This is a genomic window from Pseudomonas sp. JL3 (assembly GCF_031570575.1).
Classification (GTDB): Bacteria; Pseudomonadota; Gammaproteobacteria; order Pseudomonadales; family Pseudomonadaceae; genus Aquipseudomonas; species Aquipseudomonas cucumis.
The window spans coordinates 1-203,678 of sequence record NZ_JAKWJK010000010.1; the positions used below are offsets into that span (position 1 = coordinate 1).

The window sequence follows — 203,678 nt, forward strand, 5'->3', positions numbered from 1 at the left end:
GTCCCGGGCTGCATTCCCACGCAGAGCGTGGGAACGATCAGCTCTCCTGCGCCCGATAGGCCCCCGGCGTCAACCCCGTCCACTTCTTGAACGCCCGGTGAAACGCCGACGGCTCGGAAAACCCCAGTTGCTCGGCAATCTGTTGCAACGACAGATCCGCCCGTCCCAAATGATAAATCGCAATGTCCCGACGCAACTGGTCCTTCAATTCCTGAAAACTGGTGCCTTCTTCGCGCAAATGCCGACGCAAGGTTTGCGGGCTGACGTGCAGGTGCGCGGCCACGGCTTCCAGGTCCGGCCAGCGCGCACTGTCGCGGCTGAGCAAGCGCCGCAATTGGCTGCTCAGGCTGTCGCCTTCATCGGGGCGCGATAGCAGGTCGGCGGGGGAGCGCTCGAGAAAGTGCTTGAGGGTTCGTTCGTCCTGCAACAGCGGCATATTCAGGTAGCGACTGTGAAATAGCAGACTGCTTTGCGCCGTTGTGCTCTTTACGGTGGAAAAGCTCAGCGGGCAGGAAAACAGCAAGTCGTATTCGGCCCCGTGTTCGGGCCTCGGGTAGCTGAACGTGGCCTGCTCCAGACGAATGCGCTGGCCAATCAGCCAGCTGCCGAACCGATGCCAGATCACCAACAGGCTTTCGCTAAGGAAATGGTCCGGGTCCCACAGCGGCGAATCGTCCAGGCTCAGGCGAACCATGTCGCCTTCGCGGCTCAGCGTCAGACGCGGCGCGCCGGGGAACAGGCTGTAAAACAATAAACCGCGATTGAGCGCTTTCTCCAGCGTGCGGCAATGGATCACCGCGTGGCACATCATCGCGAAGCTGCCGGGTTTGCTCGGTGCCTGCCCAAAGCCCAAGTATTCGTCGTCCAGAGCCAGCCACAGCCCCTGGATCAATCGGGCGAACTGCTCGGGCGCGATTCGGGCGCGCGGCTCCTCAAGCAACTCGGGGCTGATCCCCAGTTGCTGCAACAGACTCGAATAGTCGTAGCCACGCCGGCGCGCGCCACCGAGGGCGGCACGGGCGAAATGGCTGGCGATGGTGCGTTCGCGCATAGGGAGCAGGTCCGTCCACTGAGCAATGGATGGTAGCGGTGCCCGTCGAGGATGGACAAGGCGGATATCCGCCAAATTGCAGGACGAGGTTTGGCTGGTGGGCGGAAATCCGCCACATCGTTGTGACTGGTTAGCGACCCAAAAAAACCTGTAACCCTTGATGTCACAAGGCTGGCAGGTTTTTTTCCGAAGGTGGCACGAGGCTTGCGATACAAGCCGCAGAGGTCTGCCGTAGCGCAGCTCGACAAAACAAATCCCTCCAGTGCAGGAGGGTTCGCAATTGAGGTGTCAGGGACAACAGATGGATGTTGTTCTGAGGCACTCTTGAGGAACTTTGCAATGACGACTCGTCAGCCACTGTATAAATCCCTGTACTTCCAGGTGATCGTTGCCATCGCTATCGGCATCCTGCTCGGTCACTTCTACCCGCAGACCGGTGTAGCCCTCAAGCCGCTGGGTGACGGGTTCATCAAACTGATCAAAATGGTCATCGCACCGATCATCTTCTGTACCGTCGTCAGTGGTATCGCCGGCATGCAGAACATGAAATCGGTCGGCAAGACAGGCGGCTATGCGCTGCTGTACTTCGAAATCGTCTCCACCATTGCCTTGCTGATAGGTCTGGTCGTGGTCAACGTCGTGCAACCGGGCGCCGGCATGCACATCGACGTGACGACCCTGGACACCAGCAAAATCGCTGGCTACATCTCGGCCGGTAAAGACCAGAGCATCATTGCTTTTGTCCTCAACGTGATCCCTAACACCATCGTCGGCGCCTTCGCCAACGGCGACATCCTGCAAGTGCTGATGTTCTCGGTGATCTTCGGTTTCGCCCTGCATCGCCTGGGTGCCTACGGCAAACCGGTGCTGGACTTCATCGATCGCTTTGCTCACGTGATGTTCAACATCATCAACATGATCATGAAGCTCGCTCCAGTCGGCGCGTTCGGTGCGATGGCTTTCACCATCGGTGCCTACGGTGTCGGTTCGCTGGTGCAACTGGGTCAGTTGATGATCTGCTTCTACATCACCTGCATCGTGTTTGTGCTCGTTGTACTGGGCGCCATCTGCCGCGCGCACGGTTTCAGCGTCGTCAAACTGATTCGCTACATCCGTGAAGAACTGCTGATCGTGCTGGGCACTTCCTCTTCGGAATCCGCGTTGCCACGCATGCTGATCAAGATGGAACGCCTGGGTGCGCAGAAATCGGTTGTGGGTCTGGTGATCCCGACTGGCTACTCGTTCAACCTCGACGGTACGTCGATCTACCTGACCATGGCGGCTGTGTTCATCGCTCAGGCGACTGATACGCCGATGGACCTGACTCACCAGATCACCTTGCTGCTGGTGCTGCTGTTGTCCTCCAAAGGTGCGGCGGGTGTGACTGGTAGTGGCTTCATCGTGCTGGCAGCCACCCTGTCGGCCGTGGGTACTCTGCCGGTGGCCGGCCTGGCGCTGATCCTCGGTATCGACCGCTTCATGTCCGAAGCCCGTGCGCTGACCAACCTTGTTGGTAACGCCGTGGCCACCCTCGTGGTTGCCAAGTGGGTGAAAGAGCTGGACGAAGACAAACTGCAAGTCGAGCTGGCTTCTGGCGGTCGCGGTATCTCCGATACTCGCGAAGAAGATGACCTGGGCGTGGCTGAAGGCCCAACCCCGGCTGGCGTCAAGTAAGTACTCTGGCTGCATGAAAAACCCGCTTCGGCGGGTTTTTTCATGCCTGCGATTTGAGCGCAACGGTCACCGCCACTGACACATAAGGTGATTGCTGCAATGTCCTCGGCTGCCTAGGCTTGGGGGATCGCACGGGAGAACACTTATGCTCGGTCCACTGGCATCACTCAAGATTCTGGATTTCTCGACACTGCTGCCGGGGCCGTTCGCCTCGTTGCTGCTGGCAGACATGGGCGCCGAGGTGCTGCGCATCGAATCGCCGACCCGCATGGACCTGCTGCGAGTATTGCCGCCGCATGATCAAGGCGTGTCGGCCAGCCACGCGTACCTCAATCGCAACAAGCGCAGCCTGGCCCTGGACCTCAAGCAGCCCGAGGCGCTGGAGGTGATCAAGCAATTGCTGCAGGACCACGACATCGTGCTGGAGCAGTTTCGTCCCGGCGTGATGGACCGGCTCGGTTTGGGGTATGAAGCCTTGAAGGCGATCAACCCGAAGCTGATTTATGTGTCGATCACCGGTTATGGCCAGACCGGCCCCTACAAGGATCGCGCCGGCCACGACATCAACTACCTGGCGTTGGCGGGGCTTTCGAGCTACACCGGTCGTGCCGACAGCGGGCCGGTGCCGTTGGGCATGCAGGTGGCGGATGTCGCCGGTGGCTCGCTACACGGGGTGATCGGCCTGCTGGCGGCGGTGATCGCGCGACAGCAGACCGGGCAGGGGCAGCATCTGGATGTGAGCATGACCGACTGCGCCTTCAGCCTGAATGCCATGGCCGGTGCCGGGTACCTGGCCTGTGGCATGGAGCCGGGCAGGGAAAATCAGATGCTCAATGGTGGCAGCTTCTACGACTACTACCGCTCGCGCGATGGACGCTGGTTGTCGGTGGGCAGTCTGGAGCCGGCGTTCATGCAACAACTCTGCACGGCGCTGGGCCGGCCGGAACTGGCGGCCCAAGGGTTGGCGCCCGAACCGGCCCGGCAACAGGCGCTCAAGGAGGCTTTGAAAGTTGAATTCGAGAAATACGACTTTGCCGAGTTGTGTGAGCTGTTTGCCGGGGTCGATGCGTGCGTCGAACCGGTGTTGAGCCTGGGCGAAGCGGTGCGACATCCGCAATTGAAGGCGCGGGAATTGGTCACTCAGGTGCCGAGGGGCGATGGTTCGACTCAGGCACAGATGGCTTGCCCGTTGAAGTTTTCGGATGGGTTGCCAGAGCCGCGGCATATCGGGGCGGGGCTGGGTGAGCATACGGATCACGTGTTGGGGGAGTTGGGGTTTAGTGTTGAGCGCATCGAAGAGTTGCGTATGGCGAAAGTAGTGAGTTGATTGATCGTTCCCATGCTCCGCGTGGGAATGCCGCCATGGACGCTCCGCGTCCACTGTGACGCGGAGCGTGGGAACGATCATGGGTTATTCGACCCGCATCTCCCCACTAAACACTAATGTGCTTCTGCACCGCCGACACAAATACCGCCGCCCCTGCCGCACCAAACCATGACGCTGGGCCGAAAACGGGAAATCGCTGTCGGCGCACGGGCATTTGTAGATGTAGCGCGTCACGCTGCGGCGTTTGACGTCGTAGGTATGGCAGCGATTGGGCGGCAGTTCGTAAACACCGCGCATGATCAGTTGCCACTCTTCGCCGTGAGGCTGGATGCGGTCGCCGAACAGTTGATGGGCGATCAGGTGCGCGACTTCATGCGCCACGGTCTGCTTGAGAAAGTCTTCGGTGTTTTCCCGGTACAGCTGCGGATTGAAGCGCAGCAGGTTCTCGTGCAAATGCGCGACACCGGCTTTTTGCCCGCGCAGCTTGAGGCTCACCACGGGGCGTTTGAAAGGTCGTTTGAAAAAGGATTCAGCTAGTTGGTAACAGTCTTCGACGCGGGTATTGAGTTGCTCGGGCATGCTTGATGGATCTCCAGAGACGTCGAGTATGCCGCAACCCTCGGGAGTTGCGAATCGCCGAGGCGCCGAATGGTCGTCACCGTTTTCTATCCTTGAGCATTAGAAGGCCGCCTTGCGGCGGCCTGTGTTGGCAGATCTTGTTTTTGGTGGGTGTGTTGCTAATTGGTATAGACCGGCCCCACGCCAAGTCCCCAGACAATCACTGTGAATGCCATGATCGCCACCAGCACCACCAGTCCTACGGCGAGCACCGAGCTTGAAAACAGGAATCCCTCATCCGATGGAATGTTCATGAACGTCGGCAAACCCACATACAGCAGGTACACCGTGTAGCAGATGGCCGCGGTGCCGACGATCATGCCCAGCCACATGTGCGGATACAACGCCGCCAGACCACCGATGAACAGCGGAGTTGCCGTGTAGGTGGCGAAGGCGACACAGCGCGCCAGGCTTGGGTTGGCGTCATAGGTGCGGGCCATCCAGTGGATGAACGCGCCCATCACCGCGACACCGCCGAGCATCGCCAGGTACGACATGATGGTCATCCATAGCGCACTTTCCATGGTCAGCATGACCGGCGCTCGATTACCAATGACCCAGCCGACCTGCGTGGTGCCGATAAACGCCGATACGGCAGGGATCGCCGCCAGAATCAGGGTGTGCGTGAGGTACATGTGGCTGATGCTTTCCTCCTGGTCGCCACGGATTTCTTTCCATTCCTGGTCAGGGTGGGTGAAGAGCCCCACTACGTGATGGATCATGCCAGTCACTCCTCTTGTTGTTGCCATCGCCCCCCAGCGGAGCGCTTACGGGCCAAAGTGGCCAGGTAAGTACAGGTCTGAATATGTGTGCGACCTTATGCCGCAGTATAGAAAGGAGTTACCGGTAATAGTGCGAGGGGCTTAGAGCAAATCGCGCTGTAAACAAACCTGTTAATCGCCGTCGGGTCTGTTCTGTAGCAGCTGGCGAAGCCTGCGTTCGGCGGCGAAGCCGTCGTAAACCATCCACCTCCGTGTGTCAGGCAAACCGCATAGACTTGATTGACGACGGCTTCGCCGCCGAACGCAGGCTTCGCCAGCTGCTACAGAGGGTGCGATGGCGCATAATTTCTTTGAAAAATTCGGGCTCTTCGCCCCGAAAGGGTTTTTGCGTAAAATGCCGACCTTTCGTCACACCTCACGGATTTCGCGTCATGGGCACTCTTACGGTCAACCAGAACAAACTGCAAAAGCGCCTGCGCCGCCAGGCCGGTGAGGCTGTCGCCGATTTCAACATGATTGAAGACGGTGACAAGGTCATGGTCTGCCTGTCCGGTGGCAAGGACAGCTACACCATGCTCGACGTGCTGATGCATTTGCAGAAGGTCGCCCCGATCAAGTTCGAGATCGTGGCCGTGAACATGGACCAGAAGCAGCCAGGTTTTCCCGAGCACGTGCTGCCGGCTTACCTCAAAGAACTGGGCATCGAGTACCACATCGTCGAGAAAGACACCTATTCGGTGGTCAAGGAGCTGATCCCGGAAGGCAAAACCACCTGCTCACTGTGCTCGCGCCTGCGTCGCGGCACGCTGTACACCTTTGCCGATGAAATCGGCGCGACCAAAATGGCCCTCGGTCACCATCGCGACGATATCGTCGAGACGTTCTTCCTGAACATGTTCTTCAACGGCTCGCTCAAGGCCATGCCGCCGAAGCTGCGTGCCGACGACGGTCGCAACGTGGTGATCCGCCCGCTGGCCTACTGCAACGAAAAAGACATTCAGGCCTATTCGGATTTCAAGCAATTCCCGATCATCCCGTGCAATCTCTGCGGCTCCCAGGAAAACCTGCAACGCCAAGTGGTTAAAGAGATGTTGCAGGACTGGGAACGCAAGACCCCGGGCCGTACCGAAAGCATTTTCCGCAGCTTGCAGAACGTGATCCCGTCGCAACTGGCAGACCGCAACCTGTTTGACTTCACCAACCTCAAGATCGATGAAACCGCGGCTTCGCGCTTCGTCAACGTGGTCAATCTCTGACACAAATTGTGTGGGAGCGAGCCTGCTCGCGATAGCGTTCTGTCAGACACATCAGTGTTGACTGATACGGCGCCATCGCGAGCAGGCTCGCTCCCGCAGTTGGTTTTTCGCTTCAATCCTCAGGAGAGGGCATGCGCGACTATAAGTGGCTGAACGAATACTGCTTGAACCGCTTCGGTTCGGCGGCTGAACTGGAAGCCCATCTGCCCGTTCCCAAGACCCCGGCGCAATTGCGCAAGATCAGTGACGACCGCTACCTCTCGACCATGGCGTTGCGGGTATTCCGCGCCGGGCTCAAGCACAGCCTGGTGGACGCCAAATGGCCGGCGTTCGAAGAAGTATTCTTCAAGTTCGACCCGGAAAAAGTCGTGCTGATGAGCGCCGAGCATCTGGAGCGCTTGATGCAGGACGCGCGCATCATTCGCCACTTGGGCAAGCTCAAGAGCGTGCCGCGCAACGCGCAGTTCATTCTGGACGTGGCCCATGAGAAGGGCAGCTTTGGCGCCCTGATCGCCGAATGGCCGGTGACCGATATTGTCGGTTTGTGGACCTACCTGAAAAAACACGGGCATCAGTTGGGCGGGTTATCGGCACCGCGATTCTTGCGAATGGTGGGCAAGGACACGTTTGTGCCGAGCTACGACGTGGTCGCGGCGCTGAGTGCGCAGAAGATCGTCGACAAGGTGCCGAGCAGTTTGCGGGACCTGGCCTCGGTACAAAATGCGTTCAACCAGTGGCACGAAGAGAGCGGTGGGCGGCCGATGAGCCAGATTTCGATGATGCTGGCCTACACCGTCAATCATTGAGACCGAGTCGACCCCTTCGCGGGCAAGCCCGCTCCCACAGGTAATGGTTTTGAGCACAATATTTGTGAACGACTCCGGTCACTGTGGGAGCGGGCTTGCCCGCGATAGTGGTGTATCAGGCGACAGAAATCTCGCCTTCACCCGCCAACTTGCGGTTCAACTGAAACCGCCACCGCACATACAACATGGCCGAGCAGAATACCGCCAGGCTCGCGCCCATCTCCAGTAAACCGAACAGTTGCCGGTTCGGGTCATACGCGGCCAATGCGCCCTTCATGAAATACAGGTTCACCACAAAACACATCCACGAATGCCCGCGGGCGCTGCCGACAATCATCCCCGGCGCCATCAACAATAGCGGCACCAGTTCGATCAGCAGAATCACCCACGGCCGCGCGCCATGCAGATCGGCGAACACCAGATAGTAGACGCAGAGCAGTCCCACCAGGCCGAAAAAGCACAGCAGGCTGATGACGCGCATCGCCCGTACTCGCGGTTCGAGCCATTCGATGGAAGGCAGAATCTTCGGCTTTTTGGCCATATCAGCTCACCAACTTTTGCGCAGTCTTCGCCAACCGCAGGCCCAAGGCTCGGCACAGCGCAACTTCGTGTTCATTCAAGCCACTTTTGCCATCGGCACCGGCGTGATGGCTGGCGCCATAAGGCGTGCCACCACCGCGGGTTTCCAGCAGCGCCGACTCGCTGTAAGGCAGGCCGGTGATCAGCATGCCGTGGTGCAGCAACGGCAACATCATCGACAGCAGCGTGGTTTCCTGGCCGCCGTGCAGGCTCGCGGTGGAGGTGAAGACCCCGGCCGGTTTGCCCACCAGGGCGCCGGTCAGCCACAGGTTGCTGGTGCCATCGAGAAAGTACTTCAACGGTGCGGCCATGTTGCCGAACCGGGTAGGGCTGCCGAGGGCCAGGCCGGCGCAGTTCTTCAAGTCGTCGAGGCTGGCGTACAGCGCGCCTTCATCGGGAATGTCCGGCGACACGGCTTCGCATTCACTGGAAATCGCCGGCACTGTACGCAATCGGGCTTCAAGGCCGGCTTGCTCGACACCACGGGCAATCTGCCGGGCCATTTCATTGGTCGAGCCGCTGCGGCTGTAATACAGCACCAGAATGTACGGCGCGCTCACGGCAGCAACTCCAGCACATTCTCCGGCGGGCGGCCGATGATGGCTTTGTCGCCGACTTCGAGAATCGGGCGCTCCATGAGTTTCGGGTGTGCGGCGATGGCGGCGATCAATTGTGCCTCGCTCAAATTGCTATCGGCCAGGTTGAGCGTTTTGTACTCGTCCTCGCCGGTGCGCAGCAATTGCCGGGCGCTGATGCCGAGTTTGCTCAGCAGGCTCTGGATTTGCGCGGCGTCCAGCGGGGTTTCCAGGTAGCGGACTACCGTTGGCGTCAGGCCACGGGCTTCGAGCAATTCGAGCGCACCGCGGGATTTCGAGCAGCGCGGGTTGTGATAAAGCGTCAGATCGGTCATGGGCGGGTCGCTTCTTGCGTAAAGTGGCGGCTATTCTAACTGTGCGGCGCGTAATCCAGAACCTTGGGAGGCGATGGGTCGCAGGTGCATTCCATTTTTGACAAGGATTGAGACATGACAAGGCGACTGGCAGCGGCATTGGCGATCTTGGGAGCGTTATTGCTGGGGGGCTGCGGCAACGACTATGGCGTCGACCAGAACGGTCACAAAGTCGCCGCCGAGCGTCTGGACAAACAATGGCTGGTGCTCAATTACTGGGCCGAATGGTGCGGCCCGTGCCGTACCGAGATTCCCGAGTTGAACGTGCTGGCCGAGCAGCTCAAGGGCAAGAAGATCGGGGTGTTCGGGGTCAACTTCGACAATGTGCAGGGCGAAGAGCTGAAAAGCGCCAGCGAGAAACTGGGGATCGCCTTCACCGTGCTGGCCCAGGACCCGGCCGACCTTTTCGAATTGCCCCGCAGTGAAGCGTTGCCGGTGACTTACATCATTGATGACAAGGGCAAGGTACGGGAACAGTTGATGGGGGAGCAGACGGCGGCGGGGGTGATGGCGAAGCTTGAGGCGTTGCAGGCTAAAAATTGAGTTGTTTGATCGTTCCCACGCTCTGCGTGGGAATGCCGCCCGGGACGCTCCGCGTCCCTGTGACGCAGAGCGTCACTAGATGCATTCCCATGTGGAGCGTGGGAACGATCAGTCGATCGGTGCGAGAGCATCAACCCTCTTCAAGCCACCAACGCAACGGTTTGCCTTGCGCCGGCCAGAAGCGCATCTGGTCGATCGGTGATACATCCCAACGCTGCACGTTTTCCAGCGCCTGCAGGAAGCGTTTTTCCTGCTCCATCAACGCCGGCGTACACATTTTGCGGGTGCTGCCGATCTTGCCGAAGCTCAGCTTGTCGCCTTCCAGGGTATACGGCGCGAACCAGTGGTTGCAGCCGCCATTGCCATAGGCCCGACCGTCTTCATCGAGGGTGATGGTCAGATGGCTGTAGTCCATCAGCGGACGCTCGCCGATCCATTCCAGAATGTAGCTGCGATTTTGTTGCAATTGCACCGGTTCGGCGGCACAGCCCAACAGGCTGGCGCCGGCCATGGCGGTCAGAGCAAGGCGTTTCATCACGCAGGCTCCTGGCACTTCTTGCACAGGTGCTTGTCACCGACTGTGGTCCAGCCCAGTTCGGCAATGCGCGCAGTGGCCGCCGGTTTTTCCGCCTTGTTGCCCAACTTGGCGTCGACCGCGAATTCAAAGCTCAGCTCTTTGGCGCAGCTGTCGCAGTTGACTTTCCAGGTGTGGATCGCCAGTTCGCCGAACACCGGACCACTGGCCACCGCGACCCATTGGCCCGGCGGATTGATCAGGTGGCGAACCGTTTCGACGGTCAGGCGCATGGACAAGTCCTTGCTGCCTTTAAGGGTCACGACCAGCACGTCGTTATTACGAATCGAGCCGCCGTTGCCGGTGACTTGATAACGCCCCGGCACAAGGGCGCGGCATTCGGTGAGGGTGTGTTGCGGGTTCATCAGGCTGTAGCGGAAATCGTGTTCGACCATGGGTCCTCCAAATATGCGCGATATGCTAGCACGGGCATGCACGCAGCATGGCGCGGGCATGTAACCTTCGATCTGGTTCAAATGACCTGCCGAGTCATGGCACACTGCCGCTTTTGCATCTCTAAGGAACAGAAATGGCGTTGATCGAATGTTTTGAGTGCAAGCAACGCATCAGCTCCAAGGCGCCTGCTTGCATTCATTGCGGTGCACCTGCGGTGGCAGTGCAAGCGGCTACGTCGACGGCAACGCCTACGCAGGCGCCTCTTTCTTTCGGGCGTTTACCGACCAATGAGAGCGTGCCCAGGGTGACCCCGGCCGCTTTCGGGCGCAAACGTAAAGTCGAAGTCGAGGCACAGATCCCGGCACCGGCGCCCGGCGGGCCGCGTCCGGTGGAACTCTGGCTGAAACTGATGATTTTCTTGCTGCCGCCGTTTTTTGTCTGGTTCCTGCTGCGTCGCGGGCATTCGCTGGGGCAACGCTTGCTGGGCTTCGGCTGGCTGGCCCTGATGATTCTTTTGTCCAAGGCCTGAGCCGGTCAGCCCTCGACTTGATTCTGTGGCGAACCGGCCGCCCAGGCCGCGATGTTCTGCAGGGTGGTCGCGGCAATCGCGCCCAGGGCTTCGCGGGTGAGGAAGGCCTGGTGCGCGGTGATGATCACATTCGGAAAGGTCAGCAGGCGCGCCAGCACATCGTCCTGTAGCGGCAGGTCGGACCGATCCTCGAAGAACAGCTGCGCCTCCTCTTCATACACGTCCAGCCCCAGATAGCCCAATTGGCCGTCCTTCAACGCATCGATCAGCGCCGGCGTGTCCACCAGACCGCCGCGCCCGGTGTTGATCAACATCGCGCCAGGCTGCATGTGCGCCAGTGAATCGCTGTTGATCAAGTGTTTGCTCTGTTCGTTGAGCGGGCAATGCAGGCTGATGATCTGCGACTCGGCCAGCAGTTGCGGCAAGCTGAGGTAGCGCGCCCCAAGCGCTTCGACTTGCGGGTTCGGGTAAGGATCACAGGCCAGCAACCGACAGCCGAAGCCGTTCATGATTTTCGCGAAGGTCGCGCCGATTTGCCCGGTGCCGACTACGCCGACGGTCTTGCCCACGAGGTCGAAACCGGTCAACCCGTGCAGGCTGAAATCCCCCTCGCGAGTACGGTTGTAGGCACGGTGCAGGCGGCGGTTAAGCGCCAGGATCAGCGCCACCGCATGTTCGGCCACCGCGTGAGGCGAGTAAGCCGGAACCCGTACAATCGAAAGTCCCAGGCGTTTGGCCACCGCCAGGTCGACATGGTTGTAACCGGCCGAGCGCAGAGCGATCAGGCGTGTGCCGCCCGCGGCCAGACGTTCGAGTACCGGAGCACTGAGGTCATCATTAATGAAGGCACAGACCACTTCGTGATGCTCCGCCAGCGCCACCGTATCGAGGCTCAGTCGCGCCGGCTGAAAATGCAGCTCGATGCCGGCGGGCAGGTCTGCGCTCAAAAAACTGTCGCGGTCGTAGGTCTGGCTGCTGAAAAGAATCGTGCGCATGCTGTCCTCCCGGAAGTTACCTGTAGCAGCTGGCGAAGCCTGCGTTCGGCAGCTGCTACAAGGTCTTGAGCTTAGCCTTCAAGGTGCCCAGCGTTATTGCGCTGCATCAGGCATTGATGCGCGCCTGGGCCGCCAGTCGATTGATGGCTCGTTCGAGTTCTTCCAGCGCGCCGGGGGCTTTTGCGTCCTGTTGCTTGAGCAGGGTTTCACTGCGCTGGCAGGCGGCGCGCAGTTGCGGGACGCCGCAATAACGGGTCGCCCCATGCAGGCGATGGACTCGCTCGATCAGGGCATTCTGGTCATTGGCTTCACGGGCCACGCGGATGGCCTCGCGGTCAGCCTCCAGGGAGGCCAGCAGCATTGCCAGCATGTCCGCCGCCAGATCAGCCTTGCCGGCCGCCAGGCGCAGGCCCTCGTCGTGGTCGAGCACCTGCAACTCATTACCGTTATTGCTTTCGCTGGAGCGCTCCGGTCCCAGATTACGCAACGCCAGACCGGTCCATTTCAACACCACCTGCGCCAGTTGCCGTTCGCTGATGGGTTTGGTCAGGTAGTCATCCATGCCGCTTTGCAGCAACGCGCGTTTTTCGTTGGCCATCGCGTGGGCGGTGAGGGCGACGATCGGCAGTGGCGTGCAATGCCGCTCGCTTTCCCACTGACGAATGGCTTCGGTGCTTTGGCGGCCATCCATGCCGGGCATCTGCACGTCCATCAGCACCAGGTCGAAGGTCTCGTTCTGCACGGCCTTGACTGCGGCGTAACCGCTTTCCACCGCGAGCACCTTGGCGCCCATGTCTTCGAGCAGGGTTTGCACCAGCAGCAGATTGGCCGGGTTGTCATCGACGCAAAGGACCTTCGGCGCGCGGCTGGAAAGCGGCTCGCCGGGGTCGCTGCGCTGCTGGCGCGGGTTGACCATATCGGACAGGGCCCGACGCAGTTTGCGCGTGCAGGCCGGTTTGGACTGCAGCTGGCTATGGGGGTTGGGCACCGAGAGGTGGAACAGCGTCAGTTCGGTGGTCGGGCACAGCACCAACACTCTGCAGCCCAGGTGTTCGAGGTCCCAGACATGCTGGTTGAGGCGCTCCGGCGGCATGTCGTTGCTGGTAATACCGAGCACTGCCAGGCCGATAGCCTGATCGGTCTGATGAGCGCCGGTCACGCCGTTGGCCAGGCTTTCCAGAGTGTTGAACGGCGTGACTACCAGACCGCAGTCTTCCAGTTGATGCTGCAAGGCTTGACGGGCCAGCTCATGGTTTTCCAGGACCGCCACCCGATGTCCGAGCAAGGGTGGGCCGGGCAGGTCTTCGGCGTCGTCGCGGGCTTTGGGCAGGCTCAGGCTGATCCAGAATTCCGAACCTTCACCCGGTGTGCTGTCGACGCCGATCTCGCCGCCCATCTGCTCGATCAGGCGTTTGGAAATTACCAGCCCCAGACCGGTGCCGCCAGGTTGCCGGGAGAGCGAGTTATCGGCCTGGCTGAAGGCCTGGAACAAGGCGCGCACGTCCTGATTCGACAGGCCGATGCCGGTGTCCTGAATGCTGATGCGCAGTTGCACGCTGTCTTCATGCTCTTCTTCGAGCATGGCCCGGGCGACGATGGTGCCTTCGCGGGTGAACTTGATCGCGTTGCTCACAAGGTTGGTGAGGATCTGCTTGAGTCGCAGCGGATCGCCCACCAGCGACAATGGCGTATCGCGATAAACCAGGCTCACCAGCTCAAGTTCTTTGGCGTGGGCGGCCGGGGCGAGGATGTTCAAGGTGTCTTGCAGCAGGTCGCGCAGGTTGAACGGAATATGGTCGAGCACCAGTTTGCCGGCCTCGATTTTCGAGAAGTCGAGAATCTCGTTGATGATCCCCAGCAAGCTGTCGGCGGATTTTTCGATGGTGCCCAGGTAATCGAGTTGGCGTGGGGTCAATTCGCTTTTTTGCAGCAAGTGCGTGAAGCCGAGAATGCCGTTGAGCGGTGTGCGGATTTCATGGCTCATGTTGGCCAGAAACTCGGATTTGATCCGGCTCGCCTCCAGGGCTTCCTTGCGGGCCAGGTCCAGCTCGATGTTCTGGATTTCGATGGTTTCCAGGTTCTGACGCACGTCTTCGGTGGCCTGGTCGACGCTGTTTTGCAATTCTTCCTGAGCGTTCTGCAGCGTACCGGCCATGCGGTTGATGCCGGACGCCAGTTCATCCAGCTCCTGGCTGCCGAGGGGTGGCAGGCGGGTTTCCAGATGACCGTCTTTGAGCTGTGCCACGGCTTGTTTGATCTGGCTCAATGGCCGGTTGATGGTCCGGCCCATGCGCAAGGCTAACAGCGCCGCACCGACCAGGCCTGCGCCGATCAGCAGCAGGCTGGCGAACAGACTGCGGTAACCGCGCAGCAACATACCACTGTGTGACAGTTCGAGTTCGACCCAGCCCAGCAGGCGGTCGGCTTCATCGGGGATCAGGTCGCCGGCCAGGTTGCGGTGCTTGCCGAACACCGGCAGCAGATAGCGCGTGGCGTCATTGCCACTGCGGCGCAGCAGCTGTGAACCGCTGCCCAAAGGGGCCTGATTGAGCATGGTCGGGCCGGCGTGAGCCAGCGGTGTGCGGTCGGGGGCGAGGAAAGTCACCGCGCGCACGTCGGTTTGTTCCAGGAACTGGGTGGCGATGCGTTCCAGCAGGTCGTTGTCTTTGCGACCCATCGCCGGGGCCACCAGCGGTGCCAGCTGTTCGGCAATCATTTCGCCGCGCTGCATGAGTTGGGATTGCAGGTCCGATTGCTGCATCCAGGTGAAATAGCCGCCCAGAACCAGCGCCATCAGGGTGGTCGGCAACAGGGTCAGCAATAGCACGCGGCCTTTAATTCCCAGTTTCTTGAGCACGCATCTCTCCCGCATCCAGCTGTTTATTGACCTGCACATACGTCCGGCACGTGCCACCTGCGCAGTGTAGCGATTTGCATGCGGGCAATCTTCGTAAAATTGATGTCGTCATTCATCGGCCAGTTCAACGCTTTGGTCTCGGGGGGGCAAACCTTGGGTTGCCCCTGGCGAAGCAATCTTGAATAATCGGCGACTGAGAATTATTTGCAGATACTCATGACTCCCATCTCTGTTGGTCATCCCCGCATCCTCTCCATCGAAGACGATCTGGTGCTTGGTGCTTATGTCCATGAGCATCTGGGGCGCTGCGGTTTTCAGGTGACCTGGTGCCAGAACGGCCAGGAAGGGTTGGCCATTGCGCGCCAGCAAGCCTTCGATGTGGTGTTGATGGATATTCTGTTGCCGGGGCTGGATGGCCTGGCGGTGCTGACCCAATTGCGCCAGAGCCATTCCACGCCGGTGGTGCTGATGTCGGCGCTGGGCGCAGAGGCGGATCGCATCAGTGGCTTTCGCCTCGGCGCCGACGATTACCTGCCCAAACCTTTCAGCATGGCCGAGCTGCGGGTGCGCATCGAGGCGATCCTGCGGCGGGTGGCGCTCGATCGGCGGCCAGCGCCGGCAACGACTGCCCCTGCGATGGACAACCTGCGTTTCGACGATGAACTGTGCGACAGCTTTATGGGCGAGCATGCCGCCGGCCTGACTCGCAGCGAATATCGGTTGCTGGATACATTGAATCGCAACGGTGGTGAAGTCCTGAGCAAGGCGTTCCTTTATCAGCAGGTATTGCAGCGCGGTTATGCGCCCCATGACCGCAGCCTTGACATGCACATCAGCCAGATTCGCCGCAAGCTCAAGGCTATCGGCTATACCGAGCGTGAAGTGCGTACGGTCTGGGGCAAGGGGTATGTATTGAGTGCGGCCGATGAAATGGTCTGACGTGCCGGGTCGGCATTCACTGTTCTGGAAACTGGCTTGCTTGTTGGTGGCGTTCTGTCTGCTGATGATCTGGTTGAGCTGGTCCTGGGGCCGCTACATGGAAAAGAAAAACCTGTTCCTGTCCGACGAGGCCAGGGGCACCCTGACGCGCTACGCCGCCGAGGCGGAGCGGGCGTGGAATGAACAGCAGAGCGCAGGCATTGATGCCTGGTTGCAGCGTGTTGGCCAGCGCGAGTCGACCTGGGTCGGTGTCATCGGCGCCGACTTGCAATCCCTGAGTAACTACCCGCTGGCCAATCAGGAAATCCAGCGCCTGACTTTTTTGCGTGGTCTGGATTGGCCGGTGAGTCGGCGTCACCAGGGCTTGCCGTGGCTGAAAATTCCATTTCCCAACGACCCGTCCGCCGGCAGCCTGGTGATGGAGCTGCCTCAGCGTTTCATGCCCGGCCGCTACCGGGTGTTTTGGCGGGTGATCACCAATGGGGTGATTCCCGGGCTGTTCACCCTGCTGCTGTGCGTGGGGCTCTATCGATTGCTGGTCGTCCCGTTGAACAGCCTGCGCGAACAGGCCAACGCGTGGCGCGCCGACCAACTGACTGTGCGTTTATCGAGTCGCACTACCAACCGCGCGGATGAACTGGGTGAACTGGGCCGGGCCTTCGATCACATGGCCGAGCGCCTGCAAAGCACGGTGGCCCTGCAACAGCAACTGCTGCGCGACCTGTCCCATGAATTGTGCACGCCGCTGAGCCGGCTACGGGTGGCCAGCGAAAGCGAGCAGGACCTGGGGCAACTGCGTGAGCGCATTGGCCGGGAAGTCGACGGCATGCAGCGTCTGGTCGAGGACGCCCTGCAACTCGCCTGGCTCGACACCGAGCGCGCGCCGTTGCCCGATGAAGCGATCCAGGTTCAGGCCTTGTGGGAAATGCTCACGGAAAACGCCTGTTATGAAAGTGGCTGGCCGGCGGGTCAGTTGCACTGTGCGGTGGAGGCATCCTGCTGGGTGCGCGGCAATCTCAATACCCTGGCCCAGGCGCTGGAAAATATTCTGCGCAATGCCATTCGTCATTCCCCCAAGGGCGGTGTTGTGACGCTCGGTGGTCGGCGCGATGGCGATTTCTGGCACTTGTGGCTGGAGGACGAGGGCGGTGGGGTGGCTGACGAGGAGCTTGAACGGATTTTTTCGCCGTTCATCCGGCTCGATGGGTCACGGCCGGGGGATGGTGGATTTGGATTGGGTTTGAGCATTGCCAGAAATGCGGTGCAGCGCCAGGGTGGGCGTTTGTGGGCCGAGAATGTCGGGGCAGGGTTGCGGCTGAATATGTGGTTGCTGGCGGATGATGACGGTGTCAGTGATGACGCCATTGCAGGCAAGCCCGCTCCCACAGTGGATGTGTGTTTGTCACAAATCGTGTAATCAACTCCGACCCCTGTGGGAGCGGGCTTGCCTGCGATGAGGCCTAACATTCACGACAAAACCCACCCTTATTCCCTTAAGCCATAAGCCCCTTACTTTGCGTGATATGGCCTGCGCACGTTTGCCGGTATGATAGGCGCCCCCGCAGTCTGGATTGCGAATACGCCATGACCTTGCAGTACCCAACCATCGCCGATTGCGTCGGCAACACTCCGCTGGTCCGTTTGCAGCGCCTGCCTGGCGCCACCAGCAACACCCTTTTGCTCAAGCTCGAAGGGAATAACCCGGCGGGTTCGGTCAAGGACCGTCCGGCGCTGTCGATGATCACCCGCGCCGAATTGCGCGGGCAGATCCATGCCGGCGATACGCTGATCGAAGCGACCTCGGGCAACACCGGGATCGCCTTGGCCATGGCCGCCGCGATCAAGGGTTACAAGATGATCCTGATCATGCCGGACAACTCCAGTGCCGAGCGCAAGGCCGCCATGACGGCCTATGGCGCCGAGCTGATTCTGGTCAGCCAGGAAGAAGGCATGGAAGGTGCCCGCGACCTCGCCCAGCGAATGGAAGCGGAAGGCCGGGGCAAGGTATTGGACCAGTTTGCCAACCTTGACAACCCTGAGGCGCACTACACCACCACTGGTCCGGAAATCTGGCGTCAGACCCAGGGCACCATCACTCACTTTGTCAGCTCGATGGGCACCACCGGCACCATCATGGGCGTTTCGCGCTACTTGAAAGAGCAGAACGACAACGTGCAGATCATCGGCCTGCAACCGATGGAAGGCTCGGCAATTCCGGGCATCCGTCGCTGGCCCCAGGAATACCTGCCGAAGATCTACCAGGTCGATCGCGTGGACCGGATCGTCGACATGGCACAAAGCGAAGCCGAAGACGTGACCCGTCGTCTGGCGCGCGAAGAAGGCATCTTCTGCGGCGTGTCTTCGGGCGGTGCCGTGGCGGCGATGCTGCGTCTGTCCAAAGAAGTTGAAAACGCGGTGATCGTCGCGATCATTTGCGACCGTGGCGACCGTTACTTGTCGACCGGCATTTTCGACGCGCCCAACTGATGGCCAAGCACGAGAGAAGCCTGCGCTTCCAGCCCACGGGCGGCAGCAAGGCCCCGCAAGTCCCGACCGGCAAAAAGCAGCGCTTGACTATCGAGCGCCTGGCCAATGACGGTCGCGGTATCGCGTTTTTCGAAGGTCGCACCTGGTTCGTCATCGGCGCATTGGCCGGTGAAGAAGTCGAGGCGCGGGTTTTGGGTGCCCACGGCAAAGTGGTCGAGGCGCGCACCGAACGCGTGTTCCAGGCCAGTGAATTGCGCCGCCCGGCACCGTGCGCTCATGCCGCTCGCTGCGGCGGTTGCAGCGTGCAGCATCTGCCCCACAACGAACAGCTCGCCCTGAAACAGCGCATGCTCGCCGAGCAATTGTCGCGGGTTGCCGGTGTCGAACCTGATGAGTGGGCAGCGCCGTTGAGCGGTCCGGAATTCGGCTACCGCCGTCGCGCCCGAGTGGCGGTGCGTTGGGACATGAAAGCGAAAAAACTCGAAGTCGGTTTCCGCGCTGCCGGCAGTCAGGACATCGTCGCCATCAACGAATGCCTGGTGCTGGTACAGCCCTTGCAACCGGTCATGACCCGCTTGCCGGAGATGCTGCGGCGCTTGAGCAAACCTCAGGCGCTGGGGCATGTGGAGTTGTTCAGTGGTTCGTCATTGGCGGTATTGCTGCGGCACATGGCGCCGTTGTCCGAAGCCGACATGACCATCCTCAAGGAATTCTGCGCGTTCCATGAAGCCCAGTTGTGGCTGCATGGCGATGGTGAGCCGCAACCGGTCGAGACCGATCAGTCGCTGGGCTATCGCCTTGAACAGTGGGACTTGAACCTGGCGTATCGGCCGGGAGATTTCATTCAGGTCAACGCCGGGGTCAACGAAGCGATGGTCGCTCAGGCGTTGGCGTGGTTGGCGCCGAAATCTGATGAGCGGGTTCTGGATCTGTTTTGTGGGTTGGGCAACTTTGCCTTGCCGCTGGCCAAAGCGGTTCGTGAAGTGGTGGCGGTGGAGGGCGTGCAGGCGATGGTCGAGCGTGCCGCCGCGAATGCTGTCAGCAATAATCTGCATAACGCGAAGTTTTTTCAGGCCGATTTATCCCAGCCTTTGGCCGATGCCGAATGGGCCGATGAAGGCTTTTGTGCGGTACTCTTGGACCCACCTCGCGACGGTGCTTTTGAGGTGGTGCGCAAGCTGGCGTCCCTGGGCGCCAAACGATTGGTGTATGTGTCGTGCAACCCTGCAACGCTGGCGCGCGACACGGTCGAATTGATCAAGCAGGGCTACCGGTTAAAACGTGCCGGGATTCTCGATATGTTTCCTCAGACGGCACATGTCGAGGCCATGGCGTTATTTGAAGCGAGCTAGGACGGCTCGTCTGGTCCGACTGACCCGCTCGTGCAAAGCGCATTCGTCTTAGCCCCGCGAGTGCACACGGGCAGCAAAGGTCAGCGATTTGACGCATTGAATCTGCGTCGTAGGGAAGGTAAAGCAAGATGGTACAGGTGAGAGCACACCAGCCGATCAACACCGACGGCAGTATCAATCTCGAGGCTTGGCTCGATCATGCGGTCAGTGTCGATGCGGCACTGGATCGCGAAGCCTTGAAGGAAGCCTGCGAGTTCGCTCGCGAGGCCGAACAGCAAGCCAATGCGGCGAAGAATCTGTGGTCCGAAGGGACCTCGAGTTTCCGCACGGGCCTTGAGATCGCCGAGATTCTCGCCGACCTCAAACTCGACCAGGATTCGTTGGTCGCGGCGGTGCTGTACCGCGGCGTGCGCGAAGGCCAGATCCAGTTGCCGGCAGTCAGCCAGCGTTTCGGTCCGGTAGTCGCCAAACTCATCGACGGCGTGTTGCGCATGGCCGCGATCAGCGCCAGCCTGAGCCCTCGTCAATCCCTGGTGCTGGGCACTCAGGGCCAGGTCGAAAACCTGCGCAAAATGCTGGTGGCCATGGTCGATGACGTGCGCGTCGCGCTGATCAAACTGGCTGAGCGCACCTGTGCGATCCGCGCGGTGAAAACCGCCGACGACGAGAAGCGCAACCGCGTCGCCCGTGAAGTCTTCGACATTTACGCGCCGCTGGCCCACCGCCTCGGTATCGGTCATATCAAGTGGGAGCTGGAGGACTTGTCCTTCCGCTATCTTGAGCCCGACCAGTACAAGCAGATCGCCAAGTTGCTCCACGAGCGACGGCTGGATCGCGAGCGCTTTATCGCCGACGTGATGACCCAACTCAAAGACGAGTTGCAGGCCACCGGCGTCGATGCCGACATCAGCGGCCGTGCCAAACACATCTATTCGATCTGGCGCAAAATGCAGCGCAAGGGTCTGGAGTTCAGCCAGATCTACGACGTGCGTGCGGTTCGCGTGCTGGTGCCGGAAATGCGCGACTGCTACACCGCGCTCGGCATCGTCCACACCCTGTGGCGGCACATCCCGAAAGAGTTCGACGACTACATCGCCAACCCGAAAGAGAACGGCTACCGCTCGCTGCACACCGCGGTAATCGGTCCCGAGGGCAAGGTGCTGGAGGTGCAGATCCGCACCCACGCCATGCACGAGGAAGCCGAGCTGGGGGTCTGCGCCCACTGGAAATACAAGGGCACCGACGTCAAGTCCGGCTCGAACCACTACGAAGAGAAAATTTCCTGGCTGCGTCAGGTTCTCGAGTGGCACGAAGAGCTGGGCGATATTGGTGGCCTTGCCGAACAATTGCGGGTCGATATCGAGCCGGACCGGGTCTACATCTTTACCCCGGACGGTCACGCCATCGACTTGCCGAAGGGCGCGACTCCGCTGGACTTCGCCTACCGCGTGCACACCGAAATCGGTCACAACTGCCGCGGCGCCAAGATCAACGGGCGGATCGTGCCGCTCAACTACAGCCTGCAAACCGGTGAACAAGTCGAGATCATCACCAGCAAGCACGGCACTCCGAGCCGCGACTGGCTGAACCCGAACCTGGGTTACATCACCACCTCGCGGGCGCGGGCGAAGATCGTTCACTGGTTCAAATTGCAGGCCCGCGATCAGAATGTCGCGGCCGGTAAAACCTTGCTCGAGCGCGAACTCAATCGTCTCGGCCTGCCGCAGGTGGATTTCGACAAGCTGGCCGAGAAGGCCAACATGAAGACCGCCGAGGACATGTTCGCCGCATTGGGCGCAGGCGATTTGCGCCTGGCGCAACTGGTGAACCTGGCGCAGCAACTGGTCGAGCCGGAACGCGGCAACGAACAGCTGGAACTGATCCCGCGCAAAGCGACTGGCTACAAACCCGGCAAGCGTGGCGACATCCAGATCCAGGGCGTCGGCAACCTGATGACCCAGATGGCCGGCTGCTGCCAGCCGCTGCCGGGGGATGCGATCGTCGGTTACATCACACAGGGTCGTGGCGTGAGCATCCACCGTCAGGACTGCGCCTCGGTGCTGCAACTGGCCGGGCGCGAGCCGGAGCGGATCATCCAGGTCAGCTGGGGCCCGGTGCCGGTGCTCACTTATCCGGTGGACATCATCATTCGCGCCTACGACCGTTCCGGTCTGTTGCGTGACGTGTCGCAGGTGCTGCTCAACGAGCGGATCAACGTGCTGGCGGTCAACACCCGTTCGAACAAAGAGGACAACACGGCGTTGATGTCCCTGACCATCGAGATTCCGGGCCTGGATGCACTGGGGCGGTTGCTGGGGCGGATTTCCCAGTTGCCGAACATCATCGAAACCCGGCGTAACCGCACACCGTGAGAAACCTGCACGGAAATTGATGGTGACACCTGTAGGAGCGAGCGGTGCGGCGATCCGACTTACCCGCACCGCTTGCTCCTACAAGTGTGTAGAGATTAATGAAAGATGTATTCACTAGAAGATCTGTTGCACCTGATGAACCGTCTGCGCGACCCGCAGTACGGCTGCCCGTGGGACATCAAGCAAACCTACGCGACCATCGTCCCGCACACCCTGGAAGAAGCCTACGAAGTCGCCGATGCCATCGAACGTGGAGACTTCGATCATTTGCAGGGTGAGTTGGGCGACTTGCTGTTCCAGGTGGTTTATTACAGCCAACTGGCCCGGGAAGAAGGACGTTTCGAGTTCGCTGGCGTGGTCGACAGCATCACGCGCAAACTGATCCGCCGTCATCCTCACGTGTTCCCCACCGGTGATCTGTATGCGCCGCTGGACATCCCGCGTCTGAATGAAGAGCAGGTCAAGCAACGCTGGGAAGAGATCAAGGCTGAAGAGCGCGCCGAGAAGTCTTCGGCACCGGAGCAGTTGTCCTTGCTCGACGACGTGCCTGCCGCGTTGCCGGCGCTGTCCCGTTCGGCAAAACTGCAGAAGCGCGCAGGGCAGGTCGGTTTTGACTGGCCGGACGCCTTGCCGGTGCTCGACAAGGTTCGCGAAGAGCTCGATGAAGTGCTCGAAGCCATGGCCGACAATGACTCGGCAGCGATCGCCGATGAAGTCGGCGACCTGCTGTTTTCCGTGGTTAATCTGGCGCGACACCTCAAGGTCGATCCGGAAACCGCACTGCGCGGCGCTAACTCAAAATTTGAAAGACGCTTCCGATTTATCGAACAGGCATTGCGCGACACCCACCGTCCCATAGAAGATTGCACCCTCGAAGAGTTGGACGCCTTGTGGGGCGAAGCCAAACGTCAGGAAAAGAATTTGCCCAGCTGCGGTTGAGCAGTTGCCTAAGTGAGAAATAAGCACCATGAGCATTTCCCTTCGCGACCAGTTGCTCAAAGCAGGGCTGGTCAATCAAAAGCAGGCCAAACAGGTCGGCAAAGAGAAGCAAAAGCAGCAACGTCTGGCCCACAAAGGCCAGATTGAACTCGATGACTCCCAGCAGCGTGCCGCTCAGGAAGCCATGGCCGAGAAGGTCAAGCGCGACCAGGAGTTGAACCGCCAGCAGCAGGAGAAGGCCGAAGCGAAAGCCCGCGCCGCCCAGATCAAGCAATTGATCGAAGTCTCGCGCTTGCCCAAGCTGACCACCGAGGACTACTACAACTTCGTCGACGACAAGAAGGTCAAGCGCATCTCCGTCAACACCCTGATGCGCAACAAGCTCAGCAGCGGTTCGCTGGCGATCGTGCATCACGCCGGCGGTTACGAAGTGATTCCGCGTGAAGCGGCCCTGAAAATTCAGGAGCGCGATCCACAGCGCATCGTGCAGCTGAATGTGAAGACAGAAGAAGTCAGCGTCGAAGACGATCCGTACGCGGCCTATCAGATCCCTGACGATCTGATGTGGTAAGGCGTTAGCGACTGCAACAACGACAAACCCCGCTCATGGCGGGGTTTGTCGTTTTCAATGCGGTGAATCATGCAGAGCGTGTTTCGCGCTGCTGTTCCAGTGTTTCCAGTTCGGCCTTGTATTTGTGGGCTTCGGTTTCGGAGTGAAACATCCCGACCAGCAGGTCTTGTTGATGTACATCCCAGATGCGGATACCGGCGGCGATGCCTTCATGGGACATATGTGAATCGTCGCGTTCAGTTACTTTTACAGTCATCTGCTAGCTCCAATCTCTGTTATCTGCAGCAAGGCGTGTGCAGGCTTTTGTTATATATTCTGTTAGCTGGCTAAGTAAACGACAGAGTTGGGCAGGGAGTTTTGGCGAAATCGGCAACAGTCCTGCAGCCCGCGAAATACGCGGCATTCGGTCTCAGGCTATTGAGTTTCATGACAAATGTTTCATGTTTGAGAGGAAGAAAATCGCGGTTCGAGCCTGATGGATTGAACACCGCTTGCCCGACTAATTATTTCGGGCACAAAAAAAACGCCCCGAACCAGTCGGGGCGTTTTTATGTGCAGCGAAACGGCGGGGTATTACTTACCCTGCCAGCGCTTCAGTACCAGCGTGGCGTTGGTGCCACCGAAGCCGAAGCTGTTGCTCATCACGGTGTTGATGGTGGCGTCTTCGCGAGTCTTGGTCAGGATTGGCATGTCCGCCACTTCCGGGTCCAGTTCGTCGATGTTGGCGGAACCGGCCATGAAGTTGCCTTCCATCATCAGCAGGCAGTAGATCGCTTCATGAACGCCGGCGGCGCCCAGGGAGTGACCCGACAGGCTCTTGGTGGAGCTGATGGCCGGAGCCTTGTCGCCGAACACTTCACGCACACCTTTCATTTCCATGACGTCGCCGACCGGAGTCGAGGTGCCGTGGGTGTTCAGGTAGTCGATCGGTGCGTCGACGGTGGCCATGGCCATCTGCATGCAGCGGATGGCGCCTTCGCCGCTTGGGGCGACCATGTCGTAGCCGTCGGAGGTCGCGCCGTAGCCAACGATTTCCGCGTAGATCTTCGCGCCGCGGGCCAGAGCGTGTTCCAGCTCTTCGACCACGACCATGCCGCCACCGCCGGCAATGACGAAACCGTCACGCTTGGCGTCGTAGGCACGGGAAGCTTTTTCCGGGGTTTCGTTGTACTGGCTGGACAGTGCGCCCATGGCGTCGAACAGGAACGATTGGCTCCAGTGTTCTTCTTCACCGCCGCCGGCGAACACGATGTCCTGCTTGCCCAACTGGATCTGCTCCACAGCGTTACCGATGCAGTGAGCACTGGTGGCGCAAGCGGAGGAGATCGAGTAGTTCACACCCTTGATCTTGAACGGGGTGGCCAGGCAAGCCGAAACGGTGCTGCCCATGGTCCGCGTGACGCGGTACGGGCCTACGCGTTTGACGCCTTTCTCGCGCAGGATGTCCAGCGCTTCCATCTGGTTCAAGGTCGACGCGCCGCCGGAACCGGCGATCAGGCCGGTACGCACGTTGGAAACCTGCTCTTCGGTCAGGCCGGAGTCTGCAATGGCATCTTTCATGGCCAGGTAGGCGTAAGCCGCCGCGTGGCCGACGAAGCGATAGATCTTGCGATCGATCAGCTCTTCGAGGGGAAGGTCAATGGAGCCGGAAACCTGGCTACGCAGACCCATTTCGGCATATTCCGGGTTGAACCGGATACCAGGGCGGCTTGCACGCAGGTTAGCGGAGACGGTCTCTTTGTCATTGCCCAGGCACGAAACGATGCCCAGACCAGTGATAACGACGCGGCGCATGCGGATAACCCTTAGAAGTTGTCAGTGGAGGTGAAAACGCCGACCCGAAGGCCTTCGGCGGTATAGATTTCGCGGCCGTCGACGGTCACCGAACCATCGGCAATGGCCATGTTCAGCTTGCCTTTCAGGACGCGTTTGATATGGATGTTATAGGTGACTTTCTTGGCCGTCGGCAGTACCTGGCCAAAGAATTTCACTTCGCCCGAACCCAAGGCACGACCGCGGCCCGGCAGACCTTGCCAGCCGAGGAAGAAACCGACCAGTTGCCACATGGCATCGAGGCCCAGGCAGCCCGGCATCACCGGATCACCTTCGAAGTGGCAGGCGAAGAACCACAGGTCTGGAGTGATATCCAGCTCGGCGACCAATTCACCTTTGCCGTACTTGCCACCCTCTTCGCTGATATGAGTGATGCGATCGACCATCAGCATGTTCGGGGCGGGCAGTTGCGCGTTACCTGGGCCGAACAGCTCACCACGACTGCAGCGCAGCAGGTCTTCCCGAGTAAAGGCGTTTTGTTTGGTCATGCGAGCTCCTCAATAGTCCATGCGGCAGGGTGGGGCGAATCTTCCCGGCCGATCGAAGCGTTCATGCCTCGAGTCAGCAGCCTACTCATAGACTATTGCGTTGTGGTGAAAGTCACAGCACCAAGGACATGAATGTACACTTGTGCACTGAAATTATTATTCAAGCCCCTTTTCGGGCCTGTTCGGGTGCCTAAGACTGCCGCACTTTCGTCGTTCACGCCAGTCGCAGATAGCCGAAAGGCCTGTACTACTGCACCCATCGCTGCAGAATTTGCTGCAGATCAGTGCGTTTAAAGGGCTTGGCCAGGTAATCGTTCATTCCCGCTGATAAACAGGCTTCACGGTCGCCCTGCAAGGCATTGGCCGTCAGGGCGATGATCGGCACGTCAGTGCAGCCGGGTAATCGGCGAATCTGTCGGGTGGCCTCGTAGCCGTCGATGACCGGCAGTCGGCAGTCCATCAGAATCGCTTCAAAAATCATGCTCTCGGCACTACGCACTGCTTGTGCACCATCGGTGACGACGCTGACAGTAAAGCCCAGACTGCGCAACATTGCTTCAACAACGGTACGGTTGACCGGGTTGTCCTCCACCAGCAGCACATTGCGGCCTTCGCCGTGGTCATTACCGGTATGTCCTCGCGGGATCAGCGCCGGCAGTGGCTGCTTATACAGCGCCAAAGGGATTTCCAGGGTAAACGCCGAGCCAATGCCTTCCTCGCTCTGCGCGCGCAAGGTGCCGCCCATCCGCTCAGCCAGGGTGCGGGCAATCGGTAGCCCCAGTCCGGTGCCGCCGTAACGTCTTGAAATAGAACTGTCGGCCTGCTGGAACGCGTTGAACATCAACTCCAGGCTTTCGGCCGGGATGCCGATTCCGCTGTCACGTACGGTGCAGGTGAACCACAACAGTTCGTGGTCCAGGGACTGCCACTGCGGTTCGATCGTGACGCGGCCCCGTTCGGTGAATTTCAGCGCGTTGCCGACCAGATTGACCAGAATCTGCCGAATCCGCGTCGGATCCCCCTGAACCTGAAGGGCGCGCATGTCCTCGGGTATCCGCAGTTGCAGGTCGAGCCCGCGTTGCACCGCGCTGTGCTGGAACGACTGGGCGCAACTGCTGATCAGATCCGCGAGATTGAACGGAATGTGCTCCAGCTCCAGTTCCGAGCGCTCGATGCGCGAGAAATCGAGAATGTCGTTGATCACTTTGAGCAGGTGTTCGGTGGATTCCGAGGCCAGCGCTGCGTACTCGATCTGCTCCTCGGTCATCTCGGTGGTTTCCAGCAGTTGCAGCATGCCCAGTACGCCATTCATAGGCGTGCGCAGTTCGTGACTCATCATCGCCAGGAAATCGGATTTGGCATTGTTGGCCTTTTCCGCTTCTTCGCGGGTCTGGATCAATTGCGCCATGGCCTGATGCTGTTCGCGACTGGCTTGTTCGAGGCCTTGGGCAAGGTTGTTGATGTGTTGCGACAGGGCGCCCAGTTCGGTGTCGTCGACAATCGGCAGGGGTGTTTTGTAGTCGCCTTCCTGGATCGCCTTGACCGCATTGCCGATGTCGTGGATCGGTTGCGACAGGCTGCCAGCCAGACGCCGAGCCAGCAGGAACGTAAACAGCAGAGCGAACAAGGCGAGGATCCCGGCCTTGAGGAGGATTTCCTGCTGGCGCTGGTTGAAGGCGTCATTGGACAGGCCGACGATCACCCGGCCTAGATAATCCTCGCCCGGCGCGCTGGCGACGGTACGACTATTCTGGAAAAAGTCATTGTTGAGCGCGATGCGTTGCAGACGCACCGGTGCCTGGAACACTTCGACCTGATGCGAGCGGTGGTGCGCTTCCGACGGTTGCTCGACATACACCAGAATCCGGTTGGTACTGTCCTGTACTTCCAGAAAGCGCACATTCGGCGTGGCCAGGGTGGCCTTGAGCAAGCTTTCAAGCACCTCGTTGTTGCCTGAAATCACCCCATATTCGGTGGCCGGCGCCAGTTGATTAGCGATCAGTTGACCGGTGTGATTGAGTTCCTGGCGCAGGTCCTGGATTCGCACGAAGGTGAAAAAACTGATCAGTATTAACGTTAGCAACAGGGCTGGGCCGAGGCTGATGATCTGGGTGCGGGTATTGATGTCCCAACCGCGACGGAAGGTCATGGGCGGCGTTCTCCTTCGGCCAGCTGTGTTGCGACAGACGCTTCATTTATTGGTTCAATACTTAATGAACGAGCCACTTGAGGATTGCTTAAGACCTTGAAGTGTTGCGGATAAAGCGCACGCGGCCAGGTGTTCGAGGGGCGGTCGAGCAGCTCGTCGAGAATCTTCAGCCAATCGTTCTGGTCGCTGTAAGTGCTGGCCAGGCTGCCGGCCCTGACGAAGGCTGCGTTGGGACCGATCAGCGCCAATTGCCGCGCATAGCTGCTGAGCAGCAGGTTTTTCACAGTTTTGGGGTTGTACAGATCAGGGTCGTCCAGGCCCAGCAACACATCACTGTTTTTCAGCAGGGCCTGCAAGGGGCGGCTGTCATGGGTGTTATCCCAACGCTCGGTGACCACTTCAAGGCCCAGGGGCAGGGCGGCCTGACGCAGTTCTTTCAAAAGGAATTCGCTGTGTCTGTGGAAAAGTACGCCGATCCGCCGGGCCTCAGGCAGAAGCAGTCGGGTCAGGCGCAATTGTCGCTCCAGCGGCGGATCGCTCCAGAGCAGGCTGAGGTGCGGGGGCAGGTCATTGCCCAAGCGTTGGCGGGCTTGCAGACGGCTGATGCGCAGCACCAGCGTCGCCGGGCCTTGGGCGTCTTGCAGGCGCCAGTCGAGGCTGGGCAAGTCGAGCAGAATCAGGCGGATGTCGACGGCCAGTTGGCTTGGCGCCGGCAGGCTGGCGACAGGCTGGAAGCGCACATTGTCGGTGGGGCGCAACTCGCTGAGGGCTTGAACGAAAGACTGCACGCCGGGATTGTCCTCGGCGCCGGTCAGCAGAATGTCGGCGGCCCGTGCCGGCAGAGTGCACAGCAACCCGGTAAACACCAGGCACACCCCGGCCAGCAGGCGGCCAAGGGTTGGCGTCTTTGGTGACGGGCGATTCAGCATCTTAGAACTCCAGCTCCGCGCTGAAGTAGAGCACCCGGCGATCGTCGTAGTTGTTGTCGACGAAGGTGGTGGGCTGATTGTCGAGGCGTTGCTGGAGGACCCCGGCCAATTCCAGATTGGCCTTGCCCAAACCGATGCGTTTGGCGATGCGGGTGTCGACCCGTTCGAAGCGATAACCGTTGAGGGCGTCGGCACCATAGTAAAAGAGCGCGCTGTTCCAGCCCTGGCCCCAACTGCGTAGCCAACCGACGGAGCCGCTGTTGCGCGCAGTCTGTTGTGCATCCAGCGGGTTGCTCGCCTCGGCATCGACGTAGGCATAGGTCAGGCGCAAACGATCGGCGCTGCTGACGCGCCAATCCAGCTGGGTTTCAGTCCCGGTGAAGCGCGAGCTGTTCGAGTTGCTGGCGATGTATTGGTTGTTGCGCAGCGGTTCGCTGATCATGCCGGTGATTTCGTCGTAGAACAGCTTCACGTCGACCGCCAGCCCCCACTCTGCGAAGTAGCCGTTGTAGCCCAACTCCCGGGAGCGCATGCGTTCTTGTTCGAGGTCGCCCGGGCCACGGGTCTTGACGAAATAACGAGCGCTGGACTGGCCGTAGGCACTGGGTCGCAGGTTGGTGACCTGGTAGCTCCAGTTGACGCTGTTCTCGAACATGTCCGGCGAACGGATGGCTTCCGAATACACGGCGCGCAAGCCATGACGCGGGTTTATCAGGTAGTTGACCGCCACTCTTGGGGTCAGCGAGTTGCCGGTCAATTGCGTGTCTTCGTACATCGCCCCGCCCTGCAGCAACCAGTGCTCGGTGGCGCGCCACTCGAGTTGGCCGAACGCCCGCCAGGTGGTGTCGTCGAGCGTGCCATTGAAGTAGGTCTCGGAATCTGCCCGGTCGTAACGATAGTTCATGCCACTGACCAGTCGCAGGCTGTCGGACAGGCTAAGCGTGTCTTGCAGTTCGAGGTCGTAGCGCGATTCCCGGGCGCTCTGGTCAATGTCGCCGCAGAGGGTTTGCCGGGCGCCGTTTTGCCATTGCCTGAGTACCTGATTGCCCAGCGCACGCTCAGCCGCAGTCCCTGCCGGTGCGCCGGAACCGGTGTAGCGTTCGATGTTGCGCGCCAGGCGTTCGGTGTAGTTGGGGTTGAGTTGCCACAGTTGGGTCAGCTCCGGGCTGAACGAGATCTCGGCATCGCAGGCACGCCAGGTCTGCTGGCGATCCCAATGTTGCGCAGAGCCTTGAATATAAAGGCTGTGATTGGGGTTGATGTCCAGGTTCCAACGCAGTGAGCCGGCATAGTCCTTGGCGATGACGTCGGAATTGTTCCCGGCAGCGGTAATCCCTGAGAACACCGGACGGTAGGTATAGGGCCGCTGGTTAGTCCCGTCCTTGGCATTCAGTTGCCAGTCGATGCTCTGGTTTTCATTGAGCGTCTGGCTGACGGCGAGGCTGAAGCGGTTCAAGCGACGGCTGTCGCGGTAATCGGCGCCGGTGCGATCCGAGTCGAAGCCATCGTCTTGTTGGCCGGACAGCGACAGGCGCAAATCGCCGCTGTCCCAGCCCATGCCCTGGCTGGCGTAGAAATCGTTGATACCGCGCTGGCCACGGGTGACTTTCAGCCGCGTGCCGTGGCTGTCGGCCGGTTTGCGGGTGATGATGTTGACCACCGCCATCAGCGCGTTGGCGCCGTAGCTGACGGTGTTCGGGCCACGGAAAACTTCGATGCGCTCGATGTCTTCCATGGCCACCGGAATATCACTCCAGTCCACTGTGGCCAGGCCTGCGCGGTACACCGAGCGGCCGTCGATCAACACCTGCATGCGCCGCGCTTCGTTGGCGTTGGTGCCGTGGTAGTTCACCGCCGCCTGATTGCCGCTGATGTTGCCGACCATCATCCCCGGCACCAGCCGCAGCAACTCGCTGATGTCCCGCGCGCCGCTGGCATTGATCAGTTCGCTGTCGATCACCGTCATGCTCCCCGGCACGGCCGCAGGCGACTGCTTCAGGCGCGTCGCCGTCAGTACTTGCGGCAGCGGATCATTGTCGAGGAACAGGTCGTCGGCCAGCAATGGCGAGCTGAAGACCAGCGCCAATACCAGCGGCGAGCGAGGACGGGGAAAGCCAAAAGACACGGCGCGGCCTTGATAGCGATTAGTTGGCGCGCATGTTAACCGAGCGCAAAGACTTTTCCAGTCACGTTGTGGGCATTTTCCTCGGTTTTCTTGGTCTTCTTCCTACAAGTGTCGGTAATTGACGCTGGGGCTGGCCGCGACCGGGCCGCTCCGTATAATGCCGGCATCGCCACTGGTATGGATTAACAGATTGCATATGACTGAACAGCGCCCAATTGCGGTCCTGGGAGGCGGAAGTTTTGGTACCGCCGTGGCTAATCTGTTGGCCGAGAATGGGCATCAGGTCCGACTGTGGATGCGCGACCCCGAACAGGCCGAGGCCATTCGGGTCAATCGCGAGAACCCGCGTTACCTCAAAGGCATCAAGATTCTTCCGGCGGTGGAAGCGGTCACGGACCTGCAAGCCACCCTGGAGGCCTGCGACCTGTGTTTTGTCGCACTGCCGTCCAGCGCGCTACGCTCGGTATTGGTTCCGTACGCCGACCGTTTGCGCGGCAAACTGCTGGTGAGCCTGACCAAAGGCATCGAAGCCCATACGTTCAAGCTGATGAGCGAGATCCTTGAAGAGATCGCTCCGCAAGCGCGCATCGGCGTACTGTCCGGGCCGAATCTGGCCCGGGAAATCGCCGAACACGCGCTGACCGCCACGGTGGTCGCCAGTGAAGACGAAGAGCTTTGCCAAAGGGTTCAGGAAGCGCTGCATGGCAAGACCTTTCGTGTGTACGCCAGCGCCGACCGCTTTGGTGTGGAGCTGGGCGGGGCGCTGAAAAACGTCTACGCCATCATCGCCGGCATGGCGGTGGCATTGGGCATGGGTGAAAACACCAAGAGCATGCTGATCACCCGGGCACTGGCGGAAATGACCCGCTTCGCGGTGAGTCAGGGCGCCAACCCGATGACGTTCCTGGGGCTGGCGGGGGTCGGCGATTTGATCGTCACCTGCTCGTCGCCGAAAAGCCGCAACTATCAGGTCGGGTTTGCCCTCGGCCAGGGTTTGAGCCTTGAGGATGCGGTGGCGCGTCTTGGCGAAGTCGCCGAAGGCGTGAACACCCTCAAGGTGCTCAAGGCCAAGGCGCAGGAAGCGGGCGTGTATATGCCGCTGGTCGCCGGATTGCATGCCATCCTCTTCGAAGGGCGCACGCTGGAGCAGGTCATCGGTCTACTGATGCGTGCCGAGCCTAAAACCGACGTCGACTTTATCTCCACCAGCGGTTTCAACTAAACACCCCATCTACAGGGCAGGGAGCAAGACATGAATGATCCGAAAGTAGAAGCCAAGTACGAATCCATCCTGCTGCGGGTGCTGTGGATGATTGTTTATGTGCTGGTCTGGCAAGTGGCGCAATTGATCCTTGGCGCAGTAGTACTGGTGCAGCTGATCTATCGTTTGATATATGGCGCACCGAGCGCCAGCCTGATGAACTTCGGCGACAGCCTGAGCCAGTTTCTGGCCCAGATCGGTCGTTTCGGCAGCTTTCACAGCGACCAGAAGCCTTGGCCGTTCGCCGATTGGCCGACGCCCCGTACACCGGAAGGTGAAGCCCCGCACGTTGTGGCGCCAGCACCGCATCCGGCCCGAGATGAGGAGCCAAAACTATGAAACTCTGGGTATTGCGTCATGGTGAAGCTGAACCTCACGGTACTCGCCCGGACTCCGAGCGGACTTTGACCGTCAAGGGTCGTGAAGAGGTGTTGCGTACTGCCGCACAATTGATCGGCCAGCCGCTCACCGCCATTTATTCCAGTCCTTATCATCGAGCGCTGGAGACGGCAGAAATTGTGCGTACGGCGCTGGGTTTTGCGCCGGAGATTCGCACGGTCGACTGGCTCAAGCCCGACACTTTTCCGCAAGCAGTGGCGGAGCAGTTGGTGTCCGTGGATCACGCACTGCTGGTCAGCCATAACCCGCTGGTCGGTAACCTGCTGGGCTATTTGCAGCATGGTCATGTGCAGGACCCGGAGAAAGTCGGCACAGCCGGGTTGGCGGAGCTTGAGGGCGACGAACTGCTGGTCGGGGCAATGAAGCTCAACGGCATAAAACACCCGTAATTTGCTTCTGCTCTGGCTCCTGCACGGGCGGTGGCGTTCCGTTTTTTTTAAAGACGGCATTCATGGTTTTTGTGTGAAATAGTCAACCAAGCACTTGCTTGGTTGACTACGCTTGCTCCAGACAAAAAATAAAGGAGCAAGTCGCATGTCTGCTGCTTCCCGTTTGCCATTGGACGCCTTTTACGAGCGTGAAGCCCGTCATCCCCGCCAACGCTTTTTGGTGCAGCCGATGGGAGGCGGCCAAGTCGAGACGCTGACCTGGGCCGACGTCGGTCATCAGGCACGCTGTGCCGCCCACTGGCTACGGGCTCGCGAATTGCCGCAAGGCAGCCATATCGCGCTGATCTCGAAAAACTGCGCCCACTGGATCATCGCCGACCTGGCCATTTGGATGGCCGGGCATGTTTCGGTGCCGCTTTATCCCAATCTGACCGCCGATTCCGTGGCCCAGGTGCTCATTCACTCCGAAGCCGCGCTGGTGTTTATTGGCAAGCTGGATGACTGGCCGGGCATGTCCACCGGGATCAGCCCCGACCTGCCAACCGTCAGCCTGCCGCTGTGCCCGGCCGGCACCTTCGATTTCAGCTGGGCCGATCTGCAACGCAGCTCGCCGATTCAGGACGACCCCAAACCCGCCGCCGATCAACTGGCGACCATCATTTACACCTCCGGCACCACGGGCCAACCCAAAGGCGTGATGCACAGTTTCGGCAACCTGGGATTCGCCACCACCCGTGGCACGCAGTTATTCGGCTTGAATGAGTCGGATCGTCTGCTGTCCTACCTGCCGCTGTGCCACGTCGCCGAGCGGATGTTCGTCGAGCTGGCGTCGATCTACACCGGGCAAACCGTGTTCTTCGCCGAGAGCCTCGATACCTTCCTCACTGATCTAAAACGTGCCCGGCCCACCGCGCTATTTGGCGTGCCGCGGATCTGGACCAAATTCCAGATGGGCGTCTACAGCAAGATTCCGGCAAAACGCCTCGACTTCCTGCTCGGCTTGCCTTTCATCGGCAAACGGGTAGGGCACAAAGTCCTCGCCGGGCTGGGGCTGGACGCCTTGCGCATCGCCTTGTCCGGCGCCGCGCCAGTGCCGCAGACCTTGCTGCTCTGGTACCAAAAGCTGGGGCTGGATGTGCTGGAGGTGTACGGCATGACCGAAAGTTGCGGTTATTCCCACATCGGCCAGCCGGGGCAGAACAAACCTGGCTGGATCGGCAAGCCATGCCCGGAAGTCGAAGTGCGCATCGAGCCGTCTGGTGAAGTATTGGTGCGTAGCGGCGCGACCATGCTCGGCTATTTCAAGGAACCTGATAAAACCGCCGAAACCCTCACGGAGGACGGTTTCCTGCGCACCGGTGACAAGGGCGAGGAAGATGCCGAAGGCAACCTGCGCCTGACTGGGCGTCTGAAGGAAATCTTCAAAACCAGTAAAGGCAAATACGTTGCCCCGGCACCGATCGAGAATCGCCTGGCGGTGCATGCACGGATCGAACAAGTGTGCGTAGTTGGCGATGGGCTGAGCGCACCACTGGGGTTGTGCGTGCTGTCGGCGGTCGGTCAGCAGGACGCGAAGGGATCAGCCCGGGCGGGTTTGCATTCAAGCCTGGAAAAACTGCTGGAGGAGGTCAACGGCGTCCTCGACAGGCATGAGCGTTTGCGTCGGTTGGTGGTGGTCAAGGACAGTTGGGCGGTGGAAAACGGCTTCCTGACACCGACCCTGAAGATCAAGCGCAACATGATCGAAGCGGCTTACGGTGCGCGCTTCGAAGAATGGAGCGAGCGTAGCGAGGCGGTGCTGTGGCAGGATTAAGCCACGAACAACTCCAACAAAGGAACGTAACGATGAGTCTGTGGCGCACCACTCCCAACGTCGAGCAGTTGAACGCAATCCAGAAAAACACCATCGGCGAAGTGCTGGATATTCGCTTCGAAGCCTTCGATGACGAGTCCCTGACCGCAAGCATGGTTATTGATCATCGCACGCACCAGCCCTATGGTTTGTTGCATGGCGGCGCCTCGGTGGTGCTGGCCGAAACCGTTGGCTCGATGGCCAGTTTCCTGTGCATCGACGCCAGCAAGTTTTATTGCGTGGGCCTGGAAATAAACGCCAACCATTTGCGCGGCTTGCGCAGTGGACGGGTGACGGCGGTGGCCAAGGCGATTCACATTGGTCGCACCACCCATGTCTGGGATATCCGTTTGAGCAGCGATGAGGGCAAGGTCAGTTGTGTGTCGCGGTTGACCATGGCGGTGGTGCCGGTGGGTGAGAACCCGCCGGCGCGTTGAAGCCGCAAGATCAAAAGATCGCAGGCTTCGGTAGGAGCTGCCGAAGGCTGCGATCTTTTGATCTTTTAATTTTGGCGGCGACATCTCCTACCACCATTCCTGGCAGTTATGGTCATTGCTGTAGGACACGGTCTTACGGACAATCAACCCCCGTTCTCGCTCATGGATTTGCAGGTATGTCGCAACAGATTTTTTTCGCCCACGCCAATGGCTTTCCTTCGGGAACCTACGGCAAGTTGTTCGCGGCGCTGGCGCCCGAGTATCAGGTGACGCATCTGGAGCAGCACGCCCATGACCCGCGTTTTCCAGCGGACGACAACTGGAACAATCTGGTGGATGAGCTGATTCATCACCTCAAGCAGCAACCGGGGCCGGTCTGGGGCGTCGGTCACTCCTTTGGCGGCGTGCTGCACCTGCATGCCGCCTTGCGTTGCCCTGAGCTGTATCGCGGCGTGGTGATGCTCGATTCGCCGGTGCTGACCCGCGCCGATCAATGGGTGATCCGTGCCGCCAAGCGCTTCGGTTTCATCGATCGCCTGACCCCCGCCGGCCGTACGTTGGGACGACGGGAAGAGTTTGCCGATCTGGACGCGGCCCGACTGTATTTCGCCGGTAAAACCCTGTTCCGTGGCTTTGACCCGGAATGCTTTGAGGCCTATCTGCAACATGGTTTGCACAATGTCGGTGGCAAGTTGCGCCTGCGTTTCGATCCGGCCACGGAAATCAGCATCTACCGCGGTGTGCCCCACACCAGCCCCGGTCGTGCACGGCAGTTGAAAGTGCCGCTGGCGGTGGTTCGCGGGCACAAGAGCCGCGTGGTGATGCGCCATCACGCCCGGTCCGTCGGGCGCATGCCCCTGGGTGAGTCCTTGACCATGCCCGGCGGGCATATGTTTCCCCTCGAGCGTCCACAAGACACGGCCACGCTGCTGAAGAATCTGTTCAGTCGCTGGGACGGTCGCAGCCAACAGGAAAGCGCATGAACAGCGTCGTCGAAGAAGTTCGCCTGAGCCTGCCGCATATCGAGTTGGCGGCGCACCTGTTCGGTCCCGAGGATGGTTTGCCGGTGATCGCCTTGCACGGCTGGCTGGACAACGCCAACAGCTTTGCCCGGCTGGCGCCCAAGCTCAAGGGTTTGCGCATCATCGCGCTGGACATGGCCGGGCATGGTCACTCGGGGCATCGGCCGAATGGCGCCGGTTACGCGCTGTGGGACTACGCGCACGACGTGCTGCAAGTGGCCGAGCAGTTGGGGTGGAAACGTTTTGCGCTGCTGGGGCATTCCCTGGGGGCGATCGTCTCCCTGGTGCTGGCCGGGTCATTGCCGGAACGGGTGACCCATCTGGCCTTGATCGATGGCGTCATTCCTCCTACAGACAAAGGCGAAAACGCCGCCGAGCGCATGGGCATGGCCCTGCAAGCCCAGCTGGATCTGCGGGAAAAACGCAAACCGGTCTACAACACCCTCGATCGCGCCATCGAAGCACGAATGAAAGGTTTGGTGGCAGTCAGTCGCGAAGCCGCCGAATTGCTGGCCCAGCGTGGCCTGATGCCGGTGCCGGGCGGTTATACCTGGCGTACCGACAATCGCCTGACCCTTCCATCACCTCTACGTCTGACCACTGAACAGGCGATGGCTTTCGTCCAGCGCGTCAGTTGCCCGGCACACCTGGTGGTCGCGGCTGACGGCATGCTCGCCAAACATCCCGAGTTGCTGGAACGTCTACCCTTTAGCCGTGAACAGTTGCCTGGCGGCCATCATTTGCACCTGAATGACGAACCCGGTGCCGACCTTGTCGCAGACTGTTTCAATCGGTTCTTCGCCGTTCCTTGACTTGAGCCCGGCAACTGTCGAGGCTGGGCGGGTTGAAATGGGAGACAACCATGATAGATCTGTACACCGCTGCGACCCCGAATGGCCACAAGGTCTCTATCGTGCTCGAGGAACTCGGCCTGCCCTATACGGTGCATGCCCTGAGTTTCGACAAAAAGGAACAGAAATCCGAGGACTTCCTCAAGATCAATCCCAATGGGCGGATTCCGGCGATTGTCGACCGTGCCAATGGCGATTTCGCCGTGTTCGAGTCCGGCGCGATCCTGATTTACCTCGCCGAGATGACCGGCAAACTGCTGCCCCAAGACCCCAAGGGGCGCTCGGTGGTGTTGCAGTGGCTGATGTTCCAGATGGGCGGAATCGGCCCGATGCAGGGCCAGGCCAACGTGTTTTTCCGTTATTTCCCGGAAAAACTCCAGGGGGCCATCGACCGTTATCAACACGAAACCCGGCGCCTGTATGAAGTGCTCGACACACGTCTGCAAACCGTAGAGTTTCTCGCGGGCGAGTACAGCATTGCCGACATTGCCACTTATCCGTGGGTCCGTGGCCATGAATGGTCTGGTGTCGCGGTGGATGGCTTGTCAGCCCTGCAGCGCTGGATGGCTACAATGGAGGCGCGCCCTGCGGTACAACGCGGCTTACTGGTGCCCGAGCGCATCGATGACGACAGTGTCATCAAGGGTGCCCAGGCCATGCTGATTCGATGAGTCTATCCATGCGTTCACTCACTCTGCTGGCGCTGTGTTGTTTCAGTCCTCTTTTATTTGCTGCTGATATCCCTGGCAGTCAGGACCTGCCGATCGTTCCGCGTATGGTCGATGCGCAGATCGTCGACTATCGCCCGGCTGTCGAGCTCGAGCGGATTTACCCGCTGGGTTCGATCCGCAAGATCAGCGGTCAGTTGCGCTTCGACGGCCAGGTCAGTGCCCGTGGGCACGCCACCTCGGTCACCTACGAGTTGCCACCGGAGCATTCCTCTATCGATGCCTTCACCGCCGCCCGCGAAGCGTTGCAAAAGCAGGGCGCCGAGTTGCTGTTCTGGTGTCAGGCACGTGATTGCGGCGAAAGCAGCCTGTGGGCCAATGAAGTCTTCGGCAATGCCAAGCTGTATGGCGCCGATAACCAGCAGGCCTATTTGCTGCTGCGTCTGGCAGCCCCTCAAGACAACACGCTGGTGGCGCTTTACAGCATCACTCGCGGCAATCGCAAAGCCTATCTGCACGTCGAGCAGTTCGACGCTGCCGCACCATTGGGCGATTTGCTGCCAACTTCCGCGACCTTGCTGCGACAGCTCAAAAGCACCGGTGAACTTGATTTCCCCAAACTCGACGGGGACCCAGACGACACCTGGCTGCGTTTGATTTCCCGAGGCCTGAACCTGGACACCACGTTGCGCGTCAATGTTTCGGGGCCCAATGCCGAAGCCTGGCGCCAGGCGCTGATCGCCCAGGGCGTGCGGTCGGCACGGATGGAAACCGGCAGCGTCGAAGGCTCTGGCCTGCACTTCGAGCTGTTGCGATAAGCTTCAATTGGGCGAGCGCGTTCGGCGCGTTCGCCTACTCTTCGTTGACTGACTTTTTCGAGACATTACATGCCCAATAACGATCGGCTGTTGGTGCAGATTCTGCTCCTGGTGCTGTTTGGCGCGAGCTTCTGGGTGATGGCGCCGTTCTGGTCGGCGCTGTTCTGGGGCGCGGTGCTGGCGTTTGCCAGTTGGCCGTTGATGCGTTTGTTGACCCGTTGGCTCAATGGCCGTGAATCCCTGGCGGCGCTGTTACTGACGCTGGGCTGGATGCTGTTGGTGGCAGCACCGCTGGTGTGGCTGGGCTTCAACCTGGCGGATCATGTACGCGATGCCACGGCGTTCATCAAGGATGTGCAAGTCGACGGTCTGCCTGAAGCACCGATCTGGCTGGGCAGTATTCCCTTGGTCGGCGAGCGGTTGGTGGGGCTCTGGAACAGCATCGATCAGCAAGGCGCGGCGATGATGCTGGCGATCAAGCCTTACCTGGGGCAGGTCGGTAACTGGTTGCTGGCGCGCAGTGCACAGATCGGTGGTGGCATCCTTGAGCTGACGCTGAGTATTGTCTTTGTGTTCTTTTTCTACCGGGACGGGCCGCGGTTGGCGGTGTTTGTCCATGGGTTGCTGGAGCGGCTGATTGGCGACCGCGCCGGATATTACATAGACCTGGTGGCGGGCACGGTGCAGCGGGTGGTCAATGGGGTGATCGGTACGGCGGCGGCTCAGGCCGTGCTGGCATTGATCGGTTTCCTGATTGCCGGCGTGCCCGGCGCGTTGGTGCTGGGGATTGTGACGTTTTTGCTCAGTCTGATTCCGATGGGGCCGCCGTTGGTGTGGATTCCGGCCACGGCGTGGTTGGCCTGGAAGGGTGAGTACGGGATGGCGGTGTTCCTCGGGATTTGGGGGATGTTCATCATCAGCGGGGTCGACAACGTGCTTAAGCCCTACCTGATCAGTCGGGGCGGGAACTTGCCGTTGGTGATTGTGCTGCTCGGAGTATTTGGCGGGTTGATTGCGTTTGGGTTTATCGGTCTGTTCATCGGCCCGACGTTGTTGGCCGTGGCTTATAGCCTGCTGACCGACTGGAGCAAGAGTCAGGCGCGAGTCGAGGATCGCCGGCCCTGAGGTGCCGGCATCGAACACCTGCTCGCGATGAACGATGACGCGCTGTATCTGATGATGCGTGCCTTGCGACTCACATCGGCTCCGGCGGCCCGATCAGTCTTCCCATCACCCCGAACACCCCCAGCTCCCGAATGACCTCCAGCTCCTCCTGCGTCTCCACCATCTCGGCAATCAATGGTAAATCAATACTGTTGGTCGCCCGGAAAATTGCCTCGATGAACAGGCGCTTGTCAGTCTGTTCATTGATACCCCGAATGTAGGCCCCGTCGATTTTCAGGTAAGCCAGCCCCAGTTGTGTCAGGTTGCCGATCTGGCTGAAGCTGCCGCCGAAGTGCTGCAAACCGATGCGATAACCGGTGTTGAGCAGGCTATGGCTCAGGCGTTGCAGCTCTTCGGGGGGCGGCAGTTGGCGTTCGTCGATTTCCAGGGTCAGCAGCGGCGCCAGTTCCGGCAGTGATTCAAGTATGTCGCAGATCAGCTTCAGCTGGGTCTGATCGCGTAGCGTGCTGCCGGACAAGCTCAGCGCGAGCGGCCAACGGTTGGCGGCGAGGTATTCGAGGGTGGTTTCGAGCATCGCCAGGTCGAACCGTGCCGCCCAGCCAAGGCGCTCGATCCACGGCAGGAAATGCCCGGCGGCAATTGCCTCGCCCTGCGGATCGAGCAGACGTGCGAGGACTTTGTGATGCAGCACCTGGCTGGTGTCGGCGCATTGCACCACCGGTTGGAAATACAGCTGCAGCTTGCCCTCGGTCAGCGCTTCGTCGATCCAGCTGCGCCAGTCATGTTGGGACTGGTTCGGAGCGGTATCGGAATGGGCCAAGTGTATCCACGGCCGCTCGGGGTGCTGTCGGGCCTGGGTCAGCGCTTGATCAAGGCGCAGCAGCACGTCGCTTACCGGTTCACCGGGGTTGTAGGCGACGACGCCCAGGTGCGCCACCGGCATACAGTCGCTGGCACCGGTCAGGCGCAGGTTTTCCAGAGTGGCGCTGATTTCGGAGGCCAGGCGGGTGGCATCCTTAGTGTCCACGCCCGGCGTCAGCAAGCTGAATTCACCGCCGCGATTGCGCGCCGCAAGCCAGGTTCGACGTTCCGGTGGCTGCGTCAGGCGCTTGAGCAATTCGCCGACAGCGCCGATCAGGGTATCGGTGCGCTGGCCGCCCAAACGTTGGTTGAGACCGATCAGGTCATTGATCCGCAGCATGAGTAAATGGCCGTCGCGGCTTTGCTCGGAAACCAGTAGTTCATCGGCCAGTTGCTCATCCAGCAAGCGCCGGTTGGCTAAACCCGTAAGACTGTCCTGATAAGCATCGGACCGCAGTTTTTCGCTGCGCGTGGCCTCTTCTTCGAACAGCGCCTTGAGTTTCTCCACCATCTGATTCATGGCCAGCACCACGCGTTTGAGTTCCGGAGTGCGCGGCAGTTTCGGCAAGCTGCGGAACTCGCGCTTACTGATGGCTTCAGCCTGTTTGACCATCTTGTCGAGTGGGCGCAATTGGCGGCGCAATAACCAGCCCCCAAATACCGCGCTGAGCAAGCCGCAAATCAGCAGCCAGATCAGGCTGCCGAGGGTGCTGTCCCAGAGTTTGGCCAGGGCGAACTGCGGATTGCTCAACACTTCGACCCGTGCCGCCTGCTCCCAGCCACGCATGATCAGTGCATCGCCACCCTGTGGACGCAGGTTCACCAAACTCACAAACCAGCCGGGAACGCCCTCGATTTGCGTTGGCACGCTACGTTCCACCAACACCTGTTCATCCACAATATTGACGACCCGGATGCTGCTGAAATAGCCACTGTCGAAAATCGAGCTGACCATCAATTCAGTCATCGCCGGGTCGTCGATCTGCTCAGTCAGCGAAAGGCCCAGTGCCGTGGCGGCGTCCTGGGCGTGGGAGCGCAACTGACCGAGCATTTGTTCGCGAGAGCTTTCCAGGCTGACAAAAAAACTGCCGCCGAAGGCCACCAGCAAGAACAGGCAAATGGCGAGAAACAACTGTTTACGCAATGACATAAAACGCTCCTTGCAATAGCGGCTAGCCTTCGCCCACGGCGAACCCTTCAAATTGCATCTTTCTCAACACGTCTTGCCAACGCGACAGTTTTTTCGAGTCGCTGCTGCGTTTGCCGCCATTGGCTGCCGGCAAGTACAGGCCTTCGGCGTTGAAGGCGTACACCGGCAGCAGGTCTTTGCGCTGGGAGGCGGGACGAATTTCGTTGCTCAGATTGTCCAGCACCAGCGGATCGGCCGTGGGGCTGCTGTAGAAGGTCAATACCATGTGCGCCTGATTCTGGGTCAGGGCCTTGACGTAGGTGATGCGCAGTTTCTCGCTGGGAATGCCGAGGTGACGCAGGCTGAAATATTTCGCCAGGGCGTAGTCTTCACAGTCGCCTGCTGCCTTGATCAAGGATTCCACTGGTGTGGCCCAGTAATCGGTCTGATGCCAGATACGTGTGTCGTCTTGAAAACTCAGTTGTTGATTGAAGAAGCTATTGACCGCGTTCAGTTGTTCGTGCTCGAGCGAGTTGAGTTCGCTTTGCAGCATTTGAGTCCAGGCCTCGATCCGTCCCCGAGCCAGACCAAGGGGGCCGTAGCGTTTTTGGACCGTTTGCAGAATCTGCGCAAAGTCGTGATCAGCCGAGAGGCTGCCTGGCCCTGCCAGCAGAAAACTCGTCAGCAGCAGCCATCCGCCGAACCGAAGTCGGAGCGTTGACCTTCCTGGACTACGCAGACTGCGGGACATGTCTGGCTGCTCGGGTGCAGATGTCTGAAGTCTAGGCGGTGTTTTCAGCGAGGAAGAGCAGGTCGTCGGACGAAAGACGCAGAGTTGATGATCGTTCCCACGGGGACCGTGGGAACGATCAATCTCAAGATTTGTGCAGCGTCTTCTGCCGAAGGATATAAACCGTCACCAGCGCCGCACTGGTCAGCATGAACCCGCGCGCCCACGGCAGGGGCACCAGATAGCAGGACAGCAGAATGCTTGCCCACATGATGCCGATCGCATAGACCTTGCCCTTGAGCGGAATGCCGTTGCCACTCAGATAATCACGAACCCACGGCCCAAGCCGTGGATGTTCCACCAGCCACTGATAGAAGCGCGGTGAACTGCGGGCGAAACAGGCGGCCGCCAGCAACAGGAACGGTGTGGTGGGCAGCACCGGCAGGAAAATCCCGATCACCCCCAGCGCTACGCTCAGCCAGCCGATGGCCAGCAGCACGTAGCGCAACATCAGGGAGCGGTTGCCTATGGGGTTGTCCATAGGCAAAACCTTAGTGGTGACGTGGCTTGAGAATCGCCGGTTTTTCGTCTGGCGCGTTGCACAGCAGGTACAGCGCGGTCAGGGCTTCCGGGATCTGCACGATCATGTCGTCCATCAGGTTGGCGTCGGCCGCGATGTCGGAGAACTCAGGCTGTTCGTCGAACAGACCCGAACCGACCATGATCGGCAGCAGCATTTCGCTGACTTCGTCTTCGGCGGTTTCGAACCAGGCTGCTTCGCGCAGGAACACGCCTTCCATGAAACCGATGCACCAGCCGCGCAGGTCGGAATCATCCGGGTCGTCGCCCAGGTCGAGGTCGCACGGCAGCTCGAACTCTTCGTCGGACGCCAGTTGGCGGGCGATGTGCGCCTTGAGCAGCAGCAGGGTGGACTCGATCGCTTCACGCTCGGTGTCGTCGGCGTAATGCGGCTCTTCGGCGAACAGCGCATCGATCCATTCACGGTCGGGAACGCTTTCGGAACAGATCGACAGCGCGGTGAGGTAGCCGTGGGCGGCCACGTAGTCCAGCGCCTCGTCATGCAGCTCGTCGGCGTCGAGGAAGACTTGCAGGCGGGTTAGTTGCTCAGCGAAGGACATTAAAGGGCTACCTTGGGGAATATACGATGCGGGAATTCTAGGCCTTCTTGAGCGCTCAGGCCAGCCGCGCGGCATTTTTGCGCGCCCGTGCGTCTTATCAGCGGCACCCTTTGCCGGACAGGCGTCGGGTATACTCGCGCGTTTTGTGATGCCCTGCTGGCGTCACGGCTGAAATGTGCAGGGTCATGCAATGCGCACTTACGATTTGTCGGTGCAGCTTTCATGATTCTGAACCAGCCTTGCAGGGATGTTTCGGTGATTTTTGGAGTTTTTATGCTCGAACAGGCTCAACGCGTCCTCAAGGACATCTTCGGCTACGACAGTTTCCGTGGCCGTCAGGGTGCAATCATTGAGCGCGTGGCCAGTGGCGGCGACGCCCTGGTGCTGATGCCTACCGGTGGCGGCAAATCCTTGTGCTTCCAGGTGCCGGCACTGCTGCGCGAGGGCCTGGCGGTGGTGGTGTCACCGCTGATCGCGCTGATGGACGATCAGGTCGCCACCCTCGAAGAGCTGGGCGTCGCCGCTGCGGCGTTGAACTCCACGTTGAGCGCTGAGCAACAGCGTGATCTGGCGGCGCGGATCAAGCGCGGCGAGGTGAAAATGCTCTACCTGGCACCCGAGCGCCTGGTTCAGCCGCGCATGCTGGCCTTCCTGCAAAGCCTTGAAATTGCCCTGTTCGCCATCGACGAAGCGCATTGCGTGTCCCAGTGGGGCCACGACTTCCGTCGGGAATACCTGCAACTGGGTCAGTTGGCGGAATTGTTCCCCAACGTCCCGCGCATTGCCTTGACCGCCACCGCCGACAAGCGCACCCGCGAAGAAATCGTCGATCGCCTGCATTTGCAGGATGCCGAGCGCTTCCTATCCAGTTTCGACCGCCCCAATATTTTCTATCGCATCGTGCCCAAGGAACAGCCGCGCAAGCAGTTGCTGGCGTTCCTCGCCGAGCGGCGCAGCGATGCCGGTATCGTTTACTGCCTGTCGCGCAAAAAGGTTGATGAAGTCGCGGTGTTCCTCAGCGAGCAAGGTTTCCCGGCGCTGCCGTACCACGCCGGTCTGCCCAACGACACGCGGGCCCATCACCAGAAGCGCTTCCTCAACGAGGAAGGGTTGATCATGGTCGCCACCGTGGCGTTCGGCATGGGCATAGACAAGCCTAACGTACGTTTTGTGGCTCACCTGGATTTGCCGAAGTCCCTTGAGGCCTATTACCAGGAAACCGGTCGCGGCGGTCGTGATGGCCTGCCGGCGGATGCCTGGATGGCGTACGGCTTGCAAGACGTGGTGATGCTCAAGCAGATGTTGCAAAACTCCGAAGGCGACGAGCGCCACAAGCGTCTGGAGCAGCACAAGCTCGACGCCATGCTCTCGCTCTGCGAAGAAACCCGCTGCCGCCGCCAGACCCTGCTCGCGTACTTCGACGAAGACATGCCCGAGCCCTGCGGCCACTGCGACAACTGTGTCGATGGCGTGCAGACCTGGGACGCCACCGAGCCGGCCCGTCAGGCGCTGTCGGCGATTTATCGCACCGGTCAGCGTTATGGCGTCGGTCATCTGGTCGACGTATTGCTGGGCAAGGACAACGAAAAGGTTCGCAGCTTCGGTCATCAGCATTTGTCGGTATACGGTGTAGGCAAAGCGATGGGGGAGAGCGAATGGCGCTCCTTGTTCCGACAACTTGTTGCCCGTGGTCTGGCCGACATCGACCTCGAAGGCTACGGCGGTTTGCGCCTGAGCGATACCTGCCGACCGCTGCTCAAAGGCGAAGTGACCCTGGAACTGCGTCGCGACCTCAAGCCGCAAACCACCGCCAAAAGCAGCAAGAGCCAGGCCAGCCAACTGGTTCGCGGTGAAGAACGCGAACAGTGGGAAGCCTTGCGTGCCTTGCGGCGCAAATTGGCCGAAGAACACGGTGTGCCGCCATATGTCATCTTCCCCGACTCGACACTGCTGGAAATGCTCCGCAGCCAGCCGACCTCGCTGGCGGAAATGGCCACGGTCAGCGGCGTTGGCGCGCGCAAGCTGGAGCGTTACGGCGAGGCTTTCCTCGAAGTGCTCGGTGGTCAGGTCGAGGCGCCGAAAGTGGTGGCCGATGTGCGCCACGAGCTGATCACCCTGGCCCGGGCCGGCATGACACCCCTGCAGATCGCCGGTCAGCTGCAATGTTCGGAAAAGAACGTCTACGCGATGCTCGCCGAGGCGATTGGCAAGCAGCAGTTGTCACTGGAACAGGCGCTGGATTTGCCTGAAGAGTTGATGGGCGAAGTCCAGGACGCTTTCCTCGATGGCGAAGGCGAGTTGCCGCCCGTGTCGGAGATTGCCGCGCTGTTCGCGGGGAGAGTTCCGGAAGGCGTTTTGTACTGCGTTCGTGCCGCCCTGCAGTCGGAATTCGAAGTCTGAATGACCTGCGGCACAGATGTAACGATTCAGTACAGAGCAAACCTTGCCTATAGCCAAAGGTCATGCTTAGCTGACTAATAATTAGTTTTTCTCTATTTTCAGTCTAACCATGAGTGTTTTATGCCGTTAACCGATCAACACCGTTTTGGCATGCAACTGGCCCAGATGTCTCGGGGCTGGCGTGCCGAACTGGACCGCCGACTGGCTGGCCTGGGTCTGTCCCAGGCGCGCTGGCTGGTGCTGCTGCATCTGGCGCGTTTCGATGATGCCCCCACCCAACGCGAACTGGCGCAAAGCGTCGGCGTCGAAGGGCCCACCCTGGCTCGATTGCTCGACAGCCTGGAAAGTCAGGGCCTGGTGCAGCGCCAATCCGTGCTGGAAGACCGCCGGGCGAAAAAAATCGTCCTCTGTGCCCCGGCCCGACCCTTGATCGAACAAATTGAAACCATTGCCACTCAATTGCGCCACGAACTGTTCGAAGGCGTTGATGAGGCGGATTTGAAAGTCTGCATGCGAGTCCATGGGCACATCCTGGCCAACCTGGAAAAATCTTGAGGCACAACCACGCGCCGGACTTTTGAGATACCCCGTTGGGCAGACTATAAAGAACTAGGGGGCGTTCTCAATGAGTTTCCCCACCGCGCCGGGTCTGCTGTTGTGCAGGGCAAGGCGCGAGAAGCGTGGTTTGGTCATTCCAACTAAGCATCGAGCAACGCACCCCTGCACAACAGCAGGCCCGGCCCTTCGGGTTGTGCCTTAAAGCGGGCCAGCCTGCGTTGCAGGCCTTGGAAAGGGAACAACCATTCCCAGCGGCCTGCGCCTTGCCTGGCCCGCTTTAAGGCGACAACGCGGAGGGGAAACTCATTGAGAACGCCCCCTAGGCAATATAGTGTTCGTACCGGATGTGCGAATACGTACAGGTTGGTTCTGGTTATCTAAGGGATGCTCATGCTTGAGAGTTGGCACGTTGTATTGCGGTGTTGCGCCAGGCTGCTGCTGGTCGGTGGTGCCGTCACTTACTCGGCATTGGCCCCTGCGCTGGGGCTGGGCGAGATCACCCAGCATTCGGCGTTGAACCAGCCGTTCAATGCCGACATCGCCCTGGTGGACGCCGGTGGTCTGGAGGAGGGCGAGCTGTCGGTCAGCCTGGCGACGGCGGACGAGTTCAGTCGCGCCGGTGTCGAGCGGGTGTTCTTCCTCACCGACCTGAAGTTCACACCGATCCTGCGGGGCAACCGCAGCCTGATCCGGGTAACTTCCAGCAAACCGGTCAATGAACCCTTTCTGAATTTTCTGGTGCAGCTCAATCAGCCCAACGGGCGTCTGCTGCGCGAGTACACCGTGCTGATCGATCCGCCGGGTTCGCCGGGCATTGTTCCCGCCAACGACGACCCCGCGCCGCGCCCTCAGTCTTCCGCGTTCCCGTCCGTCGAACCGGCTGTTGCACCGCCACCTGCTGCGAAGGCGGCGCCCAAGCCTGATGTCGATAAACCAGCTTCCGCGCCTGCGAATGATGCTGGTGCCGAGCAACTGGCCGCCAGCGTGCTGCAGAACCAACAGTTGCAAAAGACCATTGATGAACTCAATGCGAAGCTTCAGGGGCAGGACGAGCAGATCGCCGGTCAGAAAAAGCAGGTGATCGAGCTGCAAACCCAATTGGCGGAAGTCAAACAGGCATCGTTAGAGCCGGTCGTGCCCCAGGTGACGGCACCGGTGCCCGTTGTAGCTGAGGAGTCTGAACCGACTCCATGGCTGTTGATCATCGGGATGCTGGCAATAGTGGCGTTGGCGTTGTTTGGCGTATTCATTCGCCGTCAACGACAGCAGGTTCAGGATCAGGTCCAGCCCGAGCCGTTACCCGTGCTGCCGTCGCGTCATGAACCGGTACTCAACCGTACCGCAGAACCGATCAGGCCGACGTCCCAGCCGCAACCGCTAGCCGGATCGGCCGAAGAGCCTCCCGCAGGCGACGTGCTGGAAGGGGTTGGTATCTATCTGGCATATGGCCGTTTGTCCGAGGCGGCCGGTTTGTTGCGAGATGCGTTGATCAGGGAACCCCAGCGCACCGATCTGGCCGTGCAACTGTTGGAAGTCCTCGGTAAACAGGGGGACGTGCAAGCTTATGACGCGCAGGAAAGTAGCCTGCGAGACGCCGGGTTCGATGCACAGCAACTTCAGGACATCCGCGCCCACCATCCGAAACTGATCAGCGCCGCACCGGTGGTCGCCGCCGTGGCAGTGGCGCCGCCCATGCCTGCAATCCCTGAAGCGGCACCGAGCGATGAGTTCCAGTTGAACCTCGATGATCTGTCGATGGATTCGAATTGGGACCTGATCAGCCCCTTCGAAAGCCCATCATCCAGCGCTAAACCGTCGAATGAGTCAGAGCAGGTAGACGACCCCGGGTTCACCTCGAATCTGCATGTATTGCCCGATGTTTTCGAAATGCCCGAGGAGCCGACGCTGGACGAACCCGAGCTTGAATGGATCGCCGAACCTGACGCCCAATCTCTGGACGAGACCTTTCTCAACGAGTTCAGCGATCCCGGCCAGCCGCTGGAGCTTGAGCCGCTGAATGCTGAATTGATGGATCTTGAACCGGCGGGGCCGAGCAGCGCGGGTAAACTTGAACAGGCCCAGACCTGCATCGACGACGGCGATCTGGACAGTGCCATCGAGTTGCTTAACGAGCTGCTCAAGGAAGGCGATGAACCGCTCAAGGAGACGGCCCGGACGCTGTTGGCCGGTATTCGATAACACTGGCCTCGCTCCTGCGAAATCGCCTGCTCGTCCGCACCATTAACAACGTCGAGGCTGAAGCGCACTTTACCGCTATTGCCCCTCAGGCTCAGGAACTTCGCCAATCATGACCGCACGTAAACCGGAAATCGTCATCACCTATTGCACGCAATGCCAATGGCTGTTGCGCGCCGCCTGGCTGGCCCAGGAACTGCTCAGCACCTTCGGCGACGACCTGGGCAAAGTGTCTCTGGTGCCCGGCACCGGCGGGGTTTTTCACATTTTCTGTGACGATGTGCAGCTCTGGGAGCGCAAGGTCGACGGTGGTTTTCCCGAGGCCAAGGTGCTCAAGCAGCGGGTCCGCGATCAGATCGATCCGGACCGCGACCTGGGCCACAACGATCGCGCTCAGTGAGATGGGGCTTGTGCCGCCACGGCGTTCTTGCTTGAGCTGCCGGACAACCGGCTGGAAACCACGATGGCCACGAGGATCAATGCGCCGCCGATCAGCATGCGCAGGGTCGGGTTTTCATCGAACAACAGCCAGGCCAGGGTGATGCCGTAAACCGGCTCCAGAGCAAACACCACTGACGCGGTCCGGGCTTTGATCACTGCCAGGCTGGCGACGAACAGGCTGTGGGCGACGCCGGTGCAGAACACCCCGAGCAGGCCGATCCACAGCCAGTCGATGGCGCGCACTTCGCTCAACTGCGGCGTCGCCACCGGCAGCAGGCAGATCGCAACCACCACGTTCTGACACAAGGCAGCCTGCACCGGCGGGACTCGTCCGGAGCTGGCGCGGTTAGTCAGGGACAGCAGGGCGAACAGCAAGCCGGAAGCCACCGCCCACAACAGTCCAGTGGTGGCGCCGCTGGCCAGATCGAAATCCGGTGTGACCAGTACCAGTCCAATACTGACCAGCACCACCAGCAGGATTTCATTGGCGCGGATACGCTCGCGGAAAATCAGCCCTTCGAGGATCACGGTAAACGCCGGGAAACTGGTAAAGCCCAGGGTCGCGATCGCCACCCCGGCTACCTTCACCGCAATGAAGAAACTCACCCAGTGCCCGGTCAGCAGCAAGCCGCTGAGCAGCAGGCGGCGCAGGTCCGCGGCGTCGAGTTTCTGCCAGCGGGTATTGCTGGCGAACCGTGCGAAAAACGTCAGGGCAAGGACGGCAAACGCAGCACGGCCGAACACGATGATGGCCGGCGAAGCAGCGGCGAGTTTGCCGAATACGCCAGTCAGGCCGAACATCAGTGCACCGATATGCAGAGCGCCAAGGGCGGTACGGGGAGTCATTGCAATCCTTGATAAATGTATCGAACCCGGCCGACAACCGTCGACCCCTGTAGGAGCTGCCGAAGGCTGCGATCTATTGATCTTGATCTTCAAAAAGCACGGTCAACAGATCGCAGCCTTCGGCAGCTCCTACATTGAATCGTGCCGAGCCGGTTATGTCTGTCGCCAGACTCGCGTCATTTGTCGCCAGCCTCGCGCCGTATTTTTCCCGGTGAGGCGCCGAACTCACGCAACACCGCCGCGGCGAACGCACTCTGCGAGCTGTAGCCGACCCGACAGGCGATTTCGCCAATGGGCAGTGCTGAATCCCGCAACAAGCCCACGGCAATGTGCAGCCGACGACTGCGAATGTAGTCCATCGGCGTCTGTCCGCATTCCGCCACGAACCGGGCATGCAACCGCGCACTGGACAGCCCGGCAATGCGCGCCAGATCGGCGACTTGCAGTGGATAGGCCGCGTATTGATCGATGTGCGCATTCAGCGCCGCATAAGGCAGACGCCGACCGCCCACACTGTCAGGTTTGGCATTGTTAAGGCTGGCGAGCAACAGCACCGCGCCTTGCTGGGCGATCAGCGGATCACTGATCTGACTGCCTGCCAGCCAACTCACCAGCTGGCTTTGCCCCGCGTCCAGCGACAGGCGCCCAGCGTTGTCGAGCATGCGGCGGCTGGCCTCGGCGTGATCGCCAAGGGACTGCGAAACCCATTGATCGCTCGGCACATCCAGCACCAGACAACGACTGCCATTGGCGCTGCCGCAGGCATGATGAAAACCGGACGGCACGACCACGAAACTCTGTTGCACCACCTGACTGCCACGACCGTCGACCTCGAAATCCAGCGCGCCCGACAGCCCAAACACCAGTTGTGCGTGGTCGTGGCTGTGGACGATCAGGTCGTGGGTGTACTGGCGTAGCGTGAGGATCGGTCTCATCGCAGGTCTCATGGCGATTTGATGAGTGAGGTCGCCAGTCTACACCGAGGGATGCGTTCGCACGTTGTCACGGGACTGACTTGCGATTGTCATGGGCAATTCACCCGACCGGTGCAAGCTTGCCAAAACTTGTCCTGAGGGTTGCCCATGACCAGCGCCGAGCTCGCCAAACCCAGCCGTAAGCAACGTGTGCGGACCTTATGGATTTCCGACGTGCATTTGGGCACCCGGGACTGCCAGGCCGAACACCTGTCGCAATTTCTCAAGGGCTACCACGCGGACAAGGTCTACCTGGTCGGCGACATCATCGACGGCTGGAAACTGCGCAGCGGCATGTATTGGCCACAGGCGCATACCAATGTAATCCGTCGCCTGCTGACCATGAGCAAGCGTGGCACCGAAGTGATCTACGTCACCGGCAACCATGACGAATTCCTGCGCCGTTATTCAAAGCTGATACTGGGCAATATCCAACTCGTGGACGAAGCCGTGCACGTGACCGCCGATGGCCGTCATTTGCTGGTGATCCACGGCGACCAGTTCGACGTGATCACCCGCTACCACCGCTGGCTGGCCTTTCTTGGCGACTCGGCCTACGAATTCACCCTGACGCTCAACCGCTGGCTCAACCATTGGCGTGCCCGTTATGGCTATGGCTACTGGTCGCTGTCGGCGTACCTCAAGCACAAGGTCAAGACCGCCGTCAGTTTCATCAGCGATTTTGAAGAAGCCATCGCCCACGAATGCGTCAAACGCGAGTTGCACGGTGTGGTGTGCGGGCACATTCACCATGCCGAGATTCGCAAGGTCGGCGGGGTGGATTACCTCAATTGCGGGGATTGGGTGGAGTCGTGCACGGCGCTGATCGAGCATTGGGATGGGTCGATCGAGCTGTATCGGTTGGCCGATGCCCAGGCGCGGGAGGCGGAGTTGAAGGCGGTGAAGGTCGCGGAGCCGGCTTAAAAATCGGGTGTATTGGCCGACCTCATCGCGAAGCGGTCCCCCTGAGACCTGTCAGGCTGGCGCGTGTTCTTCCATCGCCGCCTTGTAAATCGAGTTCTTCGGCTGCGCAAACAACCGCTCCATCATCGGTTCGAAGAAGCTCAGCGGTAGCGTGTCGTACGCCGGATCGAACGCCGCCGCATCATACCGGGCGCAAAATTCGATGGTCGCCTGATACTGCGGATGACCGCTGAATTGCTCGCGTAAATGCCGGTCCATGCCCAGGTGATGAAAGAAGTAATAGCCCTGGAAAATCCCATGCTTCTCCACCATCCACAGGTTCTCGGCGCTGACGAATGGCTTGAGGATCGCCGCGGCGATGTCCGGGTGATTGTAGGAGCCCAGTGTGTCTCCGATGTCATGGAGCAGCGCGCAGACCACGTACTCTTCGTCGCGACCATCGCGCCATGCGCGGCTGGCGGTTTGCAGGGAGTGGGTCAGACGATCCACCGGGAAACCGCCGAAATCCCCCTCCAATAATTTCAGGTGCGCCACGATCCGTTTGGGCAATTGCCGGGCATAGGCGCTGAAATCTGCAGCGATGATCGCCCAGTCTTCCTGCGTGCCGTCCTGCATATGGGTAAAACGGGCATGGACATTCATCGGCTATCCTCTTGTCCTGATCGAAAGGGGTGTGTTGAGTGTAGGAACTGGATCCAGCATTGGCTGCACATGACGCTTTTGTAGCCAATGGAGCCTAGAACGGCACGCGACCCAGAATCATGTCGCGGTACATGACGAAATCGCCGAGCAGGCTGTAAAGAGGATGCTGAAAGGTGGCAGGGCGATTCTTCTCGAAGAAGAAATGCCCGACCCAGGCGAAGCTGTAACCGGCCAGCGGCAGGGCTAGCAACATCAACCACGCACCTTTGCCGATGGTCAGGGCCAGAATGAAAATAACCAGCGTGGTGCCGACAAAGTGCAATCGTCGGCAAATGCTGTTGCGATGTTCGCTGAGGTAATACGGGTAAAACTCAGCGAAGCTATTGAAACGCTTGATGTTTTCCACGACTGCGATCTCTGTGGTGGCTGTGCACGCGACAACTTGCTCTGCGGGTGGCTTATTTAAGTCTAGAGTGATCATTGGTATCAGCCAGTGACAATAGGCGCCACTTTAGTATCCTTGGGTATTGGTCGTGGCATGCGGCCATCACGTAGTAAACGCCATGAGCGAACGAACGACTTCTGCAAGCTGGGCGATGGGGATTGTCAAAGCGCTGGAAATGGACGGCCTGGATTGTCGGGTTCTGTTCAAGCAGCTAGGGCTCGACTATGCGGCACTGGATGATCCGGATGCGCGCTTCCCGCAGGATTCCATGACGCGGCTCTGGCAGCGCGCGGTCGAGCTGTCCGGCAACCCGGCGATTGGCCTGAACATGGGCAAGGTGGTGCGACCGGCGTCCTTCCATGTCGCCGGTTATGCCTTGATGTCCAGCCAGACCCTGGCTGAAGGCTTTCAACGTCTGGTGCGTTATCAGCGAATCATCGCCGAAAGTGCCGACTTGAGTTTCCGATTGCTGGATGAGGGTTATGCACTGATTCTGACGGTCCATGGCGATCACCTGCCGCCGACCCGACAGAGTGCCGAAGCATCAATGGCCTGCGCTCTGGCACTTTGCGGCTGGCTAACCGGCCACGCGCTCCAGCCGCGCAAAGTCTTGCTGCAAGGCGATGACCCCGTTGATCTTGAACCCTATAAACAAGCCTTCCATGCCCCGTTGATGTTCAACGCGCCTTATGACGCGTTGATCTTCGAGCGCGCCGACATGGAGGCGCCGCTGCCCACCGCCAACGAGGCCATGGCGCGGTTGCACGACCGGTTTGCCGGCGAATACCTGGCGCGGTTTTCCGAAACCCGCGTGACCCACAAGGCGCGGCAGGTGTTATGCCGTCTGCTGCCCCAGGGCGAACCCAAGCGCGATGCGGTGGCCCAGACGCTGCACTTGTCGCAACGCACCTTGCAGCGTCGCTTGCAGGAAGAGGGCACGAGTTTTCAAACGTTGCTGGACGACACCCGACGTGAACTGGCCGAGCAATACCTTGCGCAACCGAACATGACCCTGCTGGAAATTGCCTACCTGCTGGGGTTTGCTGATCCGAGCAATTTCTTCCGCGCCTTCCGACGCTGGTTCGATTCCACTCCCGGCGAATACCGGACGCGGCTGATGGAAGCACCCATGCCCATTAGTGACGCCAGAACGCCGGGATACACAGAACAAACACCGTAATGATCTCCAGCCGGCCCAGGAGCATGCCGAACGAGAGAATCCACTTCGCGGCATCCGGCAGGCTGGCGAAGTTACCCGCCGGGCCAATCGTTTCGCCAAGCCCCGGGCCTACGCCAGACACCGTGGCGGCCGCGCCGGTAAGCGCGGTCATCCAGTCCACGCCCAGTAGCGACAGCAGCAGTGCGATGACGCAAATGGTGATGGCGAAGAAGAACGAAAAGGTCAGGATCGAGCGCACGATCTCTTCGTCGAGACGGTGGCCGTTGTACTTCTGCTTGATCACCGCGCGTGGGTGAATCAACTGGTTAAGGTTGGCCTTGAGCAGAATGTAGGCAACCTGGAAGCGGAAAATCTTGATCCCGCCAGCAGTCGAGCCGGAGCAGCCGCCAACAAACCCCAGATAAAAGAACAGCATCAGCGAGAAGTTGCCCCAGAGGCTGTAGTCCCCCAGTGCAAAACCGGTGGTGGTCACTACCGACGTCACGTTCAGCGCCACATGCCGCAAGGCCTCCAGCCAGTGCAGCTGGGTGGTCCACCAGTACCAGGTGCCGAGCACCAGCCAGGTCACCAGCAACATGCCGAGCAGGCCTTGAACCTGTTCGTCCTTGATCAATGCCCGGCGGTTACCGCGCAATGTGGCGACATACAGGGTGAACGGCAGGGCACCGAGAATCATGATGACGACGGCGACCCAATGCACCGCAGGCTCCGGCCAATTGGCCAAAGACTTGTCGGAGGTGGAGAAGCCGCCGGTGGAAATCGCCGACATCGCGTGATTGATTGCATCGAACGGGCTCATCCCGGCCCACCAGAACGCCAGGCTGCCCAAAATGGTGATGCCGACGTAGGCCGCAACGATCAAACGCGCCACCATGTGCGAACGGGGCATGACCTTTTCGGAACGGTCCGACGACTCGGTCTGAAACAGCCGCATGCCACCGATGCGCAGCAGTGGCAGAATCGCTACCGCCATGCCGATAAAGCCGATGCCGCCGATCCAGTGTAGCAATGAGCGCCACATCAGGATGCCGGGAGACATGTTGTCCAGGCCGTTGAGCACCGTCGCACCGGTGGCGGTGATGCCGGACATGCTTTCGAAAAACGAGTCGGTGTAGGTGATGTGTTGGGTCAGCAAGAATGGCAGGGCGGCGAAGATGCACACCACCAGCCAGCTGCTGACGGTCAGCAGGTACATGTCTCGCGGGCGCAGATGGATGTGCTCGGGGCGTCCCGGAATGACCAGGGCCAGGCCGGCAACAAAGGTGATCATGCTCGCCCAGAGGAACGACGGCAGGTCGCTGGTGCGTTCGAAGATCACCAGGGTGGCCATGGGCACGACCATGGCGATGGCCAGCGTGATCAGGAAGATGCCGATGATGAAACCAATGATCCGTAAGGTCGGCAACGCCATGAAGTCCGCTCGGGCTAATAGTAGGAAGGGCGTCATTCTACCTGCGGGTCAGGGCATGTAAACCGACGCCGTCGCGACAGTTGACGCTAGAATAGCCAAACATTTTCTACAGGAGGTGGCCGATGCAGGCTCTCGACGCTTTGCTCAACCGTGTTTCCGTCCCACGACTGCTCGATCCGGCGCCCACTGCCGAGCAACGGGAAGTGCTGTTTGCCGCCGCGATGCGCGCGCCAGACCATGGCCATTTGCAGCCGTGGCGCTTCCTGACAGTCGAAGGCGCGGCGCGCGAGCAGATGGGCGAGTTGCTGGCCGAGGCGGCGAAGCTGCAGGATAGTGATGTGTCCGAGGCCTTGCTGGACAAGGCGCGCAACGGTCCGTTACGTGCGCCACTGGTGGTCGTGGTGATTGCGCGTTTGCAGGAGCACGACAAGTATCCCAAGTCCGAGCAACTATTGGCGGCAGGTTGTGCGGCTCACGGGATTTTGCTGGCGGCCTATGCGCAAGGCATTGGCGCGGTGTGGCGCACCGGTGAGCTGGCTTATTCGGCGCATGTGGCTAAAGGTTTGGGGCTGGCGGAAGGGGAGGAGGTGATTGCGTTTCTTTACCTTGGCACGCCGCAGAAAGAACCGCGTGTTGCGGAAAAAGTTGACCTGAGCGAGTTCGTTAGCGCCTGGCCGGGTAGTAACTGAGGGAACGCTCCCACAGTGTTCAGGGTTGAACCACAGCCCCCGGCACCAACGGCAATTCCAGGCTGGCAACAAACCCGCCCTGCGGGTGATTGGCCAGCACCAGACTGCCGCCATGTCGCTCCGCCGCACGACGCGCAATGGCCAGCCCCAGGCCATGCCCGGCCGCTGTCTGCCCCGGTGCCCGATAGAAGGGTTCAGCCAGCTGATTCAAATGCTCGGCCTCTACACCGGGGCCGTGATCGCGCACGCTGACTACAATCCTGTCGCCCTGACGCAACGCCTGCATTTCGATCGGCTGCCCGACCGGGTTAAAGCGCTGGGCATTGCGCAGCAGGTTGTCCACTGCACGCTCGATCATGGTCGGCCAGCCTTTGAGGTTCAGTTGCGGCTCGGCCTCAAGGCGTACGTTCTGCTCGGGCGAGCCCAACTGCGCATCTTTTTGCAGGGTATTGAGCAGCGTGTTGAGATCCACTTCTTCAGCACTGGCGTTGTCGGCATCGACCCGCGCCAGTACCAGGATTTCGCTGATCAGCGCTTCCAGTCGATCGCATTCACGGGTCAGGCGTGGCCAGAGTTTTTCCCGCTCCTCAGGATTGGCCCGCTCGGCCAGCGCCAATGCTATGCGCAGTCGGGCCAAGGGTGAGCGTAATTCGTGAGACACGTCCCGCAGCAATTGCCGCTGGCTGCCGATCAGGCTTTGCAAGCGTGCGCCCATGCGATTGAAGTCGTTGGCCAGCACGCCGAATTCATCGCGGCGGTTGGCCAGCTGCGCCAGGCTGTTCTGTTGATACGTCGTCTGCCCCAAGTCATGCACGGCGCTTCGTAAACGGCTCAGTGGTCGCGTGATGGAAAAGGTCACCAGTAAGCTGAACAGGGTCAATACCACCAGCGCGATGCCCAGTGCACTCAACGGCCAGAGCAGGCTTTCACGGTGCCAGGCGTCCAGTTCCGGGTGCGGAACGCGATAGATCAGCAGATAGGTGTCGCCTGTCTTGGCGCTGGTGTATTCATCGGTCAGACGCCGCCATGGCAGGCGCCGATCATCGTTGTTCTGCCGGGCTTCGAAGGCCGCCGCTCGCCGCGGAAAGGTGCCGCGGACCACCGGGTCACCGGCCTCGTTGAGCACTTGAACGTTGATGTGATACTGACGCTTGCGCTGTTCCAGAATGTCCTGGGCGGCTTCTTCACCCTGGCTTTCGTAGGTTTGCGTCCACTGTTCGGCCAGGGTGTTGAGGCCTGGGTGGCGACTGAGAATCCACGCGTCCTGGTTGAGCATGTGCCCGAGCAGAATGGAGAGCCCTGCAACCAGAGCGATGGCCAGCCAGAAGCTGGCCAGGATACGCCAGAACAATGAGCGCACAGAAAATCCTCAACTAGCGCAAATCCATGTGGGAGCGAGCCTGCTCGCGATAGCGTCGGCACATTCAACATCAACGTGACTGAAAGGACGCTATCGCGAGCAGGCTCGCTCCCACAATTAACTAAATGGCAACAGACCCAACGGGGTTTAGCCGTTGGGTCCAGGGTTAGCGCATTATTGCGCTTTTTGCGCTTGCTGCGCTTTCCAGGCCTTGAACTCGGCCCATTCGGCGCGACGCTCAGCCTTTTTCTTCTGGATCTCGTCGAATTGCTTCTGTTGATCCGGTTTCAGCAGCGCGCGAACGTCGGCTTCGGCTTTCTTGTGCTTGGCCTCCATCTCGTCTTTCAGGGCTTTCTGGTCGGCTGGCGAGAGTTTTTCCAGATACTTGTCGACCAATTGCCGACGCTCATGCATCTGCTCGCCCATGATCTTGCGGATTTGCTCGCGCTGTTCGCGGCTCAGGTCCAGTTGGCTGTAAGGGCCTTTACCGTGCATGCCGTGCATCTGACCGCCGTGGCGTGAGCCGTCCATGTGTTCACCCATCGGACCTGCGCCTTCAGGCATGGCCATGGCAACGGTCGGCAGGGCGGCAGCAAACATCAAAGCGATAAGAGTCTTGCGCATGGTGTATCTCCTTGTCTCGTTCCCGGTACGTTCCGGATGTGTTCAGATTACGGAGATCAAGGTCAGCGGCGGTCAGCGGAGCGTAAAGCTTGGGTAAAGATGATTTTCTACCTTGCTGACAATTCCAGCATTGCTCTCTGACGAAACATGACCTGTAGCAGCTGCCGAGCCTGCGAGGCTGCGTTCGGCTGCGAAGCAGTCGTGATCCGCCTGACGCGGTGTAACTGAAAGAACGTGCAAGCAGGTTTTACGACTGCTTCGCAGCCGAACGCAGCCTCGCTGGGGCTCGACAGCTGCTACGAAGGATCGCGTGGGTTCAGAGGCTGTAGTAGTAACCACGACTGCGCAGGGCCACGATGCGTGGGCGGCCGTCGGGGTGCGGGCCGATTTTTTTGCGCAGGTTGCTCACGTGCATATCCAGGCTGCGGTCGTACAGGGTCAGCTTGCGACCGAGGGCGATTTGCGCCAGTTCCTGTTTGTCCAGCGGTTCGCCGGGCTGCTTGAGCAGGGCTTCGAGCAGGCGGCTTTCGGAGACGGTGAGGGTGAATTCCTGTTCATCGATGCTGACCACGCCACGCACGGGGCTGAAGCACAGGTCGCCCAGTTCGAGCTGGCTGGAAACTGCTGTCGGATGACTGCGACGCAACACCGCGCGCAGGCGGGCTGTCAGCTCCCGTGGGTCGCACGGTTTTGCCAGGTAATCATCGGCACCGAGTTCCAGGCCGAGAATGCGGTCCAGCGGTTCGCCGCGAGCTGAAAGCATCAGCACCGGTAAATCCGGATGGTCACTGCGCAGTTGCTTGAGCAGTTCCAGGCCGCTGCCATCCGGCAGCATCACGTCCAGCACCACGGCCGCGGGGGATGTTTCAGCCAATGCACGACGAGCACTCTGGCCGTCGTGGCAGGCGCGGACCTGAAAGCCTTCCTGGCTCAGCCAACTGCTCAGGAGCTCACACAGCTCTTGGTCATCATCAATTAATAACAGCTCGCTCATCACTCACTCAATTTAGCCATTGCCGACGTTTTCTGGTTGCACCACTGGCGAAGATACCGCAGAGCAAGGCCAATAGCGCTACTGCGGCACCGATAACGAACCATTGCTGCTGATCTGTCAGCAGGCGTGGCAGCGAGCTGCTGGCCTGAGCCTCCTTGAGTTGCAGCTTGAGGCGCTGATTCTCCTGGCGCAACCGGCTCAGCTGAGCGCTTTCACGTTCGCTATCGGTATTTTGCAGTTGTTTGCTCAGTTCTTCTCGTTGCTGTTCGCTTGCCTTCAAGCGCTGCTGCAACTCGGAGATCTGGCCGCCGGCGCTCAAGGACAGCGGCGTCGAACTACCGCCATTGGCGCTCTCTTCACCATGGGCGGGCGCCATGATCGACAACGTCACCAACATCAGACACAACGGACCTTTGCGCATCGCAACTCCTGATTCCAATACGAGTACTGGGCAGGTTGTCGGCCGGTAAACAAGAATAATGAGCGATTGAAAGGCGCGATGAACCGACAAGGCTCATCGCGCGGGAGGGCTTTATGGCAGGACTTGCTTGAACGGCTTGACCAAAACATTGGCGTAGACGCCTGCGGCGATGTAAGGGTCGGCGTCGGCCCAGGCCTGTGCGGCGCTCAGCGAATCGAATTCAGCAACGATCAGGCTGCCGGTGAAACCCGCCGCGCCCGGATCATTGCTGTCGACGGCCGGGTGCGGGCCGGCCAATACGATACGACCCTCGCCTTTAAGCACTTGCAGGCGCTCAAGGTGCGCAGGCCGTGCGGCCAGGCGGGCTTCCAGGGAGTTGGCGACGTCTGTGGCAATGATTGCGTAAAGCATGTCAGTCCTCGGTTTTTGGCGTTGTGGTATCGGCGTCGTGCAGGTGGCGGGACAAGTAAATGCCCTGGGCGACCAGGAACAGCAACGTCATGCCCAGGCTGCCGAAGACTTTGAAGTCGACCCAGTAGCTCTGGAAGGTGAACGCCACAAACAGGTTGGCGGCGCCGCAAAACAGGAAAAATCCGATCCAGGCGATGTTCAGACGGGTCCAGACCGGCTCTGGCAGGGTCAGCGCGTGGCCCATGATGCGTTTGATCAGCAGTTGGTCGCCGACGAAGTGGCTGCCGATGAACCCTAGGGCGAACAGCCAGTTGACCACCGGAGCTTTCCATTTCAGGAAGGTCTCGCTGTGGAACGCCAGGGTCAGGCTACCGAAGACCAGGCAGGCGATGAGGGTCAGCCACTGGCTCTTCTCCAGCTTGCGCTGCTTGATGTACAGCGTGCCGTAGACCACCAGGGAGCTGATGATCAGCACTGCGGTGGCGCTGTAAATACCACCGACAGACAGTTGATATCCGCCGATGTCGACGATGCGTGGATCGATTTTGAAGACGATGAAAAACAGCAGAAGCGGGATGAAGTCGATGAATTGTTTCACAGTGGCAGCCAGAAGCAGGATGTGGCGGCATAATAACAAACATATTGACGCGCGATAGCGTCAGCTGATTTGAGGTTACACAGTCCTGTGAATGTTGATTTGCACTGCCATAGCACGGCTTCCGATGGCGCCCTCGCGCCTGCGGTACTGGTTGCGCGTGCGTTCGAGAAAGGTGTGCGAGTCCTGGCCTTGACCGATCACGACACCCTTGAAGGCCTCGACGAGGCCCGTGGCGCCGCGACGGCGCTGGGGATGCATCTGGTCAATGGCGTGGAGTTGTCCTGCACCTGGGGCGGGGCGACCATTCACGTTTTGGGCTACGGTTTCGACGTCAATGCGCCGCCGTTGGTCGAGGCCATCGCAAAATTGCACGATGGCCGCTGGCTACGGTCCGAAGAAATAAGCCGCAAGTTGGCGTTAAAAGGCATGCCGGGGGCGCTTGACGGCGCCCGGGCCATTCAACAGGAACTGGGCGACAGCGGTAATGCGCCAGCCCGTCCGCATTTCGCCGACTGGATGGTGCGCGAAGGTTTCGTCAAGGATCGCGCCGAAGCGTTCCGCAAATGGCTGGGCGCCGGCAAACTGGGAGACGTCAAACAACACTGGCCGACCCTGGAGGACACCGTCGAAACCCTGCGCGCCGCGGGTGCCTGGGTCAGCCTTGCGCATCCCTGGCACTACGATTTCACTCGTAGCAAGCGTCGTCGCCTGATTGCCGACTATATTCAAGCAGGGGGCCACGCGATTGAAGTGGTCAATGGCCATCAACCCGCCGAACAGGTGGGCAGCCTGGCGATTCTAGCCCGCGAGTTTGGTCTGCTGGTCAGCGCCGGCAGTGATTTTCATGGCCCTGGAGGCTGGTCCGAGATCGGTGAATACCGCCCGCTCCCGGAGGATCTGCCACCACTGTGGTGTCGATTCAAACATGACCCAATTATTGCCGCCGTCTGAACAGGTAGAGAATGTGAGTCAATTTTTCCAGATTCATCCGGAAAACCCGCAACCGCGCCTGATCAAACAGGCTGTCGAGATCATCCGCAACGGCGGGGTGGTGATTTATCCCACAGACTCTTCCTACGCCATTGGTTGCCAGATCGGCGACAAAAACGCCGTGGAGCGCGTGCGCCGGCTGCGTAAGCTGGATGAAAAGCACAACTTCGCGCTGATTTGCAGCGACCTGTCGCAGTTGGGGCTGTTTGCCAAGATCGATACCGGCACCTTCCGGGTGCTCAAGGCTCACTTACCGGGCCCTTACACCTTTATTCTCAACGCCACCCGCGAAGTCCCGCGGCTGTTGCTGCACCCGAAAAAACGCACCATCGGCCTGCGTGTGCCCAGCCATCCGATTGCGCTGGCGCTGTTGGAGCAGCTCGGCGAGCCGCTGATGAGCGTGACCCTGATCATGCCCGGCGACACCGACCCGCTGACCGATCCCCACGAGATGCGTCAGTTGCTTGAGCATCAGGTGGACTTGATCATCGACGGCGGTTTCGGCGGGATCAAGGCATCCACCGTGATCAGCCTCGCCGACGGCGAACCGGAAGTCATCCGTGTCGGTTGCGGCGACCCTGCGCCTTTCATGGCCGAGGCCTAGATGTCTGCAGTAGAACCCGTCGACAGCCAGGCCGGCGCCCAGCAAGAACTGCCTTTCGCCATGGTCTATGGCCAGGCGGTCATGGAAATGCCGCTGGACCTGTACATCCCGCCGGATGCGCTCGAGGTCTTTCTTGAGGCCTTCGAAGGCCCGCTCGACTTGCTGCTGTACCTGATCCGCAAACAGAACATCAACATCCTCGACATCCCGGTGGCGGAAATCACCCGGCAGTACATGGGGTATGTCGAGTTGATGCAGTCGGTGCGCCTGGAGCTGGCCGCCGAGTACCTGGTGATGGCCGCGATGCTGGCCGAGATCAAGTCGCGGATGTTGTTGCCCCGTGCCGAAACGATTGAAGACGAAGAGGACGATCCGCGCGCTGAGCTGATTCGCCGCTTGCAGGAGTACGAGCGCTTCAAGGCTGCCGCCGAAGGCATCGATGGCCTGAGCCGCGTCGGTCGCGACGTGGTGGTGCCCAAGCTCGATGCGCCGGAAGCCCGGGCGCGCAAACTGTTACCGGATGTGAGCCTGGAAGAGTTGCTGATGTCCATGGCCGAGGTCTTGCGCCGTGGCGACATGTTCGAAAGCCACCAGGTCAGCCGTGAAGCACTGTCCACCCGCGAGCGCATGAGCGATGTGCTGGAACGGCTCAAGGGCGGCGGTTTTGTGCCGTTTATCGAGCTGTTCACCGCTGAAGAAGGGCGCCTGGGGGTGGTGGTGACCTTTATGGCGATCCTCGAACTGGTCAAAGAATCCTTGGTCGAGCTGGTGCAGAATGAGCCGTTCGCGGCGATCCATGTCCGGGCCCGAGCCGAATAACGAGTTGAATCATGAACCTGACTGAACCCCGCGAGCTGGCGCCACTGCTTGAAGCCTTTCTGTTGGCCTCGGGAAAACCGCAATCGCTTGAACGCCTGTTCGAACTCTTCGAAGAAGGCGAGCGGCCCGAGCCCCCTGTTTTCAAGAAAGCGCTGACGATTCTGGCCAAGTCCTGCGACGGCCGTGCTTTCGAGTTGAAGGAAGTTGCCTCCGGGTATCGCCTGCAGATCCGCGAAAAGTTCGCGCCGTGGGTAGGACGTTTGTGGGAAGAGCGACCGCAACGCTATTCCCGCGCCATGCTCGAAACCATGGCCCTGATCGCCTATCGTCAGCCGATCACCCGGGGCGAGATCGAAGACGTGCGTGGTGTGGCAGTCAACAGCCACATCGTGAAGACCTTGCTGGAGCGTGAGTGGATCCGCATCGTCGGTTATCGCGACGTGCCCGGCAAACCGGCGATGTTCGCCACCACCAAGGCGTTTCTCGATCACTTCAACCTGAAAAACCTTGACGACCTGCCGCCGCTGGCCGAACTGCGTGAGCTGGAACCTGATCCTGTCCTGGATTTCGACGACGCTCCGGTGCCGGCCGGGTTGCAAGAGCTCGCCGACGCCAGCGCCGAACCGGAGGAGCCCAAGGAGGAAACCAGTTTCCACACGCTGTTGCTGGAACTGGACACCATGGAAGAGGGCCTCAAGACCGACTTCGACGATTTGTTGCGGGATGGGGCGGTGACTGAGACCGAAGGGGAGTTGGCAGAGCCTGAGCCTGAAACCGAAGTTGAACCTCAGGTCGAGGCTGAAGCTGAAGCTGAAGTCGAAGTCGAAGATGAAGTACAGGAAGATGACATTCTTGGCGTCGCCGAAGCTCGCGAAAAGCTCCTGGCCGCCGTTGCCGCTCTCGAGCAGTCGAAACCCGAGCCCGAGTTGACCGACGAAGAGGCCGAAGCCAAGGCTCTGGCAGAAGCAATCGAGGCCGAGCGCCGCCAGTTCGAAGATTGACCCAAATCCTGTGGGCAAGCCCGCTCCCACAGGGTGTTGTGTTGACTGGAGTATCGACTGCGGTTGATCGAACCCGGCACCACCGGTCGGCGGAAAATCAAGTAAGTCTTCATTGATCAGCTAGTCTCTGATGCGCGAACGTCTCCATGAGCGTATGATTCGCGACCCTTCGGCGATCGCTTCGCCCAAGCGCTTCAAAAAAGTACCCAGATTTACATCGCTTCAGGCAAAAGCCTGAACAGACCACACCGGGAGGTGCCCAGATGAGTATCAACGACCAGAAAGACGACCAGGAAATCGGCCCCGCAGGCGAAAAACTGCAGAAAGTCCTCGCCCGTATCGGCGTCGGCTCGCGCCGTGACGTAGAAGCCTGGATCAGCCACGGCCGCATCAAGGTCAATGGCAAAGACGCCACCCTCGGCCAGCGCGTCGACCTGCATGACGCCATCACCATCGATGGCCGGGTGATCAAGCGCGAAGAAGCCGCCGAGTCGGTGCGCCGCGTGATCATGTACAACAAGCCCGACGGTGAAATCTGCACCCGTAACGACCCTGAAGGTCGTCCGACCGTGTTCGACAAAATGCCGCGCCCGAAAGAAGGTCGCTGGATCAACATCGGTCGTCTGGACATCAACACCACCGGTTTGCTGATGTTCACCACCGACGGTGAATTGGCCAACCGCCTGATGCACCCTTCCTACGAAATGGACCGTGAATACGCGGTACGTGTTCGTGGCGAAGTCGACGACGAGATGATTGAACGCCTGAAGGCAGGCGTGGTGCTCGAAGACGGCCCGGCCAAGTTCACCGACATCAAGCAGGCTCCGGGTGGCGAAGGTTTCAACCACTGGTACCACTGCGTGGTGATGGAAGGTCGTAACCGCGAAGTCCGTCGTCTGTGGGAGTCCCAGGGTTTGGTGGTCAGCCGTCTGAAGCGCGTGCGTTTCGGCCCGGTGTTCCTCAACTCCGACCTGCCGATGGGCCGCTGGCGCGAAATGAGCCAGTACGAAGTCGACATTCTCAGTGCTGAAGTCGGCCTGACGCCGGTGGCGATGCCGCAAATGAACGCCAAGAGCAAAGACAAGCTTGAGCGTATGCAGCGCAAATCGTCCCGTCCGGTGGGTAAGACCGAACGCGTGCGTACTTTGCGTCCAGCCGCTGGTTCGGTCGCTGCCAGCCCGCGCGAATCCCGCGAGCCACAGCTCGAAGGCGAACGCCCGGCCCGCAAGCCAGCGCCACGTCAGGACGGCGAACGCGGCCCACGCACTCCGCGTCCGGCCAACGGTCGCACTGAGCGCGGTGAAGGCCGTGGTGCTCCGTCCGGTGGTCGTAGCGATCGCGGCGCGCCTGCCGGTCGTGGTACACCCGTGGCAGACCGCCCGACCGACACCAAGCGCCCGGCCAAGCCGGCGCCGAAGAAACGCCCAGGCATCGTGCTGGTCGACCGTGACGCGCCATCGGGCAAACGCCGCGGCGCGCCAGCCAGTTCCGGCCAGCGTCCGGGCTTTGGTCGTCGCAAGCCTGAGTAATCGGTAAGCGCCCCATGAAAAACGCCACCCCTCGGGATGGCGTTTTTTTTGGCTGGTTTTTGATCGTTCCCACGCTCCGCGTGGGAACGATCAGCTAGAAGACAAACCGTCCATCAAACAGCGGGTCATCATCCAGCGCCAACACGCCACTGGAGAAGATCAGGTCTAAATGATGGCTACCCTTGGCGCCTCCGCCCAAGCCAAGGTGCAAGCCGCAATGGCGCTCCTCGAACCCGGCATTGCGCGCATACAACTCTTTCACGCCTTCATTGGTGCCGATCCCCAACTCCTCGATTCTTCGATTGGACGGATTGGCGTCCAGGTACTTGTTGAAGTCATGTTCCAGCCCCGGCACGTCGGTGGCGATTTTGCTGATGGTGGAGTTTTCGATCCACAACTCCAACGGTGACGCCAATACGCCGTACTTGCGGGCAAATGGAATCGTACTGAGGAAAGTCCCCATAAACTTCACCCGCCCATTAATGGCCTCGCTATGAGTGGCGATCTCGCCGGGCGCCAGGTCGAAGTTGCCGATACCGTTGATGTCGGTCCACTTCTTGATACTGCTCAAGGGGGTTTCGAACCAGGACCCATGATCATCTTTGAAGCTCAGGGTGGTGGCGTGGGACATGCGCTGGATCAAGTGGCTGTTCAACCCGGCAATTCGCTGCGGGGTGACACTGAACGTGTCGTAGAAGTAATCGCCGTAATCCTTGAACAGCAATGACTTCTTCCAGTGCTCTGCCATCACGCCTTGCAGCGCGCGAACAAACTCCGGGCCGTCGGGACGCGGGTTGGGCAGGGTGGAAGAGTCGTAGAAGAAAACGTACAGGTCGCTGTCGGTAATCGCCTGGGCCAGCAATTCGGTGGGTTCGAGGTCCAGACGCATTGCGCTGAAGCTGAATCGTGGGCTGTTACCGGCCTGTTCGGCGATGGCGCCGGTCAGTGCCTCGTAATCAGCGGTGTGGCCGAGCAAGACCTTCGCCGGGTTGATACCGGCAACGGCAGGGTGATGTTCGAGGTAGTAAAGGAAATGCGAGATGGCGCGTTGCTTATCCATGTAGTCCTCCCTGACAAACCGAGAAAGTGGCAGGCACCACCGGCCGGATCATGCCTGCCGGGATGTCTTACAGAGGCCACATCGCCGTGCCGAACGGAACAACCGCGTCGGCTTGCATCATTTCGACGGCGGCTTCATGGGTCGGTGCTTCAAACCAATCGTCCAGTTGCAGTTCAGTGTCCAAGTCTTTGTCCAGTGCTTGCATGGTGAATCTCCTAGATGACTTCTTCGGTAAGAACAGCTTCGGTAAGAACAGCGACGCGCTTTTCATTCGTTGAAGATCGCGTCAACGTGCCGGTCGATGCGGCTCGGCAAGTCGCTGAAAAACTAGTTCACAGGGTTTTAGAATGCAAAAAAATAATTAAACAATTTTCATTTGAACTATTTATTCCATTTTTCGAAAGGCAATTTTCTTAATAAAAAACAGAAAACTAAGCAGAATATATCCTTAGGAAGCTTGCTATCGTCAATTTACAGTCAGTTGGACTTTTGATCTGATTTGGAAAATTTACGTTACGCCTTGTCAATAAAACCTTACGAAAAGCGCTCTCAAACCCCGTGGAATACCGCGAGGGAAAGGTCTGTAAGGAAAACCTTCCGCCAGACGCCGGGTTTGCCACCTTCAAGGGCTCTGGCACGCTTGTTTCAGCAGCGTATGAAGGGTGAGATGCGCCCCATGCCTGTCGTGCAGGTGCATAACAAGAAGGAGGCGCAATGAACGCCGTGACTCATCTCCATCTCTCCCCAAAGGGCGATTTTTACGCTGCCCTTATCGATGACCTGCAAAGGTCTGACTCAATTTTTGCAGCCGCCCGAGGCTCTCGAGGCGGACACAGGCAATCCCGGCAACCGACGCGCTGATCCAGCAGTGTCTGGCAGCAGGGGGTTACAGGTGTACAATGCGCCGCGTTTTAACTGTGACCCTCTGCGCAACCGCGCAAACCTCAAGGCTACCCGCCTTGTTCACTCCGCCGCGTCACGAGCGTGTCGGGTTCGATTTCGTCACAGATAAAAACAAACAGGTGACGCATGACTGTCGTAAAAACGCTGAACTCCTGGTGCCTGCGCTGGGGTTTGATCGGCGCTGCTTGAAATCGCAACTGAGCAGCAACGTCTACTGAACATCATCAAACCTTGCGTGAGACCCTTTTCATGAGTGGACAAAACTCGCATTCAGGCGAGCTTAAACGCGGCCTGAAAAATCGCCATATTCAACTGATCGCCCTCGGTGGCGCGATCGGTACCGGGTTGTTCCTCGGCTCGGCCGGCGTGCTCAAATCCGCTGGCCCGTCGATGATCCTCGGCTATGCCATCTGCGGCTTCATCGCTTTCATGATCATGCGCCAACTGGGCGAAATGATTGTCGAAGAGCCCGTCGCCGGTTCCTTCAGCCACTTCGCCCACAAATACTGGGGCGGTTTTGCCGGCTTCCTGTCGGGCTGGAACTGCTGGATTCTGTACATCCTGGTGGGCATGTCCGAGCTGACCGCGGTCGGCAAATACATCCACTACTGGGCGCCACACATCCCGACCTGGGTCTCGGCAGCCGGCTTCTTCGTCTTGATCAACTTGATCAACCTGGCCAACGTCAAAGTCTTTGGCGAGGCCGAATTCTGGTTCGCGATCATCAAGGTTGTGGCGATTGTCGGCATGATTGCCTTGGGCAGCTATCTGCTGGTCAGCGGCAACGGCGGCCCGCAAGCCTCTGTGACCAACCTGTGGGAACACGGCGGCTTCTTCCCGAACGGCGTTAGTGGTCTGGTGATGGCCATGGCGATCATCATGTTCTCCTTCGGCGGTCTGGAAATGCTCGGTTTCACCGCAGCCGAAGCCGACAAACCGAAAACCGTGATCCCGAAAGCGATCAACCAGGTGATCTACCGGATCCTGATTTTCTACATCGGTGCGCTGGTGGTCCTGCTGTCGCTGACCCCTTGGGACAGCCTGCTGACGACGTTGAATGCGTCTGGCGATGCCTATAGTGGTAGTCCGTTCGTGCAAGTGTTCTCGATGCTCGGCAGCAACACCGCCGCGCACATCCTCAACTTCGTGGTCCTGACCGCGGCGCTGTCGGTGTATAACAGCGGCACCTACTGCAACAGCCGCATGCTGCTGGGCATGGCCGAGCAGGGCGATGCGCCAAAGGCCCTGTCGAAGATTGACAAACGTGGCGTGCCGGTGCGTTCGATCCTGGCGTCGGCTGCCGTGACGCTGGTCGCGGTGCTGCTGAACTACCTGGTTCCGCAACATGCACTGGAACTGTTGATGTCGTTGGTGGTGGCTACCCTGGTCATCAACTGGGCGATGATCAGCTTCTCGCACTTCAAATTCCGCCAGCACATGAACAAGACCAAACAGACGCCGTTGTTCAAGGCCCTGTGGTACCCGTACGGCAACTATGTTTGCCTGGCGTTCGTGGTGTTCATCCTTGGCGTGATGCTGCTGATCCCGGGGATCCAGATCTCGGTGTACGCGATTCCGGTGTGGGTCGCCTTCATGTGGATCTGCTACGGCATCAAGAACAAGCGCAGCGCCCAGCAGGCGTTGCAGGCTGCGGGTTCCGCTGCCAAGTAAGTACAAAGCGCAGAAACAACAAACCCGGCCATGTGCCGGGTTTGTCATTTATGGGTTCCACACAAAATCCTGTGGGAGCGGGCTTGCCCGCGATTCAGGCGCCGCGGTTCATCAGGCATACCGCGTTATCGTTCATCGCGGGCAAGCCACGCTCCCACAGGGGCCGCATTCCTTTTATCTATTCGCGGTATCCTTCTTGTTCTGAACACGGACTTTTTTCCATGCTGGTGATTTCCAACAACGTGCATCTGCCGGATGCCGAGATCGAATTGACGGCCATTCGCGCCCAAGGCGCCGGTGGGCAGAACGTCAACAAGGTCTCCAGTGCCGTGCACCTGCGCTTCGACATTCCGGCCTCGTCCTTGCCCGAGTTCTACAAGGAACGGCTGCTGGCGCTGCGCGACAGTCGCATCACCAGTGAAGGCGTGTTGATCATCAAGGCCCAGCAATACCGCACGCAGGAAGCCAATCGCGCCGATGCGCTGGAGCGGTTGACCGAGTTGATCCTCAGCGCCACCAAAGTGGAAAAGAAACGCCGCCCGACCAAACCGACCCTCGGGTCGAAGAAGCGTCGGCTCGAATCCAAGACCAAGCGCGGCAGCATCAAGGCCGGGCGTGGCAAGGTGGATTTCTAAGGGGCGTCGCGTTCTTCCCGGTGCTTTTCATTAAGGTGCTTTGGCGCTTGCCGGTACAAATAGAGGCTCAGTGCCAAACCGCTCAGCGCAGCCAACGCGGCAAACAGGAAGATCGAGGCAAAGCCAAATCCAGCCGCAATCGCACCCGCCAGCGGCCCGGTGATCCCCAGCGACAAATCGATAAACAGAGAGTACGCCCCAACCGCCGCGCCACGGCTGGAGGCGGGCACCAGATTGACCGCTTCCACGCCCAAAGCCGGGAACACCAGCGAAAAACCGAAACCACTCAGCGCCGCGCCAGCCAGTGCCCAATGGGCATCCGGCGCCAGCCACAGCAGCAATAGCCCAAGGGTTTCCACCGACAAGCAGGCAATTGCCACGCGAAAGCCGCCGAGGCGGTTGATCAGGTTACCGAACAGCAATCGCGCACCGATAAAACTGGCGCCGAACAGGCTCAGGCACAGCACCGCGTTAGACCACTGCTGAGTGGCGTAATACAGGGTGATGAAGGTCGCGATGGTGCCAAAGCCGATGGAGCCCAAGGCCAGACCGCAACCGTGAGGCAGCACGCGCCCCAGCACGTGCATGAACGGCAAGCGTTCGCCGACAACGATCGGTGCCGCGGTTTTCGGCCAGGCCAGCGCCAGGCCCAGAACGGCCAGCAACACGATGCTCACGCCCATGCTCCACAACCCCAATTGACTCACCAGCAGCACTCCCAGCGGCGCGCCGACCGCCAGCGCGCCGTAACTGGCGATGCCGTTCCAGGAGATGACTTTGGCGGTATTCGCCGCGCCGACCCGGCCGATGCCCCAGCCGATCGACCCGGAGCCGACCAGGCTTTCCGCGCTGCCGAGCACCAGTCGGCCGATCAACAGGCTGATCAGGCTCAACGTCGGCAGGCTTTGGGTCCAGGCCGAAATCAGCATGAACACACCGCTCAAACCACAGCCGGCGAGGCCGTACATCACCGCGAGTTTGCTGCCCTTGTTATCGATGATGCGCCCGGCGTAAGGGCGGCTGAGCAGGGTGGCCAGGTATTGCACGCTGATCACCAGCCCGGCGATCACGGCGCCAAAACCGAGGTCGCTGTGAACGTAGCCGGGCAATACAGCCAGGGGAATGCCGATATTCAGGTAACCGATGAATGTGAACAGGACGATGGAAACGACTTGCAGCGTGACCGCCAGGGGGCGCTGGGTTTCTGACATGGGTAAAAGGTCCACGGGGCAGCAGGATAGATAGGCTGCTTATGATAACGGCGCGGGCGGTCGCGGGGCGGGGAAAAGTAAAACTATTTGCCGGATGGGGATAATCAGGATTTTGCGGGGGCGACCAGTTGCGTCGTGACCAGGGCGGCCAGGGCGTTTTCTTCGCTGCCAAAGCGGGCCAGCAGGGCGGCTTGTTTATCGGGGGAAAGGCGGTTCCAGATCTCGATCATTTTCTCGGCGGTGCCGATCAGGACGCTAGCCTGGGTTGCACTGAATTCGTCGGTCATGGGGGGGGCTCAAGGTTCAGGCGGTGTGGAAAGCGCATATTAGCGCTTTCCACACGGTCTGGTCGTGCGGGTGTATCAGTCTTCGCTGTCGGCCTGGCGGCGTTCAGGTGCTTCTTTCGTCTCGGGCTGTTGGGCACCGGCTTGTTGCGTGGTTGTCTGCTCAGTTTCGTGCAGGCTTGGGAAGGGGAGATTAGGGATCTCGTGCATGTCGCGCTCCTCGCTAAGTCTGTTGATAGATCTGGTAGATCCGCGCTTTTAAAAAGCCTGCGCAGGATACAGCAGGAGAAATGACAAATAGACTTTTAAATCCAATTGTTGCGACGGATGGGATTGTCTAGACAGGTCTGTGTAGGAGCTGGCGGAGCCTGCGATGATCGTTCCCACGCTCCGCGTGGGAACGATCATTGGGAGAGGGTTACTTGCAGACCTCAGCGATAGCTTCGGCCAGCAAGTCCAGACGCGTTGCATCAATTCCCGCGACGTTCGCCCGGCCTGAGCTGACCATGTAAACGCTGTGATGCTCGCGCAGCTGTTTAACCTGCTCCGGCGACAAACCGGTGTAGGAAAACATCCCGCGTTGCACACCAATGTGCGCAAATCGCTCGCGCAAGCCATGGGGTTCAAGCGCTTCGACCAGACCGCTGCGCAGTTGGGCAATGCGCAAACGCATGGCTTCCACTTCGTCGGCCCAGCGGCTTTTCAGTTCTGGATCGCCAAGGATAGTCGCGACCACGGCGGCGCCGTGATCCGGCGGTGTCGACCACAGGTTACGGGCGATGTTGGCCAGTTGGCTGCGGATGTCCACCAGCTTGTCGGCGGTTTGCGCGCAGACAATCAGCGCACCGGTGCGGTCGCGGTACAGGCCGAAGTTCTTCGAGCAGGAACTGGTGATCAACACTTCCGGCAACTCGGCGGCGAACAGCCGGGTCGACCAGGCATCTTGCTCCAGGCCGTCGCCGAACCCTTGATAAGCGAAGTCGATCAGAGGCAGCAAATCGCGACTGCGCACCACGTCCAGCACCCGACGCCAATCGTCATGGGACAGATCGAAACCGGTCGGGTTGTGGCAGCAGGCATGCAGCAGCACCACATCGCCCTTCGGTGCTTGATTGAGCACCGCCAGCATCGCTTCCACATCAAGACGGTTATCGCTGCCCACGTACGGGTAATGACTGACCTTGACCCCGGCTGCCGCGAAAATGGTTTCGTGGATCGGCCAGGTCGGGTTGCTCAGCCACACACCACGGCCCGGCAGGCATTGGGCGATGAAGTCGGCGCTCAAGCGCAGCGCGCCGGTGCCGCCCGGCGTTTGAGTGGCGCCGGCCCGTTGTTCGGCGATCAGCGCCGAATCAGCGCCAAGCACCAACTCGTTGATGACCTTGCCGAACGCTACATTGCCGTGGCCGCCGATGTAGGTCTTGGTGGATTGACGATCCACCAGGTGTTGCTCAGCGAGCTTCACCGCCTCGAGGATTGGCGTCAGGCCCTGGGCGTCTTTGTAGACACCCACGCCAAGGTCGAATTTGCGCGGGTTGGGGTCCAGTGCATAGGCCTCCATCAGGCCGAGAATCGGGTCGCCGGGTACTCGACCGATGGCGTCGAAATGCATTATTTGCGGCCCTCGGCATTCTTGGCCACTTCGTCAGTGCGCGCGGCCATGATGAAGTCGTTGCGGTGCAGGCCTTTGATGGAGTGGCTCCACCAGGTGACGGTGACTTTGCCCCACTCGGTCAGCAGGCCCGGGTGGTGACCTTCGGCCTCGGAGATTTCGCCGACGGCGTTGGTGAATGCGAGGGCGTGTTTGAAGTTCTTGAACAGGAAAACTTTTTCCAGCTGCATCACACCGTCGCGCACTTCGATGTTCCAGTCAGGGATCTGCTTGATCAGGATCGGCAATTCTTCGTCGCTGACCTGAGGGGCATCGGCGCGGCAGGCTTCGCAATGGGCTTGGTTCAGAGCGTTCATGGTGTGTTCCTGAATTCGATTCTTATTGGAAATTACTATCTTTGCGCGCAAGTCGCGAGCGGGATTTGCTTAGGCCGCTTTAGGCTTTGGCGGAAATTTCGGCGTATGCAACCCCAGCTGCATACCTTGCTTGACCATGCCCATGATGTCTTCGTGGGCCAGATCGAACAGGCGCTTGAGGTTCGGCAGGACAAAGTACAGCGGTTGCAAGATGTCGATGCGGTACGGCGTGCGCATGCATTCCAGCGGGTCGAAGGCCTGATGCTCCGGCTCGTCCGACAGGCAGTAAACGGTTTCTTTGGGCGAAGACAGAATGCCGCCACCGTAGATGCGCAGGCCTTGTGGTGTGTCGACCAGGCCGAACTCGATGGTCATCCAGTACAGGCGCGCCAGGTACACGCGTTCTTCCTTGGACGCCTGTAAGCCAAGTTTGCCGTAGGTGTGGGTGAATTCGGCGAACCAGGGGTTGGTCAGCAGCGGACAGTGGCCAAAGATCTCGTGGAAAATGTCCGGTTCTTGCAGGTAATCCAGCTCTTCGCGGGTACGAATAAACGTCGCCACCGGGAACTGCTTGTTTGCCAGCAATTCGAAAAAGGTCTGGAAGGGAATCAGTGCGGGGACTCGGGCAACCTGCCAGCCGGTGGTTTCACCGAGGACCTTGTTGATTTCACCGAGTTGCGGAATGCGGTCGTGGGGCAGACCGAGTTTTTCGATACCGTCCAGGTATTCCTGGCACGCACGGCCCTCGACCACTTTCAATTGGCGAGTGATCAGCGTGTTCCACACCGCGTGTTCTTCGGCGGGGTAGTCGATAAAACCTTGCGCATCGGGCTCGCGAGCCACGTATTGCGTCTGCTTCATGCTGCTCTCCTGCTAGGGGATTCGTTCTTGTTGTGTGTACAGCTATGGACTTAGAAATACCCCAAGGCGTGCGGTGTTGCAGCAGGTGATCCGCGGTGAAAGTAGGAAAAATCTGCGGTTTTCGTAAAGTATTCGTTACGGATTGATTGCTATGGCGTAAGTATTGATATTTGCGGGTTTGAAATGGTGCACGGCTGTCACATAATCTTGACGACTAACTTGGTGCCCACGCAGATATTTTCTTGTGCCGGGCCTCGATCACCGCTGTTACGGGCCTTTATATGCGTATCAAAGTTCACTGCCAGAACCGCATCGGTATCCTGCGCGACATTCTCAACCTGCTGGTCGAGTACGGGATCAACGTCGCTCGCGGCGAAGTGGGTGGTGAGCACGGTAATGCGATCTATCTGCACTGTCCTAACCTGATCAACATTCAGTTCCAGGCATTGCGGCCGAAGTTCGAGGCGATTGGCGGGGTGTTCGGCGTCAAGCGCGTAGGGCTGATGCCCAGCGAGCGTCGGCACATGGAGCTCAATGCCTTGCTCGGTGCGCTGGAGTTTCCGGTGTTGTCGATCGACATGGGCGGCTCCATCGTCGCGGCCAACCGTGCGGCGGCGCAGTTGCTCGGGGTGCGGGTGGACGAGGTGCCGGGGATTCCGCTGTCGCGGTACGCCGAGGATTTCGATTTGCCGGAGCTGGTGCGCGCCAACAAGTCGCGGATCAACGGCTTGCGAGTCAAGGTCAAGGGTGACGTGTTTCTCGCCGACATCGCGCCGCTGCAATCGGAGCATGACGAAAGCGAGGCCATGGCTGGTGCGGTGTTGACACTGCACCGGGCGGATCGGGTGGGCGAGCGCATCTATAACGTGCGCAAACAGGAGTTGCGCGGCTTCGACAGCATTTTCCAAAGCTCGAAAGTGATGGCTGCGGTGGTTCGCGAAGCGCGGCGCATGGCGCCGCTGGATGCGCCGCTGTTGATCGAAGGCGAAACCGGCACCGGCAAAGAGTTGTTGGCGCGGGCCTGTCACCTGGCGAGCCCGCGTGGGCAATCACCGTTGATGGCGCTCAACTGCGCTGGTCTGCCGGAATCCATGGCCGAGACCGAGTTGTTCGGCTACGGCCCTGGCGCCTTCGAAGGGGCGCGGGCCGAAGGCAAGCTCGGGCTGTTGGAGCTGACAGCGGGCGGTACGTTGTTTCTCGATGGCGTTGGCGAAATGAGCCCGCGCTTGCAGGTGAAATTACTGCGCTTTCTGCAGGACGGTTGCTTCCGTCGTGTCGGCAGTGATGAAGAGGTCTATCTGGATGTGCGGGTGATCTGCGCAACGCAAGTGGACTTGTCCGAATTGTGCGCTCGCGGTGAGTTTCGCCAGGATTTGTACCATCGCTTGAACGTGCTCTCGCTGCACATTCCGCCGCTGCGCGAATGCCTCGACGGACTGGCGCCGCTGGTGGAGCACTTCCTCGATCAGGCCAGTCGGCAGATCGGTTGCCCGTTGCCGAAACTGGCGCCAGCGGCGATGGAACGGCTCAGTCACTATCACTGGCCGGGTAATGTGCGGCAGTTGGAAAACGTACTGTTCCAGGCAGTTTCCCTGTGCGACGGCGGCACCGTCAAAGCCGAGCACATTCGTCTGCCGGACTACGGCGTGCGTCAGCCGCTTGGCGATTTTTCCCTTGAGGGCGGCTTGGACGAGATTGTCGGGCGTTTTGAAAAAGCGGTGCTGGAGCGTTTGTATTCCGAACATCCGAGCAGTCGGCAACTGGGCAAGCGGTTGGGGGTTTCGCATACGACCATCGCCAATAAGTTGCGTGAGTATGAGGTCGGTAAAGACAACACCTGACTGATCGTTCCCACGCTCTGCGTGGGAATGCAGCCCGGGACGCTCAGCGTCTCAAGAGCGGACGCAGAGCGTCCATTGAGGCATTCCCACGCAGAGCGTGGGAACGATCAGGTGCCGGAAACTGAGGATTGCCGCGAAGCGGCATAACACCGCCGGTTTTTCGTCTTCGACACATTCCCCCAATCCCCTCTGAACACCTCAAGTCCTTTGTTTGCCGGGCCCTGCGCCGCCAGAAAAAAGTTGGTCTGCAAATTGCTTATGGCTCAGCAGTACAGCGGTGGGCGGCAAACGTCCGGCATGCAGAGGAAAGAGTGTGGACAAGTACCTTTATGTGGCAATGACCGGCGCCAGCCAGAATGCACTGGCGCAGAAAGCTCATGCCAACAACCTGGCGAACATCTCTACCAACGGTTTTCAGAAAGACCTGGAACAGGCCCGTTCGATGCCGGTGTTTGGTGACAGCTTTCCGGCGCGTGCGTTTGCCATGACCGAGCGTCCGGCCACCGACTTCTCCCCGGGTGCGCTGGTGCAAACCGGTCGCGACCTCGACGTCGCGGTGCAGGGTAACGGCTGGATCGCCGTGCAGAACCCCGATGGCGGTGAAAGCTACGTGCGCACCGGCAGCCTGAACGTTGACGCCCTGGGCGTGCTGCGTGCCGGCAACGGTATGCCGGTGGTAGGCAACGGCGGGCCGATTGCCGTGCCGCCCGAGCAGCAAATCGAAGTCGGCGAAGACGGCACCATCAGCATCCGTGCGATGGGTGAAGGCCCTCGCGTGATGGCCGAAGTCGACCGTATCAAACTGGTCAACCCAGACTTCAGGAACATGACCAAAGGCCTGGACGGTTCGATCCACACCAAGGATGGCAAGCCGGCGCAGGCTGATGCCAACGTCAAACTGGTGTCCGGGTTCCTTGAGTCGAGCAACGTCAATGCCGTGGAAGAAATGACCTCGGTGCTGGCGCTGGCCAAGCAGTTCGAGCTGCACATCAAGATGATGAACACCGCCAAAGACGATGACCAGGCCATGGCTCGGGTCTTGCAGATCAGCTAATTATCAGAACGTCGCGCCGTAAAACAGGCGCACGAGGAGAATCGAATGCTTCCGGCTCTATGGGTTGCCAAAACAGGTCTGTCCGCCCAGGACACCAACCTCACCACCATTTCCAACAACCTGGCGAACGTATCGACCACGGGTTTCAAACGTGATCGCGCCGAGTTCCAGGACTTGCTGTATCAGATCAAACGCCAGCCAGGCGCCCAGTCGACCCAGGACAGCGAATTGCCGTCGGGCCTGCAAGTGGGTACGGGTGTACGCATCGTCGGCACCCAGAAAAACTTCACCGCCGGTAGCCTGCAAACCACCGAGCAGCCGTTGGACATGGCCATCGACGGTCGCGGTTTCTTCCAGATTCTGCAGCCGGACGGCACCACGTCCTACACCCGTGACGGTACCTTCCACCTGGACTCCAACGGCCAGATCGTCAACGCCAGCGGCTTCGCCCTGGAGCCGGCGATTGTCATTCCGAACGACGCCCAGACTTTCACCGTCGGCCGTGACGGCACCGTGTCCATCACCGTTGCCGGCAACCCGGCCTCTCAGGTGATCGGCAACCTGCAAACCGCCGACTTCATCAACCCGGCCGGTCTGCAAGCGGTGGGTAACAACCTGTTCCTGGAAACCGCTGCCAGTGGCGCGCCGCAAGTCGGCACCCCGGGCCTCGCCGGTTTCGGCACCACGCTGCAGAACACCCTGGAAACGTCCAACGTCAGCACCGTTGAAGAGATGGTCAACATGATCACCACTCAGCGCGCCTACGAGATGAACTCCAAAGTGATCTCCACCGCCGACCAGATGCTCTCGTTCGTAACGCAGAATCTGTAATCAAGTCTATGAGGCGGCCATGAGGTCGCCTGCAACACCGTGAGGTAGGGTCATGAATCGCTTTGTATCTGTTCTGGCACTGAGTGGGGCCGTTGTGCTCGCGGGCTGCGTCGCCCCGCCGCCCAAGCCCAATGACCCTTACTACGCCCCGGTGTTGCCGCGCACGCCGCTGCCGGCTGCCGCCAATAACGGTTCGATCTACCAGGCCGGTTTCGAACAGAACCTGTACAGCGACCGCAAGGCGTTCCGGGTCGGTGACATCATCACCATCACCCTGAACGAGCGCACCCAGGCGAGCAAGAACGCCAACTCGCAGATCGACAAGAACAGCAAGACCGACATCGGCCTGAGCTCGTTTTTCGGAGGCGGCCTGAGCACCAGCGATCCAGTGGGCAGCGGAAGTCTGAGTCTGGACGTCGGTTATGAAGGTGACCGCGCCACCAAGGGCGACAGCAAGTCCGGCCAGAGCAACAGCCTGACCGGTTCGATCACCGTGACCGTCGCCGATGTGTTGCCCAACGGCATCATCGCCGTGCGTGGCGAGAAGTGGCTGACCCTCAACACCGGCGATGAGCTGGTGCGGATTGCCGGCCTGGTTCGTGCCGATGACATCGCCACCGACAACACCGTGTCGTCGACTCGCGTCGCCGATGCACGCATCACCTATTCGGGCACCGGTGCGTTTGCCGATGCGAGTCAGCCAGGCTGGTTCGACCGTTTCTTCCTCAGCCCGCTGTTCCCTTTCTAGGTGGCTACGTTGAATCTGAAAAGCCTTATGGTGGGCGCCCTGTTGCTGTCCGTAGCCTTCGACGTTCAAGCCGAGCGGCTGAAGGACATCGCCAGTATTTCCGGTGTGCGTTCCAACCAATTGATCGGCTACGGCCTGGTGGTCGGACTTAACGGTACCGGTGACCAGACGACCCAGACCCCGTTCACCCTGCAGACCTTCAACAACATGCTCTCGCAGTTCGGCATCAAGGTGCCGGCAGGTTCCGGCAACGTGCAATTGAAGAACGTCGCAGCCGTATCGATCAGTGCTGATCTGCCCGCGTTTGCCAAGCCGGGTCAGCAGATAGATATCACCGTAGCGTCCATCGGTAACTCCAAGAGCCTGCGCGGCGGCACCTTGCTGCTGACGCCGCTCAAAGGTATTGACGGCAACGTCTACGCCATCGCTCAGGGCAACCTGGTGGTTGGCGGTTTTGATGCCGAGGGTCGTGACGGTTCCAAGATTACTGTCAACGTTCCGTCGGCCGGTCGCATCCCTGGCGGTGCATCGGTCGAGCGTGCAGTGCCAAGCGGTTTCAATCAGGGCAACAGCCTGACCCTGAACCTCAACCGTTCGGACTTCACCACCGCCAAGCGCATCGTCGACAAGATCAACGACATGCTGGGCCCTGGCGTCGCTCAGGCCATCGACGGTGGTTCGATCCGTGTGACCGCGCCACTCGATCCGAGCCAGCGGGTCGACTATTTGTCGATCCTCGAAAACCTCGAAGTCGACCCGGGTCAGGCGGTGGCGAAAGTCATCATCAACTCGCGCACCGGCACCATTGTGATCGGCCAGAACGTCAAGGTTTCTCCGGCCGCCGTGACCCACGGCAGCCTGACCGTAACCATTACCGAAGACCCGATCGTCAGCCAGCCCGGCCCTCTGTCCAACGGGCAGACGGCGGTGGTGCCGCGCTCGCGGGTCAACGCTCAGCAAGAAGCCAAGCCGATGTTCAAGTTCGGCCCGGGTACCACCCTCGACGAAATCGTCCGTGCGGTGAACCAGGTCGGCGCGGCACCGGGTGACTTGATGGCGATCCTCGAAGCGCTGAAGCAGGCCGGCGCGTTGCAAGCCGACTTGATCGTGATCTGAGGACGGCGACCATGGATATGCGCAAAAGCGGTCTGGTCAGCAGCAGCGACTCGGGTTCCTACTCGGACCTGAACCGCCTGAACCAACTCAAGGTCGGCGACAAGAACAGCGATGCGAACATGCGCAAAGTGGCGCAGGAATTCGAGTCGCTGTTCCTCGGTGAAATGCTCAAGTCCATGCGCTCGGCCACCGAAGCGCTGGGCCAGGACAATCCGCTCAACACGCCTGCGGCCAAGCAATACCAGGAAATGTACGACCAGCAGTTGGCCGTTTCCCTGTCCCGCGAAGGCGGCGGTATTGGCCTGGCGGACGTGCTGATGCGCCAGATGTCGAAGAATAAACCGATGGCGCCGGGTGAGGCCGCGGCAGCGTCTGCCGCCAAGCAAGCTGCCGCGAAAGCTGCGGTGGAAACGCCGATTGCCGCCGGTACGGTCGCCACCAACGGGCCGCTGTCGCGTCTCAATGGTGAGCGCCCGCTGTGGGCTTCGCGCTCGGTGAAAACGCCGGCAAGCGCGGGTGAGGGCGCTCATCGCAACGACATGGCGCTGATCAATCAGCGGCGTCTGGCACTGCCACCGAAACTGGCTGATCGTTTGCTCGCCGGGCTGGTGCCGTCGGCATCGACCGCTGCAACAACTGCCACAGTGGCGCAGAACAACATCCAGGTGCCGCAGAGCGCCAGGACCGGTTCCGGCTCCCTGTACAACGGCGATTGGCTGGCTTCGCAAACGGATACAGCCTCCAGCGGGCGCCTGCAGATTCATGGTCGTGCCATGGCTCAAATCCCCCTGGCGCCGCCGAAGAAAGCCTTCAGTTCTGCCGACGAATTCGTCAACACCATGCTGCCGATGGCCAAAGAGGCCGCCGACCGAATCGGTGTCGATCCGCGTTACCTGGTGGCTCAGGCTGCCTTGGAAACCGGTTGGGGCAAATCGGTCATGCGCGCCCAGGATGGCAGCAGCAGTCACAACCTGTTCGGCATCAAGGCCAGCAGTAACTGGAAGGGCGATTCGGCGCGGGCGATCACCAGCGAATTCAGAAATGGCGAGATGGTCAAGGAGACGGCCGAGTTCCGTTCCTACGGTTCTTACAAGGACAGCTTCCATGACCTTGTGACGCTGCTGCAAAGCAATAATCGCTATCAAGATGTGCTGAAGTCGGCCGATAACCCAGAACAGTTTGTACGCGAGTTGCAAAAAGCCGGGTATGCAACCGACCCGGATTACGCAAGCAAGATTTCGCAGATAGCCAAGCAGATGACGAGTTACCAAAACTACGCTGCGGCGGGCGCTTCCACCACGCCTTTATAGGCACAAGGTATAAGGTTTGAACCATGAGTTTGCTCAATATCGGGATGTCGGGTTTATCCGCTAGCCAAACCGCGCTGATGACTACCGGCAATAACATTGCCAACGCCGACACCTCCGGGTACTCACGCCAGCAAACCGTGCAGGGCACCAAGGCCTCGAATCAGTTCGGCAATGTCTACATCGGCACCGGTACGACCCTGGCCGATGTGCGTCGGGTGTACAACAGCTACCTCGATGCGCAGCTGCAGACCACCACTTCGCTCAACAGCGACTCGGCGGCCTACGCCGGGCAGATCAGCCCGCTCGATGCGTTGCTGTCGGACAGCGGCACCGGTCTCAATGGCGCCTTGACCAAGTTCTTCGCCTCGGTACAGAACGTCAACGCCAAACCGGGCGACGATGCTTCCCGTCAACTGCTGCTCAGCGATGCGCAAGCCCTGAGCAACCGGTTCAACTCGATCTCCAGCCAGTTGACGCAGCAGAACGCCAACGTCAACGGCAACCTGGCGGACATGGCCGATCAGGTCAATAAACTCGCCGCTACCGTGGCTCAGTTGAATCAGAAGATTTCCGAAGTTTCCAACGCCGGCGGCCAGCCCAACGACTTGCTCGACGCGCGCAACGAGACCGTGCGCCAGTTGTCCACCTTCACCGGTGCGCAAGTGATCGAGCGTGACGGTAACCTCGATATTTACCTGGGCAGTGGTCAGCCGCTGGTCATGGGCAGCACCGCCAGCAAGCTGGAAGTGGTGCCGAGCAAAGCCGACCCGTCGCGTTCGGCCATTCAGCTCAATCGTGGTTCGAGCACCATCGATATCACCTCGGTGATGACCGGTGGCGAGATGGGCGGCTTGTTGCGCTATCGCAGCACCGTGCTGGACCCGGCCATGAATGAGCTGGGTCGCGTCGCGCTGGTCGTTGCCGATCAGATGAACACCATCCAGGCCCAGGGCATCGACAAGAACGGTGACTTCGGTTCGAACCTGTTCAACAACATCAACAGTGCCGCGCAAATGGCCCAGCGCAGTATTGCCACAGTCGGCAACAGCGCGGGCTCGGGCAATTTCGATGTGACCATCGAAGACAGCGGCAAGCTGACCATCAACGATTACAAGGTCACGTTCACCAGCGCCACTGACTACACCTTGCAGCGCCTGCCTGAAGGCACCGCCATGGGCGCGTTCAGCACGCTGACCACGCCGCCGCCAGTGATCGATGGTTTCTCCATGAAGCTCACCGGTGGCACTGCAGCCGCCGGCGACACGTTCAAGATCACTCCGACCCGCAACGCGGCCACCAACATCAAGACCGAGATGACCGACTCCAAACGTCTGGCCATTGCGGCACCGTTGGGTGCAGCAATTGCTGCGGGCGGCAGCGGCACATTGACGATTCCGGCCAGCGGTCAACCGACCCTGACCACGAAGTTCGATGTCTACGACTCGGCAACCACCACCACGATCCAGAACGGTCTGAAGACTTCGACGCCGGTCAAGATCGTGTTTGGTGCGGCGGGCGGTACGACTCAGACTTACCAAATGCTCGATGCCCAAGGCAACCCGCTCAGCAGCGGCACCATTGTGCCGGGCCAGAACAATACGCTGAGCTTGACCATTCCGTTGGTCGACGGCACCGGTGCCGCAATCAATGATCCGGGACCGCCCATCGTGCAGCGCACTGTGTCGTTCGACATGACCGTGGCCGGTTCGCCAGGTAACGCTACCGCGATCAACGTCTCGCTCAGCCAGCCGGGTTCGCTGGACAACCGTAACGGCACTGCACTGGCCGGTTTGCAGACCAAGCAGACCGTGGATACCGGGGCGGCCAGTAACGGTATTTCCCTGAACGACGCCTACGGCAAACTGGTCTCGGGTGTTGGTGCCAAGGCCGCCCAGGGCAAGCTCGACAGCGCTGCCACCGAAGCGATTCTGGCCAACGCCAAGGGCGCTCGCGATTCGCTGTCAGGGGTCGACCTCGATGAGGAGACCGGCAACCTGGTCAAGTATCAGCAGTACTACACCGCGTCTTCGCAGATCATCAAGGCTGCGCAGGAAATCTTCAGCACACTGATCAACAGTCTTTAAGGAGTCGTAGCCCATGCGCATTTCTACCGCCCAGTTTTACGAGTCCTCCGCTGCCAACTATCAGAAGAATTTCGCCAACGTGGTCAAGAGCAGCGAAGAGGCCAGCAGCCTCGTGCGCGTCAACACCGCGGCCGATGATCCGGTCGGCGCTTCGCGTTTGCTGCAATTGGGGCAACAGGCTTCGATGCTTGATCAATACGAAGCCAACATGACCACCATCAAAGGCACCCTCGGCCAGACCGAAGCGGTGATGACCAGCATCGGCAACGTGCTGCAACGCGCCAAAGAGCTGGCGGTCGGTGCGGGCAACGCCGGCTATACCGATGCCGACCGTCAGGCGAACGCTTCCGAACTGGGGCAGATTGAAGAGCAACTGCTCAGCCTGATGAACACCAAGGATGAAAACGGCAAGTACATCTTCGCCGGATCCAAGGGCGATGTAGTGCCGTTCACCCGCAATACTGATGGCAGCTACACCTACAACGGTGATCAGGTCACGCTGGATCTGCCGATTGGCGATACCCAGTCGATGGCCACCAACAGCACCGGTTGGGACGTGTTCCAGCAGGCGATCAATACCACCCGGACTCAGGCCACGCGCACTGCACCTGTGGTCGATGACGGTCGGGTGGTGTTGTCCAACGGTCAGGTGAACTCCGATGTCACCTACAACGCCAAGTTCCGCAGCGGCGAGCCTTACACCGTGAATTTCGTCAGCGGCACGCAGCTGCAAATTACCGACTCGCTAGGTAACGATGTCACCGCCGAGGCCAGTCAGAACGGCGTGTTCAGCTCTACCAGTGGTGCGGCAACACAGACTGTCAGTTTTCGTGGTGTTGATCTGAAGTTGAACATCAACCTGCAAGCGGGGGATGTCCCGGGGACAGTGATCACCGGGCACAGTTTCACGCTGGCAGCCAAACCGGACAGCTTCAACACTTCGCGCAGCCCGGGCAACCCGTCGACCGCGCTGGTGACTGACGCCTCTGTGACCAACAGTACCGACTACCACGCCAGCTTCCCGGGCGGCGGGGCGATTCTCAAGTTCACCAGTGCCACGAACTTCGAACTCTATGCCGCGCCACTGACCGCCAACAGTAAACCGGTGTCCACCGGTACCATGGCCGGTACGACCGCGACAGCGTCGGGTGTTTCGTTCACCGTGGCCGGTACGCCGGGCGCAGGTGATCAGTTCTCTGTGGCGGTCAATACACACCAGACCCAGAACATTCTGGACACTGTCAGTCAGCTGAAAACAGCGCTGTCGACCCCAACCAATAATGATCCGATTGCCATTCAGAAAATGAACGCTGCCGTCACTGCCGGTATTGGCAACCTGTCCAGCGGTATGGATCAACTGGCCTCCAGTATCAGCTCGGTCGGCGGTCGCGGTGCGTCATTGGTGACTCAGACCGATATCAACCAGAGCCTGGCACTCGCCAACACCCAGACCCAATCGGCCATTCGCGATTCCGATGCGGCTGAAGTGATGACCCGCCTGACTTTGCAGCAGACCATGCTGCAAGCTTCGCAACTGGCGTTCAGCAAGATCGCTCAATTGGGGCTGTTCAACAAAGTCTGAGTCAGGGCCTTCGCGATGATCTCGCGAAGGCTTGCGACTGCCGAGTGCAAACCGTCTTTATTCAGCGGTTCGGGGAGTTTCACTTCATTGAAGTAAGCTCCCGCCGCTCGCGAGTTCTCCCGCCGTGAAACCAGCACCTCTTGTCACCATCGCCATTCCCGCCTTCAACCCGCAGTTCTTTCAGACGGCGCTGCAAAGCGCGCTGAGTCAGACCTACACCAATCTTGAAGTGATCGTCTGTGATGACAGTGGCGGTGACGAGATTCGCGATATCGTCGATGGTTGTGAGGTGCCTGTCTCGATTCGCCTGCGCTATGTGCGCAATTCGCAGCGCCTGGGTTTTCAGGCCAATCTCATGGCCTGTGCGCAAGAGGCCAGCGGTGACTATCTGAAGTTGCTGTGTGACGACGATCAGCTACTCCCTGAATGCATCGCTCAGCAGATTGTCGGCTTCATCGACCACGAAGACGTTAACCTGGTGATTGGCCAGCGGCAGTTTTACGACGCGGATTACATCCTGCTTTCCGACCGCGTGGAAAACTGCTGCTTTTCCACGGGGGTCACCTTGTTCAAGGGTGAGGATCTGCTGGGCATTCTGGAAAGCAGTCTGATCAATTTCCTCAGTGGCCTCAGCGGGGCGTTGTTGCGAACCCGGCATGCACTGGAATATTTGCCGGCCCTGACTCAGATCGGCGAAGGTTTTATCGCTTGTCTGGACTTCGCCTTGTTTGCCTGCCTGCTGCGCCGTGGAAATCTGGTGGTGGTGAGTCAGGTGATGAGCCTTGAGCGTTTGCATCCCGCGCGGCTGAGTGATCAGGCGCCAGTCAAGGCTGCGGTAATGACCGAGCTCGACTGGCTCAAGCAAATGCTTGCCTTGCGCAGTGGTGAGCCGGCGCCTGCGCCGGGCTGGGTGCGTTATCTGGCACTGGCCGATGCGATAGAGGGGCAAGCCTATGCCTGGGAAGAAACCGCGCTGGGCCGGCAACTGGGCTTCATTCAAACGATGGTGCACACCCGGGTAGGTGTCGAGTGCGACAGCTTTGCCGACATGTACCGGGAATGGTTGTCGTGCCGTCGTTTGAAACCGGCCCAGCAACGTTTGCTCGACACCCGTTTGCAGAGTTGGAGCTGGCGTCCGCGCATCGTGCCGATTGTTCTCGACAACGAAGGCGATGTTCCGGCACTGGAGGAAACGCTCAAGAGTATTCGTCAGCAAACCTATGCCGCCGAGCAGGTGGTGGTGCTGTCTGATTTGCAGCACACGTCATGCGACGGCGTGCGTCATGTGCGTCTGGAGGATGATTCGGTTGCCCAGTTCAATCGACTGCTGACCGAGTTGGACAACGCAGACTGGATCTATCTGGTTCGCGCGGGCGATCGCTTGAATGAACTGGCTTTGCTGTTGCTGGCAGAGCGCATGGTGGAAATGCCTGACGTGCACTGCCTCTACAGCGATGAGGGCGGATTGCGTGATGAGGCCTCAATCGAGCCGGTGTTCAAGCCGGATTTCAACCTGGACCTGATGCGCAGCTATCCCTATGTCGGACGCGTGCTGGCCCTGCAGCGGCAGCGGATGATCGATCTGGGCGGCATGCAAGACGGTTTTGGCGAGCTGGGTGTGCATGATCTGGTCTGGCGTCTGGTGGAGAGTAACGGGCCGCACGCAATCGGGCACATTGCTGAAATTCTCGTGGAGTCTGCTCTGCGTCTCTCCCAGTGGCTGACGCAGCCGCAGATTATCGAGCAGAACCCTCGGGTGCTGGCCGCGCATCTGCAGCGGCTCGGCGCACCACACCGGATTCGCCCCGGCAGTCAGTCGATGATCAATCGTGTGGACTACCTGCATGATGAGCCAGCCATGGTCTCGATCATCATTGCGACCCGCGATGAACTGGGCTCCCTGGAGCGTTGTGTCGAAAGTCTGTTGGAGAAAACCGCCTGCCAACGCTATGAAGTTCTCATTGTCGACAATGGCAGTACTGCCGTTGATGCCTGCAACTGGCTGTCGGCCATGGAGCAAATGGGCAGTGACAAACTTCGGGTGTTGCGCTGTGGTCATGGTGACAATCTGGCGGCGGTGCAGAACTTCGCTGCCGGCCACGCCCGTGGCGACTATCTGTTGTTTCTCAGTCCCTACAGTGTCGTTGTGAACCCTGATTGGCTCGACGAGTTGCTCAATCATGCTCAGCGTCCGGAAGTCGGCGTGGTCGGCGGTCGGCTGGTGAGTCCGCAAGGGCGTATCGAGGGAACGGCTCAGGTACTGGGGCTGCGGGGAGCCGTCGGTGTTCCCAATCGTGGCGAGCCGCTCAACACGCCGGGTTACATGCAGCGCCAGCAGACGGTGCAGAATTTCAGTGCCGTGGGCATCGATTGCCTGCTTGTGCGCAAGAAGGTTTTTGATGATCTGCATGGCCTGGACGAGCAAAATCTGGCGCAAGCACTCAATGGCGCTGACTTTTGCCTGCGTGTGAAGCAAAACGGATACCTGGTGGTGTGGACTCCCTACGCCGAATTGATGCGAGTGGTTCCATCCTCTGCCTTCAATCCCGCTCCCCGGGTGTTACAAGCCGAACAACGAAGTTTTTACCAGCGATGGTTGCCGGTGATAGCCAGGGATCCGGCCTACAACCCCAATCTGAGTCTGGGTACCAGCAACTTCAGCCTGGAACCGGGATTCAAGGATGGCTGGGACCCATTCTCGCGTCAGCTTTTGCCCAAGATTCTGGCGATTCCAATCAATACCACCGCAGTGGGTCATTACCGGGTTGCCCAGCCGTTCCGTGAGTTGGAGGCGGCCGGGCGCGTGGTGGGGCACTTGAGTTATCACACGCCGACAGACATTGACCTTGAGCGGTGCTCTCCCGACGTGATCGTGTTGCAGGGGCGCTATAGCCAGAATGCGGTCGATGAGGTTGAACGGGTCAAAAACTGCTCGCACGCTTTGCGCATCTTCGAACTTGACGATTATGTGATCGATGTTCCGAAAAAGAACGCGCACCTGCGCAAGGCCGAGGTCGGGGTCGATAAAATAGTGCGCCGTGGCGTAGGGCTGTGTGATCGGGTGGTGGTCTCGACCCAGCCCTTGGCCGAGGCTTTACGGGACATGCATCACGACATCCGGGTGGTCCCGAACATGCTTGCGCCGCATCTCTGGACGGGGCTCACCAGTCAGCGCCGCACCTCTGGCAAACCTCGCGTGGGTTGGGGCGGCGGGACGAGCCATGATGGAGATCTGGCGATCATTGCAGACGTGGTACGCCTGCTGGCCAACGAAGTCGAATGGGTGTTCTTCGGCATGTGTCCGCCGGCTTTGCGTCCGTTTGTCCATGAGTTCCATCCCAGCATCGGCCTGGAGGCCTATCCGGCCAAACTGGCCAGCCTGAACCTCGATCTGGCACTGGCGCCGCTGGAATTTCACATCTTCAACGACTGCAAGAGCAACCTGCGCTTGTTGGAATACGGCGCCTGCGGTTACCCGGTGATTTGCACCGACACTGAAGCCTATCGCGGCTATCTACCCTGCACCAAGGTCGTGAGCAACAGTACCGAGGAATGGCTTGAGGCAATCCGCATGCACCTGTCCGACCCTGATGCGAGCTATCGCATGGGTGATGCACTGCGAGAGGAGGTGCTGCGCGATTACATGCTCAAGGGCAACAACCTCGACTACTGGGCCGAGGGCTGGCTGCCGAACTAGATCGAGCATGGATGTACATCTGCAGGCGGCCTTGGGTCGCCTGTTTTGTTTGTACCGGGTGCGTTACAAGTTTGCGACGGCGGCTCAAGCTTTGTGTCGTTTATGTCGATAAAACGCCACAGCTTCGTTTATTGAAAGACTCGTCAGCGACCTGCGTTTGCAGGTTGTCGTGGCGGCAGGTATCTGGTTCAACAACATGGCAAGGAAGAAGTCGAAATGGCGGTGATAAACGGGACAAATGGCGTGGATACGCTGACAGGTACCAGTGGGGATGATGAGATCAATGCCCTGGGTGGCAATGATGTGATCATGGGGAGTGCTGGTACGGACAAGCTGGATGGCGGCACCGGTACCGATACGGTGGACTATTCGGCGTCGGCCGCTGCGGTGAATGTTGATATCCGTCTGGGCACGGGGGTGGCTGGCACCGGTGGCGATGCCGAAGGCAGCACCCTGACCAATATCGAAAAGGTCATCGGTTCGGCGTTCAACGNCGGCCTGGCTGGCACCGGTGGCGACGCCGAGGGTGACACCTTGGCCAACATCGAAAGAGTCATCGGTTCGGCGTTCAACGACAGCTTCACCGTTGCGTTGGGCGGGATAGCATTCGAAGGCGGTGCCGGGGACGATATCTACTACATCAACACCAGCGCCGGGCCGACCCTCGTCGAGCTGGCCGGTGGCGGCAACGATGAAATGCGTGTGTCGGCGGTCAACCCCAGCCATACCTACATGGCCACCAACATCGAGCGGCTGACCTTCACCGGCAGTGGCGCGTACACCGGTTGGGGCAACGCCAGCGACAACATCATCACCGGCGGTTCGGGCAACGACACGCTGTACGGTGGCGCGGGCGCCGACCAGTTTATCGGCGGCGCCGGTTATGACACGGCGGGCTACACCGACAGCACCGTGGCGGTGACCATCAACCTGAAGACCGGCGTGCACTCCGGGATCGGGGCGGGTGACACCTTCACTGACATCGAGGCGATCAAGGGGTCGAACTATAACGACACCTTTGTCGGCGATGGCCGGGGCACGGACTTCGACGGCGGAGTCGGTATTGATACGGTCGATTACTCGGCGTCGGCCGCTGCGGTGAATGTTGATATCCGTCTGGGCACGGGCCTGGCGGGCGCCGGTGGCGATGCCGAAGGCAGCACCCTGACCAATATCGAAAAGGTCATCGGTTCGGCGTTCAACGACAGCTTCACCGTTGCGTTGGGCGGGATAGCATTCGAAGGCGGTGCCGGGGACGATATCTACTACATCAACACCAGTGCCACGCCGACCATCGTCGAGGTGGCCGGTGGCGGCAACGATGAAATGCGTGTGTCGGCGGTCAACCCCAGCCACACCTACATGGCCGCCAACATCGAGCGCCTGACCTTCACCGGCAGTGGCGCGTACACCGGTTGGGGCAACGCCAGCGACAACATCATCACCGGCGGTTCGGGCACCGACACGCTGTACGGTGGCGCGGGCGCCGACCAGTTTATCGGCGGCGCCGGTTATGACACGGCGGGCTACACCGACAGCACCGTGGCGGTGACCATCAACCTGAAGACCGGCGTGCACTCCGGGATCGGGGCGGGTGACACCTTCACTGACATCGAGGCGATCAAGGGGTCGAACTATAACGACACCTTTGTCGGCGATGGCCGGGGCACGGACTTCGACGGCGGAGTCGGTATTGATACGGTCGATTACTCGGCGTCGGCCGCTGCGGTGAATGTTGATATCCGTCTGGGCACGGGCCTGGCGGGCGCCGGTGGCGATGCCGAAGGCAGCACCCTGACCAATATCGAAAAGGTCATCGGTTCGGCGTTCAACGACAGCTTCACCGTTGCGTTGGGCGGGATAGCATTCGAAGGCGGTGCCGGGGACGATATCTACTACATCAACACCAGTGCCACGCCGACCATCGTCGAGGTGGCCGGTGGCGGCAACGATGAAATGCGTGTGTCGGCGGTCAACCCCAGCCACACCTACATGGCCGCCAACATCGAGCGCCTGACCTTCACCGGCAGTGGCGCGTACACCGGTTGGGGCAACGCCAGCGACAACATCATCACCGGCGGTTCGGGCACCGACACGCTGTACGGCGGCGCGGGCGCCGACCAGTTCATCGGTGGTGCCGGTTATGACACGGCGGGCTATACCGACAGCACTGTGGCAATGATCATCAACCTGAAGACCGGGGTGTACTCCGGGATCGGGGCGGGTGACACCTTCACTGACATCGAAGCGGTCAAGGGGTCGAGCTACAACGACATTTTCTATGGTGGTACCACTGCCATGGGCCTGGACGGTGCCGTTGGGCAGGATCTGGTTAGTTACGAGCTTTCGGACGCCGCAGTGACCATCAACCTGACCACCAATGCCAACGCCGGAGATGCCGCGGGCGACACCTTCACCAATATTGAGATCTTCCAAGGCAGCAACTTCGATGACACGTTGTCAGGGTCGCGGTTCGGGGACGTCTTTATCGGTGGCGCAGGTGCGGATGTGATTGACGGCCGCGACGGTCAGGACAGCGCTATGTACATCACCAGTGCCAGCGCCGTGAACATCAACCTGCTGACCGGGGTCAATCAAGGCGGCGATGCGCAAGGCGATGTGTTGAGCAACATCGAGCGCGTGGTGGGCAGTCACTTCAATGACACCCTGACCGGTGATGCCAACGTCAACTACCTTGAAGGCGGGTTGGGTGACGACGTCATCTATGGTGGCGACGGCAACGATTATCTCTACGGCGGACTGGTGTCCCCGATCGGGCCATTCACCCTTGATGGTGTGATCAACGGGCCGCAGGCTGACACCTTGTATGGCGGCAATGGCAACGACACCATCGTCACCGCTGCCAACGACGAGGGCAGTCAGGCCTATGGTGAGGCGGGTGGCGATGTCATCACGGTGGTTCACGGCATGGCCGACGGTGGGGACGGCAACGATTTGCTGACCGGCACAGGCTTGGGCTTTTCGCTGTTTGGCGGTGCTGGCGATGACAAACTGGTGCTGCAAGCCAGTGGCTCGGCCTTTGGTGGCGAAGGTGACGATACCTACAACGTCAACACCTCGGCACTGGTGACAATCCAGGATGACGGCGCCAGCCGCCTCGACAAGATTGTGCTGTCGTACATCAGCAGTGCCGAACTGCTGGTTGATCGTGTTGGTGATGACCTCTATCTGCACAGATCGAGTGTTAGTCCGGGACAGGTTCCGCAGGAAGGTGTACAGCTCAAGGACTGGTTTGCCGGTTCCGATACCATCGAGCAAATCCAGACGGCGGACGGACAGCTCTTCAACTTGCCGGCCAACAGCGATGCGTTTGCCATGTTCGGCTGATACCTGAATCAGGCACCTTCTCTCCTGCAACGGGATTGAAGGTGCTCGTTTTAAGCTTGGGGACGAACCCGGTCTGCATGATCCGGATTCGTCCCTTTTTTGTGCCTTCTATTTGGATTCATGAGCTGGCGCGTTTCCTGCAAGTCCCCCTCATATCGCCATAAAACGAGCGCTGCGGCCGGTACGCCAGCGCCTGACACGGCAGAGCGTTTTAGCCAGACAGCCCGCAAAAGCCTGAAATAGCTTGGCCGAGCTCTGTGAAGAACAAGAGGGGAGACGATGAAGGCAGTAATTCTGGCGGGTGGCCTGGGCACGCGCATCAGCGAAGAGTCGCACCTCAAGCCCAAGCCGATGATCGAGATCGGCGGCAAGCCAATTCTTTGGCACATCATGAAACAGTACTCCGCCCACGGGATTCATGACTTCGTGATTTGCCTTGGCTACAAGGGCTATGCGATCAAGGATTTCTTCGCCAACTACTTCTTGCACACCTCCGACGTCACCTTCGACATGCGCAACAACCGCATGGACGTGCACCAGAACTACAGCGAGCCGTGGAGCGTCACCCTCATCGACACCGGCGAGGAAACCATGACCGGTGGCCGCTTGCTGCGCGCCGGCCGTTACCTCAAGGATGAAGAGGCCTTCTGCTTTACCTACGGCGACGGCGTCTCCGATATCAATATCCGTCAACTGGTGGACTACCACAGCGCCCACGGTCGTCTGGCGACCGTCACCGCCGTACAACCGCCGGGTCGTTACGGCGCCCTGGAGCGTCATGGCGATCAGGTGCTCGGTTTCACCGAGAAGCCCCGTGGCGACGGTGGCTGGATCAATGGCGGGTTCTTTGTGCTGTCGCCGAAAGTACTGTCGTACATCGAAGGTGATGAAACCACCTGGGAAGCCGAGCCGTTGGCCCGTCTGGCCCAGGATGAACAGTTGAAGGCCTTCGAGCACGAAGGCTTCTGGCATCCAATGGACACCTTGCGCGACAAGAACCACCTCGAAGCGTTGTGGCAAAGCGGGGAGGCCCCATGGAAGCAATGGGACTGAGTCCGCAATTCTGGCGTGGCAAGCGCGTCCTGCTGACCGGCCACACCGGTTTCAAGGGCAGCTGGTTGACGTTGTGGCTGCAAAGCCTCGGTGCCGAGGTCAGCGGGTTTTCGCTCGATCCGTCCACCGAACCGAGCCTGTTCGAACTGGCCCGGGTGCATGAGGGCATCAACGATCAGCGCGGCGACCTGCGTGATCTCGGCGCCTTGCTGGAGCTGATCGCCGAAGTGCAGCCGGAAATCGTCCTGCACCTGGCGGCCCAGCCGCTGGTGCGCGAAGGCTATCGCGATCCGCTCGGCACCTATTCCAGCAACGTCATGGGCACCCTCAACCTGCTCGAAGCGATTCGTCAGGTCGGTGGGGTGCGCGCCTGCGTGCTGGTGACCACCGACAAGGTCTACGCCAACCAGGAATGGCTGTGGCCGTACCGCGAGGACGAAGCCCTCGGCGGTCACGACCCTTACAGCAGCAGTAAGGCTTGCTGTGAATTGTTGGCGCAGTCTTATGCCGCGTCGTTTTTCCCGGCTGACAAGTATGCCGAACACGGCCTGGCGTTGGCGACCGCACGCGCCGGTAACGTGCTGGGCGGCGGGGACTTCGCACCTGAACGCTTGATTCCCGATGTGCTCAAGGCCTGGTCGGCCGACCAACCGGTGACCCTGCGCTATCCGCAGGCCGTGCGCCCCTGGCAGCACGCGCTGGAACCGCTGGCCGGTTATCTGCAACTGGCCGCTGGCCTCTATGAGCAAGGTCCCGAGTTTGCCGGTGCGTGGAACTTCGGCCCGAGCGAGGCGGACATGTGCAGTGTCGGCGAAGTGGTTGAGTTGCTCGCCAGCCGCTGGCCGCAAGCACGCGGATTGCGCATCGAACCGAGTGATTTGCATGAAGCCGGGCTGCTGCGCCTGGACAGCAGCCGCGCCCGGCAACTGTTGGCCTGGCAACCGCGCTGGTCGTTGCAGCAGTGCCTGACCCAGACCCTCGATTGGCACCTGGCGTGGCAAAACGGCGATGACATGCGTGAAATCACCTTGCGTCAGTTGAACCTGTACCGAGGCGCGTTGTGAGCGAATTCCTGGTGAAAGCCTTGCCGCTGGCCGGCCTGTTCAGCGTGCAGCACAAACGCTTCGAAGATGATCGCGGGCACTTCGCCCGATTGTTCTGCGAAGGCAGCCTGAGCGCGTTTGGCCAGCCGTTTCATATCCGCCAGATCAATCACTCCTGCACCCGTGAGCGGGGCAGTGTGCGTGGCCTGCATTATCAAAACTCCAATGCGCCGGAAGCCAAGTTAATTACCTGCCTGCGCGGCGAGGTCTGGGATGTGGCGGTGGACTTGCGCCCCGACTCCGAAACCTTCCTGCGCTGGCACGCCGAACACTTGCGCGCTGGCGACGGTCGCAGCCTGCTGATCCCGGCCGGGTTCGCCCATGGTTTCCAGACCCTGACCGACGACGCCGAATTGCTTTACCTGCACAGCGCCAATTATGCGCCGGCGCACGAGGGCGGGTTATCGGTGAACGATCCACGGCTGGCGATTGCCTGGCCGTTGCCTGTCAATAATCTGTCGGCGCGGGATTCCAGCCATCCCGCGCTGGATCAACACTTCGCTGGAGTGCGTCTATGAACTGCCGTGGTTGCGGTAATCCTCTGGCCTTGCCGCTGATCGATCTCGGCACCTCGCCGCCATCCAACGCCTATGTGCACGCCGATCGCCTGGAACAAGCCGAGCAATGGGTGCCATTAAAGGTTGCGGTGTGTCAGCAATGCTGGCTGGTGCAGACCGAGGATTACACCAGCGCCGACAGCCTGTTCGATGCCGAGTATGCGTATTTCAGTTCATTCTCCAGCACCTGGCTGGCTCATGCCGAGCGCTATGTAGCCGAGATGGTCGAACGCTTCGGCCTGACCGCCGACAGCCGCGTGGTGGAAATCGCCGCCAACGACGGTTACCTGTTGCAGTACGTCGCCGGGCGCGGCGTCCCTTGCCTGGGCGTTGAGCCAACCCGCAGCACCGCACAAGCGGCGCGAGAGAAAGGCCTGGAAATTCGCGAACTGTTCTTCGGTCGCGACACCGCTGCGCAGCTGAAAAATGAAGGCTGGGCCGCTGACCTGATGGCCGCCAACAACGTGCTGGCCCACGTCCCGGACATCAATGATTTCCTCGGTGGTTTTGCCACCTTGCTCAAGCCGACCGGTGTGGCGACGTTCGAGTTTCCGCAACTGCTGACGCTGATGGCGGGGAAGCAGTTCGACACGCTGTATCACGAGCACTATTCCTACCTGTCCCTGACCGCCGTGCAGACCTTGTGCGAGCGCAATGGCCTGGAGGTGTTCGACGTCAGCCAACTGACGACTCACGGTGGATCGCTGCGGGTGTTCGTGCAGCGCAAGGACGGTGAACGCCGCGCCGTACAACCGACCGTGCAGCAACAGTTGCAGGCCGAACTGGACGCCGGGGTGAAGACGCCCGAGTACTACGCAACCCTGGCGCCAGCGGCTGAACGTATCAAGCACGAACTGCTGCGCTTTCTGTTGCAGGCCAAGGCCAACGGCAAGCGCGTGGTCGGTTATGGCGCGGCGGCCAAGGGCAACACGTTGCTCAACTATGCGGGGGTCAAACCGGACCTGTTGGCCTGGGTGGCCGATGCCAATCCGCACAAGCAGGGCAAGTACTTGCCGGGCAGTCGCATTCCAATCGTTTCGCCGGCGCAAATCGATCTGGAGAAACCGGATTACGTGCTGGTACTGCCGTGGAATTTGCTGCACGAAGTCAGTCAGCAACTGGCGCAGGTGCGTCAGTGGGACGGCCGTTTCGTGATCGCCGTGCCTGAGTTGACCTTACTGTGAAGGTGCTGGTGACCGGTGCCACCGGGTTCGTCGGCCGACATCTGGTCGCGGCCTTGCTCGCCCGTGGCTGTGAGGTGCGTGCCGTGGCGCGTAATGCCGAGACCGCCGCGCAATTGCCGTGGATCAACGCCGTGGAGTTCGTGGCCGCGGACATTCATGCCGCCGACCTGGACATGGCGGCACTGACCGATGGCGTCGATGCCTTGGCGCATCTCGCTTGGCCGGGGTTGCCGAATTATCAGGCGCTGTTTCACTTCGAACACAACCTGATGGCCGATTACCGCTTCATCAAGGGCGCGGTCGAGGCGGGCGTGTCGCAGGTGTTTGTCACCGGCACCTGTTTCGAATACGGCCTGCAAAGTGGCCCGCTCAGCGAGCAGACCGCGCCGCAGCCGAGTAACCCTTACGGGCTGGCCAAGAACACCTTGCGTCTGTTCCTCGAAAACCTGCAGCGCCAACAGCCGTTCACCCTGCAATGGGCGCGGCTGTTTTACCTGCATGGACAAGGGCAGAACCCCAACAGTTTGCTGGCGGCACTGGACCGGGCAATCGAGGCCGGGGATGACAGCTTCAACATGTCGGCCGGCGAGCAGTTGCGCGATTACCTGGCGATCGACACGGCCGCCGGTTACCTCGCCGCGATCCTGCAACAGCGCGAATTCGATGGCGTGATCAATTGTTCCAGCGGCCAGCCGATATCGGTCAGAGCGCTGGTCGAGCAACGGTTGCATGAACGTGGCGCATCGATCCGTTTGAACCTGGGCCATTACCCCTACCCGACCCATGAGCCGATGGCGTTCTGGGGCGTGGCGGACCGCTTGCAACAGCTACTGGGAGCAGAGCATGAGGCATGAGTTGTATCGGGTCGCCGACCTGCCGGTGTTGCAGAACCGGACCTTTGCCGATGCGCAATCGGCGAAAGCTTCGGCCTGCGCCGACATGGTGTTGGTGCAAGACGAGACGAGTGGGTTGATCTTCAATCAGGCCTTCGATGCCGACAAGCTCAGCTACGACGCCGACTATCAGAACGAGCAGGCGCATTCCGGCCAGTTCCAGAAGCACCTGAGCGATGTCGAAGGGATCATTGCCCGCCACTTCAAGGGGCAGGAACTGATCGAAGTCGGCTGCGGCAAAGGCTACTTTCTTGAGCTGCTCAAAGGCCTGGGCTACGCCATCACCGGCATCGACCCGGCTTACGAAGGCGACAACTGCGATGTGATCAAGGCGCCGTTCACTCGCGGCCTTGGCCTGTCGGCAGACGCTATCGTGCTGCGGCATGTGCTGGAACATATTCAGGATCCGCTGAGTTTTCTGGCGGTCATCGCCGAAGCCAACCAGGGCGGACAGATATACATTGAAGTCCCATGTTTCGACTGGATTCTCGAGCACCGTGCCTGGTTCGACCTGTTTTACGAACACGTCAATTATTTCCGCCTCGATGATTTGCGCCGGATGTTCGGCACCGTGCACGAGGCCGGTCACCTGTTCGGTGGCCAATACCTGTACATCGTCGCCGACCTGGCCACGCTGCGCCTGACGCCGGAACAACCGGTGCCGCGCCTGACGCTGCCCGAAGGTTTCACCGCCAGCCTCGACCGCGCCGTGCAGATCATTCAGGCCGCGCCCGAGCAGGGTTCGGCGATCTGGGGGGCGTCGTCCAAAGGCGTGATTTATTCGCTGTTCCTGCAACGCGCGGGTGTGGCGGTGGATAGCGTGGTGGATATCAACCCGGCCAAACAGGGCCGATATCTGCCCCTGAGCGGCGCGCGGGTGTCCTCGCCGCAAGAGGCCATGGATGCTCTGCCCGAAGGCGCCAACCTGTTTGTGATGAACTCCAATTACCTCGAAGAAATCAAGCGGATGACCGGTGGACGCTACGTCTATCACGCCGTCGACAGCGCTTCGTTCCAGTGACTATTGAGATTCTAAAATGACCGACAACACCATCAATAAAGCTTTCGAAGCCGAGTGCCAGGCCGAAATCGCCCGCCAGGGTGACGACCAGAAACTCACCGGCCTGGCCCGGGATTTCTTCAACGAATCGGCCAAGCACAAGTACAGCTACCACTTCTCGTGGATGGGCCGTCCGATCATCCAGCTGCCGCAAGACATGATGGCGATGCAGGAAATCATCTGGCAGGTCAAACCGGACCTGGTCATCGAGTGCGGCATCGCCCACGGCGGTTCGATCATCTACTACGCCTCCTTGCTGGAGCTGCAAGGCCACGGCGAAGTGCTGGGCATCGACCTCGACATTCGTCCGCACAACCGTGAAGCCATCGAAAGCCACCCGATGAGCAAACGCATCAAGATGATCGAAGGTTCGAGCATTGATCCTGCGATCGCCGCACAAGTGCGCGCCGCGGCCGAAGGCAAGAAAGTCATTCTGGTGCTGGATTCCAACCACACCCACGACCATGTGCTCGAAGAGCTGCGTCTGTACGCACCACTGGTTTCGGTGGACAGCTACTGCGTGGTCATGGACACCGTGGTCGAAGACATGCCGGCCGACTTCTTCCCGGATCGTCCATGGGGCCCGGGCGACAACCCGAAAACCGCGGTGTGGAAGTATCTGGAAGAAAACAAGGACTTCGAGATCGATCAACAGATGCAAAACAAACTGCTGATCACCGTGGCGCCGGACGGCTATCTGCGTCGCGTTCGTTAATCAAAAAAGCAGCTTCAGGTACTTGGCGATCGGCCGGTTGTGGGGATAGGAAAATGCAGGTTCAAAGCAGCACTCAAACCAACGTGACACCGCTGAACGAGCTGTTCACGGTGGTGGTCATCACCCACAACCGCAGGGCGTTCCTGCGACGCGCCTTGCAGTACTACAGCCGTTACTCCGCCAAGGTGCTGGTGCTGGATTCGTCCGTGCAGGGCGATGAGCGCATCGCAACCGACTTTCCGTCGGTCGACTATCGCCATCTGCCGCAGTTCACCTATACGGGGTTTCAGCAAAAACTTGCGTATGGCGTCAGTCAGGTCACCACGCCGTACATGGTGTTGGCTTCCGACGATGACTTCCTGCTGCACGATGCATTGACCGAGTCGGTGAACTTCCTCGAGGCCAACCCCGATTACGGCATGTGCCACGGCTACTGCCTGATGTACCTGGCGCACTCCAACTATGTGCAGTACTACCGTCGCGACAAGAAGGTAAAAGAGGATTACAACGCCGAGCGCGCGCAGGATCGTGTGCTCGACTACATGGGCCAGTACATTCCGCCGTTCTATGCGGTGCACCGCACTTCGCTGTTGCAGGACTGGTACGCGGCCATGCCGCAGGGCACGATTTTCGAGTGGCAGGAAATCGGCCATGTGTATTACATGCTCGCGCGGGCCAAGGCGCGGATCCTGCCAATGCCTTATGTGGTGCGGGAGGTCAACTACGGCCGTTCCGATCACAATACCGAGATCATTCACGTCCTGAGTTTCAAGGACGCCCGCTCCGTCGCCGAGCGTGAGCGCTTTGCCGGATTCCTCGCCACCCTGCCGACCGACATCAGTGGCCTGAACCAGACGCAGACCGCAGAGTTCGCCCTGCAAAGTTTCCAGGCGCTGGCCGATAGCCTGGCCGCGCGCAATGCACTGACTATCGAGCCGATCTTCGAGTCCTACTGGAAAGATCCCACCATCGGCCCGAAACGCGCATTCGGGACTCAGCAGTATGTCGAGATGCCGTTCTACAACCAGGCGTTTTTTGATCAGCTGACCGAGTGCGAATTCCTGCTCCATGCGATGCCGGCCGGGCGCTTGCAACTGGAAGAAATGGAGGGTGCGTTACTTCAGCAGCATACGTTGCAGCGCACCTATTCCAATGACACGCCCGAGACCATCCAGACCCGTTTGCTGCATGCCGTGCAGTTGGGCGCATTCAATCGTCAGGTCGTGCAAAAACTGGCGCAGCAGCTGCTGGACATGGGCGAGAGCGCCGATGCGAAAATATTGACCGACTGGATTGCCCGCCTCGGCGAAGTACCGACCTACGACAGCCGTCAGTTGCTGGACAGCATGCCCTCCGGCCGGCTGTTGAACTGGTTGCAGGCACGCCAGCCGAACGACACTGCGGTTCGGAAAATCAATCAACACCTGGCGGCCAACGAGGGCGGGCCTCAGTTCGGCATTCTGTTGCTGGATCTTGAAGCCGACATGGACAAGTTGCAGGTCACCTTCGACAGCCTGATGGAAAGCGCTTTCCGCGCCTTCAAGGTGGTGGTCTTCACCACCGGTGATTTGCCTGACGTCACCACCGAACAAAATACCGTGCATTTTGTAAAGGTCAGCGCAAGCAACTACGTCGATAAACTGAACCAGATTGCCCAGCGCTCAACCTCGGACTGGCTACTGCTGGCCGAGGCTGGCGATGAGTTCACGGCTGCCGGCTTCCTGCGCGCCAGCCTTGAGTTGCAGGACGCCGAAGGTTGCCGTGCGGTGGCAATGGATGAAATTCATCGTCGTAGTAACGGCACGTTGACCGAAGTGTTCCGTCCGGCTTTCAACCTCGACCTGCTGCAAAGTCTGCCGGCATTGACTGCCCGGCATTGGTTGATCCGGCGCGAGGTGCTGGTGGATGTCGGTGGTTATGCCCGCGAATTCAGCGATGCACTGGAATTCGACTTGCTGCTGCGCTTGATCGAAGCTGGCGGGCTGGCTGGGCTGGCGCATTTGGCCGAGCCATTGCTGATCACCCCGGCGGTGGAGTTGGCGCCGAACGAGCACCAACGACAGGCTCTGGTACGCCACCTGGCAACCCGTGGCTATCAAGCGCAGGTCAGTGCCGAGGCATTTGGTGGCTTGCGGATCGACTACCGCCATGCCGCGCGTCCTAAGGTGTCGATCATCGTGCGCAGCGAAGGCAGTCAGGAGCAATTGCAGCGCTGCCTGGTGAGCGTATTGCAGCGCACGCGCTATCAGAACAACGAAATTATCATCGCCGACAATCACAGCCAGTCAGCCGATCTGCTGGCGTGGCTCGACAGTCTGGAGCAAAACGGCCGCGGGCGGATTCGCCTGATCAAGAATGAGCAGCGCGTGAGCTCGCCGGCATTGCTCAACCAGGCCGCCGCGCAGGCGCAGGGTGAGTACCTGATATTGCTCGCGGCGGACGCCGAGGTGGTCAATGCCAATTGGATCGAAGCTTTGCTCAACCAGGCGCAGCGTCCGGAAGTGGGTGTGGTGGGGGCCAAGCTGGTTGATCGCGAGGGCAGTGTGACCGGCGCCGGTTTGATTCTGGGGCTGGGAGACGGCGTGGCATCTGCGTTTGTCGGCGAGAAAAAAGACGCGCCGGGTTATATGCATCGACTGCTGGTCGAGCAGAATTATTCGGCGGTCTCCGACGCTTGCCTGATGGTGCGCAAAGAGGTGTTCGACGCACTCGGCGGGTTTGACGAAGAGCATTTCGAGCAAGCGTATGCCGATGTCGACTTGTGCCTGAAAGTCGCCGATGCCGGGTTGCTGACCGTATGGACGCCGCAAGTGCAAATCGCCCACCCCGGCACTTTGCCGGATCACCCGCAGGCGGCAGCCGCTCTGCGCGACAAGTGGCAATCGCGCTTCGAACAGGATTCAGCCTACAACCAGAACCTGGCCTTGACCGGCAAGGGCTTTACTCTCAGCGAACCGACTAGCGTGAACTGGGCGCAGTTGCTCGCATAAGCCTGCTGACAGGTAAAAGGACTCAAGGCATGTTCAACGGTAAATCGATTTTCATCTCTGGCGGCACCGGCTCGTTCGGGCGCAATTTCATCCGCCGGTTGCTGGAGCAATACCAGCCCAAGCGCGTGGTGGTGTTTTCCCGCGATGAGCTCAAACAGTACGAGATGCAGCAAACGTTCAATGCGCCATGCATGCGTTACTTCATCGGTGATGTGCGTGACGCTGACCGTTTGCGCCAGGCCATGCGCGGTATCGATTACGTGGTGCACGCCGCGGCGCTGAAGCAAGTACCGGCGGCGGAATACAACCCCACCGAATGCATCCGCACCAACGTCAACGGCGCGGAAAACATCATTGCCGCGGCCATCGACAACGGTGTGAAAAAAGTCGTCGCGCTGTCCACCGACAAGGCCGCCAGCCCGATCAACCTGTACGGCGCGACCAAGCTGCTGTCGGACAAACTGTTCGTGGCCGCCAACAACATTGCCGGCGAACAACAGACCCGCTTTGCCGTGGTGCGCTACGGCAACGTCGCCGGCTCGCGGGGGTCGGTGGTGCCGTTCTTCAGCAAACTGATTGCCGAGGGCGCCAAAGAGCTGCCGATCACCGACGAGCGCATGACGCGGTTCTGGATCACCCTCGACCACGGCGTGAAGTTTGTGCTCGACAGCTTCGCCCGCATGCACGGCGGTGAAGTGTTTGTGCCGAAGATCCCGTCGATTCGCATTGTCGATCTGGCGCTGGGCATGGCTGAACACTTGCCGCACAAACACGTTGGCATTCGTCCGGGGGAAAAACTCCATGAACTGATGGTGCCGCTGGATGACGCGCGCATGACCCTGGAGTTCGATGATCACTACACCATTCAGCCGTCGATTCGTTTCACCAGCGTCGACGTGGATTTTGCCGTCGACAAACTGGGCGAGCAGGGCCGACCGGTGAGCGAAGATTTCGAGTACCGCTCCGACACCAACCCGCACTTCCTGTCGGTCGGCCAGATCGCTGACCTGCACGCGGAGCTGTCGGCATGATTCCCTATGGTCGGCAAAGCCTCGATCAGGCAGACATCGACGCGGTGGTCGCCGTGTTGCAGTCCGACTGGCTGACGCAAGGGCCGACCATCGAGCGTTTCGAACAGGCCATGGCCGAGCGTTGCCAGGCTGATTTCGCGGTGGCGGTGTGCAACGCCACGGCGGCGTTGCACATTGCCTGTCTCGCTGCCGGCCTGGGGCCGGGCGATCGGTTGTGGACCACGCCGAACACCTTTCTGGCCTCGGCCAACTGCGGTCGCTACTGCGGCGCGGATGTCGATTTCGTTGACATCGATCCGCTGACCTGGAACCTCGACGTCTACACCTTGGCGGCGAAGCTTGAAATCGCCGAGCGCGACGGCAAGCTGCCGAAAGTGTTGGTAGCGGTGGCGTTCTCCGGGCAGAGCTGCGATATGCGCATGATTGCCGAACTGGCCGAGCGTTACGGTTTCACGGTGATCGAGGATGCCTCCCACGCGGTCGGCGCGTCTTATGCCGGGCGCCCGGTGGGTTGCGGCGAGTTCGCGGCGATGACCGTATTCAGTTTCCATCCGGTGAAAATCATCACCAGCGCCGAAGGCGGCATGGTGCTGACCAATCGCCCGGAACTGGCCGAGCGCTTGCAACGCCTGCGCTGCCACGGCATGACCCGTGACCCCGAACAGATGACCGAACCCAGCCACGGCCCCTGGTACTACCAGCAAGTAGAACTGGGCTTCAATTACCGCATCACCGACTTGCAAGCGGCTCTCGGCCTGTCGCAGCTGAACAAGCTCGATGGCTTTATCGAGCGTCGACGTGAGCTGGCGGCGCGTTATGACCGGTTGCTGGCGTACTTGCCGCTGACCTTGCCCAGCCCGCAGCCCGAGGCCGAGTCGGCGTGGCATCTGTACGTGGTGCGCTTGCAGCCGAAGCGGATCAACCTCAGTCATCGACAGGTGTTCGAAGGCTTGCGAGCGGCCGGTGTCGGGGTGAATCTGCACTATATTCCCGTGCACTTGCAGCCGTACTATCGCGACCTGGGTTTCGCCGAGGGGGACTTTCCCGAAGCCGAACGTTATTACGCCGAGGCCATCAGCCTGCCGCTGTTTCCTCTGCTGAGCGATGAACAACAGGATTATGTGGTCGAGCAATTGCGACGACTGATCCTTGAGGGGTAGTGACTCTTGAGTTGTGTTGCGATCATCCCGGCCCGTGGGGGCAGCAAGCGAATCCCGCGCAAGAACCTCAAGCCGTTCGACGGCGTGCCGATGATCGTCCGTTCGATTCGCACGGCGCTGGAGTCGAATCTGTTCGACCAGGTGATCGTCAGCACCGACGATGACGAGATCGCCGAGGTCGCACGGGCCCATGGGGCTCAGGTGCCGTTCATGCGGCCCGCGGCACTTGCCGACGATTTCACCGGGACCGCAGCGGTGATCGTGCATGCCTTGAAGCAATTGCCACCGTTCGACTATGCCTGCTGCGTCTACGCGACCGCGCCATTGTTGCAGGCGCGTTATCTGCGTCAGGGGCATGAGTTGCTGGTGCAGCATCCGGACAAATCCTTCGCGTTTTCAGTCGCCGGTTTTGGCTTCCCGGTGCAACGGGCCTTGACCCTCGACGAGCAGGGCGCCTTGACCTCGCTCTACCCGGAATTTCGCGAGACCCGTTCCCAGGACTTGCCCGAAGCTTTTCAAGATGCCGGCCAGTTCTACTGGGGGCGCAGCGAGGCCTGGTTGCGTGGCGATGTGCTGTTCTCGCCGGCAAGCCTGCCGGTGATTCTGCCGCGTCATCTAGTGCAGGATATCGACACGCTTGAAGACTGGACGCGTGCCGAATATCTCTATTCCGCCTTGAAGGCTGGGGGTGAGCTGCAATGAGGGTACTGATCCGCGCTGATGCATCGCCGACCATCGGCAGTGGCCATATCGCCCGCTGCCTGACCCTGGCCAGGGTGTTACGCAAGCAGGGCACGCACGTTGCCTTCGCGTGTCGTCAGTTGCCGGGGCATCGGTTGGACAGTCTGCAGGCTGAGGATTTCGAGACGTTCGCGCTGCCGGAGCGCTATCCCGATGAAGACCCGCAGCAGGCCATCGAGGCGATGCTGCCGTGGCAAGCGGACATCGCTGCGCTGGGGCAAGCATTGGAAAGTCATCCAGCCTTCGACTGGATCATCGTCGACCACTATGGTCTCGATCACCATTGGCAGACCGCAGCCCGCCGTTGGGCTCCACGAATCGCGGCGGTGGACGATTTGGCCACTCGGCAATACAGCGTCGATCTGCTGCTCAATCAAAATCTGTCGGGCACGCCAGAGGCTTATGCCTCACTGCTGACGCCCGATTGCCAGGCCTTGCTCGGCCCACGTTTTGCGATGTTGCGCGATGAGTTCTGCTGCCCGGCGATCGAGATCAAACCTCGAGCCAGGCGAGTACTGGTGAATTTCGGCGGCTTCGATGCGGCCATGCAGACCCATCACGCGATGTTGGCGCTGGCTGACCTCCATGAGCTGGAGGTCGATTTCGTCGCGGGCGCCGACAACCCGGCCTGGGAGCAGATGCAGGCGCTGGCGGCGTATCGTCCGAACTGGCGCCTGCACAGTTTTGTCAGCGATTTTTACCGGCTGATGACCGAGGCCGACCTGTTCATCGGTGCCGGCGGCGGTACCAGCTGGGAGCGGGCGGCCATGGGGCTGCCGACGATCTGCATTGCGGTATCGAATAATCAGCAGGCCAACGGCGAGGTGATGGCGACCTCGGGGGCTCATGTGTTCCTGGGCAACCGCGAGCACGTCAGTGTCGAGCAGTTGCGTCAGGCCATCGGTTTTGTCGTGGGCAATCAGGTTTTTCGCCAGAGCCTGGCCGAGCGTTCGCGGCAGTTGGTCGATGGCCGTGGCGCGTTGCGGGTGGCGGCAGCGCTGGCGGGGGCGGTACTGCAGGTGCGTCGGGCCACGCAGGACGATGCGCAACTGTTGTTTGAGGGGCGTAATGCCGAGGCGGTGCGGCGCTGGTCGCTGGACAGCCACGTCATCGATTGGCAGCGGCATCTGACCTGGCTGGCTGCGAGCCTGAGCAACCCGCAGCGGTTGCTGTTGATTGCCGAGGCGGATGATGGCCCGGTCGGTGTGTTGCGCTATGACCTTGACGGTACTCGGGCCGAAGTCTCGATTTATCTGTTCGAAGGCCGATTTGGCCTGGGTTGGGGCAGGGCGCTGCTGGCGCGGGGCGAAGCCTTTGTCACCGATTACTGGCCGTCATTGCAAGCCATCACCGCTCAGGTGTTGCCCGCCAACCAGGCGTCGCTGAAAGTTTTCCGCGAGGCAGGTTTCACTCAGAGTGCTTGTGCGTTCACACGCGTTTTAAAGGATCACCCATGACCCGTTTCAAGATCGGCAACCGCTCGATCGGTGCCGATGCGCCGCCGTTCATCATTGCCGAGATGAGCGGCAACCATAACCAGTCGCTGGACGTGGCGCTGCAAATCGTCGAAGCCGCGGCCAAGGCCGGCGCGCATGCCTTGAAGCTGCAAACCTATACCGCCCAGACCATGACGCTGGACCTGTCCGAAGGTGAGTTTTTCATCAAGGACCCCAACAGCCTGTGGGCCGGTTCGTCGCTGTACGCGCTGTACGAGAAGGCCCATACGCCGTGGGAATGGCACGCGCCGATTTTCGCCCGGGCCAAAGAGTTGGGCATGCTGGCGTTCTCCACGCCGTTTGATGACACCGCGGTGGATTTTCTCGAAAGCCTGGACGTGCCGGCCTACAAGATCGCCAGTTTTGAGAACACCGATCTGCCGTTGATCCGGCGGGTCGCTGCCACGGGCAAGCCGCTGATCATCTCCACCGGCATGGCCAGCATCGCCGAGCTCGATGAAACCGTGCGCGCTGCCCGTGAGGCCGGTTGCAAGGACCTGGTGTTGCTCAAGTGCACCAGCACCTACCCGGCGACGCCAGCCAACAGTAATGTGCGCACCATCCCTCATCTGCGCGAGTTATTTGGCTGTGAAGTCGGTTTGTCCGATCATTCGATGGGCGTCGGAGTGTCCGTCGCCGCCGTAGCGCTGGGGGCGACGGTGGTGGAGAAACACTTTACCCTCGACCGTGCCGCCGGTGGGGTGGACGCCAGTTTCTCCCTGGAACCGGCCGAACTCGCCAGCCTGGTGATTGAAACCGAACGTGCCTGGCAGGCCATGGGCCAGGTGCATTACGGCGTGACCGAGGCCGAGCGCAAGTCTCTGGTATACCGTCGTTCGCTGTACGTCACTCAGGACATGGCCGCCGGTGAGCCTTTCACCGTTGCCAATCTGCGGGCCATCCGGCCTGGCCTGGGGCTGGCCCCCAAACACGCTGAAACCCTTCTGGGCCGCCGCGCCCGACGGGCCATCAAGCGCGGAACGCCGCTGGACTGGTCGCTGGTCGAATAAGCTGTTGTGGGGCTGATTCGGCGAAATAGCGTGACCTGCGAGTCATAACGCGCATCTTCACTGTATTGTATAAAAAGGGGAGATGGCGCCTGGACTGTTTTTAGCCCAGTGATGGCCTTTTATTCTTCCCGCTGTCACCCCGTTGAGGGCGACGTTATTTGTTGTTTGTCGGCGCCCCTCGAATCCTTGCGAGCGGTGGTATTGGGCTGTTTATTATTGGGAAGCCGTAATGATTGGCATAAAGAGCATTGCGAGCTACGTTCCTGTAGCCGGCGTGGACAATTACGCACAAGGTGCAAAATTCGAAAAGGATGAAGAGTTCATCCTGGGCAAGATCGGTTCGGCCTTCCTGCCGCGTAAAGATGCAGGGCAAGAAACTTCGGACCTGTGTGTCGAAGCAGTCAACGCGCTGTTCGCCAACAATCCAGAATTGAAGCGTGAAGCCATCGACGTGCTGATCGTCGTGACCCAGAACGGTGACGAAGAAGGTCTGCCACACACCGCCGCCATCGTTCAGGACAAACTGGGCCTGCCGACGACAGTGGCTGCGTTCGATATTTCCCTGGGCTGCTCCGGTTATGTCTATGGCATCTACGCTATCAAGGGTTTCATGGAAGCCGCGGGCCTGAAGAATGGCTTGCTGGTGACCGCCGATCCGTACTCCAAGATCGTCGACCCGGAAGACCGCAATACCACCATGCTGTTCGGCGATGCCGCCACTGCCACCTGGATGGGCGAAGACGCGCCATGGCAGTTGGGCAAGGCCAAGTTCGGCACCGACGGTTCCGGCGCGCCGCACCTGAAGGTCACCGATGGCGTGTTCTTCATGAATGGCCGTCAGGTGTTCAACTTTGCGTTGCTCAAAGTGCCGGCGCATTTGCATGAGTTGCTCGCTGACTCGGGGCTGACGGCTGACGATATCGATGCCTTCTGCATTCACCAGGGCAGTGCAGCCATTGTCGACGCCGTGGCGCGGCGGTTCGAGGGTGAGCCTGAGAAGTTCATCAAGGACATGGTCGAGACCGGTAATACCGTGTCGTCGAGCATTCCGCTGCTGCTGGAAAAACACGTGCTGGACTCGAAGTGGAAGCGCGTTGCGCTGAGTGGTTTTGGTGTTGGATTGTCGTGGGGTTCGGCGATCATCTATCGTCCCTGATCAATAAACCGCGGCACAAAAATAGCGCTCAAGGTGTAACCTTGAGCGCTATTTTTTTGCCCGAATCACAGTGAGGCGTCATGAGCGATTTTTTTCAACCCAACGCCGAACTCATCCAGCGTCGCTGGCCGGCCGTGGCTGAGCGTCTGCTGTCTGAAGATCCGGGCCCGTTGCAGGCCGATCTGGTGGAAGGGCTCGGCTCGACCCTGAGCATCAACGGCATTCAGTTGACCAGTCGCCATGACCGTACCCACGAAGCGCAACTTCAGGCCGCAAGCCTGCCGGTCGACAGTCCGGTGTTGCATGTTTACGGCACGGGGCTGGGTGATCTGCAACTGGAACTGCTGCAGCGTTCGGAACTGATTCAGCTGCATGTACATATCCTCAACGGCGCCGTGTTTGCGCTGGTCTTGCAATTGCTCGATCAGCAGCCGTGGCTCAGTGATTCTCGGGTCGAGCTGCACTACGCCGGTGATTTGGCTGAGATTTGTTTGCCGTTCTTTGCCCTGCCTTCAGAGCTGGTGCTGGCCGATGACTTCAATGCGAAGATCCGTGACCGCTTGACCAGCGAAACCCATCTGACGTTCAACAACCGTGAGTTTGATCCGGACAATCCGGAAATCGCCGCGCGCTTGCTTGAAAGTGTCGAACAGATCCGCATTGATAGCGACGTCGCACAATTGTTCGCAACACACGCTGGCCAGCCGATGTTCGTCATCGCCACCGGGCCGAGCCTGGAACAGCACTTTGTGACCTTGCGATCCATTCGCGGCCAGACCCCGCGACCACTGTTCGTTTGTGTCGATACCGCTTACCGGCCGCTGATCGAGCACGGCATCAAGCCGGATGTGGTCGTCACGATCGATCAGCGTATCTCGCAGCGTCACCTGCCGCCCGAGGACAGCGTAAACATCACGCTGGTCTACATGCCGCTGGTGGACCCTGTCGTGCTACAGGCCTGGCAAGGCAAACGTTATGTCGCCTACTCGGCAAGCCCGGTTTTCCGTGATTTGCGTGAGCAGTTGCCTCGCGCCGCGCTGTTTGCAGGCGGCAGCGTGATTCATCCGGCGGTGGACCTGGCGGTGAAAATGGGCGCCAGTCAGATCACGCTGTTCGGGGCTGACTTCGCGTTCCCCAACAACAAGACCCATGCCGGCTGGAATGATGGAGATCTTGGCCCCCAATTGGGCGCAGCTCGCCATTGGGTGTTGGATGGGCATGGGCAGCGGGTCAAGACACAGCTTAATTTCCGCAGCTACCTGTGTGAGCTGGAGCGCTATATCGCTGCACAGCCACAAGTAGCCTTCTACAACAGCAGTCGGGCTGGGGCCATGATTACCGGTACGACATTTCATCCGGAGTTCAGTCGATGACCGAAGTGCCACTCGTTGATCAGGCCCGGCAATGTTCAGCGTTGTTTCGCTTGGGAAGGGATGTCGAGGCGGCGCTGGTCATGGTCGAGGTAGCGGAGCGGGTGCAGTCGCGGGTCGGCGGGGCAGACCGCCAGCTCGCGGCCCGGTGGGTGGAATTGCTGACAAGCATGCTGGATAGCCAGGAACGACAGGACTGGCTGGCGCTGGCGGACTACCTTGAATACGAACTGGTCGATTTGCTGGTGGCTGTCAATTCCGCGTAATGCCGTGGCAGACCAGCGGGAGCGGGGCTGTTAGGAAGAGTTGTGGCAATTCTCTGGCGTCATTTTTTGGTGGTTGGATCGTCGCTAAGCCTTGGTTTTACAGGGGGTGGCAGGGTGATGGCAAAAAATTTCAAAAATCCCCTCAAGCAACCTGCATTGACGACGATAACTATTACGAAGGTTCTCTAGGCCATACCGGGCGGTTGCCAGGGCCGGAAGCCGCAGTACCCAACCAACGAGGAATTCGTCATGGCTTTAACAGTAAACACCAACACTACTTCCCTGAGTGTTCAGAAGAACCTGAACCGTGCGTCCGACGCACTGTCGACTTCGATGACCCGCCTGTCCTCCGGCCTGAAAATCAACAGCGCCAAAGACGACGCCGCCGGCCTGCAGATCGCTACCCGTATGACTTCGCAGATCCGTGGCCAGACCATGGCTATCAAAAACGCCAACGACGGTGTTTCGATCGCTCAGACTGCTGAAGGCGCTCTGCAAGAGTCGACCAACATTTTGCAGCGTATGCGTGAAATCGCACTGCAATCGCGTAACGATTCCAACGGCACTGCTGACCGTACCGCTCTGGACAAAGAATACCAACAGTCGATCGAGGAACTGACCCGTATCGCTGAGTCGACCAACCTGAACGGTAAAGCGCTGATCGACGGTACTGCTGGTGCGATGCAGTTCCAGGTAGGTTCGAACACCACTTCCGACAACCAGATCACTCTGACCCTGTCGACCAGCTTCGACGCCAGCGCCCTGGGCATGACCGGTACTGCCATTTCCGGCACTTCCAACGGTGTTAACCACACCAACGTTGACGCTTCGATTTCCGCTATCGACGCTGCTCTGGCAAACATCAACGCCACTCGCGCTGACCTGGGTGCTGCTCAGAACCGTTTCTCGACTACCATTTCCAACCTGCAGAACATCAACGAAAACGCCAGTGCTGCACTGAGCCGCGTACAAGATACCGACTTCGCTGCTGAAACTGCACAGCTGACCAAGCAACAAACTCTGCAACAAGCTTCCACCGCAGTTCTGGCCCAGGCCAACCAACTGCCATCCGCTGTACTGAAACTGCTTCAGTAATCGCTGATGAGTTTTGGCGGGGGAGTGCGCTTGTCGCGCTCTCTCGCTTTTTACTTTAAGAGGTGATGGACATGGATATGAGCGTCAAGCTGAACTTGTCTTATCCTGCGGCGCAGCAGGCGACGACTGTTGCCGATAAGCCTGCGGAAAAGCCTCGAGCGGAAACTGCGCCAGTGGTTGCCGTCAAGGAAGAAGGTAAAAAAGACCAGACCGAGCAGGAAAAACTGAAGATGGCCGTTCAGGAAATCGAAAAGTTCGTTCAGTCAGTCAAGCGCAACCTGGAGTTCTCGATTGACGAGCCTTCAGGCAAAGTTGTGGTCAAAGTGATTGCCAGTGACTCCGGTGAGGTGGTCCGTCAGATCCCCAACGAAGAAGTCCTTAAGCTGGCGAACAATTTGAATGATGCAAGCAGCCTGTTGTTCAGCGCAAAAGTCTGACAACTGGCACGAATTTTGTTGCTATGTTCTTTTGGGCGTTGTAGTGGTCAAAAGGCCGGCGACACACTGAAGGGAGTTTCACATGGCAAGTCCAATTCTACCGGGCACGGGTTTAGGCTCCGGCCTTGATACCGGTGCCATCGTCAAAGCCTTGGTCAATGCCGACAAGGCGGCCAAGCAGAATCAGATCGATCGTCAGACGGCCACCAACACCGCGCAGATTTCCGGTATTGGTTCTCTCAAAAGTGTCCTGGCGAATTTCCAGACTGCGATCAAGAATCTGGGTAGTACGCAGACTCCGCAATTCCTGGGCTACAACGCCACGTCCGCCGACGCGAAAGTATTGACCGCTGTAGCGAGTAACACGGCCGTCAACGGTACTTACGTGGTCAAGGTCACGAACCTTGCGACCTCGTCCAAAGTGGCCACCGCAGCCTTTGCCGGCGGTACCAGTAGTGCCATTCCGAGCGGCACGCTCAATATCACGCAAAACGGCGTTACCAGTTCTGTCACCATTCCGGCGGGCGCGACGTTGCAGTCGGTTCGCGATGCGATCAACACCCAGCAGGGTGCGAATGGCTTCAGTGCCAACATCGTGACTGACTCGTTTGGCTCGCGTCTGGTGATGGGCTCCACGGCGACCGGTGCCGGTTCCGATATCACCCTCAGCGGTATCGCGGGTCTGGAAATCAACGCCGGCGAGCAAATGGGTACAACACCGACAGCGACTTCGGCAGGTGCCATCGGCGATTTCGCGAAAGACGCCAATTTCACCGTGGACGGGCTCGCGCTGACCAGCAAAAGCAACAAGGTTGACGCGGCTATTTCCGGCTTGACCCTGAATCTGGTCGCCGGTGGTGAGACGACTGTGACGGTTGGTCCGAACAGTGATGGCCTGAAAAAATCCATCCAGACTTTCGTTGATGCTTACAACCAGGTTGTGACCAGTATCAACGCGTTGACCAAGCCTTCCCTGGATGACGAGGGCAACCCGACCATTGCTGCTGCACTGACCGGTGACCCTTTGGCGCGCGGCATTTTGGCATCCATTCGTTCGCCGTTGGTGACGACTGGTGCCGGTGACAAGCTCACTGTTCTGTCGCAGTTGGGTATCACCACCAATCAGAAAACCGGTGCGCTGGATTTCGATAGCACCAAGTTCACGACCGCGATGGACACCCAGAAACTCGGTGGTGAGGTTCAGAAGCTGTTCCTGGGCGATCCGACAGCGACTGGCGATGCCGCCAAGGGCTTGTTGACACGCATGAACGATGCAATCACCCCTTACACGGTCACTGGCAGTCAAGGGATCCTCGACGCCCGTTCGACCAACCTGGCCAAGGCCAAGACGAATCTGGCCAACCAGCAGGCGGCCCTTGACCGCCGCATCGAAACGCTGACGGCGGTGCTGACCAAGAAGTACAACGACATGGATTCTCTGGTTGGCAAGCTCAAGGCGACTGCCAGCAACATCACCTCGATGTTCGAGGCGATGAACGCGCAGAAAAACGCCTCGTAGTGCACAAACGCCAAAAGCCCGGCAGCGGATTCCGCTTGTCGGGCTTTTTTGGGTTTGGTCTAAAGATTTTTGACGCCGTGTCGATAGAGTGAATATACGAATCATAGAGTTTGGATGAGGTACAGCATGAACCCGATGTTAGCCCTTCGGCAGTATCAGAAGATTGGCGCGCAAGCCCAGACTTCCGAGGCCAGTCCTCATCGTCTGGTGCAAATGCTTATGGAGGGCGGACTGGATCGCATCGCTCAGGCCAAAGGTGCCATGGAGCGCAAGGATGTCGCCAACAAAGGTGTTCTGATCGGCAAGGCCATCGGCATCATCGGTGGTCTGCGTGAAGGACTGGATCTGGAAAACCAGGCTGATTCGGTGACTGAGCTGGATAACCTCTACACCTACATGATGAAGCGTTTGGCTGAAGCCAACATCAAGACCGATCCAAAAATTCTCGACGAAGTCGCCGACCTGCTTCGCACGGTCAAAGACGGTTGGGATGCCATTGCCGCGCCGGGTCCGCAGTTTTAAGGAGATCACCATGAGTCTTGTCTTGCAGCGAATCGAACAAACCCGCGATGCCCTCGTAGGTGCATTGGCCGAGCGCAACTGGGAAGCCATTGGCGAGTTGGACCTGGCTTGCCGTTCCTGCATGGAAGACGTCTTGAGTGAAGCTTCGGTGGACGAGGCCGCGTTGCGCGACAACCTTGAGGAGTTGCTGGGGGTGTATAAACAGCTTCTGGAGGCGGCGACGGGGGAGCGCCAGGCGATAGTCGACGAGATGTCGCAGATCCACCAAGCGCAGAGCGCGGCAAAGGTTTACCATCTGTTTGGGTAGTTAACCCTCAGTTAATCCAAACATAGTGCGCCATAAATTTGACTGTGCACGGTTTTTTGACTTAACTAGTGGCTGGTTCCAGATTTCAGGCGTCTACAGGCATAACGTGTCTGCAAGCGTCTAGCTTGCCCCTCATTTTGGGCATTGAGTTGACTAGGGAAGTTGCTATTGCATGTGGCGTGAAACCAAAATTCTGCTGATTGATGACGATAGCGTCCGCCGCCGCGATTTGGCGGTGATTTTAAATTTTCTCGGCGAAGAAAATTTACCCTGTGGCAGCCATGACTGGCAGCAGGCGGTCGGCTCTTTGTCATCAAGTCGTGAAGTAATCTGTGTCCTCATCGGGACGGTAAATGCTCCTGGTGCACTTTTGGGCCTGTTAAAGACACTCTCAACCTGGGATGAGTTCCTTCCAGTTTTGTTAATGGGCGATAATTCTTCCATTGACTTGCCGGAAGACCAGCGTCGCCGAGTGCTTTCGACTCTCGAAATGCCGCCCAGCTACAGCAAATTGCTCGACTCGTTGCACCGTGCCCAGGTCTATCGCGAGATGTATGACCAGGCCCGTGAGCGTGGTCGTCACCGTGAACCCAATCTTTTCCGCAGCCTTGTCGGCACCAGCCGGGCGATTCAGCACGTCCGGCAGATGATGCAGCAGGTCGCCGACACCGACGCCAGTGTGCTGATCCTCGGCGAGTCCGGGACCGGCAAGGAAGTGGTCGCGCGCAATCTGCACTACCACTCCAAGCGTCGTGACGCGCCGTTCGTTCCGGTCAACTGCGGGGCGATCCCGGCCGAGTTGCTGGAAAGCGAATTGTTCGGCCACGAGAAGGGCGCCTTCACCGGAGCGATCACCAGTCGTGCTGGGCGTTTCGAGCTGGCCAATGGCGGTACCTTGTTCCTCGACGAAATCGGCGACATGCCGCTGCCGATGCAGGTCAAGCTGCTGCGTGTCTTGCAGGAACGCACCTTCGAGCGCGTGGGTAGCAACAAGACCCAAAGTGTCGATGTGCGGATCATTGCGGCGACCCACAAGAATCTCGAAAGCATGATCGAGATCGGCACCTTCCGCGAAGATCTCTACTATCGCCTGAACGTGTTCCCGATCGAGATGGCGCCATTGCGCGAACGCGTCGAAGACATCCCGCTACTGATGAACGAGTTGATCTCGCGCATGGAGCACGAGAAGCGCGGTTCGATCCGTTTCAATTCGGCGGCGATCATGTCGCTGTGCCGTCACGGTTGGCCGGGCAACGTTCGCGAGCTCGCCAACCTGGTGGAGCGCATGGCGATCATGCACCCGTACGGGGTGATCGGCGTGGTCGAGTTGCCGAAGAAATTCCGCTACGTCGATGACGAAGACGAGCAACTGGTCGACAGCCTGCGCAGCGATCTTGAAGAGCGGGTGGCCATCAACGGTCATACCCCGGACTTCACCGCCAATGCGCTGCTGCCGCCGGAAGGCCTGGACCTGAAGGACTACCTCGGCGGTCTGGAACAAGGGCTGATTCAGCAGGCGCTGGATGATGCCAATGGCATCGTGGCGCGGGCGGCCGAACGGCTGCGGATTCGTCGCACCACGCTGGTGGAGAAGATGCGCAAGTACGGCATGAGTCGTCGTGACGGTGATGAACAGGCGGATGATTGACGCCTGTTTTTCAACTCCTTCATTTATAGGCGGTTTTTTTTAGGCACGGGTATTGCTACATCCCTCGCAACGTTCCGTTTAACTGACGGTCAACCATGCGAGAGAGTCCGATGCCCCAAGCCGCCCAGATGTCTCCTGCCCTTGATGCTCCGGGGCAACCGTCGTCCGTAGAGCAGGCAAGCGGGCTTGGCCTTGAGCAGGCGTTTGCGCTGTTCAACCAGATGTCGAGCCAATTGACCGATTCCTACAGCATGCTCGAAGCCCGGGTCACCGAGCTCAAGGGCGAACTGGCGGTGGTCAGTGCTCAGCGCATGCAGGAGCTGGCGGAAAAAGAACGCCTGGCTAATCGCCTGCAAAATCTCCTCGATCTGTTGCCTGGCGGTGTCATCGTCATCGACGCCCAAGGCATCGTGCGCGAAGCCAATCCCGCCGCAAGCGAACTGCTCGGCCGGCCCCTCGAAGGCGAGCTGTGGCGTCATGTGATTGCCCGATGCTTTGCACCGCGCGAAGACGACGGTCATGAAATCTCCCTCAAGGACGGTCGGCGTTTGTCGATCGCCACGCGCTCGCTGGATGCCGAGCCCGGTCAGTTGGTGCTGCTCAACGACCTGACTGAAACCCGTCACCTGCAAGATCAACTGGCTCGTCATGAGCGGCTGTCGTCTCTGGGTCGTATGGTCGCGTCGTTGGCTCATCAGATTCGCACACCGTTGTCTGCTGCATTGCTCTATGCCAGCCATTTGACTGAGCAGGAGTTGCCGGTCGAGACCCAGCAGCGTTTTGCCGGGCGCCTGAAAGAGCGTTTGCATGAGCTGGAACACCAGGTTCGCGACATGCTGGTGTTCGCTCGCGGCGAGCTGCCGCTGACCGATCGCGTCACCCCCAAGATGCTGATGCAGTCGCTGCAAGCGGCAGCGCTGACCCATGTTCAGGACCTGCCGATTCGCTGGCAGTGCGACAGTCATGCCGGTGAGTTGTTGTGCAATCGCGACACCTTGGTTGGGGCGATCCTCAATCTGATCGAGAACGCTGTTCAGGCCAGCGCCGGCGATGTTCGTTTGAAGGTTCACCTGTATACCCGCGGCAATAACCTGCGCTTGTGCGTCAGCGACAGCGGCAGTGGCATCGACACGAAGGTGCTGGCGCGTTTGGGTGAGCCGTTTTTTACCACTAAAACCACCGGCACCGGCCTGGGTCTGACCGTAGTCAAGGCGGTGGCCCGTGCTCATCAGGGAGAATTGCTGTTGCGTTCGCGGCCGGGTCGCGGCACTTGCGCGCAGGTGATCTTGCCGCTTTTTTCGGGTGAAGAGCCTAGCGCTCAGGGAGTGAAGTGAAGGACATGGCCATCAAGGTTTTACTGGTCGAGGATGACCGCGCGCTACGGGAAGCATTGGCCGATACGCTGTTGCTTGCCGGGCACGATTACACGGCGGTCGGTTCGGCGGAGGAGGCACTGACAGCGGTCGGCGCCGAGGCATTTAACCTGGTGCTCAGCGACGTCAACATGCCGGGCATGGACGGTCATCAACTGCTGGGATTGCTGCGGGCTCGTCAGCCGCAGTTGCCGGTGTTGCTGATGACCGCTCACGGCGCTGTCGAGCGCGCGGTCGACGCCATGCGTCAGGGCGCGGCGGATTATCTGGTCAAACCGTTCGAACCCAAAGCCTTGCTCGATCTGGTGGCGCGTCACGCACTGGGCAATCTCGGCGCGACCGAGAGTGAAGGGCCTGTGGCGTTCGAGCCCGCCAGTGCGCAATTGCTGGAGTTGGCCGCGCGGGTGGCGCGCAGTGATTCCACGGTGTTGATCTCCGGTGAGTCCGGGACCGGCAAGGAAGTGCTGGCGCGTTACATCCATCAGCACTCTCACCGCGCCAGTCAGCCGTTCATTGCGATCAACTGTGCAGCGATCCCGGACAACATGCTCGAAGCCACCTTGTTCGGTCACGAAAAGGGTTCGTTCACCGGCGCCATCGCGGCGCAGGCCGGCAAGTTCGAACAGGCCGATGGCGGCACGATCCTGCTCGATGAAATCTCCGAAATGCCCCTCGGCCTTCAAGCCAAATTACTGCGGGTATTGCAGGAGCGTGAAGTCGAGCGAGTCGGCGCACGCAAGCCGATCACGCTGGACATCCGAGTGGTCGCCACCACCAACCGTGACCTGGCCGCTGAAGTGGCGGCGGGGCGTTTTCGTGAAGACCTTTACTATCGCCTGTCGGTGTTTCCGCTGGCCTGGCGTCCGCTGCGCGAGCGCACCGCCGACATCCTGCCGCTGGCCGAGCGTCTGCTGGCCAAACACGTCAATAAAATGAAGCATGCCGCGGCGAAGCTCTCGCCCGAGGCGCAGGCGTGCCTGATCAGTTATCCGTGGCCGGGCAACGTGCGTGAACTGGATAACGCGATCCAGCGTGCCTTGATTCTGCAGCAGGGCGGCTTGATCCAGCCGCAGGATTTCTGCCTGGCCGGGCCTGTGGCGTGTGCGCCGTTACCGACATTGGCGCCGACGCCCGTGCGCGCAATAGAAGTCGAAGCCGAATCGGCGGGCGCTCTCGGCGATGACCTGCGGCGCCGTGAATTCCAGATGATTATTGACACCTTGCGCTCCGAGCGCGGTCGTCGCAAAGAAGCCGCCGAGCGGCTTGGCATCAGCCCGCGCACCTTGCGCTACAAGCTGGCGCAGATGCGTGACGCCGGAATGGACGTGGAAGCGTACTTGTTCGCCACGTAACAGGTTGGCAAACAAAAGCACAGGAGAGCTTTTGTTTAGAGCGGCCACGGAGCTGGCACCCTTGTTGCTAACACCTCTGTACCCGCCGAGTGAGTGTCAAAAAATTGCGGGTAGCCAAAGACGTAGCTTCGTCAAAGAGAGAAACCATGAGCCAAGGTATTGAATTCAATCGGTTGATGCTGGACATGCGCTCCATGCAAATGGATGCGATGTCTGCGCCGAAATCGACTGCCGCAGTCCCTGAACTGGGTGGCAGCAGCTTTTCCGACATGCTCGGTCAGGCCGTCAATAAAGTGAACGACACCCAGCAGGCGTCCAGTCAGTTGGCCAGTGCCTTCGAGATCGGTAAAAGCGGCGTCGACCTGACAGACGTGATGATTTCCTCACAGAAGGCCAGCGTGTCTTTTCAGGCGCTGACCCAAGTGCGTAACAAGCTGGTTCAGGCTTACCAAGACATCATGCAGATGCCGGTTTAAGGACGAGATTGAGTCATGGCAGAAGCAATCGCCGATAATGTTCCGGCCAAGGCCACTCCAATAGACGGCAAACCGCCGCTGTTCGGATTGTCCTTCCTGGAAAACCTCTCCGAGATGACCATGTTGCGTCAGGTGGGCCTGTTGGTCGGCCTGGCTGCGAGCGTGGCGATTGGCTTTGCCGTGGTGTTGTGGTCCCAGCAGCCAGACTACCGGCCTCTGTACGGCAGCCTTGCCGGTATGGATGCCAAGCAGGTCATGGAAACCCTGGCCGCAGCCGACATTCCCTATACCGTTGAACCGAACTCAGGTGCCTTGCTGGTCAAGGCCGATGACCTGTCCCGTGCACGGCTCAAGCTCGCGGGCGCTGGTGTCACTCCCAGCGACGGCAACATCGGTTTCGAGATCCTCGACAGGGAGCAGGGGCTGGGTACCAGCCAGTTCATGGAAGCGACCCGTTATCGTCGCGGCCTCGAAGGCGAACTGGCCCGAACCATTTCCAGCCTGAACAACGTCAAAGGTGCCCGCGTGCACCTGGCGATTCCGAAAAGTTCGGTGTTCGTGCGAGATGAACGCAAGCCCAGCGCTTCGGTTCTGGTTGAACTCTATTCCGGTCGCTCGCTGGAGCCGGGCCAGGTCGTCGCCATCATCAATCTGGTGGCGACCAGCGTTCCCGAGCTGAGCAAGTCGCAGATCACCGTGGTCGACCAGAAGGGCAACCTGCTGTCGGATCAGGCGGAAAACTCCGAACTGACCATGGCCGGCAAGCAATTCGATTACAGCCGCCGCATGGAAAGCATGCTCACCCAGCGTGTGCACAACATTCTGCAACCGGTGCTGGGCAACGACCGCTATAAAGCCGAAGTCTCGGCTGATGTGGATTTCAGCGCCGTCGAGTCGACTTCCGAGCAGTTCAACCCGGATCAGCCGGCATTGCGCAGTGAGCAATCGGTCAACGAACAACGCACCGCCAGCAATGGTCCGCAAGGTGTGCCGGGTGCCCTGAGCAACCAGCCGCCATCGCCGGCCTCGGCTCCGCAAACCACCGGTGGCGCTACCGCGTCGGCCGGCATGGTGCAACCAGGCCAGCCGTTGCTCGATGCCAACGGTCAGCAAATCATGGACCCGGCCACCGGGCAGCCGATGCTGGCGCCGTACCCGGCCGACAAGCGTCAACAATCCACCAAGAATTTCGAACTCGACCGTTCCATCAGCCATACCAAACAACAGCAGGGCCGTTTGAATCGCCTGTCGGTGTCGGTAGTGGTGGATGACCAAGTCAAGGTCAATGCGGCCAATGGCGAAACGACTCGTGCGCCGTGGAGCGCCGATGAATTGGCGCGCTTCACTCGTCTGGTACAGGACGCGGTCGGTTTCGACGCCAGCCGTGGCGACAGCGTCAGTGTGATCAACATGCCGTTCTCCGCCGAGCGCGGTGAAGCGATCGCCGAGATTCCGTTCTATTCCCAGCCGTGGTTCTGGGACATCGTCAAGCAAGTGCTGGGTGTGTTGTTCATCCTGGTGCTGGTATTCGGCGTGCTGCGTCCGGTGCTCAACAACATCACCGGTGGCGGCAAAGACAAGCAACTCGCTGGCCTGGGTAGCGACGTCGAGCTCGGTGGCATGGGCGGCCTGGACGGCGAACTGGCCAACGACCGTGTCAGCCTCGGTGGCCCGACCAGCATCCTGCTGCCGAGCCCGAGCGAAGGCTATGACGCACAGTTGAACGCAATCAAGAGTCTGGTGGCAGAAGATCCGGGTCGCGTGGCCCAGGTCGTGAAAGAGTGGATTAACGCAGATGAGTGATAACCGAGCCGCTGTCGCCAAACTGTCCCGAGTTGATAAAGCCGCGATTCTGCTGCTGTCCCTGGGCTCTACCGACGCCGCGCAAGTGCTGCGCCACATGGGCCCCAAAGAGGTCCAGCGTGTGGGTGTGGCCATGGCCCAGATGGGTAACGTGCACCGCGAGCAGGTCGAACAGGTCATGAGCGAGTTCGTCGACATCGTCGGCGACCAGACCAGCCTGGGTGTCGGTTCCGATGACTACGTGCGCAAAATGCTCACCCAGGCCTTGGGCGAAGACAAGGCCAACGGCCTGATCGACCGGATCCTGCTGGGCGGCAACACCAGCGGCCTCGACAGCCTGAAGTGGATGGAGCCGCGCGCCGTCGCCGATGTGATCCGTTACGAGCACCCGCAGATCCAAGCGATCGTGGTGGCGTACCTCGACCCGGATCAGGCCGGCGAAGTGCTGGGCAACTTCGACCACAAGGTCCGGTTGGATATCATCCTGCGAGTGTCTTCGCTGAACACCGTGCAACCGGCGGCCCTGAAAGAACTCAACCAGATTCTCGAGAAGCAGTTCTCCGGCAACTCGAATGCCTCACGCACCACCCTGGGTGGCATCAAGCGTGCGGCCGACATCATGAACTTCCTCGACAGCTCGATCGAAGGTCAGCTGATGGACTCGATCCGCGAAGTCGACGAAGACCTGTCCGGTCAGATCGAAGACCTCATGTTCGTGTTCAACAACCTGTCCGATGTCGACGACCGCGGCATTCAGGCGCTGTTGCGCGAAGTGTCCTCGGACGTCCTGGTGCTGGCCCTCAAAGGCTCGGACGAAGGCGTCAAGGAAAAGATCTTCAAGAACATGTCCAAACGGGCGGCCGAACTGTTGCGCGACGACCTCGAGGCCAAAGGCCCGGTGCGTGTCAGCGACGTGGAAACCGCACAGAAAGAAATCCTCACCATTGCCCGCCGTATGGCCGAAGCCGGAGAAATCGTTCTCGGCGGGAAGGGCGGCGAAGAGATGATCTAAGGTCACTATGTCGTCCAAACATGATGAGTCCAATACCGACCTGATCCGTGCCAAGGACGTCGGTGGTTTCGACATCTGGTCACTGCCCAGTTTCGACCCGTTTGTGCCGGAACCCGAGCCGGAGCCAGAGCCTGAACCGCCGGAAATGGAAGAAGTGCCGCTGGAGGAAGTCCAGCCACTGACCCTCGAAGAGCTCGAAAGCATTCGCCAGGAGGCCTACAACGAAGGCTTCGCCGTTGGCGAAAAAGAAGGTTTCCACAGCACCACGCTCAAGGTCCGTCAGGAAGCCGAAGTGGCCCTGACGGCCAAGATCGCTGGCCTGGAACAACTGATGGTCAACCTGTTCGAGCCGATTGCCGAGCAGGACACCCAGATCGAAAAGTCGCTGGTCGACCTTGTGCAACACATCACCAAGCAAGTGATTCAGCGCGAACTGGCCATCGACTCGACGCAGATCGAACACGTCATGCGCGAAGCGCTCAAGCTCTTGCCGCTGGGCGTGGGCAACGTGCGGCTGTACGTCAACCCGCAGGATTTCGAACAGGTCAAAGCCTTGCGCGAGCGCCATGAAGAAACTTGGCGCATCGTCGAGGACGAGTCCTTGTTGCCGGGCGGTTGCCGGGTCGAGACCGAACACAGTCGCATCGACGCCACCATCGAAACCCGTATCACCCAAGTCATGGCCAAGCTGCTCGATCAATTGCACGATCAGGCGCTGCACCCGGCCGCGCCGGACCTGAGCCTGGAGCTGCCGATCGACGAAAAGCCTGTGGTCGCTCCGGTCGAGCCGTCACTGGATGATCCCGATGCGCCTTGATCGCACCAGCTTCGCCAAGCGCCTCGGTAGCTATGCCGAGGCCACGGAGCTTGCCGGTGCGCCAATCCTCGAAGGTCGCCTGCTGCGCATGGTCGGCCTGACCCTCGAAGCCGAAGGCTTACGCGCCGCCATGGGCAGTCGCTGCATGGTCATCAATGACGACAGCTATCACCCGGTGCAGGTCGAAGCCGAGGTCATGGGCTTCTCTGGCAGCAAAGTCTTTCTGATGCCGGTCGGCAGCGTAGCCGGCATCGCCCCTGGTGCCCGTGTGGTTCCCTTGGCCGATACCGGTCGTCTGCCCATGGGCATGAGCATGCTCGGGCGGGTGCTGGATGGCGCCGGTCGCGCACTGGACGGTAAGGGCGGCATGAAAGCCGAAGACTGGGTACCGATGGACGGCCCGACCATCAACCCGCTCAAGCGCGAACCGATCAGCGAGCCGCTGGACGTAGGCATTCGCTGCATCAACGGTTTGTTGACGGTCGGTCGCGGTCAGCGGCTCGGGTTGTTCGCCGGTACTGGCGTGGGCAAGAGTGTGCTGCTGGGCATGATGACCCGCTTTACCGAGGCTGACATTATCGTCGTCGGGCTGATCGGTGAGCGGGGTCGAGAAGTTAAAGAGTTCATCGAGCACATCCTCGGTGAAGAAGGGCTCAAGCGTTCGGTGGTAGTGGCGTCGCCGGCGGATGATGCGCCGCTGATGCGTTTGCGCGCGGCCATGTACTGCACGCGGATCGCCGAGTACTTCCGCGACAAGGGCAAGAATGTCCTGTTGCTCATGGATTCCCTGACCCGTTTCGCCCAGGCCCAGCGGGAAATCGCCCTGGCTATCGGCGAACCGCCAGCGACCAAGGGCTATCCGCCGTCGGTGTTCGCCAAGTTGCCGAAACTGGTGGAGCGGGCCGGTAACGCCGAAAAGGGCGGCGGTTCGATCACCGCGTTCTACACGGTTTTGTCCGAAGGCGACGATCAGCAAGACCCGATCGCCGACTCGGCGCGGGGCGTGCTCGACGGGCACATCGTGCTGTCCCGGCGTCTGGCCGAGGAAGGGCATTACCCGGCCATCGATATCGAAGCCTCCATCAGCCGGGTCATGCCGTCGGTGGTCGGCATCAAGCACTTGAACCACGCGCAGATGTTCAAGCAATACTGGTCGCGCTATCAGCAGAGCCGCGACCTGATCAGCGTCGGCGCCTATGTGCCCGGCGGTGACCGGGAAACTGACGCGGCGATCAATCTGCAGCCGGCCATGACCATGTACCTGCGCCAGGGCTTGAACGACAACATCAGCATGGGCGCCAGCGAAGGCCATCTTGCTTCGGTCTTCGCGCCAGCGCCGGGCGGTTAACCGGTCATGGCCCAGAGCCGCGCAGCACGCCTGGCACCGGTGGTGGAAATGGCCGAAAAAGCCGAGAAAACCGCCGTCCAGCGCCTGGGGCACTTCCAGGGTCAGGTTCGTCTGGCGGAAAGCAAACTCGCCGACCTGGAAAACTTCCGTCTGGAATACCAGGAACAATGGATCGTGCGCGGCAGCAGCGGCGTGTCGGGCCAGTGGCTGCTGGGCTATCAGGGCTTTCTTGCACAACTGGGCACGGCCATCGACCAGCAGCGTCAGAGCCTGAACTGGCATCAAAACAACCTGAACAAATCCCGGGAAGCCTGGCAGCAGGCGTTCGCCCGGGTAGAAGGCTTGCGCAAACTGGTTCAGCGCTACAGGGATGAGGCGCGGCAACTGGAAGACAAGCGCGAGCAGAAGCTGCTGGATGAACTGTCCCAGCGGTTGCCGCGTCAGGATCCGTATTGAGTCAGGTCGCCCAGGTTATCGTTCTTCGCGGGCAAGCCTCGCTCCTACAAGGGGCGGCAATCTGTAGAAGGCTTGCCCGCGAAGGCGATTGCACAAACCGTACAATTTTTTCAGCCTTGCTCCAGCCTCCATCAGGTGCTAAACCTTGTACACGTACGTTCGCCAATGACAAGGAAGCCGTGAAATGTCAGTCGTTACAGAAGTATCTCAGGATGGAAAAAAGCTGACGATTTCGATCGAGGGACGATTCGATTTCGGTCGGCATCAGGAATTTCGCGAGTCCTACGAGCGACTCAACAAAAAACCCGAGTCCATTGTGGTGGACCTCAAGAAAGCCACTTATCTCGATAGCTCGGCGCTGGGCATGCTGCTCTTGCTGCGTGATCACGCCGGTGGCGACAATTCCGATATTCGCGTCGTCAACAGCAGTTCCGATGTGAAGAAGATCCTCGCCATTTCCAACTTCGACAAGCTGTTCGACATCAGTTGAGCGTCATGCAGCCGCTCGAGCCGCTGACGATCCTGATCGCCGAAGACAGCGCAGCCGATCGCATGCTGCTGTCGACTATCGTCCGTCGCCAGGGCCATGAAGTGCTGACGGCCGCCAACGGCGCCGAGGCGGTCGAGGCGTTTCGCTCGCAGCGGCCGCACCTGGTGCTGATGGACGCCATGATGCCGGTGATGGATGGCTTTGAGGCCGCGCAGCAGATCAAGACGCTGGCCGGCGAAACCCTGGTACCGATCATCTTTTTGACGTCGCTGACCGAAAGTGAAGCGCTGGCCCGTTGTCTGGAGGCCGGGGGCGACGATTTTCTGGCAAAGCCTTACAACCAGGTGATCCTCGCCGCCAAGATCAAGGCCATGGACCGCTTGCGGCGTTTGCAGGCCACGGTGCTGGAGCAGCGCGACCTGATCGCCAGGCACCACGATTACCTGCTCAACGAACAACGGGTGGCCAAAGCCGTGTTCGACAAGGTCGCCCATTCCGGTTGCCTGAACGCCCCGAACATCCGTTACCTGCAATCGCCCTATGCGCTGTTCAATGGCGATCTGTTGTTGGCCGCGTTCACCCCGGCCGGCGACATGAATGTATTGCTCGGCGATTTCACCGGTCATGGTTTGCCGGCCGCCGTCGGCGCGATGCCCCTGGCTGAAGTCTTCTACGGCATGACGGCCAAGGGCTACGGTTTGTCCGAAACCCTGCGCGAGATGAACGCCAAGCTCAAACGTATCCTGCCGGTGGACATGTTCTGCTGTGCGACCCTGCTGTGCCTGAGCTTTCAGCGAGGATCGGTGGAGGTCTGGAACGGCGGGATGCCGGACGGCTACCTGCACGGTACCGCCAGCGGCGAACGTATCGCTCTGACGGCACGGCACTTGCCGCTGGGCGTGCTGAGTCCGCAATCCTTTGATGATCGCACTGAGGTGTTCCCGATGGCCGTCGGGGATCGGGTGTTTCTGCTATCTGACGGGGTGATCGATACCTGCGATGCCAATGAGCAATTGTTTGGCGTAGAGCGATTGGAGCAGGTATTTGCAGCCAATCGTCAGCCTGATGCGCTGTTCGAAGAGATCGAACAGGCCCTGCGGGACTTTCGCGGCGAGGCGCGCGATGACGTGAGTATGGTTGAGGTCAGCCTGTTGGATGCGGCGCAACTGAGCCCGCCGGCGCCGGTGTATTCCGACAGCGGCCAGTCGAGCCCGCTGGACTGGTCGGTGAGTTTCGAGTTCCGTGCCGCCACGCTCAAGCGCTTCAATCCGCTGCCGTACTTGTTACAGTTGCTGCTTGAGGTGCATGGCCTGCGAGCTCAGAGTGGCGCACTCTACAGCGTGATGGCAGAGCTTTATTCCAACGCCCTGGAGCATGGCGTGCTGGGCCTGGATTCGAGTCTGAAGCGCGATGCTTCGGGTTTTGCGCGTTATTATCAGCAGCGCAATGCGCGCCTGGACGAATTGCGCGACGGTTATGTGCGGGTGCATTTGCAGGTGACACCAACAGGCGAGGGCGGTTGCCTGACAGTCCGGGTCGAAGACAGTGGCAAGGGTTTCGATGTGGCGCGGGTGATGGAGCGTCCTGTCGATGATGTCCGTCTGTCGGGACGTGGCGTCAGTTTGATCCGTCAGTTGAGCGATCGTGCGAGCTGGTCCGATAATGGTCGAAGTGCTCGCGTGGAGTTTTTCTGGGAGGCTCAGGCATAATCCCAGGCATTCTTGATCAAAGGAGTGAACAAGTGGACAACACACATCTGGATCGTGGCGTGCTGAGCGCGTTGCAGGAAGTTATGGAGGACGGGTATCCAGAATTGCTTGATACCTTTCTCGCCGACTCCGAAGAGCGCCTAAGCCTGCTGCGAAAAGCTGACGATGCCGATCAGTTGGGCGCCGCTGCGCACAGCTTCAAAGGCAGCAGCAGCAATATGGGCGCTACCCGGCTGGCCGAGCTGTGCCATGAGCTGGAGCAGCGGGCCAAGCAGAAAAGCCTCGAAGGCATTGAAGCGCTGGTCGGAGAAATTGACGGCGAATTCGCTATTGTCCGGCCCCTCTACGAAGCGGAGCGCCAGCGCTCCCTTGCTGAATAAAGCACCCGTCCGGCGCTTTTAGCGGCCCGCGAGCAAAGCTGGCTCGACCCTTGCAATCAATTTGCTCAACTGTACCTACGATCCCAGTGCAGCGGAGACCGTTTTATGCCCGTTACCCCAAACATTCTTCTTCAGGCCGCCACTATGGCCAAGGCTCAAGCAGCGTCCGCCAATGCACCGGCGCTGACGGTTGAGCCCGGGGACAAGGCGTCCAGCTTCGCTCAGGTCTACGCCAATCAGGCCCAGAACAGGCCTTCGGCCGTGGCGGACGGATCGGCTAAACCTGCGCGCGACAAAGCGCCGGACAGCACCGGCAAAAAGGACGTGAGCAACGACAAGTCTGCCGCCCCGGAACCGACTGTTGCCGATAACGGCAAATCCTTGCCCGCCGATAAACCGGCGCAGGCTGACGACAAGACGGCCGCGGACGATACGTCCGCAGTTGCCGACACCCCGGTAGCCGATGCGACACCGGTGGATCCGAGCCTCGATCCGGCCTTGATGCAGGTAGTCGCGCCGGTTGTACAGGCTACCGTGCCGGAAACTCCACCGGTGGTGGCCACTGTGCAATCATCCGTTGAGGTCCCTGCCACAGCCGCCGCTAGCGCGGCAGCGGCGCAGGCGGTTGCGGCTGCAGATCCAGATTTCGACCCCGAAGCCGATCCTCTCGATGCGCTGCCAGCCGTGCGCATGGCGATGGAGCAGGGCGGGCACGTTTCGGCCGCCAGCCAGGCCCAGCCAAAAGCGGCGCCGACCGCGGCTCAAGTCGATGGCGAGCCAACTTCGGCACAAAACTTTGCCGCGGGCATGGCGAGCATGGTGGATGTGCAAGCCGATCAGGACAGCACTAGCCAGGGCGGCGAGAAGGCCTTCAGTGGCCTGATCGATGATGGCCTCAAGGACCTCAAGTCCGCCAGCAGCGATACCCGTGTCGATGATTTTGCCAACCGTCTGGCGGCACTGACCCAGGCGGCAACGCCGAAGACTGCCAATGCATTGCCGGTGAACCAGCCAATCGCCATGCATCAGAGTGGTTGGACCGAAGAGGTGGTCAATCGGGTCATGTACCTGTCCAGCGCCAATCTCAAGGCGGCCGATATCCAGTTGCAACCAGCCGAGCTGGGACGCCTCGATATTCGGGTGAACATGGTGCCGGATCAGCAGACCCAGGTGACCTTCATGAGTGCCCACCCCAGCGTTCGCGAAGCGCTCGACGGGCAAATGCATCGCCTGCGTGACATGTTCGCGCAGCAGGGTATGGGTCAGGTCGACGTCAACGTTTCCGATCAGTCCCGAGGCTGGCAGGGGCAGGGTCAGGAGCAGGCTCAACAGGGGCAGGGAGGACGTACCAACGCCAGCGGCGGTCGCCTCGATTCTGTCGATGAAGAACTCCCTGGGGCTGTCGCTGAAGTAGCCGCGAACACCGCCAGCGTGATTGGCTCCAGCGCCGTCGACTACTACGCCTGATCAAACGCAACACCCCCTGTGTGGGAGCGAGCCTGCTCGCGATGAGGCAGTAACATTCAACATCGGCGTTGATTGTTACACCGCTATCGCGAGCAGGCTCGCTCCCACATTTGTTTTGTGGTGGCTGATGATCCTTTGCCTCAACTCCCTCCCGACACTTCTGGCATAACACTTGCTCTTGCCTTGCCGTGCGACTGTGAAAACCCGAATAGTGACGGATTATTGGCATGGCTAAGAGCGACGCAGCACCAGTGAAAGACCCCGCAACCAAAGGCAAAATCAAGCTGATCATTGTGATCGTCGTGGCCCTGTTGCTGGCGATCGGCTTGTCCGTGGGGGCGACCTGGTTCTTCATGCACAGCGCCCAGAGCAAACCTGTCCCCGAGGCTGAAACTGCCGTGGTCGGCAAGCAGCCGGCGATCTTCGAACCGATGGCGCCGGCCTTCGTGGCCAACTACAACCAGAACGGCCGCCAGCGCTACATGCAGGTGAGCATCACCCTGCAGGGCCGTAATCAGGCCGATCTGGACGCGCTCAAAGTCCACATGCCGGTGATCCGCAATAACCTGGTGATGCTGTTTTCCGGTCAGGATTTCGCCACGCTGGCGAGCCCGGTCGGCCAGGAGATGTTGCGTCAGAAGGCCACGGCCAGCGTCCAGGAAGTGGCGCAGAAAGAGCTGGGCAAAGTGGTGATCGAACAGTTGCTTTTCACTAATTTCGTACTGCAGTAGGAACACGACATGGCCGTGCAGGACCTGCTGTCCCAGGATGAGATCGATGCGCTGTTGCATGGCGTCGATGATGGTCTGGTACAGACCGATAACGCTGCCGAACCCGGCAGTGTCAAAAGCTACGACCTGACCAGCCAGGATCGCATCGTCCGCGGACGCATGCCGACCCTGGAAATGATCAACGAGCGTTTCGCCCGCTACACCCGCATCAGCATGTTCAACATGCTGCGCCGCTCGGCGGACGTTGCCGTCGGTGGCGTGCAGGTGATGAAGTTCGGCGAATACGTGCACTCGCTGTACGTGCCGACCAGCCTGAACCTGGTCAAGATCAAACCGCTGCGCGGCACCGCGCTGTTCATCCTCGACGCCAAACTGGTGTTCAAACTGGTGGACAACTTCTTCGGCGGCGACGGCCGTCACGCGAAGATCGAAGGGCGTGAATTCACCCCCACCGAACTGCGTGTGGTGCGCATGGTGCTGGAACAGGCCTTCGTCGATTTGAAGGAAGCCTGGCAGGCGATCATGGAAGTGAACTTCGAGTACATCAACTCGGAAGTGAACCCGGCGATGGCCAATATCGTCGGCCCGAGCGAAGCCGTTGTAGTGTCGACGTTCCACATCGAACTCGATGGCGGTGGCGGCGACCTGCACGTGACCATGCCGTACTCGATGATCGAGCCGGTGCGCGAAATGCTCGACGCCGGCTTCCAGTCGGACCTCGACGATCAGGACGAGCGCTGGATCAATGCCTTGCGCCAGGACGTGCTGGACGTCGACGTACCGATCGGTGCCACTGTGGCCCGCCGTCAGCTGCGCCTTCGCGACATCCTGCACATGCAGCCCGGGGACATTATTCCGGTCGAGATGCCGGAAGAAATGATCATGCGCGCCAACGGCGTACCGGCCTTCAAGGTCAAGATGGGCTCGCACAAAGGCAACCTTGCGTTGCAGGTGATCGAGCCGATCGAGCGCCGCTGACCGGCGCTCCACCCCCCTTTTAATTGACTGCTCTTGATTGAGCAGGTGCCCGCCGAGGACAAATGATGAACGACGATATGAACGCCCAGGACGACCAGGCACTGGCTGATGAATGGGCTGCGGCCCTGGAAGAAACCGGTGACGCCGGGCAGGACGATATCGATGCCTTGCTGGCCGCCGATGCCGCCGGCTCGCCGTCCAACCGTCTGCCGATGGAAGAGTTCGGCAGCGTGCCGAGGAGCAACGATCCGGTCACCCTGGACGGTCCGAACCTGGATGTGATCCTCGATATCCCGGTGTCCATTTCCATGGAAGTCGGCAGCACCGACATCAACATCCGCAACCTGCTGCAACTCAACCAGGGGTCGGTGATCGAGCTCGATCGTCTGGCCGGCGAGCCGCTGGATGTGCTGGTCAACGGCACGCTCATCGCCCACGGTGAAGTGGTGGTGGTCAACGAAAAGTTCGGCATCCGCCTTACCGACGTGATCAGCCCAAGCGAACGCATCAAGAAGCTGCGCTGAGTGAAAAAGGTTCTGGGAGGGGTGTGTAGGTTGGCGCTTGGGTTGGCGCTGGCCTTGCCATTTGCCGTACTGGCGGCTGAACCGGTGGCGACGGCTGCGACGGCTGCGACAGCGGCGGCTGCGCCGGCCGTCAGCAGTGGGGTGGCCGGGCAATTGACGCAGTTGGTGTTCGGCTTGCTGCTGGTGCTGGGGTTGATCTTCTTCCTCGCCTGGCTGCTGCGCCGGGTCCAGCAGGCAGGGCCCGCCGGTAAAGGGCAGGTGATCGAACTGATCGGTTCCCGCGCGCTAGGTCCCCGGGACCGCTTGATGCTGGTGCAGGTCGGCAACGAACAGATTCTGCTCGGCCTGAGCCCCGGCACTATCACCGCGTTGCATGTGCTCAAGGAGCCGGTGCAAGTGCCGAGCGGGACTGAAAAAGCGACCCCGGAGTTCGCCCAGCGCCTGTTTGAGTTGTTGGGCAAGGACCAGAAGGATAAGAAGTAATGGGTGCGTTACGCATCGTCTTGACGCTGGCCCTGATGCTGGCCGCGCCGCTGGCGTTCGCCGCCGATCCGTTGTCGATCCCGGCGATCACCTTGGGCACCAACGCCGAAGGCGCTCAGGAATACTCGGTCAGCCTGCAAATCCTGCTGATCATGACCGCGCTGAGTTTCATCCCGGCGTTCGTCATGCTGATGACCAGTTTCACCCGGATCATCATCGTGTTCTCGATCCTGCGTCAGGCCCTGGGCTTGCAGCAGACACCGTCGAACCAGATCCTCACCGGCATGGCGCTGTTCCTCACCATGTTCATCATGGCGCCGGTGTTCGATCGCGTGAATCAGGATGCCTTGCAGCCGTATCTGGCGGAGAAGCTCACCGCCCAGGATGCCGTGACCAAGGCGCAGGTGCCGATCAAGGACTTCATGCTGGCCCAGACTCGCAGCAGCGATCTGGAGCTGTTCATGCGCTTGTCCAAACGCACCGACATCGCTACGCCTGATCAGGCGCCGCTGACGATTCTGGTTCCGGCGTTTGTCACCTCGGAGCTTAAAACCGCGTTCCAGATCGGCTTCATGATCTTCATTCCGTTCCTGATCATCGACCTGGTCGTGGCCAGTGTGCTGATGGCGATGGGTATGATGATGCTCTCGCCACTGATTATTTCCTTGCCGTTCAAGATCATGTTGTTCGTGCTGGTGGATGGCTGGGCGTTGATCATCGGCACCTTGGCGAGCAGCTTCGGCGGTGTTTCACCATGACGCCGGAAGTTGCCGTAGACATCTTTCGCGAAGCGCTGTGGCTGACCACCATGATGGTGGCCGTGCTGGTGATTCCGAGCTTGCTGGTGGGCTTGTTGGTGGCGATGTTCCAGGCGGCTACCCAGATCAACGAACAGACCCTGAGCTTCCTGCCGCGCCTGCTGGTGATGCTGGTGACGCTGATCGTTGCCGGCCCGTGGCTGGTGCAGACCTTCATGGAATACATTCTGCAGCTGTACCACAGTATTCCTCAGGTCATCGGCTAAGCCATGTCGCTGCTTCAGCTGACCGATACCCAGATCAGCACCTGGGTGGCGACGTTCATGTTGCCGTTGTTTCGCATCGGTTCGTTGCTGATGGTCATGCCGATTTTCGGCACGACACTGGTGCCCACGCGCGTGCGTCTGTACTTCGCCCTGGCGATCACCTTCGTGATCGCTCCCGGTTTGCCGCCAATGCCGCCGGTCAATGCACTCGACCTGAGCGCACTGCTGCTGATCGCCGAGCAAATCATCATTGGCGCGGTGTTGGGTTTCTCCTTGCAGCTGTTCTTCCAGGCGTTCGTGGTCGCCGGGCAAATTGTCGCGATCCAGATGGGCATGGGCTTCGCCTCGATGGTCGACCCTACGAACGGTGTGTCGGTGGCGGTGATCGGGCAATTTTTCACCATGCTGGTGACCCTGCTGTTTCTGTCGATGAACGGCCATCTGGTGGTGTTCGAAGTCCTCACCGAAAGCTTCACCACGCTGCCGGTCGGTGGCGGGTTGATGGTCCATCATTTTTGGGAACTGGCGGGCAAACTCGGCTGGGTGCTCGGTGCGGCGCTGTTACTGGTGTTGCCGGCGATCACTGCGTTGCTGGTGGTCAACATTGCGTTTGGCGTGATGACCCGGGCGGCGCCGCAGCTGAACATCTTCTCGATCGGCTTTCCGCTGACCCTGGTGCTTGGGCTGTTCATTGTCTGGGTTGGTCTGGCGGACATTCTCAATCAGTATCAACCGCTGGCCTCCGAGGCTTTGCAGTTGTTACGCGAACTGGCACGGGCGCGCTGAGTCATGGCTGAGAGCGAAAGCGGTCAGGACAAAACAGAAGACCCCACGGAGAAACGTAAAAAGGACTCCCGTGAGAAGGGCGAGATTGCGCGCTCCAAGGAGCTCAACACCCTGGCGGTCATGCTTGCCGGCGCTGGCGGGTTGCTGATTTTTGGCGGCGCCCTGGCCGAGGATCTGATGGAGCTGATGCGCATGAATTTCTCGCTTTCGCGAGAGGTGATTCTGGATCAGCGCTCCATGGGCACTTATCTGCTGCATTCGGGGCAGATTGCGTTGTTGGCGATTCAACCCGTGATGATCACTTTGCTGCTGGCCGCGCTTATTGGTCCGATCTCCCTGGGCGGCTGGCTGTTCGCGGCCGGCTCCATGGCGCCCAAGTTCAGTCGCATGAATCCGGGGGCGGGCCTGAAACGAATGTTTTCGGCCAAGGCGCTGGTGGAGTTGCTCAAGGCCCTGGCGAAGTTTTTCATCGTGTTGTTCGTGGCGTTGGCGGTCTTGTCGTCGGACATCGACGATCTGCTGCGCATCGCCCACGAGCCATTGGACATGGCGATCATTCACAGTCTGCAAGTGGTCGGCTGGAGCACCTTGTGGATGGCCTGCGGGCTGATCATCATTGCCGCGGTCGACGTACCGGTGCAGCTCTGGGAAAGCCACAAGAAGCTTTTGATGACCAAGCAGGAAGTGCGCGACGAGCACAAGGATCAAGAAGGTAAACCAGAGGTCAAGCAACGCATTCGCCAGTTGCAACGCGAGATGTCCCAGCGGCGGATGATGGCCGCGATCCCCGAGGCCGACGTGGTCATCACCAACCCGACCCACTATGCAGTGGCCCTCAAATACGATCCGGAAAAGGGTGGGGCGCCGATGCTGATCGCCAAGGGCAGCGACTTCCTGGCCTTGAAAATCCGTGAAATCGCCGTGGCCAACAATGTGCTGCTGCTCGAATCGCCGGCGCTGGCGCGTTCGATCTACTACTCCACGGAGCTGGAGCAGGAAATCCCCGGCGGGCTCTATCTGGCGGTCGCTCAGGTACTGGCCTACGTCTACCAGATCCGCCAGTTCCGCGCCGGCAAGGGCAAGCGTCCGGATCCGCTCCAGGATAATTTGCCGATTCCACCGGATTTGCGTCGCGATTCCTGATAGATCAAAAGATCGCAGTCTTCGGTAGCTACAGGGTGTACACAATGCTTGTGTAGGGACTGCCGAAGGCTGCGATCTTTTGCTCTGCGGGCAACCTTCCGCTTATCCGAAAAAACTTCTACCTATTTGTTCTGACAGTAGACAGTTTCCCTGCTTTAGCGATGTCATGAGGTCGGGAACCCTCCCTCTCAATGCCCAACCCGCCCGAGGACCATTATGCCTATAACTACTTTTTCGAGGCGGCGGGACAGATAGGCAATAACAAAGCGCCATTCGACATTTTCACTCACCCCAACGACTACATGAATCGTTGGAAGGCCTCTTCCCCACGGTCACCTGTTAGTTCTGACAGTAGGCGGGCGTTCAAATAAGGGCTCCAATAGCTTCGTCGCCTTGGGGCAGATTGCTCCGAGATAAATCGGAGGGTTTCTTATGAACGAAGCTATGGTAATGCCGGTCTTGAACGAGATTGACGATGCACAGGTTACTATCAATCACTTTCCAAACAGATCGGACAATGAGGCGGATTTGTTTTCGCTGAGCCCTCCTTACATCCCGGGACAGTTCATCGACATCGACTTTGCGCCAGCACAGGTGGGTGTCAACAAGCCCATGCTGTACACCCATGCCGATGGTCTGCTGGTGCTTGTTCAAGCCTATTTGAATATGGCTGAGCACGACGATATCAAGCTGTTCATCGACGACAAACTGGTTGCAAGCCTGGCGGTGCCTTCAGACCATGAAAATGCTGATCTTTCGTTGTATGTCGCCGCTGACAAGATCCCATCGGGCGTTCATGTCCTCAAGTACGACATTCAACGCAGCAGCGGTCAGCTACCGGAGTCGGCCGAGCTGACGGTCTGGTTCAAGATTGACCCCCCGGGCGGCCTCGACCCCGAGCCGGACGAGCCGGGTCATCAGTTGCTCAAGCCTGCGCAGCTGCAGTTGGCCTCGGGCAAGGTCATCGATCAGGAAGTGGCTGAAGAGGGCGTAACCGCCGTTGTGCCTGCCTGGCCGTTCATGGAAAAGGGCGATGAACTGTTTCTCCATTTCCATGGTGTGGTTATTCAGCGCACCGTGGCTGAAGAGGAGGTCGGCGAAGCGATTGAGGTCTTCATCACGCCGCGGGTGATTGCTGAGGCAGGTCCCGCACACCCGGCCGTCGTGGTTTATCAGCTCAGGGACCAGGTGCATAACGTCAGTGCTTTTTCTGAGCGTTTAACGATCATCAGTGACCCCGGGGTCAATTGGCTGGATCCGGTGTTTGTGCCGTTGGCCGGTAACGAGGACTGGGTAGGGCTCGATGAGGTGGGGTACGACGATCTGCTCGTCGAAATCGTGACGCGTCCAGGCTTTGCCCTCAATGAGAGGCTGCAGCTCAAATGGCTAAGCACGCCTCAGGGCGGTGTGGTGGTCGAGCACAGCGAGGAACAGACAATCACCCGCTTGGGCATTCAGAAGTTCGAGATTCCGAATGCTGTCGTGCTGGCCAGCGCGCCCGGTTTGGTACAGGTGGATTACCGGCGTACGAAGGTCGATGGTTCGCAGGATCCCTCTGAGCGCTATTGCCTGTCTGTGCTGGGCAAGAGCCTGCGTCTGCCTGCCCCACTGGTGTCGGATCTGGTTGGGGGGACTCTGGATTCCGGGTTGGCGCAAACGGTCGTGCAGTGTGGACCCGATGAGCGGATCAAAACGGGATGCCGGGTCACGCTCACTTGGTTAGGGACAACCGCATCGGGGCAGTCCCATCTCTACCAGGCTTATCGTGATGTCAGCGAGTCCCTGGAGGGCGAGGCTATTCCGTTTACCGTGCCAGCCAAGAATATCGGCCCGCTGATTCGGGGTTCTGTTGTCGTTTCCTATACGTTGAGTCATCCGTCGATGGGTGCACCCCTGGAGTCGGAGACATTGACCGCTCGTGTCGGAAAATTCGAGGCTAAACTGCCTGCTCCGAAGGTCGAGGGCGTGGTCGATGGGGTGCTCAATCCGAAAGATGTGCCTTACGGGACCAATATTGAAGTGGCAGCGGCTGCCTACACTCAGTTGGGAGACGTGGTGCATGTCGAGGGGCGTGGCGATACCCTTGAATCGGTGTTTCGGGATCGTTTGCTGATCGAGCATGGCAAGCAAGGCCAGGATCTTGACTTCTGGCTGGACGCATCGACGATCCAGGCCTTCCACGATCAATTCTTCAGCGTCTTGTGGTGGCTCGAGCGGCCGAAGACTTTGCCACAAGCGTCAGTAGCGCACGAGTTCTTCCTGGGTGAGGCATCGGCGGCCTTACAGCCGCCCACGGTCTGGCGTACGTCTGGTGGGACGCTTGACCCGATGGAAAACCCCACGGGCGCCACTGCGCGGGTGCATCTGGCAGCGCCGCGTCAGGACGATAGGGTGCAGCTAAAGGTCCTGGGGGCGCCAGGCGCGGGATCGCCGACGTTTGAACCTCTACCCCTGGACGCCGAAAATCGCGCGGCTTTCCCATTGACCACGGCGTTCATCGCGGAAAACCTGGGCAAAAAAGTCGAATTCAGTTACGAGCTGCACAGGAACTCCAGGACCCTCACATCCGAGTTGCTGGAATTGACCGTTAAAAAAATCATCGATCTGAATCCAGGCCTGACCGGTCCAAAAATTGCCGAGGCCGGCGCTGTGCCGCTTATCGACCTGAGGATCATCAAGACTGATCTGACATGCGTGATCAAGCCACCACTGCCAATTCCCGTGGTGGGGCAACGAGTCTGGATCGAGGTCAGCAGCGCCGGTGTCACGCCGCTGCGGTTGCGAGCAGGTACCCCGTTGACCGCCGAAGAGATCTCCCTGGGTATCAGCGTCAAGGCGGCTCGAAGCTGGTTTTATGCGCTCAAGGATCTTTCCCAATGCGAGGTGACGTGCAAAATCGCGCTGGGGAGTACCGACACTGAAAGCACTGCGTTGGTCCTGCCGAAGGCGCGGTACACGGTAAAAGTCACGTCGGCGTTGGCAATCAATGGTGCCCAGATGGATTTGAACGGCGTGAAAATCCTTGCCGCTCCCGGTTACGGCTTGCGGGAGAAGGAAGTTATTTTTAACACGGGAAAACGTACCCCTACCGGCGGTCGCCCAGGCTATACCTTTCGATCGACCAATCCCGCTGTCGCATCAGTGGATGGCAACGGTAAGGTCGTGGGGCTTAAAAATGGTTCGACCACCATCATCGCGAGGGATGCCGCCGGTGCTGAGGTTACCTACCCTGTTCGGGTGTCGAATGTTTACCGTTTGGTGCTCAATGAGTCTCGCTTTACGGCGAGTCAGGCGATCGGTTGGTTTGCCAGTATCGGGGCAATAGGGATTGGTCAAAACTATCTTCCCGTGGGTCCAGTGCTCCCCAGTCAATTCGTTGACTTCTCGTTGATTTTTGGAGGAATTGGTCCTTTTTACGGACGATTGCTTTCATTGAACCGTGACTTCCCGATTAGTTATGTCATCGCGCATGAGCTTGCTCCGGGCTCGGCATACGGGGGGCGTAACGTCCAGCTGAACGATCCGACGACTTGGCGACTCATGGCATACGTACCCACCTGACCAGTGGCGAATCGGAATCGTTTTTAGCGATCAGAGTGCGCGTGAAAAGGCAGCTTTCACGAGCACTTTTCGTATCGCTCCACCCTGTACCTCCTGCTCCTGTTCATTCAAGGCAAAAGTTGGAAGGCTTCTTGCAATAGCCGCCCTGCGCCTGCTTCAGGCGTCAAAAGTTTGCTTTAAAGGAACGGGGAAAACCGGTGGATCGCTCTCAGTTAATCAACACTGCACGCACAAACGTTGCCGACCTCAGTCGGGGCAATCTGGGTGTGCCGCTGTTGCTGCTGGTCATGCTGGCCATGATGATGTTGCCGGTGCCGCCGTTCCTGCTGGACGTGTTTTTCACCTTCAACATTGCCCTTTCCATCGTCGTGTTGCTGGTCTGCGTGTACGCTCTGCGGCCGCTGGATTTTGCGGTGTTCCCGACCATTCTGCTGGTGGCGACGTTGTTGCGACTGGCGCTGAACGTGGCCTCGACGCGGGTGGTGATGCTCCACGGTCAAGACGGCCATGCCGCCGCTGGCAAGGTGATCCAGGCCTTCGGTGAAGTGGTGATCGGCGGTAACTACGTGGTTGGTATCGTGGTGTTCGCGATTTTGATGATCATCAACTTCGTCGTTGTGACTAAGGGGGCCGGGCGGATTTCCGAGGTGAGCGCGCGTTTCACCCTCGATGCGATGCCCGGTAAACAGATGGCGATCGATGCCGACTTGAACGCCGGCCTGATCGATCAGAACCAGGCGAAACTGCGCCGGATGGAAGTGGCCCAGGAAGCCGAGTTCTATGGCTCCATGGACGGTGCCAGCAAGTTCGTACGCGGTGACGCCATCGCCGGCCTGCTGATTCTGTTCATCAACCTGATCGGCGGCATAGCAGTGGGTATCTTCCAGCACGGCATGACCTTTGGCGATGCCGGTCGGGTGTACGCCTTGTTGACCATCGGTGACGGTTTGGTGGCGCAATTGCCATCACTGCTGTTGTCGACTGCCGCCGCGATCATGGTGACTCGGGCTTCCGGCTCGGAAGACATGGGCAAGCAGATCAATCGTCAGATGTTCGCCTCGCCGAAAGCCCTGGCCGTGGCCGCTGGCTTGATGGCGGTGATGGGGCTGGTGCCGGGCATGCCGCACTTTTCCTTTCTGAGCATGGCAGCCTTGGCGGCCGGGGGCGCTTACCTGTTCTGGAAGAAGCAGAACGCCGTCAAGGTGCAGGCCCTGCAAGAGGTCAAGCGTCAGCAGGAGCTGTTGCCATCGCCGGCCCGCGCCCAGGAAACCAAGGAGCTTGGCTGGGATGACGTGACCCCGATCGACATGATCGGCCTGGAAGTCGGCTACCGCCTGATCCCGCTGGTGGATCGCAACCAGGGTGGTCAGTTGCTGGCGCGGATCAAGGGTGTGCGTAAAAAACTCTCCCAGGACCTGGGCTTCCTGATGCCGACGGTGCATATCCGTGACAACCTCGACCTGGCGCCAAGCGCCTACCGCCTGACCCTGATGGGCGTGATCCTGGCCGAGGCCGAGATTTACCCGGACCGCGAACTGGCGATCAACCCGGGGCAGGTCTATGGCACGCTCAACGGCATTACCGCCAAAGATCCGGCTTTTGGTCTGGAGGCAGTCTGGATCGAAATCAGCCAACGTGCGCAGGCGCAATCTCTCGGTTACACCGTGGTCGATGCCAGTACGGTAGTGGCAACGCACTTGAACCAGATTCTGTACAAGCATTCCAGCGAGCTGATTGGCCACGAAGAAGTCCAGCAACTCATGCAATTGCTGGCCAAAAGCTCACCGAAACTGGCCGAAGAACTGGTGCCGGGGGTGGTCTCGCTGTCGCAACTGCTCAAAGTCTTGCAGGCATTGCTGGCCGAACAGGTGCCGGTACGAGACATTCGCAGCATTGCCGAAGCCATCGCGAACAACGCCGCCAAGAGTCAAGATACTGCCGCTTTGGTGGCCGCGGTGCGCGTCGGCGTATCCCGTGCAATCGTGCAAAGCATTGTAGGCACTGAGTCGCAGCTGCCAGTGATCACCTTGGAACCAAGGTTGGAACAAATATTGCTCAATAGTCTTCAGAAGGCAGGACAAGGCTCGGAAGAGGGTGTTCTGCTGGAGCCAAGCATGGCAGAGAAGCTGCAACGCTCGTTGATTGAAGCGGCGCAGCGTCAGGAAATGCAAGGTCAACCGGTGATTCTGCTGGTGGCCGGCCCGGTGCGCGCGATGCTCTCGCGATTCGGTCGGCTGGCAGTCCCGGGTTTGCATGTGTTGGCTTATCAGGAAATTCCTGACAACAAGCAAGTGACCATCGTTGCGACAGTAGGGCCCAACGGCTGAGGTAGTGGTTTATGCAAGTTAAGCGTTTTTTCGCCGCCGATATGCGTCAGGCCATGAAACTGGTTCGTGATGAGCTGGGCGCCGATGCCGCCATCATTGGCAATCGCCGGATCGCCGGCGGTGTCGAGCTGACGGCCGCCCTGGATTACAAATTGTCGGCGCTGGCCCCGCGTGTTCCGAACATGGAACTCGAAGACGAGCTGCGCAAGACCCAATCGCGGATCGTCACCGCCCAGGCCGAACTGAGCCTGCGTGGCGATGGCGAGAGCGACAAGAGCACCAATCGCCAATTGTTCGCCGGCCTGCCGTTGACCGCCGCCGAGCCGCTGATTGAACCGACATTGGCCGAGCCTCGGCGTTCGGCCTCTGCGCCTGCCGCAGCGACCGGCGTTGACCCGCGTGCATTCGATTCGATGCGTTTCGAACTCAACAGCCTGCGTGAACTGATGGAAGTGCAACTGGGTTCGCTGGCCTGGAATCAGTTGCAAGGCAGCCGCCCGGCCCAGGCCAACCTCTGGCGTCGTCTGCAGCGCATCGGTCTGTCCGGTCCGTTGTCGCGCGATCTGCTGGCACTGATTACCGACATTGAAGAACCCCGTCAGGCCTGGCGCATGTTGCTCGCGCACCTGGCGCGGATGATCGCCACCCCGGAAGTCGAGCCATTGGAAGAGGGCGGTGTGATTGCGATGGTCGGCCCGGCCGGCATGGGCAAGACCACCACGCTGGCCAAACTCGCCGCCCGTTACGTGCTCAAGTACGGCGCGCAAAACATCGCGCTGGTGAGCATGGACAGCTACCGCATCGGTGCTCAGGAACAGCTCAAGACCCTGGGACGCATCCTCAACGTGTCGGTCACCCACGTCGACCCGGGCCAATCGCTGGTGCAGGCGTTGGAGCCTTTGCTGCGCAAACGCGTGGTGTTGATCGATACCGCCGGCCTTCAGGCCAGCGATCCGGCACTGCGCATGCAGCTCGAAAGCCTGGCCGGACGGGGCATCAAATCAAAAAATTATCTGGTCTTGGCAACCACCAGTCAAAAACAGGTTCTAACCGCTGCTTATCACAGTTACAAGCGCTGCGGCCTCGCTGGCTGCATCCTGACTAAACTGGATGAAACGGCAAGCTTGGGTGAGGTGTTGAGCCTGGCCATTAGTCATGAATTGCCGGTGGCTTACCTGACCGATGGCCCGCGGATTCCGGATGATTTGCATCTGCCGCGTCGTCATCAGTTGGTCAGCCGCGCCGTTAGCGTGCAAATGCAGGAAGAACCCAGCGAAGAAGCCATGGCTGATATGTTCGCTGATATTTACCACAGTCCGACCAAGCGGGTTGGCTGAGGTATTAATGAACAGTTTTTGTACCTACATCGATGGTCTGCCATGCATTGTTCAGTTGGTGAACGCGCAGCCAGTAATGTGGCCTCCGTCTAAGTAAGACAAGGTAAAGAAATAACATGGGCAGCATGCATCCCGTACAGGTGATCGCGGTGACCGGCGGCAAAGGTGGCGTCGGGAAGACTAACGTGTCAGTGAACTTGTCCCTGGCTCTAGCTGAGCTCGGCCGGCGCGTCATGCTGCTGGATGCCGATCTGGGGCTGGCGAACGTCGACGTCCTGCTGGGGCTGACACCCAAACGTACCCTGGCCGACGTGATCGAAGGCCGCTGTGAGCTGCGCGACGTGCTGTTGCAGGGGCCTGGCGGGATCCGCATCGTCCCGGCTGCGTCCGGCACCCAGAGCATGGTTCATCTGAGCCCGGCCCAGCATGCCGGCCTGATCCAGGCCTTCAGCGACATCGGCGACAACCTTGACGTATTGGTGATCGACACCGCTGCGGGCATTGGTGACTCGGTAGTCAGTTTCGTCCGCGCAGCGCAAGAAGTCTTGCTGGTGGTGTGCGACGAGCCGACCTCCATCACTGACGCCTACGCGCTGATCAAACTGCTTAACCGCGACTACGGCATGAATCGTTTCCGCGTCCTGGCCAACATGGCGCAGAGCCCGCAGGAAGGCCGCAACCTGTTCGCCAAGTTGACCAAGGTCACGGATCGTTTCCTCGACGTCGCCTTGCAATACGTCGGTGCGGTGCCTTACGACGAAAGCGTGCGCAAGGCCGTGCAGAAGCAGCGTGCCGTCTACGAAGCCTTCCCGCGTTCCAAGTGCGCCCTGGCGTTCAAGGCCATTGCGCAGAAGGTCGATACCTGGCCGCTGCCGGCCAACCCGCGTGGTCATCTGGAATTTTTCGTCGAGCGCCTCGTGCAACAGACCGCAGGACCCGTCCTATGACAGCCAGTGGCTACAACCTCTACAAGAAGTCGGCACGTGACGCGCAGTACGAGCTGATCGAGCGTTACGCGCCACTGGTCAAACGCATTGCCTACCACTTGCTGGCGCGTTTGCCTGCCAGTGTCCAGGTCGAAGACTTGATCCAGGCCGGGATGATCGGCCTGCTGGAAGTATCAACCAAATACGACGCCAGCAAAGGCGCGAGTTTCGAGACGTACGCGGGCATTCGAATCCGCGGCGCGATGCTCGATGAAGTGCGCAAGGGGGACTGGGCACCACGTTCGGTTCACCGCAATACCCGCATGGTCAGCGACGCAATTCGCTCGATTGAAGCTAAAACCGGTCGTGACGCTAAAGATCACGAAGTTGCGGCCGAACTCCAATTGAGTCTCGACGATTATTACGGAATTTTGAACGACACCCTGGGCAGCCGGTTATTCAGTTTCGACGATCTGTTGCAGGACGGCGAACACGAAGGGCTGCACGAGGATGGCGCCAGTGCTCATCTCGAGCCGTCACGCGATCTGGAAGATGAACGCTTCCAGGCGGCGCTGGCGGACGCGATTGCCAATTTGCCGGAGCGTGAGCGACTGGTGTTGGCGCTGTACTACGACGAAGAGTTGAATCTCAAGGAAATCGGTGAGGTCCTGGGGGTCAGCGAATCGCGGGTCAGCCAGTTACACAGCCAGTGCGCGGCCCGTTTGCGGGGGCGTTTGGGGGAGTGGCGAGCGCGCTGAAGGCAGTGTGGGGACACTGCGAATGGAGCGGGTGTGGTGTTGAACTGCGCCGGTCTCGATCTGTTGTGCTCCAGACAGTCATTGAGTGCTTTGCCGGATTGATTGAAATGGCGCGTCCAGGTGCTGGGCGCGTTTAAGACTGCTTGGAGGTCGAATTGGACAAGAACATGAAAATCCTCATCGTTGATGACTTCTCAACGATGCGGCGGATCATAAAAAACCTGTTGCGTGACCTTGGGTTCACCAACACGGTCGAGGCTGACGATGGCACCACTGCCATTCCGGTGCTCAACAGCGGGAGCATCGACTTTCTGGTAACGGACTGGAACATGCCTGGCATGACCGGTATCGACCTGCTGCGTCACGTGCGCGCCGATGAAAAGCTCAAGCACCTGCCGGTGCTGATGGTGACCGCTGAAGCCAAGCGCGAGCAAATCATCGAAGCGGCCCAGGCCGGTGTTAACGGCTATGTGGTCAAACCCTTCACAGCCCAGGCGTTGAAAGAAAAAATCGAGAAGATTTTCGAACGCATCGGTTGATGTACTGCGCCACGGGGGAGCTATGGAGCATAACGAATCTTCACAGGGCGATTTTGAGTCGACCCTGAAAAAACACGCGGTCGAACTGGTCGAAAGCCTTGAAAAAGGCAGGTTCGGCGACGCTGTGCAACTGATCCATGAGCTCAACCAGACCCGTGACCGCGGCCTGTACCAGGAAGTGGGCAAGCTCACCCGCGAGCTGCATAGCGCGATCGTCAATTTCCAGATTGACCCGCACATGCCGCAAGCCGAGGAAGTGTCTCAGATCACGGATGCCACCGAGCGCCTGGGTTATGTGGTCAAGCTGACCGAGGCCGCGGCCAACCGCACCATGGACCTGGTGGAAAATGCCACGCCACTGATCAACAGCCTGAGCGACGAAGCTCAGGCGCTGAGCACGGATTGGGGACGGTTCATGCGTCGCGAAGTCGGGGCTGAAGAGTTCCGCGAACTGGCTCGGCGGGTCGACGGTTTCCTGACACGCAGCAGCGAAGACAACCGCATCGTGTCGAGCAACCTCAACGACATTCTGCTGGCCCAGGATTACCAGGACCTCACCGGTCAGGTGATCAAGCGCGTGACCCAATTGGTCACCGACGTTGAAAGCAACCTGCTCAAGCTCGTGCTCATGGCCAGTCAGGTCGACCGCTTTGCGGGTATCGAACATGACCGTGAAGCGATGCTGGCTGAAAAAGATCCACAAAAACATCTCTCGCAGGGTGAAGGTCCGCAGATTCATGCCGATAAAAGAGAAGATGTTGTGTCCGGTCAGGACGATGTGGACGATTTGCTATCCAGTCTTGGATTTTAGTTTTCTGGGTTTTTAGACCTGTAGGAGCACCCCCTTAATGAGCTTCGGCGCCGATGAAGAGATCCTTCAGGATTTCCTGGTTGAGGCCGGCGAGATTCTAGAGCAACTGTCCGAACAGCTGGTCGAGCTTGAAAGCCGACCGGATGATGCGGACTTGCTCAATGCAATTTTTCGCGGTTTTCACACTGTAAAAGGGGGCGCCGGCTTCCTCCAGCTCAACGAGCTGGTGGAGTGCTGTCACATCGCCGAGAACGTGTTTGACATCCTGCGCAAGGGTGAACGACGCGTCGACTCGGAACTGATGGACGTGGTTCTCGAAGCACTGGACGCGGTGAACAGCATGTTCAGCGAAGTCCGCGAGCGCAGCCCGATCACGGCTGCCACGCCTGAATTACTGGCTGCCCTGGCCCGTCTGGCCGAGCCGCAAACCGCCGATGAAGCGGCGCCTGTTGCTGAAGCGGTGCAAGCACCTGCCGCCGAAAGCGAATCAGGCGACATCACCGATAACGAATTTGAACAACTGCTGGACTCGCTGAATGCCGTCAAGGCTCAGGCCGAGGCTCCCGTGGTTGTTTCGCCGCCTGCCGCCGATGTGGCAACCAGCGACGAAATCACCGATGCCGAGTTCGAGTCGTTGCTCGATCAATTGCACGGCAAAGGCCAGTTCGCCGCCGATGCAGTGGTTGCGGCATCCGCCGCACCGGCTGCCCCGAAAGCGGCAGGCGACAGCTCCGACATCACCGACGACGAGTTCGAGGCACTGCTCGATCAGTTGCACGGCAAAGGCAACTTTGCCGTCGATGCATTGGAGTCGGCGATTGCTTCGGCTCCGGCCCCGGCTGCGCCAACCGCTAAAGCGGCCGGCGACGATCTGATCTCCGATCATGAGTTCGAATCGCTGCTCGACGAATTGCATGGCAAAGGCAAGTTCACCGAGGTTGGCACTGGCGCAGTGGTTTCTGCTCCTGTCGCCAAGGCGCCAGCACCGGCTGCGAAACCTGTGGCCAAAGCGCCCGAGCCAAAAGTCGAATCGCCGAAACCGGCCGCCGCTGCTGCACCGGCTCCTGCCCGTGCCCCGTCTGCGCCACCACCAGAAAAACCGGCCAGCGAAGCCGAGACCACCGTGCGGGTCGATACCGCGCGTCTCGACGAAATCATGAACATGGTCGGCGAGTTGGTACTGGTGCGTAACCGCCTGGTCCGTCTGGGCCTCAACAGCGGCGACGAAGCCATGTCCAAGGCCGTGTCGAACCTCGACGTGGTCACGGCCGACCTGCAAACCGCGGTCATGAAGACCCGGATGCAGCCGATCAAGAAAGTCTTCGGACGCTTCCCGCGTCTGGTTCGCGACCTGGCTCGCCAGCTCAAGAAAGAGATCAACCTGGAGCTGGTCGGCGAAGAAACCGACCTCGACAAGAACCTCGTCGAGGCCCTGGCAGACCCGCTGGTCCACTTGGTGCGCAACTCGGTCGACCACGGTATCGAAGAGCCGGCTGATCGCGAAGCGATGGGCAAGCCTCGCAGCGGCAAGGTGATCCTGTCCGCCGAACAGGAAGGCGACCACATCCTGCTGTCCATCTCCGATGACGGCAAGGGTATGGACGCTGATGTTTTGCGCGGTATCGCCGTGAAAAAAGGTCTGATGGACAAGGATGCGGCGGACCGTCTCAGCGAGTCCGATTGCTTCAACCTGATCTTCGCGCCGGGTTTCTCGACCAAGACCGAGATTTCCGACGTCTCCGGGCGCGGCGTGGGCATGGACGTGGTGAAAACCAAAATCGCCCAGCTCAACGGCACCATCAATATCTACTCGACCAAGGGCAAGGGCTCGAAGATCGTCATCAAGGTCCCGTTGACCTTGGCGATCATGCCGACGCTGATGGTCATGCTCGGCAACCAGGCGTTCGCGTTCCCGCTGGTGAACGTCAATGAAATCTTCCACCTCGACCTGTCGCGCACCAACGTGGTGGACGGCCAGGAAGTGGTGATCGTGCGGGACAAGGCACTGCCTCTGTTCTACCTCAAGCGCTGGCTGGTCAGCTCCGCCGCTCACGAAGAGCAGCGCGAAGGCCATGTGGTGATCCTTTCGGTGGGCACTCAGCGGATCGGCTTCGTCGTCGACCAGCTGGTGGGCCAGGAAGAAGTGGTCATCAAGCCATTGGGCAAAATGCTCCAGGGAACCCCGGGCATGTCCGGCGCCACCATCACCGGTGACGGCCGCATTGCGCTGATTCTCGATGTCCCGAGCATGCTCAAGCGTTACGCCGCACGGCGTATTTGATTCTGGGGGAGCGGGGCGACTGAGCCTCGCCCCGTCTAACGGAGTGTTTATGGCAGTCAAAGTCCTGGTGGTGGACGATTCGGGGTTTTTCCGCCGCCGCGTCTCGGAAATTCTTTCAGCGGATTCGAATATCCAGGTCGTCGGTACGGCGACCAACGGCAAAGAGGCGATCGATCAGGCGCTGGCCCTCAAGCCAGACGTGATCACCATGGACTACGAGATGCCGATGATGGATGGCATCACGGCGGTGCGGCACATCATGCAGCGCTGCCCGACCCCGGTGTTGATGTTCTCCTCGCTGACTCACGAAGGCGCGCGGGTCACCCTCGATGCGCTGGACGCCGGCGCGGTGGACTTCCTGCCGAAGAATTTCGAAGACATCTCCCGTAACCCGGAGAAGGTCAAGCAACTGCTGTGCGAGAAGATTCTCAGCATCTCGCGCAGTAATCGTCGCGCCAGTACTTACAGCACCCCGACCCCGGTGGCTGCGCCAGCCCCGACACCTGCGCCTTCGAGCGTCAGCAGCTACGGCAGCAGCGCGCCTGCGCGTCCGGCACCGGCACCGATTCCGGCTCGCACCCATGCAGCGACGCCGTCGTCTCCGGCGCCGAAACGCAAAGCCTACAAACTGGTCGCCATCGGTACCTCCACTGGTGGCCCGGTTGCCCTGCAACGGGTTCTGACGCAGTTGCCGGCCAACTTCCCGGCACCGATCGTGCTGATCCAGCACATGCCAGCCGCCTTCACCAAAGCTTTCGCCGAGCGTCTGGACAAGCTGTGCCGCATCAGCGTCAAGGAAGCCGAGGATGGCGACATCCTGCGTCCAGGCCTGGCGCTGCTGGCTCCGGGTGGCAAGCAAATGATGATCGACGGCCGTGGCGCGGTGAAAATCCTGCCGGGCGACGAACGTCTGAACTACAAACCGTGCGTGGATATCACCTTCGGTTCCGCGGCCAAGTCCTACGGCGACAAAGTTCTGGCGGTGGTCCTGACCGGCATGGGCGCCGACGGTCGCGAAGGCGCGCGTCTGCTCAAGCAGGGCGGCAGTGCGATCTGGGCTCAGGATGAAGCCAGCTGCGTGATCTACGGCATGCCAATGGCGATCGTCAAAGCCGAGCTCGCAGACGCGGTGTACAGCCTGGACGATATCGGCCGACACCTGGTCGAGGCGTGTCTCTGATGGATGTACTCAGCCTTATCGGGATCATCATGGCGTTCGTCGCCATCATTGGCGGCAACTACCTTGAAGGTGGTCACCTCGGCGCGTTGGCCAACGGCCCGGCAGCGTTGATCGTGCTCGGTGGGACCGTCGGTGCGGCGCTGCTGCAATCGCCGATGAGCGCCTTCAAGCGCGCCATGCAGATTCTCGCCTGGATTCTTTTTCCTCCGCGCGTGGACCTGGCCGGCGGCATCGATCGCGTCGTGAACTGGAGCCTGACCGCCCGCAAGGAAGGTTTGCTCGGACTGGAAGGGGTGGCTGATGCCGAACCCGACAGCTACTCACGTAAGGGGCTGCAACTGCTGGTGGACGGCGCCGAGCCGGAAGCGATTCGCAGCATTCTGGAAGTGGATTTCTACACCCAGGAAAGCCGCGACATCGAAGCCGCCAAAGTCTTTGAAAGCATGGGCGGCTACGCGCCGACCATCGGCATCATCGGTGCGGTGATGGGCCTGATCCACGTCATGGGCAACCTGGCCGATCCGTCGCAACTGGGCAGCGGTATTGCCGTCGCCTTCGTCGCCACCATTTACGGCGTGGCCAGTGCCAACCTGATGCTGCTGCCGATTGCCGCCAAGCTCAAATCCATCGCATTGCGGCAGTCGCGTTATCGCGAGATGTTGCTGGAAGGGATCCTGTCGATCGCCGAAGGTGAAAACCCTCGCTCTATTGAATTGAAGCTTCAGGGTTTCATGGATTGATGGGGGAAATGAACCATGGCACGTCGCAGGCAACCTGAAGAACACGTAAACCATGAACGCTGGCTCGTTTCCTACGCCGACTTCATTACGTTGCTGTTCGCTTTCTTCGTGGTGATGTACTCGATTTCTTCGATCAACGAAGGCAAGTACAAGGTCATTTCCGAGGCGCTGATCGGGGTGTTTACCGACTCCGATCGCGCCCTCAAGCCGATCCCCATCGGCGAAGAACGGCCGAAAACCGTGACCCCGGCCAAGCCGCTGGTCAAGGACAGCGAGCAGGTCGATGCCGGCATCGCCGGTGCCAGCGATCCGCTCAAAAGCATTGCCGATGACATTAGCGCGGCATTCGGCGACTTGATCAGCTCCAACCAGATGACCGTGCGCGGCAATGAGTTGTGGGTCGAGATCGAGCTCAATTCCAGCCTGTTGTTCGGCAGCGGCGATGCCATGCCCAGCGACATCGCCTTCAACATCATCGACAAGGTCGCCGCGATTCTCAGGCCGTTCGACAATCCGATCCACGTCGAAGGTTTTACCGACGATCAGCCGATTCGCACTGCGCAATACCCGACCAACTGGGAGCTGTCCTCAGCGCGTTCGGCGAGCATCGTGCGCATGCTGGCGATGCAGGGTGTAAACCCCGGTCGTCTGGCGTCGGTGGGTTATGGCGAGTTCCAGCCAGTGGCCAATAACGCCACCGCCGAAGGCCGGGCGCGTAACCGTCGGGTGGTATTGGTTGTTTCACGAAATCTCGATGTACGCCGCAGCCTCACCGGTACCGGAACGGCTCATGCACAACCGGATGCCGCGTTGAAGCGGGCTGGCACACAAACTGCACCGGCTCCGGTCAAGTCGCCGGGACGAGAGAGCGCCGTCAATTCTCCGTCACCCGCATTAATACGTTGAGCTATTTCTCGGTCGACCTTTTTGACCGGGAGGAACAATCCGAATGAGAGTCTGGGCAGTCGCCAATCAAAAGGGTGGTGTCGGTAAAACCACTTCCTCCATCGCTTTAGCCGGTTTGCTGGCTGAGGCGGGCAAGCGCGTGGTTGTGGTCGATCTCGACCCGCACGGCTCCATGACCAGCTACTTCGGTTACGACCCCGACAGCCTGGAACACAGCAGTTACGACCTGTTTCTGCACAAGGGCAGCGTGCCGCAAGGCTTGCCCGGTCAGTTGCTGATGCCCACCAGTGACGAACGCATTTCCCTGTTGCCATCGAGCACCGCGCTGGCAACCCTTGAGCGCCAGTCGCCGGGGCAGAGTGGTCTGGGTCTGGTGATCGCCAAGAGCCTGGCGCAGTTGTGGCAGGACTTCGATTACGCCGTGATCGACAGCCCCCCGTTGCTCGGCGTGCTGATGGTCAATGCCTTGGCGGCCAGCCAGCAGTTGGTGATCCCGGTGCAGACCGAGCATCTGGCCGTCAAAGGCCTGGAGCGCATGGTCAACACCCTGGCGATGATCAACCGCTCACGCAAACAGGCGCTGCCGTTCAGCATCGTACCGACCCTGTTCGACCGCCGCACTCAGGCTTCCCTCAGCACCCTTCGCGTGCTGCGCGACAAGTACCCGGAAGAAATCTGGCAAGGCTACATCCCGATCGACACCCGCTTGCGTGACGCGAGCCGGGCAGGGCTGACGCCTTCGCAATTCGATGGCAAGAGTCGCGGCGTTCTCGCCTACCGCGCACTGCTCAAGCATCTGCTCGCCCAGCAACTTGTTCCGCAGGTGGCTTGAGATGAGCCTGATTCCTACGATGGTATTCGCATGACCCGGCCGGTGAAGATCACCTCGCGCCCGCAATTGGCCCTTCAGTCTTATCTGGATGGCTTGCTGCAGGACGCGACCGAAGAGCTGTTGCCTGAAGTCGAGGCGCTGCCCGAGGTTGTCGAGGCTGAAGCTGCCCTGGACGAGTTCCAGGCTGCCGTGCTTGAGGAACAGGCCCGTGATGCGCAGAAACCGGCAGTGGCCGCTGCACCTATCGTTGCGCCAGTGGTGAAAGCACCGGTGGCCGTGATCGACGCTCCGGCACCGATTCTGGCGCCCGTGTCGACGATTGCACCACTGCTGCAAGCGTTGGTGCCGCCGGTGGTTGAAGTTCATCTGCCGCCAAGCAACACGCCGCCACCGGTGGAAACCGACGGTCGTCCGGCATGGGCTGCCGAGCCGTTCGAATGCCTGTTGTTCGACGTCGCCGGGTTGACCCTGGCGGTGCCATTGGTATGCCTGGGCTCGATTTATTCCCTGGCCGGTCACGAGCTGACACCGTTGTTCGGTCAGCCGGAATGGTTCCTCGGGATCCTGCCGAGCCAGGCCGGTAACCTGAAAGTTCTGGACACGGCACGTTGGGTCATGCCGGATCGTTATCGCGATGATTTCCGCCAGGGCCTGCAATACGTTATTTCGGTTCAGGGTTACGAGTGGGGGCTGGCGGTGCATCAGGTCAGCCGCTCATTGCGCCTGGACCCGAACGAAATCAAATGGCGCAGCCACCGGGGGCAACGGCCATGGCTGGCGGGCACGGTGATTGAGCACATGTGTGCCTTGCTAGACGTTTCCGCACTGGCCGAGCTGATCGCCAGCGGTGGGGCGAAGCATATGTCCGGCACTAAACCGGGCCACAAACCGACATAACCAACACGCATCGGCATTCAGTGCCGTCGCACAGAACACACACCGCCAGGGCGGTTTTTTGAGGGGTCAGGGTATGAATGATAAGGCGACAGCTGCAAAGGGTTCCGAAGATCCGATCCTGCAATGGGTAACCTTCAAGCTGGACAACGAAACCTACGGCATCAACGTGATGCGCGTTCAGGAAGTCCTGCGCTACACCGAAATCGCCCCGGTCCCGGGTGCTCCGAGCTACGTGCTGGGCATCATCAACCTGCGCGGTAACGTCGTCACCGTGATCGACACCCGTCAGCGCTTCGGCCTGATGAATGCCGAGATCAGCGACAACACCCGTATCGTCATCATCGAAGCCGACAAGCAAGTGGTCGGGATCATGGTCGACAGCGTGGCCGAAGTGGTTTACCTGCGTCAGTCGGAAATCGAGACCGCGCCGAACGTCGGTAACGAAGAGTCCGCCAAGTTCATTCAAGGCGTGTGCAACAAGAACAACGAACTGCTGATCCTGGTCGAGCTGGACAAGATGATGAGCGAAGAAGAATGGTCGGAACTGGAGAGTATCTGATTGATTCTTGAGGTAGCTGTCATTGTCCTGTTCCTCTTCTGGGCAGGCACGCTGGCGATGTTCCTGGCGTACATCCGCGCCCAGCGGCAGATCGCCACGCAACAGGCCGAGGGCGATGCGCTGCGCGATCAGCGCATCAAGGACCTGGCCAAGCGGGTCGACGACTACCAGAACGGCAACGTGCGCATGGGTGAAGACCTGCACGAACTGCGCGCCGTCGTCGGCCCGTTGCCGGACAAACTGGCGCAGCTGGAGCAGCGTGATCCGTCGAGCCTTTCATTCGCCCAGGCCGCGCGTCTGGTGGGGATGGGGGCCAGCGTCGATGAACTGACTCAGTCTTGCGGGTTGACCCAGGCTGAGGCGGAGTTGATGAGCAAGTTGCACAGAAGCAGCTAGAAGCTACGCACTACACACAAAATCAAAGATCGCAGCCTTCGGCAGCTACTACATGGGTTCGTAATTACCTGTAGGAGTTGAAGAAGGCTGCGATCTTTTTATTATGCACGAATAACCGTTTGTCGGAACTGTCAGAACTGACAGTAGATGCCGTTCTGCGGCACTCAACATACTCAAGATTAAATATATTTTATCGGGAGTGTGAATATGAAATGTCTCTTGTTTTTAACGATATGGTTTGCCGCTAGTGTCAATGCCATGTCCGGCCAGGCATTGGTAACGGACTTGAATGCCAAGTACATGAGTAATGTTGCGCAGTGTTTGAACGGTTTGCCAGCCTACTACTGTTCCGGTATTACCTTGCGGGCGGTAGACTACAGCGCATTTTTCAAATTTTGGGATTATGGGTCAAAAGCAACAACATTGGGCTCAGTGGTCTTCACTTATATCCGAGCCGATATTGGCAGTACAACATTGAATGGTAACAGGAAAAGCGGTTTCATATTAAAAGATCAAACTTCGGCGCTGGCGGAAGGTAAAGCTCTGAACCTGCGTTGTATTTTCCCTTTTCCAACCGAATCGCTTGATGTCCGGGCAGATCACGGGTGTGGATTTGCACCTAAGGCGGTACAACTGGACGCGGATCTTGCCAATTGTGCAAAGTTGGTAGTTCCTGCAATAACGGCTGCTGCCTGGTTGAAAAATTTTCAGGAACATAGTTCATTACCGAAGAATCAGTGTTCGCTGAGCACGATGGTGGCGGGACAGTTCAAGGCCAGCCTCGAAGCGCATGGCCTTGTTGATGCGACCTGGGCGGCTAAACCGATGGAAGTGCTGGTTGAAACCTGGGATAAGAGTAAGCCGGAAAAACTGCCCATTGAGGCGGTGTTTTACGAGGCGTCGGCTCCGGCCAAACTAGTCGATGCGCAGAAATTTCAGCGTGAGTATTATCTGGCAACCTCGTTGTATGTTCCTATTGTCAAATTGAGTCTCGCGGCGACAGATAAGAATGTTTTCAGCTTCTCTGCGTTCGATCAAGTCTTCGGCGAGGCAGTCGCTGAACAGCTGAATGCGCGCTATGAGAATGTCTCGGACAGTTGCGGAGATGCAGCGGCTTATTTGTGTAGTGGTGTTTTGGTTAGAACCACAAAAGCAACGCCGAATTATCACGCGTGGGACCCGAGCGATAATTCGATAGCTCGTAATGGTGTTTCATTTTCTTATCTTCGTCGTGATGTACGCATGGAGAAGCTTTACATTGGTGAAGGTCAGGGATTTGTATTCAAGGGCCTAGAGGCTGCAAATAAAATTGGCTCTTATCCGACACCTGTACGTTGTTCGTTTCCTACGGATGGAGCCACTTCGCATCGAGTGCAGTCGTGCGGTCATCACGTTTATTTTCCAAATGCTGGTGAATCCTGCCCGGAAATAGGTGTTAATACACTGGTAAAGTGGAAAGAGCACTTTCACTCAGTAGATATAGGTAATAGATACTTTCATCAGTGTGCACTCGGGCCAAGCAGGGATCAATTTTCGATTTTCCTCCAGGCTCGAAATAATTTTGATGACCTCATCAATCTGAATTGGGCTAACAATGTGGAGATAGCTGCCTGGCCTCCCGGGATCCCAAGACAGTTACCTTTAGAGGCTTTTATTTACGTTCAATCCGCTAATCCTGAGGCGGCCCGTGCCGGTGCTCAATACATGCAGCAGGATTATTTTAATATGACAACTCAGTATCTACCTGTGATCCGTGTAACCTTTGAAGGTGGGCAGGCGAAATTTGATTTTTTTCCAGAAGATCAAGCGCAATGAGTTTCCGGCAGGTGAGGGCTGTGTCGACGGTCTCCTACGGGTATTGAATAAACAGCTAATCCATTAGCGATGGATTGGCTTTTGAGTGCTCCGGCGGCGGAGCTGGGTTATAGCATTACTCTTAACAGCTGTGAAAACATCAGGTTATTTGTCGTGCCGGAACGATGAACGCTGTAGTTGATTAATACCAGCTTTCCCATGTTTTCTTGAATCCAACTCGTAGGAATATCGAACGCCATCGATGAGTTATCTACAATCGGTTTGGTCTCTGTGTCGTGGACAATTGTGCCATGCCAGCGGACTCGAACTGTGTAGCCGGGACCCATGTTAACAAACTTGACAGTCACCTTTTTCCTGTCCACGGAAAGCCTGGGTTCAATCAAGTCAAAATCCTGAGCATCGACGTTCAGCGTTAGCGATTTTGAGATGATGAGCGGGGTGCCGGGCGCGGTGCGAACGCTATAGTTGACGGTTACCAGGCTGCCGATGGAGTCGATGACCTCCAGACGAGGAATTTTGAAGTTCTGCGGTGCCGGAATACCAATCGTCAAGGTTTCCGTATTGTACGTATAGCGGCCGCTTGCCCATCGAGCCCGGACGGTATGACCCTGATCCATGCCGACATAATGTGGGACCTGTATGTTGATATGTGTGCTGTTATAAACGTCGTTGAAGTTTAAACGATCCCCGGCGAAGCCATAGGCTTCGAGCACTTTCGGAGCAGTGAGATTAAGTTCCTTCGGTTCTGCGCTCATGGTTGTCGAACTCCATTCGGAAAGGTGATTGCTCGTTGTACCCGTACACAATCAGGTAGGTGATGTTACAGCGCTACTCTCAGTACTTGGGAAAACATGCTGTGTTCATCGATGCCCGGACGGTTGACGCTATAGTTGATCAATACGGTTTTGCCTTTGTTTTCAACAATCCAACTTTGAGGAATTAAGAACTCTGCGGTGACGCCTGTTTCCAGGTTTTGCCATTCCGTGTAGCGGGTAACCACCCCGGTGATACGTACTCTTGCGTGGTAACCGGTAGCCATTCCAGTGTATCGAATAGTCACCGTCTTCTGATCCGCAGTCAGTCGAGGAGGTGTTAGAACGAATGCTTGAGGATCCACGGCCAGCGGCAATGCCGCAGATCGATGCAAGGGGCCACTGGGAAAGGTACGTACGGTGTAGCTGACTGGAACAAGGCTGCCGATGGCATCAACCACTTCCATGCGAGGGACAATGAAGTTCATCGGTCCAACGTTCTCTACCGTTGTGATTGCGCTGTCATAGGTGATTCGAGGGCCAGCCCAGCGCGCCCGAATGGTTTGCCCGATGGCCATTCCCACATATTGTCGAATCTGAACCGTTACATGCCTCGCATAATAAATATCGACCATTTTCAAACGGTCGCCTTGCGCGCCGTAGGCTTCCAGAACCTTGGGTGGATCGAGGATGATCGTGGTTTTGATGCTTAAGGGTTTAGACTCGGAAACAAGTTTTATTCCTTCACGTTCCACGCGCAGGGTGATGCTGACAGAGCTCTGGTCGCTTTCGTTGGCCCAGGCAAGCAGTATCGGAAACTCCAATGTTCCGCTTCCTGGATATGTCTTGGCTGCCGTCTCGCGTTCGCCCCGTCCTTGCCAGTGAACTCGGACTCTGTCGCCAGCGATCAGCCCGATACCGGAAGCGACTACCTGGATATTTGTGACGTATGCAGGATCCAGCACCCCTCCTTGCTCACCTGTCACGGTCGGTGCCGGAATGCGGTTCGCATTTACACTGACTTCAGTGGGAATTGCCCACGGTGCATAGTCATGCGGACGGTTTCCACAGCGGTCGATCACCTGATAGGTAATCGAATGCTTGCCATCACCCGCGCGCTTGATCAGTTGTTCATCGAACTTGATCAGAATGGGATGGTTTTGCGGATCGCTGATTTGCTCGGCAGTGACGGGGTAGTGGATCACCTGCTCTTCATTACCCCATCGTGCGACGATGCGGTCGAACACGGTGATGTTCTGATAAGGCTCGATACGCATGGCAATACCCTGCTTTGCCATCTCACTGTCGACACCATCCTTGATATCCGGAATGAAGATATAACGCAGTCCGGGATGACCTAGTGGTTCAGGTTTGTCGAGAATGCCTCCCGGTAGCGTGCGTTTGATCAAAACGTTGAACTTGAACGAGTCGGCCTCGTTTCCGCTGAGGCGTTTGATACGATAAAAAACCGGGGATGCGCTTCCATCCAGGATATGGTTTGCCGGTAGATGGAAGAGAATTGGTTTGGAAAGCTCTTCGGGCGAATCGATAACCTCCGTGTGGTAGGGGGTTTTGTCGTCATCCCAGAAGAGAAGGCAACTCTGGCCGATCTCCATATCATGCCAAGGATTAACGATGACGAGCAGGTCGGCGTTCAGGGCTTTAGCACCAACGCCGCCATGGTAGCCTTCATCGCCATCTATTGGACTGATCAATTCGGGAATATGTGGAGCACCAAGTGCCAGCGAACTACTGTTCGTAGAGTTGCCATCAGGTTTGGAGGTCAAAGTCATCGGAGCGCTCCTGATAAGGGTAGCGCCGGGATCAAATTTGTCGACGCTCTCTGCCTATCTGGCGACAACAGCGAGTTGCCTCGCAACTATCAGATCTGACAGTTTCGACGAGCGGTAGACAGCAGTGAGAACCTTGAGTCAGACGAGTCCCAGGTTCAAAAGTCCTCACCGCACTCGGTAATGTCCTTCTCGACCATCGGCGTATCCGGGTTCTGTCCCTCTGGGAACTTCCCCTTCAAATTCCACGCAAACGCAATAATCTCGGCAATCGTGCGATACAACTCCTGCGGAATACTCTCCCCCAATTCCATCCGCGCCAGCAGTTTCACCAGCTCGGCGTTTTCGTAGATCGGCACTTCATAATCACGGGCAATCTGCAGAATGGCTTCGGCCAATTCCTCGTCACCTTTGGCCGTGAGGGTAGGGGCGTGGGTGCCGTCGTATTTGAGGGCGATGGCCTGGCGCGGTGCGGTGGATTCGTTCATGCGGTTTCGTCGACCCAGCGTTGTTCGAGGCGGGTTTGAGGGCCTTGTGGCGGTGTGCCGAGGTGGCAATCCAGATCGCCGACGTTCAGGCCTGAGGCCAACAGGCGTTCGCGCAGCCCGGCCAGATTGCTTTCGATCAGGCTCGCGGTGTACGGCCGTTCGGCCCACAGCTGACTGGAGAGGCTGCCTTTGATCAGTTGAGCCTGAATCTGCAACGGCCCTAATGGCTCCATATCGAACGCAAGTTCGACGCGCCACAACTGTTGCTTGGGTTCGCGTTCGTCGCGGCGTTCGTGAGGTTGTTCTTTCTCGGGTGCTTCTTCGCGCTGAAACTTGACCTGCAATGGCACGATGTCCTGCAGGTTGCGCATGGGGATTTCCAGTTGCCAGGTGCTGAGCAGGCGACCGTCGTCGGTGAGGCCGGTCTGTTCCAGGCTCGACAGTTGATGGCTTTGCAGGCGCGAGACGGCCGCTGCTGCCAGGCGCAGCAGGTGCTCGAGATCATCTTCGCCTTCCGCGCTTTGCAGCAGGCGCTCGGGGAGCGGGAAACTGGTCGGCAGCGGTTTGGCGCTGACTTGCCCCAGCATGCCGAGAGCGCTGCGCACGAAACCGGGCAGCGCTTGCGCCAGTGTATTGGCGGCGAGGATCGCGTTGAGATTGGTGTTGGCCGGCAGCCCCGGCGTCAGTTGTGCGATGAGCTTGAGCAGATCGCCTTTCATGTCAGGCGTCAGCGTCGGGTTTTGACCGGCGAGGAGTTTCGCTTCGAGGAACAGGCCGCTATTGGCCAACGCCTGGGCCAGGCCTTTGGGCGTGCTCAGTTGCTGAACATCCGGCAGGCCGGCGAGCAATTTGTCGACGACAGCGCGCAGGTCGCTGGAGGTCTGATCCGATGGCGGCAGGTTTTGCAGGACTTTGAGCAAGCCATCCAGAGAGCCCTGGCGACTTTGTTGGCTGACCAATTGTTGCGTCACCGCCAACTGTTCCTGGCGGTTGCTCAACGGGACGAATTTCAGGGTCTGGGTATCCTGCACCAAGGCGCTCAGCAACGTACCGATACGCAGGGGCGTCGGGCTGTCGATACTCAGCGTGCTGCCGCTCAGCGCGGTGTTGAGCAGGCTCACCATCGAGCGAAACACCGTCGGCTGACCCGGCACCTGCGGCATGACCTGAGAGGTCAGCACTTTGCCTTGCAGCAAGGTGCCGACCGGCAGTTGCGCCGTGTCGATGCGGGTGAGGGTGGCGACGCTGGAGGCGATGGCCTGTTGCACCGTGACCGCCAAGTTACCCGCCGACGGCTGAGTGATCGCCAGGCTGGTGCCCTGGGGCAACGGCTGAGTACTGGTGGCCTGGACCGTGGTCTGGCGACCGTTGTCGAGGGTGACTTTGAGCAACAGTTGAAAGGTCTGATCCGCCTGCTTTAGCGAGAGCACTTCAGCCTTGGCGGTTTGTCCAACGGAGATCAATCCCTCCATCGGCGTCAGCAGCTTGAGTAGATCACCACTGACCACCAGCGGCCGCGAAGTCGCGGGTGTGGTCTGCGGCAGCGGGAGGATGTTCATTTCGCCTGTCATACGTGGTCACAACCTGAGGAAAATGCGCTCTTTAGAGTCGGGCATGGCATGTATAATGCCGCCCGTCTTTCGGGGAGTGGCGAAAACATTGCATTTGTTTGACCTGGCTCCCTAGAACAAGCCGCCAATGCATCTATGCTGCATCTCTTTAGCGGCCGCTCTGCCGCCGACTTGAACCGCAAAAGGCCCGTGATCTCTTGACCAGTCCAGTCCTGCAAACCGTTGCCCTTGCCTGTGAGCGAGACCTTCGGCTGCTCTTCGAAAATCTCGAATTGAGACTGGCCAGTGGCGAAATGTTGCAGATCAGCGGCCCCAACGGCAGTGGCAAGACCAGTCTTTTACGTCTGCTTTGCGGTTTGATGCACCCGACCGCCGGTCAAGTATTGCTAAACGGCCAGCCATTGCATGAGCAACGCAGTGAACTGGCGCGCAACCTGTTGTGGATCGGCCACGCCGCCGGCATCAAAGACCTGCTGACCCCCGAGGAAAACCTCAGTTGGCTCTGCGCCTTGCATCAACCGGCCTCCCATGAGGCGATCTGGCAGGCGCTGACGGCGGTGGGGCTGCGCGGTTTCGAGGATGTTCCCTGTCACAGCCTGTCCGCCGGTCAGCAACGTCGGGTGGCCTTGGCGCGGTTGTATCTGGACAGCCCGCCGCTGTGGATCCTTGATGAACCGTTCACCGCGCTCGACAAACAAGGCGTGGCGCAACTCGAAGAACACCTGGCTGCGCACTGCGAGCGGGGTGGCATGGTGGTGCTGACCACTCACCACACCCTGACCCGGATGCCGGCCGGCTATCGCGACATTGATTTGGGGAACTGGGCCGTATGAGTGTTTTCGGCCTGTTGGTCGCCCGCGAGGCACGTTTGCTGTTCCGCCGCCCTGCCGAACTGGCGAATCCGCTGGTGTTCTTTGCCATCGTCGTCTCTTTGTTCCCGTTGGCGGTCGGCGCCGGGCCTCAATTGTTGCAAACCTTGTCCCCGGGACTGGTATGGGTGGCAGCACTTTTATCGGTCTTGCTCTCGCTGGACGGGCTCTTCCGCAGTGATTTCGAAGACGGATCGCTTGAGCAGTGGGTCCTTTCGCCGCACCCCCTCCCTATTCTGGTTTTGGCCAAGGTACTGGCACACTGGGCGTTTTCCGGCCTGGCGCTGGTGTTGCTCGCACCCTTGCTGGCGTTGATGCTGGGTTTGCCTGCCGCTTGTCTGCCGGTGTTGCTGCTTTCTTTATTGCTGGGTACACCGGTGCTGAGCCTGCTCGGTGCGGTGGGCGCGGCGTTGACGGTAGGATTGAAGCGCGGTGGCCTGTTACTGGCGCTGTTGATTCTGCCGCTGTACATCCCGGTGTTGATTCTCGGCAGTGGCGCCTTGCAGGCGGCATTGCAGGGCATGCCGGCGACCGGTTATCTCTTGTGGCTTGGTAGCCTGACCGCCCTGGCGATAACCCTGACACCTTTTGCAATAGCTGCTGGCCTGAAGATCAGCGTCGGCGAATAATGAGGTCTGATCAAAATTTGATCAGTAAAGACCCTGGCTGCTCGTGACAACGTGCGGCACCCGTGATGGAAATAGCAATGAACTGGACCTGGTTTCATAAGCTCGGCTCGCCCAAATGGTTTTACGGCATCAGTGGCAAATTGCTGCCGTGGCTGAGCGTCGCGGCGTTGCTGCTGATTAGCGTCGGCCTGGTTTGGGGGCTGGCCTTCGCGCCGCCGGACTATCAGCAAGGCAACAGCTTTCGGATCATCTATATCCACGTTCCCGCCGCCATGCTGGCGCAGTCCATCTACGTGATGCTGGCCGTGTGCGGCGTCGTCGGACTGGTCTGGAAGATGAAACTGGCCGACGTCGCCCTGCAATGCGCCGCGCCGATCGGGGCCTGGATGACCGCCGTGGCGCTGGTCACCGGCGCGATCTGGGGCAAACCGACCTGGGGTTCGTGGTGGGTCTGGGATGCGCGACTTACGTCCATGCTTATTCTGCTGTTCCTGTACTTCGGTCTCATTGCGCTGGGCAACGCGATCAGCAATCGTGACAGCGCGGCCAAGGCCTGCGCGGTACTGGCGATCGTCGGCGTGATTAACATCCCGATCATCAAATACTCGGTGGAGTGGTGGAACACCCTGCACCAGGGCGCGACTTTCACCCTCACAGAAAAACCGGCGATGCCGGTCGAGATGTGGCTGCCACTGCTGCTGACGGTGTTGGGTTTCTACTGTTTCTTCGGCGCCGTGCTGTTGCTGCGCATGCGCCTTGAAGTGCTCAAGCGCGAAGCCCGGGCGAGCTGGGTGAAAACCGAAGTGCAGAACAGTCTGGAGGCCGCTCGATGAGTTTCGCTTCATTCGGCGACTTTCTCGCCATGGGCCATCACGGCCTGTATGTCTGGTCAGCCTATGGCATAAGCCTGGCGGTGCTGGCCCTCAACGTGGCGGCGCCGATCCTGGCCCGCAAGCGGTATCTGCAACAAGAGGCGCGTCGTCTGCGTCGGGAGAACGGCAAGTGAATCCGCTGCGTAAAAAGCGTCTTATCATTATTTTCGCGATCCTGATCGGTGTCGGCGCTGCCGTTGGCCTGGCCTTGAGCGCCTTGAAGCAGAACATCAATCTGTTCTACACCCCGACCCAGATCGCCAACGGTGAAGCGCCGCAAGACACACGTATTCGCGCGGGCGGCATGGTGGAGAAAGGTTCGCTGCAACGTTCCGGCGATTCCCTGGACGTGAAATTCATCGTCACCGACTTCAACAAATCCGTAACCATCAGTTATCGCGGCATCCTGCCGGATCTGTTCCGCGAAGGGCAGGGCATCGTCGCCCTCGGCAAGCTCAACGCTGACGGCGTGGTGGTGGCCGATGAAGTGCTGGCCAAACACGACGAGAAGTACATGCCACCGGAAGTGACCAAGGCCCTGAAAGACAGCGGCCAGTCGGCGCCCACTCCTGCGAAAGAGGGTTAATTGATGACTTCTGCTCTCTATAGTTCAGGGCTGTTCATCCCCGAATTGGGCCACCTGGCCATGATCCTGGCGCTGTGTTTCGCGCTGGTTCAAGCCGTGGTGCCGTTGCTCGGTGCCTGGCGCGGCGATCGCTTGTGGATGAGCCTGGCCCAGCCGGCCGCCTGGGGGCAGTTCGCGTTTCTGCTGTTCGCTTTCGGTTGCCTGACTTACGCGTTCATGGCGGACGACTTCTCCGTCGCTTACGTCGCCAGCAACTCCAACAGCGCCTTGCCGTGGTACTACAAATTCAGCGCCGTCTGGGGCGCTCACGAAGGTTCGTTGCTGCTATGGGCACTGATCCTCGGCGGCTGGACCTTCGCAGTGTCGGTGTTCTCCCGGCAATTACCGCAAGTGATGCTGGCTCGCGTATTGGCGGTGATGGGCATGATCAGCACCGGTTTCCTGCTGTTCCTGATCCTGACGTCCAACCCTTTCGCCCGGATCCTGCCGCAGATGCCGACGGATGGGCGCGACCTCAATCCACTGCTGCAAGACATCGGCCTGATCGTTCACCCGCCGATGCTGTACATGGGCTATGTCGGTTTCTCCGTGGCGTTTGCCTTTGCCATCGCCGCGCTGCTGGGCGGTCGTCTCGACGCGGCGTGGGCACGCTGGTCGCGTCCGTGGACCATCGTCGCCTGGGCTTTCCTCGGTATCGGTATTACGTTGGGCTCCTGGTGGGCCTACTACGAACTCGGCTGGGGCGGCTGGTGGTTCTGGGACCCGGTGGAAAACGCATCCTTCATGCCTTGGCTGGTGGGCACGGCGCTGATTCACTCGTTGGCGGTCACGGAAAAACGTGGCGTGTTCAAGAGCTGGACGGTGTTGTTGGCCATCGCCGCGTTCTCGTTGAGTTTGCTCGGGACTTTCCTGGTGCGTTCCGGCGTGCTGACCTCGGTTCATGCCTTTGCCTCCGATCCTGAGCGCGGTGTGTTCATCCTGATCTTCCTGCTGTTCGTGGTCGGTGGCTCGCTGACGCTGTTCGCCCTGCGCGCTCCGGTGGTCAAGAGCCATGTCGGCTTCAACCTCTGGTCTCGGGAAACCCTGCTGCTGGGCAATAACCTGGTGCTGGTGGTGGCCGCTTCGATGATCCTGCTCGGTACCTTGTACCCGTTGATTCTCGACGCGATGACCGGCGCGAAGTTGTCGGTCGGCCCGCCGTACTTCAACGCGCTGTTCATTCCATTGATGGCGTTGCTGATGGTGGTGATGGCGGTTGGCATGCTGGTGCGCTGGAAAGACACCCCGGTCAAATGGCTTATGAGCATGTTGACACCGGTGTTGCTCGGCAGCGCTGCGCTGGCCGTGGTGGCCGGTGTCGCTTACGGCGATTTCAACTGGGCGGTGCTGGCGACGTTCATGCTGGCTGCCTGGGTGTTGTTGGCCGGTGTGCGGGATATCTTCGACAAGACCCGTCACAAAGGCCTGATCAAAGGTCTGCCAACCTTGACCCGCAGTTATTGGGGCATGCAAGTCGCGCATTTGGGCATTGCCGTGTGCGCGCTGGGTGTCGTGTTGTCCAGCCAGAACAGTGCCGAGCGTGATCTGCGCCTGGCGCCGGGTGAGTCCATGAGCCTGGCCGGTTATCAATTTGTGTTCGAAGGCGCCAAGCACTTCGAAGGGCCGAACTTCACGTCCGACAAAGGCACCATCCGGGTGATCCGCAATGGCAAGGAAATCAGCGTGCTGCACCCGGAAAAACGCCTGTACACCGTGCAGAACTCGGTGATGACCGAAGCCGGGATCGACGCCGGTTTCACCCGTGACCTTTATGTCGCCCTGGGCGAGCCGCTGGGCGAGGGCGCCTGGGCGGTCCGCGTGCACGTCAAACCGTTCGTGCGCTGGATCTGGTTCGGTGGGTTGCTCACCGGTCTCGGCGGGTTGCTGGCGGCGCTGGATCGTCGTTATCGGGTCAAGGTGAAAAGCCGCGTGCGTGAAGCGCTCGGCATGACGGGAGCCACCGCATGAGACGTTGGTTGATGTTGTTGCCACTGGCGATTTTTCTGGTGGTTGCTGTTTTCCTGTATCGGGGTTTGTACCTGAACCCGGCCGAGCTGCCTTCGGCGATGATCAACAAACCGTTCCCGGAGTTTTCGCTGCCCTCGGTGCAGGGTGACAAAACCCTGACCAAAGCGGACATTCTGGGTAAACCGGCATTGGTCAACGTCTGGGGTACCTGGTGCATTTCCTGCCGGGTCGAGCACCCGGTGCTGAACAAACTGGCCGAGAAGGGCGTGGTGATCTACGGCGTCAACTACAAGGACGTCAACGCCGATGCCTTGAAGTGGCTGGCCGAGTTCCACAACCCCTATCAACTGGACATTCGTGACGATGCCGGCACCCTGGGCCTGAACCTCGGTGTGTACGGCGCACCGGAAACCTTCTTCATCGACGCCAAGGGCATCATCCGCGACAAATTCGTCGGCGTGATCGACGAACAAGTCTGGCGTGAAAAACTGGCGGCCAAGTATCAGGCGCTGGTCGACGAGGCCAAGCCATGAAGCGCTGGATCGCCGCCGCCCTGCTGGGTTTGAGCATGGCCGGTGTGACCCATGCGGCCATCGACACCTATGAGTTCGCCAAAGAAGGCGACCGCGAGCGTTTTCGCGAGCTGACCAAAGAGTTGCGTTGTCCCAAGTGCCAGAATCAGGACATCGCCGACTCCAACGCACCGATCGCCGCTGACCTGCGCAAAGAGATTTTCCGCATGCTCGGCGAGGGCAAGGACAACCAGCAAATCATCGATTTCATGGTCGACCGCTACGGTGACTTCGTCCGCTACAAACCCGCCCTCAACGCCAAAACCGCACTGCTCTGGTTCGGCCCCGCCGGCCTGCTGCTGGGCGGTTTTGTGATCATCGCCGTGATCGTCCGCCGTCGTCGCGTGCAACGCACTGACAGCCCGGACACGCTTTCTGCCGAGGAGCGCGAGCGCCTCGACCACCTGTTGGATAAAACCAAGAATGATTGATTTCTGGCTCGCTGCAGGCCTGCTGCTCCTGGTTGCCCTGAGTTTTCTGCTGATCCCCGTTCTGCGTGGTCGCCGTGCTCAGCTTGAAGAGGACCGCACGGCACTGAACGTCGCGCTTTATCAGGAGCGTGTGGCTGAGTTGCAGACTCAGCAGGAAGAGGGCGTGCTCAACGCCGAACAGATGGACACCGGCCGCGCCGAAGCTGCCCGTGAACTGCTCGCCGACACCGAAGGCGTCGAGGCGCCGCGCGTGTCGCGTCTGGGCAAGCCATTGCCATTGCTGGCGGCGATTCTGGTGCCAATACTGGGCCTTGGACTGTACCTGCATTTCGGCGCCAGCGACAAAGTCGAGCTGACCCGCGAGTTCGCCCAGGCACCGCAGTCGATGGAAGAAATGACCCGTCGCCTGGAGCGTGCGGTCGCGGCCCAACCGGACTCGGCCGAAGGCCTGTACTTCCTCGGCCGCACTTACATGGCTCAGGACCGCCCGGCCGATGCGGCGAAGATCTTCGAACGCACCGTGGCCCTGGCCGGTCGTCAGCCCGAACTGCTCGGGCAGTGGGCCCAGGCCCAATATTTCGCCGACGGCAAGAAGTGGTCGAACAAGGTCCAGGCCCTGACTGACGAAGCGCTGAAAGCTGATCCTAAGGAAGTCACCAGCCTCGGTTTGCTGGGTATCGCGGCTTTCGAAGGCGAGCGTTATCAGGAAGCCATCGACTACTGGAATCGCCTGCTGGCGCAACTGCCGCCGGAAGACCAATCCCGCGTCGCACTGCAAGGCGGTATCACTCGGGCCGCCGAGAAGCTTGAAGCCAGCGGTGGCAAGGTTGCCCAGGCGCCTGCGGCCAAAGCTGCAGCGCTGCTCAAAGTGCATGTCGATCTGGCACCGGAGCTCAAAGCCAAGGTCCAACCAGGTGACAGCGTGTTCATTTTCGCCCGCGCCGTCACTGGCCCGCCCGCGCCGCTGGCCGCCAAACGTCTGACGGTCGCCGACTTGCCGGCAACCGTCGAACTGGGTGATGCCGACGCCATGATGCCGCAGTTGAAACTGTCGAACTTCCCTGAAGTCCAACTGGTTGCGCGTATCTCCCGCGCCGGCCAACCGACTGCCGGCGAATGGATCGGTCGCAGCCAACCCTTGGCCACCAGCACCACCGCGCAACAAAAACTGATCATCGACAGCCCGGATAAATAACAGGAAACGCCACCATGACCGCCATCGCTCGTATCACTCTCCTCAGCATGGTTTTGGGGTTAAGCGCTTGTGCGGTCCAGCAGCCCGAGCCCACACGGCTGCCGCCAATTCCACCTTCGGGGCCAAGCACCAAACCGCCTCCGCCGACGGTACCGAGTAAACCAAGCACTCCGGTCAAACCGTCAAAACCCGTGCCGCGCACCTCCGCCAGCTTCGCCCCGCCACCGGGGGGCAACAGCCATTGGGACGCGAAACTCGGTGTTTACGTTCTCGATGATCAGACCAACACCTTCTACCGCCAGCGCACTTACTACCGCTGGAACAACGGCTGGAGCCGCTCGATCAGCCCGAACGGGCCGTGGGAAGAGACGAATATCCATGGCGTGCCGAGTGGGTTAGGCAGAAAATTCGGGCAGTGAATGGAAACGGCGATCTGAGGATCGCCGTTTTGCTTTTTGGGGTTTGTGAGAGGCGATTAAAGAATCGCTCAATAGTGGGTCAACGCCTTGCTCGACTGAATCAGGCCTTGGCGCAAGAGTAGATTAAGATAGGTGCCGACATCCATCGGCGGCATCTTTAGCTGTTTGCGTTGCCGTTGTGCTGCCGCGACAACCGCTGCCGGGTCCAGGTCAAAGAGGTTATCGACGAATTCGTCAGGATGCTGCGCCTCGATGCCAAAAGGAATGCTGGAAGGCTATTCGAATCAAAACGAAATTCGCAATAAACGAAACCAGAGCTTGTTTAAGGCTCTTTTTCAGCAAGGTCTGGACGTAATCGACAAACGCCCGAGCCTTCGGAGGTCCGATCAAATCAACACCCTGTAAAACAACCGAGCGTCGTGATCCGGATTTTTGTGCTTGAGTAAAAGTAACTCTAGGGTTATTTTTGTTTGGGCCGGAGCAAGGAGGCTGGTGGTGCAGAGCAGGTTATTGATCAAGGAACTGATAGAGGCGGGCTGGACACTGGACCGGATCACCGGCAGTCATCACATCTTCACTCACCGTTACAACCCTTACACGATACCCGTCCCTCATCCGAAGAAGGATTTGCCGATCGGGACGGTCAAAAGCATCAGGAGGCGAGCGGGGCTTTATTGCCCAGGAGCCAGTTTGGCAGGAGATCCATAATGCAATACCCAATCTGTATCGAGTGGGGCGACGAGAACACCGCCATCGGTATTCAGATCCCCGATATTCCTGGTGCCGTTACGGCCGGGGATACGTTTGAAGATGCTTACAACGCGGCGGTCGAAATTGCCCACATCATGCTGCAGGAGATCGTGGCAGCCGGGGAGTCAATTCCGATGCCGACCTCAGCGGCTGCGCACCGCGAGAATCCGGAATTTGCCGACATGGGTTGGGGGATGCTGGAACTCGACATCTCGCCGTATCTAGGCAAGACCGAGAAGGTCAACGTGACGCTGCCTGGCTACGTAATCCAGCGTATTGACCGCTATGTGCGAGAGCACAATGTCAAAAGCCGCTCCTCCTTTCTCGCGGATGCGGCGATGGAGAAACTGGTCCGGCATTGAGTGGTATCAGTCGAATTGCCTTCGCGGGCAAGCCTCGCTCCTACAGGTCTTACACTAACCCTGTAGCAGCGAGGCTTGCCCGCGAAGCTTTTAGCGTCCTAAGCCGTTGCCAACGAACGCCTCTGCGAAACACTCAAAAACCGCAACAACGCCAACAACGGAAACGCACTACCCACAATCACGATCCACAACCAACCGCCATGCTCATACACCGCGCTGGCCACCGAAGAGCCAAACGCACCACCGACAAAGATGCTGGTCATATACAGCGCATTCAGACGGCCGCGGCTTTTAGCGTCGAGGGTATAGACCGCGCGCTGGCCGAGGACCATGTTCATTTGCACGCAGAAATCCAGCACTACACCCGTCACTGCCAGGCCGATAACGCTGTAGGCCGGATGGATGAAGGCGGGCAGGAAGCTCAGGCTGGCGAATAGCAGGGCCAACAGCGAGGCGATGCGGGTATGGCCGGCATCGGCCAGTCGACCGGCGATAGGAGCGGCAATCGCACCAATGGCGCCGACCAGGGCGAAGATCGCGATCTGGGTTTGCGACAAGCCATGATTACGCGACAGTTCCAGCGGCACTGCAGTCCAGAACAGGCTGAATGTGGCGAACATGCAGGCTTGGTAAAACGCGCGCTGACGCAACACCGGCTGCTGACGCAACAGCGTCCAGAGCGAACCCAACAACTGGCCATAAGAAGCGCTGTGATCAGGCTGGCGCTTGGGAATGGTCAGGGCCAGCACGATGCTGATTGCCGCCATCAACACCGCTGCGATGACGAACATCGCACGCCAGCCGAAGTGGTCGGCTATTACGCTGGACACCGGTCGAGCCAGCAGAATCCCCAGCAGCAAACCACCCATGATGCCGCCGACTACGCGGCCCCGGGATTCTTCCGGCGCCAGGTGGGCGGCCAGTGGAATCAGGATCTGCACCGACACCGAGCTGAACCCCACCAGCAACGAGATCAACAGAAACACGTTTGGCTGATCGGTGAATGCCGCGCCCAACAAACTGGCAATCGCCACCACGGTGGTGATGATCATCAAGCGGCGGTTTTCCAGCAGATCACCCAGCGGCACCAGGAAGAACAGACCCAGCGCATAACCAATCTGCGTCAGCGAAACGATCAGGCTGGCCATGGTGTCGGTCAGGCCGATGTCTGGCGCGATGAGGCCGATGATCGGCTGGGCGTAGTAGATATTGGCCACGATGGCGCCGCAGCAGAAGGCGAAGAGCAGCACCATGCTTCGGGTCATTGTCGCGGCACCGAGGGGCACCTGAGTCGTTGGATTCATAACGGGTCTCGTTGAACAAGAAGGAATGCGCAGAGGCTAATCGGCTGGCTAGAGCGGCGGAAGAGGGAATAGGCTGATAGTAATCATGCCTCTGAAGAATGATTGAGAGGCCGTTCATTTGGACCGATTGCATGCTCGATTGCAGCGGGCAAGGACGGCGTAACCCCTCCGATGTAATAGCGTGACGTAGGAAAAAGGCGACCTTTGCAGGTCGCCTTTTCATTGGAGTCAGGAATTACTGACCGCTGTAAATCTGATCAAAAACCCCACCATCATTGAAGTGGGTCTTCTGCACAGTGCGCCAGTCACCAAAGGTCTTCTCCACCGAAAGGAAATCCACTTTCGGGAAGCGATCAGTGTACTTGGCCAATACCGCCGGATCACGCGGACGCAGGTAGTTGGCAGCTGCAATCTCCTGACCTTCCGGCGACCACAGGTACTTCAAATATTCCTCGGCGGCAGCACGAGTGCCTTTTTTCTCGACCACTTTGTCGACCACAGACACTGGCGGCTCGGCCTCGGCGGAAACACTCGGGTAAATCACTTCAAACTGATCACGACCAAACTCACGCGCAATCATTTCCGCTTCGTTTTCGAAGGTCACCAGCACGTCGCCGATCTGGTTGGTCATGAACGTGGTGGTGGCTGCACGGCCGCCGGTATCCAGCACCGGGGCTTGTTTGAACAGTTTGCCGACGAAGGCTTTTGCCGTGCTTTCGTCCCCGCCATTTTTCAGCACATAGCCCCAGGCCGAGAGATAGGTGTAGCGACCGTTACCCGAGGTTTTCGGGTTGGGGACGATCACTTGCACGCCGTCCTTGAGCAGGTCCGGCCAGTCTTTCAGGGCTTTCGGGTTGCCTTTGCGCACGATGAACACGGTGGCCGACGTGAACGGCGCGCTGTTGTTCGGCAGGCGTGTGACCCAGTTGTCCGGGACCAGTTTGCCGTTATCCGCCAGGGCGTTGATGTCGGTGGCCATGTTCATGGTAATGACGTCAGCCGGCAGGCCATCGATCACTGAACGTGCCTGTTTGCTGGAGCCGCCGAAGGACATCTGCAGCGTGATGTTTTCGTTGTGCTCGGCTTGCCAGTGTTTCTGGAAGGCAGCGTTGTAGTCCTTGTAGAAATCTCGCATCACGTCGTAGGAAACATTAAGCAGGGTTGGTGCAGCCTGAGCCACGTTGCCCAAGGCCAGGCCAGCGGCCAGAAGTGAGGCGCCAAAGAGTTTTTTCACTGCGCATTCCTTGTTCTATCAAACATGTTCTATGGAAAGTGTTGGCAATTTGCCGGCGACTATAGCCGGGCTCGCATAGTCCTTTAAAGATTAAAAAGCACTTTGCTTATTCCAGTTTCTTGAACAGCGCATTGCCGCAACGGGAGCAAAATGCTGCGCCGTGTTCGTGACTGTTTTTCTGGCAGGTCGGGCAATCGTGTTGCAGTTGTTCGCCGCGCATGGCGTTGGCCAGTTCCGCGGTGAAAATCCCCGTTGGCACGGCGATGATCGAGTAACCGGTGATCATCACCAGCGACGAAACCACCTGACCCAATGGGGTCCTGGGCACGATATCGCCAAAGCCTACGGTGGTGAGTGTGACGATGGCCCAATAGATGCCTTTGGGGATGCTGGTGAAGCCTTGTTCCGGGCCTTCGATCACGTACATCAGCGTGCCGAACACCGTCACCAGGGTGCTGACGCTGAGCAGAAACACCACGATCTTCTGCTTGCTGCCGCGCAGCGCCGTCATCAAATAGTTGGCTTGCTTCAGATACGGGCTGAGCTTGAGCACGCGGAAAATCCGCAGCATCCGAATGATCCGGATAATCAGCAGGTACTGCGCATCGCTGTAATACAGCGCGAGAATACCGGGCACGATCGCCAGCAAATCCACCAGCCCATAGAAGCTGAACGCGTAGCGTAGCGGCTTGGGCGAGCAGTACAGGCGCAGGCCGTACTCGATGGCGAAAACGATGGTGAAGCCCCATTCGATGTACGCCAGTAGGTCGGCGTAGTTCTGGTGAACGCTGTCGATACTGTCCAGAACCACGGTCACCAGGCTGGCGAGGATGATCAACAGCAGAATGCTGTCGAAGCGCCGGCCGGCCGGGGTATCGGATTGGAAGATGATGACGTAAAGGTCTTCACGCCAGTTTTTATTGCTGTTCATGGAAAACGCCTGAACCAAGAATCAGCGAAGCCTAGGTCGATTCTCCCCGGTAGCGCAAGGCGCGCTGTCCATGGCGGCCTGACGCCACACCCTAATGCCTGCGCGAATCAGCCAGCAGGCGAGGATGAAGGGCGCCGTCAGCGTTGCCATCCCCAGTGCGGCGAACCCCGGCGTGAGCAACACCGCCAGCAGGATTCCCAACAATGGCAGCCAGGGCTGGCGACGATTTTGGCTGAAGGCGAGGGCGGCGAGCACGGCGTTGTAGCCGCTTAAACCCTGCAGGGCGGTTGATGTTTCGTGATGCAGCAGGGCGAAACCGAGACCGGCAACGGAGCCGAGCAGCGCCCACAGGAAGGCGCGACGGTCAGCGATCAGCAAACCCGTGGCAATCAGAGCTCCGGCCAGCGGATGACCGAGAAACAGTACCTGACCGAGCCCTTTCAATGACGCGGCGAGCAGGTTGAGTGTGGTCATTTCGATCAGCGGCGCGGGTTGCAGTGGAGCGGCAAACGATAGAAGCAACCAACTTATCGCAACGAAGGGCGCGGTGTAGGCGAGAAGGCAATGATGATCACGGGAATGCTTGAGCCATTGCTGGGTGAGCATCGCGCTCAGGCCCCCAGCGGCAATGATCAGCGGTGGCAACAGCGCTGACCATGGGAAATAAAGGCTCAGCAGCAGACCGAGCAGAATACCGTTGTAGCTGAACAACCCAGCCTGACGATCAGCCTTGGTATACCCGCGACGTTGCGCGGTGAGCAAACCGGCGACCCCTCCCAGTAACGCACCGCCGAGCAAGGTTGGCGCGCTGAACAGAATCGCCAACAGACACAGCAGTCCGCACAGCGGATGGCGCTGGAGAAAGATCTGGCTGAAGCCGTTGAGCAGGGCAGTGGCCCAGTCGGGGCAGTGGGTGTTGAAGTGGTTGGCAGGCATGATGGGGGCAGTCAGTACAGATCGTTCCTACGCTCTGCGTGGGAATGCCTCAATGGACGCTCTGCGTCTGCTCTTGGGACGCGGAGCGTCCCGGGCTGCATTCCCACGCAGAGCGTGGGAACGATCATTGTGAGGGGGGTTAGATTAATGTCTCGATACGCAACGAATTGGTCGACCCCGGCTGCCCGAACGGCACGCCCGCCGTGATCAACAACGTATCCCCCCGCTGAGCCATGCCCTGTGCCTGGGCAATCTCCAGCGCCGTCGAGCACACTTCGTCCACCTGGCGCAGCCGGTCGTTGACCACCGAGTGCACGCCCCACGCCACCGTCAAACGCCGCGCGGTTTGCAAATTCGGCGTCAGGTTGAGGATCGGCACCGTCGGCCGTTCCCGCGCCGCACGCAAACTCGATGTGCCCGACTCGCTGTAATTCACCAACACCGCCACTGGCAACACGTTGCTGATGCGACGGATCGCACAGCTGATCGCATCGGAAACGGTCGCCTCGGCTTTCGGTCGGCTCACGTCCAGTTGGGCCTGATAGTCGGGGCCGTTTTCCACCTGACGGATGATCTTGCTCATCATCTGCACCGCTTCCAGCGGGTACTCGCCGGATGCGGTTTCCGCCGACAGCATCACCGCGTCCGCGCCTTCGGCCACCGCGTTGGCGACGTCAGTGACTTCGGCGCGGGTCGGGGCGGGGGAAAAACGCATCGACTCCAGCATCTGCGTCGCCACCACCACCGGTTTGCCGAGTTGGCGGCAGGTGCAGATGATGTTTTTCTGAATCTGCGGCACGCTTTCGGCCGGGACTTCCACGCCCAGGTCACCGCGAGCGACCATGATCGCATCGCTCAATTCGGCGATTTCCCGCAGTTGAGTCACGGCCGATGGCTTCTCGATCTTCGCCATCAAATACGCCTTGTCGCCGATCAGTGCGCGGGCTTCGCGGATATCTTGCGGGCGTTGCACGAACGACAGCGCGACCCAATCCACCCCCAGCTCCAGACCGAAGCTCAAGTCGCGACGATCCTTGGCGGTCAGGGGGCTCAGATCCAGCACCGCTTGCGGCACGTTGACGCCTTTGCGATCCGACAGCTCGCCGCCATTGAGCACCGTGGTGTCGATAGCGTCGGCGTATTTGGTCACTACCCGCAGGCGCAGCTTGCCGTCGTCCAGCAGCAGGTCCATGCCTGGCTCCAGCGCTGCGATGATTTCCGGGTGAGGCAAGTTGACCCGGCGTTCATCGCCCGGCGTCGGGTCCAGGTCCAGACGCAAGGCCTGACCGCGATGCAGCTGCACTTTGCCTTGAGCGAATTTGCCGACCCGCAATTTCGGGCCTTGCAGGTCCATCAGAATTCCCAGCGGGTAATTCAGCTGGCGCTCGACTTCACGAATCCATTGATAGCGCTGGGCGTGGTCGGCGTGATCGCCGTGGCTGAAGTTCAGGCGAAAGATATTGACCCCGGCCAGCACCAGCTCACGGATGTCGTCGATTCCGTTGGTGGCCGGGCCAAGGGTGGCGAGGATTTTGACCTTCTTATCAGGCGTCATGTTTAGGGCTCTCGAGAATCAGAATGGCGCGCAAGTCGTTGACGTTGGTGCGAGTCGGCTCGGTGACGATCAGCGCGTCCAGCGCGGCGAAATAGCCGTAGCCATTGTTGTTGTCCAGTTCATCGCTGGCGCTCAGGCCGAGGGCGGCGGCGCGGGCGTAACTGCCCGGGGTCATGAGGGCGCCGGCGTTGTCTTCGGAGCCGTCGATACCGTCGGTGTCACCGGCCAGCGCGTAGACGCCGGGCAGGCCTTTGAGGCTGTCGGTCAGGCTCAGCAGGAATTCGGCGTTGCGCCCGCCACGGCCATTGCCGCGCACGGTGACGGTGGTTTCGCCGCCGGACAGAATCACGCACGGTGCTGCCAGCGGCTGGCCGTGCTGGACGATCTGTCGCGCGATGCCGGCGTGGACTTTCGCCACGTCCCGGGATTCGCCTTCCAGGTCGCCGAGAATCAACGGGCTGAAGCCGGCCTGACGGGCTTTAACCGCGGCCGCTTCCAGCGATTGCTGTGGGCGTGCGATCAACTGGAAATGACTGCGGGCCAGGCTCGGGTCGCCGGGTTTGACCGTTTCCGATTCCGGGCTTTGCAGCCAGTTGCGCACCGAGACCGGGACTTCGATGCCATAGCGCTTGAGGATCGCCAGCGCTTCGGCGGAGGTGCTCGGGTCGGCCACAGTGGGGCCAGAGGCGATGACCGTGGCGAGGTCGCCCGGTACATCGGAAATCGCATAGGTATAAACCGTGGCCGGCCAGCAGGCTTTGCCCAGACGTCCGCCCTTGATCGCCGAGAGGTGCTTGCGCACGCAATTCATCTCGCCAATGGTCGCGCCGGATTTGAGCAGGGCTTTGTTGATCGACTGTTTGTCGGCGAGGGTGATGCCGGCGGCGGGTAACGCGAGCAGGGCAGAGCCACCGCCCGAGAGCAGGAAGATCACGCGGTCGTCTTCGCTCAGGTCGCTGACCAGTTCCAGCACCCGTTTCGCGACAGCCAAACCAGCCGCATCCGGCACCGGGTGCGCGGCTTCGACCACTTCGATTTTTTCGCACGGGGCGCCGTGGCCGTAACGGGTCACCACCAGGCCGGACACTTCGCCCTGCCAGCAGCGCTCGACCACCTGGGCCATGGCCGCTGCGGCTTTACCGGCGCCAATGACGATCACCCGGCCGCTGCGATCTTTGGGCAAATGGGCTTCGAGGACGTGCTGCGGATGGGCCGCGTCGATGGCTGTGGCAAACAGCTCGCGCAGCAGTTGTTGCGGATCGACCGACATGGCGGGCTCCAATTTTTATTGTTCTGGGTATGGTGCTAATGATCGTTCCCACGCTCTGCGTGGGAATGCCTCAACTGGACGCTCCGCGTCCGCTCGGCAGGGACGCAGAGCGTCCCGGGCTGCATTCCCACGCGGAGCGTGGGAACGATCAGTGCCGGGGCAGGGCTTACTTATCGCGAATCGAGAAATTCGCCATGTGCTCCAGGCCCTTGATCAGCGCCGAGTGGTCCCAGTTGCTGCCACCGATGGCTGCGCAGGTGCTGAACACTTGCTGGGTATTGGCGGTGTTCGGCAAGTTGATGCCCAGTTCGCGAGCGCCGGCCAGTGCCAGGTTCAAATCCTTCTGGTGCAGGCTGATGCGGAAGCCCGGGTCGAAGGTGCCCTTGATCATGCGTTCGCCGTGAACTTCAAGGATCTTCGACGACGCGAAACCGCCCATCAGCGCTTCACGCACCTTGGCCGGATCAGCACCGTTTTTCGAGGCGAACAGCAAGGCTTCGGCGACGGCCTGAATGTTCAGCGCAACGATGATTTGATTAGCCACTTTCGCGGTTTGACCGTCGCCATTACCGCCCACCAGAGTGATGTTCTTGCCCATGGCCTGGAACAGCGGCAGGGCGCGTTCGAACGCATCGGCATCGCCACCGACCATGATGCTCAAGGTCGCAGCCTTGGCGCCGACTTCACCGCCGGACACCGGAGCATCGAGGTATTGAGCGCCTTTCTCGTTGATCTTGGCCGCGAAGGCTTTGGTGGCGGTTGGCGAGATCGAGCTCATGTCGATCACGACTTTGCCCTTGCTGACGCCGGCTGCAACACCGTCGGCGCGGAACAGCACGTCCTCGACCTGCGGGGTATCCGGCACCATGACGATGATGAATTCGGCTTCCTGGGCGACTTCTTTCGGGTTCGCCAGCGCAACGGCGCCAGCAGCCACCAGGTCGGCAGGCGCGGGGTCGTGGTGCGCCGACAGGAACAGGCTGTGACCGGCTTTCTGCAGGTTCAACGCCATTGGGTGGCCCATGATGCCGGTGCCGATAAATCCGATTTTAGCCATGAGAAAATCCTCTTGTTTTTATTGCTCTGTTCGCAAATTGATCGTTCCCACGCTCTGCGTGGGAATGCAGCCATCGATGCTCTGCGTCGCTTTAGATCGCGTTATGGGTTTTCAACCAGCCCAGACCCGCTTCGGTGGTGGTCAGCGGCTTGTATTCACAGCCAACCCAACCCTGATAACCGATGCGGTCCAGGTGTTCGAACAGGAAGCGGTAGTTGATTTCACCGGTGCCCGGCTCGTTGCGCCCAGGGTTGTCGGCCAACTGAATGTGGTTGATCTCGTCCAGGTGTGCGGCCATGGTGCGGGCCAGGTCGCCCTCCATGATCTGCATGTGATAGATGTCGTATTGCAGGAACAGGTTGGCGCTGCCGACCTGTTCGCGAATCGACAGTGCTTGCGCCGTGTTGTTCAGGTAGAAGCCCGGGATGTCACGGGTGTTGATCGCTTCCATCACCAGTTTGATGCCCGCCGCTTGCAGCTTGTCGGCCGCGTACTTGAGGTTGGCGACAAAGGTCTTTTCCACGGTGGCATCGTCGACGCCTTGTGGACGAATACCGGCCAGGCAGTTGATCTGGGTATTGCCCAGCACGTTGGCGTAAGCGATGGCCAGATCGACACCGGCGCGGAATTCTTCGACCCGATCCGGCAAGCACGCGATACCGCGTTCGCCCTTGGCCCAGTCACCGGCCGGCAGATTGAACAACACCTGGGTCAAGCCATTGGCATCGAGCTTGGCTTTGATTTCGGCGGAACTGAAATCGTAGGGGAACAGGTATTCGACACCACTGAAGCCGGCCTTGGCGGCAGCGTCGAAACGGGCAAGAAAATCCTGCTCGGTGAACAGCATGGACAGGTTGGCTGCGAAACGCGGCATGGTGGTCTCCCGTATATGTGTGAGGGCCGATCGTTCCCACGCTCTGCGTGGGAATGCCGCCCCGGACGCTCTGCGTCCAGCCGTTTTGTGACGCAGAGCGTCACCGGATGCATTCCCACGCAGAGCGTGGGAACGATCATCAATCGAGCAACGAGATCGCCGTTGGCGCATCGTTGCCGACCAGCGCCAGGTCTTCGAATTCGTTGACGGCGTTGATCTCGGTGCCCATGGAAATGTTGGTCACACGCTCCAGAATGATTTCGACGATCACCGGCACTTTGAACTCTTCGATCAGTTCCTGAGCCTTGCGCAGGGCAGGCTGGATCTGACCCGGTTCGAACACCCGCAGCGCCTTGCAACCCAGGCCTTCGGCGACCGCGACGTGGTCGACGCCGTAACCGTTGAGTTCCGGAGCGTTGAGGTTGTCGAAGGACAGCTGCACGCAGTAGTCCATATCAAAACCGCGCTGGGCCTGACGGATCAGCCCCAGGTACGAGTTGTTCACCACAACGTGGATGTACGGCAGCTTGAACTGCGCGCCCACCGCCAGTTCTTCGATCATGAACTGGAAGTCGTAGTCGCCCGAGAGCGCCACCACCTTGCGGGTCGGATCAGCCTTGACCACACCGAGTGCTGCCGGAATGGTCCAGCCCAGCGGGCCGGCCTGGCCGCAGTTGATCCAGTGACGCGGTTTGTAGACGTGCAGGAACTGCGCGCCGGCAATCTGCGACAGACCGATAGTGCTGACGTAGCAGGTGTCTTTGCCGAACACCTGGTTCATCTCTTCGTAAACCCGTTGCGGCTTGACCGGCACGTTGTCGAAGTGAGTCTTGCGCTGCAGGCTGGCTTTGCGCTGCTGGCAGTCTTGCAGCCAGGCGCTGCGGTTTTTCAGCTTGCCGGCGGCTTGCCATTCGCGAGCGACTTCGATGAACACAGTCAGCGCGGCAGCGGCGTCGGACACGATGCCCAGGTCCGGGGTGAACACGCGGCCGATCTGGGTTGGTTCGATGTCGACGTGAATGAATTTGCGGCCTTCGGTGTAAACGTCTACCGAACCGGTGTGACGGTTAGCCCAACGGTTACCGACGCCCAGCACCAGGTCCGACTTCAACATCGTGGCATTGCCGTAACGGTGCGAGGTTTGCAGACCGACCATGCCAACCATCAGCGGGTGATCGTCCGGGATGGTGCCCCAGCCCATCAGGGTCGGGATCACTGGAATGCCGGTCAGCTCGGCGAACTCCACCAGCAACTCACTGGCATCAGCATTGATGATGCCGCCACCGGCGACCAGCAGTGGGCGCTCAGCCTGATCGAGCATGGCCAGGGCCTTCTCGATTTGCACGCGGTTAGCGGTCGGCTTGGCCAGCGGCAGCGGCTCATAGGCGTCGATGTCGAATTCGATTTCAGCCATCTGCACGTCGAACGGCAGGTCGATCAGCACTGGGCCTGGGCGGCCGGAGCGCATTTCATAGAAGGCTTTCTGGAACGCGTAAGGCACTTGGCCCGGTTCCATAACGGTGGTCGACCACTTGGTGACCGGCTTGACTATGCTGGTGATGTCGACGGCCTGGAAGTCTTCCTTGTGCATACGGGCCCGCGGTGCTTGCCCGGTGATGCACAAGATAGGGATCGAGTCGGCCGAGGCGCTGTAGAGCCCGGTGACCATGTCCGTGCCGGCCGGGCCGGAGGTGCCGATGCACACGCCGATGTTGCCGGCCTTGGTGCGGGTGTAGCCCTCGGCCATGTGCGAGGCGCCTTCAACGTGGCGAGCGAGGACGTGATCGATGCCACCGACCTTCTGCAAGGCGGAGTACAGCGGGTTGATCGCGGCGCCTGGGATGCCAAAAGCGGTATCAACCCCTTCACGGCGCATCACCAGAACGGCGGCTTCGATTGCTCTCATTTTGCTCATTGTTTTGTGCCTCTTACGTTTTGTAATTGTATACAAGTGGCTTTGCGCAGAGTGTATTCACGGCGGACGGCGCAGGTCAATTCATTTTCTCAAGCGCCTGTTTCATTCGTCGGAAGCCCGAAGAACTGTGACTTTTCGTCGAGTGTGGCGCTTTTCGAGAATTATTGTATACAAAAAAATAATTCATTGTGTTCTATTTGTTGCATCGGATTGCGCAACAGAAAGCAATCCAACGGCTTTCCCAATAACAAAATGAGGACGGCACCATGAGCGCTTTAACCTTGAACGTCGCAGTCAACCTGGCCAATCAGGCCATCTCCGCAGGCCGGGAAATCTCCGCCGCACCCTTGACCGTTGCCGTGCTGGATGCCGGCGGGCACTTGATAACGCTGCAACGCGAGGACGGCGCCAGCCTGCTACGCCCGCAGATCGCCATCGGCAAAGCCTGGGGCGCGATCGCCCTGGGCAAAGGCTCTCGCCTGCTCGCCCAGGACGCCCAACAACGCCCCGCGTTCTTCGCCGCGCTGAATAGCCTGGGGCAGGGCAGCGTCGTCCCGGTACCGGGCGGCGTGCTGATTCGGGATCAGGATGGGAATGTGCTGGGAGCGGTGGGTATCAGCGGTGATTTGTCTGATGTTGATGAGCAGTGTGCGATCAGGGCGATCGAGGCGCAGGGGTTGAGGGCGGATGCGGGGGTGGTTAGTTGATCTTCAGCGTCTGATCGAATGTCATCGCGGGCTTGCCCGCGATTGGGGGGCACTCGGTCTATCAGTCCAGCTCACACCCCTTAAGTACCAACCGGATAATCGTCTGCGCCGCCGCTTCATAGTCGGCCTCATCCAGCTTGGCTTTGCCGGTAACCGCAGAGATCTGCCAGTCGAAGTCGGCGTAGGTCTGGGTGGCGGCCCAGATGCTGAACATCAGGTGGTTGGGGTCGATCGGGGCGATCTGGCCGCGGTCGATCCAGGTCTGGATGCAGTCGATGTTGTGCCTGGCCTGGCCGTTGAGCTGCTCGACCAAGTCGGGGCTCAGGTGCGGGGCGCCGTGCATGATTTCGCTGGCGAACACCTTGGAGGCGAAGGGCAGGTCACGGGAGATGCGGATTTTTGAGCGAATGTAGCCGCTCAGTACTTCGCTGGGTACGCCGTCGGCGTTGAACGGCGTCGAGGCCTGCAGGATCGGCTCGATGATGCTTTCCAGGACCTCGCGGTAGAGATTTTCCTTGGATTTGAAGTAGTAGTAGACGTTAGGCTTGGGTAGCCCGGCCTTGGCCGCGATGTCACTGGTTTTGGTCGCAGCGAAGCCCTTGTCGGCAAATTCTTCACTGGCGGCACGCAGGATCAGTTCTTTGTTGCGCTCGCGGATGGTGCTCATAAACCAAGGAGTTCCTTGCCTGTTCTGGCGGTTGCGCATGGTAGCACCGGCCTCGCGCGGCGCTCAAGAATGCCCCGTCTGGCCTCGGGTCGCGCTATGCTGCGCACCATTCATTCAAGAAGGAAACCTGATTCATGGCAGGAAGCAGTTTGCTGGTGCTGATCGACGACATCGCCACCGTACTGGACGATGTGGCGTTGATGACCAAAATGGCCGCGAAGAAGACCGCCGGCGTGCTTGGCGACGATCTGGCGCTCAATGCCCAGCAGGTTTCCGGCGTGCGTGCCGAGCGGGAAATCCCGGTGGTGTGGGCGGTGGCCAAGGGCTCGTTCCTTAACAAGCTGATCCTGGTGCCGTCGGCGTTGGCCATCAGTGCGTTCATTCCGTGGCTGGTCACACCATTGTTGATGGTCGGTGGCGCTTACCTGTGCTTTGAAGGCTTCGAGAAACTCGCCCACAAATTCCTGCACAGCAAAGCTGAAGATCAGGCTGAACACGCAGAACTGGTCGAGGCTGTAGCCAACCCAGCGGTCGATCTGGTGGCGTTCGAAAAAGACAAGATCAAGGGGGCGATCCGTACCGACTTCATCCTCTCGGCGGAAATCATCGCCATTACCCTGGGCACCGTGGCTGATGCTTCGCTGACCCAGCAAGTGATCGTGCTCTCGGGCATCGCCATCGTCATGACCATCGGCGTCTACGGCCTGGTGGCCGGCATCGTCAAGCTCGACGACCTCGGTCAGTGGCTGGCCCTGAAGCCCGGCCAGATGGCCAAAAGCATCGGCGGCGGGATTCTGCGCGCGGCACCGTACATGATGAAAAGCCTGTCGGTGATCGGCACGGCGGCGATGTTTTTGGTCGGCGGCGGAATTCTGACCCATGGCGTGCCGGTGGTTCATCACTGGATCGAGAGTGTCAGCGCGGGTGCCGGTGGGGCCGGGTTTATCGTGCCGACATTGCTGAATGCGGTAGCCGGGATTGTGGCGGGTGCGGCGGTGTTGGTTGGGGTGATGGCTGTCAGCAAGGTCTGGAAAACGGTAAAGGCCTGAACCTGGAGCGAGGCTTGCCCGCGAAGGCGATGTCACCTTCAATATTGATGTCGACTGACACACCGCTATCGCGGGCAGGCCTCGCTCCTATAGTGATTGCTGGTGTTTGAGACACCGCACATAAAAAAGGCCATTCGACGCAAATCGAATGGCCTTTTTTTTTGCCGATAGAATTACTCGGCAACCTGCAGCTTGCGCGACTCGGTGTACACGTAACGCACTTTTTCATATTCGAACGGCGTATTCAGCTGACCATAGCGGAAGCTGTTCTGATAGCGCTTATCGACGGCGCGCAGTGCCCAGACTTCCGGATGGTTGGAGCTGACTTCGGCCACGTTCAGGAAGTTGATCGCTGATTCGCCGGTGTAATCCACCACCAGGCCAGCAGTGTCACGCAGGTTCGACGGGCCGAGGATCGGCAGCACGAAGTAGGCGCCGCCCGGTACGCCGTAGAAGCCTAGCGTCTGGCCGAAGTCTTCGCTCTGGCGCGGCAGCCCCATGGAGGTGGCCGGATCCCACAGGCCGGCGACACCGATGGTGGTGTTGAGCAGCAGGCGCGCAGTGGTTTCCATCGAGCGCTGCCCCTTGAATTGCAGGAGGCTGTTCACCAGATTCGGTACATCGCCGACGTTGTTGAAGAAGTTGCTGACGCCGGTGCGCAGGAAGCTTGGGGTGATGTAGCGATAGCCGTCGACCACGGGCAGGAACACCCATTGGTCGAAACGGTAGTTGAAGTGGTAGACGCGGCGGTTCCACTCTTCCAGCGGGTCGTAGACGTTCAGCGCGTTGAGCGTCGAGCGTTCGAACTCGCGCTGATCCAGCCCCGGGTTGAATTTGAGTTTGCTCAACGGTTCCTTGAAGCCGTCACTATCGACCACCACAGGTGCATTGGCTTTGCTGTTGTCGGCGTTGGCGACGCCTGCACAGAGTAACGCTGCGATCAGCAGGGGGTATTTAGCCACGGAAAAACTCCAGCATTGCATCGCTGTTGACGCGATAGTTGAGGTTGCCGCAATGGCCGCCCAATGGATAAACAGTCAAACGGTCGCCAAAGGTGCGGCGCAGAAACCCCAGGTCGCCAGGGCCGAGGATCACGTCGTCAGCGTTGTGCATGACGGCGATTTTCGGGCTGCCGTGCAGGTAATCCTTGAGTGCATACAGGCTGACTTGATCGATCAGTTGGAGCAGGCTGCCGCCGTCGGTGCGGGCGCGCCACATCGGAATGACCTGTTCGGTCAGGTAGCAGTCGAAGTCGCATTGCAGCGCGCGTTTGAGAAATGGCGTGAGGGTGGTGCCTTCGGTGATCGGGTATTTCGGTGGCGTGATCAGGCCGCGACGGTTGATCAGGTCCGAGGTGAAGGCGATGTCGGCCGCCGAGAAGCGGAATGAAGTGCCGATCAGCATGGCCATCTGTTCGTTGCTCAGGTGCTGCTTGGACTGCTGGAAGTCGTAGAGGAGGGCGTCGTTGAGGTCGATGTAACCCTTCTGCTGGAAATAGCGGGTCAGCTTGCCCAGCACCAACTCATAGAAGGTGGTGCTGTTGTTGATGCCTTTCACCTCTGTTTGTACCAGCTTGTCCAGGTTGGTGATCGAGGTGTAAAGGTTGACCGGCGGGTTGAGCAGCAAGACTTTCTTGAAATTGAAACTGCGACGGGTTTCATCCAGGTGCGCAACAAAGGCCGCATCCAGTGCACCGAGGCTGTAACCGGTCAGGAAATAATCGGTGACTGGCAGTTTCGGGTTTTGCGCCCGCACGGCTTGCATCACCCGGTACATGTCTTCGGCATCTTCCTTGGTTATGCCCGGGGTGGCGAAACGGGAGGCGGCGCTCATGAAGTCGAAGCTGGTGGGCGACGACAACTGCACCACGTGATAGCCGGCCTTGTAATAGAGCTTTTTCAAGTACTCATTGAGGGTACTGTCATAGCGTGCACCGGTGCCGGAGATCAGGAAGATCAACGGTGCCGCTTGATCTTGCGTGGCGATGCGGTAGGTGAGTTTCTTTACCGGCCAGAAGTTGTCCGGCAGGCTGAACTCACGCTCGGGGCGCATCGTGACACTGCGGTCCGACTGATTGATATCGTCGTCCAGCGGTAATTCCGGGCGTAACTCCGGCGGTGTTGTGGCGATGGTCGCCTCGAACGGGTTGGTCAGGGGGTAGCCGTAACTGGCGGCATCAATGTCGGCCGCCAGTGCGGACGCACTTAAAAACAAGCCGCCAAACAGGGCGGCGCAGCGCAAGGAACGGAGCATGACTAGATCCCTTAGAGGAAGGTGCCGAATGAAGTTCGCAGGCTATGACCACAGGATTTGCGCCAAAGTGCCATGATGGGCGCCAAACAGGCCTGATTTCGGAGCAACGGTAGCGGACGATACACTTTGCAGCTATTTCATGAACAGTTATCTGTTGATGTCACTTGCTTACCGCGGGCGGGGGATTAAGCTGGCCGCCGATTTCGTTTATTGGAGTGTTTCATGTCCCGCCGTCTGCCCGTGATCCTGTTGCTCGTTCTTCTGCCGTTATGGCTGGCCGCCAGTTATGGCACGCGTTACGGCTTCATGGAGGATGCTCAATGGGTTGGCGTTTGCGTTGATGAGGCCAGTCGCTGGGAATGCCAGATTCGGTCGAATCTGGGCTTTATGATTCATTTCAAGGTGCTGGGCTGGTCGGCAATGGCCGCCGCTGTGCTCGGTTTTGTGCTGCCGGGGCGAGCGGGGTGGTGGTTGGCGGTGCTGGCGCTGGTGTTCGGATTTCCGGCGTTGGCGTTGTACAACACCACGTTAGCGGTGTTTGCGGTGGTGATTGCTGCTTTGCGTCTGGTCCGGGCTTCTCGTAGCGCCTGATAAAAAAGATCGCAGCCTGCGGCAGCTCCTACAGGGAAACGCATATCCCGTGTAGGAGCTGCCGCAGGCTGCGATCTTTTGATCTTGCTTTGTTGATCAGCCCTTGCGAACCCGCAAACTGCGCCACAACGCAGCCACCATCAATACACTCACCAGTGCCCAACCCCAGGCCTGCTGGTTCTGCAAACCTTCTTGATACAGCTGTGGCGCAATGCCGGCGCCGATAATGAAGGTCAGCAGGGCAATTTCCCGGCGCGGTACGCTGACCGGCCGGCACAGGTACACCAGCGCCGGCAGGATGAACGCGACACTCGGGAAGCTGCGATAACGCGGGTCGAACACCAGCTCCAGCATCATCACCGCCGTGGCAAAACCTGCCGCTGCCAGCCACCAGCCGGCACGACGTTCCAGTGCATTGAAGGCGCGTCCACGCCACCCGGTACGAGCGCTCAAGGTCAGCGCGGCATGCGCCAGAACCAACAGATTCAACCCCGTCAGCAAGGCGACCCATAGCCATTCACTGGCAAACCGGGTGGTGACACGAGCCAGATCGCCCCAGGCGCCAATCGAACAGGCCGCCAACGCGCCGAGCAGTGGCAGAACCAACGCCGCGCGTGTGCTGCGAATGCGACCGCCGAGAATCAGCGTGCCGATGAAGATCAAGCCACCCACCGCCAGCCATTGCGACCAGTACGGTACGTTCGAGACCGGCCCGGCGAGCACGCCCTTGTCCTGGCGATTGGCGTCGAACAGTCCCCAGTAACCCCCGACCGCACCTTCGCTGGCGCGTTTCCAAGGCTGGTCGAATGCTTCGATCAGGTTGTAATGCCAGCGTTGCTGCTCGGCCATGGCGACAAAACCGCGAATGAACTTGGCTTCGTTGACCCGGCTTGGCAAGGCGGTTTCGCGCTGACGGCCTTCGCTCGGCCAGCCGGTTTCGCCAATCATCACGTCTTTAGGCGCAAATTTGTTGCCGAACACCTGACGCACTTCGGCCACATGCTGCAGGGCAGCGTCGATGTTCGACGGATCGTCTTCCCAGTACGGCAGCAGATGGATGGTCAGGAAGTCCACCGCCGGAGCGATTTCCGGGTGCTTGAGCCAGAACTCCCAGACGTCGGCGTAGGTCACCGGTTGTTTGACCTGACTTTTGACTTTATTGATCAGCATCGCCAACTGCGCGCCGGTGACTTCCTTGCGCAACAGGGTTTCGTTACCTACGATCACCGAGGTCACGACATCGGCATTGGCATTGGCCGAGGCGATCAGCAGGTCGACTTCCTTGGCGGTGTCCACCGGGTTGCTGTTGACCCAGGCGCCGATCATCAGTTTCAAGCCGTGCTTGCGTGCCAGATCGGGCAGGGCCTCGAGGCCGGTCATGGAATAGGTGCGGATGCATTCGAAACGGGTTGCCAGCAGTGCGAGATCGGCGTCCATGCGCTCGGGGCGCAGTTTGAACGGCACATCGAACGGCGATTGGTCTTTGTCGAACGGGGTGTAGGAGGCGCATTGCAGCTTGTGCGTTGCGCTGGCCACGTCCGTCAGGATCTCCGGTTTGCCGAGGCCATACCAGAAGCCGCCGAGGGCAAACAGCCCCAATAGGCAGGCGAAGAGATAAGCAAAAAAAGGAAAGCGTGATGTTGCGGGCATGGTCAGGCCGTCTGGGAGCAAAGCCGGGCATGTTACCTGCATTTGTCCCGTGCTTGGTGGCCTGCATGATTTTGACATGCAAAGTTCGGGCGGGGTTGGCGCGCGTACTTTCGCGGGACGCAATTAATGGCCTTCTGATGTCGTTTCTCGATGCTTTGAGGTCGCTGGCAGAGCAGGTCGTCATTGCCGTCAGGTTGATGATCGCAACGTCAGTACTCCGCTGATGTTCGAACGAGTTTGCAGTGAGGCGTGATGGGGGCGCTGTGCACCATAACAATACGTTGAGCGACTCGACATCCGTCGGGAGCAGCACTTTCGGGGAAGTAACGATGAAGATGCGACGACTCTTGGGAGCAGGTGCCGCTTTGGTGCTGGCCATCAGTTCTACTGTGGCCAGCGCTGAAGGCAAGGCGGTAACGATCGGTTATGTCGATGGCTGGTCGGACAGCGTCGCCACGACCAACGTGGCTGCAGAAGTAATCAGGCAGAAACTCGGTTATGACGTGAAGCTGCAAGCCGTTGCCACCGGGATCATGTGGCAGGGTGTAGCCACCGGCAAACTCGACGCCATGCTGTCGGCGTGGTTGCCCGTGACTCACGGTGAATACTGGACCAAGAACAAGGATCAGGTCGTCGATTACGGCCCGAACTTCAAGGATGCGAAAATCGGCCTGATCGTGCCGGAATACGTCAAGGCCAAGTCCATCGAGGATCTGAAAACCGACGACAGCTTCAAAAATCGCATCGTTGGCATCGACGCCGGTTCAGGCGTAATGCTCAAGACCGATCAGGCGATCAAGGATTACGGCCTGGACAACTACACCCTCAAGGCCAGTTCCGGCGCCGGCATGATTGCCGAGCTGACCCGTGCCGAGAAGAAAAATGAATCCATTGCCGTCACCGGTTGGGTGCCGCACTGGATGTTCGCCAAGTGGAAACTGCGTTTCCTGGAAGATCCGAAAGGCGTTTACGGTGCGGCTGAAACCGTGAACAGCATTGGTAGCAAAGGCCTGGACGCCAAAGCGCCGGAAGTTGCGAAGTTCTTGAAGAACTTCCAGTGGGCGTCGAAAGACGAAATCGGCGAGGTCATGTTGGCGATTCAAGAGGGCGCCAAGCCTGAAGCCGCGGCGAAGGATTGGGTGGCCAAACACCCGGATCGCGTTGCCGACTGGATCAAATGATTTGAGTTAAAGCGTTTAGTCAGCACCTCTCGAGGCCCCTTGGCACACATGCCAAGGGGCCTTTTGCTTTTTTATGTGTTTAATGCCTGTCATGTCGTTCTAATACTAAGGTCGTCTGGAACCTGTCCGGCAGCCGCATAGAGTGGATACCGTTCCAACTAAATCTGTGCTGCGAGGATAAAAACAATGAACGACAGCATTTACCTCTCGATTCAAAACAGCTCGCGCTTCAAAGAGCTGGTCAGCAAGAGAGAACGATTCGCCTGGATTCTTTCGGCGATCATGCTTGGGCTGTACTCCGGATTCATCCTTTTAATTGCTTACGGGCCGCATATTCTGGGCGCGAAAATCAGCCCTGAGTCATCGATTACCTGGGGCATTCCGATTGGTGTCGGGCTGATTGTTTCGGCCTTTATCCTGACGGGTATCTACGTGCGACGCGCCAATGGCGAATTCGACGACTTGAACAATGCGATTCTCAAGGAGGCTCAGCAATGATCCGGCGTCTAATGGCTCTATTGAGCATCGCAGCTTTTGCACCTGGCGCCTGGGCGGCTGAAGCTTTGACGGGTGCAGTGCAGAAACAACCGCTCAACGTTTCCGCGATCCTGATGTTCGTGGCATTCGTGGGGGCGACCCTGTGCATCACTTACTGGGCCTCCAAGAAAAACAACTCGGCCGCCGACTACTATGCGGCGGGCGGCAAGATCACCGGTTTCCAGAACGGCTTGGCGATTGCCGGTGACTACATGTCCGCGGCGTCCTTCCTGGGTATTTCCGCCCTGGTGTTCACCTCCGGCTACGATGGCCTGATCTACTCGATCGGCTTCCTGGTGGGCTGGCCGATCATTCTGTTCCTGATCGCCGAGCGCCTGCGTAACCTGGGCAAGTACACCTTTGCCGACGTGGCGTCCTATCGCCTCGGGCAAACCCAGATCCGTTCGCTGTCGGCCTGCGGTTCGCTGGTGGTGGTGGCGTTCTACCTGATCGCGCAAATGGTGGGTGCCGGCAAGCTGATTCAGCTGCTGTTCGGTCTCGACTATCACGTTGCGGTCATCCTGGTCGGTATCCTGATGTGCATGTACGTGCTGTTCGGCGGCATGCTGGCGACCACTTGGGTGCAGATCATCAAGGCGGTGCTGTTGCTGTCCGGTGCTTCGTTCATGGCGCTGATGGTGATGAAGCACGTCAACTTCGACTTTAACGCGCTGTTCTCCGAGGCGATCAAGGTTCACCCTAAAGGTGAGGCGATCATGAGCCCGGGCGGCCTGGTGAAAGATCCGATCTCGGCGTTCTCCCTCGGCCTGGCGCTGATGTTCGGTACCGCTGGCCTGCCGCACATTCTGATGCGCTTCTTCACTGTGAGTGACGCTAAAGAAGCGCGTAAAAGCGTGCTGTATGCAACCGGCTTCATTGGCTACTTCTACATCCTGACCTTCATCATCGGCTTTGGCGCGATCTTGTTGGTAAGCACCAACCCGGCCTTCAAAGATGCGGCTGGCGCGCTGATGGGCGGCAACAACATGGCGGCGGTGCATTTGGCCAACGCGGTGGGTGGCAGTATTTTCCTGGGCTTCATCTCGGCGGTCGCGTTCGCAACCATCCTGGCGGTGGTGGCGGGTCTGACTCTGGCCGGTGCTTCGGCGGTATCTCATGACCTGTATGCCAGTGTGATCAAGAAGGGCAAGGCCAACGAGAAGGACGAGATCCGCGTCTCGAAAATCACCACCATTGCTCTGGCAGTGCTGGCGATCGGCTTGGGCATTCTGTTCGAGAAGCAGAACATCGCGTTCATGGTGGGCCTGGCGTTCTCTATCGCGGCGAGCTGCAACTTCCCGGTGCTGCTGCTTTCCATGTACTGGAAGAAGCTGACGACTCGCGGTGCGATGATCGGCGGCTGGCTGGGTCTGGTCAGTGCTGTTGGCTTGATGGTGCTGGGACCAACCATCTGGGTGCAGATCCTGGGTCACGAGAAGGCGATCTTCCCGTATGAATACCCGGCGCTGTTCTCCATGGCCATTGCGTTTGTCGGGATCTGGTTCTTCTCGATCACCGATAAGTCGGCTGAGGGTGTGAACGAACGTGCGCTGTTCTTCCCGCAGTTTGTTCGTTCGCAGACTGGGTTGGGGGCGAGTGGGGCGGTTTCGCACTGAGGTTTCTATATATAAGTTGTTCTGGCACGAATGCCCCGGTCGAGAGATCGGGGCATTTTTATTGGGGCAGGCAGAGCAAGATCAAAGGCCAAAGCAAAGGCATGATCAAAAGATCGCAGCCTTCGGCAGTTCCTACAGGGGGAACGCGTTCACTTAAAGTCAGGCCGGCCGGTAGGCCGCCTCGCTTTGGCTTTTGCGGTGCACGCCCCCTCGAGAGGCCGAGTGGAGGTTCTGCGCAGTGGGCAACCCGGCATGGATGCCGGGTTAGCCGCGCACGGCCATGGATGGCCGATCGCGGCGGGCCCACGGAGCAGGACCGGAGCGAGGGCATGCCGAGCCTGGGCGAGGCACCGAACGAAAGGGGCAAGAGCGCTTTGGTTACTTTGGGGCTTTTCCAAAGTGACTCGCTGTAAGAGCGAAACCATAAGTCGCCGTTACCGAAGAAACGGATATGCACACAANGGGCGAGGCACCGAACGAAAGGGGCAAGAGCGCTTTGGTTACTTTGGGGCTTTTCCAAAGTGACTCGCTGTAAGAGCGAAACCATAAGTCGCCGTTACCGAAGAAACGGATATGCACACAACCAAAGAGCGCAAACAAAAACGGCCTCTATCTACATAGAGGCCGTTTCCGATGCTACTTAAGACGCTATCGCAAGACAGGTCTTATCAGCGGTCTTCCAGCTTGGTGATATCACGCGACTCGTAGCCGGTGTACAACTGGCGCGGGCGGCCGATCTTGTACGGGCTGGAGAGCATTTCTTTCCAGTGGGAGATCCAGCCGACAGTCCGCGCCAGGGCGAAGATCACGGTGAACATGCTGGTCGGAATACCAATCGCCTTGAGGATAATCCCCGAGTAGAAGTCGACGTTCGGGTACAGCGAGCGTTCGATGAAGTACGGATCGGTCAGGGCGATCTCTTCCAGGCGCATGGCCAGTTCGAGTTGCGGATCGTTGGTGATGCCCAGCTCTTTCAGCACTTCGTCGCAGGTTTGCTTCATGACGGTGGCGCGTGGGTCGCGGTTTTTGTAAACCCGGTGACCGAAGCCCATCAATTTGAACGGATCGTTCTTGTCCTTGGCCTTGGCGATGTACTTGTCGATGTTCGAAACATCGCCAATCTCGTCAAGCATGGTCAGAACGGCTTCGTTCGCACCGCCGTGGGCAGGGCCCCACAGTGCAGCGATACCGGCGGCGATACAGGCGAACGGGTTGGCACCTGACGAACCGGCCAGACGTACGGTAGAAGTCGATGCGTTTTGCTCGTGGTCGGCATGGAGGATGAAGATCCGGTCCATGGCCTTGGCGAGTACCGGGCTGATCGGTTTGATCTCGCACGGGGTGTTGAACATCATGTGCAGGAAGTTTTCCGCGTACGACAGGTCGTTGCGCGGGTACATCATGGGTTGGCCCATGGAGTACTTGTAAACCATTGCGGCCAGGGTCGGCATCTTGGCAACCAGGCGGATCGCGGAGATTTCGCGATGCTGCGGGTTATTGATGTCGAGGGAGTCGTGGTAGAAGGCGGAGAGGGCGCCAACTACGCCGCACATGACGGCCATCGGGTGGGCGTCGCGACGGAAGCCGTTGAAGAAGGTCTTCAACTGCTCGTGAACCATGGTGTGGTTCTTCACGGTGCCGACGAACTGGGCCTTCTGTTCTGCGGTCGGCAATTCGCCGTTGAGCAGCAGATAGCAGGTTTCCAGGTAGTCCGACTTTTCAGCCAGCTGTTCGATCGGGTAGCCGCGGTGCAGCAAAATGCCGTTGTCGCCGTCGATATAGGTGATCTTCGACTCGCAAGAGGCAGTCGACATGAAACCAGGGTCAAAGGTGAAACGGCCCGTGGCGGTCAGGCCCCGAACGTCGATAACATCGGGACCAACGGTGCCGGTTAAAATGGGCAGCTCGACGGGGGCTGCGCCCTCGATGATCAACTGCGCTTTTTTGTCAGCCATGTGGCCTCCTATTTATGCTTGAAATCATCAGACAGACCCCCCACGCAGGGCCCGCACCACTATAGTGAGATAAATTCGAATGTCAATTTGCCTAAAGTCTTGCTCCAGAAGGCTTTAACCGGACTTTTTCCTCGAAATTGCCTGCCATTTACGCCTTTTATCCCTCTTGTGCAATCAGCTATTAGGGGAAGGTGAACGCGTTGTCATTAGTAGCCTAACTGTCTATACTCGGCCACCGACCGCCAGGGGCTTTTGGGCCTGCTTTATTGGGGGTCGCATCCCTGGGTGGTGGTTACCTGACCAGTGCACTCCCCAACAACTTTGCCCTGATTGTTAGGGGCTCTTCAGTGTGAAAAAAAGCCGTGAAAAGCCAACGACCTGTAAACCTAGACCTAAGGACCATCAAACTCCCCATCACCGGCGTTACGTCGTTTCTTCACCGTGTTTCCGGCATCATCCTCTTCCTGGGCCTTGGCTTCATGCTGTATGCATTGGGCAAGTCTCTGGGTTCCGAGGAAGGTTTTGCCGAGGTGAAGGCATGCTTGACCAGTCCGCTGGCCAAGTTCGTAGCATGGGGCCTCCTGTCCTCACTTCTGTATCACCTGGTAGCCGGTGTGCGCCATTTGATTATGGATATGGGCATCGGTGAGACGCTGGAAGGCGGCAAGCTGGGCTCGCAAATCATTATCGCCGTATCTGCGGTGTTGATCGTTCTGGCGGGAGTTTGGATATGGTAACCAGCGTTACGAACCTGTCGCGTTCGGGCCTCTATGACTGGATGGCACAGCGTGTGTCTGCGGTCGTTCTCGCGGCTTATTTCATCTTCCTGATCGGATACCTCGTTGCGAATCCAGGCATTGGCTACGACCAATGGCATGCCCTGTTCGCCCACAACGGGATGCGTATCTTCAGTCTGCTGGCCCTTGTAGCCCTGGGCGCTCACGCCTGGGTCGGCATGTGGACCATCGCGACTGACTACCTGACGCCGATGGCGCTGGGCAAGTCCGCGACTGCAGTACGTTTCCTTTTCCAGGCAGTATGCGGCGTTGCGATGTTCGCTTACTTCGTCTGGGGTGTGCAGATTCTCTGGGGTATCTGATCCATGGCTAACATTCCAACGATTTCTTTCGACGCCATCATTATTGGTGGTGGCGGTGCCGGCATGCGCGCAGCGCTGCAACTGGCACAGGGCGGTCATAAGACTGCCGTGATCACCAAGGTTTTCCCGACCCGTTCGCACACCGTGTCGGCCCAGGGCGGCATCACCTGCGCCATCGCATCTGCCGATCCGAACGATGACTGGCGCTGGCACATGTACGATACCGTCAAGGGTTCCGACTATATCGGTGACCAGGACGCTATCGAATACATGTGTCAGGAAGGTCCTGCCGCCGTATACGAGTTGGACCACATGGGTATGCCGTTCTCGCGTACCGAACAAGGTCGTATCTATCAGCGTCCGTTCGGTGGTCAGTCCAAGGACTACGGTAAAGGTGGCCAGGCCGCCCGTACCTGCGCCGCTTCCGACCGTACCGGCCACGCGCTGCTGCACACCCTTTATCAGGGCAACCTGAAAGCCGGCACTACGTTCCTGAACGAGTACTACGCTGTTGATCTGGTGAAAAACCAGGACGGCGCATTCGTCGGCGTGATTGCCATCTGCATCGAAACCGGTGAAACCACCTACATCCGTGCCAAGGCCACCGTACTGGCCACAGGCGGTGCAGGTCGTATCTACGCTTCGACCACCAATGCCCTGATCAACACCGGTGACGGCGTTGGTATGGCGCTGCGTGCCGGCGTACCGGTACAAGACATCGAAATGTGGCAGTTCCACCCGACCGGCATCGCCGGCGCCGGTGTACTGGTCACCGAAGGTTGCCGTGGTGAAGGTGGTTACCTGATCAACAAGCACGGCGAGCGTTTCATGGAGCGTTATGCTCCAAACGCCAAAGACCTTGCCGGTCGTGACGTTGTTGCCCGTTCGATGGTTAAAGAAATCATCGCCGGTAACGGTTGCGGTCCGAATGGCGACCACGTGATGCTCAAGCTCGACCACCTGGGCGAGGAAGTGCTGCACAGCCGTCTGCCAGGCATCTGCGAACTGTCCAAGACTTTCGCGCACGTTGACCCGGTTGTTGCTCCGGTTCCGGTTGTTCCGACCTGCCACTATATGATGGGCGGCGTTCCGACCAACATTCACGGTCAGGCAATCACCCAGAACGACGAAGGCGTCGACGAAATCATCCCTGGCCTGTTCGCAGTGGGTGAAGTGGCGTGCGTATCGGTTCACGGCGCCAACCGTCTGGGCGGCAACTCGCTGCTTGACCTAGTGGTATTCGGCCGCGCTGCCGGCCTGCACCTGGAAAAAGCGCTGACCGACGGTATCGAATACGATGACGCCACCGACGCCGACATCAACGCGGCCCTGGCACGTCTGTCCGCTCTGAACGAGCGTACCGAAGGTGAAGACGTGGCAACCCTGCGTCGCGAACTGCAAAGCTGCATGCAGAACTACTTCGGTGTGTTCCGTACCGGCGAATACATGCAGAAGGGTATTGCTCAGCTGGCTGATCTGCGTGGCCGTATCGCCAACGTCAAGATCAACGACAAGAGCCAGGCGTTCAACACCGCGCGTATCGAAGCGCTGGAACTGCAGAACCTGCTGGAAGTGGCCGAAGCCACTGCCATCGCTGCAGAAGTGCGCAAAGAGTCCCGCGGTGCTCACGCCCGTGAAGACTTCGAAGACCGTGACGACGAAAACTGGCTGTGCCACACCCTGTACTTCCCGGGTGACAAGCGCGTTGCCAAGCGTGCTGTGAACTTCTCGCCGAAGACTGTTCCGACTTTTGAACCTAAGATTCGGACTTATTAAGGGTGGCCGCCATGTTGCAAGTCAGTGTTTATCGTTACAACCCTGATCAGGACGCTGCGCCGTTCATGCAGGAATTCCAGGTTGATACCGGTGGTAAAGACCTGATGGTGCTGGACGTGCTGGCCCTGATCAAAGAGCAGGACGAAGGTTTCTCCTATCGTCGCTCTTGCCGTGAAGGTGTTTGCGGTTCCGACGGCATGAACATCAACGGCAAAAACGGTCTGGCGTGCATCACGCCGCTGTCTGCCGTCGTAAAACGTAACAAGCTGATCGTCCGTCCGCTGCCAGGTTTGCCGGTTATCCGTGACCTAGTCGTCGATATGAGCATCTTCTACAAGCAATACGAAAAGGTTAAGCCATACCTGCAGAACGACACGCCGGCTCCGGCCATCGAGCGTCTGCAGTCCCCTGAAGAGCGTGAAAAGCTCGACGGTCTGTACGAGTGCATCCTGTGCGCTTGCTGCTCGACTTCGTGCCCGTCCTTCTGGTGGAACCCGGACAAGTTCCTGGGTCCGGCTGCTCTGCTGCAAGCCTATCGCTTCCTGGCAGACAGCCGCGACAACAAGACATCCGAGCGTCTGGCTTCGCTGGATGACCCGTTCAGCGTATTCCGCTGCCGGGGCATCATGAACTGCGTCAACGTTTGTCCGAAAGGCCTGAACCCGACTAAGGCCATCGGTCACATTCGTAACATGCTGCTGCAAAGCGGCGTGTGATTCAGCTGCTGTACCCGTAGGACCGCTGTACCCGTAGATGCTACGGCGCAGGCTTCAACCGGCGCCGTAGTTTTAACCTGAGCAGCAGCTTATAAGGCTGCGGCTCTTATTTTGAAGAAATGAGACAAGCAGGGGCATCCGGGCTGGTACCCGGACTATCAGCGTGATCCTAAGTGGCTTGTTTTAGTCGCTGCATTCGGACTTCTGCAAGTTTTCTCGGTGTCGACGCCGGTGGTGTTCCCCTAACCGAGGGTGACCAAGCATGCAAGAAAGCGTGATGCAGCGCATGTGGAACAGCGCCTACCTATCCGGTAGTAACGCTGCCTATGTGGAAGAGCTCTATGAGCTCTACCTGCACGACCCTAACGCTGTGCCAGAAGAGTGGCGCACCTACTTCCAGAAGTTGCCTGCTGATGGCAACACTGCCACCGATGTTTCGCACTCCACAATTCGCGATCATTTCGTCTTGCTGGCAAAGAACCAGCGCCGCGCCCAACCGGTTTCCGCCGGGAGCGTGAGCAGTGAGCACGAGAAGAAGCAAGTTGAAGTGCTGCGATTGATCCAGGCCTACCGTATGCGTGGCCACCAGGCAGCCCAGCTTGACCCGCTGGGGCTGTGGCAGCGTCCTGCACCTGCAGACCTGTCGATCAATCATTACGGCTTGACCAATGCCGATCTTGATACGACCTTCCGTGCCGGCGACCTGTTCATCGGCAAAGAGGAGGCGAGCCTACGCGAAATTCACGAAGCGTTGCAGCAGACATATTGCCGCACCATCGGCGCTGAATTTACGCACATCACCGATTCCGAGCAGCGCCAGTGGTTCCAGCAGCGTCTGGAAAGCGTGCGCGGCCGTCCGACGTACTCCGCCGACATCAAGAGCCACCTGCTCGAGCGCGTCACCGCCGGTGAAGGCCTGGAAAAATACCTCGGGACCAAATACCCGGGTACCAAGCGTTTCGGTCTGGAAGGCGGCGAGAGCCTGATTCCGATGCTCGACGAGTTGATCCAGCGCTCTGGCTCCTACGGCACCAAGGAAATCGTCATCGGCATGGCCCACCGTGGTCGTCTGAACGTGCTGGTCAACACCTTCGGCAAGAACCCGCGCGAGCTGTTCGACGAGTTCGAAGGCAAGAAGAAGGTCGAGTTGGGTTCCGGTGACGTTAAATATCACCAGGGCTTCTCGTCCAACGTGATGACCACTGGCGGTGAAGTTCACCTGGCCATGGCGTTCAACCCGTCCCACCTGGAAATCGTTTCACCCGTGGTCGAGGGTTCGGTTCGCGCCCGTCAGGATCGTCGTAACGACCCTACCGGCGAGAAGGTTCTGCCGATCTCCATCCACGGTGACGCGGCATTCGCCGGTCAGGGTGTGGTGATGGAAACCTTCCAGATGTCGCAGACCCGCGGTTTCAAGACCGGCGGCACCGTGCACATCGTGATCAACAACCAGGTCGGTTTCACCATCAGCAACCCGTTGGACTCGCGCTCCACCGAGTACGCGACCGACGTTGCGAAGATGATCCAGGCGCCGATCCTCCATGTAAATGGTGATGATCCGGAAGCCGTATTGTTCGTGACCCAGCTGGCCATCGACTACCGCATGCAGTTCAAGCGTGACGTGGTGATTGACCTGGTCTGCTACCGTCGTCGCGGCCACAACGAGGCCGACGAGCCTAGCGGCACCCAGCCAATCATGTATCAGCAGATCACCAAACAGCGCACCACCCGTGAGCTGTATGCCGATCGTCTGACCCAGAGCGGTGTGCTGGACGCAGAGCGTGTTCAGGCGAAAGTCGACGAATACCGCAACGCGCTGGACAACGGTCTGCACGTAGTAAAAAGCCTGGTCAAAGAGCCGAACAAAGAGTTGTTCGTGGACTGGCGTCCGTATCTGGGCCACGCCTGGACCGCGCGTCACGACACTCGCTTCGATCTGAAAACCTTGCAGGAACTGTCCGCCAAGCTGCTGGAAATTCCGGAAGGCTTCGTGGTTCAGCGCCAAGTCTCGAAAATCTACGAAGACCGTCAGAAAATGCAAGCCGGCGGCCTGCCGATCAACTGGGGTTACGCCGAAACCATGGCGTACGCGACCCTGTCGTTCGAAGGTCACCCGATTCGCATGACGGGTCAGGACATCGGTCGCGGTACGTTCTCGCACCGTCACGCTGTCTTGCACAACCAGAAAGACGCGGGTACCTACGTCCCGCTGCAAAACCTGTACAAGGGCCAGCCACGTTTCGACCTGTACGATTCGTTCCTGTCCGAAGAAGCCGTGCTGGCGTTCGAATACGGTTACTCGACCACCACGCCTGAGGCGCTGGTGATCTGGGAAGCCCAGTTCGGCGACTTCGCCAACGGTGCCCAAGTGGTTATCGACCAGTTCATCACCAGTGGCGAGCACAAGTGGGGCCGTCTCTGCGGTCTGACCATGCTGCTGCCGCACGGTTATGAAGGTCAGGGGCCGGAGCACTCGTCGGCACGTCTGGAGCGTTACCTGCAGCTGTGCGCCGAGCACAACATTCAGGTGGCTGTACCGACTACCCCGGCCCAGATCTACCACTTGCTGCGCCGTCAGGTGATTCGCCCGCTGCGCAAGCCATTGATCGTTCTGACTCCGAAGTCGCTGTTGCGTCACAAGCTGGCCATCTCGACCCTGGAAGATCTGGCCGAAGGTTCGTTCCAGACCGTTATCCCGGAAATCGATGCACTGGACCCGAACAAGGTCGAGCGCGTTGTTCTGTGTAGCGGCAAGGTCTACTACGACCTGCTGGAAAAACGCCGTGCCGAAGGTCGTGATGACATCGCCATCGTGCGTATCGAGCAACTGTACCCATTCCCTGAGGACGACTTGAAAGAAGTCCTGGCTCCTTACACCAACGTCAAAAATGCCGTGTGGTGCCAGGAAGAGCCGATGAACCAGGGGGCGTGGTACTGCAGCCAACACCACATGCGTCGCAGCATCAGTAATCTCAACAAGTCTCTCGTACTTGAGTACGCGGGCCGTGAGGCTTCTGCTGCACCTGCATGCGGTTACGCATCGATGCACGCTGAGCAGCAGGAAAAACTGCTGCAAGACGCCTTTACTGTTTAACGCCTTCGCGCACTTGAAACCGAATTTAAGGACTCACAGATAATGGCTATCGAAATCAAAGCCCCCACTTTCCCGGAATCGGTTGCCGATGGCACCGTTGCCACCTGGCACAAAAAGCCGGGCGACGCCGTCAAGCGTGACGAACTGATCGTCGACATCGAAACTGACAAAGTTGTACTGGAAGTGTTGGCTACCGCTGACGGCGTGTTGGGCGCTATCGTCAAGAACGAAGGCGACACCGTTCTATCCGACGAAGTTCTGGGCTCCATCGGTGAGGGCAGTGCTGCTGCCGCTCCAGCCGCCGCTGCTGCACCGGCTGCCGCTGCCGCCGCTCCTGCCGAAGCGGGCGAAGACGATCCTGTTGCTGCACCGGCAGCTCGCAAGCTGGCTGAAGAAAACAGCATCAACATCGCTTCCGTTGCCGGCACTGGCAAAGGCGGTCGCGTGACCAAGGAAGACGTTGTTGCCGCTGTAGCTGCCAAGAAAGCCGCTCCGGCTGCCGCGCCTGCCAAGGCTGCTGCACCTGCTGCCGCTGCTCCAGTGTTCGCTGCTGGCGATCGCATCGAGAAGCGCGTACCAATGACCCGCGTGCGGGCCACCGTCGCCAAGCGTCTGGTTGAAGCTCAATCGAACATGGCAATGCTGACCACTTTCAACGAAGTCGACATGACCGAAGTCATGGCGTTGCGTTCGAAGTACAAGGACCTGTTCGAGAAGTCCCACAACGGCGTGCGCCTGGGCTTCATGTCGTTCTTCGTCAAGGCTGCCACCGAAGCGCTGAAACGCTTCCCGGCTGTCAACGCGTCGATCGACGGTGCTGACATCGTTTATCACGGCTACGCTGACGTCGGTGTGGCTGTTTCCAGCGACCGCGGCCTGGTTGTACCGGTTCTGCGTAACGCCGAACTGATGAGCCTGGCTGAAATCGAAGGCGGCATCGCCACCTTCGGCAAGAAGGCTCGTGACGGCAAGCTGTCGATGGACGAAATGACCGGTGGTACGTTCACCATCACCAACGGTGGTACTTTCGGTTCGATGATGTCGACGCCGATCGTCAACCCGCCACAAGCGGCCATCCTGGGCATGCACAACATTCTGCAGCGTCCTATGGCAATCAACGGTCAAGTCGTTATCCGTCCGATGATGTACCTCGCTCTGTCCTACGATCACCGTTTGATCGACGGCAAAGAAGCTGTGACCTTCCTGGTTACCATCAAGAACCTGCTGGAAGACCCGGCTCGTTTGCTGCTGGATATCTGATTTCGTTGCACGGGCCGCTCAGCGATGGGCGGCCCTTCTGTAATGACCAGCTTCGTCCCACGACGGTCCCCAAAAGGGGCCGTCCGGTTTGATTCGAGAAGGAATGACACATGACTCAGAAATTCGACGTGGTAGTGATTGGCGCGGGCCCTGGCGGCTACGTGGCTGCCATTAAAGCAGCGCAACTGGGCCTCTCCACTGCCTGCATCGAGAAATACACCGACAAGGAAGGCAAACTGGCCCTCGGCGGTACTTGCCTGAACGTCGGCTGCATTCCATCCAAGGCGCTGCTGGACAGCTCCTGGAAGTTCCACGAAGCCCAAGACGGCTTCGCAATCCACGGTATCAACCACGCTGGCGTGACCATGGACGTGGCAGCGATGGTCGGCCGTAAAGCCAACATCGTAAAAGGCCTGACCTCCGGCGTTGCGACCCTGTTCAAAGCCAACGGTGTGACCTCGATCCAGGGCCACGGCAAACTGCTGGCCGGCAAGAAAGTCGAAGTCACCAAGCCTGACGGTTCGGTAGAAATCATTGAAGCCGAGAACGTGATTCTGGCTCCAGGTTCGCGTCCGATCGACATTCCACCGGCTCCGGTCGACCAGAATGTGATCGTCGATTCGACTGGCGCGCTGGAATTCCAATCGGTGCCAAAACGTCTGGGCGTGATTGGCGCTGGCGTGATCGGTCTGGAACTGGGTTCGGTCTGGTCTCGTCTGGGCGCAGAAGTGACCGTTCTCGAAGCGCTGGACACCTTCCTGATGGCCGCTGACGCTGCCGTTTCCAAGGAAGCGCTGAAAACCCTGACCAAACAAGGTCTGGACATCAAGCTGGGTGCTCGCGTTACCGGTTCCAAAGTGAACGGCGACGAAGTCGTTGTGAACTACACCGATGCCAACGGCGAACAGAACATCACTTTCGACAAGCTGATCGTAGCTGTTGGCCGCCGTCCGGTGACCACTGATCTGCTGGCTGCTGATTGCGGCGTGACCCTGGACGAGCGCGGTTTCGTGCACGTTGACGATCACTGCGCTACCACCGTACCGGGCGTTTACGCCATCGGTGACGTGGTTCGCGGCATGATGCTGGCACACAAGGCCTCGGAAGAAGGCATCATGGTTGTTGAGCGCATCAAGGGCCATAAAGCCCAGATGAACTATGACTTGATCCCTTCGGTTATTTATACTCACCCGGAAATCGCGTGGGTCGGCAAAACCGAGCAGGCCTTGAAGGCTGAAGGCGTTGAAGTTAACGTTGGCACCTTCCCGTTCGCAGCCAGTGGCCGTGCCATGGCAGCCAACGACACCGGCGGTTTCGTGAAAGTCATTGCCGATGCCAAGACTGACCGCGTATTGGGCGTCCACGTGATTGGCCCGAGCGCTGCAGAACTGGTTCAGCAGGGCGCGATCGGTATGGAATTCGGCACCAGCGCTGAAGACCTGGGCATGATGGTTTTCTCCCATCCGACCCTGTCTGAAGCCTTGCACGAAGCAGCTTTGGCTGTGAATGGCGGCGCCATCCACATCGCCAACCGCAAGAAGCGTTAAGACAATAAGAAACCACGGCGGTACGGCCCGTCGTGAGCCTTGCATGCAAGACTCACCGCGGAATGTCCGCTGGACGCAGTCTTGCGTAGCTCTGCTACGCAAGCAGCAGTCACAGGTGGTGCGGCACTTGAACAAGTGCAGCACCGAATGCGCAGTACCTAACGAAGACGGTAATAAGCATGAATCTTCACGAGTATCAGGGTAAGCAGCTGTTCGCTGAGTACGGCCTGCCAGTTTCCACCGGCTACGCAGTAGACACCCCGGAAGCAGCAGCAGAAGCTTGCGACAAAATCGGCGGCAGCGAGTGGGTTGTCAAAGCCCAGGTCCACGCTGGTGGTCGCGGTAAAGCGGGCGGCGTAAAGCTGGTTCGCAGCAAAGAAGACGCCAAAGCATTCGCTCAACAGTGGTTGGGCAAGCGTCTGGTGACTTACCAGACTGATGCCAATGGTCAGCCAGTCACCAAGATCCTGGTTGAATCGTGCACTGATATCGCTAAAGAGCTGTACCTGGGCGCTGTCGTTGACCGTTCGAGCCGTCGCATCGTGTTCATGGCTTCCACCGAAGGTGGCGTGGACATCGAGAAAATCGCTCACGACACCCCTGAGAAAATCCTCAAGGCCACTATCGATCCACTGGTTGGCGCTCAGCCATTCCAGGGTCGCGAGCTGGCATTCCAGCTGGGTCTGGAAGGCAAGCAAGTTGCTCAGTTCGCCAAGATCTTCGTAGGTCTGGCCAAGCTGTTCAAGGATCACGACCTGGCTCTGCTGGAAGTGAACCCGCTGGTGATCAAGGCTGACGGCGATCTGCATTGCCTCGATGCCAAGATCAACATCGACGCCAACGCCATGTACCGTCAGCCTAAGCTGAAGACTTTCCACGATCCGTCGCAAGACGATCCGCGCGAAGCGCACGCTGCCAAGTTCGAACTGAACTATGTAGCGCTGGAAGGCAACATCGGTTGCATGGTCAACGGTGCTGGCCTGGCCATGGGTACCATGGACATCGTCAACCTGCATGGCGGCAAACCAGCCAACTTCCTCGACGTGGGCGGCGGTGCTACCAAAGAACGCGTTACCGAAGCGTTCAAGATCATCCTGTCCGACACTAACGTCGCTGCAGTACTGGTCAACATCTTCGGCGGCATCGTTCGTTGCGACATGATTGCCGAAGGCATCATCGGCGCTGTGAAAGAAGTCGGCGTGAAAATCCCGGTTGTTGTTCGCCTTGAAGGCAACAACGCTGAGCTGGGCGCTAAAGTACTGGCAGAAAGCGGTTTGAACATCATCGCTGCTACCAGCCTGACCGACGCTGCTCAACAAGTCGTTAAAGCTGCGGAGGGCAAATAATGAGCGTCCTGATCAATAAAGACACCAAAGTTATCTGCCAGGGTATTACCGGTTCGCAAGGTAGTTTCCACACCCAGCAAGCCATCGAGTACGGCACCAAGATGGTTGGTGGTGTAACGCCTGGTAAAGGCGGCACCGAACACCTGGGTCTGCCAGTGTTCAACACCGTGAAAGACGCTGTAGCTGCCACTGGCGCCACCGCCAGCGTGATCTACGTTCCAGCTCCTTTCTGCAAGGACTCCATCCTGGAAGCAGCCTTCGGCGGCATCAAGCTGATCGTTTGCATCACTGAAGGCATTCCTACCCTGGACATGCTGGATGCCAAGGTCAAGTGCGACGAGCTGGGCGTAGTCCTGATCGGTCCTAACTGCCCAGGCGTGATCACTCCAGGCGAATGCAAGATCGGCATCATGCCAGGTCACATTCACTTGCCAGGCAAGGTCGGTATCGTTTCCCGTTCCGGCACCCTGACCTACGAAGCTGTGAAGCAGACTACTGACGCCGGTTTCGGTCAGTCGACTTGCGTCGGCATCGGTGGTGACCCGATCCCGGGTTCGAACTTCATCGACATCCTGAAGCTGTTCCAGGAAGACCCGAAGACCGAAGCGATCGTGATGATCGGCGAGATCGGCGGTTCGGCTGAAGAAGAAGCGGCTGCCTACATCAAGGCACACGTGACCAAGCCTGTTGTTTCCTACATCGCTGGTGTGACTGCTCCTCCGGGCAAGCGCATGGGCCATGCTGGCGCAATCATCTCTGGCGGCAAAGGCACTGCAGACGAGAAATTCGCTGCGCTGCAAGACGCAGGCGTTAAAACCGTGCGTTCGCTGGCAGACATCGGCAAGGCCCTGGCCGAGCTGACCGGTTGGGCCGTCAAGTAAGCCTCGCGCTTAACTGACGCTTCACCAAACAAAGGCCACCTTCGGGTGGCCTTTGTCGTTTCCGGGTGATCGTTCCCACGCGCTGCGTGGGAACGCCGCCAGGGACGCTCCGCGTTCCGCCTTTGAATGTGACGCAGAGCGTCACGGGATTGCATTCCCACGCAGCGTGGGAATGATCTGTGCCGAGGTAGGAAAATTAGATATGTAAACGCGACATTGAAATGTCGCGTATCGGATAGTTCGCCCCGTAACAGTGCGTTTGTCGTGCAAATTCGTTAGGCTAGCAGCCATTTTTGCGTCCGCGGCCCACAAGGCAGCGACGCGCTAAACGGGTTAGTCCTATACGGGCCGACAGCATTTCCCTCACCCATAAGGGAAATCCCTCTCTAAATTCCGATTCAGTAGTGTGGTATTTCCTTGATGAAAGTGTTGAAAGGCCAGGACATCCTGGCACTGGGTTTTATGACGTTTGCTCTGTTCGTCGGGGCTGGCAACATCATCTTCCCGCCTATCGTCGGTTTGCAGTCCGGGCCTAATGTCTGGATGGCGGCGCTGGGTTTTCTGATCACCGCGGTTGGTTTGCCGGTGATCACCGTTGTTGCCCTGGCCAAGGTCGGTGGTGCAATGGATGCCTTGAGCAGCCCGATCGGTAAAGTCGCCGGTGGCTTGCTGGCAGCCGCGTGCTACCTCGCTGTTGGCCCATTGTTCGCGACGCCGCGCACCGCGACCGTGTCGTTCGAAGTGGGCCTGGCGCCGCTGACCGGCGAGAGCCCGCTGGCGCTGTTTCTCTATAGCTCGGTGTACTTCCTGCTGGTGTTCTTCATCTCGCTCTATCCGGGCCGTCTGCTGGACACGGTAGGACGTTTCCTTGCACCGCTGAAGATCATCGCCCTGGCCGTCCTCGGCATCGCTGCGTTCGCGTTGCCGGCTGGTGATATCGGCGTGGCCACACCTGAATATGTCGCGGCACCGTTCTCCCAAGGCTTTATCAATGGTTACCTGACCATGGATACCCTGGGTGCGCTGGTTTTCGGCATCGTCATTGTCAACGCCATTCGTTCCCGGGGCGTGGAATCGCCGGCGTTGATTACCCGTTACGCGATCATTGCAGGGCTGATTGCCGGCGTGGGGCTGGCGCTGGTTTACGTCAGTCTGTTCCGTCTCGGTTCGGGCAGCCATGAAGTGGCCGCCGGTGCTACCAACGGCGCGGCGGTATTGCACGCCTACGTTCAGCACACATTTGGTTCGTTGGGCAGCGGTTTCCTTGCGGTGCTGATCTCCCTGGCCTGCCTGGTAACAGCGGTTGGTCTGACGTGTGCCTGTGCCGAATACTTCAGCCGTGTACTGCCACTGTCCTACAAGACGCTGGTGATCATCCTGGCTGCGTTCTCCCTGTTGGTGTCCAACCTGGGCCTCACCAAGCTGATTGCTTTCTCGATCCCGGTGCTGACCGCCATCTACCCGCCGTGCATCGCCCTGGTAGCCCTGAGCTTCTGCAAGGACTTCTGGCATGAGCAGGGCCGTATTGTCGGTCCGGTGATGCTGGTGTCGTTCATCTTCGGCCTGATTGATGCCCTCAAAGGCGCCGGTCTGGCCGACTGGATGCCGACGCAACTGACTCACCTGCCGCTGAGCGAACAAGGTCTGGCGTGGCTGGTGCCATCGGTCATGACCCTGGTGGTTGCGGTGGTTTGTGACCGTCTGCTGGGCAAGCGCGCCGAAGCGCTGGCTTAAGCTGCTTCATGGCCCGCCACAAGCGGGCCTTGATCTGCTTTTTGGCAAAAAATAGAAATGCCCCGTATCAATCGATACGGGGCATTAATGAGATGGTCACCCCCACACCCTGCGAGGG

Annotated in this window: 190 protein-coding genes; 133 read left to right on the forward strand and 57 right to left on the reverse strand. The window is 59.5% G+C overall.

The features are described from left to right. Nucleotides 1-37 precede the first annotated feature (37 nt). Complete coding sequence (locus MMG91_RS17440) at nucleotides 38-1,051, reverse strand: AraC family transcriptional regulator (protein ID WP_310660249.1); 1,014 nt, start codon at nucleotides 1,049-1,051, stop codon at nucleotides 38-40. Between the two features lie 339 nt (nucleotides 1,052-1,390). Between MMG91_RS17440 and MMG91_RS17445 the strand changes: the two genes are divergently transcribed. Next, entirely contained in the window at nucleotides 1,391-2,725 is a 1,335-nt protein-coding gene (locus MMG91_RS17445) for a dicarboxylate/amino acid:cation symporter (protein WP_310660250.1), read from the forward strand. 145 nt (nucleotides 2,726-2,870) lie between these two features. Further along, a complete protein-coding gene (locus tag MMG91_RS17450; RefSeq protein ID WP_310660251.1) occupies nucleotides 2,871-4,052 on the forward strand; it encodes a CaiB/BaiF CoA-transferase family protein in 1,182 nt (393 codons plus the stop codon). 84 nt (nucleotides 4,053-4,136) lie between these two features. On the opposite strand, the gene MMG91_RS17455 is transcribed toward MMG91_RS17450, so the two are convergent. Beyond that, nucleotides 4,137-4,631: a SprT family zinc-dependent metalloprotease gene (locus tag MMG91_RS17455; protein ID WP_033055255.1), complete on the reverse strand. Its 495-nt coding sequence runs from the start codon at nucleotides 4,629-4,631 to the stop codon at nucleotides 4,137-4,139. A 158-nt stretch (nucleotides 4,632-4,789) separates the two neighbouring features. Continuing rightward, nucleotides 4,790-5,392, reverse strand: a complete 603-nt coding sequence (locus MMG91_RS17460; RefSeq protein WP_030131100.1) for a Yip1 family protein — start codon at nucleotides 5,390-5,392, stop codon at nucleotides 4,790-4,792. 431 nt (nucleotides 5,393-5,823) lie between these two features. On the opposite strand from MMG91_RS17460, the gene ttcA reads away from it, so the two are divergent. After that, the gene (gene ttcA / locus MMG91_RS17465) at nucleotides 5,824-6,648 is read left to right on the forward strand and encodes a tRNA 2-thiocytidine(32) synthetase TtcA (RefSeq protein WP_305448677.1); all 825 of its coding nucleotides are present in this window, start codon (nucleotides 5,824-5,826) and stop codon (nucleotides 6,646-6,648) included. Nucleotides 6,649-6,779: 131 nt separating this feature from the next. Further along, nucleotides 6,780-7,454, forward strand: a complete 675-nt coding sequence (locus MMG91_RS17470) for a DNA-3-methyladenine glycosylase I (protein WP_305448678.1) — start codon at nucleotides 6,780-6,782, stop codon at nucleotides 7,452-7,454. Between the two features lie 115 nt (nucleotides 7,455-7,569). Here MMG91_RS17470 and MMG91_RS17475 read toward each other — a convergent pair whose 3' ends face one another. Genes MMG91_RS17475 through arsC form a run of 3 tightly spaced genes read right to left on the reverse strand, consistent with a single transcriptional unit; the run spans nucleotide 7,570 to nucleotide 8,943 of the window. Next, nucleotides 7,570-7,995: a DUF2069 domain-containing protein gene (locus MMG91_RS17475; RefSeq protein ID WP_310660252.1), complete on the reverse strand. Its 426-nt coding sequence runs from the start codon at nucleotides 7,993-7,995 to the stop codon at nucleotides 7,570-7,572. Between the two features lies 1 nt (nucleotide 7,996). Continuing rightward, entirely contained in the window at nucleotides 7,997-8,593 is a 597-nt protein-coding gene (wrbA, locus tag MMG91_RS17480; RefSeq protein ID WP_253548603.1) for an NAD(P)H:quinone oxidoreductase, read from the reverse strand. Beyond that, complete coding sequence (gene arsC, locus MMG91_RS17485) at nucleotides 8,590-8,943, reverse strand: arsenate reductase (glutaredoxin) (RefSeq protein WP_305448680.1); 354 nt, start codon at nucleotides 8,941-8,943, stop codon at nucleotides 8,590-8,592. The genes wrbA and arsC overlap by 4 nt, the downstream gene beginning before the upstream one ends. A 114-nt stretch (nucleotides 8,944-9,057) precedes the next feature. Between arsC and MMG91_RS17490 the strand changes: the two genes are divergently transcribed. Then, on the forward strand, nucleotides 9,058-9,525 hold the full coding sequence (locus MMG91_RS17490; protein ID WP_305448681.1) for a TlpA disulfide reductase family protein: 468 nt from the start codon (nucleotides 9,058-9,060) through the stop codon (nucleotides 9,523-9,525). A gap of 130 nt (nucleotides 9,526-9,655) precedes the next feature. On the opposite strand, the gene MMG91_RS17495 is transcribed toward MMG91_RS17490, so the two are convergent. Together MMG91_RS17495 and MMG91_RS17500 are read right to left on the reverse strand one after the other, a co-directional pair. Next, nucleotides 9,656-10,060 (reverse strand): META domain-containing protein, encoded by a 405-nt coding sequence (locus tag MMG91_RS17495; protein WP_310660253.1) that lies wholly within the window; start codon nucleotides 10,058-10,060, stop codon nucleotides 9,656-9,658. Beyond that, a complete protein-coding gene (locus MMG91_RS17500) occupies nucleotides 10,060-10,494 on the reverse strand; it encodes a hypothetical protein (RefSeq protein ID WP_305448682.1) in 435 nt (144 codons plus the stop codon). Before MMG91_RS17500 ends, MMG91_RS17495 begins: the two co-directional genes overlap by 1 nt. Nucleotides 10,495-10,628: 134 nt before the next feature. Between MMG91_RS17500 and MMG91_RS17505 the strand changes: the two genes are divergently transcribed. Then, entirely contained in the window at nucleotides 10,629-11,024 is a 396-nt protein-coding gene (locus MMG91_RS17505; protein WP_310660254.1) for a hypothetical protein, read from the forward strand. A 5-nt stretch (nucleotides 11,025-11,029) separates the two neighbouring features. On the opposite strand, the gene MMG91_RS17510 is transcribed toward MMG91_RS17505, so the two are convergent. Together MMG91_RS17510 and MMG91_RS17515 are read right to left on the reverse strand one after the other, a co-directional pair. Then, nucleotides 11,030-12,019, reverse strand: coding sequence for a 2-hydroxyacid dehydrogenase (locus tag MMG91_RS17510; RefSeq protein WP_310660255.1), 990 nt, complete (start codon nucleotides 12,017-12,019; stop codon nucleotides 11,030-11,032). 106 nt (nucleotides 12,020-12,125) lie between these two features. Next, complete coding sequence (locus tag MMG91_RS17515) at nucleotides 12,126-14,876, reverse strand: response regulator (RefSeq protein WP_305448685.1); 2,751 nt, start codon at nucleotides 14,874-14,876, stop codon at nucleotides 12,126-12,128. Between the two features lie 216 nt (nucleotides 14,877-15,092). Here MMG91_RS17515 and MMG91_RS17520 point away from each other — a divergent pair, with 216 nt between their 5' ends. The 7 genes from MMG91_RS17520 (at nucleotide 15,093) to MMG91_RS17550 (ending at nucleotide 23,536) form a co-directional block, all read left to right on the forward strand. Then, complete coding sequence (locus MMG91_RS17520; RefSeq protein WP_310660256.1) at nucleotides 15,093-15,815, forward strand: response regulator transcription factor; 723 nt, start codon at nucleotides 15,093-15,095, stop codon at nucleotides 15,813-15,815. Beyond that, nucleotides 15,802-17,232 (forward strand): sensor histidine kinase, encoded by a 1,431-nt coding sequence (locus MMG91_RS17525; protein WP_310660257.1) that lies wholly within the window; start codon nucleotides 15,802-15,804, stop codon nucleotides 17,230-17,232. The genes MMG91_RS17520 and MMG91_RS17525 overlap by 14 nt, the downstream gene beginning before the upstream one ends. Before the next feature lie 167 nt (nucleotides 17,233-17,399). Next, nucleotides 17,400-18,302: a cysteine synthase CysM gene (gene cysM, locus MMG91_RS17530; RefSeq protein ID WP_305448688.1), complete on the forward strand. Its 903-nt coding sequence runs from the start codon at nucleotides 17,400-17,402 to the stop codon at nucleotides 18,300-18,302. After that, nucleotides 18,302-19,654, forward strand: coding sequence for a 23S rRNA (uracil(1939)-C(5))-methyltransferase RlmD (gene rlmD, locus MMG91_RS17535; RefSeq protein ID WP_310660258.1), 1,353 nt, complete (start codon nucleotides 18,302-18,304; stop codon nucleotides 19,652-19,654). The genes cysM and rlmD overlap by 1 nt, the downstream gene beginning before the upstream one ends. 128 nt (nucleotides 19,655-19,782) lie before the next feature. After that, on the forward strand, nucleotides 19,783-22,026 hold the full coding sequence (relA, locus tag MMG91_RS17540) for a GTP diphosphokinase (RefSeq protein WP_038979473.1): 2,244 nt from the start codon (nucleotides 19,783-19,785) through the stop codon (nucleotides 22,024-22,026). A gap of 105 nt (nucleotides 22,027-22,131) precedes the next feature. Beyond that, entirely contained in the window at nucleotides 22,132-22,965 is an 834-nt protein-coding gene (mazG, locus tag MMG91_RS17545) for a nucleoside triphosphate pyrophosphohydrolase (RefSeq protein WP_305448690.1), read from the forward strand. A 28-nt stretch (nucleotides 22,966-22,993) separates the two neighbouring features. Beyond that, nucleotides 22,994-23,536, forward strand: coding sequence for a DUF2058 domain-containing protein (locus MMG91_RS17550; RefSeq protein WP_305448691.1), 543 nt, complete (start codon nucleotides 22,994-22,996; stop codon nucleotides 23,534-23,536). A gap of 67 nt (nucleotides 23,537-23,603) precedes the next feature. Here the strand turns inward: MMG91_RS17550 and MMG91_RS17555 are convergent, their stop codons facing one another. From MMG91_RS17555 to MMG91_RS17580, 6 genes are all read right to left on the reverse strand, one after another. After that, nucleotides 23,604-23,792, reverse strand: a complete 189-nt coding sequence (locus MMG91_RS17555) for a hypothetical protein (protein WP_310660259.1) — start codon at nucleotides 23,790-23,792, stop codon at nucleotides 23,604-23,606. Between the two features lie 317 nt (nucleotides 23,793-24,109). Next, nucleotides 24,110-25,330 carry a beta-ketoacyl-ACP synthase I gene (gene fabB, locus MMG91_RS17560; RefSeq protein WP_253416316.1) on the reverse strand — a complete coding sequence of 407 codons (1,221 nt, stop codon included), beginning with the start codon at nucleotides 25,328-25,330 and terminating at the stop codon, nucleotides 24,110-24,112. 11 nt (nucleotides 25,331-25,341) lie between these two features. Further along, nucleotides 25,342-25,857 (reverse strand): 3-hydroxyacyl-[acyl-carrier-protein] dehydratase FabA, encoded by a 516-nt coding sequence (fabA, locus tag MMG91_RS17565; protein ID WP_007899046.1) that lies wholly within the window; start codon nucleotides 25,855-25,857, stop codon nucleotides 25,342-25,344. Between the two features lie 247 nt (nucleotides 25,858-26,104). Further along, complete coding sequence (locus MMG91_RS17570) at nucleotides 26,105-28,006, reverse strand: ATP-binding protein (RefSeq protein WP_310660260.1); 1,902 nt, start codon at nucleotides 28,004-28,006, stop codon at nucleotides 26,105-26,107. Continuing rightward, on the reverse strand, nucleotides 28,003-28,935 hold the full coding sequence (locus MMG91_RS17575; RefSeq protein ID WP_305505251.1) for an ABC transporter substrate-binding protein: 933 nt from the start codon (nucleotides 28,933-28,935) through the stop codon (nucleotides 28,003-28,005). Before MMG91_RS17575 ends, MMG91_RS17570 begins: the two co-directional genes overlap by 4 nt. 1 nt (nucleotide 28,936) lies before the next feature. Next, a complete protein-coding gene (locus MMG91_RS17580) occupies nucleotides 28,937-31,060 on the reverse strand; it encodes a TonB-dependent receptor domain-containing protein (protein ID WP_310660261.1) in 2,124 nt (707 codons plus the stop codon). Between the two features lie 196 nt (nucleotides 31,061-31,256). On the opposite strand from MMG91_RS17580, the gene MMG91_RS17585 reads away from it, so the two are divergent. The 10 genes from MMG91_RS17585 to MMG91_RS17630 all read left to right on the forward strand — a co-directional run bounded on the left by MMG91_RS17585 (nucleotide 31,257) and on the right by MMG91_RS17630 (nucleotide 39,882). Further along, the gene (locus tag MMG91_RS17585) at nucleotides 31,257-32,282 is read left to right on the forward strand and encodes an NAD(P)H-dependent glycerol-3-phosphate dehydrogenase (RefSeq protein ID WP_305422749.1); all 1,026 of its coding nucleotides are present in this window, start codon (nucleotides 31,257-31,259) and stop codon (nucleotides 32,280-32,282) included. Nucleotides 32,283-32,312: 30 nt separating this feature from the next. After that, nucleotides 32,313-32,660 carry a DUF4389 domain-containing protein gene (locus tag MMG91_RS17590; protein WP_052966905.1) on the forward strand — a complete coding sequence of 116 codons (348 nt, stop codon included), beginning with the start codon at nucleotides 32,313-32,315 and terminating at the stop codon, nucleotides 32,658-32,660. Further along, entirely contained in the window at nucleotides 32,657-33,109 is a 453-nt protein-coding gene (gene sixA / locus MMG91_RS17595; protein WP_305448695.1) for a phosphohistidine phosphatase SixA, read from the forward strand. Before MMG91_RS17590 ends, sixA begins: the two co-directional genes overlap by 4 nt. 145 nt (nucleotides 33,110-33,254) lie before the next feature. After that, nucleotides 33,255-34,922, forward strand: coding sequence for an AMP-binding protein (locus tag MMG91_RS17600; RefSeq protein WP_305505255.1), 1,668 nt, complete (start codon nucleotides 33,255-33,257; stop codon nucleotides 34,920-34,922). Between the two features lie 32 nt (nucleotides 34,923-34,954). Then, the gene (locus MMG91_RS17605; protein ID WP_310660262.1) at nucleotides 34,955-35,398 is read left to right on the forward strand and encodes a hotdog fold thioesterase; all 444 of its coding nucleotides are present in this window, start codon (nucleotides 34,955-34,957) and stop codon (nucleotides 35,396-35,398) included. A 176-nt stretch (nucleotides 35,399-35,574) separates the two neighbouring features. Next, nucleotides 35,575-36,381 (forward strand): alpha/beta hydrolase, encoded by an 807-nt coding sequence (locus MMG91_RS17610; protein ID WP_310660263.1) that lies wholly within the window; start codon nucleotides 35,575-35,577, stop codon nucleotides 36,379-36,381. Next, nucleotides 36,378-37,232, forward strand: coding sequence for an alpha/beta hydrolase (locus MMG91_RS17615; protein ID WP_305448699.1), 855 nt, complete (start codon nucleotides 36,378-36,380; stop codon nucleotides 37,230-37,232). The genes MMG91_RS17610 and MMG91_RS17615 overlap by 4 nt, the downstream gene beginning before the upstream one ends. A 50-nt stretch (nucleotides 37,233-37,282) precedes the next feature. After that, complete coding sequence (locus MMG91_RS17620) at nucleotides 37,283-37,942, forward strand: glutathione S-transferase family protein (RefSeq protein WP_305448700.1); 660 nt, start codon at nucleotides 37,283-37,285, stop codon at nucleotides 37,940-37,942. Nucleotides 37,943-37,950: 8 nt separating this feature from the next. Further along, entirely contained in the window at nucleotides 37,951-38,757 is an 807-nt protein-coding gene (locus MMG91_RS17625) for a DUF4892 domain-containing protein (protein ID WP_310660264.1), read from the forward strand. A gap of 69 nt (nucleotides 38,758-38,826) precedes the next feature. After that, nucleotides 38,827-39,882: an AI-2E family transporter gene (locus tag MMG91_RS17630; RefSeq protein ID WP_305505262.1), complete on the forward strand. Its 1,056-nt coding sequence runs from the start codon at nucleotides 38,827-38,829 to the stop codon at nucleotides 39,880-39,882. Between the two features lie 70 nt (nucleotides 39,883-39,952). On the opposite strand, the gene lapD is transcribed toward MMG91_RS17630, so the two are convergent. The 4 genes from lapD to MMG91_RS17650 all read right to left on the reverse strand — a co-directional run bounded on the left by lapD (nucleotide 39,953) and on the right by MMG91_RS17650 (nucleotide 43,741). After that, on the reverse strand, nucleotides 39,953-41,893 hold the full coding sequence (gene lapD / locus MMG91_RS17635) for a cyclic di-GMP receptor LapD (RefSeq protein WP_305448703.1): 1,941 nt from the start codon (nucleotides 41,891-41,893) through the stop codon (nucleotides 39,953-39,955). A gap of 22 nt (nucleotides 41,894-41,915) precedes the next feature. Further along, nucleotides 41,916-42,623: a cysteine protease LapG gene (gene lapG, locus MMG91_RS17640; RefSeq protein WP_310660265.1), complete on the reverse strand. Its 708-nt coding sequence runs from the start codon at nucleotides 42,621-42,623 to the stop codon at nucleotides 41,916-41,918. A 124-nt stretch (nucleotides 42,624-42,747) separates the two neighbouring features. Then, nucleotides 42,748-43,143: a YbaN family protein gene (locus MMG91_RS17645; RefSeq protein WP_310660266.1), complete on the reverse strand. Its 396-nt coding sequence runs from the start codon at nucleotides 43,141-43,143 to the stop codon at nucleotides 42,748-42,750. Nucleotides 43,144-43,153: 10 nt separating this feature from the next. After that, entirely contained in the window at nucleotides 43,154-43,741 is a 588-nt protein-coding gene (locus tag MMG91_RS17650; RefSeq protein WP_007895005.1) for a YecA family protein, read from the reverse strand. 273 nt (nucleotides 43,742-44,014) lie between these two features. On the opposite strand from MMG91_RS17650, the gene recQ reads away from it, so the two are divergent. The 4 genes from recQ to MMG91_RS17670 all read left to right on the forward strand — a co-directional run bounded on the left by recQ (nucleotide 44,015) and on the right by MMG91_RS17670 (nucleotide 49,295). After that, on the forward strand, nucleotides 44,015-46,141 hold the full coding sequence (gene recQ, locus MMG91_RS17655; protein WP_008010974.1) for a DNA helicase RecQ: 2,127 nt from the start codon (nucleotides 44,015-44,017) through the stop codon (nucleotides 46,139-46,141). A gap of 120 nt (nucleotides 46,142-46,261) precedes the next feature. Further along, nucleotides 46,262-46,696, forward strand: a complete 435-nt coding sequence (locus MMG91_RS17660; protein WP_007895007.1) for a MarR family transcriptional regulator — start codon at nucleotides 46,262-46,264, stop codon at nucleotides 46,694-46,696. A 393-nt stretch (nucleotides 46,697-47,089) separates the two neighbouring features. Beyond that, nucleotides 47,090-48,898 (forward strand): FimV/HubP family polar landmark protein, encoded by a 1,809-nt coding sequence (locus tag MMG91_RS17665; RefSeq protein WP_310660267.1) that lies wholly within the window; start codon nucleotides 47,090-47,092, stop codon nucleotides 48,896-48,898. Between the two features lie 109 nt (nucleotides 48,899-49,007). Continuing rightward, complete coding sequence (locus tag MMG91_RS17670) at nucleotides 49,008-49,295, forward strand: SelT/SelW/SelH family protein (RefSeq protein ID WP_310660268.1); 288 nt, start codon at nucleotides 49,008-49,010, stop codon at nucleotides 49,293-49,295. On the opposite strand, the gene MMG91_RS17675 is transcribed toward MMG91_RS17670, so the two are convergent. Both MMG91_RS17675 and MMG91_RS17680 read right to left on the reverse strand, forming a co-directional pair. Then, entirely contained in the window at nucleotides 49,289-50,182 is an 894-nt protein-coding gene (locus MMG91_RS17675) for a DMT family transporter (protein WP_310660269.1), read from the reverse strand. The two genes, MMG91_RS17670 and MMG91_RS17675, sit on opposite strands and share 7 nt — an antisense overlap. Nucleotides 50,183-50,358: 176 nt before the next feature. After that, nucleotides 50,359-51,117, reverse strand: coding sequence for an AraC family transcriptional regulator (locus MMG91_RS17680; protein WP_310660270.1), 759 nt, complete (start codon nucleotides 51,115-51,117; stop codon nucleotides 50,359-50,361). A gap of 147 nt (nucleotides 51,118-51,264) precedes the next feature. Between MMG91_RS17680 and MMG91_RS17685 the strand changes: the two genes are divergently transcribed. Next, nucleotides 51,265-52,080 carry a UDP-2,3-diacylglucosamine diphosphatase gene (locus MMG91_RS17685; RefSeq protein ID WP_095051704.1) on the forward strand — a complete coding sequence of 272 codons (816 nt, stop codon included), beginning with the start codon at nucleotides 51,265-51,267 and terminating at the stop codon, nucleotides 52,078-52,080. A 51-nt stretch (nucleotides 52,081-52,131) separates the two neighbouring features. On the opposite strand, the gene MMG91_RS17690 is transcribed toward MMG91_RS17685, so the two are convergent. Both MMG91_RS17690 and MMG91_RS17695 read right to left on the reverse strand, forming a co-directional pair. Further along, nucleotides 52,132-52,722, reverse strand: a complete 591-nt coding sequence (locus MMG91_RS17690) for an HD domain-containing protein (protein ID WP_305448711.1) — start codon at nucleotides 52,720-52,722, stop codon at nucleotides 52,132-52,134. Between the two features lie 94 nt (nucleotides 52,723-52,816). Then, entirely contained in the window at nucleotides 52,817-53,128 is a 312-nt protein-coding gene (locus MMG91_RS17695) for an Mpo1-like protein (RefSeq protein ID WP_310660271.1), read from the reverse strand. Nucleotides 53,129-53,285: 157 nt separating this feature from the next. Between MMG91_RS17695 and MMG91_RS17700 the strand changes: the two genes are divergently transcribed. Beyond that, the gene (locus MMG91_RS17700; protein WP_310660272.1) at nucleotides 53,286-54,347 is read left to right on the forward strand and encodes an AraC family transcriptional regulator; all 1,062 of its coding nucleotides are present in this window, start codon (nucleotides 53,286-53,288) and stop codon (nucleotides 54,345-54,347) included. On the opposite strand, the gene MMG91_RS17705 is transcribed toward MMG91_RS17700, so the two are convergent. After that, on the reverse strand, nucleotides 54,304-55,758 hold the full coding sequence (locus MMG91_RS17705; protein ID WP_305448714.1) for a TrkH family potassium uptake protein: 1,455 nt from the start codon (nucleotides 55,756-55,758) through the stop codon (nucleotides 54,304-54,306). The two genes, MMG91_RS17700 and MMG91_RS17705, sit on opposite strands and share 44 nt — an antisense overlap. A 122-nt stretch (nucleotides 55,759-55,880) precedes the next feature. Between MMG91_RS17705 and MMG91_RS17710 the strand changes: the two genes are divergently transcribed. Then, on the forward strand, nucleotides 55,881-56,447 hold the full coding sequence (locus tag MMG91_RS17710; RefSeq protein ID WP_305448715.1) for an NAD(P)H nitroreductase: 567 nt from the start codon (nucleotides 55,881-55,883) through the stop codon (nucleotides 56,445-56,447). Nucleotides 56,448-56,466: 19 nt separating this feature from the next. Here the strand turns inward: MMG91_RS17710 and MMG91_RS17715 are convergent, their stop codons facing one another. The 6 genes from MMG91_RS17715 to MMG91_RS17740 all read right to left on the reverse strand — a co-directional run bounded on the left by MMG91_RS17715 (nucleotide 56,467) and on the right by MMG91_RS17740 (nucleotide 60,855). Next, complete coding sequence (locus tag MMG91_RS17715) at nucleotides 56,467-57,807, reverse strand: HAMP domain-containing sensor histidine kinase (protein ID WP_310660273.1); 1,341 nt, start codon at nucleotides 57,805-57,807, stop codon at nucleotides 56,467-56,469. Nucleotides 57,808-57,981: 174 nt separating this feature from the next. After that, nucleotides 57,982-58,431, reverse strand: a complete 450-nt coding sequence (locus MMG91_RS17720; RefSeq protein ID WP_310660274.1) for an LTXXQ domain protein — start codon at nucleotides 58,429-58,431, stop codon at nucleotides 57,982-57,984. 316 nt (nucleotides 58,432-58,747) lie between these two features. Next, on the reverse strand, nucleotides 58,748-59,425 hold the full coding sequence (locus MMG91_RS17725; RefSeq protein WP_008010984.1) for a response regulator transcription factor: 678 nt from the start codon (nucleotides 59,423-59,425) through the stop codon (nucleotides 58,748-58,750). A gap of 7 nt (nucleotides 59,426-59,432) precedes the next feature. Next, nucleotides 59,433-59,846 carry a translation initiation factor 2 gene (locus MMG91_RS17730; protein WP_310660275.1) on the reverse strand — a complete coding sequence of 138 codons (414 nt, stop codon included), beginning with the start codon at nucleotides 59,844-59,846 and terminating at the stop codon, nucleotides 59,433-59,435. 111 nt (nucleotides 59,847-59,957) lie between these two features. Then, a complete protein-coding gene (locus tag MMG91_RS17735) occupies nucleotides 59,958-60,257 on the reverse strand; it encodes a YciI family protein (RefSeq protein WP_007984134.1) in 300 nt (99 codons plus the stop codon). 1 nt (nucleotide 60,258) lies between these two features. Beyond that, the gene (locus MMG91_RS17740; RefSeq protein WP_305505284.1) at nucleotides 60,259-60,855 is read right to left on the reverse strand and encodes a septation protein A; all 597 of its coding nucleotides are present in this window, start codon (nucleotides 60,853-60,855) and stop codon (nucleotides 60,259-60,261) included. An 87-nt stretch (nucleotides 60,856-60,942) separates the two neighbouring features. On the opposite strand from MMG91_RS17740, the gene MMG91_RS17745 reads away from it, so the two are divergent. The 5 genes from MMG91_RS17745 (at nucleotide 60,943) to rluB (ending at nucleotide 65,798) form a co-directional block, all read left to right on the forward strand. Beyond that, nucleotides 60,943-61,806: a PHP domain-containing protein gene (locus MMG91_RS17745; RefSeq protein ID WP_305448718.1), complete on the forward strand. Its 864-nt coding sequence runs from the start codon at nucleotides 60,943-60,945 to the stop codon at nucleotides 61,804-61,806. Nucleotides 61,807-61,819: 13 nt separating this feature from the next. Further along, the gene (locus MMG91_RS17750) at nucleotides 61,820-62,449 is read left to right on the forward strand and encodes an L-threonylcarbamoyladenylate synthase (protein ID WP_305505286.1); all 630 of its coding nucleotides are present in this window, start codon (nucleotides 61,820-61,822) and stop codon (nucleotides 62,447-62,449) included. 60 nt (nucleotides 62,450-62,509) lie between these two features. Beyond that, on the forward strand, nucleotides 62,510-63,268 hold the full coding sequence (locus MMG91_RS17755) for a ScpA family protein (RefSeq protein ID WP_310660338.1): 759 nt from the start codon (nucleotides 62,510-62,512) through the stop codon (nucleotides 63,266-63,268). Nucleotides 63,269-63,279: 11 nt separating this feature from the next. Next, nucleotides 63,280-64,269, forward strand: coding sequence for an SMC-Scp complex subunit ScpB (gene scpB / locus MMG91_RS17760; protein ID WP_310660276.1), 990 nt, complete (start codon nucleotides 63,280-63,282; stop codon nucleotides 64,267-64,269). Nucleotides 64,270-64,532: 263 nt separating this feature from the next. After that, nucleotides 64,533-65,798, forward strand: a complete 1,266-nt coding sequence (gene rluB, locus MMG91_RS17765) for a 23S rRNA pseudouridine(2605) synthase RluB (RefSeq protein WP_310660277.1) — start codon at nucleotides 64,533-64,535, stop codon at nucleotides 65,796-65,798. A gap of 94 nt (nucleotides 65,799-65,892) precedes the next feature. Here rluB and MMG91_RS17770 read toward each other — a convergent pair whose 3' ends face one another. Further along, nucleotides 65,893-66,858 carry a leucyl aminopeptidase gene (locus MMG91_RS17770; protein WP_305448722.1) on the reverse strand — a complete coding sequence of 322 codons (966 nt, stop codon included), beginning with the start codon at nucleotides 66,856-66,858 and terminating at the stop codon, nucleotides 65,893-65,895. A 67-nt stretch (nucleotides 66,859-66,925) separates the two neighbouring features. After that, nucleotides 66,926-67,063 carry a hypothetical protein gene (locus MMG91_RS17775; RefSeq protein ID WP_007938535.1) on the reverse strand — a complete coding sequence of 46 codons (138 nt, stop codon included), beginning with the start codon at nucleotides 67,061-67,063 and terminating at the stop codon, nucleotides 66,926-66,928. 947 nt (nucleotides 67,064-68,010) lie between these two features. On the opposite strand from MMG91_RS17775, the gene MMG91_RS17780 reads away from it, so the two are divergent. Both MMG91_RS17780 and arfB read left to right on the forward strand, forming a co-directional pair. Further along, a complete protein-coding gene (locus tag MMG91_RS17780) occupies nucleotides 68,011-69,432 on the forward strand; it encodes an amino acid permease (protein ID WP_305448723.1) in 1,422 nt (473 codons plus the stop codon). A 221-nt stretch (nucleotides 69,433-69,653) separates the two neighbouring features. Then, the gene (gene arfB / locus MMG91_RS17785; RefSeq protein WP_008010994.1) at nucleotides 69,654-70,067 is read left to right on the forward strand and encodes an alternative ribosome rescue aminoacyl-tRNA hydrolase ArfB; all 414 of its coding nucleotides are present in this window, start codon (nucleotides 69,654-69,656) and stop codon (nucleotides 70,065-70,067) included. Here arfB and MMG91_RS17790 read toward each other — a convergent pair. The 6 genes from MMG91_RS17790 to phhA form a co-directional block, all read right to left on the reverse strand. Further along, nucleotides 70,064-71,278, reverse strand: coding sequence for an MFS transporter (locus tag MMG91_RS17790; RefSeq protein ID WP_305505292.1), 1,215 nt, complete (start codon nucleotides 71,276-71,278; stop codon nucleotides 70,064-70,066). The two genes, arfB and MMG91_RS17790, sit on opposite strands and share 4 nt — an antisense overlap. Before the next feature lie 104 nt (nucleotides 71,279-71,382). Further along, nucleotides 71,383-71,565, reverse strand: coding sequence for a hypothetical protein (locus tag MMG91_RS17795; RefSeq protein ID WP_310660278.1), 183 nt, complete (start codon nucleotides 71,563-71,565; stop codon nucleotides 71,383-71,385). 75 nt (nucleotides 71,566-71,640) lie between these two features. Further along, a complete protein-coding gene (locus tag MMG91_RS17800) occupies nucleotides 71,641-71,772 on the reverse strand; it encodes a hypothetical protein (protein WP_007902501.1) in 132 nt (43 codons plus the stop codon). A 208-nt stretch (nucleotides 71,773-71,980) separates the two neighbouring features. Continuing rightward, nucleotides 71,981-73,174 carry an amino acid aminotransferase gene (locus MMG91_RS17805; protein WP_405046548.1) on the reverse strand — a complete coding sequence of 398 codons (1,194 nt, stop codon included), beginning with the start codon at nucleotides 73,172-73,174 and terminating at the stop codon, nucleotides 71,981-71,983. Beyond that, the gene (locus MMG91_RS17810; RefSeq protein ID WP_305448726.1) at nucleotides 73,174-73,530 is read right to left on the reverse strand and encodes a 4a-hydroxytetrahydrobiopterin dehydratase; all 357 of its coding nucleotides are present in this window, start codon (nucleotides 73,528-73,530) and stop codon (nucleotides 73,174-73,176) included. The genes MMG91_RS17805 and MMG91_RS17810 overlap by 1 nt, the downstream gene beginning before the upstream one ends. Before the next feature lie 69 nt (nucleotides 73,531-73,599). Beyond that, nucleotides 73,600-74,391 carry a phenylalanine 4-monooxygenase gene (gene phhA, locus MMG91_RS17815; RefSeq protein WP_030131496.1) on the reverse strand — a complete coding sequence of 264 codons (792 nt, stop codon included), beginning with the start codon at nucleotides 74,389-74,391 and terminating at the stop codon, nucleotides 73,600-73,602. Between the two features lie 281 nt (nucleotides 74,392-74,672). Between phhA and MMG91_RS17820 the strand changes: the two genes are divergently transcribed. The 68 genes from MMG91_RS17820 to MMG91_RS18155 all read left to right on the forward strand — a co-directional run bounded on the left by MMG91_RS17820 (nucleotide 74,673) and on the right by MMG91_RS18155 (nucleotide 153,532). After that, complete coding sequence (locus MMG91_RS17820; protein WP_007902506.1) at nucleotides 74,673-76,232, forward strand: sigma-54-dependent phenylalanine hydroxylase transcriptional regulator PhhR; 1,560 nt, start codon at nucleotides 74,673-74,675, stop codon at nucleotides 76,230-76,232. Between the two features lie 313 nt (nucleotides 76,233-76,545). Continuing rightward, the gene (locus MMG91_RS17825; RefSeq protein WP_305448728.1) at nucleotides 76,546-77,286 is read left to right on the forward strand and encodes a flagellar basal body rod protein FlgF; all 741 of its coding nucleotides are present in this window, start codon (nucleotides 76,546-76,548) and stop codon (nucleotides 77,284-77,286) included. 45 nt (nucleotides 77,287-77,331) lie between these two features. After that, entirely contained in the window at nucleotides 77,332-78,117 is a 786-nt protein-coding gene (flgG, locus tag MMG91_RS17830; RefSeq protein ID WP_008011001.1) for a flagellar basal-body rod protein FlgG, read from the forward strand. 52 nt (nucleotides 78,118-78,169) lie between these two features. Next, nucleotides 78,170-78,865, forward strand: coding sequence for a flagellar basal body L-ring protein FlgH (gene flgH, locus MMG91_RS17835; RefSeq protein WP_030130509.1), 696 nt, complete (start codon nucleotides 78,170-78,172; stop codon nucleotides 78,863-78,865). Nucleotides 78,866-78,892: 27 nt separating this feature from the next. Beyond that, on the forward strand, nucleotides 78,893-79,981 hold the full coding sequence (locus MMG91_RS17840) for a flagellar basal body P-ring protein FlgI (RefSeq protein WP_310660339.1): 1,089 nt from the start codon (nucleotides 78,893-78,895) through the stop codon (nucleotides 79,979-79,981). 11 nt (nucleotides 79,982-79,992) lie between these two features. After that, nucleotides 79,993-81,291, forward strand: a complete 1,299-nt coding sequence (flgJ, locus tag MMG91_RS17845; protein ID WP_305448729.1) for a flagellar assembly peptidoglycan hydrolase FlgJ — start codon at nucleotides 79,993-79,995, stop codon at nucleotides 81,289-81,291. 23 nt (nucleotides 81,292-81,314) lie between these two features. Then, nucleotides 81,315-83,375 carry a flagellar hook-associated protein FlgK gene (gene flgK, locus MMG91_RS17850; protein ID WP_310660279.1) on the forward strand — a complete coding sequence of 687 codons (2,061 nt, stop codon included), beginning with the start codon at nucleotides 81,315-81,317 and terminating at the stop codon, nucleotides 83,373-83,375. Between the two features lie 13 nt (nucleotides 83,376-83,388). Beyond that, nucleotides 83,389-84,957, forward strand: a complete 1,569-nt coding sequence (locus tag MMG91_RS17855; protein ID WP_310660280.1) for a flagellar hook-associated protein 3 — start codon at nucleotides 83,389-83,391, stop codon at nucleotides 84,955-84,957. Between the two features lie 124 nt (nucleotides 84,958-85,081). After that, nucleotides 85,082-88,654, forward strand: coding sequence for a glycosyltransferase (locus tag MMG91_RS17860; RefSeq protein ID WP_310660281.1), 3,573 nt, complete (start codon nucleotides 85,082-85,084; stop codon nucleotides 88,652-88,654). Between the two features lie 243 nt (nucleotides 88,655-88,897). Continuing rightward, the gene (locus MMG91_RS17865; protein WP_310660282.1) at nucleotides 88,898-92,002 is read left to right on the forward strand and encodes a calcium-binding protein; all 3,105 of its coding nucleotides are present in this window, start codon (nucleotides 88,898-88,900) and stop codon (nucleotides 92,000-92,002) included. A 279-nt stretch (nucleotides 92,003-92,281) separates the two neighbouring features. Beyond that, nucleotides 92,282-93,055: a glucose-1-phosphate cytidylyltransferase gene (gene rfbF / locus MMG91_RS17870; protein ID WP_310660283.1), complete on the forward strand. Its 774-nt coding sequence runs from the start codon at nucleotides 92,282-92,284 to the stop codon at nucleotides 93,053-93,055. Next, on the forward strand, nucleotides 93,037-94,119 hold the full coding sequence (gene rfbG, locus MMG91_RS17875; RefSeq protein ID WP_310660284.1) for a CDP-glucose 4,6-dehydratase: 1,083 nt from the start codon (nucleotides 93,037-93,039) through the stop codon (nucleotides 94,117-94,119). Before rfbF ends, rfbG begins: the two co-directional genes overlap by 19 nt. Continuing rightward, complete coding sequence (locus tag MMG91_RS17880; protein WP_310660285.1) at nucleotides 94,116-94,676, forward strand: dTDP-4-dehydrorhamnose 3,5-epimerase; 561 nt, start codon at nucleotides 94,116-94,118, stop codon at nucleotides 94,674-94,676. The genes rfbG and MMG91_RS17880 overlap by 4 nt, the downstream gene beginning before the upstream one ends. Next, entirely contained in the window at nucleotides 94,673-95,899 is a 1,227-nt protein-coding gene (locus MMG91_RS17885; protein ID WP_310660286.1) for a class I SAM-dependent methyltransferase, read from the forward strand. Before MMG91_RS17880 ends, MMG91_RS17885 begins: the two co-directional genes overlap by 4 nt. Then, nucleotides 95,896-96,753 (forward strand): NAD(P)-dependent oxidoreductase, encoded by an 858-nt coding sequence (locus MMG91_RS17890; RefSeq protein ID WP_310660287.1) that lies wholly within the window; start codon nucleotides 95,896-95,898, stop codon nucleotides 96,751-96,753. The genes MMG91_RS17885 and MMG91_RS17890 overlap by 4 nt, the downstream gene beginning before the upstream one ends. Further along, nucleotides 96,743-97,813, forward strand: a complete 1,071-nt coding sequence (locus tag MMG91_RS17895; protein ID WP_310660288.1) for a class I SAM-dependent methyltransferase — start codon at nucleotides 96,743-96,745, stop codon at nucleotides 97,811-97,813. Before MMG91_RS17890 ends, MMG91_RS17895 begins: the two co-directional genes overlap by 11 nt. Nucleotides 97,814-97,829: 16 nt before the next feature. Further along, nucleotides 97,830-98,567 carry a cephalosporin hydroxylase family protein gene (locus tag MMG91_RS17900; protein ID WP_310660289.1) on the forward strand — a complete coding sequence of 246 codons (738 nt, stop codon included), beginning with the start codon at nucleotides 97,830-97,832 and terminating at the stop codon, nucleotides 98,565-98,567. 53 nt (nucleotides 98,568-98,620) lie between these two features. Beyond that, nucleotides 98,621-101,557: a TIGR00180 family glycosyltransferase gene (locus MMG91_RS17905; RefSeq protein ID WP_310660290.1), complete on the forward strand. Its 2,937-nt coding sequence runs from the start codon at nucleotides 98,621-98,623 to the stop codon at nucleotides 101,555-101,557. Nucleotides 101,558-101,586: 29 nt separating this feature from the next. After that, the gene (gene pseB / locus MMG91_RS17910; RefSeq protein ID WP_305505324.1) at nucleotides 101,587-102,588 is read left to right on the forward strand and encodes a UDP-N-acetylglucosamine 4,6-dehydratase (inverting); all 1,002 of its coding nucleotides are present in this window, start codon (nucleotides 101,587-101,589) and stop codon (nucleotides 102,586-102,588) included. Then, a complete protein-coding gene (gene pseC / locus MMG91_RS17915) occupies nucleotides 102,585-103,748 on the forward strand; it encodes a UDP-4-amino-4,6-dideoxy-N-acetyl-beta-L-altrosamine transaminase (RefSeq protein ID WP_310660291.1) in 1,164 nt (387 codons plus the stop codon). Before pseB ends, pseC begins: the two co-directional genes overlap by 4 nt. 6 nt (nucleotides 103,749-103,754) lie before the next feature. After that, nucleotides 103,755-104,450 carry a pseudaminic acid cytidylyltransferase gene (gene pseF, locus MMG91_RS17920; protein WP_310660292.1) on the forward strand — a complete coding sequence of 232 codons (696 nt, stop codon included), beginning with the start codon at nucleotides 103,755-103,757 and terminating at the stop codon, nucleotides 104,448-104,450. Further along, nucleotides 104,447-105,946 (forward strand): UDP-2,4-diacetamido-2,4,6-trideoxy-beta-L-altropyranose hydrolase, encoded by a 1,500-nt coding sequence (pseG, locus tag MMG91_RS17925; RefSeq protein ID WP_310660293.1) that lies wholly within the window; start codon nucleotides 104,447-104,449, stop codon nucleotides 105,944-105,946. Before pseF ends, pseG begins: the two co-directional genes overlap by 4 nt. Then, complete coding sequence (gene pseI, locus MMG91_RS17930) at nucleotides 105,943-106,995, forward strand: pseudaminic acid synthase (RefSeq protein WP_310660294.1); 1,053 nt, start codon at nucleotides 105,943-105,945, stop codon at nucleotides 106,993-106,995. The genes pseG and pseI overlap by 4 nt, the downstream gene beginning before the upstream one ends. Before the next feature lie 229 nt (nucleotides 106,996-107,224). Then, nucleotides 107,225-108,151 (forward strand): ketoacyl-ACP synthase III, encoded by a 927-nt coding sequence (locus tag MMG91_RS17935; RefSeq protein ID WP_305448745.1) that lies wholly within the window; start codon nucleotides 107,225-107,227, stop codon nucleotides 108,149-108,151. A gap of 80 nt (nucleotides 108,152-108,231) precedes the next feature. Continuing rightward, nucleotides 108,232-109,524, forward strand: a complete 1,293-nt coding sequence (locus tag MMG91_RS17940; RefSeq protein ID WP_310660295.1) for a 6-hydroxymethylpterin diphosphokinase MptE-like protein — start codon at nucleotides 108,232-108,234, stop codon at nucleotides 109,522-109,524. Further along, nucleotides 109,521-109,787, forward strand: coding sequence for a hypothetical protein (locus tag MMG91_RS17945; RefSeq protein ID WP_305505338.1), 267 nt, complete (start codon nucleotides 109,521-109,523; stop codon nucleotides 109,785-109,787). Before MMG91_RS17940 ends, MMG91_RS17945 begins: the two co-directional genes overlap by 4 nt. A gap of 249 nt (nucleotides 109,788-110,036) precedes the next feature. Next, nucleotides 110,037-110,882 carry a flagellin domain-containing protein gene (locus tag MMG91_RS17950; RefSeq protein WP_310660296.1) on the forward strand — a complete coding sequence of 282 codons (846 nt, stop codon included), beginning with the start codon at nucleotides 110,037-110,039 and terminating at the stop codon, nucleotides 110,880-110,882. Between the two features lie 71 nt (nucleotides 110,883-110,953). Next, nucleotides 110,954-111,319: a flagellar protein FlaG gene (locus tag MMG91_RS17955; protein WP_310660297.1), complete on the forward strand. Its 366-nt coding sequence runs from the start codon at nucleotides 110,954-110,956 to the stop codon at nucleotides 111,317-111,319. Between the two features lie 82 nt (nucleotides 111,320-111,401). Further along, nucleotides 111,402-112,838, forward strand: coding sequence for a flagellar filament capping protein FliD (fliD, locus tag MMG91_RS17960; protein ID WP_310660298.1), 1,437 nt, complete (start codon nucleotides 111,402-111,404; stop codon nucleotides 112,836-112,838). 126 nt (nucleotides 112,839-112,964) lie between these two features. Further along, a complete protein-coding gene (fliS, locus tag MMG91_RS17965) occupies nucleotides 112,965-113,360 on the forward strand; it encodes a flagellar export chaperone FliS (protein WP_310660299.1) in 396 nt (131 codons plus the stop codon). Nucleotides 113,361-113,370: 10 nt separating this feature from the next. After that, entirely contained in the window at nucleotides 113,371-113,667 is a 297-nt protein-coding gene (locus MMG91_RS17970) for a hypothetical protein (RefSeq protein ID WP_008006639.1), read from the forward strand. Between the two features lie 172 nt (nucleotides 113,668-113,839). After that, nucleotides 113,840-115,315 (forward strand): sigma-54 dependent transcriptional regulator, encoded by a 1,476-nt coding sequence (locus MMG91_RS17975; protein WP_007894189.1) that lies wholly within the window; start codon nucleotides 113,840-113,842, stop codon nucleotides 115,313-115,315. 128 nt (nucleotides 115,316-115,443) lie between these two features. Then, complete coding sequence (locus MMG91_RS17980; RefSeq protein WP_310660340.1) at nucleotides 115,444-116,649, forward strand: ATP-binding protein; 1,206 nt, start codon at nucleotides 115,444-115,446, stop codon at nucleotides 116,647-116,649. Between the two features lie 5 nt (nucleotides 116,650-116,654). Further along, on the forward strand, nucleotides 116,655-118,040 hold the full coding sequence (locus MMG91_RS17985) for a sigma-54 dependent transcriptional regulator (protein WP_310660300.1): 1,386 nt from the start codon (nucleotides 116,655-116,657) through the stop codon (nucleotides 118,038-118,040). A gap of 146 nt (nucleotides 118,041-118,186) precedes the next feature. After that, the gene (gene fliE / locus MMG91_RS17990) at nucleotides 118,187-118,516 is read left to right on the forward strand and encodes a flagellar hook-basal body complex protein FliE (RefSeq protein WP_010456962.1); all 330 of its coding nucleotides are present in this window, start codon (nucleotides 118,187-118,189) and stop codon (nucleotides 118,514-118,516) included. Between the two features lie 15 nt (nucleotides 118,517-118,531). After that, on the forward strand, nucleotides 118,532-120,319 hold the full coding sequence (gene fliF / locus MMG91_RS17995) for a flagellar basal-body MS-ring/collar protein FliF (protein ID WP_310660301.1): 1,788 nt from the start codon (nucleotides 118,532-118,534) through the stop codon (nucleotides 120,317-120,319). After that, nucleotides 120,312-121,331, forward strand: coding sequence for a flagellar motor switch protein FliG (gene fliG / locus MMG91_RS18000; protein WP_003184041.1), 1,020 nt, complete (start codon nucleotides 120,312-120,314; stop codon nucleotides 121,329-121,331). The genes fliF and fliG overlap by 8 nt, the downstream gene beginning before the upstream one ends. Before the next feature lie 7 nt (nucleotides 121,332-121,338). Further along, the gene (gene fliH / locus MMG91_RS18005) at nucleotides 121,339-122,148 is read left to right on the forward strand and encodes a flagellar assembly protein FliH (RefSeq protein WP_310660302.1); all 810 of its coding nucleotides are present in this window, start codon (nucleotides 121,339-121,341) and stop codon (nucleotides 122,146-122,148) included. Continuing rightward, nucleotides 122,138-123,496 carry a flagellar protein export ATPase FliI gene (fliI, locus tag MMG91_RS18010; protein WP_305448754.1) on the forward strand — a complete coding sequence of 453 codons (1,359 nt, stop codon included), beginning with the start codon at nucleotides 122,138-122,140 and terminating at the stop codon, nucleotides 123,494-123,496. The genes fliH and fliI overlap by 11 nt, the downstream gene beginning before the upstream one ends. 6 nt (nucleotides 123,497-123,502) lie before the next feature. Beyond that, nucleotides 123,503-123,952 carry a flagellar export protein FliJ gene (gene fliJ / locus MMG91_RS18015; protein WP_310660303.1) on the forward strand — a complete coding sequence of 150 codons (450 nt, stop codon included), beginning with the start codon at nucleotides 123,503-123,505 and terminating at the stop codon, nucleotides 123,950-123,952. A gap of 184 nt (nucleotides 123,953-124,136) precedes the next feature. Then, nucleotides 124,137-124,442, forward strand: a complete 306-nt coding sequence (locus MMG91_RS18020; protein WP_310660304.1) for an STAS domain-containing protein — start codon at nucleotides 124,137-124,139, stop codon at nucleotides 124,440-124,442. Nucleotides 124,443-124,447: 5 nt separating this feature from the next. Continuing rightward, nucleotides 124,448-126,151, forward strand: a complete 1,704-nt coding sequence (locus tag MMG91_RS18025) for a fused response regulator/phosphatase (protein ID WP_310660305.1) — start codon at nucleotides 124,448-124,450, stop codon at nucleotides 126,149-126,151. A gap of 32 nt (nucleotides 126,152-126,183) precedes the next feature. After that, nucleotides 126,184-126,531 (forward strand): Hpt domain-containing protein, encoded by a 348-nt coding sequence (locus tag MMG91_RS18030; RefSeq protein WP_310660306.1) that lies wholly within the window; start codon nucleotides 126,184-126,186, stop codon nucleotides 126,529-126,531. A 105-nt stretch (nucleotides 126,532-126,636) separates the two neighbouring features. Further along, the gene (locus MMG91_RS18035; protein WP_310660307.1) at nucleotides 126,637-127,998 is read left to right on the forward strand and encodes a flagellar hook-length control protein FliK; all 1,362 of its coding nucleotides are present in this window, start codon (nucleotides 126,637-126,639) and stop codon (nucleotides 127,996-127,998) included. Between the two features lie 227 nt (nucleotides 127,999-128,225). After that, a complete protein-coding gene (gene fliL, locus MMG91_RS18040; RefSeq protein WP_305448759.1) occupies nucleotides 128,226-128,729 on the forward strand; it encodes a flagellar basal body-associated protein FliL in 504 nt (167 codons plus the stop codon). A gap of 9 nt (nucleotides 128,730-128,738) precedes the next feature. After that, nucleotides 128,739-129,707 carry a flagellar motor switch protein FliM gene (fliM, locus tag MMG91_RS18045; protein ID WP_008072629.1) on the forward strand — a complete coding sequence of 323 codons (969 nt, stop codon included), beginning with the start codon at nucleotides 128,739-128,741 and terminating at the stop codon, nucleotides 129,705-129,707. Nucleotides 129,708-129,772: 65 nt separating this feature from the next. Then, on the forward strand, nucleotides 129,773-130,231 hold the full coding sequence (fliN, locus tag MMG91_RS18050; protein WP_405046549.1) for a flagellar motor switch protein FliN: 459 nt from the start codon (nucleotides 129,773-129,775) through the stop codon (nucleotides 130,229-130,231). Next, nucleotides 130,232-130,714, forward strand: coding sequence for a flagellar biosynthetic protein FliO (gene fliO / locus MMG91_RS18055; RefSeq protein WP_310660309.1), 483 nt, complete (start codon nucleotides 130,232-130,234; stop codon nucleotides 130,712-130,714). It abuts the gene before it with no gap. Next, nucleotides 130,714-131,472, forward strand: coding sequence for a flagellar type III secretion system pore protein FliP (fliP, locus tag MMG91_RS18060; protein WP_253548824.1), 759 nt, complete (start codon nucleotides 130,714-130,716; stop codon nucleotides 131,470-131,472). The genes fliO and fliP overlap by 1 nt, the downstream gene beginning before the upstream one ends. After that, nucleotides 131,469-131,738: a flagellar biosynthesis protein FliQ gene (fliQ, locus tag MMG91_RS18065; protein ID WP_007938648.1), complete on the forward strand. Its 270-nt coding sequence runs from the start codon at nucleotides 131,469-131,471 to the stop codon at nucleotides 131,736-131,738. Before fliP ends, fliQ begins: the two co-directional genes overlap by 4 nt. A gap of 3 nt (nucleotides 131,739-131,741) precedes the next feature. Then, nucleotides 131,742-132,524 (forward strand): flagellar biosynthetic protein FliR, encoded by a 783-nt coding sequence (fliR, locus tag MMG91_RS18070; protein WP_305448762.1) that lies wholly within the window; start codon nucleotides 131,742-131,744, stop codon nucleotides 132,522-132,524. Between the two features lie 3 nt (nucleotides 132,525-132,527). Beyond that, the gene (flhB, locus tag MMG91_RS18075; protein WP_310660310.1) at nucleotides 132,528-133,667 is read left to right on the forward strand and encodes a flagellar biosynthesis protein FlhB; all 1,140 of its coding nucleotides are present in this window, start codon (nucleotides 132,528-132,530) and stop codon (nucleotides 133,665-133,667) included. 432 nt (nucleotides 133,668-134,099) lie between these two features. Then, the gene (locus MMG91_RS18080; RefSeq protein ID WP_310660311.1) at nucleotides 134,100-137,228 is read left to right on the forward strand and encodes an Ig-like domain-containing protein; all 3,129 of its coding nucleotides are present in this window, start codon (nucleotides 134,100-134,102) and stop codon (nucleotides 137,226-137,228) included. Between the two features lie 197 nt (nucleotides 137,229-137,425). Further along, nucleotides 137,426-139,555, forward strand: a complete 2,130-nt coding sequence (gene flhA / locus MMG91_RS18085; protein WP_310660312.1) for a flagellar biosynthesis protein FlhA — start codon at nucleotides 137,426-137,428, stop codon at nucleotides 139,553-139,555. Between the two features lie 11 nt (nucleotides 139,556-139,566). After that, nucleotides 139,567-140,892, forward strand: a complete 1,326-nt coding sequence (gene flhF, locus MMG91_RS18090) for a flagellar biosynthesis protein FlhF (protein ID WP_310660313.1) — start codon at nucleotides 139,567-139,569, stop codon at nucleotides 140,890-140,892. A gap of 116 nt (nucleotides 140,893-141,008) precedes the next feature. After that, nucleotides 141,009-141,839, forward strand: a complete 831-nt coding sequence (gene fleN / locus MMG91_RS18095) for a flagellar synthesis regulator FleN (RefSeq protein WP_003222917.1) — start codon at nucleotides 141,009-141,011, stop codon at nucleotides 141,837-141,839. Next, nucleotides 141,836-142,576: an RNA polymerase sigma factor FliA gene (gene fliA, locus MMG91_RS18100; RefSeq protein ID WP_007894214.1), complete on the forward strand. Its 741-nt coding sequence runs from the start codon at nucleotides 141,836-141,838 to the stop codon at nucleotides 142,574-142,576. The genes fleN and fliA overlap by 4 nt, the downstream gene beginning before the upstream one ends. 167 nt (nucleotides 142,577-142,743) lie before the next feature. After that, nucleotides 142,744-143,115: a chemotaxis response regulator CheY gene (locus MMG91_RS18105; RefSeq protein ID WP_003183998.1), complete on the forward strand. Its 372-nt coding sequence runs from the start codon at nucleotides 142,744-142,746 to the stop codon at nucleotides 143,113-143,115. Nucleotides 143,116-143,137: 22 nt separating this feature from the next. Then, nucleotides 143,138-143,926, forward strand: coding sequence for a protein phosphatase CheZ (locus tag MMG91_RS18110; RefSeq protein ID WP_305448767.1), 789 nt, complete (start codon nucleotides 143,138-143,140; stop codon nucleotides 143,924-143,926). Between the two features lie 37 nt (nucleotides 143,927-143,963). Beyond that, nucleotides 143,964-146,207, forward strand: a complete 2,244-nt coding sequence (locus MMG91_RS18115; RefSeq protein WP_310660314.1) for a chemotaxis protein CheA — start codon at nucleotides 143,964-143,966, stop codon at nucleotides 146,205-146,207. A 49-nt stretch (nucleotides 146,208-146,256) separates the two neighbouring features. Beyond that, nucleotides 146,257-147,387, forward strand: a complete 1,131-nt coding sequence (locus MMG91_RS18120) for a chemotaxis response regulator protein-glutamate methylesterase (RefSeq protein WP_310660315.1) — start codon at nucleotides 146,257-146,259, stop codon at nucleotides 147,385-147,387. Beyond that, nucleotides 147,387-148,127 (forward strand): flagellar motor protein, encoded by a 741-nt coding sequence (locus MMG91_RS18125; protein WP_305448770.1) that lies wholly within the window; start codon nucleotides 147,387-147,389, stop codon nucleotides 148,125-148,127. Before MMG91_RS18120 ends, MMG91_RS18125 begins: the two co-directional genes overlap by 1 nt. 15 nt (nucleotides 148,128-148,142) lie before the next feature. Further along, nucleotides 148,143-149,033: a flagellar motor protein MotD gene (gene motD, locus MMG91_RS18130; RefSeq protein ID WP_305448771.1), complete on the forward strand. Its 891-nt coding sequence runs from the start codon at nucleotides 148,143-148,145 to the stop codon at nucleotides 149,031-149,033. 43 nt (nucleotides 149,034-149,076) lie between these two features. After that, nucleotides 149,077-149,865 (forward strand): ParA family protein, encoded by a 789-nt coding sequence (locus MMG91_RS18135; protein ID WP_305448772.1) that lies wholly within the window; start codon nucleotides 149,077-149,079, stop codon nucleotides 149,863-149,865. A gap of 30 nt (nucleotides 149,866-149,895) precedes the next feature. Beyond that, nucleotides 149,896-150,762 carry a CheW domain-containing protein gene (locus MMG91_RS18140; protein WP_310660316.1) on the forward strand — a complete coding sequence of 289 codons (867 nt, stop codon included), beginning with the start codon at nucleotides 149,896-149,898 and terminating at the stop codon, nucleotides 150,760-150,762. A gap of 73 nt (nucleotides 150,763-150,835) precedes the next feature. Further along, the gene (locus tag MMG91_RS18145; protein WP_007980742.1) at nucleotides 150,836-151,321 is read left to right on the forward strand and encodes a chemotaxis protein CheW; all 486 of its coding nucleotides are present in this window, start codon (nucleotides 150,836-150,838) and stop codon (nucleotides 151,319-151,321) included. After that, complete coding sequence (locus MMG91_RS18150) at nucleotides 151,322-151,717, forward strand: DUF2802 domain-containing protein (RefSeq protein ID WP_305448774.1); 396 nt, start codon at nucleotides 151,322-151,324, stop codon at nucleotides 151,715-151,717. Nucleotides 151,718-151,924: 207 nt separating this feature from the next. Next, nucleotides 151,925-153,532 carry a hypothetical protein gene (locus tag MMG91_RS18155; protein WP_310660317.1) on the forward strand — a complete coding sequence of 536 codons (1,608 nt, stop codon included), beginning with the start codon at nucleotides 151,925-151,927 and terminating at the stop codon, nucleotides 153,530-153,532. Between the two features lie 107 nt (nucleotides 153,533-153,639). On the opposite strand, the gene MMG91_RS18160 is transcribed toward MMG91_RS18155, so the two are convergent. The 4 genes from MMG91_RS18160 to MMG91_RS18175 form a co-directional block, all read right to left on the reverse strand. Beyond that, on the reverse strand, nucleotides 153,640-154,287 hold the full coding sequence (locus MMG91_RS18160; RefSeq protein WP_310660318.1) for a hypothetical protein: 648 nt from the start codon (nucleotides 154,285-154,287) through the stop codon (nucleotides 153,640-153,642). Nucleotides 154,288-154,352: 65 nt separating this feature from the next. Further along, nucleotides 154,353-156,077 carry a hypothetical protein gene (locus MMG91_RS18165; protein ID WP_310660319.1) on the reverse strand — a complete coding sequence of 575 codons (1,725 nt, stop codon included), beginning with the start codon at nucleotides 156,075-156,077 and terminating at the stop codon, nucleotides 154,353-154,355. Between the two features lie 155 nt (nucleotides 156,078-156,232). After that, nucleotides 156,233-156,562 carry an EscU/YscU/HrcU family type III secretion system export apparatus switch protein gene (locus MMG91_RS18170; protein ID WP_305448778.1) on the reverse strand — a complete coding sequence of 110 codons (330 nt, stop codon included), beginning with the start codon at nucleotides 156,560-156,562 and terminating at the stop codon, nucleotides 156,233-156,235. Continuing rightward, nucleotides 156,559-158,133 (reverse strand): flagellar hook-length control protein FliK, encoded by a 1,575-nt coding sequence (locus MMG91_RS18175; RefSeq protein WP_310660320.1) that lies wholly within the window; start codon nucleotides 158,131-158,133, stop codon nucleotides 156,559-156,561. Before MMG91_RS18175 ends, MMG91_RS18170 begins: the two co-directional genes overlap by 4 nt. Before the next feature lie 197 nt (nucleotides 158,134-158,330). Here MMG91_RS18175 and ccmA point away from each other — a divergent pair, with 197 nt between their 5' ends. The 12 genes from ccmA (at nucleotide 158,331) to MMG91_RS18235 (ending at nucleotide 166,825) form a co-directional block, all read left to right on the forward strand. Next, the gene (ccmA, locus tag MMG91_RS18180) at nucleotides 158,331-158,966 is read left to right on the forward strand and encodes a cytochrome c biogenesis heme-transporting ATPase CcmA (RefSeq protein ID WP_310660321.1); all 636 of its coding nucleotides are present in this window, start codon (nucleotides 158,331-158,333) and stop codon (nucleotides 158,964-158,966) included. Continuing rightward, the gene (ccmB, locus tag MMG91_RS18185) at nucleotides 158,963-159,631 is read left to right on the forward strand and encodes a heme exporter protein CcmB (RefSeq protein WP_008072659.1); all 669 of its coding nucleotides are present in this window, start codon (nucleotides 158,963-158,965) and stop codon (nucleotides 159,629-159,631) included. The genes ccmA and ccmB overlap by 4 nt, the downstream gene beginning before the upstream one ends. Nucleotides 159,632-159,708: 77 nt before the next feature. Next, complete coding sequence (locus MMG91_RS18190) at nucleotides 159,709-160,464, forward strand: heme ABC transporter permease (protein ID WP_310660322.1); 756 nt, start codon at nucleotides 159,709-159,711, stop codon at nucleotides 160,462-160,464. Continuing rightward, on the forward strand, nucleotides 160,461-160,637 hold the full coding sequence (gene ccmD / locus MMG91_RS18195; protein WP_007894243.1) for a heme exporter protein CcmD: 177 nt from the start codon (nucleotides 160,461-160,463) through the stop codon (nucleotides 160,635-160,637). The genes MMG91_RS18190 and ccmD overlap by 4 nt, the downstream gene beginning before the upstream one ends. Continuing rightward, nucleotides 160,634-161,089, forward strand: coding sequence for a cytochrome c maturation protein CcmE (gene ccmE / locus MMG91_RS18200; RefSeq protein ID WP_305448782.1), 456 nt, complete (start codon nucleotides 160,634-160,636; stop codon nucleotides 161,087-161,089). The genes ccmD and ccmE overlap by 4 nt, the downstream gene beginning before the upstream one ends. 3 nt (nucleotides 161,090-161,092) lie before the next feature. Then, nucleotides 161,093-163,096 carry a heme lyase CcmF/NrfE family subunit gene (locus tag MMG91_RS18205; protein ID WP_305505367.1) on the forward strand — a complete coding sequence of 668 codons (2,004 nt, stop codon included), beginning with the start codon at nucleotides 161,093-161,095 and terminating at the stop codon, nucleotides 163,094-163,096. Then, nucleotides 163,093-163,629, forward strand: coding sequence for a DsbE family thiol:disulfide interchange protein (locus MMG91_RS18210; protein WP_305448784.1), 537 nt, complete (start codon nucleotides 163,093-163,095; stop codon nucleotides 163,627-163,629). Before MMG91_RS18205 ends, MMG91_RS18210 begins: the two co-directional genes overlap by 4 nt. Continuing rightward, the gene (locus MMG91_RS18215; protein WP_305448785.1) at nucleotides 163,626-164,099 is read left to right on the forward strand and encodes a cytochrome c-type biogenesis protein; all 474 of its coding nucleotides are present in this window, start codon (nucleotides 163,626-163,628) and stop codon (nucleotides 164,097-164,099) included. Before MMG91_RS18210 ends, MMG91_RS18215 begins: the two co-directional genes overlap by 4 nt. Then, on the forward strand, nucleotides 164,092-165,294 hold the full coding sequence (ccmI, locus tag MMG91_RS18220; RefSeq protein WP_310660323.1) for a c-type cytochrome biogenesis protein CcmI: 1,203 nt from the start codon (nucleotides 164,092-164,094) through the stop codon (nucleotides 165,292-165,294). The genes MMG91_RS18215 and ccmI overlap by 8 nt, the downstream gene beginning before the upstream one ends. A 14-nt stretch (nucleotides 165,295-165,308) precedes the next feature. Then, a complete protein-coding gene (locus MMG91_RS18225; RefSeq protein ID WP_310660324.1) occupies nucleotides 165,309-165,713 on the forward strand; it encodes a hypothetical protein in 405 nt (134 codons plus the stop codon). 495 nt (nucleotides 165,714-166,208) lie between these two features. Then, nucleotides 166,209-166,421 carry a type II toxin-antitoxin system HicA family toxin gene (locus MMG91_RS18230; protein ID WP_305506787.1) on the forward strand — a complete coding sequence of 71 codons (213 nt, stop codon included), beginning with the start codon at nucleotides 166,209-166,211 and terminating at the stop codon, nucleotides 166,419-166,421. Further along, a complete protein-coding gene (locus MMG91_RS18235; RefSeq protein WP_310660325.1) occupies nucleotides 166,421-166,825 on the forward strand; it encodes a type II toxin-antitoxin system HicB family antitoxin in 405 nt (134 codons plus the stop codon). Before MMG91_RS18230 ends, MMG91_RS18235 begins: the two co-directional genes overlap by 1 nt. 98 nt (nucleotides 166,826-166,923) lie before the next feature. Here MMG91_RS18235 and MMG91_RS18240 read toward each other — a convergent pair whose 3' ends face one another. From MMG91_RS18240 to gcl, 9 genes are all read right to left on the reverse strand, one after another. Next, complete coding sequence (locus MMG91_RS18240) at nucleotides 166,924-168,129, reverse strand: MFS transporter (protein WP_305448791.1); 1,206 nt, start codon at nucleotides 168,127-168,129, stop codon at nucleotides 166,924-166,926. A gap of 235 nt (nucleotides 168,130-168,364) precedes the next feature. After that, the gene (locus tag MMG91_RS18245; RefSeq protein ID WP_310660326.1) at nucleotides 168,365-169,363 is read right to left on the reverse strand and encodes a sulfate ABC transporter substrate-binding protein; all 999 of its coding nucleotides are present in this window, start codon (nucleotides 169,361-169,363) and stop codon (nucleotides 168,365-168,367) included. A 106-nt stretch (nucleotides 169,364-169,469) separates the two neighbouring features. Further along, complete coding sequence (locus tag MMG91_RS18250) at nucleotides 169,470-170,294, reverse strand: ion transporter (RefSeq protein ID WP_310660327.1); 825 nt, start codon at nucleotides 170,292-170,294, stop codon at nucleotides 169,470-169,472. Between the two features lie 21 nt (nucleotides 170,295-170,315). Beyond that, on the reverse strand, nucleotides 170,316-171,230 hold the full coding sequence (locus tag MMG91_RS18255; RefSeq protein WP_310660328.1) for an urea transporter: 915 nt from the start codon (nucleotides 171,228-171,230) through the stop codon (nucleotides 170,316-170,318). A gap of 139 nt (nucleotides 171,231-171,369) precedes the next feature. Continuing rightward, nucleotides 171,370-172,785 (reverse strand): pyruvate kinase, encoded by a 1,416-nt coding sequence (gene pyk / locus MMG91_RS18260; RefSeq protein WP_310660329.1) that lies wholly within the window; start codon nucleotides 172,783-172,785, stop codon nucleotides 171,370-171,372. Beyond that, nucleotides 172,775-174,055 carry a glycerate kinase gene (locus tag MMG91_RS18265; RefSeq protein WP_310660330.1) on the reverse strand — a complete coding sequence of 427 codons (1,281 nt, stop codon included), beginning with the start codon at nucleotides 174,053-174,055 and terminating at the stop codon, nucleotides 172,775-172,777. The genes pyk and MMG91_RS18265 overlap by 11 nt, the downstream gene beginning before the upstream one ends. 166 nt (nucleotides 174,056-174,221) lie before the next feature. Next, complete coding sequence (locus MMG91_RS18270) at nucleotides 174,222-175,112, reverse strand: 2-hydroxy-3-oxopropionate reductase (RefSeq protein ID WP_310660331.1); 891 nt, start codon at nucleotides 175,110-175,112, stop codon at nucleotides 174,222-174,224. A 91-nt stretch (nucleotides 175,113-175,203) separates the two neighbouring features. Beyond that, nucleotides 175,204-175,986 (reverse strand): hydroxypyruvate isomerase, encoded by a 783-nt coding sequence (hyi, locus tag MMG91_RS18275; RefSeq protein WP_305448798.1) that lies wholly within the window; start codon nucleotides 175,984-175,986, stop codon nucleotides 175,204-175,206. Nucleotides 175,987-176,125: 139 nt separating this feature from the next. Further along, nucleotides 176,126-177,901: a glyoxylate carboligase gene (gene gcl, locus MMG91_RS18280; protein ID WP_305448799.1), complete on the reverse strand. Its 1,776-nt coding sequence runs from the start codon at nucleotides 177,899-177,901 to the stop codon at nucleotides 176,126-176,128. Nucleotides 177,902-178,167: 266 nt separating this feature from the next. Here gcl and MMG91_RS18285 point away from each other — a divergent pair, with 266 nt between their 5' ends. Next, on the forward strand, nucleotides 178,168-178,608 hold the full coding sequence (locus MMG91_RS18285) for a heme-binding protein (protein ID WP_310660332.1): 441 nt from the start codon (nucleotides 178,168-178,170) through the stop codon (nucleotides 178,606-178,608). A 61-nt stretch (nucleotides 178,609-178,669) separates the two neighbouring features. Here the strand turns inward: MMG91_RS18285 and MMG91_RS18290 are convergent, their stop codons facing one another. Beyond that, nucleotides 178,670-179,275, reverse strand: coding sequence for a TetR/AcrR family transcriptional regulator (locus tag MMG91_RS18290; RefSeq protein WP_030131738.1), 606 nt, complete (start codon nucleotides 179,273-179,275; stop codon nucleotides 178,670-178,672). 134 nt (nucleotides 179,276-179,409) lie between these two features. Between MMG91_RS18290 and MMG91_RS18295 the strand changes: the two genes are divergently transcribed. Beyond that, a complete protein-coding gene (locus MMG91_RS18295) occupies nucleotides 179,410-180,324 on the forward strand; it encodes a DUF808 domain-containing protein (RefSeq protein WP_305448802.1) in 915 nt (304 codons plus the stop codon). Between the two features lie 173 nt (nucleotides 180,325-180,497). Here the strand turns inward: MMG91_RS18295 and MMG91_RS18300 are convergent, their stop codons facing one another. Beyond that, complete coding sequence (locus MMG91_RS18300) at nucleotides 180,498-181,286, reverse strand: VacJ family lipoprotein (RefSeq protein WP_305448803.1); 789 nt, start codon at nucleotides 181,284-181,286, stop codon at nucleotides 180,498-180,500. Further along, nucleotides 181,279-182,577 carry a serine/threonine protein kinase gene (locus MMG91_RS18305; RefSeq protein WP_310660333.1) on the reverse strand — a complete coding sequence of 433 codons (1,299 nt, stop codon included), beginning with the start codon at nucleotides 182,575-182,577 and terminating at the stop codon, nucleotides 181,279-181,281. Before MMG91_RS18305 ends, MMG91_RS18300 begins: the two co-directional genes overlap by 8 nt. 222 nt (nucleotides 182,578-182,799) lie before the next feature. Here MMG91_RS18305 and MMG91_RS18310 point away from each other — a divergent pair, with 222 nt between their 5' ends. Next, nucleotides 182,800-183,168, forward strand: coding sequence for a hypothetical protein (locus MMG91_RS18310; protein WP_310660334.1), 369 nt, complete (start codon nucleotides 182,800-182,802; stop codon nucleotides 183,166-183,168). 96 nt (nucleotides 183,169-183,264) lie between these two features. Here MMG91_RS18310 and MMG91_RS18315 read toward each other — a convergent pair whose 3' ends face one another. Continuing rightward, nucleotides 183,265-184,860 carry a beta (1-6) glucans synthase gene (locus tag MMG91_RS18315; RefSeq protein WP_310660335.1) on the reverse strand — a complete coding sequence of 532 codons (1,596 nt, stop codon included), beginning with the start codon at nucleotides 184,858-184,860 and terminating at the stop codon, nucleotides 183,265-183,267. Nucleotides 184,861-185,147: 287 nt separating this feature from the next. On the opposite strand from MMG91_RS18315, the gene MMG91_RS18320 reads away from it, so the two are divergent. From MMG91_RS18320 to MMG91_RS18330, 3 genes are all read left to right on the forward strand, one after another. Further along, on the forward strand, nucleotides 185,148-185,999 hold the full coding sequence (locus MMG91_RS18320; RefSeq protein WP_253548903.1) for a glycine betaine ABC transporter substrate-binding protein: 852 nt from the start codon (nucleotides 185,148-185,150) through the stop codon (nucleotides 185,997-185,999). A gap of 186 nt (nucleotides 186,000-186,185) precedes the next feature. After that, a complete protein-coding gene (locus MMG91_RS18325) occupies nucleotides 186,186-186,497 on the forward strand; it encodes a DUF485 domain-containing protein (protein ID WP_007894282.1) in 312 nt (103 codons plus the stop codon). Next, complete coding sequence (locus MMG91_RS18330) at nucleotides 186,494-188,152, forward strand: cation acetate symporter (protein WP_305448807.1); 1,659 nt, start codon at nucleotides 186,494-186,496, stop codon at nucleotides 188,150-188,152. The genes MMG91_RS18325 and MMG91_RS18330 overlap by 4 nt, the downstream gene beginning before the upstream one ends. A gap of 668 nt (nucleotides 188,153-188,820) precedes the next feature. On the opposite strand, the gene gltA is transcribed toward MMG91_RS18330, so the two are convergent. Continuing rightward, nucleotides 188,821-190,107 carry a citrate synthase gene (gene gltA / locus MMG91_RS18335; protein WP_237882884.1) on the reverse strand — a complete coding sequence of 429 codons (1,287 nt, stop codon included), beginning with the start codon at nucleotides 190,105-190,107 and terminating at the stop codon, nucleotides 188,821-188,823. Between the two features lie 362 nt (nucleotides 190,108-190,469). Here gltA and sdhC point away from each other — a divergent pair, with 362 nt between their 5' ends. The 10 genes from sdhC (at nucleotide 190,470) to brnQ (ending at nucleotide 203,560) form a co-directional block, all read left to right on the forward strand. After that, on the forward strand, nucleotides 190,470-190,844 hold the full coding sequence (sdhC, locus tag MMG91_RS18340) for a succinate dehydrogenase, cytochrome b556 subunit (RefSeq protein ID WP_305448808.1): 375 nt from the start codon (nucleotides 190,470-190,472) through the stop codon (nucleotides 190,842-190,844). Then, nucleotides 190,838-191,206: a succinate dehydrogenase, hydrophobic membrane anchor protein gene (gene sdhD, locus MMG91_RS18345; RefSeq protein WP_008071469.1), complete on the forward strand. Its 369-nt coding sequence runs from the start codon at nucleotides 190,838-190,840 to the stop codon at nucleotides 191,204-191,206. Before sdhC ends, sdhD begins: the two co-directional genes overlap by 7 nt. A 3-nt stretch (nucleotides 191,207-191,209) precedes the next feature. Then, nucleotides 191,210-192,982 carry a succinate dehydrogenase flavoprotein subunit gene (gene sdhA / locus MMG91_RS18350; protein WP_305448809.1) on the forward strand — a complete coding sequence of 591 codons (1,773 nt, stop codon included), beginning with the start codon at nucleotides 191,210-191,212 and terminating at the stop codon, nucleotides 192,980-192,982. 11 nt (nucleotides 192,983-192,993) lie between these two features. Further along, complete coding sequence (locus tag MMG91_RS18355) at nucleotides 192,994-193,698, forward strand: succinate dehydrogenase iron-sulfur subunit (protein WP_007898989.1); 705 nt, start codon at nucleotides 192,994-192,996, stop codon at nucleotides 193,696-193,698. 262 nt (nucleotides 193,699-193,960) lie between these two features. Continuing rightward, nucleotides 193,961-196,792: a 2-oxoglutarate dehydrogenase E1 component gene (locus tag MMG91_RS18360; RefSeq protein WP_310660336.1), complete on the forward strand. Its 2,832-nt coding sequence runs from the start codon at nucleotides 193,961-193,963 to the stop codon at nucleotides 196,790-196,792. A 42-nt stretch (nucleotides 196,793-196,834) separates the two neighbouring features. Continuing rightward, nucleotides 196,835-198,052, forward strand: coding sequence for a 2-oxoglutarate dehydrogenase complex dihydrolipoyllysine-residue succinyltransferase (odhB, locus tag MMG91_RS18365; protein ID WP_310660337.1), 1,218 nt, complete (start codon nucleotides 196,835-196,837; stop codon nucleotides 198,050-198,052). 110 nt (nucleotides 198,053-198,162) lie between these two features. Then, entirely contained in the window at nucleotides 198,163-199,599 is a 1,437-nt protein-coding gene (lpdA, locus tag MMG91_RS18370; RefSeq protein WP_305448812.1) for a dihydrolipoyl dehydrogenase, read from the forward strand. Between the two features lie 179 nt (nucleotides 199,600-199,778). Next, nucleotides 199,779-200,945 carry an ADP-forming succinate--CoA ligase subunit beta gene (gene sucC / locus MMG91_RS18375; protein WP_007919879.1) on the forward strand — a complete coding sequence of 389 codons (1,167 nt, stop codon included), beginning with the start codon at nucleotides 199,779-199,781 and terminating at the stop codon, nucleotides 200,943-200,945. Then, complete coding sequence (gene sucD, locus MMG91_RS18380) at nucleotides 200,945-201,826, forward strand: succinate--CoA ligase subunit alpha (protein ID WP_007919877.1); 882 nt, start codon at nucleotides 200,945-200,947, stop codon at nucleotides 201,824-201,826. The genes sucC and sucD overlap by 1 nt, the downstream gene beginning before the upstream one ends. Nucleotides 201,827-202,246: 420 nt before the next feature. Next, complete coding sequence (gene brnQ, locus MMG91_RS18385; RefSeq protein WP_305448813.1) at nucleotides 202,247-203,560, forward strand: branched-chain amino acid transport system II carrier protein; 1,314 nt, start codon at nucleotides 202,247-202,249, stop codon at nucleotides 203,558-203,560. The last annotated feature ends 118 nt before the right edge of the window (nucleotides 203,561-203,678 follow it).

Excerpts from the sequence above, each read along its gene's own strand:
- MMG91_RS17440 (WP_310660249.1), bottom strand. The coding sequence starts at position 1,051 with ATGCGCGAACGCACCATCGCCAGCCATTTCGCCCGTGCCGCCCTCGGT.
- MMG91_RS17445 (WP_310660250.1), top strand. The coding sequence starts at position 1,391 with ATGACGACTCGTCAGCCACTGTATAAATCCCTGTACTTCCAGGTGATC.
- MMG91_RS17450 (WP_310660251.1), top strand. The coding sequence starts at position 2,871 with ATGCTCGGTCCACTGGCATCACTCAAGATTCTGGATTTCTCGACACTG.
- MMG91_RS17455 (WP_033055255.1), bottom strand. The coding sequence starts at position 4,631 with ATGCCCGAGCAACTCAATACCCGCGTCGAAGACTGTTACCAACTAGCT.
- MMG91_RS17460 (WP_030131100.1), bottom strand. The coding sequence starts at position 5,392 with ATGATCCATCACGTAGTGGGGCTCTTCACCCACCCTGACCAGGAATGG.
- ttcA (WP_305448677.1), top strand. The coding sequence starts at position 5,824 with ATGGGCACTCTTACGGTCAACCAGAACAAACTGCAAAAGCGCCTGCGC.
- MMG91_RS17470 (WP_305448678.1), top strand. The coding sequence starts at position 6,780 with ATGCGCGACTATAAGTGGCTGAACGAATACTGCTTGAACCGCTTCGGT.
- MMG91_RS17475 (WP_310660252.1), bottom strand. The coding sequence starts at position 7,995 with ATGGCCAAAAAGCCGAAGATTCTGCCTTCCATCGAATGGCTCGAACCG.
- arsC (WP_305448680.1), bottom strand. The coding sequence starts at position 8,943 with ATGACCGATCTGACGCTTTATCACAACCCGCGCTGCTCGAAATCCCGC.
- MMG91_RS17490 (WP_305448681.1), top strand. The coding sequence starts at position 9,058 with ATGACAAGGCGACTGGCAGCGGCATTGGCGATCTTGGGAGCGTTATTG.
- MMG91_RS17495 (WP_310660253.1), bottom strand. The coding sequence starts at position 10,060 with ATGAAACGCCTTGCTCTGACCGCCATGGCCGGCGCCAGCCTGTTGGGC.
- MMG91_RS17500 (WP_305448682.1), bottom strand. The coding sequence starts at position 10,494 with ATGGTCGAACACGATTTCCGCTACAGCCTGATGAACCCGCAACACACC.
- MMG91_RS17505 (WP_310660254.1), top strand. The coding sequence starts at position 10,629 with ATGGCGTTGATCGAATGTTTTGAGTGCAAGCAACGCATCAGCTCCAAG.
- MMG91_RS17510 (WP_310660255.1), bottom strand. The coding sequence starts at position 12,019 with ATGCGCACGATTCTTTTCAGCAGCCAGACCTACGACCGCGACAGTTTT.
- MMG91_RS17520 (WP_310660256.1), top strand. The coding sequence starts at position 15,093 with ATGACTCCCATCTCTGTTGGTCATCCCCGCATCCTCTCCATCGAAGAC.
- MMG91_RS17525 (WP_310660257.1), top strand. The coding sequence starts at position 15,802 with ATGAAATGGTCTGACGTGCCGGGTCGGCATTCACTGTTCTGGAAACTG.
- cysM (WP_305448688.1), top strand. The coding sequence starts at position 17,400 with ATGACCTTGCAGTACCCAACCATCGCCGATTGCGTCGGCAACACTCCG.
- rlmD (WP_310660258.1), top strand. The coding sequence starts at position 18,302 with ATGGCCAAGCACGAGAGAAGCCTGCGCTTCCAGCCCACGGGCGGCAGC.
- relA (WP_038979473.1), top strand. The coding sequence starts at position 19,783 with ATGGTACAGGTGAGAGCACACCAGCCGATCAACACCGACGGCAGTATC.
- mazG (WP_305448690.1), top strand. The coding sequence starts at position 22,132 with ATGTATTCACTAGAAGATCTGTTGCACCTGATGAACCGTCTGCGCGAC.
- MMG91_RS17550 (WP_305448691.1), top strand. The coding sequence starts at position 22,994 with ATGAGCATTTCCCTTCGCGACCAGTTGCTCAAAGCAGGGCTGGTCAAT.
- MMG91_RS17555 (WP_310660259.1), bottom strand. The coding sequence starts at position 23,792 with ATGACTGTAAAAGTAACTGAACGCGACGATTCACATATGTCCCATGAA.
- fabB (WP_253416316.1), bottom strand. The coding sequence starts at position 25,330 with ATGCGCCGCGTCGTTATCACTGGTCTGGGCATCGTTTCGTGCCTGGGC.
- fabA (WP_007899046.1), bottom strand. The coding sequence starts at position 25,857 with ATGACCAAACAAAACGCCTTTACTCGGGAAGACCTGCTGCGCTGCAGT.
- MMG91_RS17570 (WP_310660260.1), bottom strand. The coding sequence starts at position 28,006 with ATGACCTTCCGTCGCGGTTGGGACATCAATACCCGCACCCAGATCATC.
- MMG91_RS17575 (WP_305505251.1), bottom strand. The coding sequence starts at position 28,935 with ATGCTGAATCGCCCGTCACCAAAGACGCCAACCCTTGGCCGCCTGCTG.
- MMG91_RS17585 (WP_305422749.1), top strand. The coding sequence starts at position 31,257 with ATGACTGAACAGCGCCCAATTGCGGTCCTGGGAGGCGGAAGTTTTGGT.
- MMG91_RS17590 (WP_052966905.1), top strand. The coding sequence starts at position 32,313 with ATGAATGATCCGAAAGTAGAAGCCAAGTACGAATCCATCCTGCTGCGG.
- sixA (WP_305448695.1), top strand. The coding sequence starts at position 32,657 with ATGAAACTCTGGGTATTGCGTCATGGTGAAGCTGAACCTCACGGTACT.
- MMG91_RS17600 (WP_305505255.1), top strand. The coding sequence starts at position 33,255 with ATGTCTGCTGCTTCCCGTTTGCCATTGGACGCCTTTTACGAGCGTGAA.
- MMG91_RS17605 (WP_310660262.1), top strand. The coding sequence starts at position 34,955 with ATGAGTCTGTGGCGCACCACTCCCAACGTCGAGCAGTTGAACGCAATC.
- MMG91_RS17610 (WP_310660263.1), top strand. The coding sequence starts at position 35,575 with ATGTCGCAACAGATTTTTTTCGCCCACGCCAATGGCTTTCCTTCGGGA.
- MMG91_RS17615 (WP_305448699.1), top strand. The coding sequence starts at position 36,378 with ATGAACAGCGTCGTCGAAGAAGTTCGCCTGAGCCTGCCGCATATCGAG.
- MMG91_RS17620 (WP_305448700.1), top strand. The coding sequence starts at position 37,283 with ATGATAGATCTGTACACCGCTGCGACCCCGAATGGCCACAAGGTCTCT.
- MMG91_RS17625 (WP_310660264.1), top strand. The coding sequence starts at position 37,951 with ATGCGTTCACTCACTCTGCTGGCGCTGTGTTGTTTCAGTCCTCTTTTA.
- MMG91_RS17630 (WP_305505262.1), top strand. The coding sequence starts at position 38,827 with ATGCCCAATAACGATCGGCTGTTGGTGCAGATTCTGCTCCTGGTGCTG.
- lapD (WP_305448703.1), bottom strand. The coding sequence starts at position 41,893 with ATGTCATTGCGTAAACAGTTGTTTCTCGCCATTTGCCTGTTCTTGCTG.
- lapG (WP_310660265.1), bottom strand. The coding sequence starts at position 42,623 with ATGTCCCGCAGTCTGCGTAGTCCAGGAAGGTCAACGCTCCGACTTCGG.
- MMG91_RS17645 (WP_310660266.1), bottom strand. The coding sequence starts at position 43,143 with ATGGACAACCCCATAGGCAACCGCTCCCTGATGTTGCGCTACGTGCTG.
- MMG91_RS17650 (WP_007895005.1), bottom strand. The coding sequence starts at position 43,741 with ATGTCCTTCGCTGAGCAACTAACCCGCCTGCAAGTCTTCCTCGACGCC.
- recQ (WP_008010974.1), top strand. The coding sequence starts at position 44,015 with ATGCTCGAACAGGCTCAACGCGTCCTCAAGGACATCTTCGGCTACGAC.
- MMG91_RS17660 (WP_007895007.1), top strand. The coding sequence starts at position 46,262 with ATGCCGTTAACCGATCAACACCGTTTTGGCATGCAACTGGCCCAGATG.
- MMG91_RS17665 (WP_310660267.1), top strand. The coding sequence starts at position 47,090 with ATGCTTGAGAGTTGGCACGTTGTATTGCGGTGTTGCGCCAGGCTGCTG.
- MMG91_RS17670 (WP_310660268.1), top strand. The coding sequence starts at position 49,008 with ATGACCGCACGTAAACCGGAAATCGTCATCACCTATTGCACGCAATGC.
- MMG91_RS17675 (WP_310660269.1), bottom strand. The coding sequence starts at position 50,182 with ATGACTCCCCGTACCGCCCTTGGCGCTCTGCATATCGGTGCACTGATG.
- MMG91_RS17680 (WP_310660270.1), bottom strand. The coding sequence starts at position 51,117 with ATGAGACCGATCCTCACGCTACGCCAGTACACCCACGACCTGATCGTC.
- MMG91_RS17685 (WP_095051704.1), top strand. The coding sequence starts at position 51,265 with ATGACCAGCGCCGAGCTCGCCAAACCCAGCCGTAAGCAACGTGTGCGG.
- MMG91_RS17690 (WP_305448711.1), bottom strand. The coding sequence starts at position 52,722 with ATGAATGTCCATGCCCGTTTTACCCATATGCAGGACGGCACGCAGGAA.
- MMG91_RS17700 (WP_310660272.1), top strand. The coding sequence starts at position 53,286 with ATGAGCGAACGAACGACTTCTGCAAGCTGGGCGATGGGGATTGTCAAA.
- MMG91_RS17705 (WP_305448714.1), bottom strand. The coding sequence starts at position 55,758 with ATGGCGTTGCCGACCTTACGGATCATTGGTTTCATCATCGGCATCTTC.
- MMG91_RS17710 (WP_305448715.1), top strand. The coding sequence starts at position 55,881 with ATGCAGGCTCTCGACGCTTTGCTCAACCGTGTTTCCGTCCCACGACTG.
- MMG91_RS17720 (WP_310660274.1), bottom strand. The coding sequence starts at position 58,431 with ATGCGCAAGACTCTTATCGCTTTGATGTTTGCTGCCGCCCTGCCGACC.
- MMG91_RS17725 (WP_008010984.1), bottom strand. The coding sequence starts at position 59,425 with ATGAGCGAGCTGTTATTAATTGATGATGACCAAGAGCTGTGTGAGCTC.
- MMG91_RS17730 (WP_310660275.1), bottom strand. The coding sequence starts at position 59,846 with ATGCGCAAAGGTCCGTTGTGTCTGATGTTGGTGACGTTGTCGATCATG.
- MMG91_RS17735 (WP_007984134.1), bottom strand. The coding sequence starts at position 60,257 with ATGCTTTACGCAATCATTGCCACAGACGTCGCCAACTCCCTGGAAGCC.
- MMG91_RS17755 (WP_310660338.1), top strand. The coding sequence starts at position 62,510 with ATGGTCTATGGCCAGGCGGTCATGGAAATGCCGCTGGACCTGTACATC.
- scpB (WP_310660276.1), top strand. The coding sequence starts at position 63,280 with ATGAACCTGACTGAACCCCGCGAGCTGGCGCCACTGCTTGAAGCCTTT.
- rluB (WP_310660277.1), top strand. The coding sequence starts at position 64,533 with ATGAGTATCAACGACCAGAAAGACGACCAGGAAATCGGCCCCGCAGGC.
- MMG91_RS17770 (WP_305448722.1), bottom strand. The coding sequence starts at position 66,858 with ATGGATAAGCAACGCGCCATCTCGCATTTCCTTTACTACCTCGAACAT.
- MMG91_RS17775 (WP_007938535.1), bottom strand. The coding sequence starts at position 67,063 with ATGCAAGCACTGGACAAAGACTTGGACACTGAACTGCAACTGGACGAT.
- MMG91_RS17780 (WP_305448723.1), top strand. The coding sequence starts at position 68,011 with ATGAGTGGACAAAACTCGCATTCAGGCGAGCTTAAACGCGGCCTGAAA.
- arfB (WP_008010994.1), top strand. The coding sequence starts at position 69,654 with ATGCTGGTGATTTCCAACAACGTGCATCTGCCGGATGCCGAGATCGAA.
- MMG91_RS17790 (WP_305505292.1), bottom strand. The coding sequence starts at position 71,278 with ATGTCAGAAACCCAGCGCCCCCTGGCGGTCACGCTGCAAGTCGTTTCC.
- MMG91_RS17795 (WP_310660278.1), bottom strand. The coding sequence starts at position 71,565 with ATGACCGACGAATTCAGTGCAACCCAGGCTAGCGTCCTGATCGGCACC.
- MMG91_RS17800 (WP_007902501.1), bottom strand. The coding sequence starts at position 71,772 with ATGCACGAGATCCCTAATCTCCCCTTCCCAAGCCTGCACGAAACTGAG.
- MMG91_RS17805 (WP_405046548.1), bottom strand. The coding sequence starts at position 73,174 with ATGCATTTCGACGCCATCGGTCGAGTACCCGGCGACCCGATTCTCGGC.
- MMG91_RS17810 (WP_305448726.1), bottom strand. The coding sequence starts at position 73,530 with ATGAACGCTCTGAACCAAGCCCATTGCGAAGCCTGCCGCGCCGATGCC.
- phhA (WP_030131496.1), bottom strand. The coding sequence starts at position 74,391 with ATGAAGCAGACGCAATACGTGGCTCGCGAGCCCGATGCGCAAGGTTTT.
- MMG91_RS17820 (WP_007902506.1), top strand. The coding sequence starts at position 74,673 with ATGCGTATCAAAGTTCACTGCCAGAACCGCATCGGTATCCTGCGCGAC.
- flgG (WP_008011001.1), top strand. The coding sequence starts at position 77,332 with ATGCTTCCGGCTCTATGGGTTGCCAAAACAGGTCTGTCCGCCCAGGAC.
- flgH (WP_030130509.1), top strand. The coding sequence starts at position 78,170 with ATGAATCGCTTTGTATCTGTTCTGGCACTGAGTGGGGCCGTTGTGCTC.
- MMG91_RS17840 (WP_310660339.1), top strand. The coding sequence starts at position 78,893 with ATGGTGGGCGCCCTGTTGCTGTCCGTAGCCTTCGACGTTCAAGCCGAG.
- flgJ (WP_305448729.1), top strand. The coding sequence starts at position 79,993 with ATGGATATGCGCAAAAGCGGTCTGGTCAGCAGCAGCGACTCGGGTTCC.
- flgK (WP_310660279.1), top strand. The coding sequence starts at position 81,315 with ATGAGTTTGCTCAATATCGGGATGTCGGGTTTATCCGCTAGCCAAACC.
- MMG91_RS17855 (WP_310660280.1), top strand. The coding sequence starts at position 83,389 with ATGCGCATTTCTACCGCCCAGTTTTACGAGTCCTCCGCTGCCAACTAT.
- rfbF (WP_310660283.1), top strand. The coding sequence starts at position 92,282 with ATGAAGGCAGTAATTCTGGCGGGTGGCCTGGGCACGCGCATCAGCGAA.
- rfbG (WP_310660284.1), top strand. The coding sequence starts at position 93,037 with ATGGAAGCAATGGGACTGAGTCCGCAATTCTGGCGTGGCAAGCGCGTC.
- MMG91_RS17885 (WP_310660286.1), top strand. The coding sequence starts at position 94,673 with ATGAACTGCCGTGGTTGCGGTAATCCTCTGGCCTTGCCGCTGATCGAT.
- MMG91_RS17895 (WP_310660288.1), top strand. The coding sequence starts at position 96,743 with ATGAGGCATGAGTTGTATCGGGTCGCCGACCTGCCGGTGTTGCAGAAC.
- MMG91_RS17900 (WP_310660289.1), top strand. The coding sequence starts at position 97,830 with ATGACCGACAACACCATCAATAAAGCTTTCGAAGCCGAGTGCCAGGCC.
- MMG91_RS17905 (WP_310660290.1), top strand. The coding sequence starts at position 98,621 with ATGCAGGTTCAAAGCAGCACTCAAACCAACGTGACACCGCTGAACGAG.
- pseB (WP_305505324.1), top strand. The coding sequence starts at position 101,587 with ATGTTCAACGGTAAATCGATTTTCATCTCTGGCGGCACCGGCTCGTTC.
- pseC (WP_310660291.1), top strand. The coding sequence starts at position 102,585 with ATGATTCCCTATGGTCGGCAAAGCCTCGATCAGGCAGACATCGACGCG.
- pseG (WP_310660293.1), top strand. The coding sequence starts at position 104,447 with ATGAGGGTACTGATCCGCGCTGATGCATCGCCGACCATCGGCAGTGGC.
- pseI (WP_310660294.1), top strand. The coding sequence starts at position 105,943 with ATGACCCGTTTCAAGATCGGCAACCGCTCGATCGGTGCCGATGCGCCG.
- MMG91_RS17935 (WP_305448745.1), top strand. The coding sequence starts at position 107,225 with ATGATTGGCATAAAGAGCATTGCGAGCTACGTTCCTGTAGCCGGCGTG.
- MMG91_RS17940 (WP_310660295.1), top strand. The coding sequence starts at position 108,232 with ATGAGCGATTTTTTTCAACCCAACGCCGAACTCATCCAGCGTCGCTGG.
- MMG91_RS17945 (WP_305505338.1), top strand. The coding sequence starts at position 109,521 with ATGACCGAAGTGCCACTCGTTGATCAGGCCCGGCAATGTTCAGCGTTG.
- MMG91_RS17950 (WP_310660296.1), top strand. The coding sequence starts at position 110,037 with ATGGCTTTAACAGTAAACACCAACACTACTTCCCTGAGTGTTCAGAAG.
- MMG91_RS17955 (WP_310660297.1), top strand. The coding sequence starts at position 110,954 with ATGGATATGAGCGTCAAGCTGAACTTGTCTTATCCTGCGGCGCAGCAG.
- fliD (WP_310660298.1), top strand. The coding sequence starts at position 111,402 with ATGGCAAGTCCAATTCTACCGGGCACGGGTTTAGGCTCCGGCCTTGAT.
- fliS (WP_310660299.1), top strand. The coding sequence starts at position 112,965 with ATGAACCCGATGTTAGCCCTTCGGCAGTATCAGAAGATTGGCGCGCAA.
- MMG91_RS17970 (WP_008006639.1), top strand. The coding sequence starts at position 113,371 with ATGAGTCTTGTCTTGCAGCGAATCGAACAAACCCGCGATGCCCTCGTA.
- MMG91_RS17975 (WP_007894189.1), top strand. The coding sequence starts at position 113,840 with ATGTGGCGTGAAACCAAAATTCTGCTGATTGATGACGATAGCGTCCGC.
- MMG91_RS17980 (WP_310660340.1), top strand. The coding sequence starts at position 115,444 with ATGTCTCCTGCCCTTGATGCTCCGGGGCAACCGTCGTCCGTAGAGCAG.
- MMG91_RS17985 (WP_310660300.1), top strand. The coding sequence starts at position 116,655 with ATGGCCATCAAGGTTTTACTGGTCGAGGATGACCGCGCGCTACGGGAA.
- fliE (WP_010456962.1), top strand. The coding sequence starts at position 118,187 with ATGAGCCAAGGTATTGAATTCAATCGGTTGATGCTGGACATGCGCTCC.
- fliF (WP_310660301.1), top strand. The coding sequence starts at position 118,532 with ATGGCAGAAGCAATCGCCGATAATGTTCCGGCCAAGGCCACTCCAATA.
- fliG (WP_003184041.1), top strand. The coding sequence starts at position 120,312 with ATGAGTGATAACCGAGCCGCTGTCGCCAAACTGTCCCGAGTTGATAAA.
- fliH (WP_310660302.1), top strand. The coding sequence starts at position 121,339 with ATGTCGTCCAAACATGATGAGTCCAATACCGACCTGATCCGTGCCAAG.
- fliI (WP_305448754.1), top strand. The coding sequence starts at position 122,138 with ATGCGCCTTGATCGCACCAGCTTCGCCAAGCGCCTCGGTAGCTATGCC.
- fliJ (WP_310660303.1), top strand. The coding sequence starts at position 123,503 with ATGGCCCAGAGCCGCGCAGCACGCCTGGCACCGGTGGTGGAAATGGCC.
- MMG91_RS18020 (WP_310660304.1), top strand. The coding sequence starts at position 124,137 with ATGTCAGTCGTTACAGAAGTATCTCAGGATGGAAAAAAGCTGACGATT.
- MMG91_RS18025 (WP_310660305.1), top strand. The coding sequence starts at position 124,448 with ATGCAGCCGCTCGAGCCGCTGACGATCCTGATCGCCGAAGACAGCGCA.
- MMG91_RS18035 (WP_310660307.1), top strand. The coding sequence starts at position 126,637 with ATGCCCGTTACCCCAAACATTCTTCTTCAGGCCGCCACTATGGCCAAG.
- fliL (WP_305448759.1), top strand. The coding sequence starts at position 128,226 with ATGGCTAAGAGCGACGCAGCACCAGTGAAAGACCCCGCAACCAAAGGC.
- fliM (WP_008072629.1), top strand. The coding sequence starts at position 128,739 with ATGGCCGTGCAGGACCTGCTGTCCCAGGATGAGATCGATGCGCTGTTG.
- fliN (WP_405046549.1), top strand. The coding sequence starts at position 129,773 with ATGAACGACGATATGAACGCCCAGGACGACCAGGCACTGGCTGATGAA.
- fliP (WP_253548824.1), top strand. The coding sequence starts at position 130,714 with ATGGGTGCGTTACGCATCGTCTTGACGCTGGCCCTGATGCTGGCCGCG.
- fliQ (WP_007938648.1), top strand. The coding sequence starts at position 131,469 with ATGACGCCGGAAGTTGCCGTAGACATCTTTCGCGAAGCGCTGTGGCTG.
- fliR (WP_305448762.1), top strand. The coding sequence starts at position 131,742 with ATGTCGCTGCTTCAGCTGACCGATACCCAGATCAGCACCTGGGTGGCG.
- flhB (WP_310660310.1), top strand. The coding sequence starts at position 132,528 with ATGGCTGAGAGCGAAAGCGGTCAGGACAAAACAGAAGACCCCACGGAG.
- MMG91_RS18080 (WP_310660311.1), top strand. The coding sequence starts at position 134,100 with ATGAACGAAGCTATGGTAATGCCGGTCTTGAACGAGATTGACGATGCA.
- flhF (WP_310660313.1), top strand. The coding sequence starts at position 139,567 with ATGCAAGTTAAGCGTTTTTTCGCCGCCGATATGCGTCAGGCCATGAAA.
- fleN (WP_003222917.1), top strand. The coding sequence starts at position 141,009 with ATGGGCAGCATGCATCCCGTACAGGTGATCGCGGTGACCGGCGGCAAA.
- fliA (WP_007894214.1), top strand. The coding sequence starts at position 141,836 with ATGACAGCCAGTGGCTACAACCTCTACAAGAAGTCGGCACGTGACGCG.
- MMG91_RS18105 (WP_003183998.1), top strand. The coding sequence starts at position 142,744 with ATGAAAATCCTCATCGTTGATGACTTCTCAACGATGCGGCGGATCATA.
- MMG91_RS18110 (WP_305448767.1), top strand. The coding sequence starts at position 143,138 with ATGGAGCATAACGAATCTTCACAGGGCGATTTTGAGTCGACCCTGAAA.
- MMG91_RS18115 (WP_310660314.1), top strand. The coding sequence starts at position 143,964 with ATGAGCTTCGGCGCCGATGAAGAGATCCTTCAGGATTTCCTGGTTGAG.
- MMG91_RS18120 (WP_310660315.1), top strand. The coding sequence starts at position 146,257 with ATGGCAGTCAAAGTCCTGGTGGTGGACGATTCGGGGTTTTTCCGCCGC.
- MMG91_RS18125 (WP_305448770.1), top strand. The coding sequence starts at position 147,387 with ATGGATGTACTCAGCCTTATCGGGATCATCATGGCGTTCGTCGCCATC.
- motD (WP_305448771.1), top strand. The coding sequence starts at position 148,143 with ATGGCACGTCGCAGGCAACCTGAAGAACACGTAAACCATGAACGCTGG.
- MMG91_RS18135 (WP_305448772.1), top strand. The coding sequence starts at position 149,077 with ATGAGAGTCTGGGCAGTCGCCAATCAAAAGGGTGGTGTCGGTAAAACC.
- MMG91_RS18140 (WP_310660316.1), top strand. The coding sequence starts at position 149,896 with ATGACCCGGCCGGTGAAGATCACCTCGCGCCCGCAATTGGCCCTTCAG.
- MMG91_RS18145 (WP_007980742.1), top strand. The coding sequence starts at position 150,836 with ATGAATGATAAGGCGACAGCTGCAAAGGGTTCCGAAGATCCGATCCTG.
- MMG91_RS18155 (WP_310660317.1), top strand. The coding sequence starts at position 151,925 with ATGAAATGTCTCTTGTTTTTAACGATATGGTTTGCCGCTAGTGTCAAT.
- MMG91_RS18160 (WP_310660318.1), bottom strand. The coding sequence starts at position 154,287 with ATGAGCGCAGAACCGAAGGAACTTAATCTCACTGCTCCGAAAGTGCTC.
- MMG91_RS18165 (WP_310660319.1), bottom strand. The coding sequence starts at position 156,077 with ATGACTTTGACCTCCAAACCTGATGGCAACTCTACGAACAGTAGTTCG.
- MMG91_RS18170 (WP_305448778.1), bottom strand. The coding sequence starts at position 156,562 with ATGAACGAATCCACCGCACCGCGCCAGGCCATCGCCCTCAAATACGAC.
- MMG91_RS18175 (WP_310660320.1), bottom strand. The coding sequence starts at position 158,133 with ATGACAGGCGAAATGAACATCCTCCCGCTGCCGCAGACCACACCCGCG.
- ccmB (WP_008072659.1), top strand. The coding sequence starts at position 158,963 with ATGAGTGTTTTCGGCCTGTTGGTCGCCCGCGAGGCACGTTTGCTGTTC.
- MMG91_RS18190 (WP_310660322.1), top strand. The coding sequence starts at position 159,709 with ATGAACTGGACCTGGTTTCATAAGCTCGGCTCGCCCAAATGGTTTTAC.
- ccmD (WP_007894243.1), top strand. The coding sequence starts at position 160,461 with ATGAGTTTCGCTTCATTCGGCGACTTTCTCGCCATGGGCCATCACGGC.
- MMG91_RS18205 (WP_305505367.1), top strand. The coding sequence starts at position 161,093 with ATGACTTCTGCTCTCTATAGTTCAGGGCTGTTCATCCCCGAATTGGGC.
- MMG91_RS18210 (WP_305448784.1), top strand. The coding sequence starts at position 163,093 with ATGAGACGTTGGTTGATGTTGTTGCCACTGGCGATTTTTCTGGTGGTT.
- MMG91_RS18215 (WP_305448785.1), top strand. The coding sequence starts at position 163,626 with ATGAAGCGCTGGATCGCCGCCGCCCTGCTGGGTTTGAGCATGGCCGGT.
- ccmI (WP_310660323.1), top strand. The coding sequence starts at position 164,092 with ATGATTGATTTCTGGCTCGCTGCAGGCCTGCTGCTCCTGGTTGCCCTG.
- MMG91_RS18225 (WP_310660324.1), top strand. The coding sequence starts at position 165,309 with ATGACCGCCATCGCTCGTATCACTCTCCTCAGCATGGTTTTGGGGTTA.
- MMG91_RS18235 (WP_310660325.1), top strand. The coding sequence starts at position 166,421 with ATGCAATACCCAATCTGTATCGAGTGGGGCGACGAGAACACCGCCATC.
- MMG91_RS18240 (WP_305448791.1), bottom strand. The coding sequence starts at position 168,129 with ATGAATCCAACGACTCAGGTGCCCCTCGGTGCCGCGACAATGACCCGA.
- MMG91_RS18250 (WP_310660327.1), bottom strand. The coding sequence starts at position 170,294 with ATGAACAGCAATAAAAACTGGCGTGAAGACCTTTACGTCATCATCTTC.
- MMG91_RS18255 (WP_310660328.1), bottom strand. The coding sequence starts at position 171,230 with ATGCCTGCCAACCACTTCAACACCCACTGCCCCGACTGGGCCACTGCC.
- pyk (WP_310660329.1), bottom strand. The coding sequence starts at position 172,785 with ATGACGCCTGATAAGAAGGTCAAAATCCTCGCCACCCTTGGCCCGGCC.
- MMG91_RS18265 (WP_310660330.1), bottom strand. The coding sequence starts at position 174,055 with ATGTCGGTCGATCCGCAACAACTGCTGCGCGAGCTGTTTGCCACAGCC.
- MMG91_RS18270 (WP_310660331.1), bottom strand. The coding sequence starts at position 175,112 with ATGGCTAAAATCGGATTTATCGGCACCGGCATCATGGGCCACCCAATG.
- hyi (WP_305448798.1), bottom strand. The coding sequence starts at position 175,986 with ATGCCGCGTTTCGCAGCCAACCTGTCCATGCTGTTCACCGAGCAGGAT.
- gcl (WP_305448799.1), bottom strand. The coding sequence starts at position 177,901 with ATGAGCAAAATGAGAGCAATCGAAGCCGCCGTTCTGGTGATGCGCCGT.
- MMG91_RS18285 (WP_310660332.1), top strand. The coding sequence starts at position 178,168 with ATGAGCGCTTTAACCTTGAACGTCGCAGTCAACCTGGCCAATCAGGCC.
- MMG91_RS18290 (WP_030131738.1), bottom strand. The coding sequence starts at position 179,275 with ATGAGCACCATCCGCGAGCGCAACAAAGAACTGATCCTGCGTGCCGCC.
- MMG91_RS18295 (WP_305448802.1), top strand. The coding sequence starts at position 179,410 with ATGGCAGGAAGCAGTTTGCTGGTGCTGATCGACGACATCGCCACCGTA.
- MMG91_RS18305 (WP_310660333.1), bottom strand. The coding sequence starts at position 182,577 with ATGCTCCGTTCCTTGCGCTGCGCCGCCCTGTTTGGCGGCTTGTTTTTA.
- MMG91_RS18310 (WP_310660334.1), top strand. The coding sequence starts at position 182,800 with ATGTCCCGCCGTCTGCCCGTGATCCTGTTGCTCGTTCTTCTGCCGTTA.
- MMG91_RS18315 (WP_310660335.1), bottom strand. The coding sequence starts at position 184,860 with ATGCAGGTAACATGCCCGGCTTTGCTCCCAGACGGCCTGACCATGCCC.
- MMG91_RS18320 (WP_253548903.1), top strand. The coding sequence starts at position 185,148 with ATGAAGATGCGACGACTCTTGGGAGCAGGTGCCGCTTTGGTGCTGGCC.
- MMG91_RS18325 (WP_007894282.1), top strand. The coding sequence starts at position 186,186 with ATGAACGACAGCATTTACCTCTCGATTCAAAACAGCTCGCGCTTCAAA.
- MMG91_RS18330 (WP_305448807.1), top strand. The coding sequence starts at position 186,494 with ATGATCCGGCGTCTAATGGCTCTATTGAGCATCGCAGCTTTTGCACCT.
- gltA (WP_237882884.1), bottom strand. The coding sequence starts at position 190,107 with ATGGCTGACAAAAAAGCGCAGTTGATCATCGAGGGCGCAGCCCCCGTC.
- sdhD (WP_008071469.1), top strand. The coding sequence starts at position 190,838 with ATGGTAACCAGCGTTACGAACCTGTCGCGTTCGGGCCTCTATGACTGG.
- sdhA (WP_305448809.1), top strand. The coding sequence starts at position 191,210 with ATGGCTAACATTCCAACGATTTCTTTCGACGCCATCATTATTGGTGGT.
- MMG91_RS18355 (WP_007898989.1), top strand. The coding sequence starts at position 192,994 with ATGTTGCAAGTCAGTGTTTATCGTTACAACCCTGATCAGGACGCTGCG.
- MMG91_RS18360 (WP_310660336.1), top strand. The coding sequence starts at position 193,961 with ATGCAAGAAAGCGTGATGCAGCGCATGTGGAACAGCGCCTACCTATCC.
- odhB (WP_310660337.1), top strand. The coding sequence starts at position 196,835 with ATGGCTATCGAAATCAAAGCCCCCACTTTCCCGGAATCGGTTGCCGAT.
- lpdA (WP_305448812.1), top strand. The coding sequence starts at position 198,163 with ATGACTCAGAAATTCGACGTGGTAGTGATTGGCGCGGGCCCTGGCGGC.
- sucC (WP_007919879.1), top strand. The coding sequence starts at position 199,779 with ATGAATCTTCACGAGTATCAGGGTAAGCAGCTGTTCGCTGAGTACGGC.
- sucD (WP_007919877.1), top strand. The coding sequence starts at position 200,945 with ATGAGCGTCCTGATCAATAAAGACACCAAAGTTATCTGCCAGGGTATT.
- brnQ (WP_305448813.1), top strand. The coding sequence starts at position 202,247 with ATGAAAGTGTTGAAAGGCCAGGACATCCTGGCACTGGGTTTTATGACG.